Genomic DNA, 230,686 nt, shown 5'->3' with positions numbered 1-230,686 from the left:
TTCTAAGCCTGAGTTCGTTAACCCAGAAGACGTACCAGCTGACGTAGTAGAAAAAGAGAAAGCGGTTCAAGTTGAAATCGCAATGAACGAAGGCAAGCCTGCTGAAATCGCTGAGAAGATGGTTGTTGGCCGCATGAAGAAATTCACTGGCGAGATCTCTCTAACAGGTCAAGCTTTCATCATGGAACCTAAGAAAACTGTAGGTGAAATGCTGAAAGAAAAAGGCGCTTCAGTTTCTACATTCGTTCGCCTAGAAGTAGGTGAAGGTATCGAGAAGAAAGAAGAAATGAGCTTCGCTGAAGAAGTTGCTGCAGCTCAAAAAGGTTAATCCTTAGAGACTGTATAAAGATTAGACCGTAGCCTTGGCTGCGGTCTTTTTATGAGCAGTGAACGATTAGCCGTGATGAATAGCCATAACTGAATTTGTGTCTATTCATGACTGTTAATCAACAACTCTCTTTGGAAGGTAAACTCCATGACTACGAACCCTAAACCAGCGTATCAACGTATTCTATTAAAACTGAGTGGTGAAGCTCTTCAAGGTGAAGACGGTTTTGGTATTGATCCTGCGGTCCTTGATCGCATGGCACAAGAAGTTAAAGAACTGGTTGAACTGGGTGTTCAGGTTGGTGTAGTTATCGGTGGCGGTAACTTGTTCCGTGGTGCAGGCCTTGCTGAAGCTGGTATGAACCGCGTAGTTGGTGACCACATGGGTATGCTTGCTACAGTAATGAATGGCCTAGCGATGCGCGATGCTCTTCACCGTGCATACGTGAATGCGCGCGTTATGTCTGCCATTCCTCTAAAAGGCGTATGTGACGACTATAATTGGGCTGATGCGATCCGTGAGCTTCGCCAAGGCCGTGTTGTCATCTTCTCTGCTGGTACGGGTAACCCGTTCTTTACAACGGATTCTGCTGCTTGCCTACGTGGTATTGAAATCGAAGCGGATGTTGTACTAAAAGCGACGAAAGTTGATGGTGTATTTACTGCTGACCCTGTAGCAAACCCAGACGCAGAGCTGTATGATAAGCTATCTTACGCAGAAGTTCTGGATAAAGAGCTGAAAGTGATGGACTTGGCGGCGTTTACGTTAGCTCGTGACCACAAAATGCCAATCCGCGTATTTAACATGAACAAGCCAGGCGCACTACGTCGCGTGGTTATGGGCGAAGCAGAAGGCACGCTAATCAACGAATAAGCTTGTCCCAAGGTGCCACCCAAAGCGTTAGGGTGGCGTTTGCTTTGCTCAACCGTTTTAGGCTTTCTTCAGGAAAGATGACATTTTTAAGGTGAAACTGTGATTAACGAAATCAAAAAAGACGCGCAAGAGCGCATGGATAAAAGCGTTGAAGCGCTTAAGAACAACCTTTCTAAAATTCGTACAGGTCGTGCACACCCAAGCCTACTATCTGGTATTTCTGTAGAATACTACGGTGCAGCAACACCTCTAAACCAAGTAGCAAACGTTATTGCTGAAGATGCACGTACACTTGCAATCACGGTTTTCGATAAAGAGCTGACTCCGAAAGTAGAAAAAGCGATCATGACGTCTGATCTTGGTCTAAATCCTATGTCTGCTGGTACTATCATCCGTGTTCCACTTCCACCACTAACGGAAGAGCGTCGTAAAGACCTAGTTAAGATTGTTCGTGGTGAAGCTGAAGGTGGTCGTGTTGCTGTTCGTAACATCCGTCGTGACGCAAACAACGATCTAAAAGCGCTTCTAAAAGATAAAGAAATCTCTGAAGATGAAGATCGTAAAGCACAAGACGAAATTCAAAAACTAACTGACGTTGCAGTTAAGAAGATCGATGAAGTTCTTGCTGCAAAAGAAAAAGAGTTGATGGAAGTTTAATACTCCCACACACATCACTGTTGGAAAACGCTGTGCTCACAGCTCAGCGTTTTTTTATGTTAGTCTATCCAACTGATGGAACTCAATTAACTCCCTATGCAAAATTCTCAAGCCTTCTCTGATTCCCTTCCTAAGCATATTGCCATCATTATGGACGGTAATGGCCGTTGGGCTAAGTCCAAAGGAAAACCTCGCGTATTTGGTCACAAAAAAGGCGTTAATGCCGTTCGTAAGACCGTGGCTGCTGCTTCAAAGCTTGGCATTAAAGCCATGACGCTATTTGCTTTTAGTAGTGAAAACTGGCGTCGTCCGGAGGAAGAAGTGGGTCTTTTGATGGAACTGTTTATCACGGTCCTGTCTAGTGAAGTAAAAAAACTACACAAAAATAATTTACGGTTGCGCGTGATCGGTGATACCAGTCGATTTAGTGAGCGTCTACAAAAGAAGATTGTAGAAGCTGAAAATCTAACGGCAGGTAACACGGGGATGGTGATCAACATTGCAGCCAATTATGGCGGTAAGTGGGACATCACAGAAGCGGCCAAAACGTTAGCGTTAAAAGCACGTAACGGTGAGATTCGTGTAGAGGATATCAATGAGCAGCTAATCACTGAGCATTTGACCATGGCAGACTTACCTGAAGTGGATCTTTTGATTCGTACCAGTGGAGAGTGTCGCATCAGCAACTTTATGTTGTGGCAAATGGCTTATGCAGAAATGTACTTTACACCCGAGTATTGGCCGGAATTCGACGAAGACAGCTTAGTTGAAGCTGTAACTTGGTTTATCAATCGAGAACGTCGTTTTGGCTGTACAGGTGAACAAATAAAGGCATTGATGGCAGCTCAATAAGGACTAGTTAGTTTGAAACAGAGAATAATAACAGCACTAATTTTAGCTCCCCTGGTTATTTTAGGCATTTTTAAATTACCCCTAATGGGCTTTATTGCCGCTTTAACTGCAATTACCCTATTAGGTTTTTGGGAGTGGACTCAATTTACAGGAAGCAACTCTCGCTTTGCTGCCCTCGTTCCGGCAGTCATTGTTACCGGACTTAGTTTTCTATATATTTCGCCTGACGCACATAGCCTCAACCATTTAGCAACGCCTCATTATGTTGTGCTGGGCCTTGGTTTTGTTTGGTGGATTATTGCTAGCTTAATGGCGATTACTTATCCCAAAACGACGAAATCTTGGCAAAATAATTTTGTTTTACGCCATGTGTTTGGTTTTCTGACATTAATTCCATTCCTTTGGAGTGTAGTTATTCTTAGAGCTCATGACATTACGGTAGATCCATACCACGGAGCAAAGCTCGTGTTATACGTTTGTTTCTTGGTATGGGCTGCAGATAGCGGTGCTTACTTTGCAGGCAAAAGCTTAGGCAAACGCAAGATGGCGCCACATGTCAGTCCGAATAAAACCATTGAAGGGCTTATTGGCGGCATTATCACGGCATTGATCGTGGCGTGGGCATTTGCTGATTGGTTCGATATTCAGTTCACCAGTCCTGTACATATGGTGTTGATTACGTTGGTTACTGTTGTTATATCAGTGCTCGGCGATTTGGTGGAAAGTATGTTCAAGCGTGTCTCAGGCATTAAAGACAGCAGCAACATTATCCCAGGACATGGCGGTGTGCTCGATCGTATTGACAGCCTAACCGCAGCATTCCCAGTTTTTGCTCTTCTTTACTACGTATTCTAATTTATCAGGAGCGGCATTGTCGCTCCTGAGCTTTCTAACGGTCTTACAACATGCAAAAGTTAACGATTCTTGGTGCTACTGGATCCATTGGTGCAAGCACGCTTAAAGTGGTCGAACAAAACCCAGAGCTGTTTTCTGTCGTTGCCTTAGCGGCAAGCACCAACGTTGAAAAGATGATCGGGCTATGTCGTCAGTGGCAACCTAAATACGCGGTCATGGCGGACAAAGCCGCAGCGGTTCAACTCCAATCTGAGTTACATTTGGTTTCGCCAAACACCGAAGTATTAGGTGGTGTGGATGCTCTATGCCATATTGCTTCATTGGACGAAGTTGACAGTGTGATGGCTGCTATTGTCGGAGCGGCTGGTCTACTGCCTACCATGGCTGCTGTGAAAGCTGGTAAGCGAGTATTGTTGGCAAATAAAGAAGCACTGGTCATGTCAGGCCAGTTATTTATTGATGCCGTAGAAGAGTTTGGTGCGGAGCTACTTCCCGTCGATAGTGAACACAATGCTATTTTCCAGTGCTTACCACAGCAAGTACAAACCAATTTAGGTCGTTGTAATTTACAAGAACATGGCATTTCTCATATTTTGCTGACTGGTTCTGGTGGCCCTTTCCGTTACACTGACATCGCAGAACTGGAAAAGGTGACTCCTGAACAGGCGATCGCCCATCCAAACTGGTCGATGGGACCAAAGATTTCCGTTGACTCAGCCACGATGATGAACAAAGGCCTGGAGTATATCGAAGCTAAATGGTTGTTTAATGCGGCTCGCGAGCAGCTAAAGGTTATTATTCATCCGCAGTCTGTTATTCATTCAATGGTTCAATACCGCGATGGTTCGGTTTTGGCACAAATGGGTGAGCCGGATATGGCGACCCCTATTGCACTGACTATGTCATACCCATCAAGGGTTGAAGCTGGGGTTAAGCCACTAGACTTCACGCAAATTGGCGAATTGACGTTTTTGCAACCTGATTTTGCTCGTTACCCATGCTTAAAACTAGCAATTGACGCTTGTTATGAAGGTCAACATGCAACAACGGCACTGAATGCAGCGAATGAAGTCGCTGTTGATGCATTTTTAAATAACAGCCTAGGTTTTACGGATATCGCTCGCATCAATGAGTCTGTGTTGAATAAAATCAATGCAAGCTGCAAAGCTGAGAATGCGAATAGCTTGGAAAGCTTGTTAGAGCTAGATAGAATGGCACGAACTATTGCCCTAGAAACCATACGCGAGCGTATCTGATGACTGGTATATTGTGGAATCTCATTTCTTTTATCGTCGCACTAGGCATTCTTGTCGCAGTGCACGAGTTTGGGCACTTTTGGGTTGCTCGCCGTTGCGGCGTGAAAGTTGAAAAGTTTTCAATCGGTTTCGGCAAGTCTATCTGGAGTAAGGTAGGCAAAGACGGAACGGAGTACAGCATCTCAATGATCCCTCTCGGCGGCTATGTAAAAATGGTTGATAGCCGTGTTGATGAGGTGCCAGAACATGAGAAGCACTTAGCGTTTGATAAGAAGCCGCTATGGAAGCGAACCTCTATTGTTGCGGCAGGCCCTATCTTTAACTTCCTTTTCGCAATTTTCGCCTATTGGCTCGTATTTCTTATTGGTATCCCAGCAGTTAAGCCAGTAATTGGTGAAGTTACGCCCAATTCGATCGTCGCAGAAGCCGGAATTGAATCAGGAATGGAACTTAAATCGATATCTGGTATCAAAACTCCGGATTGGGAATCGGTAAATATGGGATTGATTTCTCATATTGGCGATGATTTGATGACAGTAACACTGACGTCAGCGAATGAAGTTGGTTCAGAAGTAACGAAAACGCTCGATCTGCGCGAATGGGAGTTCGACCCTGAAACTCAGTCTGCGATGCAGTCATTAGGTTTTGCGCCGTATACACCGGAGGTGTATCGCGTTATCGAACAGGTTTCGCAAGGTGGAGCGGCGGAAAAAGCAGGTGTGCTTCCAGGTGATGAGATTGTCGCTATTGGTGAACAACGCATCACGGAGTGGAAGCAAGTTGTTGAAGCGGTTCGCTCTAATCCTGATACACCGATTGAATTAACGGTATTGCGTCAGGGCTATGAGCAAACATTAACGCTGACGCCTGGTAGCCGTGAGCTAGCTAACAAAGAAGTCGTTGGTTTTGCAGGTATTGCACCTAAAGTCGCAGAATGGCCAGAAAGTTATCGCTTCGACCTTCAGTTTGGTGTATTGGAGTCAGTAGGTAAGGCGGTAGACAAAACCGGCCAAGTCATTGGCTTGACAATCAGCATGCTTAAGAAACTGATTGTTGGTGACGTTGGTCTGAATAATCTGAGTGGTCCAATATCAATAGCCAAAGGCGCAGGTGCGACGGCTGATTATGGCTTGGTCTACTTTTTAGGTTTTCTCGCTCTAATTAGTGTTAACCTAGGTATTATTAATCTCGTTCCTTTACCAATGTTGGATGGCGGTCATTTGTTGTTTTTTGCAATTGAAGCAGTCATTCGACGTCCCGTTCCTGAGAGAGTGCAGGAAATGGGTTTTAGAATTGGTGGTGCGATCATCTTCTCGCTCATGGCGTTAGCGCTATTTAATGATTTTACTCGTCTGTGATAGTTCAGAGACAAAAGCAGTAGCAAGGAATAATTAGAACAAGTATGGCGATTAAGCGAATTCTATTTGCAAGTTTACTGGCGACCAGTGTATCTGCAAATGGAGCAGAGAACTTCGTAGTTCAAGATATTGAAATCGATGGATTGCAGCGTGTAGCACTGGGTGCTGCGTTGTTGAAAATGCCTGTACGTGTCGGTGATACCATTGGCCAAGGCGATGTTGCAGAGATTATCCGTGCACTGTATGCATCTGGTAACTTTGAAGATGTGAAAGTGTTACGTGACGGCGGCGTTCTGATGGTTCAAGTCAAAGAACGTCCTACCATTGCCAGCATCTCATTTTCTGGTAACAAAGCAATCAAGGACGAGCAGCTACAAGAAAACCTGAACGCATCTGGCGTTCGTGAAGGCGAAGCGCTTGACCGCACCACGCTAAGCAACATTGAAAAAGGCTTAGAAGACTTTTACTACAGCGTAGGTAAATACAACGCCACAGTAAAAGCGGTGGTGACTCCACTGCCACGTAACCGTTCTGACCTAAAGTTTGTCTTTACTGAAGGCGTGTCGGCAAAAATTCAGCAAATCAATTTTATCGGCAATGAAGTTTTCAGCGATGAGGACCTTCTTTCTCGTTTTAACTTGAATGTTGATGTGCCGTGGTGGAATTTCCTGTCTGACGAAAAGTACCAAAAACAAGTGCTTGCAGGTGATATTGAAGCGCTCAAATCATTCTATCTGGACCGCGGTTACTTAAAATTTAACGTTGATTCGACACAAGTTGCAATCTCTCCTGACAAGAAAGGGGTATACATTACTCTTGGCTTAGAAGAGGGCGAGGTTTATACCGTCAAGGATGTAAAGTTCCGTGGTGATTTGATTGGTGAGGAAGCGACGTTCGAACGACTTGTACCATTTGAAGACAATGAGACGTACAACGGCTCGTTGGTCACTTCAATGGAAGAGGGTATTAAACGTGTGCTTGGTGAGTCCGGCTACGCTTATCCTCAAGTGAATACCATTCCTGAGTTTGACGACGAGAATCAAGAAGTTTCTTTGGTCGTTAACGTAGATCCGGGTAACCGAATTTATGTTCGTGACATTCGCTTCACGGGTAATAACTCAACCAAAGATGAAGTCCTTCGTCGTGAAATGCGTCAGATGGAAGGCAGTTGGTTAAACTCGAAATCGATTGAAACGGGTAAAACTCGTCTAAATCGTTTGGGCTACTTTGAAAATGTTGAAGTACAGACGGTTCGAGTTCCTGGTAGTGATGATCAAGTTGACCTAGTTTACTCTGTCAAAGAAGCAAACTCTGGTAGCGTTAACTTCGGTGTTGGCTACGGCACAGAATCGGGTGTGAGCTTCCAGGTTGGCCTGCAACAAGATAACTTCATTGGTAGTGGTAACCGTGTTGGTATCAACGCGATGATGAATGACTACCAGAAAAACATCAGTCTTGATTACCGTGATCCGTACTGGAACTTAGACGGTGTAAGCTTGGGTGGTAAGGTTTTCTATAACGAATTTGAAGCGAAAGAAGCCAATATCGTTGACTATACCAACGAAAGCTATGGCGCGAGCTTAACGTGGGGCTTCCCATTCGATGAGTTGAACCGTTTTGAATTCGGTGTCGGTTATACGCACAACAAGATCGGTAACTTATCGCCTTACTTGCAGGTAGAGCAGTTCTTACGAGCACAAGCAGACAACATTGATTCTAGTGGAGCGTTGAACACAAACGACTTCGACTTCAATATCTCTTGGACACGTAATAACTTAAACCGTGGCTATTTCCCAACAGCAGGTAACCATCAACGTGCATTCTATAAAATGACCGTACCTGGCTCTGACGTTCAATATTTCAAAATGCAGTACGATGTTCGTCAGTATGTGCCATTGACTAAAAAGCACGAGTTTACCCTCTTGTTCCGTGGCCGCTTAGGTTACGGTAATGGTTACGGTCAAACGGATGGTAACGATAACTTGTTCCCATTCTACGAAAACTACTACGCAGGTGGCTTTACATCGCTTCGTGGCTTTGGCTCAAACTCTGTTGGTCCTAAAGCGGTTTACCGTGATACATCTGGTTCAAACAATGGCGCAGATACAGCAACAGATGACTCTGTTGGTGGTAACGCCGTAGCGCTAGCAAGTGTTGAGTTGATTGTCCCAACACCATTTGCATCAGAAGAAGTACAAAACCAAATTCGTACCAGTATCTTCTTTGATATGGCAAGTGTTTGGGATACGGAGTTTGACTACCGCGATTCAGGTGCGGAATATGGTGACCGTTACTACTACGATTACTCAGATCCAACCAACTACCGCTCTTCTTACGGTGCGGCGTTGCAGTGGATGTCTCCAATGGGGCCACTAGTCTTCTCACTAGCGAAACCAATTAAGAAATTTGATGGCGATGATGAAGAGTTCTTCACATTCACTATCGGTAGAACTTTCTAAAGAGGAAAATATTTTGAATAAAATGATCAAAGCGGCTGGGATTGGCCTTCTTGTACTGAGCTCTTCAATGTTTGCAAATGCGGCAGAAGCTGCACAGAAAATTGCTTACGTAAATACAGCTCAAGTTTTCCAAGCTCTTCCTCAACGTGAAGTTGTACTACAAAAAATGCAGAAAGACTTCAAAAGCAAAGCTGATGAACTGAAGTCAATCCAAGCACAAGCTAAAACAAAGATCGAAAAGCTACAACGTGACGGTGAGCTTTTGGGTCAAGACGAAGTTGAAAAGCTACGTATCGATATCGCGAAGCTAGACAGCGAGTACAAAGTGAAAGCACAAGCACTTGAAAAAGCAAGTGCGCGTCGTGAAGCTGAAGAAAAAGCGAAGCTTTTCAAAACGATTCAAGATGCAGTTAAGAAAGTCGCAGACAAAAATGGTTACGATCTTGTGATTGATATCTCTGCTTTGCAGTACGGCAAGCCAGAATACAATATCTCTGAAGACGTAATTAAAGCTCTAAAATAAGAAGTTATGAAGACATTAACATTAGCCGAATTGGCGACAATTACCGGGGGTGAGCTGTTTGGTGACGAGTCTCTCGTTGTAAGCCGTGTTGCCCCAATGGATAAAGCACAAGAAGGTGATGTAACCTTCTTGTCTAACCCAAAATACGCAAAACACCTTTCTGAGTGCCAAGCTACCGTTGTTATGGTAAAGGCTGAGCATAAAGAGCAATGCGTTGGAAACGCGCTAGTGGTTTCGGACCCTTATGTCGCATTTGCTCGTGTGGTCCAAGCGATGGATACCACACCAAAACCGGCAGACGATATTGCACCAAGTGCAGTGATTGCCGCTGACGTTAAGATGGGTGAGAACGTTACAATCGGCGCTAACGCCGTGATTGAAACGGGCGTGGAACTCGGCGACAACGTAAGCGTTGGCGCTGGTTGTTTTATCGGTAAGAACGCCAAGCTAGGGAATAACACCAAGCTTTGGGCTAATGTCACTATCTATCATGAAGTGTCATTGGGTGATGACTGTCTTGTTCAATCGGGCACCGTAATTGGCTCTGATGGCTTCGGTTATGCGAATGACAAAGGCGAGTGGATTAAAATTCCTCAGCTTGGTTCAGTGCGTATCGGTAACCGCGTTGAGATTGGTGCTTGTACTACGATTGACCGCGGTGCACTCGAAGATACTATCATTGAAGACAATGTCATTCTGGATAACCAACTTCAAATCGCGCACAACGTGCAGATCGGATATGGTACCGTGATGCCTGGTGGTACTATTGTCGCGGGCAGTACAAAAATTGGTAAGTACTGCCAGATTGGCGGCGCGTCTGTTCTGAATGGCCATATCACTATCGCAGATGGTGTGGCGATTACAGGTATGGGCATGGTAATGCGCAGTATCGAAGAAAAAGGCCTTTACTCATCAGGTATTCCACTACAAACGAACAGAGAGTGGCGTAAAACTGCAACTCGAGTTCACCGTATTGATGAGATGAATAAGCGCCTGAAAGCGGTTGAAAAACAGCTGGAACAGAAAGAAGAAATTTAGAACAAGTTATCTTTCGCTCTGTATTTAACGTGAAAGCTAACAGGCTCTAGTTCCATATTCTGTACGAAGACTCGCGAAATGCGGGTCTTTTTCTTCTATAATGACGCGCTCTAAGTAGATTTAACTCCAAGATGGTGCGTATTTTGCTAGTATATTGCAAAGCGATTCGGCTTTACGACCTGTTGCCACGTTTGCCATCTTGGCGGCAAAAAATTGATATAGGAAGACGACTTTGACTACTGAAAAGAAAACGATGAACATCTCTGAAATTCAAGAGCTACTACCTCATCGCTACCCATTCTTATTGATCGACCGAGTGATAGACTTCCAAGAAGAGAAGTACCTTCACGCGATTAAAAACGTGTCGGTTAACGAACCTCAGTTCACAGGTCACTTTCCTCAACTACCAGTATTCCCAGGTGTTTTGATTTTAGAAGCAATGGCTCAGGCAACAGGCTTACTTGCATTTAAATCATTTGGTGCACCAACAGAAAATGAACTGTACTACTTTGCAAGCGTAGACGGCGCGAAATTCCGTAAACCAGTGGTTCCGGGCGACCAATTGGTTATTGAGGTAGAATTTCTGAAAGAACGTCGCGGCATTGCTGCATTTAGCGGTGTAGCAAAAGTTGACGGCGAAGTGGTATGTTCTGCAGAACTGAAGTGTGCTCGTCGAGAGTTTTAATATGATTCATGAAACCGCTAAAATCCACCCGGCAGCGGTGGTAGAAGAGGGCGCCAAAATTGGTGCTAACGTAACAGTAGGTCCTTTTACGTACATCACCTCTACGGTTGAAATTGGTGAAGGCACAGAAGTGATGTCTCACGTTGTGATCAAAGGTCACACGACTATTGGCAAAGATAACCGTATTTTCCCGCATGCTGTCATTGGCGAAGAAAACCAAGACAAAAAATACGGTGGTGAAGACACAACTGTGGTTATCGGTGATCGTAACGTCATTCGTGAAGCGGTCCAAGTTCACCGCGGCACAGTGCAGGACAAAGCAACCACGATCATTGGTGATGATAACTTATTGTGTGTGAATGCACACGTTGCGCATGATGTTGTTATTGGTAACCACACTCATATCGGTAATAACTCGATTCTTGGTGGGCACGTTACTGTTGATGATTATGCTGGTGTGATGGCACTGTCTGCGATTCACCCGTTTTGTACAGTGGGCGCTTACGCGTACATTGGCGGCTGCTCAGCAGTGGTGCAAGATGTCCCTGCTTACGTACTCGCGCAAGGCAACCACGCGACTCCTTTCGGCTTGAACCTTGTTGGCTTGAAGCGTAACGGCTTTGAGAAACCAGAGATTCGTGCGCTGCAAAAAGCGTATAAAGAAATCTATCGTTCAGGTAAGACGCTAGAAGAAGTGAAGCCTATTCTGGCTGAAATGGCTCAAGAGTGGCCGGCTGTGAAGCGTTTCTCAGATATTCTGGAAACGACGGAACGTGGCATTATTCGTTAATTGGCGAATGAAGCAATAAATAAAAAGATCGTGACCGAATTTGAGGTTACGATCTTTTTGTGTTTTATGGATAAGGCAAACCGTTATCCATAGCGCACAGGAAAAATAGCGAAGTAGATATGGAAAGACCATTACGTATTGGCATCATTGCCGGAGAATTGTCTGGCGATACGCTAGGTGAAGGCTTTATCAAAGCAGTAAAGCAGCAATATCCAGACGCAGAGTTCGTAGGCATTGGCGGTCCGAAAATGATAGCCCAAGGTTGCGAGTCTCTGTTTGATATGGAAGAGCTTGCGGTGATGGGGTTAGTCGAGGTTTTAGGCCGCTTACCGAGACTTCTTAAAGTGAAAGCTGAGCTCGTTCAGTATTTTACTCAGAATCCGCCTGATGTTTTCATCGGGATCGATGCTCCTGACTTCAACTTACGCCTAGAGCTTGACCTCAAGCAAGCGGGCATTAAAACCGTTCATTACGTGAGTCCGTCTGTTTGGGCTTGGCGTCAGAAGCGCATCTTTAAAATAGAAGCGGCAACGAACTTGGTGCTAGCATTTCTTCCGTTTGAGAAAGCGTTCTACGACAAATTTAATGTACCTTGCGAGTTCATTGGTCATACCTTGGCTGATTCCATCCCACTAGAATCAGAACAAGCGCCTGCACGTGAGTTGCTTGGTTTAGAACGAGATAAAAAGTGGCTTGCTGTCCTGCCAGGCAGTCGTGGTAGCGAGTTAAAAATGCTCTCTGAGCCATTTATTGAAACCTGCAAGTTACTCCATAAAAAATTTCCAGAACTGGGGTTTGTTGTCGCGCTTGTTAATCAAAAACGCCGTGAGCAGTTTGAACAAGCCTGGAAAGAACTCGCACCAGAGTTGGACTTCAAGTTAGTTGATGACACCGCACGTAACGTCATCACCGCATCCGATGCCGTGATGCTGGCCTCTGGTACCGTAGCGTTGGAGTGTATGCTTCTCAAGCGTCCAATGGTGGTGGGTTATCGTGTGAATGCATTTACCGCTTTCTTAGCTAAACGTCTATTGAAAACGAAGTATGTGTCATTGCCGAATATCTTGGCGGATGATGAGCTCGTCAAAGAATATCTACAAGATGAGTGCACACCAGACAATTTGTTTACTGAGGTTTCTCGCTTATTGGAAAGCGACAATAAACCGATGTTAGATAAGTTTACGGAAATGCATCATTGGATCCGTAAAGATGCGGATCAACAAGCCGCAAACGCGGTTCTAAAATTGATTGAGAAATAGAGATTTATCATGGCTGTTAAACCAAAAGCGACCAAAACCAAAGTTGAACTCCCTCCGTTTGAATATCCACAAGGTTATCAGTTTGTGGCCGGAGTCGACGAGGTAGGACGTGGCCCTTTGGTGGGAGACGTCGTCACCGCTGCGGTTATCCTTGATCCTAACAATCCTATTGAAGGTTTGAACGATTCGAAAAAATTGACCGAAAAGAAACGCATGGCGCTGCTTCCTGAAATTAAAGAAAAAGCATTGGCTTGGGCGGTCGGGCGCTGTTCTCCTGAAGAAATCGATCAACTGAATATTTTGCAGGCGACTATGGTTGCGATGCAGCGTGCAGTGGCGGGGTTAAAGGTTCAACCTGATTTGGTGTTGATTGATGGTAACCGTTGTCCAGAGCTGCCAATGGATGCTCAAGCTGTAGTAAAAGGCGATCTACGCGTTGCCGAAATCAGTGCGGCTTCCATTATTGCCAAAGTCGTGCGTGACCAAGAGATGGAAGAGTTGGATAAACTTCATCCACAATTTGGCTTCGCGAAGCACAAAGGTTATCCAACTAAAGAGCACTTTGAAGCGATTGAGCAATACGGAGTGATCAGTGAACACCGCAAGAGTTTCAAGCCAGTAAAAAAAGCGTTAGGCATAGAATAATCAAACGATCTAATTGGTGTTATAAACCTAACCTCTTTAGGTTAGAATCCCCAACAAAATAGAGTTACACGGTACCTGTTAATGTCAGATCCCAAATTCATCCACCTGCGTGTTCATAGTGACTTCTCGATGGTGGATGGCCTCAACAAAGTTCCGCCAATCGTAAAGAAAGTTGCTGAACTCGGTATGCCCGCAATGGCGTTGACCGACTTTACCAACCTATGTGGTTTGGTGAAGTTTTACGGTACGGCACATAGCAGTGGTGTTAAACCGATCATCGGTGCTGACTTTAAAATGCAGTCGGACGAGTTTGGTGAAGAGCTGACTCAAGTGACTTTGCTTGCGGCGGATAATGTGGGTTATAAGAACCTGACGTTATTGATATCAAAAGCGTACTTACGTGGACATGTTCAACACCACCCTGTGATTGATAAAGCCTGGTTGGCTGAAATGTCTGAAGGCCTGATTGTATTATCCGGCGGTAAAAGCGGGGAAATTGGTCGCGGCCTTTTGAAAGGCAACCGTCAAATAGTGCAAGGGTGTGTTGATTTTTATAAACAGCATTTTCCAGATCGCTTTTATCTTGAGTTACTTCGTACCGGTCGTCCAGATGAAGAAACTTATCTTCACTTTGCAGTTGAATTGGCAGAGCAGCAAGACTTGCCAGTAGTGGCGACCAATGAAGTTGTATTCCTGAGTCCAGACCTATTTGATGCTCATGAAATACGCGTAGCGATTCACGATGGTTACACATTAGAAGATCCGCGCAGGCCAAAAAACTACAGTCCGCAGCAATATCTTCGTACAGAAGAAGAAATGTGCGAGCTGTTTGCTGATATTCCTGAAGCGTTAGAAAACAGTGTCGAGATAGCGAAGCGTTGTAACGTGACTGTGCGCTTAGGGGAGTACTTCCTACCAGCCTTCCCAACCGAAGGGATGAAAGAGACTGAGTTCCTAGTCATGAAATCCCGAGAGGGGTTGGAAGAGCGGTTAGAGTTCCTATTTCCAGATGAGGAAGAGAGAAAACGTCGCCGCCCTGAATATGATGAACGTCTTCAGATAGAGCTAGATGTTATCAACCAAATGGGATTTCCTGGTTACTTCTTGATCGTAATGGAGTTCATCCAGTGGTCAAAAGATAATGGAATTCCTGTAGGTCCTGGACGTGGTTCCGGTGCCGGCTCTTTGGTGGCTTACGCATTAAAAATCACCGACCTGGATCCACTAGAATACGACTTGCTGTTCGAACGTTTCTTGAACCCAGAACGTGTTTCGATGCCCGATTTCGACGTCGATTTCTGTATGGATAAACGTGACCAGGTTATTGACCACGTTGCAGAAATGTACGGTCGCGACGCGGTGTCTCAGATCATCACGTTTGGTACCATGGCGGCAAAAGCGGTAATCCGTGACGTTGGCCGCGTATTGGGCCATCCATTTGGTTTTGTTGATCGTATTTCAAAGCTGATCCCGCCCGATCCAGGCATGACGCTAGATAAGGCGTTTAAAGCTGAACCTGCACTACCTGAATTGTATGAGGCCGACGAGGAAGTTAAAGAACTCATCGACATGTGTCATATTTTGGAAGGTTGTACGCGAAACGCCGGTAAACACGCTGGTGGCGTTGTAATTTCACCTACAACAATTACCGATTTTGCACCAATTTATGCAGATGCTGAAGGTCACTTTCCGGTTACTCAATTTGATAAAAACGATGTTGAGACCGCTGGCCTAGTTAAGTTTGACTTCTTGGGTTTACGTACCTTAACCATTATTGACTGGGCGTTAGGACTGATTAACCCACGTCTAGAGCGAGAAGGTAAAGAACCGGTTCAAATTGAATCCATACCGTTAGAAGACCCTGCCTCTTTCCGTTTGTTGCAAAACTCTGAAACGACAGCAGTATTCCAGCTTGAATCTCGGGGCATGAAAGAGCTGATCAAACGACTTCAGCCAGACTGTTTCGAAGACATTATCGCGTTGGTAGCACTCTTCCGTCCGGGTCCTTTGCAATCGGGCATGGTAGATAACTTTATCGACCGTAAACATGGCCGAGAGGCGATCTCTTATCCAGATGAAAAGTGGCAACACGAGTCGCTAAAAGAGACGCTTGATCCAACCTACGGCATCATCCTGTACCAAGAGCAGGTAATGCAGATTGCGCAGATCTTAGCAGGTTACACGCTAGGTGGTGCGGACATGCTCCGCCGTGCAATGGGTAAGAAAAAGCCAGAAGAGATGGCAAAACAACGTGCTATCTTTGAAGAAGGTGCGATAAAGAACGGTATCGATGGCGAGTTGGCGATGAAAATCTTCGACTTGGTAGAGAAGTTCGCTGGTTATGGTTTTAACAAATCGCACTCTGCTGCTTATGCATTGGTTTCTTATCAGACTCTTTGGCTGAAAACACATTATCCTGCCGAATTTATGGCTGCGGTAATGACAGCCGATATGGATAACACGGAAAAAGTCGTTGGCTTGGTCGATGAGTGTTTCCGTATGAAGCTCACCGTGCTGCCACCAGACATCAACTCTGGCCTATATCGCTTTAATGTTGATGAAAATGGCGCAATTGTTTACGGTATTGGTGCGATAAAAGGGGTAGGTGAAGGCCCTATCGATGCGATTCTTGAGGCGAGAAATAAAGGTGGTCACTTTAAAGACCTATTTGATTTCTGTGCTCGAGTTGATCTAAAACGCGTCAATAAACGAGTGATAGAGAAGCTGATCTACGCGGGCGCGTTAGATCGACTAGGTCCACACCGCGCGGCGATGATGGCATCACTCAATGATGCGGTAAAAGCGGCAAGTCAACATCACCAAGCCGAGGCGTTTGGTCAAACGGATATGTTTGGTGTGCTAACGGATGCGCCTGAAGAAGTAGAGCACAAGTATACGCAAGTTCCGCCTTGGCCAGAAAAAGTGTGGTTAGAGGGCGAGCGTGATACCCTAGGCCTATATTTGACAGGGCACCCAATTAACGCCTACGTAAAGGAACTAAACAAATACACCAGTTGTCGACTAAAAGACGCAACGCCTACGCGTCGCGACCAATCTGTCACGGTGGCTGGTTTGGTTATTGCCGCTCGTGTAATGACGACTAAGCGTGGTACACGAATTGGCATTATGACACTGGATGACCGAAGTGGTCGCATGGAAGTGATGTTGTTCTCAGATGCACTGGATCGATACGCTGAACTTCTCGAAAAAGACAGAATTTTGGTCGTTTCTGGACAGGTCAGCTTTGATGACTTCAACGGTGGCCTTAAAATGTCGGCGCGTGAAGTTATGGATCTCGGCAGTGCGCGCGAGAAATACGCTCGTGGTTTGTCGGTATCGATAGATGCAAATCAGATCAACGATCAGTTTTTTGAGCAGTTCAGCCGTATTTTAGAACCGCACAAAGCCGGAACCGTACCCGTCAATGTATACTACCAGCGTGCCGACGCCAGAGCGCGGTTAACATTGGGCACCGAGTGGCGAGTAACGCCAAGTGATACATTACTCGACGATTTAAAACAGTTACTTGGCAAAAGCCAGGTAGAACTCGAATTTAACTAAAAATTCAGCGCAATATGTTAGACGCTGAGTAAACAAGGATTCATAGATGAGCCTAAACTTTCTTGAATTTGAAAAGCCAATTGCAGAACTAGAAGCGAAAATTGAAGCACTACGTGATGTCTCTCGTCACGGTGGTGATTCTGCAATTGACCTGGATAAAGAAATCGAACAGCTTGAGAAGAAAAGCTTAGAGCTGAAGAAAAAAACCTTCAGCGACCTAGGCGCATGGGAAACAGCTCAACTGGCTCGTCACCCATTACGTCCTTACACACTGGATTACATCCAACACGCTTTTGAGGAATTTGATGAATTAGCGGGTGACCGCGCGTTTGCAGATGACAAAGCGATTGTGGGTGGCATGGCTCGCCTTGAAGGCCGTCCAGTGATGATCATCGGTCATCAAAAAGGTCGTGAAACCAAAGAGAAAGTGAAACGTAACTTTGGTATGCCAAAACCAGAAGGTTACCGTAAAGCGCTACGTTTGATGGAAATGGCTGAGCGTTTCAACATGCCGATCATCACATTTATCGATACGGCTGGAGCGTACCCAGGTGTGGGCGCAGAAGAGCGTGGTCAATCTGAAGCTATCGCGAAAAACCTAAAAGTGATGTCTGGTCTTAAAGTGCCAGTAATCTGTAACGTTGTTGGTGAAGGTGGTTCAGGCGGCGCACTAGCAATTGGTGTAGGCGACTACGTGAACATGCTTCAGTACTCTACATACTCAGTAATCTCTCCTGAAGGTTGTGCTTCAATCTTATGGCGTGATTCTGACAAAGCACCGCAAGCTGCAGAAGCGATGGGTCTAACTGCTCCTCGTCTTAAAGAGCTTGAACTGATCGACGAAATCATTGAAGAGCCACTAGGCGGCGCTCATCGCGATCATGTTCAAATGGCAGCGAATATGAAAGCAACACTACTTCGTCAGCTAGAAGATCTAGAACAATTGGATGAAGAGACGCTACGTGAACGTCGTTACCAGCGCCTAATGAGCTACGGTTACTGTTAATTTCGGTGATTGCTATTAAGCGTTAGCTGATATCTCAAGTGATAACAGTTAAAATAGAAAGGGTTGGATGAGAGTCCAGCCCTTTTTTGTACCTATCGGATCGCTTATGGAATCGCTTTACCCGCATTTTGCTCAAGTTCTCGGCCGCTACTATCAATCAGGCACTAAGGTTGTCTTGGCGTTTAGCGGAGGAGTGGATTCACGTCTTTTACTCGAATTACTCAGTCGCTATCAACAAGCGCATTCGATAGAGTGCCACGCCGTATATGTGCACCATGGTTTGAGCTCGAATGCCGATGATTGGGCCGATAAATGCTTACTTTGGGCAAAACAAGTGGGGATATCATGCTCGATTGAGCGAGTGAGCTTAGACATCAGCAATGGTGAAAGTATTGAACTTCTTGCTCGTGAAGCTCGCTATCAAGCCTTAACTAAGTACATTCAAGAAGGCGATATACTGTTGACCGGCCAACATGCTGATGATCAACTAGAGACTTTTCTCCTTGCTCTTAAGCGAGGCAGCGGGCCAAAAGGGTTATCTTCGATGGCGGAGAGTATGCCGTTCTCTGGCGGAACCCTAGTTCGACCATTGCTTACTATAAAGCGGAAGAGTATCGAAGACGCGGCTACTAAATTAGGCTTGGAGTGGGTGGAAGACGAAAGCAACCAAGATACTCGTTATGATCGTAACTTTCTTCGTCATTGTGTTATTCCTGAATTGTCTGGTCGCTGGCCGAGTATCCATCAAGCGGTTCAGCGCAGTGCAAGCTTATGTGCTCAACAAGAAGCGCTATTGGATGAACTATTGAGCGCGGTGTTTGAACACGCTTTACAAACGGATCTAAGTTTAAGTATTGAAGAACTGGCTAAGCACAGTGAATTAGCGCGTGCGCGCTTGATTCGTATGTGGCTGGCTAAGCTTAATACTAGTATGCCGACTCAGGTACAACTCAATCTTATCTGGAATGAAGTCGCATTAGCTCAGCAAGATGCCAACCCCAAACTACAACTTAAACAAGGTGAAGTGCGCCGTTTTCGAAATCGTCTCTATTGGGTAACGGAAATCGCTGACGTCACTGAGTGGCAAAGTACGATTCAAGTCGATACCGTTTTATCGCTTCCTGAGCGGCTAGGGGAGCTGACCTTAACGACGAGTTCTAGCAACGCAACGATTGCGCTTCCGAGTCAGCCAGAATTGCTTCGCGTGACCTTTAATCCGGAAGGCTTATCAGCGCATCCAACCACGCGTAATCACAGTCGAAAACTGAAGAAGTTGTTCCAAGAATACAATGTGCCAAGCTGGCTGCGTCGTCAAATTCCGATTTTGATGTATCAAGACCGAGTCGTTGCTGTGGCAGATCTGTTCGTTGATCAGGCGTTTAATGGTCAAGATTGTGAACTTATTTGGCGCAGGTAATGAAAATTCATGCCACAATGTCGATTATAAAATATAAAAATCCTTAAATAATAATTGATTAGGTGAAGCAATGAAGAAAACAATCATGGGCGCAATGGTGGCGCTGACCATGCTCAGTGGGCAGGCTCTAGCAGCGGGAGATGCCACAGCAGGTCAAGCAAAGGCAGGAGTATGCGCTGCGTGTCATGGCGCCGACGGCATTGCTGTCATTCCGGGTTACCCAAACCTGAAAGGGCAAAACGAGCAATACATTATCAGTTCAATTAAAGCCTATAAAAACAAAGAGCGAACAGGTGGTCTTGCTGCCGTTATGCAAGCTCAAGCTTCACTGTTGTCTGATGAAGATATCGCAAATCTAGCGGCTTACTACGCAAGTTTGAAGTAAACGCGAGTCTGAAAAAGCTTGGACGATTGGGCATTGAGCAGTCCTCACTGGGGTTTTATCAACTCACGATATTCGCTATGTTAATTTGCTCAATCTGGATTTTCGCTGGTGGATCAGAGACAAACATTGAATGTTGCGAAACGCTAAACGATAATAAGCGCAATCGATTGAAGCTTAAGGGATGAACATGAAAAAAATTGAAGCGATTATCAAGCCATTTAAATTGGATGATGTTCGAGAAGCGCTAGCTGAAGTTGGCATTACAGGGATGACCGTCTCTGAAGTGAAAGGCTTTGGTCGCCAAAAAGGTCACACCGAGCTTTACCGTGGTGCAGAGTACATGGTGGACTTTCTGCCTAAAGTGAAGCTCGAAATCGTTGTAACGGAAGATGTGGCTGATAAATGCGTAGAGACGATCATTGAAACCGCGCAAACTGGCAAAATTGGTGATGGTAAAATCTTTGTTACTGATGTTGAGCGTGTGGTTCGTATCCGTACTGGTGAAGAAGACGAAGACGCGATCTAAGGTTTCTTGTTACCTGTCTCGTATTTATTATGCTAAAAGGGAGCCAAGTGGCTCCTTTTTTTGTTTTTTTACTTTCAGTGAAATCAAATAACCCGAGGTTGGTTGTTCCAGTTTTAGGGTGCGTATATTCAGGTTTGTCGTATGTTTAAGCGTTTTTTTCTGGCGTTAGTTTTTCTTATTATGGCGGTATTGGTCGGCTTCCAGGTTATTTTCACCGTACCAGATCAGCCGCAAATCATTACTCAAACAGGTTCAGAGCTGACGCAGGATATTAGGTGTATCGAATTTAGCGGCTCAAAAGCTCTGGATCAGGGCGGTGAAATCAATGTACTTGTCTGGAACATCTACAAACAGAACCGGACTAATTGGCAAAGCGCACTCAATGAATTCTCTGCTGATAAGCAGCTGCTGTTATTGCAAGAAGCCAGCATGACACCATCTTTTAAGCAATGGTTGGTGGATGGCAACTGGGTCAGCAACCAAGTGAGTGCCTTTAAGGCGCTGGGCAGCGGTGCGGGTGTGATTAGTATCGCTCAAGGGCAACCAGAAAAAGCTTGTGCTTATACGTCTAAAGAGCCTTGGCTGCGTTTACCCAAGTCTGCACTATACAGCCAATATCAATTAAGCAATGGCGAGAGACTCGCTGTGGTGAATGTACATGCGATTAACTTCACGGTTGGCACGCAAGAGTATGTCTCTCAGTTAACGGCTCTTGAAATGCTTTTAAAGCATCATACAGGGCCGATCCTATTCGCTGGAGACTTCAATAGTTGGAGTGAATCTCGCGTTAATGCGATGCGACAGGCCTTAAAAGCCGCGGACTTGCAAGAAGTGGCGTTCTCGCCTGATCATCGAGTCCAATTTATAACGGGATTACCGCTGGATCATGTATTTTACCGAGGACTGACCCTCAAATACGCGAAAGCGCCGCAGAGCGACGCTTCCGATCATAACCCATTGTTACTGTCATTTACGTTAGATGACTAGCTTAGGTCACTACAATATAAAGCACCCAAATAACGTAGAAGAATACCCATGGCAGGCTTGCAATCACCAAGGCTTGGCCACGTTCAAACTCCGTCCACGTCAGTACAACGCCGTAGCCCAATACAATGTACCAAGGCAGCAGTAGTGGTAGTGAGCTGGCAAAATGCGACCACTCGCTGGTAAGCGGCAGTTTTAATAGACCATTGAGGCTGTTTAAATCTGCTGCGTAAGTCATCACTTTGCCATGCTTGAGTAACAGGCTCGCATAGCTTGCGATATCGCCCAATACTGCTGGGAATAAGATAGCACACGATGCGGCAAACCACTTCCAGTAACCATATTGTTGCTTGCTTGCCTTCGTTGCAAGAAAGAACCAAAGCGCAAGCAACAGTAAGGTGGCAAAGCGGTTGAATACATCATTGATGATCGCACTTGCCATTAGCGTGTTTGGCTCTAATAGCTCAATCTGCTTTGGGTCGATTTGTTGAAACTGCGCGGCTAGTTGGTCACTAAGCCACGTGAAATCGACATTCGAAAAGTAAGCGCCCCAGAATAAAAACGGACTAAGCATCAAGAAGATGAACGGTTGCCATCCCCATCCGCCGCGTTGGTAAAGTGCTAGAAAGCAAGATGTTGGAGAACGAAAAATGTCCAACAGCATCACAAGTGGGTTGCTTGATGGGTTCATACACTTACCTTCGTTACGTCAACGTACAACTTAAGTTTTTGACCTGGTTGTAAGTATTTTTTCTTGTGTAGCGAGTTCCATTTCACGATGTCGTTCGTTTTTACTTTGAACTTGCTTGCAATGCCGCTAATGGTGTCACCGGAGCGAACGTTGTAGAAAACGGTACGAATCACAGCACCTTTGTCTGAGTCCTTCCAAATCACGAGCTTTTGACCAACGCGCAATGGATCTTTAGGGCCCATGCCATTCCATTTTGCTAACGATTTATACGATACTTTATTTTCACGTGCGATTGACCACAAACTCTCTCCAGACTGAACGACATGAGTGAGCTTGAGTTGTCCACGAGCACGTGATTGAGTCTTGCTTAATCGATTTTGTGCCGTTAGTGCGTATTTCGCATCGTCTTTTGTTGACGTCGGAATCAGTAGGTATTGGCCAATACGAATATTGTTATTCGACAGGCCGTTTGCACGTCGAATCACTTTTGTGGTTGTGCCGTATTTATTAGCTAGCACACTTAAAGAGTCACCAGACTTCACCTTGTAGCGAGCGACCTTCATCCCTTTACCACGGTTTTTCTCCACCTTAGTGAGAAAAGTCTCTTTTTTCTCTACCGGAATCAGAAGTTGGTGCGGACCTTCAGGCGCAGTTGACCATTGGTTGTATGCAGGGTTGTAACTTTGTAACTCTTTCACACCAATGCCGGCATAATCTGCAGCAATGGCTAGATCAAGCTGTTCTTTCGGATCGACAAGCGTTAGAACAGGCTTGTTTGGAATCGCAGGAATATTAAGCCCGTACTTGTCTTGGTTTGCGATGACGTCAGCCAAGGCTAGCAGCTTAGGTACGTAACTGCTGGTCTCTTTTGGTAAGTCCAATGAGAAGAAATCGATAGGTTTACCGAGCTTTTTATTCTTACGAATTGCGCTAGAAACACGGCCACCACCACTGTTGTAAGCAGCAATTGCATGCTCCCAGCTACCATCAAAACGCTCGTTTAGTTGTACAAGGTAGTTCAGTGCGGCATCCGTTGCTGCTGCCACATCTCGGCGACCGTCATACCAGTAGTTTTGCTCTAGTCCCATCATCTTTCCGGTGCCAGGGACAAATTGCCACAATCCAGCTGCACTACCGTGTGAGTATGCAAAGGCATCGAATGAGCTTTCCACCACCGGAAGCAAAGCAAGCTCCATTGGAAGTCCACGCTCTTCGATACGTTTTGTGATCATGTATAGAAAAGGAGTCGCACGCTTAGACACCGTGTAAAGGTGATTCGGGTGCTTTAGATACCACGTACGGTAGTAGTCCACTTTCTTATGGTTTGGGATATCCATTTCAAGTTGCATGGCGATACGTTGCCATACATCTTCTTGTTCCTGAGGGGAAAGAACTTTAGGCGCGTCGTTAGCGGATTTTTTTGCTAAAGACGATGTGTTGCCCGGTTGAGCCTTCGCTGCATTTTGTTTTGCAGTCTGCTCAGATTTATTGGTTTCTGGTGTAGAAGACGTTGAGTCTGACTGAGTCAATTGACAGCCAGATAATAACAACGCCAACGCCCAGGTATACTTCAAACGCATGGATTCAGCCTATTTAGGGCCTTTTTATCTTCACCTGCCTGTCGCGCAACACAATGTGCGTGGCAGTCGCAAGATAATAGACATCTTTTAAACACTAACTAATTAATAGAGGCAAAGAGCTTCTAAATTATGCAATGGGGAGAAATTCAAATAGATTTATATCAACCCCAAACGTAAGAGAAGCGCCAGTGGCGCTTCTCGAAAAATCAGCCCCTGATAATACTGGGGTCTTGCAAACTTACAAGCAGAAAATGGTTAAAATTCGTTCTTCCACTCACGCAAAGCAGTAAAAACCGAGCATGGATCGCTATTTTTAATGCGACTAGCAACAGATTGAACCACGTCAGGGTTGGTGGTTCGCAAGAACGGATTAATCCACTTTTCTTTGCGTATTGTTGTTGGAAGTGTCGGAATGTTTAGGGCTCGCAGTCGGTTTACATCATCGCGATATTGACGTAGCTGCTCATTATCAGGCTCAACCGCTAAAGCAAACGCCACGTTACTCGCGGTGTATTCATGCGCGCAGAAGACTTGAGTTTCTTCTGGTAGAGACGTTAGCTTGTTTAGTGACTCAAACATTTGCTCTGGCGTACCCTCAAAAATACGACCGCAGCCTGCGGAAAACAACACGTCACCACAAAACAGTTTTCCGTCTCCAACGTAACCGATATGACCTAAGGTATGGCCTGGTAAACCTAGCACTAAAAAGATTTCGCCAAATAACTCCAGTTTGTCGCCTTCTTCCATGGGGGTGGTTAGGGTTGGAATTGGCTCAGATTTCGGGCCCACAACGGCGACTTCAGGAAAGGCACGCACTAAGTCTGGAACGCCACCAATGTGATCGTTGTGGTGGTGCGTAATTAAAATCGCTTCTAAAGTTAATTCGTTAGCCTGCAAGTATTCTAGCACTGGCTTCGCATCGCCCGGATCAACGACTGCGCAACGCTTATCGCTATTTTGTATCAGCCAGATGTAATTATCATTAAATGCGGGTATGCTTTTGATCTCTAACACGATTCGTTCTCCGTCACCCATTTTAGTCAGGTGGTTAATGAAACCAGCACTCAGCAACAAAACTATACCACACCCGTCGACTTGGTCAGCAATGAACAACGGTCCGTGGGTGCTTGAGTCAATCCAGACCCGACTTGATGAATGGTGTCCGAAACTCTTCGGTTACCATATGCTCAAACTGGGCGGGTTGAGCTGTGAGCTAACCAGCTGTAATTGTAACATTCAACACCAAGTCAACGTAGATATCCAGAACCCGTTGCATAATGTGATTGCAGATGGTTACGAATTGCCCTTTTTAGAAAAAAGCTTTGATGTTGTGATACTCGCTCATCAGCTCGACTATGCAAGCGATCCACACCGTTTGCTACGGGAAGTCGATAGAGTGATGATGGATGATGGTTATTTGATAATCACTGGATTTAACCCACTAAGTTTGACTGGATTAGCGAGTTTGCTTCCATGGCGTAAACATAATTTGCCTTGGAGTGGACGAATGTTTACGTCGAACCGCATCAACGACTGGTTAGGGTTACTTAATTATCAAGTGATTCATTGCGACCGTTACGCACTGTTTCCGATGAAGCGCTACCGCACGATGTGGACATGGTTGGAAAACAGTCTCGGTGATTGGGCGTCACCTGCAGGGAGTTTGTATTACATTGTGGCACGGAAACGAACATACCCTCTCAAGCCTATCAAACCGCATTGGCGTTTGAAGAAAAAGCTCACACCACTAGGGGTGATGAATCGAGAGGGTAACACTATGAGGAAAGAATCTCGTTAAGAGGGTTGGTAACCAGTATCTTCCTCGGTTGGGTTTTCTGCGGCGGTACGGGCTAGCTCATCACAAATTTCATTCTCACGATGACCAGCGTGGCCTTTTACCCAGTGCCATTCAACTTGATGGCGTGCAGTTTCTTTGTCTAGAGCTTGCCATAGATCGGCATTCTTCACGGATTTCTTATCCGCAGTTTTCCAACCACGCTTCTTCCAGTTATGGATCCACTGAGTAATACCTTGGCGCACATATTGGCTGTCAGTCGTTAAAGTGACTTTGCAAGGTTGTTTTAACGTCTGCAGCGCGACGACAGCCGCCAACATTTCCATGCGGTTGTTGGTGGTTAGCGTGTAGCCTTTGGAAAGCGTCTTTTCTACGTCTTTGTAACGCAATACAATGCCGTAACCACCTGGTCCTGGGTTACCTAAACAAGAACCGTCAGTGAAAATCTCAACGTGTTTGGTCATATTTTTTGGTACTATTAGCCGAAACATTTAATAAAGCATAGTCTGACATACATAACCTTATGAATACCAGCAGCAATTCTGAATATAACCGCATTGTCGTTCTCGATACCGAAACCACAGGTATGAACCGCGAGGGTGGTCCTCACTACATGGGACACCGCATTATTGAAATCGGTGCCGTGGAGATCATCAACCGTAAGCTGACTGGTCGTCACTTCCACGTTTATTTAAAACCCGATCGTGAAATCCAACCAGAAGCGGTTGAAGTTCACGGTATCACGGATGAATTCTTGGTTGATAAACCAGAATACGCGAGCGTGCACCAAGAGTTTCTTGAGTTTATTAAAGGTGCCGAACTTGTTGCCCATAACGCGCCCTTCGATACGGGCTTTATGGATTACGAGTTTGGCATGCTCGATCCTAACATCGGCAAAACGGACGACTACTGCAAGGTGACCGATACCCTTGCTATGGCGAAGAAAATCTTCCCTGGCAAGCGAAACAACCTTGATATCTTATGTGAACGCTACGGTATTGATAACTCGCACCGTACACTCCACGGAGCTTTGCTCGATGCGGAGATTCTAGCCGATGTTTACCTCTTTATGACGGGTGGTCAAACGAGTCTAGAGTTTAACGCGAATAAACAAGAGGGTGGGGTAGAAACCATTCGCCGTATTGAAGGAAGAAAAGCGCTAAAGGTTTTGCGCGCAAGTGCCGATGAACTAGAAGCTCACCAAAAAAGATTAGAGTTGGTGAACGACTGTATTTGGCATCAATAGGAGAAGCTATGCTGAGGGCTTTGTTGGTCGCGTTTTTAGCGATATGGAGTAGTCTCTCGAGTGCATCGAGTGAATCTGCTATGTCTTTGTTAGACAATCGCTTTCGAGTGGATCCAACCATCGAGCAGATCACTTTTTTAGTTTATCGTGAGCAAAGTTCTCAGCCAGTTGTTTTAGTCCGCCCTGACGGTAAAAAGTACTATGCCTGGGACGCCTACGACAATGTACGTTGGTACCAAGAAGCCTCACTCGATATTATCTCCGTTGACAACCCTATGCCAGGCCCATGGCAGGCTGTGGGGAAAGTCACTCCTAAAAATAACATCCGCTTAATTTCTCACTTAAAGCTCAGCACGGATGTGTTCCCAAACCGATTATATAATGGGGAAGCGCTTAAGTTTACAGCTCGCCTAACCTCCGACGACAAACCTCTTGTACTGCGCGACTTCCTTGACCGCGTGAATTTGCGCGTGACATTTACCAAGTTTGTCGAAAATGAAGATGAGTTGATCAAAGAAGCACGTCCAGTGCCGATGGTTGTGGGTGAGTTTGCTGATGATGGCCGCGGCTTGGATGAAAAAGCAGGGGATGGTGTGTTCACTGTCCAACTACCAATAGACGTTGAGCCCGGTAAGTACCGTGCGCGAATCACCTCTGGTAATGGCGTATTCTTACGAGCGCAAGAGCAAGTCATCTTGGTTTATCCGAACCCCATTTCTCGTACTTTTATTCAGGCGCGCAATCCTGACAAACCACACCAATTGGTGGTGAGTGGTGAGCAAGGTATGATCGCGCCAGGCTCAATCGCAGTCACGGTGGAACAAGATGCACCCGATGGCTTTGTTAGCTACAGCCAAGGCCAGGTTTCTAAAGATGGAATGAGAACCACGCTGAACCTCAATAACGACGCTGAGCTTGGTAAATACGCATGGCGCGGCGAGATCTTTGCCACTGATTTTGCGACGCAACGTCCACTGGTGTTTCCTATTCCAGAGCAAACTTTCAGTGTTGTTGATGACGTTGATCTAGAAGCCGCTCGAATTGCAAAAGAAGCTGAATTAGCCGAGCAGCGCCGTATTGAAATGGAAAAGCAAATTATCGCTGAGCGGGAGGCTGAGCGTAAGCGCAGCATGATTATTATCGCGGTGGGTAATGTGATAATGCTGCTGATTGTGATCATTGCATGGATAGTCTGGCGCAAAATTAAAGTGAAGCGCGATGCCATGCCAGAGATGCAGTTAGAAGTGCCAAAGAAATAGTAGTAACACATAAACCTAGAAACGGAGCCAATCGGCTCCGTTTTTTTTCAGTTTAAGTTTGAGACAGAATTTGATGTTTCTAATGATCATTAATCATTTTATTTTAAAGTAACACCATGATTTAACGTTGATTAATCATAATAAAGCTCGCATGATACTCTTTACGTTTCGACTTGATTTTAGTGCGTATCGACGGAGTGAGTTATGACAATTGGAGCGTTAGAACTAGAGCATTTACCACGACAAAAGGCCTTGGTTGAGTCTGCTTATGATGCCTTTTATTCTGAAAAAGACGTTGTTGCTGCGGTATTGCTTGGTTCATTGTCATCAGGAAAAGGTGACCGTATTTCGGACGCTGATGTTGTTGTCTTTACTCAAAACAACTTCCATAAAGCCTCAGAGCCTTGCTTTACCCACTTTGAAGCAAATAAAGACATTTTTTATCGTCTTGAGGGAGAGCACAACGAAAATGCGTGCTTCAAAAAATATATTTTTAATGACCTAACCAGTGCGGAGATTCATTGTTTAGATATCTGTGAGCCTTTCAAACTTTCTAAGCCATTTAAGGTTTTATTTGATAAAGCTGATGTGACTGCTGGCATGGTTACTGATGAACCTGCGCCAAAACATGAAGATTTCCCAGTTTATACCAGTGGTGATCAAGGCCTGATTTGGGAACTCTTTGATTGTATTAAGTGGTTGAGCAGAGATAACCATGATCTTGCAAAGTCCTACTTGAAAAAACTCTCTGAGAAACTCTAATTTGAGAGTTATCCCCGTTCCTCCCACTCAAGTTAGTTAGGCGGTTAGGTTATGAAATACAAAAAGCGTCAGAAGTACAAATACACTCTCCATTCTGAAGAAAAGATTGAGACTCACATTTCAGTGAGTAACGCGTATGACAGCCCTTTTCTTAGTTTATCCAAACAAGGCGTGTTAACGATTAAAAAGGGCTATGCATGGGATGGAGCGAGTGGGCCAGCGTTAGACACAAAAAACATTATGAAAGCTTCTTTAGTGCATGATGCTCTTTACCAACTCGGAGGGAAGAGGTGTTGCCACAAAGTGCTCGAAAGCATGCGGATATGTTGCTGAGAGAAACATGTTTAGAAAAAGGAATGTCTAGCTTCAGAGCGACTTATATCTATGGCGTCAGAGTTGTCGGTGGCTTCTTTTCCAGACCCGACACTTTGTGTGCTTAATGGGAACATCTTTCCAATTTTAACTGTTTATTCATACAGTTTGGTTATGTAAGCTCCAAGGTGATACAAAGGAGTCGTACATAATGACAATAATATATGAAGAGCACGTGCCAAGCCCGAAAGAATACTGTGATATGCGCGTCAAAGCCGGGCTATCACCCAAATCGTTGAAAGCTGCTGAAATTGGTCTACCCAATTCGTTATATGGTGTATCTGTTCGGGATGAGGGAAAGCTCATTGCAATGGGTCGGGTTGTTGGTGACGGGGCGTGTAACTTCGAAATTGTCGACGTTGCCGTTGATTCTGATTATCAAGGTAACGGTTTAGGTAGAAAAGTCATGGAATACATTGACGGTTATCTTTCTTCTGTTGCACTTGAAGGCTCTTACGTTTCTATGATTGCTGATGAACCGGTCTTTTACGAAAAGCTTGGTTATAGGCTGGTGGCTCCTAAAAGCCAAGGGATGACAAAAAAGTTTAAGCCGAAGGCGTAACACGTATTCAGCTGTGCAAATAAGCAATAGAAAACAGGAGTTTAATTTCCTGTTTTCTATATTAAACTTCTACTTAAGCCACTTCTGGAATTGGTTTGGGTGGCTGCTCTAAATCAGGCTCTTTTTGAACAGTAGGAATTTGTCCCTCACCCACAGCACTGATGTAACAGCCACTAAGTTTAATGGCAAGGTACATATCGGCTCGCAGTAAGATGCCTCCTTCACTGGTGCTGATACCAGTAAGCTCACACCATTGACGTAAGCGTCGTTTCCTTCCTGCGAGGATTAAGCGTACGCCTCTCTTTTTTAAAGTATTGTGAATATCTGACAGTGTTGCCATCACACTGAGATCTAAGTGAGTAAAGCTCGATACGGCGTCGATGACAACGCAACTTGCGTCTTTGTGATGTTCTACTTGCTCTAACACTCGGCGTTTAAAGTAAGGTGCGTTGAAGTAAGTCAGCGGCGAGTTAAAGCGGTAAATCACCATTCCAGGAATAGGCGAAGCTTTTCCTGAGTCGTCGATGGTCCGAATGGTGCCTTTTTCATCCAAGCCAAGTAGCTGATCACTCGGTCGCATGACAATACGTAAAAATTGAAATAGCCCTAGCAGTACCGCTAAAGTGATCCCTGGTATTACGCCTACGATCAAAACAGAAATAAAAGTGATGATTGCTAGATAGAACGCATCTTTGTCACGAGATTTTAATTTCCAAATGGCTTTGAGATCGAGCAGAGACAAGGATGCGATGATCAACACGACACCAAGTGATGCGATGGGAATAAACTGTAAAGGCTCATAAATAAATACTGCAATAATGGCAATGGTGATTGCGGCAACAATCGAAACTAATTGAGATTTACCGCCATTTGCATCATTTACCGCTGTGCGTGAGTCAGCTCCGCTTATCGCGAAACCTTGCGAAAACGCTGAGGCAATGTTGGCAAAGCCCAACGCCTGAAACTCTTTATTTGCATCAATATCATAACCGTTTTTAGCGGCGAAACTGCGCGCGGTGAGCATCATGCTAACAAAGCTGACAATCGCAAGGTTGAGCGCCGGGACCACTAGCTCACGAACTTCACCTAGCTCAAACTCCGGCGTTTGAAACTGAGGGAAACCACCTTGAGTGAGCCCAACCACGGATACGCCCATCTCTTGTAAATGGAAAAACCAAACTGACGCGGTAGTCACGAGTATCGCCAGCATGGCAGCAGGCCACGTTGGTCGGTAGCGTTTGGTGAGTAAATAAACGACAACCGTCACGATACTCAGAGTTACGGTAGGCCAATGAAGCTCGGTTAATCGTTGTGGAGCCTCCCATAAGCGTTCCAGCAAATAACGTTGTTCGTATTTCAAACCGACCACTTTGGCAAACTGACCAACGATAATTGTGAGAGCGACACCGTTGAGTAGACCCAAAAGAATCGGGCGAGAAAGGAAGTCTGCAAACACCCCTAACTTGAAACGACTGGCCAGTACACACCAAATACCAGTCATCGCTGTCATGGTCATGACTAACTGCCAATGTTTTGTAGGATCACCCGCGGCAAGCGGCGTAACAACGGCGGCAATCACTGCACAGGTTGCTGCATCAGGTCCGACAATGAGTTGTCGAGATGTGCCCATCATGGCGTATACCAACATTGGCAGTACACACGAGTACAGACCGACAATTGCAGATACACCGGTTAGCTGTGCATAAGCTATGGCAACTGGCAGGGCAACCGCGACAACAGAAAAGGCGGCTCTAAAGTCGTTAACAAACCATTCTTTTTGATAATGCTTAAGCTGAACAAGCCCAGGGAACCACTGTGCGAATAATATTTTAGCCAACGGATTTACCATATATGTGAGTGAGTTACTTAAAAGTATACACCGCTTGCTTGGAACGTCTGTGAGTTAGTTATCACTGGAAATCGGGGGGAAGGGTCGGAGTGCGTGGATTTTATTGCGCTTGCGCAGAGGTTCTTCGTGGTGTGAGGTGTTATGAACGCTATTCTGGTAGCAATAAAAAACGGGAGTTGTCACTCCCGTTGTATGGTTTCAGATTAGAGAGTTAAGCAACGCTATCCATCTGAGGGTATAGCGGCTTTGCGGCTAGCAATTCCGGCTCAAAGTCATCAACGTTGATTGTATCCAGACGATGCTGTTCCGCTTCTCTTAGTAGGTCGGCTTCTTCTTGCGTGATAAAGCCTTGCTCTAGCCCTTCCTGAGCAATCATATCCAAACGTAGGAATGGACGACGTTTGCCTTGCGCTTTACATACTTTGTCGAACACTGGCTCAGCTTGAAGAATGACTGACAGGGCAAGCTCAATCTTACCTGCTGCGTTGTGCTCGGTTGGTTCAAGGTACTGACCGCGACCAATGCGTGAGCGCGTTGCACTAGGCGTTTGTAGAATGCGCGCCACTTTGCTGTCTAGTTTATCGCTTGGCGCTTTGCGTACACGACCGAATGGCATGATTAACACGCGCAGTGCACGACCAATCACTTTGTTCGGGAAGTTTGCTAAGAATTCGTCTACCGCCACTTCCGCTTGTTTCAAACTGTCTTGTAGACCCCAGTGTACTAATGGTAAATCTTCGACTGGGCGGCCATCTTGCTCAAAACGTTTCAACGCCGCAGAGCTTAAATATAGCTGGCTTAGAATGTCACCAAGACGCGCTGATAGACGCTCTTTACGCTTCAAAGAGCCACCTAGCACTGCCATTGAGATATCCGATAGCAGAGCAAGGTTTGCACTGTAACGGTTCAATTGTTGGTAGTAACGCTTGGTTGCATCTTTGGTTGGTGATGAAGAACCTAAACCGTCGCTCAAACCAAACCAGATACTGCGTACGAGGTTACTCATGGTAAAGCTCACGTGACCCGCAAGCGCTTTATCGAACTTCTCAACTGCATCGCCAGCGTCAGAATATGCTGCGTTCATTTCTTCAAGAACGTAAGGGTGACAACGAATCGCACCTTGACCAAAGATGATCATTGAGCGTGTTAAAATGTTTGCACCCTCAACCGTTACCGCGATTGGCGCACCTTGGTAACCACGCGCTAGGAAGTTAGAAGGTCCCATACAGATACCTTTACCGCCTACGATGTCCATTGCGTCGATGATGCTTTGTTGTCCACGGTGCGTACAGTGGTACTTCACGATAGCTGAGATTACTGATGGCTTTTCACCTAAGTCGATACCTGCCACGGTTAAGTTGCTTGCTGCATCCATCACGTAAGCATTACCACCAAGACGTGCCAATGGCTCTTCTACGCCTTCCATGTGACCGATAGGTTGTTTGAACTGGCGACGAATGCGTGAGTAAGCGCCCGTTGCCATTGCCGCAGTTTTGATGCCACCTGTTGAGTTTGAAGGTAGCGTGATACCACGACCAACCGATAGACACTCAACCAGCATACGCCAACCTTGGCCCGCCATTTTTTCACCACCGATAATGAAATCGATAGGAACAAAGATGTCTTTACCGCGCGTTGGACCATTTTGGAATGGCACATTGAGCGGGAAGTGTCGGTTACCAATCTCAACACCTTTGACATCAGTTGGGATAAGCGCACAAGTGATGCCAAGATCTTCTTTGTCGCCTAGCAAACCTTCAGGATCGCGAAGTTTAAATGCTAAGCCTAGTACCGTTGCGACTGGCGCTAGAGTGATGTAGCGCTTGTTCCAAGTCAGGCGCATACCCAGTACTTCTTTTCCTTCCCATTCGCCTTTACAAACCACACCGTAATCTGGAATAGAGCCAGCGTCAGAGCCTGCTTCTGGACTCGTTAAGGCGAAACAAGGGATTTCCTTACCTTCAGCTAGGCGCGGTAAGTAATGATTTTTCTGATCTTCAGTACCGTAGTGTTGCAGTAGCTCACCAGGGCCCAAAGAGTTAGGAACACCAACGGTAGACGATAGAACGCCAGAAACACCCGTTAGTTTTTGTAGTACTAGTGATTGAGCGTATGCTGAGAACTCAAGACCACCGTACTTTTTCTTAATGATCATGGCGAAGAATTTGTGATCTTTCAGGTATTGCCATACTTCTGGCGGTAAGTCTGCGAGTTCGTGAGTCACTTGGAAATCGCTCACCATGGCACACACTTCATTCACTGGACCGTCTAAAAAGGCTTGTTCTTCTGCACTTAATTTAGGTGCTTGAATTGCGTGAAGCTTTTGCCACTCTGGTTTGCCTTTAAATAGCTCGGCTTCCCACCAGACGGTACCTGCGTCTAACGCTTCTTTTTCGGTTTGAGACATAGCTGGCAGCACTTTCTTGAAAAGCGTTAATGCTTTGCGGCTTATCAAAGACTGACGTACGCCAGGAACCGCGAATACAGCGGCAGCAAGAACGTAAATAGCCCAACCAGTAACGCCAACCGCGCCTATTACTGTGAGCGCTAACATAGCCGCTGTGAGTAAACTAATAGATTTCACGAGAGACATGCGGTGGTAGAGCGTAATGCCTAGCACGACCGTCATCGTGATGATTGAGAGCAAGATGTCCATATGTATTTTCCTTTTCAGACTTTATAAGTGTTGTACGTCTGTATGTTAGGTAAGAGGTCTAACCAGTTGGTTTAAGTGTAATCAAAATATTAAGGAAATGTAAAACATAAGATTGGATAAAAAGTGATCTAAGTAGAGTTAAAGTTCTAAAGTTGCGATTTGAGTGATGGTTTCATGAGCAAGTTGACAAGTTTATTACCATCACCAATCTAAATCTGTTGGTTCACTATCGACACTAATTCTCGTTTGTGGGTAAACTCAGAGTAATCAAACCCGAGTTCAGGTTTATGAAATGTCCGATACCAAATTGGTATCAGAACAATTTGCTCAGTGAATCTAGGACTGACTGAAGCCGAAATAATAAAGAGAACGTCTTATGTACCATGATCTGATTAGAAGTGAATTAAACGAAGCTGCTGAAGTGCTCAACAAATTTTTAAGCGATGACCATAACATTGCGCAAATCGAAGCAGCGGCGAAAATGATTGCTGACTCATTCAAGCAAGATGGTAAAGTACTGTCATGTGGTAACGGTGGTTCTCACTGTGATTCGATGCACTTTGCCGAAGAGTTAACAGGCCGTTACCGAGAAAACCGTCCTGGCTATGCTGGTATTGCTATTTCAGATCCAAGTCACCTTTCTTGCGTGAGTAATGACTTTGGTTATGACTTCGTGTTTTCCCGTTATGTAGAAGCCGTTGGTCGAAAAGGTGACGTACTGTTTGGTCTGTCGACTTCAGGTAACTCTGGTAACATCCTGAAAGCGATTGAAGCGGCGCAAGCGAAAGGCATGAAGACGATTGCGCTAACAGGCAAAGATGGCGGCAAAATGGCAGGGCTTGCCGATATTGAAATCCGCGTGCCACACTTTGGTTATGCGGACCGTATTCAAGAAATTCATATTAAGATTATTCATATCATCATTCAGTTGATTGAAAAAGAGATGGAATAGTCGTTTCACAGCCACCTTTTCGAGCTGTGTTGTTAGGGAGTTTTTTAAATCATGTGTGAATTGCTCGGTATGAGCGCTAATGTTCCGACGGATATTTGTTTCAGTTTTACCGGGCTCATGCAGCGTGGAGGTCGAACTGGCCCACACCGTGACGGATGGGGAATTACCTTCTACGAAGGGAAAGGTTTTCGAACTTTCAAAGATCCCAAGCCAAGTTGTGAGTCGCAAATTGCAGAGTTAGTGCAAAATTATCCCATCAAAAGTCGCGCTGTCGTTAGCCATATCCGACAGGCGAATCGTGGCGGCGTTAATTTAGAAAATACTCACCCTTTTACACGTGAGCTGTGGGGGAGGTATTGGACGTTTGCGCACAACGGTCAGCTCTCAGGCTATCAAGACTTACATACGGGTCGACACCGACCTGTCGGTGAGACAGATAGTGAACTGGCCTTTTGTTGGTTACTGAAGCAAATGGAAGATCGATATCCTGAGCCGCCAAAGGATATGGAATCGGTATTCTTATATGTTGCTAAATGTTGTGATGAGCTAAGAGAGAAGGGTGTATTTAACATGCTTCTGAGTGATGGTGAGTATGTAATGACGTATTGCACCAATCACTTGTATTGGATCACGAGACGCGCACCGTTTGGTAAAGCCGCTTTGCTTGATGAAGATGTGGAAATTAACTTCCAAGAAGAAACAACGCCACACGACATTGTGTCTGTGATCGCGACTCAACCTTTAACGGGCAATGAAGCTTGGCAGCGGATGAAGCCTGGCGAATACGGCTTGTTTCACCTAGGTGAACTTGTGAAAAACAATGCCTCTGAACTGGTGAATGTGCCGTTTGCAGCGGCGAAACCGGGCAATCAGGCGCCAACTGAGCCGTTAGAATAGCAGTTAATTCGGAACAACTCGTAAAGCTCGCTTAATCGCGAGCTTTATTTTTATACGTTTTTTAACCGAATGCGTATACTGGTGAACTCTCATACTTTCTAGGTTCCTAGTCTCGCTAAGGCTTGCCGGAAAGACGTAACTGATAGAAATTTCTCATAAAACACCACGTCATTCTGAACGGTGAGGAACGAACCAGATTCAGAATCTACTTTCCGAGTGTCGTGTTACTCAAGTGGTTATGGGATTTTTTAGAATGTTGGGTTTTAGGTTTCTAGTCTCACTGCGGCTTTCTTGAATCAAGTTTATATGTTTCAAAATAACAAAAGGCAGCTCTCAGGCTGCTCTTTTGTGTTTGGAGTTTGGTATTCAGGACTACTCATCGGAGGCGTAGCCGTGTGCGCCAAGCTCTGCGCCATCTAAATAGGCTTTACCATCCTTCATGATTAAGCGCTCATCTACTAACCACTTAGCCACCATAGGGTAGATTCGGTGTTCCTGAGCCTGAACACGCGCTGCAAGTACACTAGCATTATCGTCTTCGAACACCGGAACTTTTGCTTGCAGTATGACAGGGCCACCATCAAGCTCTTCCGTTACAAAGTGCACACTCGTACCATGTTCTTTGTCGCCAGCATCAGTTGCTCTCTGGTGTGTGTGTAGCCCAGGATATTTTGGTAGAAGAGAAGGGTGGATATTGATCATCTTACCCATGTAATGAGAAACAAACTCGCTGCTCAGAATACGCATGTAGCCCGCCAGAATAATCACGTCTGGTTGGTATTCATCGATTTGACTCATTAGCTCTGCATCAAAGCTTTCACGCGAGTCGAATGCTTTAGGGTCGATAAAGTGACCGTCTACATCAAAGTTTTTTGCACGTTCTAAACCAAAAGCATCGACTTTGTTAGAGAACACGGCTGCTACTCGTGCGTTTGGCATGCTGTCTTCGCAAGCTTCCAAGATAGCTTGCAGGTTACTTCCGTTACCCGAGATGAGGACCACAATGTTTTTTAGGGTATGGTTTTTCATGATGTCGAGAGTGCCTTGGTATTGTAGGTTGGAGTTATGTAGCTTCTAAACTACCTACTAATAGAATGGTTTTTATTGTTCTAGATAGCAAAATGAGGACCTAGTCATCTAGTGTCCTCATTCTTTTTATCTTGTGGGCTCGATTTGCAAATTATTGGATTTCAACTTGCTCTTCATTCGCGTCTGCTTGCGCGATTTGACCAATCACCCACGCGTTTTCACCTTCTTCTTGAAGAAGAGCAACCGCGGCTTCCGCTTGGTCTTTAGGTAGTGCAACGATTAGACCCACACCACAGTTGAACGTACGGTACATTTCGTGTGTGTCGACATTGCCTTTCTCTTGTAGCCACTTGAAGATCACTGGCCATTCCCAGCTGTTACCATCGATAACTGCTTTTGTGCCTTCAGGCAGCACACGTGGGATGTTTTCCCAGAAACCACCACCAGTGATATGAGAAATCGCATGGATGTCGTGTTTCTCAATCATCTTAAGTGCTGATTTGATGTAAATCTTAGTTGGTTCTAGTAGGTGCTCACCGATAGTGCGACCTGCTAGTTCTTCGTTCTTATCTGCACCAGATACTTCTAGTATTTTACGGATAAGGGAGTAACCGTTTGAGTGTGGGCCGCTTGAGCCAACAGCGATAAGTGCATCACCAGCAGCGACTTTCGTGCCGTCGATCACGTCTTCTTTTTCTACTACGCCAACACAGAAACCAGCTACATCGTAGTCTTCGCCTTCATACATGCCAGGCATCTCCGCAGTTTCGCCACCAATTAGGGCGCAACCTGCTTGAACACACCCTTCAGCGATACCTGAAACAACATCCGCTGCGGTATCAACGTCTAGTTTGCCTGTTGCGTAATAATCTAGGAAGAACAGTGGCTCTGCGCCTTGCACGATAAGATCATTTACACACATCGCAACAAGGTCGATGCCGATAGTGTCGTGCTTGTTCATATCCAGTGCTAGGCGAAGCTTAGTACCTACGCCATCAGTACCAGAAACCAGTACAGGTTGTTTGTATTTGGTTGGCAATTCGCATAGCGCGCCAAAACCACCGATACCACCCATAACTTCAGGGCGACGAGTACGTTTTACCGCACCCTTAATACGATCCACAAGCGCGTTGCCTGCATCAATATCTACACCAGCGTCTTTATAGCTAAGAGAAGAGTTGTTACCACTCACAGGGAAGTCCTCGGTATTAAGTTGGATATGAAAACGGCGCTATTCTAACAGTGCTTAAACACAGATAGCAAACGTTTGCTTCTGTTTTTTTCTTTAGTGATTTATCCTGATATCCCTGTAAAAATCATGTATAATCTGAAGGTTTGTTTAAATATTGCCAACTATAGCCGGAGATGGACATGAAAGTTGTTGAAGTAAAGCACCCTCTAGTAAAACATAAAATTGGTCTAATGAGAGAAGGTGACATCAGCACAAAACGTTTTCGTGAGTTAGCGACTGAGGTCGGTAGCCTACTTACTTACGAAGCAACGTCAGACTTTGAAACAGAAAAAGTGACCATTGATGGTTGGAACGGTCCGGTAGAAGTAGACCAAATTAAAGGTAAAAAAGTAACCGTAGTACCAATCCTACGTGCAGGTCTAGGCATGATGGACGGAGTTCTTGAGCACATGCCAAGCGCACGTATCAGTGTTGTTGGTATTTACCGTGATGAAGAAACACTTGAGCCAGTTCCTTACTTCAACAAGCTTGCTTCTAACATCGATGAGCGTATTGCGCTTGTTGTTGACCCAATGCTTGCAACGGGTGGTTCTATGATTGCTACGATTGATCTTCTAAAAGAGAAAGGTTGTAACCAAATCAAAGTGTTGGTACTTGTTGCTGCACCAGAAGGTATTGAAGCGCTAGAAAAAGCACACCCAGATGTGGAGCTATACACTGCGGCAATCGATGAGAAGCTAAATGACAAAGGCTACATCGTACCGGGTCTAGGTGATGCAGGTGATAAGATCTTCGGTACTAAGTAATTCTTTAATGTATTACTACGACTGAACAGAAAAAACAAAGGCTTGGTGAAAACCAAGCCTTTTTTATATCTATAATACGAGAAGAATAAAATGTGCCACTCAGTAAAGCAGCGCAGACGCACTATTTCGCGTTCTCTTCTTCCATTTGTGCGTTATCTACAACGTGGTTTTCACCTAAATCGTTTGGTAGCACAAGGTTAAGAATAATTGCCACGATACCGCATAGGCTCACACCTTGTAGGCTGAACTCGCCAATACCGAAAGCCATACCGCCAATACCAAATACAAGTGTTACGGCAACGATCACTAGGTTGCGAGACTTATGTAAATCAACGTTATTCTTGATCAGTGTGTTGAGGCCTACTGTGGCGATAGAGCCGAACAGCAGAATCATGATACCGCCCATGACAGGTACTGGAATCGTTTGAAGAACCGCGCCTAGCTTACCTACCAATGCAAGTACGATTGCAGTGATCGCAGCCCAAGTCATGATCACAGGGTTAAATGCTTTGGTTAGCATTACCGCTCCTGTAACTTCACTGTAAGTGGTGTTTGGTGGAGCACCCACCATCGAGGCTGCGATAGTTGCCACCCCGTCACCTGCGATTGTGCGATGAAGGCCAGGTTTTTTCAGGTAGTTTTTACCTGTAACGTTTGAGATAGCAAGCATGTCACCTACGTGCTCTACCGCAGGTGCGATAGCGACAGGAATCATGAACAAGATTGCGTTTATGTTGAACTCTGGCGCGGTGAAGTTTGGCATGGCTAGCCAAGCCGCTTGTGTTACAGGAGTGAAATCAACCACCCCGTAGAATAGAGAAACAGAGTAACCAGCAAGAATACCACCAACAATAGGAACGAGCTTCAAGAAGCCTTTTGCAAACACGCTTAGTACAATGGTTGTGAGCAGTGAGACCGCCGAGATGATGATCGCAGCATCACCATTAACAAGCTGTGCAGCACCATCACCGGTTTTACCTACCGCCATGTTCACTGCTGTTGGAGCAAGGCCAAGACCAATCACCATGATCACAGGGCCAACGACAACAGGCGGGAGAATTTTATGGATAAATCCAACACCACGCACTTTGATCATCGCCCCTAGAGCCACATAAACCAGGCCCGCTGCCATTAAGCCGCCCATCGTTGCGCCGATACCCCAAGTTTGGATACCGAACATAATAGGAGCAATAAACGCAAAAGAAGAGGCAAGGAAGATGGGAACAGAACGTTTAGTCATTAATTGGAAGAGGAGAGTACCGACACCGGCACCAAAGAGGGCGACATTTGGATCAAGGCCAGTTAGCAGCGGCACAAGCACCAAAGCACCAAAAGCGACAAAGAGCATTTGAGCGCCTTGTAACGCGTTTTTCATAATAATTCCCTATTTTCAAGATACGCAGACAAATCCGGCGAATACTATCATCCTGCAATCGTTTGCAACGTTGCATGGATCAAACTTTCGATTGAATCTTTCCCATAAATAGCGTTTTTGAGAGTTAGTTGCTTGCAAATTGTCCTCTTTTACGTGTCTTGCGTGAAGGTGAAAAATAGACAGCCTAACTTGTTGAGATAGCTTAATAAGCAATGAGTTTATTATAAAAAATAGCACTGAAGCGCTGGTTGAGGCCCGAGTTAACAAAGCTGGTCATAATACAGACAATTTACTCAGTACTTACCTTGCTCAAGATTTGATAGTTGCTTATTATTCGGGTTCTTGTTCAGAGGATTATAAAAACTATGCGCTATTTAGCTCTCTTACTGATAGGTTGGTTGTCCCTACCAGTATATGCATTAACTCAGGTGGATATCTATCGTGCCGAAGTGGTTATCGACAGTGAGCAGAACGACGGTGAGTCTCTGGCTCGTCAACAAGGTATGCAGGATGTGATTGTTCGAGCGACCGGTTCTCAATCCTCTTTAAGCAATCCAGTGATTAAAAAGGCACTTGGTTCAAGTGCGCGTTACATTTCCCAACTGAGCTATGGGCAGGTTGATGGAAAAGCGAGCTTAAAAATGTTGTTTAACAGCGACCAAATCAGCTCGCTTTTAACACAAGCACAATTGCCATCTTGGTCGCCAAATCGCGCCAATATTTTGGTTTGGATGGTGGAAGAGCAGAGCTACGATCGTAATATTGCTTGGGAGCATTCCGACTCTTCAAACGTTGTAGCACTTCGCAGTGCTGCGAAATCGAGAGGCTTGCCGATCACGATCCCGGTTGGTGATTTTGATGATGTAACTGGTGTTAATGTTTCTGATCTTTGGGGCGGCTTTATTGAGCCCATTGGCCAAGCCAGCCAGCGATACCCAGCGGATGCCGTTTTAGTTGTGCGCGCTCAGGGAGAACAAATTCGCTGGACGTTATACGATCAATCACCAATGAGAATTGTTGAAGCACAACGCTCTCCGCGTAACGGTTCCGCATCAGGCGCTAATGCCATTGCTGAGATGGTTGATGGCATCGCTGACTACTACGCGAGTAAGAGCGCAGTAGTAGTATCTGGAAAATCTTCAAAAGCGTTGGCGGTGAAAGTCCTTAATGTAACGTCTGCCACGGACTTCTTCCGTTTAGAGAATGCGTTAAAACAACTTAATTCGGTTGCGGGTACGGAAATTAAGCGTGTCCAAGGTGATGAGCTGACGCTCAACATCCATCTTTTGGCATCTCAACAAGCTTTTGAGAAAGAAGCTTCTTCTATTTCTCAATTAATGGTTTTTGAAGATCCTTTGGGTGAAGTTGATGCCCCAGCTTTAACTCAAGAAGCAGAGCCAATTGCTCCGATGAATGAAGCTAAAGATACAGCTATGGTAGAAAAAGTGCAGTCTGAAGTGCCTACGGATATCGCGGCGGAAGCAAAGGACGAAACGCAACCAACTCAGCCGATGATTGTGGAGCCTGTCCGAGAACAGTATGACTTGATCTACGAGTGGCGCTCGGCATCGTAATCGCATTGATAGCTTTCCAGGCGTGAAGCGCAAGGATCAAACACCAATGTGGTAAGCGTAAAAAAGAGTCGCAATAGCGACTCTTTTTGTTTTCTAAATTAGTATTCGAACCAATGATCAGTGATTGACTGCGATTGGCGTTATTTATTGAATTTCGCTTTTTCTTCTTTTTCTACTTGAGAGAGGCGTTTCAACTTAAGACCTAGCTCTTTGCCTCTCGCTCTAGCAAACAAAATATTGCCAGCGAAACCGAGTGAAGTCAGGAGCAACTCTACTGCCGCAAGCCAACGTTCTCCGCCATCCACATAAAGGATGGTCAGCGCATGCAAGAAATACAGCATAAGAACAAAGTTAGCCCAAGCATGAGTGTAAGGCTTGCCGGCCAAAATACCAGGCAACGGAAGTAATAGCGGAATACACCAAGCAATAGCAAGTGTTGTGCTGCTGAGGTGAGGGTGAGGGGACAACGCAAGCTGCCAAATAGCGACCCAGGCCAATAAGGCTAAGTTGCCAAATAAAGCCAGGTAACGATAAGTTTTAGCCTGTGTACCGAGTGGTGTTTGGTCTAAAGAGTCAGACATCGATTAACTATCCTTGATTTTACTAACAGACTTTTAGTTTTAACGCTGCAGTTGCCAGCCTTTTGCCTAATTGTTGTGCCAGACGAATCTCTTCACTGCTGAGGGTTGCCTCATGGCCTACACTGCTGGCGCCATACGGAGTGCCTCCGGACTGCGTAGTGTGTAGCTCTGGTTCGGCATAAGGAATGCCCAAAACCATCATCCCGTGATGCAATAAAGGGGTCATCATGCTTTGTAACGTTGTTTCTTGACCACCATGCATCGAAGAGGAAGAGGTAAAGACACAAGCTGGCTTATCGATTAAGTCACCACTGACCCATAAAGATGTAGTCTGATCCCAGAAGTGCTTTAAAGGCGCAGCCATGTTGCCAAACCAGACGGGACTGCCAAACGCTAGACCGTCGCACGTTTTCAGTTCCTCTAGAGTAACAATTGGATCAGAAGGGGAGTGTGAGTGAGGTGACAATTCTTCAACTGTACGCAAAATTGCTTGGCATTGAGGAGTCGATTCGACTCCTCTTGCTATCTGTCTTGCCAGTTGTTTTGTCGAGCCGTGACGGCTGAAATACAAAATAAGGATCTGGCAATCCATTTATAGAATATCCAACACTTGCTCTGGTGGTCGACCAATTTTCGCTTTGCCGTTGGCAACTACCACCGGACGCTCAAATAATTTTGGATTTTTCGCCATTGCTTCGAACAATTGCTCATCGCTAACAGAGTCTTCGCCTAGGCCAAGTTCTTTGTATTCGCTTTCTTTGGTGCGCATCATTTCACGTACAGATGAAAAGCCAAGTTGTGCGTACAGCGCTTTTAGCTCATCTACGTTAAGTGGTGTGTCTAGGTATTTGACGACTTCCGGTGTAACACCATTTTGCTCAAGCAGTTCAAGTGTTTGACGGCTCTTTGAGCAACGAGGGTTGTGATAAATCACGACTGACATGGTTTTCTCCATTTCGTTATTGTAATGCCATGAATCGATCTCTTTGGATCATGAGTTGGTCAATACGGGCATCGTATCGAGCTTGCTCTAAGCTGCCCAACTTGGCCATTTTACTTGCTTCACTATAATATTGAATCGCTTTATTCCAGTTTGCTCGCAACGCCAAAATTTCCGCTCGCGCAGCCAACTCTTCATCACTACGTCCTAGCGCGTGGTAGCTCTTCGATATTAGGTGCCAGCCATTTGTATCTTCAGGATAATCATGAGTGTATCTTTGAAGAACTCGCGTGGCTTGATCGTTTTTATTGTCCTCAAGTAGCGCATTGGCATAGTTAATGGTCAATACTTTATTTTGAGGGTTCCGAGATAACGCTTTACGGAGCATCTCGGTTGCTTTTTCTGGCTGCTTCTTCTCGATATATAAATCCGTCATAGCATCCAGGTAGAACGGGTTACTTGGGTCCTGCTCCAGCAACTTTTTCAAAATAGGTTCCGCTTGAGACAAGCGTTTGCTGTCTAAATGTATGAGTGCTCGCCCATAGTCAAAAGCAGGTGTGATGTCCGCAGAGGCTTTCTTTTGAGTTCGCTCAAACCAGCCTAAAGCAGCTTGTCCGTCAATGCCGGCGTACCGCGCAACAATGCGCGCACGCGCTAGGTGATAGTCTATTGAAGGCACAACTCGCATTGGTGGATAGGTCCTTGCTCGCGCACGGCTATCGGTAATTCGATCTTCAGGTAGTGGGTGAGTCAGTAGCATTGGCGGCGGTTTACTCGCATAACGATATTCATCTGCAAGACGGCCAAAAAAACGTGGCATTGCTTGAACATCAAAACCAGCTTTTGCCAGTGTTGAAATACCAAAGCGATCCGCTTCTTTTTCATTCGCGCGAGTGTAGTTGATTTGGCTTTGCATGTTACCTGCGGTTGCCGCCGTAATTGCAGCCATCCCCGCTTCTGGTGAGGCAATCGAAAGCAGTAATGCGCCAGCGAGTGCAGCTAATGTGGCCGGAGAGCGACGTGCTTGCTCTTCCATGCTGCGCGCAAGGTGGCGTTGTGTGACGTGCGCAATCTCGTGAGCAACAACAGAGGCTAACTCGCTTTCTGAACGTGCATGAAGAAACAACCCAGAGTGCAACGCTACGTAACCACCAAAAAACGCGAACGCGTTAATATTGCGGTCGCGAATCATAAAGAAGTGAAACGGCGTTTTTACATCGTTCGCATTGGCTACTAATCTGTGCCCGAGAGCGTCAATATACTCATTGATAACAGGATCATTAACGATAGGTTTACTGGCTCTGAGCATACGCATATAGGCGTCGCCGTAAATCAACTCTTGGTCTATTGAGAGCGTGCCACCAGCAGCCGTGCCAATGTCTGGCAAGTCAATGCTATTGGCATAAGTTGTCGGCGAACTGATTGCAGCTGCAAGACATAAGCAAACTAGCGAGCGAGTGCGTTTTAACATACGTTTAAAAGGTTCTCCAAAATACATAAGCATGTGGTTAGAGGCTGAGAACCTCTCAACAGCGCCACATGCGTTTTGGTTATCCGCGAGGATATAAGCTAGCAATAAGACCGGAAATAAATGAATTGGTTTCGTAAATTATTTTATATCCGAGTCATTTCAGCATGTGGTTAAATCATGTCAGAAGTGCTAGCACCAGCTCAAAAAGCCGTTACAATACAACCCTATCATAAGTGCAGAGCAATACAATGGAATCCATGTTACTTGATTTGCGTGAACAACGTTGCCCTATGGCACTGTTACTTGCAAAGCGTCACGCTGCTGAAGTCTTTCAAGGAGAAACGCAGCAGTATCATCAACTTGTTATTCAAGTGGTGGATAACAGCTCTAAACGAGACATTGTGAACTATCTCAGTGCCCAAGGGTACTTAGTGGATTGCCAATCTACATCAGAGCACTACACATTGACTGTATTCAATAAGGAATCCGCATAGATGTTTGAAATGGTTAGTCGTTGGTATAAACGACGTTTCTCAGACCCTCATGCAGTAAGTCTCGTCGCGATCTTGCTGTTTGGTTTTATCACCATTTACTTCTTTGGGCATTTGATTGCGCCATTGCTTGTCGCGATCGTTTTGGCTTATTTACTTGAATGGCCAGTCGTAAAAATGTGTCGCATGGGCGTGCCGCGCACTTTGTCGGTCATCATCGTGATCTTAATGTTCGTCGGATTGATGTTGATCGCTTTGTTTGGTTTGGTTCCGACGATTTGGACTCAGGTCGGTAATCTAATTAACGATATTCCAAACATGTACAACGGGTTACAAAAGTTTATTGTCACGCTACCAGAACGTCATCCTGAGTTAGCAAACTTAGAAATTGTAGAAACCGTGGTGACAAATGCCAAAAACCAAGCGTTGGGACTTGGTGAGAGTGTAGTAAAAGGTTCACTTGCTTCATTAGTTAGTATTGCGACGCTAGCGGTATACCTGATTTTAGTGCCACTACTTATCTTCTTCTTACTGAAAGACAAAGAAGAGATGCTAAGAATCGCGAGTGGTGTTTTGCCGAAAAACCGTAAATTGGCGAATAAAGTTTGGCATGAAATGAACGAGCAGATATCAAATTACATTCGCGGTAAAGTGTTAGAGATTTTAATCGTGGGTGGTGTGAGTTACGTGACTTTTGCCATTTTAGATCTTCGCTATTCGGCGCTGCTTGCCGTAGCTGTCGGTTTATCGGTGTTAATTCCTTATATCGGCGCGGCAGCTGTAACTGTGCCTGTCGCCATCGTTGGTCTGTTCCAATGGGGTCTTGCGCCTCCGTTTTATTGGTTGCTGCTTGCTTACGGTATTATCCAAGCGCTGGATGGTAATGTGTTGGTTCCTGTTCTGTTTTCCGAGGCGGTAAATCTACACCCCGTTGCCATCATTGTGGCAGTGTTAGTCTTCGGTGGCTTGTGGGGTTTTTGGGGCGTATTCTTCGCCATTCCGTTGGCGACACTAGTTAAAGCCGTATGGCATGCCTTACCAAGTACGGAAGAAAACGAACCAGTCGAACAAGAGTAGGCGTTACCAAAGTACAATGCTCAAAAGAAAGCCCAGCAGTTTGCTGGGCTTTTTGTTATTTGAGAACGGATCGCGCTTATGCGTTTTCGTTCAGGTAATTTAATACGACTTCGTGGTGATCTTTGGTTTTGAACTTGTTGAACACGTGTTCAATTACGCCTTCTTCATTGATCAGGAAGCTAATGCGGTGAAGACCATCGTATACTTTACCCATGAATTTCTTTTCGCCCCAAACGCCGAACTGGTCTGCAACGGCATGATCTTCATCAGAAAGCAGAGTGAAGTTTAAATCATCGCGCTCGATGAACTTGCCTAGGCGCTTTACAGGGTCGATGCTTACGCCGAGTACCACCACGTTATGTGCATCGAGTTCAGCTTTGATGTCACGAAGGCCTTTTGCTTGTGTAGTACAACCCGGCGTCATCGCCTTAGGGTAAAAGTAGAAAAGTACTTTCTTGCCTTTAAAGTCTTCAAGAGAAACGGTATTTCCGTCTTGGTCGAGCAAAGAGAAGGCTGGCGCTGGCGAGCCTGCTGTCAGCGTATTCATTTTGATTTCCTTTACTTTATAGTGTGTTTTTAATGAAATTCAGAGAACCTTGTACGTTGAGCGACTGACAAAGTTCATCGAAATCTTCTTGTAATTGCATTAAGTTACAATCCGCACTTACTGATGCGGTAATCGCAATGTGGAATTGGTCGGCATCAAGTTGAATTTTCGACTTACTGATAGTTTGGGCACTAAGAGAGTCCAAACCAATCTGTTGATCCGCGAAGAACTTAGTAAACTTTTCAGTCAGACCTGGGCGGTCTTCAGACTCAATAAACACTTCCATTGTGTAGCTGTTGTCGAGCAATTCGTGCGCCGACGTACGCTTCATAATCGTAATCAGGTCATGCTCTTGGCCAAGTAGGGGCAATTGCGTTTCTACTCGAGTCACACTGCTGGCGTTCCCAGTTAGGAGCATGATCAGCGTAAATTCACTTCCAAAGATAGCGATACGGCTATCGACTATGTTACAACCGGCTTGAGTAACGAGGTGTACGACTTGGTTACAAATGCCTGGACGGTCCGTTCCAACTGCTGTAAGTACCAGATGTTGCTTCATAAATGAACTTCTTGTCCTTTCTTCAATAGAGAGATGTTAGCACATATATTGCGGAGAAATATCGAGTCAGTTCTTTTTTAGTTTACAAAAAAGCAGGTTGGCTCTTGAGGTGAACGATTGGGGGCAAGCAGTAAACGAGGGAGTCGGGGGAATAAAACGTTTGCATGATGTGCTTGCGTATTGTTTGGTCTTTTTATTCACTCAGGTCTGACTTGGTGAGCGCAACCCAAGAGTATATTTTCCTGGCTTGTGCACTTCAGTATTTTCCAAATCACTGATAGATTCTAAAGTCACTCGAAAGCCCAACACGATTATCAATATTGCCGCTAATCAAACCAAATAGAGCAATTAAGTTGCTAGACCTCTAACAACTGATAATTATTCATTCATTTGTACTTTGTAAGCGAGTTTACGCTCTTGTGTTTTTCAATCGCATTACAGTACCATGCAGAAAGAGTTAAATGAGGGAGATAAACATGTTTTCAGGAAGTATCGTAGCGCTGATTACGCCATTCAAAGCAGATGGCGAAGTAGACTTTGACAGTCTGCAAAAGCTAGTAGAGTACCACGTTGAAGCGGGTACAGACGGTATTGTGGCAGTAGGCACAACAGGTGAGTCAGCGACACTGACCATTGAAGAGCATGTAAAGGTCGTTAATAAAACTGTTGAGTTTGCCGACGGTCGCATCCCTGTGATTGCTGGCACGGGTGCAAATGCAACCCACGAGGCAGTAACATTTAGCAAATTACTGGCTGATTCTGGTATTGCTGGCTTCCTGAGTGTGACACCGTATTACAACAAACCAACTCAAGAAGGTTTGTTCTTGCACTACAAGGCAATTGCTGAAGCGAGTGATGTGCCTCTAATTTTATACAACGTACCAGGCCGTACTGCTGTTGATATGCAGCCAGAAACAGTGGCACGCTTGTCAAAGCTTGATAATATCGTGGCTTTAAAAGATGCAACGGGCGATTTGGACCGAATTGCAATTCACCGTGAACTTTGTGGCGAAGATTTTATCTTACTAAGTGGCGATGATGCGACGGGTCTCGATTTTGTGAAACTTGGCGGCAATGGTGTTATCTCGGTAACGAACAATATTGCAGCTAAAGACATGGCAGACATGTTCCATTTGGCAAGTGAAGGTAAGTATGAAGAAGCAGAGGCGATTAACCAACGCTTGATGACTCTACACAAAAACCTTTTCATTGAAGCAAGCCCTATCCCTGTAAAATGGGCAGCGCAAAAGCTTGGTTTAATTGAAGAAGGTGGTTTGCGTCTTCCTTTAACCACACTTTCTGAAAAATCGCAGCCGATCGTTGAACAGGCGTTAACCGACGCCGGTATTTATTAAAATTGAGCTATTAAGATTGAGTTACTAGGATTGAAGTTCATACTGGGGGCCAAAGCGCCCTCGGTGTTTTAGGAGTATAGATGAAGCTTTCAAGCCAGTTAGTGTTAAGTTCATTAGCTGTATTCGTATTGACTGCCTGTTCAGGTGGTGCCAATCAACGTCGTCAAGCAAAAGATGACTTCGAGTATTTGAACTCCCCCAATTTGGGTGAGTGGAATGTCCCACAGGGTGCACAGCCTCAGTTTTACCCTAACTATGAGATCCCTCAGGGTAACTATGCTGGTGGTGTAGGTAAAAATGTCGACATTCGTCCACCTCAACAAGTCCTAGAGCTTATTCCTGGTGCACGTCTGGACCGCAGTAGTGATGGTGAAGTGACACTTTGGCTACTTCGTAAAGATGAACTAGACAAGGTTTGGCAAACGGTACAAAACATGGTCGCGGCCAACGAGATTCCAGTTGAAAGCCAAACAGATTCTCGCATCGAGACAGGTTGGGTGACGTGGGATTCGCCAGACGAAGAGCTGGAAATTGGTAGCCGATATGAGATCGTACGTGCTGAAGCAAATGGTCGACACGGCTTTAAAGTGAGTCTTATTGACTGGCGTGAAGGCAATCAAGTGAAAGAAGTAACGGCGACCAACCGTGAGCGCTACAATGTGTTCATGACGAACTTGGTAACCGCTCGCTACGATCAAGAAGTACGTGAAGAAGCACAACGTAAAGCGCAAGAGTTGGTTAAACAGATCCCAATTACAATGGGTAAAGACCGCAGCGGGCTTCCTGTGATTGTCGCGCGTGCGCAATACAACATGCTTTGGCAACGTCTGCCTAATATTCTACCTAAGATGGGCTTTAAGATTGAAGAGCGTAGCCAGTCTCAGGGCACAATCACTGCGAAATATGCGTCTCCGGATGATGAATTCTGGAACGATATCGGCGTTAAACCAGTGGAGTTAGATGCTGGTAAGTACACATTCTTACTTGGTGATTTAGGCAACCGTACATCTATCAATATTACGGATTCCTCTGGTAAGCCAGTAGAAGAAGAGTTTTTGAAATCACTAGCGCCTGTATTGGCTGCGACGGTGAAGCAGTAACCAAAGCGAACTTAACGCGAGACGTTTACACAATAATTGAAAAGGGACCTAGTGGTCCCTTTTTTGATGCTTATATTCGGCGTGTCGGGATAAAGTAGGTGTTTAACTAACGAGGCTCGTCTTTGTTGCTCTCCTCGTCAGCGGAGCGCTGTTTATCCAACGTGTTCAGCTTATCTAAATCGTTCTTACGGCTTTTATCCATCTGACCAAACTTCATTTTTGCGGTGTATTTGAGTGCGGCAATGTTACCAATGACCACGCTCAACACTACAATGATAATGACCCAAGGATTGGTGAGTATTTCTATCATAGAGCCTCCGGCGGCGTGATATTGTGAATAAATTTGGCAACGACGTTATCCAAATTATTCAGTATGACGTCAATCCCTGCAATGTTGTCGGTCTGATTTTGCTGAATCAGCTGGTTTCTGAGCACATCAGGCGTCAATTGCGCGAGGCACTGTTGCCCGACAGTGCGGTGGCTAATGTGCCAAGGCTCAATCGAAACGCCACCTAAATCTTGCTGATAAGGGAAGAAGAAGCCGAATCGACCAAGGTTGGCTTTTAACCATTGGTAGAACGCTTGCTGGTGGCCTTCAAGGTACTCCCAAGGTTCCAGCTTGAGTTTGGTGTCAGTAGGCAATAAATTGCGCGCATAGACATCAAAATCACAACCCCAATGATGACGACTTCCTCCAGGCAGTGCCGACCAGCGCAAAATGGCCATCAACTTCTCTTCGTCATTTAACTCTGCTTTGTTTAAAGGGCGGGAGTTGACGTCGAGAATTGGCAACTCACCAGAAAACTTCCCGTTCCAGATCGCTTTTTGGCGGTTGAAGTCACGAAAACCACTGGCGATTTCCATTTTAAAACCTGCTTCTGTTGCCGCTTCAATCATCTTTAGCAGATCGTCAGCTACTTCAGGGTGGAGTAGAAACGCTTTTTGACCCACTAAAGTGGATTGCAGATGAGAATCTGTGGTGCCGGTGAGTTGCTCTGGTGTCATGGTGTTCTCGCTGATTACTTCGCTAACAGGTGTTTCAACGTGTTCTCGTACATGTCAGTCAACTTTTCTAGATCGTCCACTTTCACGCATTCGTTCACTTTATGAATCGTAGCATTAACAGGGCCTAACTCTACGACTTGACCACCCATTCGAGCGATAAAGCGACCATCAGACGTACCGCCAGTTGTAAGTAGTGCTGGCTTCGTATCATTCACTTCGACAACAGCAGCAACAACTGCATCTAGCAGCGCGCCTGTATCGGTCAGGAATGGGTCGCCGTTGAATGTCCATTTTAGGTCGTAGTCCAGCTCATGCTTGTCTAGTGTTTCGGTAACACGCTGAACAATTGCGTCATTGTTAAGCTCAGTACTAAAACGTAGGTTGAACTGAACATGGAACTCGCCAGGAATGACGTTAGACGCACCAGTGCCAGCCGATACGTTCGGGATCTGGAAGCTGGTTGGTGGGAAATAATCATTTCCTTTGTCCCACTCGGTTGTTGCGAGTTCATGAATCGCGAGTAGAGACTCGTGCACAGGGTTATTGGCTAGGTGAGGATATGCCACGTGGCCTTGTGTTCCTTTTACCGTTAAATCGCCCGTGATAGAACCGCGACGTCCATTTTTCACCACATCGCCAACCACTTCGGTGCTGGATGGTTCACCGACGATACACATGTCGATATTTTCGCCACGTGCCATCAACGTTTCTACAACACGAACGGTACCATTGATAAATGGTCCTTCTTCATCCGACGTAATTAGAAAGCCGATTGAGCCTTTGTGGTCTGGGTTTTCAGCGATAAAGCGTTCAACTGCAACAACCATAGCGGCGAGTGATCCTTTCATGTCAGCTGCGCCGCGGCCATGCAAGTAATCATCAATGATAGTTGGTTCAAACGGATGTGTATCCCAGTGCTCCAGTTTGCCAGCAGGTACCACATCGGTGTGGCCAGCAAACGCAAATAGCGGCGCTTCTGAACCACGTCGAGCCCAGAAGTTCGTGGTGTCTTCAAATACCATCACTTCAATTTCAAACCCGAGTGCTTTTAAGCGCTCGATCATCAAATCCTGACAACCTGCGTCTTCCGGCGTTACGGACTGTCTACTGATCAGATCTTTAGCAAGTGCCAATACTGGACTGTCTGTCATCCTTGAGTATTCCTTTATTTAAGAGTTGAAAATGCTAGCGTATTGATCAGCTTTAAAACCGATATGAAGTTGATCATTCACTTTTAAAATTGGGCGTTTAATCATCGCAGGGTTTTCTACCAAAAGAGCGATCGCGTTTTCTTCGTTAAGTGTGTCTTTCTGCTCTTGCGCTAATTGGCGGTAGGTTGTGCCACGTTTGTTGAGCACCTGTTCCCAACCTAAAGCGCGACAAAATTCACTTACCATTTCTGCATCAATGCCTTGCTTGCGGTAGTCATGGAAGTCGTAAGTAATATCCTCAGCTTCTAACCATTTCTTGGCTTTTTTGATCGTATCGCAGTTGGGAATACCAAACATGGTAATCGACATAGTGTTTCCTTTTTCTTTGTTCTATTTTTCACTGGCGCGGTTAAGACGCACTTAAGTGATTTGGGCTGTTAAAGCATCCTATCAAGAAGCAATCAAACTGACAAAATGCGGTGGAAAATATTTTCAGATAGATTGAGATAGCTAATGTCACATAACTTATTTACGATGAATGCGCTATAAATCGAATAAAAATTCGTCTAAATCAAATGGAAAAGTCGAGTTATTGATCAAACGCAACACCTCGCTGAGCAAAAACGAAATAATGAATCAGCACAATTTTAGGAGGTGTCAATGGAATTGAGTCCTGTTTTTGCAAGGCGGCTATATTTGGCCTTGTTGGTGGAAAACCTAGAAAGGCCGAATGTGCCAAAGTTGATCGAAAAAACGGGGTGGCCTCGTCGTACAATTCAAGATGTACTCAAGGCGTTACCTGGGATCGGCATTGAACTCATATTCGTTCAAGATGGCCGACGTCATAATGACGGCTATTATCAACTTTCAGATTGGGGGCCTTTTGATAGCCAATGGGTTCTAGAGCGGGAGAGAGATATCGCTAGCAGTCTTGGATTTCGTGCATAAGCCAGCAATTGCTGGCTTTTTTCATATTCAGGCGTCATCCATTGCAGCGGTAAGCGGAGCCCAGCACGCTAAATGAGGTGATAAAATCTTGCGGGGAGACCATAAAAACGGTGTCCGCATCGATAGCCGCTGCATTGTTTTTTAAATCATTCATCGCGCCTTGCATCATCGCGTCATTAGTCATAAAAATGTAGTTATACCAATGACCCTCGCTTCCGGTGACTTCGCCTTTGTATTCGCATCGATCAGGGTTGAACTGAGCGTCAATGCGAATATGAACATCTTGGCTTTGAGCATGAGTAAGGTGAGAAGGCATCGTGCAACCAGAGAGAAGTACGACAAAAAGTCCAAGTAACAGGCGTCTCATCAGCTATTTCCCCAATACTATGTAAGCAGCAAAGCCAATCCAGCTCAGAGCGAGCAGTATCCAAGGCAGTTTGCTTGATGCATAGTTTGGCGCATCGTTGGTGATGTTGTCTTGTTCGATAGCTTCTTCATGCTGACGTTGCTTTTCACGTTGCTGTTTTTTCTTTGCTTTATCGGCTTGACGATTGCGCTCTTTTTGCTGCTTCTTATATTGAGCGATGCCTTTTTCGATACCTTGAGCGATCAGCTTGGTTTGCTCTTTGGTTTGCCCCGGTTTCTGTGTGGATTTGGCAATTCTCATCGCTTCGGCTTGAGTTTCTTGAGAAGGCGCTGGGGTAGCTGGAGTTCTTTTTTTCATGTTTCTCATCAACGTCATTGTAAATCTTTGTTTAGTTTACCTGTGTAAGATGATGAAATGAACTTTAGTTCTCATCTTTGCTGGCTTGCAACTCTGAAATGATAGGTTAAAGTGGCGTTTTATCACATTAAGAAGAAGATGTTGTGCGCTACTCGTTTGACCAATATGACGCCCATGGATTTTTAAAAGCGCCGATTATTTTATGGTTTGGATGGATGTTTCTTGTACGTTCATGGGTTGTGTTTGCGATGGCAGGCGTAAGTCGTGATAGTGGCAGTAAGCTACTCGCTATTGTTTATCCAGACTCAAGTACGCTGTATTTGGGTTTGGCTATGGGCATTCCAAGCCTGCTTCTCATGTGGTTGATGGGGCTCCGTCACCCCGATAGAGGATGGGTAAACAGAATTACTCGCTATGGTCGAGAGATCACTTTGATCTTGTGCGGTATCCAACTGGCTCAGACCATGTATCATGTGTATCTGGAACATGGTGTATTCAACTGGGCAAACGCCCTTACCATTACCTTGTTAGCTTGGTTTATGATCTATCTTCTAAATGGAAGATGGGTAAAAGACTGTTTTCATGTGCCACAATTGGAGCGCAATGAAGAGCAGCCTTCGAAGAATTAAAAACAATAACTTCCCACACCGGGGCAAAGTATAGAGGAAACCTCAATGTCACAAGCTCAAACGGCGATCGTGCCAGAAGCAGGGCCATTTGCACTGTACACTCAACTTAAAGTGAACCAAAACCGTGAAAACGTATTGGATAAGCTGAAAGCACTACCAAAGTTAGTGGAAGAGTTAAATATTACCCAGCCAGGCGCGGCGCTGACCCTTTCTATCGCATTCACAAAATCGTTTTGGCAACACCTCAATGTAGACGCGCCAGAAGAGCTTATTGATTTTACTCAACTTGGCGAAGGAGACATCGTAGCGCCTGCAACGGATGTTGATGTGCTGATTCACTGTCACTCTACTCGTCACGACTTGCACTTTTATGTTCTGCGTAAGTTTCTAGAAGAGACGGCACAAGATGTCACCATTGTGGACGAAACGTATGGGTACCGTTACCTTGATGCTCGTGATATGACAGACTTTATTGATGGGACAGAAAACCCGAAAGGGGAGGCTCGCGCTGATGTGGCTCTAGTAAAAGAGGGCCCATTTGCTGGAGGTAGTTATGTCATGGCTCAACGCTTTGAACATAACCTTGCCGCTTGGAATCGCTTGAATGTCAAAGCGCAAGAAAAAGTGATTGGTCGTACCAAACCAGACTCTATCGAGCTAGAAGACGTTCCTGCTGCATCACACGTTGGTCGCGTTGATATTAAAGAAGAAGGAAAAGGTCTCAAGATTGTTCGCCATAGCTTGCCATACGGGACGGTAACAGGGCCTCATGGCCTGCTGTTTATTTCTTACTGCAATACACTTCATAACATTAAAGTGATGCTAGAAAGTATGTACGGCGTGACAGATGGTAAAACAGACCAAATGCTTCGTTTCACAAAAGCGGTAACTGGTGCGTACTTCTTCGCGCCTTCACAAGAAATGCTAGCAGAGCTAGCCATCAAGTAAGTTCTCAGACTTTATTTCTTAAGCCCTCCAATTGGAGGGCTTTTATTTTCTTCTTTTCTATTCCACAGACTTTTTCAAAAAAGACTAAACCTTTCGATTATTTGGTCGATAAGTATCCAAAGCCTTAATTTATTTGGAATCTGTGTCTCTTGGCTATCACCGTTAATACCAATGTTGCAGCACTTGTCGCACAGCGTCATTTGACCAGTGCAACTGACATGCTGAACCAATCCATGGAGCGTTTGTCTTCAGGGAAGCGTATTAACAGCGCAAAGGATGACGCTGCGGGTCTGCAAATCTCCAACCGTCTGCAATCGCAAATGCGTGGTTTGGATGTCGCGGTACGTAACGCGAACGACGGCATTTCTATAATGCAAACCGCCGAAGGGGCGATGAATGAAGTGACTAACATCATGCAACGTATGCGTGATTTGTCGCTTCAATCTGCTAACGGTTCAAACAGCAAAGCGGAGCGCACTGCACTGCAAGAAGAAGTGACGGCACTTAACGATGAGCTAAACCGCATTGCCGAAACGACCTCCTTTGGTGGGCGTAAACTGCTCAATGGCAGCTTTGGTAAGTCGGCATTTCAAATCGGTGCCGCGTCAGGTGAAGCTGTGCAAGTTGAATTAAAGTCGATGCGCAGTGATGGCATTGATATGGGCGGCTTTAGTTACATTGCAAACGGACGTGCAAGCTCTGATTGGAAAGTAAAAGACGGTGCGAATGATCTTAGTATGTCATTTACGAATCGTTTTGGTGAGACGGAAACCATTCAAATTAATGCCAAAGCTGGCGATGATATCGAAGAGCTTGCGACTTATATCAATGGTCAAACTGACAAAGTCACGGCATCGGTGAATGAAGAAGGTCAGTTACAGCTATTTATGGCTGGAGAAGAAACTTCAGGCACTTTATCGTTTTCAGGTGACTTAGCGAGTGAACTGGGGTTACAGCTAAAAGGTTACGATGCGGTTGATAACATCGACATTACGTCTGTCGGTGGTGCGCAACAAGCCGTGGCCGTCCTAGATACTGCGATGAAGTACGTTGATAGCCATCGTGCGGAGTTAGGCGCGTATCAAAACCGCTTTAATCACGCGATCAATAATCTCGATAACATCCACGAAAACTTAGCCGCTTCCAACAGTCGTATCCAAGACACTGACTACGCGAAAGAAACCACGCAAATGGTGAAGCAGCAGATCTTGCAGCAGGTCAGTACTTCTATTCTTGCACAAGCAAAACAAGCGCCAAACCTAGCATTAACCTTACTTGGCTAATGATCGACCTCGCTCGAATTTAACGTAAAACCTGCCTGTATCGACAGCTCGAAAAGAAGCTTTAGCGAAAATTTGACGTTTTTTTGCTTTTTTATCTGCTTCATCACGATTCCTTCTCCAAATGAACTTTTTCCAAAAAAATCCAAAAAATTCCCTAAAGAAATCAGTTTGAGCGCCGTTAATAAAAGTAACTTTGAGAGAACTACTTGGTTTTCCGAGACGTCGGAAACCGCTATACCGGAAAATCAATTGGAGAAATCACCATGGCAGTGAATGTAAACACTAACGTATCAGCGATGACCGCTCAGCGTTACCTAAACAACGCAAACTCAGCTCAACAAACTTCTATGGAGCGTTTGTCTTCGGGGTTCAAAATCAACAGCGCAAAAGATGACGCTGCGGGTCTTCAAATTTCGAACCGTTTGAACGTACAAAGCCGTGGTTTGGATGTGGCGGTTCGCAACGCGAACGACGGTATCTCAATTGCACAAACCGCTGAAGGTGCAATGAACGAGACCACTAACATTCTTCAACGTATGCGTGACTTGTCTCTACAATCAGCAAACGGCTCAAACTCGAAATCAGAGCGTGTGGCGATTCAAGAAGAAGTGACCGCGCTAAACGACGAACTAAACCGTATCGCAGAAACCACTTCTTTCGGTGGTAACAAGCTACTAAACGGCACACACGGTGCGAAATCGTTCCAAATCGGTGCAGATAACGGTGAAGCAGTGATGCTTGAGCTAAAAGACATGCGTTCAGACAACAAAATGATGGGCGGTGTGAGCTACCAAGCTGAAAGTGGTAAAGGTAAAGACTGGAACGTTGCTGAAGGTAAGAACGACCTAAAAATCAACCTAACGGACAGCTACGGCCAAGAGCAAGAAATCAACATCAGCGCAAAAGCAGGTGACGATATCGAAGAGCTTGCGACTTACATTAACGGTCAAACTGACCTAGTGAAAGCCTCAGTAGACCAAGACGGTAAACTGCAAATCTTTGCTGGCAACAACAAAGTCGAAGGCGAAGTCGAGTTTTCAGGCGGCCTATCTGGCGAGCTAGGTTTGGGCGAAGGTAAAAAAGTAACGGTAGATACTATCGACGTAACCTCAGTTGGTGGCGCACAAGAATCTGTGGCTATCATCGATGCGGCACTGAAATACGTCGACAGCCACCGCGCAGAGCTGGGTGCATTCCAGAACCGTTTCAACCATGCAATCAGCAACTTGGACAACATCAACGAGAACGTGAACGCGTCGAAGAGCCGTATCAAAGATACTGACTTCGCGAAAGAAACGACTCAAATGACTAAGTCACAAATTCTATCGCAAGCGTCAAGCTCAATCCTTGCGCAAGCGAAACAAGCGCCAAACTCAGCGCTAAGTCTGCTAGGTTAATTTCAAACCTAAGACGAGAACCTCATTGGCTCGTGGTGAGAGATGAGCGAGTAAACCCAGCTTCGGCTGGGTTTTTTTCTGTCTTTTGGAGACTCAGAATTTCTGCGAATCACGACATTAGAGCTTCATCACATTTCAGTAAGCCAAAGAAAATAATCGCAAAAAATTGAAAATTTCTTCTAAAGGATATTCATCGGTCGCCGTTAAAGGGACTGAGAGAAATGAGATGTACCTAAGTGAGGTGAGAGACACGACGGTACATTCACTAAAGCCTTAAGGAGATCAATTATGGCGATTAACGTTAATACTAACGTTTCTGCGATGACTGCACAGCGTTACCTAAACCAGGCAGCTGACGGTCAACAAAAATCAATGGAGCGTTTGTCTTCGGGTTATAAAATCAATAGCGCGAAAGACGATGCTGCAGGTCTACAGATTTCAAACCGCTTGAATGCACAAAGCCGTGGCCTAGACATGGCGGTGAAAAACGCAAACGACGGTATTTCTATTGCACAGGTTGCTGAAGGTGCAATGAATGAATCTACCAACATCCTACAACGTATGCGTGACCTATCGCTTCAATCTGCGAACGGTTCTAACTCAAAAGCAGAACGTGTTGCGATCCAAGAAGAAGTAACAGCGCTAAATGACGAGCTAAACCGTATTGCTGAAACTACCTCTTTCGGTGGTAACAAGTTGCTGAACGGTACATACGGTACGCAATCTTTCCAAATCGGTGCAGACTCAGGTGAAGCAGTGATGCTTTCTATGGGTAGCTTGCGCTCAGACACTTCTGCAATGGGTGGCAAGAGCTACGCAGCAGAAGAGGGTAAAGATGCATCTTGGACTGTTGGTGAGAAAACTGAGTTCAAAATGAGCTACACCAACAAACAAGGTGAAGAGAAAGAGCTATCGATCAGCGCAAAACAAGGCGACGACATTGAGCAGCTAGCAACGTACATCAACGGTCAAAACGATGATGTAAAAGCGTCTGTTGGTGAAGATGGCAAGCTACAAGTATTTGCTTCTTCTCAAAAAGTTCAAGGTGATGTTGAGTTCTCTGGCAACCTAGCGGACGAGATCGGCTTTGGCGGCCCGAAAGACGTAACAGTGAAAGACATCGACGTAACAACAGTAGCAGGCTCTCAAGAAGCTGTGGCTGTTATCGACGGTGCCCTGAAGTCAGTAGACAGCCAACGTGCGTCACTTGGTGCTTTCCAAAACCGCTTCAACCACGCAATCAGCAACTTAGACAACATTAACGAGAACGTTAATGCGTCTAACAGCCGTATTAAAGATACTGATTACGCGAAAGAAACCACTGCGATGACTAAGTCGCAAATTCTTCAGCAAGCAAGTACTTCAATCCTGGCTCAAGCGAAGCAGTCTCCATCTGCAGCGCTAAGCTTGTTGGGCTAAGTGGTTGACCCAGCCTGAGGTAAATACCTTAGTGCTGGGGCACCAAAGCGATAGGTTCTATCGTTAGCCCATAAGGTGGAAGGGAGATTGTAATGGATATATCCTCCTACGCATCGAACATCCAGCCTTACGGCACGCCAAGTGGCACAAAGTTTGCAAATAAAAATGGCAATGATATAGGCACGTCTAGCCCAGCAAATTCAAATGGTGAGGTTTCGCCGCAAAAAGCGAAAGACACCGAATACGACTTCTCTGTTCAAGCTGCGATCGAGATGGCGGAAAGCCGTCAAGAGCTGAACAAAGAAGAACGTGAAAAATTGGTCGCGCAAATGAATGAGTTTGTGACGTCCATAAACAAAGGAGTCGCGTTTCGAGTGGATGAGGAATCCGGGAGAGATGTGGTGACGATTTACGAAGCCAAAACGGGCGACGTGATTCGTCAAATTCCTGATGAAGAGATGCTAGTGGTATTGCGTCGCCTAGCTGAGCACACAGCCAACAGCGGGTTGTTGACTGAAAAAGTGTAAGTCGTTTTTAGAGGTGATTTGATGAGTTTAGGCCCTTTGGGGATGTCTGGCGGCATGGATATCAATTCCATGGTCAGCAAAATTGTGGATGCCGAACGCGTACCAAAGCAGCAACGCATTGACAACGAGCGCACGACAATTAATGCCAGTATCAGTGCCTATGGGCGACTCAGAGAATCACTGGATACGATGAAAAATCTCATGGCGAACTTTCGTCAAGAGAAAGCGTTTGCCGTTCGTACTGTTGAAACGACAGACGACAATATCGTATCTGCTACTGCAACTACAGATGCTATCGCTGGCAAATATGCTATCGATGTGTTGCAGCTTGCCCAGAGCCACAAAGTCGCTTCTGACGTACTGCCAGAAGACGCAAAGTTTGGCCCTGGTAAGCTGCAGATTTCGCTTGGTGATGACACCTTCAACGTGAACGTTCGTTCGAGCTCCAAGCTCGCAGATGTCGTACGCGGCATCAACGGCTCAAAAGACAATCCCGGTGTTCGAGCATCTCTCATTAACGACGTTGAAGGACCACGCCTTATCCTTGCCTCAAATCTCTCTGGTAAGGATCATCAAATCAGAGTCAGTGTGGAGGCCGACAAAGGCAACCCTCTAAAGTATTTCGAATATCAAACACTTGAAGACCGTGTTAACGCGCTTGAAGAAGCTCGTTCAGCGGCGGAAGAAGTGTTAGGTCCTCTTCAATTCCCCGAGCAACCAGTAGAACTGGATGCAAACGGCAATCCTCTACCTCCAGAAGAGCAAAAAGCGGCAGAAAATGGACAAGATGATGGCTCCCAAGAGCCAATCTATGCTGCGGGTGCAGAAGCTGCTAAAGCTGGGCAGGAAGCGATTGATGAAGCCAACCGACGCGCGAGTTTGCGCCCTGAAGACCGAATTCCAGGGTGGACAGAAACTGCGTCAGGCACTTTGCTGGATTCTTATGAAGAACCAGAGCTTGAACTCGACGAGAAAGCAATAGAGAAGGCACCAGATGTACCGGGTTGGAGCAATGCGGCATCAGGCACATTAACCGACTCTTACGTTACGACGAAAGAGGCCAAGCAGCTTCTTGAGCAAGAAAAAGCTGAAATTGAGCAAAAAATTGCGAGTGAAAAACAAGCGCTAGACGCAAAAGTTGAACGTGGTGAATTGACCGAAGAGCAAGCGAAACAAATTCATCGCGCTAAGCTGGATCCTCAAGAGCGTGAACGTTTAGAAAAAATTGATGAAGCAGAAGCGAAAATCGCAAAAGCGCAATCTGCTTTTGAAGAATACCTTGGTATGACAGAGGTACAAGCAGGGCAAGATTCAGAAGTTCTGCTTGATGGAGTAGCAAAGCTTTCTAGTCACAACAATGTGATTGAAGATGCCATAGAAGGTGTTGATTTAACACTTAAAGGCAAATCAGAACCGAACAAGCCACCTGCTGAAATTGGCGTCGAATACGATCGTCAGAGTGTGCGTAACGACATCGAAAACTTTGTGGCTGCGTATAACTCGTTTTATCAAACGTCTCAAGCGTTGGCGAGTGTGGATCCGGTCACTGGTCAAAAAGGACCGTTGTCGGGTGACAGTACCGTACGCAGCGCAGACTCACGATTAAAATCGGTATTTTCCACTCAAATTGATAAAGCGCCTGAAAACCTAAAGTCATTAACTGAATTTGGCATTACTACCACGCGTCAAGGTACCTTAGAAATCAACTATGACATGTTGGATCGTCAGTTGAACAACAACTTCAACGAGCTAGAAAAGTTCTTCGGTGGCAACACAGGTTTTGCTAAACGAGTCGAAGACGCGATTCATGGTATTACAGGCATTACAGGCAGCATTCGTACTCGAGAAAAAAGTCTCACAGAACAAAATTATCGTTTGAGTGATGATCAAGCGGCATTAGATCGCCGCATGGAAAGCCTAGAAAAACGCACTCACGCGAAGTTTACCGCCATGCAAGATGCGACTGGCAAAATGCAAGGTCAGTTAGGTGCCTTAATGAGTGCGTTGGGTTAATAAATGCAAAAAGAACTCATAGATATTAGTGATATAGATCAACTAATTACGCAAGAATTGGAAAAAGTCGACTTTAGTACTGAAGAAATTCTTCGCTTGGTCGATATCAGGGAACGGTTATTGCAAAACCTGTTACCAATTATTCATCAAAATCCTTTGGTTAAGCAGGATGCAGAGTGGCAAGCGTTGCTTACTCGTACCAAAAGAATTGTCGAGCTGATGCAATCGGAAACGTCAAAGGTCGGAAAAGAACTTCATAAGTTTCGTTATGGCCAGCGCTCGCTTCAGCAGTACAAAAAATTTATTTAAAAGAGGATTACTATGCGCGGTTCTTTGCAAGCATACAAAAAGGTATCAGTCGACAGCCAGCTAAGCGCGGCTTCTCCGCACAAAGTCATTCAAATGCTTATGGCTGGTGCGATTGAGCGCCTTATTCAAGGTAAAGCGGCCATGCAAGCAGGCAACATTCCAGCAAAAGGTGAGCGTTTAGGTAAAGCGCTAGACATCATTATTGCGCTACGTAGCTGTCTATCGATGGATGACGGTGGTGATATTGCTTCAAACTTAGATTCACTCTATGAGTTTATGATCACGCAAATTTCAGCTGCTAACCATCAAAATGATCCTCAACTGATCGACGACGTTATCGACATTATCCGTGAGATCAAATCCGCTTGGGACCAAATCCCTACAGAGTTTCATAATCTTACAGCAGCTGAAGTCGGTATTTAATAACCAAAACAACGCGTTAAGATATTAGAGGAATATATTTGTCAATTGCGCAACGAGTTGTGTAGCAAAGTTTCTATCAAGCTCACACCTCTTTATTGCTTGGTTGCCTTATTTTTATATTCAAATAAAATAGAAGCCATTAGTAGCCCTAATGGCTTTTTTTGTTGCTGATTTTCCTATTTTGTCTATCGTAAATTGAGTGTGGTGGTTCTGCCTTCTTTTAGCACCCAATTGCGCAAATCAAGGTTTGGCCGCAACGCACCTAAAATAAAGGCAATCATTCTTACTTATGCAAGGTTTGGCAAAGCTGCTTGTAATTGATGATGACGCATCAAGTCGTTTAAATTTAAGCAATATATTGGAATTTGTTGGAGAAAATTGCGAAGCGGTCAGTTCTGATCAGCTCAGCGATGTTGATTGGTCTAGCGTATGGTCGTGCTGTATTGTTGGTAACATTCCAGCAGGTCAAGCGGCGAATACGGTTATCTCTCATTTAAACAGCGCCTACCACATCCCACTTTTAGTCATGGGCCGATTTCCGTTGCCCGTGGATGATCTTCCAAATTTTGTAGGTGAGCTAGAACTACCTCTTAATTACCCACAGCTTAGTGAGGCGTTACGCCACTGCAAAGATTTTCTGGGTCGAAAAGGGGTCAATGTCGTTGCCAGTGCACGAAAAAACACGCTTTTTCGCAGCTTAGTTGGTCAAAGCAGAGGTATTCAAGAAGTTCGTCACCTGATCGAGCAAGTCTCAGACACTGAGGCAAACGTGTTGATCTTGGGTGAATCTGGTACCGGTAAAGAAGTCGTTGCGCGTAACATTCACTATCATTCGTCGTACAGCAGTGGTGCCTTTGTGCCCATTAACTGTGGTGCCATTCCACCGGAGCTTCTAGAAAGTGAATTGTTTGGCCACGAAAAAGGCGCGTTTACTGGTGCGTTAACGGCACGTAAAGGTCGATTTGAGCTCGCAGACGGTGGCACGATCTTTCTTGATGAGATTGGCGATATGCCGATGTCGATGCAAGTGAAGCTACTTCGCGTATTACAAGAGCGCTGTTTCGAACGTGTGGGTGGCAATAGCACCATCAAGGTCAATGTTCGAGTTGTCGCGGCAACACACCGTAATCTAGAAAGTATGATTGAAGAAGGCACGTTCCGAGAAGACTTGTTCTATCGTTTGAACGTGTTTCCAATCGAGATGCCTGCGCTGAAAGAGCGCAAACAAGATATTCCATTGCTGCTGCAAGAGTTGATGACGCGTCTGGAAGCGGAGGGTGGCCAGCCTATCTGTTTTACCCCTCGTGCGATCAATTCACTGATGGAGCACAACTGGCCGGGTAACGTGCGTGAGTTAGCCAACCTTGTTGAGCGAATGATCATTCTGTACCCAAATAGCTTGGTCGATGTAAACCACTTACCAACCAAATATCGCTACAGTGATATCCCGGAGTTCCAACCAGAAAGTAATCCGTTTATTTCGGTTGAAGAACAAGAGCGTGATGTGTTCCAAGACATCTTCTCAGAAGACTTTAGCTTTGATGATCAAGACGATCTTGACCACAGCATGAACGCTCCGCAAGCGCTGCCGCCTGAAGGTGTAAATCTGAAAGAGCTGTTGGCTGATTTAGAGGTTAATATGATCAGCCAAGCGTTAGAAGCACAAGGTGGGGTCGTGGCACGAGCCGCTGATATGCTGGGTATGCGACGCACAACGTTGGTGGAAAAAATGCGTAAGTACAACTTACAACGCTAGGCAACGTTGAGATTTAAGACGATATCTAAATCATTTGGGCTATTTAGCATCGTTTTTCTGACACCAAAAACCGTTATCTGAGGGTGTCAACTTATTGTCGATGACTTAACGTCATGATAAATATACAAAATAGCTTGGTACGCTAATTGCTTACCAAGCTATTTTAGTTTTAGCGGCGATATTTCGACAGGCAGTAATGGATAACAACACCAACCAATCCCATTTAGATTCCGTAGAAAATCAGGTTGAGCGCTATAAGCAGGTGCTTGATGTGATGCCTGCCGGAGTGATTCTGCTCGACACGTTCGGCATAGTGCGTGAAGCAAACCCAGAGGCGCACCGAATTCTTGAGATTCCACTGGTTAATGAAAAATGGTTCAACATTATTCAGGCGGTGTTTGATCCTCGTGAGGATGATGGTCACGAAGTTTCCCTGCGGAATGGTCGTAAAGTTCGATTAGCCATTTCGGCTTCTACGACAGGTCAATTGATCCTGATTACCGATTTAACCGAAACTCGCTTACTTCAAGCTCGTGTGAGTGATTTACAACGCTTGTCGTCGTTAGGGCGTATGGTAGCGTCGCTTGCTCATCAAGTAAGAACGCCGCTATCGAGCGCCATGCTATATGCATCCAATTTGGGAGCGCCAAACCTTCCACCAGCGACAAGGGATCGCTTTCAAACCAAATTAATGGATCGACTGCACGATTTGGAAAAGCAGGTTAATGATATGCTGCTTTTTGCTAAAGGTGGTGATAATAAAGTCATTAAGCCATTTACGATTGCTCAGTTGGTGGCGGAATATCAGCCGATGGTCGAAACCGCGCTAAAAAATAACGGTATTGATTACTGCCTAGAAGTGGAAGAAGAACAAACTGAGTTGCTAGGCAATGCGAATGCGATTGCATCCGCGTTGAGCAACCTTGTCATGAATGCGATTCAGATGTCTGGTAAAGAGTCGCAAGTCGATATTTTTTTCCGCCCGGTAAATGGCGAGTTGCGCATTTCAGTGCAAGACAGCGGACCGGGTGTACCTGAAGAACTACAAGCCAAAATTATGGAGCCATTTTTTACCACGCGTTCTCAAGGAACCGGGTTAGGGCTGGCTGTTGTTCAAATGGTTTGCCGTGCCCATGACGGTCGATTGGAACTTATTTCAGAGCAGGGTGATGGAGCCTGCTTTACCATGTGCATTCCGCTAGAGCGAGTGCAACCAGAAGCGCAATAAGCAGCTTCTGGTAATAACAATTACTGGAGAATCAGAATGGCGCAAAGCAAAGTGCTGATCGTAGAAGACGATGAAGGTCTTCGTGAAGCCCTAGTGGATACTCTGGCTCTGGCAGGGTATGAGTGGTTAGAAGCTGACTGTGCGGAAGACGCACTACTAAAACTCAAATCGAATACTGTCGATATCGTCGTTTCTGACGTGCAAATGGCAGGTATGGGTGGGTTGGCTCTGCTCAAAAATATCAAGCAGAATTGGCCTAACTTACCAGTACTGTTAATGACGGCGTACGCCAACATTGAAGATGCCGTGTCGGCAATGAAAGACGGCGCGATTGACTACATGGCGAAACCATTTGCACCAGAAGTGTTGCTAAATATGGTCAGTCGATATGCACCGATCAAAAGCGATGACAATGGTGACGCGGTCGTGGCAGATGAAAAAAGTCTGCGTCTACTTGCTTTGGCCGATAAAGTGGCACGTACAGATGCGAATGTTATGGTGCTAGGTCCGAGTGGCTCAGGTAAAGAAGTGATGTCGCGTTATATTCACAACGCATCAAACCGTAAAGATGGTCCATTCGTTGCGATCAACTGTGCGGCGATTCCAGACAACATGCTTGAAGCGACACTATTTGGTTATGAGAAAGGCGCGTTCACTGGCGCTGTTCAAGCGTGTCCGGGTAAGTTTGAACAAGCGCAAGGCGGCACAATCTTGCTGGATGAAATCAGCGAAATGGACTTAAACCTGCAAGCGAAACTATTACGTGTTTTGCAAGAGCGTGAAGTTGAGCGCCTTGGCAGTCGTAAGAGTATCAAGCTGGATGTACGCGTGCTCGCGACCAGTAACCGTGATCTCAAGCAGTACGTCTCAGAAGGCAACTTCCGTGAAGATTTATACTACCGCCTGAATGTGTTCCCAATTGCGTGGCCAGCACTGAACGAACGCAAAGGCGATATTGCGCCACTTGCCAAGCATCTTGCTGAGCGTCATTGCAGCAAGATGGGGATGCCAGTGCCTCAATTTTCAGCCGTTGCGGTAGAAAAACTGCTGCAATACCCTTGGCCAGGTAACGTTCGTGAGCTGGATAACGTGGTGCAACGAGCTCTTATCTTAAGTGAGAATGGTGATATCGACGCAGAGCACATTTTGCTAGAAGGGGTGGATTGGCAAGATGCCAACAGCTTGCAGCATGTGGTGCAAAATGCAGAGATGGTGGTACCTAATGTTAAGCCAGTCGCTCAACCTGAGAGTGTGAACCGTCCGGTATCTGGCGGGGAGGGCTTGGGCAGCGAGCTGCGTGACCAAGAATACGCCATTATTTTGGAAACCTTGGTGGAGTGTAACGGCCGACGCAAAGAAATGGCGGAGAAACTGGGCATAAGCCCACGAACCTTGCGCTACAAACTTGCCAAAATGCGTGATGCTGGTATAGATATCCCAAATTAGCATGTGCAATCGCCATAAGATAAAAAGTGTAAGCAAACCGCTAACTAATGTCTTATGGCACGTTAATTGCTGTGTTAATAATCAGTTTTGTTAATAGTCAATCTTTTGGCTTAGAGGTGCTAATGAAAGTTGATGGTATTCAGGCAGAAATGCGCGCCATGATGGTAGAAGCAACCAATACTGCTCCTACTGCAAGTGGGGCGAAAGTTGGAGCAGATTTTAATGATCTCCTAACTAAAGCCATCAATAACGTGAACACACTTCAAAAAGCATCCGGTGATTTACAAACCCGTTTTGATCGTGGTGATGCCGATGTTTCCCTTTCTGACGTTATGATTGCTCGTAACAAGTCTAGTGTCGCTTTTGATGCGACGGTTCAAATTCGCAATAAACTCGTTGAGGCGTATAAAGACCTCATGAACATGCCAGTGTAATTTAGGTAATAAGTGTGGCAGACAAGTCTACAGATTTAACCGTCACTGAAGGCGGCTCAGATGGTGCACTGGTAGCAAGTTCCGACGTAGATGTGGAGAGTCAAAATCCAGATCTAGAGGAGCGCAGTGCGTCAAAATTTGATATGGCAGTGGGTGACCTTGATTTACTTCGTCAAGTTGTACTTGTGCTGTCAATCTCCATCTGTGTTGCATTGATCGTGATGCTGTTCTTTTGGGTCAAAGAGCCGGAGATGCGCCCGCTTGGAGCGTATGAGACCGAAGAGTTGATCCCCGTTTTGGATTATCTGGACCAGCAAAAAATCAATTACAAGCTTGATGGTAATACCATTTCTGTTGAATCGAGCGAATACAACTCGATCAAACTTGGCATGGTTCGCTCGGGCGTAAACCAAGCCACAGAGGCGGGCGATGATATTTTGCTGCAAGATATGGGCTTTGGCGTATCACAACGTTTAGAGCAAGAGCGCCTTAAACTCAGTCGAGAACGTCAGTTGGCTCAAGCGATTGAGGAAATGAAGCAAGTTCGTAAAGCGCGAGTCTTATTGGCGCTACCAAAGCACAGTGTTTTTGTGCGTCATAACCAAGAAGCATCAGCGTCCGTATTTTTGACACTGTCGACTGGTACGAACCTCAAACAGCAAGAAGTTGATTCTATTGTCGACATGGTGGCGAGTGCCGTTCCGGGAATGAAAACTTCCCGCATTACCGTCACAGATCAGCATGGTCGTTTGCTCAGTTCAGGCTCTCAAGACCCTGCTTCTGCTGCGCGACGCAAAGAGCAAGAATTAGAGCGTAGCCAGGAACAAGCGCTGCGTGAAAAAATTGATTCAGTGCTATTACCTATTTTAGGTTATGGCAACTACACGGCGCAGGTCGATATCCAAATGGATTTCAGCGCGGTTGAACAAACTCGCAAACGCTTTGATCCCAATACCCCTGCAACCCGCAGTGAGTACGCATTAGAAGATTACAATAACGGCAATATGGTAGCGGGTATTCCGGGGGCGTTAAGTAATCAGCCTCCAGCGGATGCCTCTATTCCGCAAGATGTGGCTCAGATGAAAGACGGTTCTGTCATGGGACAGGGTTCGGTGCGTAAAGAATCCACGCGTAACTTTGAGCTTGATACCACCATCAGCCATGAGCGTAAGCAGACGGGGACGGTTGCTCGTCAGACAGTTTCTGTTGCGATTAAGGACCGTCGTCAGGTCAACCCAGATACGGGAGAAGTGACCTATACCCCTATGTCCGAATCGGAAATTAATGCTATTCGCCAAGTCTTAATTGGTACGGTCGGTTTTGACCAAGGCCGTGGTGATTTGTTGAATGTACTGAGTGTGAAGTTTGCAGAGCCTGAGGCTGAACAGCTGGAAGAACCACCAATTTGGGAGCACCCTAACTTCAGTGACTGGGTTCGTTGGTTCGCAAGTGCATTGGTGATCATCGTTGTCGTATTGGTATTGGTTCGCCCAGCAATGAAGAAATTGCTTAACCCTACCAGTGATGACGAAGACGAAATGTACGGACCAGACGGCTTGCCGATTGGTGCGGATGGTGAAACTAGCCTGATTGGCAGCGACATTGAAAGCAGCGAACTGTTTGAGTTTGGCTCAAGTATTGATTTGCCAAACCTTCATAAAGATGAAGATGTATTGAAAGCGGTTCGCGCTCTGGTCGCGAATGAACCTGAACTGGCTGCTCAAGTAGTGAAAAACTGGATGAATGACAATGGCTAACGATATCGTACCTCAAGATGACAACGCCGCGGGAATGCCAGTTGAGCTGGATGTCTCAACCATTACTGGCGAAGAAAAAGCAGCAATTTTGCTACTGAGCCTCAATGAACAAGATGCCGCTGGCATTATTCGTCACCTAGAGCCAAAACAGGTCCAGCGTGTGGGTAGTGCGATGGCTAAGGCGAAAGATCTCAGCCAAGACAAGGTGTCAGCCGTTCACCGTGCGTTTTTGGAGGACATCCAGAAATACACCAACATCGGCATGGGCAGCGAAGACTTCATGCGTAATGCGCTGGTGGCAGCTCTTGGTGAAGACAAAGCCAACAACTTGGTTGACCAGATCCTGCTTGGTACGGGTTCAAAAGGCTTGGATTCGCTGAAATGGATGGACCCACGACAAGTGGCGAGCATCATTGTCAACGAACACCCGCAGATCCAAACCATCGTCTTGTCTTATTTAGAAGCAGACCAATCCGCGGAGATTTTGTCTCAGTTCCCTGAGCGCGTGCGTTTGGATCTGATGATGCGTATTGCCAACCTTGAAGAAGTTCAGCCATCGGCACTGGCAGAGCTGAACGAAATCATGGAGAAACAGTTCGCGGGTCAAGCTGGCGCTCAAGCCGCCAAGATTGGCGGCCTGAAAGCGGCAGCGGAGATCATGAACTATCTAGACAACAACGTCGAAGGTTTATTGATGGAACAGATTCGCGATCAAGACGAAGACATGGCGACGCAAATTCAAGACTTGATGTTTGTCTTCGAAAACTTAGTCGAAGTGGACGATCAAGGTATTCAGAAATTGCTGCGTGATGTACCACAAGACGTGTTGCAAAAAGCACTTAAAGGTGCCGACGATTCTCTGCGTGAGAAGGTATTTAAGAACATGTCGAAACGAGCGGCTGAGATGATGCGTGATGACATCGAAGCGATGCCGCCAGTTCGCGTGGCGGATGTCGAAGCGGCACAGAAAGAAATCCTAGCGATCGCTCGTCGCATGGCCGATGCAGGCGAACTCATGTTGTCTGGCGGTGCGGACGAATTCTTATAATCTCTATTGCTCCGCGATTATCCTATTGCGGAGCGCCCTCACTTCTTAATCGAATACATAATAGGTAACCCATGGCTGGCGAAAGAAAACGTGGATTTATCCGTCCTGATGAAGATGATTCGATGATCGAACCACAACGTTGGGGGTTGCCTGATTACGGCGAGCCCAAAGCCAAGCAAGCAAAACAAACCGCATTTAACTATGATCCTGGTTGGGTACCGAATCTTGAAGAACCAGAAGAAGAGCAAGCACTTGAGCTAACCGAAGAGCAGATAGAGCTGATCAAGCAAGGCGCTTATCAGGAAGGTTTGTATCAAGGTCAAGAAGCCGGCTTTAAGCAAGGTTACGACAAAGGCAAAGAAGAAGGCCTGCAAGCGGGCCATGCTGAAGGGCTGGAGCTTGGAAAAGCCGAAGGCGTGACCGCAGGTCAAGAATATATTCAGCAGCAAGTTGAAACCTTTATGAACTTAGCGAACCAGTTTGCTCAGCCGTTAGAGCTAATGAATGCTCAGGTTGAAAAGCAGCTGGTGGACATGGTGCTTTGTTTAGTTAAAGAAGTCGTGCATGTCGAAGTACAAACCAACCCTCAAATTATTTTAGACACGGTTAAGCAGTCGGTTGAAGCGCTGCCAATATCAGGTCACCCTATTACCTTGCACCTGAATACAGAAGACGTTGCGATTATTCGTTCAGCCTACGGCGAAGAAGACCTTGATTGCCGCAACTGGACGTTGGTTGCTGAGCCATCACTCAATCGAGGCGACGTCCAAATTGAAGCGGGTGAGTCAAGCATTAACTACCGTATGGAAGAGCGCGTCAAAAGCGTGTTGCACAGTTTTTGTGGTGCAAACCGTCATCAAGAGGGTGAATAATCCATGCAAGCATTGGCTGACCGTTTAAGAAACTACAAAGTTGAAGGCTTAACGACGCGCCCAGTTGCCTCTGGCAAACTGGTTCGAGTGGTTGGGTTAACGTTGGAAGCGACAGGCTGTCGCGCGCCAATTGGCAGTTTATGCTTAGTGGAAACCATGTCCGGTCAGATGGAAGCCGAGGTCGTCGGTTTTTCAGGTGATAACCTATTTTTGATGCCAAGCGAGCAAATTACGGGCATTTTGCCTGGCGCTAGAGTGACGCCATTAACCAGTGACGCTGGCTTGCCTGTTGGCATGGAGTTGCTTGGTCGAGTGATTGACGGGGTTGGTAATCCGCTTGATGGACTTGGCCCGTTGTATACCGATCATCGCGCCTCTTTTAATGCTGAGCCAATCAACCCGCTGGCTCGAAAGCCAATTTCAGAGCCACTTGATGTGGGCTTGAAAGCGATTAACGGATTATTGACGGTAGGTAAAGGTCAGCGTATCGGTCTGTTTGCCGGCTCTGGTGTGGGTAAATCGGTCACGCTTGGCATGATGACGCGAGGTACAACCGCACAAGTTGTTGTGGTTGGTCTGATAGGTGAGCGTGGACGCGAAGTTAAAGAGTTTATCGAAGAGATTTTAGGTGAGGATGGACGACGTCGCTCTGTTGTGGTGGCTGCGCCTGCCGATGCTTCACCATTGATGCGTTTGAAAGGCTGTCAAACCGCCTTAACCATTGCCGAGTACTTTCGCGATCAAGGTTTGGACGTTCTGTTATTGATGGATTCCTTGACGCGTTTTGCGCAAGCACAGCGTGAAATCGCCCTTTCTGTTGGTGAGCCGCCAGCGACAAAAGGCTATCCGCCATCTGTGTTCGCCAAGCTACCTGCTTTGGTTGAGCGTGCGGGTAACGGAAGCGCCGAACAAGGCTCAATTACGGCGTTCTTTACCGTGTTGACCGAGGGCGATGATTTACAAGACCCGATTGCGGATGCATCGCGGGCAATTCTTGATGGTCACATTGTGCTGTCCCGTGAAATGGCGGATGCAGGCCATTATCCTGCGATTGACGTCGAAAAGTCGGTTAGCCGTGTTATGCCGCAAATCACCACTGAAGAACATGTTCTGATGTCGAAAGCGGTACGTCAGGTCTTGTCGATTTGCCGCAAGAACCAAGATTTGGTCTCGATTGGGGCGTACAAGCCGGGCACCGATCCTGCTATCGATGGCGCGTTTACATTGAAGCCAAAGTTAGACGAATACTTACAGCAGAGCATGAAAGAATCGGTGCCATACGATATGTGCGTCAACATGCTTAGAAACATTTTAGGCGGGTGATAGCGCATGAACAATGCGATGGAGTTCCTACTTGAGCAGACTAAAGAGCGTGAAGATCAAGCCGTACTTGCGCTGAACAAAGCGCGCTCTGAACTTGAAGATTATTACCGTCAGGTTGAGCAAATCGAAAAGTATCGCCTTGATTATTGCCAACAGCTTATCGACCGTGGCCAGGTTGGCTTAACGGCAAGCGAATATGGGCATTTAAATCGCTTTCTCACTCAGCTAGACGAAACGTTATCTAAGCAGAAACAAGCAGAAAGTCATTTCAAAGAACAGGTAGAAAACTGTCAAGAGTACTGGTTAACAGTACGCAAAGAACGCAAATCCTATGAGTGGATGATCGAAAAGCGTGAGAAAGAGAAACAGCTTGCTGAAGCCAAACGGGAACAAAAGCAAATGGACGAGTTTTCAACGTTGCTTTACAGCCGTCGAGCGAAGCCTTTTTAATGTTTAAAAGTTGATGTTGCTTCCACTTATGACGCTCGTTTTGTCACTGCAGCAATGAGCTTGTTATTGGCGTAATTTTTGCAGATATCTTTGTAGATGATCACCCCAATAACCTAAATTTGCCACCGTGTGCAATTTAGCAGCGGCCTAGCGCTCGAAGCTGCTGATAATGAGAATTTCTATATGAATGTGAATTTGTCCAATGTTTCTGCGACGAGCAAGACGTCAGTGTCTGACTCTGCCGCACAAGCACCTACAGAAAACGCGGAGAACAAGGGATTTTTAGAAACCTTGACGGATGCGTTTTCAGGTTCACAAAAGTCAGAAAAAGTAGCAACGAAATCACTAAATGGTGAAGAACAAAACAGTGCCGAGATTAACAAGCTTTCGTCTGGCGAAGCTGATAGCCAAGAAGCGGTCACAGATGTGGCTCAAGCGAGCAGTAACGATACCGAAGAGTTGCTGGCGCAAGAAAGCCAAGACACTGCTATTCAAGAGCAAAGCCGCTCTGGCGACATGCTGACAGAGCATGCGAACACCATTCAAAGTGATGAAGCAAGCCTACTGGAAGCCAAACAAGGCGCGCACTCGCAAAATGATGCTGATGTCACTGAGAAAGTCGGTTCACTCTCGAACGCCCCTTCAGCTGCTAATGGCGCAAAAAGCGCGATGGGTGAAGGACAACAGCTGCTTGGTCGTATTGAACAAGCGAATCAAACCTTGAAAGCGAATAATGCATCCATCGATAGTGGCAAAGTTTTGCCTCAACGAGCGGGTTTAGAACACTCGTTCAACGGGCAAACAACAGACATTGATGAACTTGCTTTGAATGACATGCCATTAGCTCAATCGCTTGAACAAGTGCAGGCAATGGCTGGGCAAGGCTTAGAGCCAATTTTAGATAAGAATGGTCAACCTATAGATGTCGATAAGCTCTCGTCTGAGTTTGCTACTTGGCAAGGTATGGCTAAACAAGTCAGTCACCCAACCGAGAAGGGCATGGTCAGTGGTGACGTTGCCAATGAACTATCGCCACTGGAGGTGGGTTTGGATGGCTCTAAAATTGATGCGCTTCAGCGTGTTTCCTTGGATGAACTCGAACTCATAGATACCAAACTGGCGCAGGGAAAACCACTGACTCAGCAAGAAACAGAGATCATAGAAGGGTTGAAAAAAGGGACGGTCATTGCCGATATTCCTGAGCAAGATCTTGCCCAGTTTGTTGCGCTTCCTACTGACGTTAAACAGGTTCTCGCCGAGCAGCAAGTACAACATCATTTGGCTCGCCAGGCTACACCTATGGGGATGTCTCAGCAAGCCCTTAGTTTTGCGCCTCAATCAGCTCAGCCACAAGCTGTTCAGAGTACAGATAAAGTCGCATTATCTCCGATGCCAGATGCGTTGGCCGCCGCTCATTTGCCGACGGCGCTTCAAGGCGTAAAGGACGGAGAGGTTAACCAGAAAGTTGTGAATGCCGCATTGACTGCTGGTGCACTTAAAGCGACAGCGGATAAGCAAGATAAACCAGAACTTCAACATGGTTTAGCAGGGCAGCTTCAGGCGATGGCGGGTCAACAAGGAACAAACGTGCAGCAACAAGCGCGTATTGATGCTGCGCAGCAAGCTCAGCTTCCGTTGCAACTGACCAAAGAGTTGGCCAATGAGCAAGTGGCGGAAAAAGTGCAAATGATGATGTCGAAGAACCTAAAAAACCTCGATATTCGTCTTGATCCACCCGAATTAGGTCGTATGCAAATTCGTATGACGATGAACAACGATGTAGCTAATGTGCATTTTACGGTGAACAACCCGCAAGCGCGTGACATCATTGAACAGACGCTTCCTCGCTTGAGAGAGATGTTGGCGCAGCAGGGCATGCAATTGGCTGATTCTTCTGTTCAGCAACAAAACAGTGGGCAGCAGCAAGGTAGGTATACTGCTGAGCAACATGGTCAAAGCGCTCAAGGCAGCGGTTTTTCTGGACAACCAGAAGAGAGCTTTGATGCTGACGTCAATCTGGATTTGAATGTGGCTTCAAAGCGTGATGGAATTAGCTTTTACGCATAACAGGCCGTTTAAAGGCAATAATACAAGGTTACCAAACGACTTTCTCAAGCATCTCGGTAACCTAAAAGAATAATAAGAGACAACAATGGCAGAAGAACAGCTACAAGGGGCCGATGCGCCGAAAGGAAAAGGTAAGTTACTTATCATCATAATCGCTGTTGTGGTATTGCTACTTGGCGGTGGTGCAGCAGCATTCTTTCTCATGGGCTCTGATGAACCAGCTCAGGCTGAAGCGTCTCAACAGGTTCAAGCGAAGGCATCAGATGCCTCGCCCATTGCCTACGTGAATCTTCCTCAGGCATTTGTATTTAACGTTACTGGGGACCGTCGCGACAGACTGGTACAAATTAAAGCGCAGTTAATGGTTCGCGGCGCAGAGAATGAAGAGTTGGCGCGGTACCATTCGCCACTAATTGAGAGCTCTTTGTTATCAACGTTTGCTTCGGCGACGGTTGATCAGTTGCGTTCTCCAACGGGACGAGTGGAATTGCGCGATCGTGCTTCCGAAGATATCAAAGCAGCGCTAAACGCTGCGGTCGGTAAGCCAGTGATTGAAAAAGTACTGTTTACAGATTTTGTTATTCAATAGGTAAAACGTGACCGATCTATTAAGCCAAGACGAAATTGATGCGCTATTGCACGGGGTTGACGATGTTGATGACGTCGATGAACCGATAGAAAACGACAACGAAGGTGCCGTCAATTTTGATTTCTCGTCGCAAGACAGGATTGTACGTGGTCGAATGCCGACGCTCGAACTTATCAACGAGCGCTTTGCACGACACATGCGTATTAGTCTGTTTAATATGCTGCGTAAAACGGCAGAAGTGTCGATCAATGGCGTGCAGATGATGAAGTTTGGCGAATACCAAAACACATTGTACGTGCCAACCAGTTTGAACATGGTGCGTTTTCGTCCGTTAAAAGGTACAGCGTTGATCACCATGGAGGCTCGCTTAGTCTTTATTCTGGTAGAAAACTTCTTTGGTGGGGATGGTCGATTCCATGCCAAAATCGAAGGGCGCGAATTTACCCCAACGGAACGCCGCATCATTCAGCTGCTGCTGAAGATTGTATTTGAAGACTACAAAGAAGCGTGGTCGCCAGTGATGGGGGTGGAGTTCGAATATCTCGACTCTGAAGTAAACCCAAGTATGGCTAACATTGTCAGCCCGACAGAAGTGATTGTCGTGAGTTCATTCCATATAGAAGTTGACGGCGGTGGCGGCGATTTTCATGTCGTTATGCCTTACTCCATGGTTGAACCTATCCGTGAACTGTTGGATGCAGGTGTTCAGTCCGACAAGATGGAGACTGACGTCCGTTGGAGCTCAGCATTGCGTGAAGAGATTATGGATTGTCCGGTTAACTTCCGCGTTAACTTGCTTGAAAAAGACATCTCTTTGCGTGACCTCATGGAATTGCAACCGGGTGACATCATCCCGATTGAAATGCCAGAACATGCGACAATGTTTGTGGAAGACCTGCCGACCTATCGCGTAAAAATGGGCCGTTCGGAAGACAAATTAGCGGTGCAAATTTCTGAGGAAATTGAGCGCCCACATGTAGTCAAAACAGATTTAGCTTTCTTGGGCAAGGACATCATGTCTGAGCTTGAGAATGAAGACGATATAGACGATTAAGATACCTTATTGAACAGACATGCTTTGGCATTAAATAAGGCTTAACACAGGATAGAAAAATGGAACCAAGTGACGATCAAAAGCTAGCAGATGAATGGGCAGCCGCTCTTGGCGAAGACCCGTCTGCACCTTCTGTTGACGTAGATGAAGTATTGGCCGCGCCACTGGAAGAGCTAAAAGACACTTCAAGCCCAATTACCGAAGATGAGCGTCGTAAACTCGACACCATCATGGATATTCCGGTGACGATTTCGATGGAAGTCGGTCGTTCACAAATCAGCATTCGGAACTTATTGCAGTTGAACCAAGGTTCGGTTGTTGAGTTGGATCGTCTAGCGGGCGAGTCATTGGACGTATTAGTCAACGGTACACTGATTGCGCATGGCGAAGTCGTGGTCGTGAACGATAAGTTTGGTATCCGTTTGACGGATGTGATCAGCCAAACTGAACGAATTAAGAAGCTACGTTAAGATGAGCCGCTCAATCAAAACGCGATTGAAGCAAATCACTGGAGCACTGAGCTTAATGCTGAGTGCTCCTTATGCATTTGCTGCCGCACCAAATAATCTGGATCTTGCGACGACACTGGGCTCGCTTGTGCTTGTGATCGGCGTGATTCTTTTGTTGGCTTGGCTACTTAAACGTATGCAAGTGCCGGCGATGGGACAACAAAAAGGCTTGCGTATTGTGAGTCAGTTGCCAGTGGGCACCAAAGAAAGAATCGCCGTAGTTCAAGTGGGTGAAGAGCAGTTTTTGGTTGGAATTACCAGCCAATCAATCCAAACGTTAGCCAAGTTAGATAAGCCACTGAAAGAGGAAGAGTTGGCGACCAATGCTTTTGCGACTCAATTTAGCCAACTGATCAAAAAACATGACAAAGGGTAACCCGATTCGTTTGCTCCTGAGCACGTTGTTGCTTTTCGTCGGCGTGCTGTTTTCTTCATTTTCGTTTGCTGAGGCAGAGGAGTCTGCTCTGCCTGACAACTTGGCCGATGGAAGTAGCGTCACTGTTCAGGCGATGCAAAGTGATACTGGCGCCAGTCGTGCTATGTCCGTTTCTAGTGGTGGTGGCATCCCTGCGTTTACCATGACCACAAACCCAGATGGCAGTGAAGATTACTCGGTTACGCTACAAATCCTAGCGTTAATGACCATGCTTGGCTTCTTGCCTGCTATGGTGATTCTAATGACGTCGTTTACTCGAATTGTGGTGGTGATGTCGATATTGCGTCAGGCAATGGGTTTGCAACAAACGCCGTCTAATCAGGTCATCATTGGTATAGCGCTTTTTTTGACCTTTTTTGTTATGTCTCCTGTCCTGAACGAAATCAACGATAAAGCCGTTCAGCCTTATTTGAATGAGCAAGTCACTGCGAGAGAAGCGTTTGATGCTGCACAAGCACCAATGAAAGCATTTATGCTTAAACAGACCCGAATCAAAGATTTGGAGACGTTCGTAACCATGTCAGGAGAGCAAGTTGAGAACCCAGAAGATGTGTCGATGGCGGTGTTGATTCCGGCTTTCATCACCTCGGAGTTAAAAACTGCATTCCAAATTGGTTTTATGCTCTTCTTGCCGTTTTTGATTATTGACCTCGTGGTAGCGTCGGTACTGATGGCAATGGGTATGATGATGTTGTCACCAATGATTGTTTCGTTGCCGTTCAAGTTGATGCTGTTCGTATTGGTCGATGGTTGGAACTTGATACTTTCGACACTCGCGGGCAGTTTCGCCCTTTAGATAAGCGCAGATAGAGGATAAGACATGACACCAGAAATGTTTGTCGAGCTTTTCCGTGAAGCACTTTGGATGGTGCTTATCATGGTCTGCGCCATTATCATCCCAAGTTTGCTTATCGGCCTTATTGTTGCGATTTTCCAAGCTGCGACTTCCATCAACGAACAAACATTGAGCTTCTTGCCGCGTTTGATTGTCACGCTTTTGGCTCTAATGCTATTTGGTCACTGGATGACGCAAATGTTGATGGAATATTTCTATGGCTTGATTGAGCGCTTACCTCAGGTGCTTTATTAGAGGCGCCTATGGAATACCCCACTAGCGTTGTATTAGATTGGATCGCAAACTATTTCTGGCCCTACGTTCGTATCTCTTCCATGCTGATGGTGATGACGGTAACTGGGGCTCGATTTGTCTCACCACGAATCCGCCTTTACCTCGGGTTAGCCATCACTTTTGCCGTCATGCCGGCGATCCCTGCAGTGCCTCAAGACATTGAGTTGCTCTCGTTTCGGGGTTTTATGACCATTGCCGAGCAAATGATCATCGGTATTGCGATGGGTATGGTCACTCAATTTATGATTCAAACCTTTGTCTTGTTGGGACAAATATTGGGTATGCAATCAAGTTTGGGTTTCGCTTCTATGGTTGATCCCGCAAATGGTCAGAACACGCCATTGCTTGGTCAGTTATTCATGTTTTTGACGACAATGTTTTTCCTTGCCACCGATGGGCACTTGAAAATGCTGCAATTGGTGGTGTTCAGTTTCAAAACTTTGCCGATTGGCTCCGGCTCGCTCAACGCGGTTGATTTCCGTGAAATGGCAGGCTGGCTTGGTATTATGTTCCAAACGGCACTGAGTATGTCTCTATCTGGCATTATTGCACTACTTACCATTAACTTGTCGTTTGGTGTAATGACCCGTGCCGCACCACAGCTGAATATCTTCTCGCTTGGTTTTGCCTTTGCTTTGATGGTGGGCTTATTACTTTGTTGGTACATACTGGCTGGCCTTTATAGTCATTATGAAATGTTCTGGACAGTGGGTGAGGCGCAGATTTGTCGACTCATTCGCTTGGAGTGCTAAGAATTGGCAGAATCAGACGGTCAGGAACGCACCGAAGAAGCCACGCCCCGACGGTTACAACAAGCCAGAGAAAAGGGGCAGGTTGCTCGGTCTAAAGAACTTGCATCAGCATCTGTACTGATCGTTGGCGCCATTTCACTGATGTGGTTTGGCGAGGCGTTAGCACGTTCATTGTTTTCCATCATGAGCCGTTTATTTGATCTTCAACGAGAAGAGATTTTTGATACGGCAAAGCTATTTGACATTGCTTTAGGGGCGATGACCGATTTGTTGTTCCCTCTATTTTTGGTGCTAGCGACATTGTTTACTGCCGCCATGATTGGTGCTGCGGGTGTGGGAGGAATCAGTTTTTCTGCTCAAGCCGCTATGCCAAAGCTGTCGAAAATGAATCCGCTTAGCGGTTTAAAGCGGATGGTCGGAATGCAAAGCTGGGTAGAGTTGATCAAATCAATTCTTAAAGTGGTTTTGGTTACTGGTGTCGCGATCTATTTGATCCAAGCATCGCAGGCGGATCTGATTCAATTAAGTATGGATGTGTATCCGCAAAACATCTTCCATGCTTTAGATATTTTGCTGAACTTTATTTTGCTGATCAGTTGCTCGCTATTAATTGTGGTTGCCATCGATATTCCATTTCAAATCTGGCAGCACGCCGATCAGTTAAAAATGACCAAGCAAGAAGTCAAAGACGAATACAAAGAGACTGAGGGTAAGCCGGAAGTTAAAGGCCGTATTCGTATGTTGCAAAGGGAAGCGGCTCAACGTCGTATGATGGCAGACGTTCCTCAGGCTGATGTTATTGTTACCAACCCAGAGCACTTTTCGGTTGCGCTTCGTTATAAACAGAAGACAGACCGTGCGCCGGTAGTGATCGCTAAAGGCACCGATCACATGGCAATGAAGATTCGAGAAGTCGCCCGAGAGCATGACATCACAATTGTACCTGCTCCGCCACTTGCTCGTGCGCTGTACCATACTACCGAGCTTGAACAAGAGATCCCCGATGGATTATTTACTGCGGTGGCTCAGGTTTTGGCATTTGTATTCCAGTTGAAGCAATACCGAAAACGAGGTGGACAGCGCCCCAAAATTCAGGATTACGATTTGCCAATCCCGCCAGAACACCGGCACTAATACTAAAAGAAGCCTAATTCTAAAAAGGCTAATTTAATCAGATATTAAGCTCTACTTGAGTGTTTAGTCATTATTTTGGCGTTAATTATGGTACATAGCTTGCTTAAAACGCCTTAATTATCAACCATACCTAAACTTTTAGGCCAAAGCGGTCGCGTATTAATAGTAAGAGCTAACGTGACGCTTCAATCGATTGAGATCTCTCGTAGTATGAAGTTAAGCCTGCCATTTGCAGATAAATTGCCACGAATCCCTCAGCGTGAAATGCCAGCTATTGGCGCGCCGGTGATGGTTTTGGCCACCTTAGCGATGGTGGTGCTGCCTATTCCAGCCTTTTTGCTGGATATGTTCTTCACCTTTAACATCGCGTTGTCGATGGTGGTGTTGTTAGTGACCGTTTACACACGTCGTCCGTTGGACTTCGCCGCTTTTCCGACGGTACTGCTGATCGCGACCTTGTTGCGTTTGGCGCTGAACGTTGCCTCGACACGTGTCGTCTTACTGCATGGTCACGAAGGCGGCAACGCGGCAGGTAACGTAATTGAAGCGTTTGGTAATGTCGTTATTGGTGGTAACTACGCGGTCGGCTTAGTGGTTTTCCTTATCTTAATGATCATCAACTTTATGGTGGTGACCAAAGGTGCGGGTCGTATCTCTGAGGTAAGTGCTCGCTTCACCCTTGATGCGTTGCCAGGTAAGCAGATGGCGATTGATGCGGACTTAAATGCCGGATTGATAGACCAAGAACAAGCAAGAGTTCGTCGTTTTGAAGTGACAAAAGAAGCGGATTTCTACGGCTCGATGGATGGTGCCTCGAAGTTCGTAAAAGGTGACGCGATTGCCGGTATTTTGATTCTGTTTATCAACATCATCGGCGGTCTGTCGATCGGTATGGCGCAGTATGGATTGGGTTTCGGTGAGGCAATTGAAATCTATACTTTGCTGACGATTGGTGACGGCCTAGTTGCACAGATTCCATCGCTATTGCTGTCGATTGCAGCGGCGATGATGGTGACACGTCAAAACACTGATGAAGACATGGGTGAACAGCTGGTCTTCCAGATGTTCGACAACCCAAAAGCACTGATGATTACCGCAGCTATTCTCGGTGTGATGGGCATCGTACCGGGCATGCCACACTTTGCGTTTTTGAGTCTGGCGGTAGCGGCTGGCGCGGCGGCGTATTTCATCGATAAACGCCAAAAGCAGAAAGCGAAAGAACCGGCTTTACCAGCGAAAGCCGACGAAGGTACAGAGCCTTCATCACAACGCGAGCTTTCTTGGGACGACGTCCAGCCAGTCGATATTATTGGCCTAGAAGTGGGTTACCGCTTGATTCCGCTAGTGGACCGAGACCAAGGTGGAGAACTGTTAGAGCGCGTAAAAGGTGTGCGTAAAAAGCTATCGCAAGATTTTGGGTTTTTAATCCCTGCGGTTCACATACGTGACAACCTTGAACTGACGCCAAACAGCTATCGAATCACATTAATGGGGGTTGCGGTGGGCGAAGCTGAGATTCGTCCGGATCAAGAGCTAGCGATTAACCCAGGTCAGGTGTATGGCATGATTGATGGCGAGCCAACCATTGACCCTGCATTTGGACTGGAAGCTGTATGGATTCGCGAAGATCAGCGTGAGCATGCTCAGGCGTTAGGTTATACGGTTGTTGACTCATCGACAGTATTAGCGACGCACCTGAGCCAGTTATTGACTAATAACGCATCGCAGTTGATTGGTCATGAAGAAGTAGAGAATTTATTAGAAATGTTAGGACGCAGCGCGCCTAAGTTGGTTGAGAACTTTGTTCCTGACCAATTACCATTAGGTGTGGTGGTGAAAGTCCTACAAAACTTGTTAAACGAGGCCATCCCAATCCGCGATATTCGCACGATTGTTCAAACTTTGGCTGAGTACTCAAGTAAGAGTCAAGAAGCTGACATATTGACGGCAGCAGTTCGAATTAGTCTAAAACGTCTAATTGTTCAAGAAATCAATGGTATAGAGCCTGAGCTGCCAGTGATTACTTTGATACCTGAACTGGAACAAATATTGCATCAAACTATGCAAGCATCAGGAGGCGAATCCGCGGGGATTGAACCGGGGCTCGCTGAACGATTGCAGTCTTCACTAAGCCAAGCGACACAGGAACAAGAATTGAAAGGCGAACCTGCCGTTCTGCTTACTTCCGGTGTATTACGCTCGACGTTGGCGAAATTTGTGAAGAACACAATACCTAATCTCCGGGTACTGTCTTACCAAGAAATCCCGGATGAAAAACAGATCAGAATTGTGCAAGCCGTGGGTAACTGATCTCACGCATCATTAATGGATTCATAGTTTGAAAATAAAGCGATTTTTTGCCAAAGACATGAGAACGGCGCTGCTCCAAGTGAAAGAGGAGTTAGGCGCGGAAGCGGTGATCATGTCAAACAAGAAAGTGGCTGGTGGGGTGGCGATTGTTGCGGCGATAGATAGTGAATCTAACCCGTCTCAAGCAAGCGTAGCATCACAACAAAATCGCGGTGCTTCTCAATCGAATCGCTATAACGAACATCGTCAAATGTCATCGTCTTCTGCAGATCGTTATCAAGATCGTCATTTAGATGAAGATAAAATTAGCCTGAACAGTAATAACAGTAACAACGAAAAAACAGGCTCGATGACGCAGCGATTCGCTAACATGCTTAAGCAATATAGTGGTGGTGCAGCAGATGCTGACGATCATGTAGCGGAAAATGAAGATTCGCTCTCTGCTTTATTGCAACGCCAGAATAAGCATCGCGACGGCTACAACCAAGAAAAGCCAGCGCCATATCAACCAGATTCACCTTTGGCGAAGTTAATCGCACAAGATAATCGATTTGAGCGTCCAACGCCGAAGTTGGATCCGACACGCTATGATCGCCGCCGTCCAAGTGATGAGCGAGAAGAGTCTGCTGATGAGCTGGAGAGTATGCGCGAAGAGATGACGTCAATTCGTCGTCTTCTAGAGCATCAAGTCTCTGGCCTAATGTGGCAGGAAGTGGAACGTCGAGAGCCGCTCAGAGCAATGCTGATTAAGCGCTTAGAGCGTATGGGCGTTTCTCCGGAGTTAGCAGACCAAATGGCGTGCTATATCCCGGAAGATACAAAACCAGCGCGAGCGTGGAAAGCGTTGTTGTCGCTTGTGGCGGATCAAATCAATATTCCTAAACAGGACATTTTAAAACGTGGTGGTGTGGTTGCACTGTTAGGTCCGACGGGGGTGGGAAAAACAACCACCGTTGCGAAGCTCGCAGCACGTGCCGCCATGGAATACGGTGCCGATAATGTGGCCCTTGTGACAACAGATACATATCGCATAGGTGCACATGAGCAGCTCTCAATTTACGGAAGAATCATGGGTTGTCCCGTAAGAGTTGCTAAAGATTCTAACGAGTTAGCCGATGTTATATATCAGCTAAGAAACAGAAGACTGATTTTGGTCGATACGGCAGGGATGGGGCAACGAGATGTCAGGCTTTCTGAGCAGCTCGATACTCTAATGCAAGAGAGCGGAGAAGTGATTCACAGCTACCTTGTTTTGCCAGCTACCGCACAACGTCGCGTTCTACAAGAAACGCTGGATCACTTCCGACGCATACCACTTTCGGGTTGTATTATGACGAAGCTTGATGAGTCATTAAGTCTAGGCGAATTCATCAGTGTAGTGATTCAAAACGCAATGCCAGTGGCTTACATCGCTAATGGTCAGCGCGTGCCAGAAGACATTGTGATAGCGCAACCAAAATATATGCTTGCGAAAGCAAATGAACTGTTAGAGAAGTCGACAGAGAACGAACCTCACTTTTGGAACAGTGACAGTGAAGGACTCTAAGGCGGCGGACTACTATGACTGAGAATATGATACACGATCAAGCAAGCGGCCTCCGTCGCTTAACACAACCATCGTTGACCAAAGTGATTGCTGTTACTGGCGGCAAAGGTGGTGTGGGGAAATCAAACGTAACACTGGGTCTGGCGATTTGTATGGCTCGCCAAGGCAAGAAGGTGATGGTTCTCGACGCTGATTTAGGTCTGGCCAATGTGGACGTGATGCTCGGAATTCGTGCAAAACGTAATCTAGGACATGTCTTAGCGGGTGAATGTGAGCTAAAAGATGCGATTGTCGAAGGGCCTTATGGTATAAAGATAATCCCTGCAACTTCTGGCACACAGAGCATGACTGAGCTTTCTCACGCTCAACATGCTGGACTCATTCGAGCATTTGGTAGTCTTGAAGACGAAATGGACGTCCTGCTGATAGATACCGCCGCAGGCATTTCTGACATGGTAATCAGTTTTTCGCGAGCAGCTCAAGATGTCGTTGTGGTTGTGTGTGATGAACCAACTTCAATCACCGATGCATATGCGTTAATTAAGCTGTTAAGTAAAGAACACCAGGTCCAACGCTTTAAAGTTGTAGCAAATATGGTCAGAAGCTACCGTGAAGGGCGAGAATTGTTTGCAAAGTTGACGCTAGTCACAGAGCGATTCTTGAATGTCAGCCTTGAACTCGTAGCATGTATTCCATTAGATGATAAAGTACGACAGGCTGTAAAAAGACAAAAAATTGTCGTTGATGCGTTCCCTCGCTCACCTGCCGCTTTAGCTATTAGCTCACTAGCAAACAAAGCGTTAACGTGGCCACTACCGAAAACACCAAGTGGACACTTGGAATTTTTTGTGGAAAGGTTGCTAAATCGTACCGAATTCGCAGAGGACCCTTTTGGTGAATAAAGCGATAACCTATGACCAACATGGCAAGTTTAATAGCCAGCAAGCGTTTATAGAGCGCTACTCAGTGTTGGTTAAGCGCATTGCTCACCACCTATTAGGCCGTTTACCGCCGAGTGTTCAGGTAGAGGATTTAATTCAGGCCGGCATGATCGGTCTTATCGAAGCTCAGCAGAATTATGATGGTTCTAAAGGTGCGAGCTTTGAAACTTATGCAGGTATCCGTATTCGCGGTGCAATGTTAGATGACATGCGCAAAGGCGATTGGGTACCGCGTTCTGTTCATAAAAATAATCGAGAGATTAACCAAGCGATTGCGGAGCTGGAAGGCGAATTAAATCGAGATCCTACTGATTCTGAAGTAGCCAAGCATCTCGGTATGACACTGGATCAATATCATAGTGCTCTGACCGATATCAACTGCTCAAAATTAGTCGGTATTGAAGATTTAGGCGTTTCTGATGATGTGATTTCACCTGCAGATGAAACTGATGACAGTAACCCATTCAAAGGGGTTGCCGATGAATCATTTCGAAAAGCACTGGTTGAATCAATAAAACAGCTTCCAGAGCGTGAAGCTTTGGTACTTTCGCTTTATTATGATGAAGAACTCAATTTGAAAGAAATTGGCGATGTGTTAGGCGTAAGCGAATCTCGCGTAAGTCAAATACTGAGTCAAGCGATGCAACGTTTGCGCACCAAGCTCAGTGCGTGGACACAAAATGACTAAAAACACTGATTTTACGATTCAGTGGAGGCAATTTTGAATAAAAACATGAAGATCCTTATTGTTGATGATTTCTCAACAATGCGCCGTATTGTTAAAAACCTGCTTCGTGACTTGGGTTTCAATAACACTCAAGAAGCGGACGATGGTTTAACCGCATTACCAATGCTGAAAAAAGGTGACTTCGATTTTGTTGTAACTGACTGGAACATGCCAGGTATGCAAGGCATCGATTTGCTTAAACACATCCGCGCGGATGCAGAGCTTAAGCATTTGCCAGTTCTAATGATCACGGCTGAAGCGAAGCGTGAGCAGATCATTGAAGCTGCTCAAGCAGGCGTAAACGGCTACATTGTTAAGCCATTTACTGCTGCAACATTAAAAGAAAAATTAGATAAAATTTTCGAGCGTTTATAACTCTCTCTTTTTCTCTTTGTTATTCGAGTCATTCATACCAATTATTAAATACCTATTAAATGACTCGTTTAGCGTTTTTAAAGTGATAAGAAGAACTAAACGTAAAAGGGTCTATTCAGAATGATCTCACTAGAGCAGGCGAAGTCACTCGTTCAAATGCTAGAAAACGGGGAACAAGACCAAGCCAATATGCTTGTTGCCTCGATCTACGAAGGTGCCGAGAATCCAATGCTGCAAGAAATTGGAGCCTTAACTCGAGACCTTCACGAATCACTCAAGCAGTTCAGTCTCGATCAGCGCATGACCGAAATTGCGAAAGACGAAATCCCTAACGCAAGGGATCGTCTTAATTATGTGATCGAGAAGACAGAGCTAGCAGCCAACAAAACGATGGATGCAGTCGACTGCTGCCTTCCTATCGCTGACAACCTGAATGATTGCCTTCAGAAAGTTCGTCCTCAATGGAATGAACTCATGCACGGGCGCATCGAATTAAGCGAATTCAAAGCACTTTGCCACCGAATCGACGAGCTATTAGTTCAAGTCGAAGGTGACAGCACTGAGTTGCGTGGTCAATTGACCGAAATTCTCATGGCGCAAGACTTCCAAGACCTAACTGGCCAAATTATTCGCCGCGTAATTACGTTGGTAAATGAAGTAGAAGGCCGCTTAGTGGAAATCCTAACCGTATTCTCTGGAAATAAACCTGAAGAACACATTCAAGTTTTGTCAGAACCGGCAGATAAAAAGAATACACAAACAAGCGAAGCCGAAGGCCCGATTCTTCATCCAGAACTGAGAGAAGATGCGGTTTCATCGCAGGACGAAGTCGATGACTTGTTGTCCAGTCTTGGATTTTAAAGGTAACGTATGAGCTACGATTTAGACGAAGATATTCTTCAGGACTTTCTCATTGAGGCTGGGGAAATTCTCGAACTGCTTTCTGAGCAGTTGGTTGAATTGGAAAATAACCCAGAAGACAAAGACTTACTTAATGCAATTTTCCGCGGGTTTCACACCGTAAAAGGCGGTGCTGGCTTCCTGTCTTTGGCAGAGCTAGTCGATACTTGTCATGGTGCGGAGAACGTGTTCGACGTTTTACGAAACGGCCAACGCACGGTCACGCAAAACTTAATGGATACGATGCTAAAAGCGTTGGATACGGTCAATACCCAGTTCCAAGCCGTTCAAGATCGTGAACCATTGGAAGCAGCGGATCCTGCCCTTCTTGAAGAACTTCATCGTCTATGTAAACCTGAATCAGAAGATGAAGTCGCTGCAACCGTGGTTGAAGAGCCAGTGGTTACTCCTGAACCTGTCAGTCCTGAGCCTGTTATTGAAGAACCTGCCGCGCCAGCGTCAAGTGTCGGCTCTGTTGATGAAATTACCCAAGACGAATTCGAAAAGCTGCTGGATGAACTTCATGGTAAAGGCTCAGCTCCAGGCGCTTCAGAACCTGCGACACCAACAACGCCATCAGAGCCCCCTCAATCAAGTGCGCCATCAGTTGAAAGTGGCGATATCACTGACGATGAATTTGAACGTCTACTTGACGAACTTCACGGCGTCGGCAAAAGTCCATCAGCGGCAGAGGCTGCAGCATCTGCACCAGTAGAACCTCCTAAAGCGGCAGAACCAGCTGCGCCAGTTGCATCGTCAGCAAATCAAGATAGTGACTTAATGACGGACGAAGAGTTCGAAAAGTTACTCGATGAGCTACATGGTGCGGGCAAAGGTCCTACGCTAGAAGAACTGGATATGGCAACGAAGCCGGCATCAGCAAACGTAGAGGAAAGCCCTGCGAAACCTGAGCCTGCGGTTAAGCCAGCACCAGCACCAGCAGCGCCAACTCCGGCTCCAGCACCAAAACCAGAATCTAAACCTGTCGCGGTGAAAGAAGAGGCGAAAGCGCCAGCGGTTAAAAAGCCTCAGGCCGAGGCAACCGTTCGTGTCGATACCTCAACGCTTGATACCATCATGAACATGGTAGGTGAGCTTGTATTGGTCCGAAACCGTCTATTAAGCCTTGGTTTGAACAGCGACAATGAAGAAATGTCCAAAGCGGTCGCCAACCTTGATGTCGTAACGGCGGATCTGCAAGGCGCGGTAATGAAAACGCGTATGCAGCCAATCAAGAAAGTATTTGGCCGTTTCCCACGCGTTGTCCGTGACTTGGCGCGCAACCTAAATAAAGACATCGTGCTGGAAATGCGCGGTGAAGAAACCGATCTCGATAAAAACCTTGTAGAAGCATTGGCTGATCCATTGATTCACTTGGTTCGTAACTCGGTTGACCACGGTATTGAAATGCCAGACGACCGCGCGAAAGCAGGTAAATCACGCACAGGTAAAGTGATTTTGTCTGCATCGCAAGAAGGGGATCACATTGAGCTATCCATCGTAGATGATGGCGGCGGTATGGACCCGAACAAACTGCGTGGTATCGCGGTTAAGCGCGGCATGATGGACGAAGATGCGGCGGCCCGTTTAACAGACAAAGAGTGCTTCAACCTTATCTTTGCGCCAGGTTTCTCAAGTAAAGATAAAATTTCTGACATCTCTGGTCGTGGCGTTGGCATGGATGTGGTTAAGACGGCGATCAACACCTTAAATGGTTCAATCGATATCGATTCTGAGCTAGGTAAAGGCACTAAGATCACCATCAAAGTACCACTGACGCTTGCGATCCTACCAACACTGATGGTTGGTGTTGGCGGTCATCCGTTTGCACTGCCACTGGCATCTGTGAGCGAAATTTTCCACTTGGATCTGAGTCGCACAAACGTGGTAGATGGTCAGTTGACGATCATTGTGCGTGAAAAATCTATCCCGCTATTTTACTTACAGAACTGGTTAGCATCCAAATCACAAAACGTCGAAGAGCGTACTGGTCACGGTCATGTGGTTATTGTACAGATCGGTAACCAGCGCGTTGGTTTTGTTGTGGATACGCTTATTGGTCAAGAAGAAGTGGTTATTAAGCCACTCGATAATCTATTGCAAGGCACTCCGGGCATGGCTGGTGCAACAATCACTAGCGATGGCCATATTGCATTAATTCTAGATGTGCCTGATTTACTTAAGCGATATGCTGCGGCTTCACGCCTTTAAGCAAAGCTGACGTTATTAAAAGGAATAAGATGGCGATTAAAGTACTAGTCGTTGATGATTCGAGTTTTTTTCGACGTCGCGTGAGCGAAATCATCAACTCAGAATCGCGCCTAGAAGTGATTGACGTTGCGGTAAATGGCAGAGAGGCGGTTGAGAAAGCCAAATCTCTTAAACCGGACGTCATCACGATGGATATTGAAATGCCAGTGATGGATGGCATTACCGCTGTACGTGAAATCATGGCAGCGGCTCCAACGCCAATCCTAATGTTTTCGTCCCTGACTCATGACGGGGCGAAAGCCACGCTTGATGCGCTTGATGCGGGCGCATTGGATTTCTTACCGAAAAAGTTTGAAGACATCGCACGTAACCGCGAAGAAGCGGTGTCACTGCTTCAGCAACGAGTTATTCAGATTGCTTCGAAGCGCGCTTTTATGCGTCGACCAATCACTCGCGTTGCTGCGAGTACCAATGCGGCATCTCGTCCACTAGGTTCAAGAACGGCTTCGCCAGCGACTCCAGCTCCTGCTCGACCGGCTGCGGCAAAGTTCCGAGCCTCCGGTAAGAAGTATCAACTGACCGCAATTGGCACGTCGACTGGTGGTCCGGTTGCTTTGCAAAAAATTCTGACGCGTTTACCGATGAACTACCCGCATCCGATCGTATTGATCCAACATATGCCAGCAACCTTTACTGCTGCATTTGCCAGCCGTTTGAATACCTTGTGTAAGATTCAAGTGAAAGAAGCAGAAGACGGCGATGTCTTACAGCCTGGTGTGGCATACCTTGCTCCAGGTGGTAAGCAAATGATGGTGGATGGTCGAGCGGGGGCTGCTCGTCTTCGTATCATTGATGGCGGCGACCGCATGAACTACAAACCATGTGTGGATGTGACTTTTGGTTCTGCAGCCAAAGTATACGGTGACAAAGTACTCTCTTTAGTGCTGACTGGCATGGGTGCAGACGGTCGTGAAGGCGCTCGTATGTTGAAGTCTGCAGGCTCAACTATTTGGGCTCAAGATGAAGAAAGTTGTGTTGTTTATGGTATGCCCCAAGCTGTTGCTAAAGCAGGCATTTCTTCAGAAGATTTACCGCTTGACCGCATTGCAGAACGCATGTTGGTGGAAGTTGGCCTAGCGTAGGATTCATCATGATTGTTTGGAGTGTAGCTAACCAGAAAGGTGGCGTGGGTAAAACCACCTCAACAGTGACATTAGCGGGTTTGCTGAGTCAAAAAGGTCATCGCGTACTGATGGTCGATACTGACCCTCACGCATCACTGACTACCTATCTTGGTTATGATCCTGACGCAGTAACTTCGAGCCTATTTGATTTATTCCAGTTGAAGACATTCTCTCGTGAAACGGTGAGGCCGTTAATCCTAGAGACAAAACTGGAAGGGATGGATATCATTCCCGCGCATATGTCCCTTGCGACGCTTGATCGTGTCATGGGGAATCGCAGTGGGATGGGGCTGATCTTAAAACGAGCTCTACAAGCGGTCTCACAAGACTATGATTATGTGTTGATTGACTGTCCGCCAATTCTTGGTGTGATGATGGTCAACGCACTGGCCGCCAGTGACCGAATTTTGATTCCCGTTCAAACCGAGTTTTTGGCGATGAAAGGCTTGGAACGCATGATGCGCACGTTAACCATTATGCAAAAGTCTCGTCCGGGTGGTTTCAAAGTGACTATCGTTCCAACGATGTATGACAAGCGCACCAAAGCGTCTTTGCAGACATTGATGCAACTGAAGAAAGATTACCCAAATCAAGTATGGACCTCTGCGGTGCCGATTGATACCAAGTTCCGTGATGCTAGTTTAAAGCATTTGCCAGCATCGCATTTTGCATCTGGTAGTCGTGGTGTGTTTGCGTATAAACAGTTACTGATTTACCTGGAGAGGTTAGCGTTCGATGAGCAGTAACGACGTGCTTTCCAGTGAACAAGCGCTTGATGACTACTTTAATGCGCTATTGGGTGATGAGGCTGAAGCAACGACTCTTGAGGAAGAGCTTGACTTGCTGGCTCAAGAAATATCATCTGCAGAGCCAGAGCCAGAGCCAGAGCCAGAGCCAGAGCCAGAGCCAGAGCCAGAGCCAGAGCCAGAGCCAGAGCCAGAGCCAGAGCCAGAGCCAGAGCCAGAGCCAGAGCCAGAATTACAGTTTCAATACTCGGAGCCGGAAACTTACCAGTTTCAAGAAGCGTACCCGCCAGAATTGGAAGCCCCAAATCTGGAAGATGTGCAAAGGTTATTAAGTCAGCTTGAAGCAAGCAACCCTGTAGCCGAGTTAGATATTGATAGTATTCTTGAACAAAATACGATTGATATTGCAGCAGAAATAAAAGCGGCTGAGCCAGACGTACAAACCGTTAGTGAGGCGCCCGAGTTACAAACAGTTGAAGAGATACAAGACTGGGTGATTGATGCGCCAGTTTTTGAGGAAACTCAGCCAGAACTGGTTGAACCTCAATCGGTGATTGAGCATGATGTCAATATAGAATCGAACGTTGATACCGAGCTCGAGACACAAACAGGTTCCGAAATACCAACTGACTGGGAAAGCACGAAGCGAAGTGAAGATTTTCAAGTGCTTTACTTTGATGTGAATGATGTCACGTTTGCCGTACCGCTTGATGAGTTAGGTGGTATTCATCGCATCAGCGAGCTTAACCATTTGATAGGAAAGCCCGCCTGGTATTTGGGGCTACAAACAAATCGTGAGCAACAGTTTGATGTCGTCGATACCGCGAAATGGGTGATGGCAGATAAGCTTCGCGATGACAGTTACAAAGATAATTACCAATACGTTGTCATGCTTGGAGAGAGCATGTGGGGGCTGGCCAGTAACCAACTAATGGGGACGGAAACGCTCAATATCGACAAGGTTCGCTGGCGTGAACAGGCGGGTAAGCGCCCTTGGCTAGCGGGCATGGTAAAAGAAAAAATGTGCGCCTTAATTCATGTCCAGGCGCTCATTGACATGCTAAACGCCGGTTTAGATGTCAAATCACTGAATTAGATTTAAGTCGGGAACGACATTAACGAGGATTAACTATGTCTCAAGCTTTTGAAGTAGAAGTGAAGAAAGATGCATCGAATGACGAAGTTCTTCAGTGGGTGACGTTCCAGCTAGAAGAAGAAACGTACGGCATCAACGTAATGCAAGTTCGTGAAGTACTTCGTTATACTGAAATTGCACCCGTTCCAGGTGCGCCAGATTATGTTCTGGGTATCATCAACCTGCGTGGTAACGTGGTTACTGTTATCGACACGCGTTCGCGTTTCGGCCTGATGGAAGGCGAAGTTACAGATAATACTCGTATTATTGTGATCGAGTCAGAGCGTCAAGTGATTGGTATTTTGGTAGATAGTGTGGCAGAAGTGGTTTACCTACGTTCTTCTGAAATTGACACGACGCCTTCTGTTGGTACTGATGAAAGCGCGAAGTTCATCCAAGGTGTGAGCAACCGTGACGGCAAACTTCTTATCCTTGTGGATTTGAACAAGCTCCTAACGGATGACGAATGGGACGAGATGGCTCACCTATAATGGGCTGAATAATGATGGCTGAAGAGACTCTTTTATCTGTTCCATTCCTTGCGGGTGGCGTCGCTTTTATCGTGTTGGTGTTGGTTGTTTTGCAACTGCGCATTCGCTCGGGGTTGCAAAAGCAAGTAGACCAGCAACGAGCACAGTCTCGACATGTAGATAAAGAAGTACAAAAGTTGAGTAAGCAGTTACTCGAAGTGCGTTCGGTTGTCGTTGGTCTTGGACAAAAAGTAACGGAACAACAAGACATTATTCAGCACCTAAACGAGAGAATTCGTGAACTCGAGCACGCTGATACTGATGGTCGCTTGTACAGTCGAGCTTCTAAAATGGTACAGCTTGGTGCAGATATCAATGAGCTCATTGAAGAGTGTGAACTGCCAAAAGCTGAAGCGGAATTGATGCTTTCACTACAGAAAAAACTGGCGGGAAAAGAGAAAATTCCACCACTAAGCGGTCAGCCATCAGATGATGCAGAATACCCGACGCGTGGACGTCGTCGACGCTAAAGGTTTTAAAGCGATAAAAAGAGGCGATAAGCCTCTTTTTTTGTGTTCGGTTACTAATTATCTTTTTGCAATACAGCCCTAGGTTACCTTGAGCTCTCTTCATTCTTAGCACTCGCTCCCCAAGTTAAAATGAGAGCTTATAACTACTTATAGTTAATTTTATTAAAGTGTGACGATTAATTAACAAAAATACATGAACTTACATACATCCCAGCCCTCTTATCCTGTTTTGTCATAACTAAGCTGTGCTAATATAGCGCTTCGTTCATTTTTTAGTTGAAGCTCTATGTTAGAAGTATCTAACCTGACAGCGATCCGTGATGAGAGGGTCCTGTTTGAAAACCTGCAGTTTGAAATTAAGCCTGGTGAATTGGTCCAGATAGAAGGGCGCAATGGTACTGGCAAAACTACGTTACTACGTATTGTGACAGGTTTAGGTGATAGAGAAGAAGGCATCATTAAGTGGAAAGGAGAAGAGGTTGAAAAATCTCGTGATGTTTTCCATCAAGATCTGCTGTTCTTAGGGCATCAAACTGGAGTGAAACGAGAGCTTACCGCACTAGAAAACTTACGTTTTTACCAATCTATTCAAAATAACCGCTCTTCTGACGAAGAAATCTTCACTGCTTTAACTCAAGTTGGTTTAGCTGGTCGAGAAGATGTGCCTGTAGCACAGCTTTCCGCAGGTCAGCAACGACGAGTGGCACTAGCAAGGTTATGGCTCAGTAAGCAAATTTTATGGATTTTAGATGAACCGTTGACCGCCATAGATAAGCAAGGCGTCAAAGTGCTTGAATCTTTGTTCGCAAGTCACGCTGATAATGGCGGTATTGTCGTGTTGACTACGCATCAAGATATGTTTTCGGACAGCCCGAAACTTAGAAAAATAAAGTTGGGTGATTGATATGATTCCATCTATGACCACCATCATTCGCCGCGAGCTATTGATAGCATTTCGCCGTCAGGCAGACATTCTGAACCCGCTTTGGTTCTTTATTATTGTTATTACTCTGTTTCCTCTTAGTATCGGGCCTGAACCAAATTTGTTAGCACGTATTGCAGCGGGCATTGTTTGGGTTGCCGCATTGCTATCTGCCTTATTATCATTAGAGCGTCTATTTCGTGATGATTTTCAAGACGGTGCATTGGAACAAATGATGCTAATGCCGATTCCATTGCAACTTGTAGTGGTTTCAAAGGTCATAGCACATTGGTTGTTAACAGGGTTACCTCTGATCCTAATTAGCCCATTATTGGCGGTTTTACTTTCGCTCGATTTCAATACTTGGCTATCTGTTGTACTAACCTTGATGATCGGTACACCGACACTAAGTTTTATTGGAGCTATTGGTGTGGCTTTGACGGTTGGGTTGCAAAAGGGGGGCGTTCTTTTGAGTTTGCTTATTCTTCCGCTCTACATCCCAATTTTGATTTTCGCAACATCAGCAATTGATGCCGCCGCGCTTGGTATGGCGTATAACGGTCAACTAGCAATTTTAGGTGCGATGCTAATGGGAGCGATGACGTTAACGCCTTTTGCCATTAGTGCCGCATTGAGAGTTAGTGTTAACTAACTCAATAAAGTGCCAATGAAGCGGCGCTTGATCAAAGAATTATTATTAAAGCACTGCTACGGTCTCAGCCCTTTAGACAGTGTCCCTGAAGTAAGAGTGAGAACAAAACATGTGGAAATGGCTACATCCTTATGCCAAGCCAGAAACCGCTTACCGTTTGAGTGGTAAGTTTCTGCCTTGGTTTTCTGTATTGGCCCTCGTATGCTTATCGGTTGGTACGGTTTGGGGGCTTGCATTTGCGCCTTCAGATTACCAACAAGGTGACAGTTTCCGAATCATCTACATTCATGTCCCATCAGCTATTTGGTCTATGGGCGTTTATATGTCGATGGCGATTGCGGCATTTATTGGCTTAGTATGGCAAGTACGTCTATCTGATATGGCGGCACTTGCGATGGCGCCGATTGGTGCGGTATTTACCTTTATTGCTCTACTTACTGGTGCCGTTTGGGGTAAGCCAATGTGGGGCACTTGGTGGGTATGGGATGCGCGTCTTACTTCAGAGTTGATTCTTCTATTTCTCTATCTTGGTGTTATTGCGCTTTATCACGCGTTTGACGATCAGAAAACAGCCGCAAAAGCGGCGGGTATTTTAGCGATCGTAGGCGTCGTGAACCTACCTATCATTCACTTTTCCGTAGAATGGTGGAACACGCTTCACCAAGGCGCGACGATCACGAAATTTGAACAACCTTCTATTTCATCCGACATGCTTTGGCCGTTATTGCTAAACATCTTTGGCTTTGCGTTCTTCTTTGGTGCAGTGACGATGGTACGTTTTCGTAACGAAATCATCAGTAAAGAAAGTCACCGCCCTTGGGTGCGCAAACTCGCAACAGAACAAACTCAGTGAGGTAATTGATTATGCATTTTGAATCTCTGAGCGACTTTTTTGCCATGGGTGGCTACGCATCATACGTATGGAGTGCGTTTGGTATTACTTTCTTATCCATGCTGATTCTTCTGATCACTAGCCTTCGCCGCGGTGATGCATTATTGAAAGAAGTGAAAGCAAAAATTGACCGTCAAGCTCGTATCGACGCAGCGAAGAACATGGAGAACACCTTATGAACCCGAGACGTAAAAAGAGGCTAGGTATCGTACTAGCGATCTTTATCGGTATTAGTGCCACCATTGGTTTGATACTTTATGCGCTTAACCAAAATATGGACCTTTTCTACACTCCAACGGAATTGGTTAATGGTAAGCCAGATGGCACCAAGCCAGAAGTAGGCCAGCGTCTGCGTATTGGTGGTATGGTGGTTGTGGGCTCGGTTCGTCGAGATCCTAATTCTTTGAAAGTGAGTTTTGACCTGCACGATGTCGGTCCTAAAGTGACGATTACTTATGACGGTATTCTTCCTGACTTGTTCCGTGAAGGGCAGGGTATTGTGGCTCAAGGTGTACTGAAAGATGCCACGACAGTTGAGGCATTTGAGGTCCTAGCGAAGCACGATGAAGAATACATGCCACCAGAAATTGCAGAAGCGATGAAGAAAACGCATGAACCGCTTCAATACAGCACCGAACAGAAACAAGGAAGCGGCCAATGATTGCTGAAATCGGTCACTTTGCTCTCATTCTTTCGCTTGCAATGGCTGTGCTGCTGAGCGTATTGCCATTGTGGGGAGCATCGAATAATAACACCATGCTCATGAACACAGCGCGACCGCTATCTTGGTCTATGTTCCTGATGCTGTTGTTCTCTTTCGCCATTTTATGTTGGGGATTTTATACCAACGACTTCACGTTACAGTATGTAGCGAGCAACTCGAATAGTCAGCTTCCTTGGTACTACCGTTTAACCGCAGTATGGGGTGCACACGAAGGTTCACTGTTGCTATGGGTTTTAATCCAAGCTGCTTGGACTGTCGCTGTAGCGACATTCAGTCGTGGTATGCCGCAAGAGTCGGTTGCACGTGTACTTGCCGTAATGGGCATGATCTCAGTGGGTTTCCTACTGTTTATCATCTTAACGTCAAACCCATTCTTACGTACGTTGCCTTTCTTCCCGGTTGACGGACGTGATTTGAACCCTCTGCTTCAAGACCCTGGTTTGATTGTTCACCCGCCAATGCTTTACATGGGCTACGTTGGTTTCTCGGTTGCCTTCTCTTTTGCGATCGCATCCCTAATGACTGGACGCCTTGATACGGCTTGGGCCCGTTGGTCTCGTCCTTGGACAACCGCTGCATGGGTATTTTTAACACTCGGTATCGCACTAGGCTCTTGGTGGGCTTACTACGAACTTGGCTGGGGTGGCTGGTGGTTCTGGGACCCAGTAGAAAACGCATCATTCATGCCTTGGTTAGCGGGTACCGCATTAATGCACTCTCTTGCCGTGACAGAAAAACGCGGCACATTTAAAGCGTGGACGGTACTATTGGCAATCTCTGCATTTTCGTTGAGTTTGTTGGGCACATTCTTAGTCCGTTCCGGTATTTTAGTATCAGTGCACGCGTTCGCGTCTGACCCGTCACGCGGTATGTTTATTCTAGGCTTCCTCGTTTTCGTTATCGGCGGCTCTTTATTGCTGTTTGCTGTAAAAGGGGCAGCAGTACGTGTACGTGGTAACTTCGACTTAGTCTCTCGTGAAAACGCGCTCTTAGCCAACAACGTATTACTTATCGCAGCACTTGTTGTTGTGTTAGTGGGGACACTGTTGCCGCTCGTACACAAGCAGCTTGGTTTGGGGTCGGTTTCTATCGGTGCGCCATTCTTCGACATGCTGTTTGCTTGGTTGATGATGCCATTTGCTTTCCTACTTGGTATTGGTCCACTTATCCGTTGGAAGCGAGACAATTTATCTAAACTTGTGAAACCAATGCTCGTTTCAGGTGTGCTTGCTTTTGCTTTGGCCGCGGTATGCGTATACCTGTTTGCCGACTTCTTCTCAACTATGGCTTACATTGGCTGGGTAATGGCGATTTGGATTATTGCAATGCATGGCTTTGAACTATATGAGCGTGCAACGCACCGTCATAGCTTTAGTGAAGGCGTTCGCAAGCTGCAGCGTAGCCATTGGGCGATGATGTTGGGTCATGTTGGTCTGGCGGTATCTGTTATCGGTATTGCGATGGTACAGAACTACAGCATCGAGCGTGATGTACGTTTAGCACCTGGCGAACACTTCCAAATTCAAGGTTATGATTTCTACTTCTCAGGCCTGCGTGATAAAGATGGTCCAAACTACGATGGCTACATCGCGGATTTTGAGATCACACATGATGGCAAATACGTGAATACGCTTCACGCTGAGAAGCGCTTCTACCGTACGGCTAAGTCTATGATGACCGAAGCTGCCATTGACCGTGGAATTAGTCGTGACTTATACATTGCAATGGGTGAACGTTTAGACGACAACCGATCTTGGGCTGTTCGTATTTACTATAAACCGTTCGTTCGTTGGATTTGGGCTGGCTCTTTGATTATGGCGTTAGGCGGTGCACTAGCGATTTCAGATAAGCGTTATCGCTTCCGCAAATCTTCAAAGAAAAACGCGAAGTCAAAAGAGCAGGAGGCATAACATGAATAAGAAAATCTTATTTATTCCGCTCGTCGCTTTCATGATTTTGGCGGGCATTTTCGCAACCCAGTTAATGCGCAACCAAGAGGGCGATGATCCAACGAAATTGGAGTCGGTTTTGGTTGGTAAGCCAGTTCCTGAGTTTCACTTAGAAGACTTAGCTGAACCTGGAAAACAATACGACCAGTCAATTTTTAAAGGTGAGCCGTTGCTCTTGAACGTTTGGGCTACGTGGTGTCCAACGTGTTATGCAGAGCATAAATACCTAAACGAATTGGCGGGTAAGGGCGTTAAGATTATCGGTATGAATTACAAAGATGATCGTAACAAAGCGGTAGGTTGGTTGAATGATCTCGGCAACCCTTACTTAATTAGCCTATTTGATGGTAGCGGTATGCTTGGTCTTGACCTTGGCGTTTATGGTGCACCAGAAACATTCATTATTGATGCAAATGGTGTGATTCGCTATCGTCATGTGGGGGATGTTAACCCACGTAATTGGTCAGAAACACTGGAGCCGCTTTACAACAAATTGGTTGAGGAGGCGAAGCAATGAGAAAGCTGATCCTTGCAGTTTTTGCTGTCATGACATTATCTCTTGCTGCTCACGCCGCCATTGAGGTGTACGAGTTCGATAACTTGGAACAAGAACAGCAGTTCAAAGAGCTAAGCCATACGCTCCGTTGCCCTAAATGTCAGAACAACACGATCTCGGATTCTAACGCTGAACTTGCTCAAGACTTACGCCATAAGGTGTACGAAATGACCAAAGAAGGTAAGTCCAAAGATGAGATTGTTGATTACATGATCGCCCGATATGGTAACTTCGTGACTTACAACCCACCATTTACGGTTGCTACTGCGATCTTGTGGCTAGGGCCGCTCGCTGTGGTATTGGGTGGTTTTGGTTTGATTGTACTGCGTAGCCGTAAATCTAAAGTTAAGGCAAAAGCGAGCAGTGACGAGCAATGGGATGAGCAAAAAGAGGCTCGTTTAAAAGCATTGCTTGAAGAAGAAGAGAACAACGGAGATAAGAAGTAATGACACTATTTTGGATTTCCACCGTTGCTCTTACGCTTATTGCTTGTGCGCTGGTGGCTTTGCCGCTGCTTAAACAAAAAGCGAACAATGATGATGTGTTACGCGATGAGCTCAACAAGGCATTTTATAAAGACCGTTTATCTGAACTTGCAGAAGAAACCGACGAAGGGCTGGTTGAAAGCGAAGACGAACTGATTTCTGATCTAAAGCAGTCTCTCCTTGACGATATTCCGGGTGATAAAGCGCAAAAAGAAACCAAGGTTTCACCAATCGCGGTTTTAGTTCCATCGGTAATTCTGACGGTGGCGTTGAGCTATGGCTTGTATTACAAATTTGGCGCGTCAGACGATATTGTTCAATGGCAAGAAGTGTCTGCAAATCTACCTGAGTTATCGAAAAAGCTGATGTCGGCTTCTTCTGAGCCGTTGAGTGACGATGAAATGGCGGATTTGACCCTTGCCCTTCGAACTCGCTTACATTACCAGCCGGAAGACTCGACAGGTTGGTTATTGCTAGGTCGTATTGCGTTAGCAAATCGTGATGTCACGACTGCTATCGATGCGATGGAAAAGTCATATCGCCTAGAGCCCAAAGATCCTGATGTGATGTTGGGTTATGCACAAGCTCTGATGCTGTCTCAAGAGGAAATGGATCAAGCGACGGCTCGCTCATTACTCGGCAAGCTGATGCAGCAAGACTATGTCGATCTGCGTGTGTTTTCTTTGTTAGCGTTCGATGCGTTTGAGCGTCAAGACTTCCCGGCAGCGATCAAGTACTGGGGAATCATGCAGCAAATGATTGGTCCAGAAGATAGCCGCTACGAGATGTTGTCACGCAGTATTGAGAGCGCTCGTAAGCAAATGGGCGAAGCGGTTTCACCGGATAAGAGTGTCGCTGTGACAATTAATGTGGCACCAAATGCTCAGTTGAATCCAAACGCAGTTCTGATTGTGTCGGTACATCGTGCAGATGGCTCACCAATGCCTGTTGCTGCAGCTCGCTATCCGCTGGGTACTTTCCCTCGTACAGTCGTATTAGATGATGGTAATGCCATGATGCAAGGGCAAAAACTATCTTCACTCGACAAGTTAATCGTCCGTGTGCGTGTGGACTCTGACGGTAACGTAGCAACGCGTGATCAAGATTGGCACGGAGAAAGTGACGTCGTTGAATTTGGCGCACCAGTAGAAGTGACCATTGATCAGCAGTATTAATTGTTAACATCTGTCTCTGAAACATGACAACGAGGTAGAGTCAGTTGCCTTTAGTGGTATGACTCTAAACGATCGAGTAGAATACCGAAGGCCAGCGACTGCTGGCCTTTATTTATTCCCATATCTGAGTCATCTTTACTACGTATACTGCTCAACATACGTACAACTGTTCATTGGGTGACTTAGGTACATTAATAGTCGTTATGGAAAATAAAATGTATAACAAGGGTAAATCTACCTTCTTGTTACTGCTTGCAGTTGGACTGGTTGGCTGTTCAAGTGCGCCTGATGAAGCAGTAACGGGACAAGAAACAAATCAAACGACTTCTGATGTGTATGACCCGTTGGAAGGCTTTAACCGAACCATGTGGGAAATCAACTACGAATATTTAGATCCGTATTTGGTTCGTCCTGTATCACTTGCGTATGTGGAATACACGCCAGTTCCTATTCGTTCCGGTATCGCTAACTTCTTGTCGAACTTAGATGAGCCAGCCAGCATGGTTAATAACTTAGTCATGGGTAACGGCACGAAAGCCGTGGACCACTTTAACCGTTTTTGGATTAACTCGACGTTTGGTATTTTCGGTTTATTCGATATTGCAAGTGCCGCGGGTATTACGAAGTACGACGAGAAAGCGTTCAGTGATGCAGTAGGCCACTATGGTGTTGGAAATGGCCCTTACTTCATGATTCCAGGTTATGGCCCGTATACCTTACGTGAAGTGACAGATACCGTAGATAGTACGTATTTACCCCTCTCTTACCTCAACTTCTGGGCGAGTTTGGGTAAGTGGGCGTTTGAAGGCATGGAGAAGCGTGCTTTATTAGTACCGCAAGAAGCACAGTTAGACTCGTCGCCGGATCCATACATTCTTACTCGCGATGTTTATATTCAGCGTCAAAACTTTAAAGCAGAAGTTGAAACGGTGGAAGAAGTTAACATCGAAGAAGAAGAGTATTTAGACGAATACCTAGAAGACTTTTAAGCGCTGTTCTTTACAATATACAAATGAAAAAAGGCTTAGCTGATGCTAAGCCTTTTTTGTATTTTGCAGCTCGGTTAGAAGCGGTAGTTTGCTTGAACACCGATTAGCCAAACATTACCCGTAGTTTCGCCTACGAATTGGCCGCCGACTTGTTCTGCAGTGTCGTCTGACTTGTAACCACGAGACTCAACGATTGGTGCGTCTTTCGCAAAAATATAGGTGAAGCCAGCGTCTAGGCTGAAGTCTTTCGTCCAATCGTACGTTGCGCCAATACTTAGCCAAGTACGGTCAGTTTCTGGGATAGTGATCGTACGGTTTTTGTCGCTTACCGCTGAAGTATCGTACGCAATACCAGTACGTAGCGCTAGCTTAGGATCAAGCTGGTAAGTGGCACCAACAGCAAAGCGGTAGTTATCTTCCCAGTTTTCTACTTTAACCATATGCGTGCCAGCGGTATCTAGACGTGCTTCCAATTTCTCGAAAGAGCTCCAATCCGTCCAGTTAAAGCTTGCGTGTAACGCAAGTTGGTCTGTTACTTGGTGGAAGCTTGCCAACTCAGCCGTTGCAGGCAGGTTTAGGTACATGTAGCCGTTGTCACGTAGCTGTGGAAGCTCAGAAGTACCGAAGCCAAAACCTAGACCTTCAGCATGGCCTTCAAGCTTCAGTTCAACTTCAGATTTGTACGCGAAGCCGATACGGTTATTTTCATTGATCTGCCATGCAGTACCAACTTGCCAGCCCCAAGCGGTATCGTCACCTTCCATGTATTTTAGAGCGGTACCTTGAGGAACACTGATAGTATCGCCAGTGACAGGGTGCTGCCCTACAATGTTATTCTTAGGTGCTGCTGCGCCAAAGCTGCCTTCGCCGATGATGTAACGGATACCACCACCAACGCTGATTGATTCATTGACTTTGTAAGCTGCGTTTAAGTTCGCTTCCATTGTCGTTACGCTTGCTTCGTTACCGAAGTGTGATGCACCAAAGCCTTTACCTAAATCGGTTTCCATGCCGTAGTTGGTGCCAAATGCCAAACCAATCGCGAATTTCTCATTGTATTGGTGTGATAGGTAGAAGTTTGGAATGATTGCATCATGTGCGAAATCATCTGAAGATGCAGAAGAAGTACTACCGTGGAAGTTTACATCACCTTCAATATCAATATTTGGGTTCACATAGATTGCACCAACGGACACTTGAGTGCCTTCCAAATAAGTTAGCATTGCTGGGTTACGCCATTGTGCACTTGCGTTGTCAGCCATTGCTGCTTCACCAGCATATGCTCGACCTAGGCCTGTTGCAGAATATTCAGCAAGTTGGAAACCTGCTGCGTTAGCCATGCCCGTTGTGCCAAGTAGGCTTAATGCCACTGCTGTTGATAGAAGAGTCTTGTTGGTTTTCATTCGAATGTTCGCTGATTTGTTTATAACGTGGGACGAAAGTTTAAAGGTAGAGTTTTTACTTTAGAAATGAAAATCCAACATAAGTAGTCATTTGGAATATTATTCTTTCAAGTGTTGCTTGGGTGGTTTAATTGTCTGACTGTGAAAGGCTTGTAAATGGGATTCAGCGAACAGCTGTGCGTCCTAATTGTGAGATTTAGATACACGTGTTCACTCAAATTGAGTGGGCAATAAATCGCAGATATGAAAAAAGGCTGGAAATCCAGCCTTTTATATAAAGTATTTTTCTACTAACTAACAGCGAAGCGTTTAGAAGCTACGGCTGTATTGTAAGCCGAATAGAATTGCATCAGCGCGTGTTGTTGCTGACAAGCTCGAGATATTTTGAGGGCTTTGAGCGTCACCTGGGTTGTACATTGGGTTTGGTGTTGATTCATTTACCTCAACATCTTTACCCATTAGGTACGTAAAGCCAAAGTCGACATTTGATTTACTATCAATGTGATAAGTAAAGCCGGTAGAGAACCATTGGCGATCTGAGTCAGGAACGGAAACAGACGTTAAGTCAGCTTGAGCGCTCGTGTCGTACATGTAACCAGCACGAAGTGTCCAGTTATTACTTAGGTAATATGTACCACCAATCGAGTAGTGCCAACCATCTTGCCACTGGTACTGTTTATCGTACGATGAGCCAAGAGGAGAGCCTTTTAAGTTAGAGAATTCAATTTGATCGAAAGTTTCCCAGCCAATGTATTGGATGCTGTAGTGTACAGCAAACTTAGTGTCTTGGATTTTGTGGAAGCCAGAGAACTCGGCCATATCTGGTAAAGGTAGTGTGATTTTTTGACCTTTATCGTCTTTTGCTTCCATTTCTGGGCTATGGCGGTATGCAAGACCAAATCGATTGTTTTCATCTAGCTCGTACACAGTACCAACATTGAAACCTACAGCCCAACCATCAGCTTCGTCTACATCGACAAGTGTGCCTATTGCAGCATGTTCACGCTTCATTGTACCTTGGCCGTAGATTAAATCTAAACCAGCACCAAAGCTCCATTGTTCATTGAGACGGTAAGAACCTGCAAGGCCAAAGTTTACGCTCTTAACATCAGTTAAGCCGCCATATTCTTTTGCCGCAAAGCTATTGTCGAATTCTGTCTTAGTACCGAAATTAGAGTATGCGTTTACGCCCCATGCAAACTTGTCATTTACAGGAACGATTAGATGAATGTTCGGTGCAATAGAAGTATCGCCAGCGTCGTCATAGTTTGAGTCGACAGGCTTGAATAGTGTTGGTGCTACTTGGCACGTTGAACCACAATATTTCGCATCTTTCACTTCAATCATTGAAGTAATGCTTTCGAAACCTAGCGAAAGTTCCATTTTATCAAATAGAGCCATTGCTGCTGGGTTACGAGCCATTACCGCGGCGTTATCTGCGATTACTGCATCACCAGCAAATGCACGGCCGATGCCAGTTGCTGATTGAGCGTTGATTTGGAAACCCGCTGCCATCGATTGACCTGAGGCAAAAGCTACCGTTACTGCTAGGAGAGTCTTTTTAAACAGACGCGTGTTCTGAGTCATTTGTTTTTCCTTATTAGATTCGTCTCTTTGGACGATAAATTGAGCTTTTGCTCAGTGGCGCAGATAGTAGTATCAATAGTTGCTTGGACAAATCCGACCATTGGATAAAATTGAATAAAAATGAAAGAAATGATGTCTAAAAGACGGGAAATTGCACTTAAAGTGCATGAATTAGAGTTTAAGCTCTAAATGCAATAGTGGCGGTGAATGTTTTGTGGCCTATTTATACAAAAATGCCGCTAAATAAGATCATTTAGCGGCATTTAACTTTTCGAATGCTGGAAATCGTCGAAGTTATTACATCGGTTTAATCATTGATGCAAGAGTCGTAGCGATAGCATCAATATTTTCACCTTCTTCTCCGACTAAAATCAGGCTTGAACTCCCGACGGGCTGAACGATACCGGTCATGCCATCCTTATTAAAGTCGGTACTTTGTTCGCTAGAAATACCAGTAATAAATAACGTTACTTTACCTTTTGGACCTTGGAATACCATATGCACCGCATTGGATTCACCAAAACCGCAGTGGTTTAGGTAGTAAACGTGATATGGAAAGTTTTCACTAAACTGGTAATGAAATGGCGACATTTTCGCATTAATTTGCGAGCTCGGTACATCCTCATCAAGATGACGAACAAAAGGTTCTTCATGAATAACGTGTTTCATCGCGGTATCAGCTAAACTGGCTTGTGCTGGAGACACCAAAACATTTCCCCAGTTTACTTGACCAACTAATAATCCTGCGGTGAACGCAATAGAAGCGGCAAGTGCCATTGCTTTGCGCACAAAGTTTGGTCTGACGACCTTCTCTTCATCAAGTGCACTCGACGTCTGACTAAATAAAATCTTATCAGCGAGATCTTCAGGTACATCCACATTCATGGCTTGTTTAATTTTTACGTCGAGATCCAAAACGTCATCAACAAACTTATTGTTGGCGTCGCTACCAGCTAAAGCTTGCAGAATCTCTTCATCCTTTTGTTTTGGATCCGACAAAATACGACGACGAAATTCTAAATCATCCATTCTTTTGTCCTCTCTTAGTATCTTGAGAATCCAACATCTCTTTGAGTTGATTACGAGCGCGAAATAATCGAGTCATCACTGTATTTTTATTTAAATCAAGAATGTCGCCAATCTCTTCTCCGCTGAAACCACCGACAACTTGGAGAAATAAAGGCTCGCGGTATTCAACATCGAGTTTCATGATCTGCGCTTGCAGCCATTCTTGCTGATGATGTGGGTCATCGCTGACTTTAGCATCATTGCCGTAATCATCGATATCAACTAAATCAAATTGTTTACGTTCGAAGCGGCGCGCATTTTCTCGTCTCAATATGGTGATGAGCCAAGACTTGGCTGCTTTTTCATCCTGGAGACTATCGAGTGACTTCCAAGCTCTAAGACAGGTTTCCTGAACTAGATCTTCCGCTATCGCTTTATCTTTGCACAACCAGTATGCGTAGCGATATAAGTCACGATGGTACCCTCGGACGAGCGCTTCGTATTTTCTTTGCTTGTCCATATCAGAGTTGACCGGACTGTTGGAATTTTTCTTTCCAAACATTTTTAATATGGCCACAGGAGCCTCCATCCTCGCTCTGTGAGTTTCTTATTTGTTCTGAGCATGACTTTACTTTTCAATAGCCTCGCGGTTTCGGTTGAGCGTGTGTCGTAGATAACCTCTGACACAATAAGCTATGTGGTTACTTAAAAGTGTATACGCAAATGCCAAATATCATCGAACATGAATTGGTAAAGATTGTTAACAATATCATCATTAGTAATCAATGGTTTGGATAAGTTCATTCGATGGGACATAAAAAGAGACTGCTAGCGGTGAATTTTTGAATAGGTTTGCATCGCTGAGCCTTTTAGATGTGCTTAAAGCTCGTAAAATCACTATAAAATTGATCTATTTCAAAATATCAAGCAGTGAAGGGGTTATAGTACATCTTGTCATCTCGTTAGTCATTGCGACTAACATGTTGAGCAAGATGACACTTCCTTTTGAAGGCTGACTTTACTTTCTCCTAATCAGGAAACTGATTAATTTTCAATTGGCGTAAGTTAATTGTTTTATAGATATTCCGACCACACAGTTATGTGTGGTTTTTTTTTGCTTCGATTTTACCTTCCATATACCTCTTACCGTTTTAACTCTCTATAGTTAATCATTATTAATCGCATAAGAATCAAAGAAGTAGAGTAATTGATCTACTTGCTTCACGTTTATTTAAACGCACGTTTGATAAATTTAACAAATTCATTACAATGCATCAGGTCAGACCTCTTGTATTTAAGGAGAAACAATGGGCAAGCAGGAAGTAAAAACACGCAATGGTGAGCGTGTCGCTATTGTCGCGGGGCTTCGAACTCCCTTTGCTCGTCAAAGCACGGAATTTAGCCAAGTGCCAGCGGTCGATTTAGGGAAAATGGTAGTAAGCGAAATGCTTGCTCGAACAGATATTGATCCGAAGTTAATCGAACAAGTGGTATTTGGACAAGTAGTACAAATGCCTGAAGCGCCAAACATCGCACGAGAAATCGTGTTAGGCACCGGTATGAACATCCATACTGATGCTTACAGTGTGACTCGTGCGTGTGCAACGAGTTTTCAAGCGGCGGTCAATGTCGCAGAAAGCATCATGGCGGGAACCATCGATATCGGTATTGCTGGTGGTGCAGACTCTTCTTCCGTCCTGCCTATTGGCGTATCTAAGAAACTGGCCGCTAATCTGCTTGCTCTAAGTAAGACAAAAACAATGGGTCAGAAGCTTAGCATCCTCAAAAACTTGAGCTTTAAAGACCTTATGCCAGTGCCTCCTGCAGTAGCCGAGTACTCGACGGGCTTGTCGATGGGACAAACTGCGGAGCAAATGGCAAAGACGCATGGTATTTCTCGTGCAGAGCAGGATGCGCTAGCACATCGCTCTCATACGCTGGCTTCTCAAGCTTGGAAAGAAGGCAAGATCCAAGGTGAAGTGATGACGGCTTTTCCAGAACCATACAAAAAATGGATTTCGGAAGACAACAATGTCCGTCACGACTCAACCGTAGAAGGGTACGCGAAACTTCGACCTGCCTTTGATCGCCAGTATGGCAGTGTTACGGCAGCTAACAGTACGCCACTGACTGATGGTGGTGCGGCAGTGATGTTGATGCGCGAAGGTAAAGCGAAAGAGCTTGGCATGGAGATTCTTGGCTACATACGTGGTTACGCATTTTCAGCGATCGGTGTGGAAAAGGACATGCTGATGGGACCGACTTATGCCACAGCGAAAGTGCTAGAAAATACAGGCTTGGAGCTGTCTGATCTGACGTTGATCGACATGCACGAAGCGTTTGCTGCGCAAGCATTGGCGAATGTGAAGATGTTTGCTTCAGATAAGTTTGCTCAAGAAAATCTAGGTCGTTCGAAAGCGATCGGTGAAATCGACATGGATAAGTTTAACGTGCTTGGTGGCTCAATCGCTTATGGTCACCCATTCGCGGCGACAGGTGCACGAATGATGACGCAAACCCTACGTGAACTGAAATGCCGTGGTGGCGGTATTGCATTGAATACCGCATGTGCAGCTGGCGGTCTTGGTGCAGCAATGATTCTGGAGGTTGAGTAATGAGCGAGCAAAAAGCATTTAGTCTAAAAGTTGATGAGCAGAATATTGCTTGGTTAGCGATTGACGTACCTAATGAAAAAATGAATACGCTACAGGCGGCTTTTGCTGATGAAATGAAAGAAATCTTTGCTCAGCTAAAAGACGCCAGTGGCATCAAAGGGATGATCATTCATTCCCTAAAACCGGACAACTTTGTCGCGGGGGCCGATGTTCGCATGCTAGAAGCGTGCACGACCGCAAGTGAAGCAGAAGCATTAGCGAGGCAAGGTCAAGAGCTATTCCAGCAGCTATCGGACTTACCATATCCTGTGGTTGCCGCTATTCACGGTCCATGTTTGGGCGGTGGCTTAGAGCTTGCTCTTGCATGTGATTATCGTGTTTGTACGGATTCAGATAAAACGCGTTTAGGCCTGCCAGAAGTACAACTTGGTTTATTGCCAGGTTCTGGTGGTACTCAGCGTCTGCCACGTTTGATTGGCCTGTTACCGTCGTTGGACTTGATCCTGACGGGTAAACAGCTTCGCGCAAAGAAAGCTAAAAAGCTGGGTGTGGTTGACGCCAGTGTCCCTGACACCATTTTGCTCGACGTAGCCAAACAGCTTATCGACAAAGGTAAAAACAAGGGTACGAAAAAGCTATCGACGAAAGAAAAAGTGATGTCGGGTAGCGGGTTAGGGCGCAAGTTTGTGTTTGAACAGGCTGCGAAGAAAACCAATCAGAAAACCCGTGGTAACTATCCTGCAACGGTCGCGATTTTAGACGTTATTCAGCATGGTTTAGAGAAAGGTTTCGCCCAAGGACAAGAGCTTGAAGCGAAACGCTTCGGTGAGCTTGTGATGAGCTCTGAATCAAAAGCGCTCCGTTCTATCTTCTTTGCGACAACGGAAATGAAGAAAGAAAATGGTACGGATGCGAAACCCGCGCCAGTTCATAAAGTTGGCGTGCTTGGCGGTGGCTTGATGGGCGCAGGAATCAGCCATGTGTCTGTTGCAAAAGCGAAGGTGCCTGTCCGCATCAAAGACGTCAGCAACGATGGCGTTCTAAACGCACTCAACTATAACTACAAGTTATTCGAGAAACAGCGTAAACGTCGCATTCTATCAAAAGCCGATCTGCAAGCGAAAATGTTGCAACTGTCTGGCGGTGTCGACTTTACCAGCTTTAATCATATTGATGTCGTAATTGAAGCCGTTTTTGAAGACTTAGATCTTAAACAAAAAATGGTGGCGGATATTGAAGCGAATGCCAAGCCGGAAACCATCTTTGCGACCAATACTTCTTCGTTACCAATCCACAAAATTGCAGAAAAAGCGGAGCGTCCAGAAAACGTAGTGGGTTTGCATTACTTCAGCCCGGTAGAAAAAATGCCGTTGGTGGAAGTGATTCCGCATGAAACGACCTCAGATGAAACCATTTCAACAGTCGTTGCACTTGCTAAAAAGCAAGGTAAAACCCCGATCGTAGTGAAAGACAAAGCGGGCTTTTACGTGAACCGCATTCTTGCGCCATACATGAACGAAGCGGCGCATATTCTGCTGGCTAACGAACCGATCGAAAAGATTGATACGGCGTTGCTTGATTTTGGTTTCCCTGTCGGCCCGATTACCTTACTGGATGAAGTCGGTGTCGACATTGGCGCGAAGATCATGCCGATTCTAGTCAACGAGTTAGGTGAGCGATTCAAAGGCCCTGACGTGTTCGATATCTTATTGAATGACGGTCGCAAAGGACGTAAGAGCGGGAAAGGTTTCTACACTTACAAAGGTAAGAAGAAAGAAGTCGATAAATCTATCTACAAGCTGCTTAAGCTCGATCCTGAATCTAAGCTGAGCGATAACGATATTGCGTTGCGCTGTGTACTACCAATGCTGAATGAAGCGGTACGTTGTTTGGATGACGGCATCATTCGCTCGCCACGTGATGGTGATATTGGTGCAATATTTGGCATTGGTTTCCCTCCATTCTTGGGCGGTCCATTCCGTTATATGGATCAGTTTGGCATTAAAGAACTGGTTGAGAAAATGAATGAGTTTGCATCGAAGTATGGCGATCGTTACGCACCGTGTGATGGTTTGCTTACTCGAGCTGGAGAAGGAACCACATTCTATTAAACGTTGCTTCGATAAAGAAAAAGGCTTGCCAGTGGCAAGCCTTTTTCATAAATAAGAAATAGTTACTTCTTCTTGTCTTTCTTATCTTTATTGTGGCCTTTACCTGGGTTGTCGTCCCCGTGAACGCTGCTGTTGCCTTTGTTGTCTTTATCTTTCCACTGTTTTGAAGAGCAATCATCTGATTTGATAGAAACATTGTCTCCGCTTAGGCGGACACAGTCGTTACTTAGCTCAAAGCCATCACCTTTCACCGAGATTTCAGCGTGTGCAGATGCCAGTGGCAGTAAAATAGCCGCAAGTAGTAGTGCTTTTTTCATGATTACCTCATTAATTTATTTTTAGTGTGGTAATTAGAGCATAAGCCGCAATGGCGTAATTTCAATTTTCTGCCAATTATGGTGTCGATTCTATTTATGAGACCCACAACCTCATTGGTTTGTAGGTATATACTTACTAATCGATAATTTTATTACTGCGCAATTAGATCATCCTAAGCCGCAATCTTTTGGCCTAAGTTGGAACTCTTCAATCGATCCAATTTCTTGCCCTAAGTGGATGCGCGGAGCGTCCGAATGCGATTGCCCTTGAGAGTGCATGACCAATCGGTTTGCCGTGCGAGGTTTCAACTCATTAACGACAAAGCGAATCATGTCTGCTCGGGTCAATTTCTTCAGTTCAGCAAGTACCTTGTCACGTTGGTTAAACTCGGTGTCTTTGTTTCCTATTGCAACCCAAAGACGCTGAGCACGACCTCGCAGTGTGGTGTCCGGCGTCGCTATTTGATTCCATAAGCCGCGCTTACTGCTATGCCACTGGTAATCGTTCAGTTCTAACAGCACCATATAAAAGGCATTTAAGAACTCATCGATTGAGGTAACCAGCTCGGCAGGCGCTGCATTGGGTGATTGCACATAAAGCACAATACCCGGATGACGATTAAGTGGCATATTGCCAGTGCCCACCATGTAACCTAATTGCTGTTTTGTGCGGATCTCGTGGAAAAAAGTTGCCGACATGAGATGGTTCGCCAATGAGTATAGAGCAATGCTACGAGGCTCAATATCCTCACACTGGTGATAAATAACGACCGCCGAATCTTGCTGGTTACAATGTACTTCACGTTGAAAACTGCCGTTTTTTCCCAGCATGATGAGTGGGCGGAGCGCCTCTTCATAACGCTGCTCTTTTACTCTTAGGGCATCCTTTAAGGTTGTCGCCATGTCATGCGCTTGTTGACGCTGCCAATCTCCGTAAACAAACATTTCAACGTGCAGCTCTGCAAGAATTGATTCTACGAATACCGAGAGTTCATCGACTTCGATTTCTTCTAGCGCTTCGACTAAGGTTGCGAAAGGCGGGTTATTGGGTTGAAGTAGCCCTGTAAGTGCGTTAAACAGCTGCGAAATAGGACGATCTTGTGAAGCATTTCTCCAGTTACGTAACAGTTGCTGCTTGATGGTTTCAAAGCGTGCAGGGCTGAAATCTCGAGAAGCAAAACGGTGCAGGATCATTTCCAACAATTGAGGCAGTTTTTGGCTGAACCCTGAGAGGGTTAAGGTAACCCCGCCTTGGTGAGCATACATGTTGTAACCCATCCCTGCGATTTCCGCTTGATAGGTTTCTTTTGCTAGCGAATCGAGGAACATCTCGACACATAGGCGCGTTTTGACAATGTTCTTCGGTGATGCAACAGCATGAGAGCTGTCGATAGCGACATATACAACGCCTTTTGGCACGCGAAATTCATCGTCTTGTAAATGCCAAAGTCGGAAGCCTTCGAGATCTTCAATTAACTCTGGTAGTGAACCACCATTTTCGAACGGCATGGGATCGAGATCGTAGCAAATATAAGGGTTCTTTTCTGGTAAGACGAACTGCCAGCTTGGATCGATTTGTTGATAGAAGCGGCGTTGTTCATCACTAAAAGGCGTGACGGAATACGGAGTAAAGTACCATTCGGCAGTACGGTTGTATTCCAGTCCTTTTGCAATCAGGGTTACGCGGACATTATCGATGGTTAAGTATTGCAGCAACGAACGCTGCAGTTGTTCATCATAGCCCGCCATTTTGTAGTCGCCATAAATGGTATCGTCTGGCTGATAATGCTGCATATTGATAACAAGATGGCTAACCAAATCCATTGGTCGAGATGGTTCCTGGAAACGAAACGCCGACTCAAGCACCGCTTGTTTTTCGAGATAGCGCCATTCATCTAGGCCGTCTTGTTTGATCATCGAGAGGTATTGAAAAACCGCTTGGATGATGTCGTCAACGTGGTTGAGACCCTGTGGGGTGAGTGTGCAGCTAACCGTAAAATCTCGATAGTTGCTACCACTTGCGCCGCCTCCTGCAGAAAGTGAAGTAATCCAGCCTTCATTTTTTAGCTGGAGCATTAAGCTGCCTTCGCCTTCATAGCCGAGTAAATGCGCGAAGTAAGAGAGTGGTTTAACGCCGTAGTGCTTATCCATTCCCGGCATTGGAAAGGTGAGAATGAGTTTTCGAAATTCTTTGATTGGTTCAACTTGAACTAAAATCCCGGTACTTTCTTTGGTGCTAATGGGGACATCAATCGATTTTCCACGAAGGTGGTGGTTTGGGATATTGGCAAACATGGCTTCTACCCACGCTTGCTGTTCATCGAGCGACTGCGGCCCAAAGAGCGTCAACGTCATGAGATCGGCAGAGTATTGAGAGTGGTGAAACTCGACAATTTCGTCGCGGATGGATTTACCCTCTCGGTCACCTAATGTATCTAGGTTGCCGACTGAGAACTTAGAGAAAGGGTGCTCTGGATTGATGACTTCTTTATTGACTTGATACAGGCGGCGAGAATCGTCATTAAGTTTGAGTTTGTATTCGGAGTCGACAGCCTGGCGCTCTTTGTCTAAAGCTTCTTCGTTAAACAATGGCGCGGTAAAAAATTGGCTAAATCGATCTAAGGCATTTTCAAAGGCATTCGGAGTAACATCAAAAAAGAAACAAGTGTGCTCAGTACCCGTCCAAGCGTTATTTGTTCCTCCATGCTGGCTAATATAGCTTTGAAACTCGCCCACTTTAGGGTATTTTTCCGTACCCAAAAAAAGCATATGTTCTAAATAGTGTGCCAGACCTTGGCGATCGTTTGGGTCGTCGAAGTGTCCAACGTTCACTGCTAGAGCAGCTGCTGACTGTTGAGCTGTCTCGGAATGAATCAGCAGTACACGCAGATCATTGCTCAAGGTAATGTAGCGGTATTGATTTGAATCGTTAGGACTTAGATGCACGACGCGTCTCCAGATTTCGCATTACAGTAATTATGAACCCCTAGCTAGGGGGCGCAAAGTTTGCGTTTCGACAAATACTGCTTGCCGTATTTTTGTTATTCGTAGACTTCTGCACAGGCCCATCGCGTTTGCGTATGGGGAAGAACTGTTTGAATGAATGCTCTGAACTCATAGCACAGTTAAATACTGTGATGAACTGAGTACATTCTTTTTAATAGATTGTTAAGAAAGTCGCTATCTTTAGCAAGCGAATTGGTATAATGAACAGATAATTATATCAGTATTTTTGTTTCGTCATTATTAAAGTTAGCCCCGTCTATCTAATAAAGATAGCAGTCAACCTTTTGGTAGCGTTAGCTATCCCTAGGAAATAACATGAAAATATTCATCATGCGTCACGGCGAAGCCGAGCATTTTGCAGATTCAGACGCAGCACGACAATTGACCCCAAGAGGCAGAGTCGAATCAGAAGCGGTTGCGAGAGCCTGTAAAGAACAAGGTTTTGCGCAATTCGATAAAGTGTTGGTGAGTCCGTACATTAGAGCTCAACAAACTTGGCAAGAGATCAGCGAGTATTTTGCTGCAAAAAGCATCGAAACTTGTGAAGATATTACACCTTACGGTCAATCTGAGCATGTATTTGATTTTGCAAGTGCATTGATTGAAGTGGAAAAACTAGACTCGCTTCTGCTTGTCTCTCACTTGCCTTTGGTTGGCTATCTCACTTCAGAGTTTGTAAAAGACATGGCACCACCGATGTTTCCTACATCAGGTCTAGTGTGTATTGAATACGATCTACAAACGCAAAACGGTGAAGTACTGTGGCATATTACGCCATAAGCGTCGAAACCAAATAAGCATTTAAACATTAGATATAGAATGAAGAAAGGCAGGAAATTTCCTGCCTTTTTGTTTAACTGCTTCTACAGTGAGCTAGTTACTTTTCTGGAATCGAGAGCAAAACTAACAACGCACCATCGCCGCCAAACTCTAGAGGCGCTTGGTGGAATGCCATTACGTCTGGATGTTGAGCTAACCAAAGTGGCGCTTTCTGTTTCAGGATGTGTTTACCAATACCATGTTGCACACACGCACAGTGAATCTCGTTTTTGACGCAGTAGGCGATCATCGCACCAAGTTCGCGTTTAGCTTCTTGTTGTGTCATGCCGTGCATATCGAGGAATACGTCCGGTACATACACGCCGCGACGTAGACGTTTAACTTCATAAGTTGAGACGTCGTCACGTGCATAACGAGTTGGGCCTTCTTCATTTAAGAGAGGGACAAACTCGTCGGAGAAGTAAAACTCAGAATCACTCGCTTCACGGTTGGAGCGCTTGATTTCTTTTTGCTTAGTATTTTTTTTTGGTTGCTGGATTATGGTATCCTGTCGCAACTTTTTTACGCCCTGTACTGCTTCCTGAAACAAGGCGAAATCGTCATCGTGTTCGGTGTCTTTTTTGCTCATTAGGTAAACAATTTCATTAATAAACTTTTATTGGCAGTATTGTAGCGCTTTTCGGAGGCAATTTTGGATAAGATTTTTGTAGAAGAAGCGGTATCGGAGCTGCATACCCTTCAAGATATGATTCGTTGGACGGTAAGCCGCTTTAACGCAGCGAACCTGTTTTACGGTCATGGTACTGATAATGCGTGGGATGAAGCGGTTCAGCTTATCCTGCCAACCTTATACTTGCCGATTGATGTGCCTCCGCACGTATTAAACTCTCGCCTAACGACCAGCGAGCGTCTGCGTATTGTTGAGCGTGTAGTAAAACGCATCAACGAGCGTACGCCAACAGCATACCTAACCAACAAAGCGTGGTTCTGCGGTCTTGAATTCTTCGTTGACGAGCGCGTACTTGTGCCACGTTCTCCAATCGGTGAGTTGATTCAAGCAGAATTCCAACCTTGGTTGGTGGAAGAGCCAGCGCGCATCATGGACCTATGCACAGGCAGCGGCTGTATCGCAATTGCATGTGCACACGCATTCCCTGAAGCTGAAGTGGATGCGATTGATATCTCTACAGACGCTCTACAAGTCGCGGAGCAAAACGTACAAGATCACGGCATGGAGCAGCAAGTGTTCCCAATTCGCTCTGACTTGTTCCGCGACCTACCAAAAGAGAAGTACAACCTGATCGTGTCTAACCCACCATATGTGGATGAAGAAGACATGAACAGCTTGCCAGACGAGTTTACACACGAACCTGAGCTTGGTTTAGCAGCCGGTACGGATGGCCTAAAACTTGTGCGTCGTATTCTTGCAAATGCACCAGACTACCTAACAGATAACGGCATTCTTATCTGTGAAGTTGGCAACTCAATGATTCATATGATGGAACAGTATCCACAGATTCCGTTCACTTGGATTGAGTTTGAGAACGGCGGTCACGGCGTATTCATGCTAACGCGTGACCAGCTGGTTGAGTGTGCCGAAGAGTTCAAACTGTACAAAGACTAATAGGGTCTTGCACTAAACGTCAAAACACCGAGCTTTATGCTCGGTGTTTTTTTATGCATAACTCGCCGATATTAACTCTTTACATCAAAACGTAATAAAGCCACTATGAATCCACGAAGAATTGGAAAGCAGTTGCGCTCTGGTTTGAGAGGGCGTAGCGATAAAAACTTGAGGAAGTAATGGCAGGAAACAGTATCGGACAACATTTCCGAGTGACGACATTCGGGGAAAGTCACGGTATCGCACTGGGATGTATCGTAGACGGATGTCCTCCGGGGTTAGAAATTACAGAAGCAGATCTGCAAATCGATCTCGACCGCCGTCGTCCAGGCACATCACGTTACACCACACAACGTCGTGAACCGGATGAAGTTAAAATTCTTTCTGGTGTTTTTGAAGGCAAAACCACAGGCACATCGATCGGTTTGCTAATTGAAAACACCGATCAGCGCTCAAAAGATTACTCGGACATCAAAGATAAATTCCGTCCGGGTCATGCTGATTATACTTACCACCAAAAGTATGGCATCCGTGACTATCGAGGTGGCGGCCGTTCGTCTGCTCGTGAAACCGCAATGCGAGTGGCGGCGGGTGCAATCGCGAAGAAATACTTGAAAGATGAGTTTGGTGTTGAGATTCGCGCGTACTTGTCACAAATGGGTGATGTCTCTATCGACAAGGTAGATTGGAACGAAATCGAGAATAATGCATTCTTCTGCCCTGATGCTGATAAAGTAGAAGCGTTTGACCAACTTATCCGTGACCTGAAAAAAGAAGGCGACTCAATTGGCGCGAAAATTCAGGTTGTGGCAACTAACGTGCCTGTTGGTCTTGGTGAACCTGTATTTGACCGTCTGGATGCAGACATCGCGCACGCGCTAATGAGCATTAATGCGGTGAAAGGTGTTGAGATCGGTGATGGCTTTGATGTGGTAAACCAAAAAGGCAGTCAACATCGTGATACGCTTGCTCCTGAAGGTTTTGGCAGCAATCACGCGGGCGGTATTCTTGGCGGTATCTCAACTGGTCAAGACATTGTGGCTAACATTGCGCTTAAGCCAACATCAAGTATCACCGTTCCGGGTGAGACCATCACAAAAGAAGGTGAGCCAACTCAATTGATCACCAAAGGTCGTCATGATCCTTGTGTGGGTATTCGTGCCGTACCAATTGCTGAAGCGATGCTCGCGATTGTGGTGATGGATCATTTGCTGCGTCATCGTGGTCAGAACCATGGCGTAACAACTGAAACACCGAAGATTTAAGCTTAAAAATAAGCTTGATAGAGAGACAAAAGGCTGCACAATGAGCAGCCTTTTTTAATGTGTTTTCACTACGCGTTTAGATTTAAATTAATGGAGTGAGCCTTCCGTTTCCAAATTGAAAGAAGGAAGACGCCACTTAAAACGTACCGCGGCCATACGCAGCATATAACCGGTGATCAGCGTAATGATAGTGGCTGTTACATCGGGAACATTAAATTCTAATAGCGCTAAGTACATTCCTGATGCGATAAGAGCGACAGAAGCGTAAAGTTCTTCATGCAGTACCAACGGTGTTTGGCGACAGATTAAGTCGCGGAGTAGCCCACCGAATACACCCGTTACTAGCGCTGAAACCATACAGATCCCAGGGTGTAAGCCCATGCCCATCGCAATCTTAGTTCCGATGATGCTGAACACGATTAGACCTAATGCATCAAGGCGGATGAATAGACCTTTTAGCTTAATCACCCATTTCGCTAAGCCTGTGGTAAGTACACCCGCAACACACGTGATTGCTAGGAACTCTGGGTTTTTTACCCAACCAAGAGGGTAGTGTCCCAGTAAAATGTCACGTACGGTGCCACCACCAATGGCCGTTGCACTGGCCACCAACATAACACCAAACCAGTCCATTTTTCTTCTACCAGCGCTCAACGCACCTGTCATGGCTTCAGCCGTGATACCAATGATATACAACACACTTAGCAACATAGGGAGACACTCAACGTAAAAAGTCACTACGTTCTACGTGAATCATCGTAGGCGCAGCAACAACACTTACAAAAGGTTTTATTATTCTTAAAAAGTGATTAAAACCAGCAACATGCCTGTAATCAAACCGCTTAAAAAACAGCAGTTTGAGCAGCATCAAAATAAGGCGAGAGTGTAGTAGCAAATGAGTACGCTGACGAATGAGAAATTATATGGAGAAAGCGATGTTCAGATAAATTCAACTAATAACCAAAACTGTGGGAGCACCTTTACCTTATAGATAAAAACAGCGACAATACGCAGCGCATGTCAAACTGAAGTACAAACTCGACGATGACCCACGAATACCAAGACCTTATCACCATTTTCAATGACACCTTTTTAGACCAATTTAATACGAAATTGGAGTTAGGTGGTGATGAGCCTATTTATCTTCCTGCTGATGATGAGCATCCTCATCATCGGATTATTTTTGCTCGGGGTTTTTATGCCTCCGCATTACACGAAATCTCGCATTGGTGTGTGGCAGGGCCAGAGCGTCGTTTGCTGGAAGATTTTGGCTATTGGTATGAACCTGATGGGCGCACGGTAGAAGTTCAAGCGGAGTTTGAGAAAGTTGAAGTGCGTCCGCAAGCTTATGAATGGATTCTGGCACAAAGTGCTGGCTTCCCTTTTACGGTGAGTTGTGACAATCTACACGGCGATTTTGAACCAGATAGGCTCGGCTTTATGCAGAAAGTGCATAAAGAAGTGTTGGGTATTTTGGAAGCTGGCTTGCCTTTGCGAGTGAAAATGCTTTCGGATGCTCTGCGTGCGTTTTACCAAACCAAGCCGCTGGAAGCGTCAGACTTTTGCGTTAAATAACCTCAAATAACCTCAGAGATACACCATGATTATTGAATTTGAAGAAAAACTACTGGAACTGATTGATGCTCGAATTGAAACAGCATCTGACGATGAATTGTTTGCTGGTGGTTATCTACGTGGTCACATCTCTTTGTCTGCGGCATCTTGTGAAGAAGAAGGCATTAGCGATATTACTGAGCTGAAGTCACGCATTGAGAGCAGTTTGGAAGATGCTCGTACCGAGTTAAGCCCAGCTGATCGCGCGATCGTCAGTGACTTGTGGCAAGAACTGCAGGCTCAGGCTTAATCTCTGAACGTCGTTCTCCATTTATTAGTCCAAATCATTTACTACTTCGAAAAATTCGAACCTCTCCATAAAATTTTTGTGGTTGTAGCGAAACTGTTCAACTTTTATTCTGGTTAGCATAAAACGTGAACAAAGGATTACAACCATGAAAATTGTCGCATTTGGTGCTTCTACCAGCTCTACCTCAATCAACAAATTACTTGCTACATACGCAGCAAACCAAGTCGAAGACGCTCAAGTGAACGTTTTAGACTTAAACAATTATCAAGTACCGATGTTTAGCGAAGACAAAGAGAAAGAAATTGGTCAAGCTGAAGGTGCAGTCGCATTTTTACGTGATTTGGCTGAGGCTGACGCTATTGTTGTTTCCTTCGCAGAGCATAACGGTTCATACCCAGCAGCGTATAAAAACCTATTTGATTGGGCGACGCGCATTGAGCGCAACGTATTCCAAAACAAGCCAGTCGTTTACTTAGCAACTTCTCCTGGTCCGGGTGGCGCACAGAGCGTTCTTGCAGCGGCAACAGGTTCCGCGCAATTTTTCGGAGCAGATGTGAAAGCATCGCTATCTGTGCCGAGCTTCTACGAGAACTTTGACGTGGAGTCTGGTGAGGCGGTAAATCCGGAAGTGGCAGAACAAGTGAAACAGGCAATTGCACGGCTGAAGTAATTTCAACACGAGTGACTTAATGAGTTAGTGATTCCCGACACATATTTGCGTCGGGAATGTAAACGAGAGGATACTCTTACAGCTCAGTAATGGCTTTGCCTTTTCTTAGTTTACGAACCCACATTCGACTTGGATGAAGTTCGGTCAATACATCAACAGGTAATGGCAGCGGGTCCCCACAGATTTGCGAGGCCAACACTTCAGCTAACAATGGTGCAGAGCTCAGCCCACGAGATCCTAAACCTAAGAAGCAGAATAGGTTAGTGAACTGATGAACGGTTTCTACCTCTTCTGCTTTTTGATTTTGTAAGTTGGCGTATTGCGTTTTTATCGTCTCAAAGTCACCCACATTTCCGACAAATGGTAAGTGATCTCGGCTCACGCAGCGAATACCTTGGCGAGATCGATTGCCACTGATATCTACCTCTTTTGGCCATTCTTGGTTCGGTACGCACTTAACTAATTTTTCTGCGTTATCCTTCTGAGCGTTTTCATCAAATTCGTAGTCTAGGTGACAGCGATCGTAGCTTGCGCCTATGCACAGGTGCTGATTGTTTGGGTTAACAGGCGTCATGTAGCCGTCGTAACACAATACCGTTTTCAATTGACTCAGCGTTTCGGTTGCCGGAGCATGACTGACTTGCCCTTTCACCTGTCCCATCGGCAGGGAAGCGGTTTGGCTCAATGTTTGGAACTCATGGCCATTCGCAACCACAACGGTTGAGTGCTCAAATGTTTGACCATTGACCGTTAGTGTCCAAAGCTGATGGTCTTCATCCCAATTTAATGCTTCAACGTGATGTTCAAACTTCGTTGAGAGTAACGATGTCTGTTCTAATTGTTTGATTAACCCACGCGTTAGCTCGGCAGGGCACAACCACCCTCCCATTGGGTAGTGCACAGACGACATATCGATAGGTAATCCGATAGTATTCGCAGTTTCCTCGGCGGACAGTTTTTGAATCAGTTCAGAAGGAAAATTACCTGCAAGCATCTTTTCCAGCTTATCAGCAGATTTTTCATCCCACATTAGCTGAGTTACACCACACCAATCGTGATCGAATGTAACCGACTCCGCAGCTTGTTCAATAAATTGTCTTGCAAACAAAAATGCAGGCGCAAACACACGCGAAACACCAGTATGAGGACCGTTCAACAATGGATACACGGCCCCTTGACGATTACCCGACGCTCCCTCAGCTGGTTGAGTGTCTTTGCAGTAAAGCGTGACGTTTTGGCCACGACGAACCAACGTTTTCGCTAACGCCGCGCTGGCAATACCGCCTCCGATTATGGCAATCGAATCAAGATTGCTGGACGCCGTGCGATTGAACCACGGAAGATGGTTCGAGTGTTTTTCGCGTTGTTCCATCGAACCTGCGATCATTTCACGCTTGGTGCCAAAGCCTTTGACCTTTTTCATTGCAAAGCCTGCTTCGTTTAATCCTCGACGCACAAAGCCCGCTGCGGTAAAAGTGGCAACTGTACAGTCTTGCTTGGCTAACTTAGCCATGTTGTTGAACAGATTTTGGTTCCACATTTCTGGGTTTTTACTTGGCGCGAATCCATCTAAAAACCAAGCGTCAATCAAACCTTGTTCGTTGTATGGGACTTGCGGCATGCAGTCTTTGATGTCGCCAAACCAAAGGTCGAGTGTAATTGCGCCATCTTCAAGCACAATGCGGTGACACTCAGGTACGGCGGCAGGGTAGTGTTTTTGTAACTTTTCCGCGTACTCAGCTAGCTCAGGCCAAGCTTCATGCGCCTTCTTTAAATCCGCTTGGCTTAGCGGGTATTTTTCAAAGCTAATAAAATGCAGCTCTTTCAATGCTGCGTCTGGATGCTGACGACGAAACTCACTAAACCACTGGCATACTGCTAAGAAGTTTAATCCCGTGCCAAATCCTGTTTCACCAATGACAAAACGTCTTTGGTCAAATTCCTGCCATCTTTCTGGGAGATGATTTTGTTTTAAGAAAACGTAGCGTGTCTCTTCAAGACCGTTTACGTTAGAGAAGTAAACATCATCAAATTGGTCTGAAACCGGAGTACCAGCTTCGTTCCAACCAAGTTCTGCGTTTTTTATTGAAGTCATAATGGTGCAAATTTGTGATTTGGCGCGGTAAGAATGGTGCGATTGTACGAATTTATGGGAAAGCTGACCACTTTTGTTGACTATCTTAGTTATCATCTAGCGGATTTTTGAATTATAGGAATGTCATAATGAAACGAGTCGTAATCACCGGTATGGGTATTGTTTCAAGTATCGGTAACAACGTCGAAGAAGTTCTAGCGTCTCTTAAAGCGGGCAAATCTGGCATCACTGCATCTGAGCAGTTCAAAGAACACGGTCTTCGTTCGCAAGTATGGGGTGACCTAAAAATCAACCCGGCGGAACACATCGACCGTAAGCAGATGCGCTTTATGGGTGATGCGGCTGCTTATGCATACCTATCAATGGAGCAGGCAATCGCAGACGCTGGTCTTACAGAGGATCAGGTTTCAAACGATCGTACCGGTATCGTTGCGGGTTCTGGCGGTGCTTCTGCATACAACCAAACGGTAGCGACAGATACGATGCGCGCAAAAGGCGTAAAACGAGTTGGCCCTTACATGGTTCCTCGTACTATGTCTTCTACGGTTTCCGCTTGTCTTGCTACGCCATTTAAGATTCGTGGTGTGAACTACTCAATGAGCTCTGCATGTGCTACCTCTGCACACTGTATCGGTCACGCGATGGAGCTTATTCAACTTGGTAAACAAGACATTGTTTTTGCGGGTGGCGGTGAAGAGCTTGATTGGTCTCAAACCATGATGTTTGACGCCATGGGTGCGCTGTCAACGAAATACAACGACACTCCAGACAAAGCATCTCGTACGTATGATGCGGACCGTGATGGTTTCGTTATCTCTGGCGGTGGCGGCATGCTGGTTATCGAAGAACTTGAGCACGCTCTAGCACGTGGCGCGAAAATCTACGGTGAGATCGTAGGTTACGGTGCGACTTCAGATGGCTACGACATGGTAGCACCATCAGGAGAAGGCGCGATCCGTTGTATGAAGATGGCGATGCAAGACGTTGACGGTGTGGATTACATCAACACGCACGGCACGTCGACACCAGTTGGTGACGTGAAAGAGCTTGGTGCGATCCAACAATTGTTTGGTGAGAACAGCCCAGCAATCTCTGCAACAAAAGCAATGACTGGTCACGCACTAGGCGCCGCTGGTGTGCACGAAGCGATTTACTCAACACTTATGCTAGACAAAAACTTCATTGCTCCAAGCATCAATATTGAAAACTTGGACGAAGCAGCTCAAGGTCTGGACATCGTGACAGAAGCACGTGATGCAGAGTTAACAACCGTAATGTCAAACAGCTTTGGCTTTGGCGGCACAAACGCAACTTTGGTTATTAAAAAGTACCAAGGTTAACTGAATTTGTTGGCGCGCCACGTGAGTGAGTACAGCGTCAACAATCCAGTTTCCAGAGCTTGATCAGTCACACTGATCGAACAGACGCAGACTCTATCCCATGGAGAGCGGGATAGGATCCTTTTGTTCTGGAACTTTGCCCGGCTATTTAGCCGGGCTTTTTCTTTTCTCAATTTCTGCTTTTTACATTGCTTCCCGTTAAACGATTTCTTTGGAACTAATCTCCTTGAGGTTTATTAGGGTTATTTCTTGAGATTTTTCGGGAAAAGGGCACAATCGCTTTAGTTTCGCATCTTGCGAATAAACGAACTCATACAAATGGATGTTAAAACGCTGGCGCTATGAAAATTATTGTTGATGAAAATATGCCGTACGCTGAAGAGCTATTCAGCCAACTCGGTAACGTAATTCTAAAACCAGGTCGTACACTGACGGCTGATGATTTAGTGGATGTTGATGCCCTAATGATTCGCTCAGTCACCAAAGTGAATGCTGACCTGATCAGCAAAGCAAACAAGCTGAAGTTTGTTGGTACGGCAACAGCAGGTATGGATCATGTTGACCAAGCACTTTTAAAAGAGAAAGGCATTTTCTTCACTGCGGCGCCAGGGTGTAACAAAGTGGGGGTGGCGGAATACGCGTTCAGCGTGATGATGGTGCTCGCTCAGCAACAAGGCTTCTCGGTATTTGACAAGACGGTAGGTATTATTGGTGCAGGCCAAGTAGGGAGCTACCTAGAGAAATGTTTGAAAGGCATGGGGATTAAAGTTCTCATCAATGACCCATTCAAACAAGAGGCTGGTGATCCTCGTAGCTTTACTCCGTTGACAGAACTGATTGAAAGCTCAGACATCATTACACTACATACGCCAATCACCAAAGATGGCCTATATCCAACTCATCATTTAATTGATGAAACGGTTTTAAACTCGCTTCGTGGTGATCAGATTTTGATTAACGCCGCGCGAGGTCCAATCGTTGATAACGAGGCATTGAAGCAACGTCTTTTGAAAAACGACGGTTTTACCGCAGCGCTTGACGTATTTGAATTTGAACCAGAGGTTGATATGGAGCTTCTGCCTCTGCTAGCATTCGCAACCCCTCACGTTGCAGGCTACGGCTTGGAAGGGAAAGCTCGCGGTACGACGATGATTTTCAACAGCTACTGTGAGTTCTTAAATAACGAATTACGTGCGCATGCCAGCGATTTACTGCCAACCGCGCCTGTTCCTACTATGGTATTGGACAGAGCTTGGGATGAAGCAACACTGCATAACATCACGCAGTTAATCTATGATGTGCGTAGAGATGACGCTCTTTTCCGTCGTGAGATCAGTAAGCCAGGTGCTTTTGACCTGATGCGTAAAAACTACTGGGATCGCCGTGAATACAGCGCTGTCACGCTAGTGGGTAACAAAACATGTAACCTTGCTCCATTAGCAGAACTAGGTTTTCAGATTGAGGTAAGTCAATGAGCCAGCAATATAATGTTGCCATTTTAGGTGCGACCGGTGCGGTCGGTGAAACAATTTTAGAAGTGCTTCAAGAACGTAAATTCCCAGTGGGTGACATTCACTTATTGGCAAGTGAGCGTAGCGAAGGCAAGACTTATCGCTTTAATGGCAAAACGGTTCGTGTACAGAACGTTGAAGAGTTTGATTGGTCTCAAGCTCATATTGCGTTGTTCTCTGCTGGTGGTGAACTATCTGAAAAATGGGCCCCAATCGCGGCAGATGAAGGTGTTATCGTTATCGACAACACTTCACACTTCCGCTACGAGTACGACATTCCTCTTGTTGTGCCAGAAGTAAACCCAGAAGCGATTGCAGAGTTTCGTAACCGTAACATCATCGCGAACCCAAACTGTTCGACCATTCAAATGCTGGTGGCACTAAAACCAATTCACGATGCAGTGGGTATTGAGCGTATTAACGTATCTACATACCAATCCGTATCTGGTGCGGGTAAAGCGGGCATTGACGAACTAGCAGGTCAAACGGCTAAGCTTCTAAACGGTCTGCCTGCGGATAAGAAGCAATTCTCTCAACAGATTGCGTTTAACTGTATTCCGCAAATCGATCAGATGATGGAAAATGGCTACACCAAAGAAGAAATGAAAATGGTGTGGGAAACACAGAAGATCTTTAACGATCCATCAATCACAGTAAACCCAACGTGTGTGCGTGTGCCGGTATTCTATGGTCATGCTGAAGCGCTTCACATTGAGACTCGCTCTCCAATCGATGCACAAGAAGTCGTTAACTTGCTTGAGCAAACTGACGGTATCGAAGTCTTCCACGGTGATGACTTCCCGACACAAGTGCGTGATGCGGGTGGTAAAGATCATGTTATGGTTGGTCGTATCCGCAACGATATCAGCCACCACAGTGGTGTAAACTTGTGGGTTGTGGCGGATAACGTGCGTAAAGGCGCAGCAACTAACGCGGTACAAATCGCTGAAGTCCTGATCCGCGATTACTACTAAGTCACTTACTGTTCATTTCAAAGCCTCGCATTATGCGAGGCTTTTTTGTACGAACGGAACAAAATAGTGTGAGATTAGTACGAATATGGCGAGAGCCACACATTTTTTATTCTCAACGCTATAGTTTTGCATGTGATATCCGATATATTTAACCGATCACCATTTCAAATTGTATTTAGCACAAAACTGAGCCTTCTATGCGTCAAAATTATAAGCGTTTGTTAGCAGCCCTTGTGTTGATGAGCGCGACTCAGACATCATCAGTGGTTCAAGCCGAAGGAATTCGTCTTGTTGGACCATCTGGTGAAGTGCAATCATCTCCGAGCTATGCTGAAGATATTGAGCGAGCATTACCTGCTCCTCCTGCAAATACTCAGCCGTCACGTTTCTTTGGTCCGACTGGTGAAAATCAAACACTATGGTCGATCGCTTCAGAATTACGACCTTCACGCGGTGTTACCGTTCAACAAACGCTTCTTGCCATTTATCGAATTAACCCTCAAGCGTTTGAGAACCAAAACATTCATGAGTTGATCCCAGGGAGTCGACTACGAGTACCGTCTCTAGAGCAAGTGCAAAGCGCGACTACAGAGCAAGCTGTTGCGATTATGAAAGCGCACGAGGCTAAGTTAAAACAGCCGAAGCCGACAAATAGAGCCACGCCAGCGCAACGCGTCACCGAGCAACCAAAGCCACAAATAAAAGTAGAACCCAAGCCTGTTGCTCCTAAACCAGAAACCACTGTAGCTGCGGAACCAAAACCGGTTCAAAAAACAATACCAGTTATTCCTGCGCCACCTGTGAACACCTCTCCGCAGGGTGAAAAGCAGGTCAGTGCGTTAAAAGACAAACTTCAAGGCTCACAAAGTGAATTAGAGTCATTGGAAGAGAAGAACCATCGTCTTCGCTTAATGTTGTCAGAAGTGCAAAGCGAAGTTGAAACCTTGAAAAATGAACTGAATGACGAAGAACGCATTCGCTCGGAAGTCGAGAAACTGCTTGCTGAAGAGCGCCAACGCCTTGCCGAGCAACAACGCATGCAGCCAAGTACGGTTGACAAGATTTTGTCTAATGGTTGGCTTGTCGGCTTAGCGGCGCTTATTCCAGGTGCATTGCTGGCACTGTTGGTTGTGATGTTGCTTGGTCGCCGTTCTAAAAACAAAGAGGAAGAGCCTGCTGCGCAATCGCCTCAGGAAACCGATCCATTAGCTGCGCCAATTGGTTTAGCGGCGACGGACGAGCTGGATGAAGAACTCACACTTGATGATGAGTTGTTCGCAGATGAAGATATAAATACTCAGGCTACACAAGAAGAGAAGCCAGACTTAGAAGAAGACGTCTTTGCCAACCTTGACGATGAAGAACTTGATTTCAATCTAGAAGGGGACGATGACCCATTTGCGGGTATCGGTGATGACGGCGACCTGGATGTTGGTCTGGATGAGTTTGAGTCATCAAACAATGGTATCCAAGTTAACGGCGAAGAAAAAGCGCTTGGTTTAGAAGAGATGGAGCGAGCCTTAGATGAGGTTGCTCCAGAACTAGAAGTGCTCGATGACGATGAGGCTGGCTTCGATCTTTCAGATGATACGAACGAGAAAGCAGATTCGCTCTCAGATGACGCATTTGCGGAACTACTTGCAGCAGATGAGCCGTCAGAAGAGTTATCAAGTGACACTGTCGATCAGGATATGCTTGATGACTTGTTTGCGGAACTTGGCAATGACGACTTCGACCTAGATACCGATGAACCTGAACTAAAACAGCCCGTATCGGATGATGATTTCAGCGCAGGAGAGGCATCTGATGACGATATCGATAAGCTATTAGCTCAATACGAGCAGCCTGTTACTGAGTCGACAGAAGTTGAAGGTGACGCCAGCGAAGACGCCGTTCTAGATGAAAACAGTACGGACTTACTCGATGAACTGATCGATTTTGACGAAGATGAAACAGACGACGAGTTTGACCCACTGAATGAGCTAGAAGCACTCTCTGGTTTTGAAGGTGATGACTCGATTGAAGAGTTAGATGCAGATAGCACAGATTTACTGGATGAAATCATTGATGACGTCACACCAGAACTTGATGAAGAGACAGGAACTGAGACTGAGTTAGACCCGTTTGATGATCTGATTCGAGAGGACGAAAGCCCTGCACAGAATAAATCGCAAGAGGAAGAGTTACTCGCTTCACTTGGTTTTGGCGAACCAGACGGCGACGAAAAACCATCTTCAATAGCCGAGTCAGAGCCCGCTCATGAAGAGCCGGAAATTGAGTCTGGTTTGGACATCGACGCTTTATTAAGTGACAGTCAACCAGATCCGCAACAAACAGCGCCAGAGCAACCATTAACCGAGCCAGAAACTGCTTCAGAGCCATTTAGCAGCGATGAGTTTCTGGGTGATTTAGAGGACCTCTCACCAGAGAACGATCCTTTAATGAGCGAGCTAGACGACTTGTTTGAGTCAGACAGTGAAGAGCTTCAGCCTACAGAGCAAGAAAAAGCGGACTTTTCTGCTGAACTGGATGCACTATTTGATACTGAAGATGATTTAACGCAACAACAAGTTGAAGAGCCGCAAGCTGAGATAGAGGAATCTTCGCCACAACAAGAAGAGGATGCCAATTCTAAGTCAACGCAAGATGCATCAGTAGAGCCTGATGCTAAAGTGCCGCCTCAAGTTGATACAGAAGAAGACGCCCCAGCGTTCACTCCGACACCAAATACAGTAGAAAATGAATTTGGTGTTCCACAAGAAGAAGATTGGCTACTGGATGAGCCTGAACTAGAAAGTGACACTCAACCAGAACAAGAACAAAACTCGGGTAACAAAAGTGAGCCAGAAAGCTCAGAACTAGCATCAGAAACTGATTCGGCCACCAATGCAGAAGAAGAGTTCAATTTTGATGAACTCGAACTGCCAGAGTTTGGTGAAGAGGATGCATTGGCGTCCATGGCGGACGAATCTGCGTTAGATGAATCAGAGTCTATCGAGCCTGAGCGCTCTGAAGCTGAGTCGGCGACTGAAGCAGAAGAAGAGTTCGATTTTGATGAACTCGAACTGCCAGAGTTCAGCGAAGAGGACGCATTGGCGTCCATGGCAGGCGAACCTACGTTAGATGAACCAGAATCTATCGAGCCTGAGCGCTCTGAAGCTGAGTCGGCGACTGAAGCAGAAGAAGAGTTCGATTTCGATGAACTCGAACTGCCAGAGTTTAGTGAAGAGGATGCATTGGCGTCCATGGCAGGCGAACCTACGTTAGATGAACCAGAATCTATCGAGCCTGAGCGCTCTGAAGCTGAGTCGGTGACTGAAGCAGAAGAAGAGTTCGATTTCGACGAACTCGAACTGCCAGAGTTCAGCGAAGAGGACGCATTGGCGTCCATGGCAGGCGAACCTACGTTAGATGAACCAGAATCTATCGAGCCTGAGCGCTCTGAAGCTGAGTCGGCGACTGAAGCAGAAGAAGAGTTCGATTTCGATGAACTCGAACTGCCAGAATTCAGTGAAGAAGACGCCTTGGCATCTATGGAAGAAGAGCCAGAATTACCGAGCTCTGAGACTGCAGATATAGAACCAATCTCCGGTGAGGATGAAGAGCTAAGTTTTGACGACCAAGATCTTCCTGAGTTCAATGAGGAAGATGTTCTCGCATCAATGAATGAGAGTGCGCCAGAGACTCCTAATGTTGAAACTGAGACATCGAGACCAACTCTTCAAGCTGATAACGATCATGATGCTTTGTTTGAAGTCTTTGCGCAGCAAAACGGTTTTGATACTGAACCAGAAGTGCAGCCAACAGCGACAGAGGGTGAGCCGCTAAGTGACTTAGATGATGAATCTTCAATGGCTAACCTTCTTGCTGAAGACGCAAGTTCAGAGGTGTTTGAAGGTCAGTTAGACAGTGACACCATTGCAAGCGCAGGTATGGATTTTGAAACCATGCTTGATGTTGGAGATGATTGGGATGGCTTTAAACCAGCTGCCGATAGTGTAAGTTCTACGGAAGATGTGCCTGAGGACCAGCGTGATGTTTGGAATTCGAGTGACGCACTCAGTCAGCCAGAGATCGCGCAAGAAAACTGGGCAGAGCAAAGCGACTTGGATGACTTCGACCCAAAGAAAAATCAATTTATGACGATTGATGAATTGATGGCTCAAGTCGATAAAGAAGGTGGTGAGTTCGAAGAGGAAGATCTGAAGCTTGATGTCGGATTGAACGAGTTTCCAGATGTTATCGGTGAGATCGGCGATGTTGACGTAGATAGCAACGCTGAAGCTGCTGGAAAACTGGACCTTGCTAAAATCTATCTCGAGATGAACGATTCTCAAGGGGCGATAAAGCTACTAGAAGAGGCGATTGTTTACGGTGAAGATGATATTCGCCGCGAAGCAAAGAGCCTGATTGATGCCATTAATGGCCGATAAATCGAAAAGGGTAGCGTTGGCTACCCGTTTTGTGTCTCGCTAGTATGATGCTACCTCTACGTCATCCTTGTTGAAACTGGCAACTTGAGGTGACTTGAGTATATACTTCCCGCCCCATTTTAGAGTTCGAAGGTTAAGATGAGAATCGCATTAGGTATCGAGTACAACGGTACAAACTACTTTGGTTGGCAGCGCCAAAGAGAAGTGAAAAGTGTCCAAGAAGAGCTAGAGAAAGCATTGTCCGTTATTGCTAATCACCCAGTTGAAGTGCAGTGTGCTGGTCGGACAGACGCTGGCGTGCATGGCACAGGACAAGTTGTGCACTTTGATACCAACGTTACTCGAAAAATGGTAGCTTGGACCATGGGCGCAAACGCGAACATGCCGAGTGATATAGCGGTTCGTTGGGCTAAGGAAGTCCCAGATGATTTCCATGCACGATTCTCAGCGACAGCGCGCCGTTATCGTTACATTATTTTCAATCATGCTTTACGACCTGGCATCTTAAACTCTGGTGTGAGCCACTATCATGGTGAGCTCGACGAGAAAAAAATGCATGAGGCAGGGCAGTATCTGCTTGGTGAAAATGATTTTACGTCGTTTCGTGCGGCGCATTGTCAGTCTCGTAGCCCATTTCGAAACTTGATGCATCTGAACGTTACACGCCATGGGAACTATGTGGTTATTGATATTAAAGCCAATGCGTTCGTGCATCATATGGTTCGTAACATCACGGGTAGCTTGATAAAGGTTGGACGTGGTGAAGAGAGTCCTGAATGGATCAAATGGTTGCTAGAGGCTAAAGATCGCAAACTAGCGGGTGCGACAGCGAAAGCGGAAGGTCTGTACCTGGTAGATGTAGACTATCCAGAAGAATTTGGGTTACCTGAAGTGCCGATCGGTCCACTGTTTTTGCCAGATAATTTGAACTAATTTTACAAACTTATTTCAAAATATCGGTAGTGTTTACATTGAATGTGAGCGGAAAACATACGCTATTTATGATATCAAAAATAGGTACAACCAGTTTTTTATCTACAGTAGCTGCAAGATATGGTTTAATCCGTCGGTATTATGTCGAATTTATATCTTTCGCAATGAAGCGGAAGAGTTGAGAGAAAAGGTCTTCCATGAGTTGGCTTGAAAAGATTTTAGAGAAAAGCAACCTAGTAAGTTCACGCAAAGCTTCTATCCCAGAAGGTGTGTGGACTAAATGTACCTCTTGTGAACAGGTTTTATACCATGCTGAACTAGAGCGTAACCTAGAAGTTTGTCCAAAGTGTAACCATCACATGCGCATGAAAGCGCGTCGTCGTTTGGAAACGTTTTTAGATGAAGGCAATCGAGTTGAATTAGGTACCGAACTTGAGCCACAGGATAAACTGAAATTTAAAGATTCTAAGCGATACAAAGAGCGTATCTCTGCAGCACAAAAAAACAGCGGAGAGAAAGATGCGCTAGTTGTGATGCAAGGTGAACTGCTTGGTCTACCCCTTGTGGCGTGTGCGTTTGAATTCTCCTTTATGGGCGGTTCAATGGGTTCAGTTGTTGGTGCTCGCTTCGTTAAAGCGGTGGATGCAGCAATTGAAAACAACTGTGCACTTGTTTGTTTCTCAGCAAGTGGTGGCGCTCGTATGCAAGAGGCATTGATGTCTCTTATGCAAATGGCAAAAACCAGTGCTGCGCTTGAGCGTCTATCAGAAAAAGGTCTGCCGTTTATTTCGGTTCTAACTGACCCTACAATGGGTGGTGTATCAGCAAGTTTGGCTATGTTGGGTGATATCAACATCGGGGAACCTAAGGCGCTGATTGGCTTTGCTGGTCGTCGTGTTATCGAGCAAACAGTACGTGAAGATCTTCCTGAAGGTTTCCAGCGTAGTGAGTTCCTGCTTGATCACGGTGCGATTGATATGATCGTTGACCGTCGTGAAATGCGTCAGCGTGTGGGTGGTCTAATCGCTAAGATGACTAACCACAAGTCTCCTTTGGTGGTTTCGGTTAACGAATCTCCAAATGAAGAACCATATTCTGTACCAGAAGCGGACGAAAAAGGGTAAAGTATCAACTAACATAAAAACCAAAGAATTTAATGGTTAAAGTTAGATGACCCAAAACCCAATTCCTCAAGCCACATCTTCATTAGAGATGTGGCTTGATTATTTAGCAAATATTCATTCCTCAGCAATTGATCTAGGCTTAGACCGTGTCCAAGCGGTAGCAAACAAAGCCAATCTTACCAAACCAGCTCCAACCGTAATCACCGTTGCCGGAACCAATGGCAAAGGCTCAACGTGTGCGTTAATGGAAGCCATTTTACTCGATGCTGGCTATTCAGTCGGTGTTTACAGCTCTCCGCACCTGATTCGTTACAACGAGCGTGTACGCATTAATGGCGTCGACGTTGTAGATGCAAAGCACTGTGAAGCATTCGACTATGTAGAAAAGCAGCGTGGTGATATCAGCCTTAGCCTCTTTGAATTCGGTACGCTTGCTGCGCTACGTATTTTCCAAGCAGAGAAAGTCGACGTTGTGTTGCTTGAAGTAGGACTTGGCGGCCGTCTAGACGCCACCAACGTTGTTGACCATGATGTTTCTGTTATTACGAGCTTAGCGATCGATCATGTGGATTGGCTTGGTGATGACATCAATGTCATTGGTTTTGAAAAGGCAGGCATTTACCGTCCAGGGAAGCCAGCAATTTGTGGTCAACCAATGCCACCGGCGACCGTGGCAGCTCATGCTGACGATATTGGCTCTGAGTTCTTCCAAGTTGGTATTCAGTATGATTACCAACTAACTAATAATGGTTGGAAGTGGAGCAGTGGCGCATTTGCGTTAGAGGATTTACCTGTCCCATCGTTACCGCTACAAAACGCGGCAACAGCATTGATGGCGTTGGGAGCATCGGAATTGCAAATCACTGACATAAACATTGTCAATGGCTTGAATAATGCTCGCCTGGCAGGGCGTATGCAGATATTGCATCATGAGCCGGAGATAATCCTTGATGTCGCGCACAACCCGCACTCTGCTGAGTATTTGGTAGAGAAAGTGAAGCACCAATATTTGGGTAAGAATATCCATATTGTAGTCGCGATGCTGCATGACAAAGACATTAAAGCAACCATTGAAGCGCTAACTCCAATTGCAACACAATGGTATCCAGCGTCGCTAACCGGACCGAGAGCGGCGACTGCTGGAGAGTTGTGCCAATACTTACCCGATGGGCAAGTTCATTTTGAACACCCTGTTGACGCCTTTGAGAATGCAAGAAGCCACGCAAAGCAAGAAGACGTCATTCTGGTGGTTGGTTCATTCCATACTGTCGGAGAGGTATTGGAACATTGGCAATCAAAGAATAAATAAGCAAAGGTATTTTGATGGCAAGTAAATTCCAAAGTCGTTTAGTCGGCACCATCATTCTAGTCGCAGTCGGAGTGATTGTTCTTCCCGATGTGCTAGATGGTAAGAAACTGCACTACAAAGAAGAATTTGCCAGTATTCCTATCAAACCTGAACTTGATAGTGATGTGGAAAACTTCGAAATATTAGAGCCAGTGGAAGACGACATAGCGTTACCGGACTCTCCAGTTGAAGCGGTGGTGCAGGAGCAAGAGGGCGCCCAAGTGCCTGCTTCTGAGCCTGACCCAACGCCTACGCCTAAACCAGAGGTCATCAAACAGCCAGAGCAAGTTGAGGTGGCCACTCGTCCTGTGCAAGAAAAAAATCAATATGAAGATTCTGCTTGGATCATTCAGTTGATGGCGCTTAAGAATCACGAAAATGCGGTCGCGCTTGTCGCTGATTTGCAAAAGCGTGGCTATCAAGCTCATACAAAGAAAGAAAACGAGTTTACGAGAGTGATTGTTGGTCCTGATGTGTCAAAAAGTAAACTTGAACGACAAGTCAAGGAATTACAAAAAATTACAGGCTCAAAAGGTCAATTGCTTAAATTTAAGCCATTAAATCCATAAGAAAACGTTTGCGTCAGCATTTTTTCTGTTAAAATGCGCGCCAACTTAAGATGAAGAAAACATGAATTGGATAGATTTTATCATTTTAGGTGTGATCGGATTTTCAGCTCTGATCAGTTTAGTTCGCGGTTTTGCTAAAGAAGCTTTGTCTTTGGTGATTTGGTTTGGAGCGTTTTTTATCTCCAGCAACTACTACGCCAAATTGGCGGTGTACTTCACCAACATCGAAGATGACATGTTTCGTAACGGAGCGGCGATTGCGGCTTTATTTGTCGCGACCTTGGTAGTTGGTGCAGTGGTGAATTACGTCATTGGTCAACTGGTACAAAAAACAGGGCTATCGGGTACGGACCGAATTCTTGGGATTGTATTTGGTGGTCTACGCGGAGTCTTAATTGTTTCTGCGGTGCTGTTTTTTATGGATGCGTTTACTGCATTCCCAAGCTCGGATTGGTGGAAAGATTCACAGTTGATCCCTGAGTTCAGCCGTATCATCGCCCCATTCTTCGAGCATTTACAAGCAACATCAAGTTTTCTGTCTGGCACTATCTAGTAGTGCCAGCTACTGTCGCAAATCGAGGATTAGGACATGTGTGGTATTGTTGGAATCGTGGGCACAACGCCTGTAAACCAGTCTATTTATGACGCGTTAACGGTGTTACAGCATCGTGGCCAAGATGCCGCTGGTATTTGTACCATAGAAAGCAATCGTTTTCGTCTGCGCAAGGCGAACGGTTTAGTCAAGGATGTATTTGAAGCAAGACATATGCAGCGCCTGCAAGGCGAGGTCGGAATTGGTCATGTTCGTTACCCAACAGCAGGCAGCTCAAGCGCTTCAGAAGCTCAACCTTTCTACGTAAACTCTCCTTTCGGTATTACACTTGCCCACAATGGCAACTTGACCAACGCTAACGAAGTTCGTCAAAAGCTGTTTGAAAAAGATCGCCGTCATATCAATACCACTTCAGACTCCGAAGTATTGCTAAATGTACTGGCACACGAAATTGACTCAGTAAAAGGAAATGTCACGACAGAAGACGTATTCCGCGCAGTCACCAATGTGCATCGCACAATTCGTGGAGCTTACGCTGTGACTGCCATGATTATCGGTCATGGTATGATTGCGTTCCGTGACCCACACGGTATTCGCCCTCTATGTTTAGGTAAGCGTGAAGTTAATGGCAGAGCGGAGTACATGGTTGCGTCTGAATCGGTAGCATTGGATGCCGTCGGTTTTGATTTTGTTCGTGATGTTGCACCTGGTGAGGCGATCTACGCAACGTTTGACGGTGAACTGTACACGAAGCAGTGTGCAGACAATCCTAAGCTGAACCCTTGTATTTTCGAGTTCGTGTACTTTGCTCGTCCAGACTCGTTCATCGATAAAATTTCGGTATACAGTGCTCGCGTTGAAATGGGTAAAAAGCTAGGCGAACGTATTCGTGAAGACTACGCAAATCTTGATATTGATGTCGTTATTCCTATCCCTGAAACATCGTGCGACATCGCACTTCAAATCGCTCAAGCGATCGATATCCCTTACCGCCAAGGCTTCGTGAAAAACCGTTACGTGGGGCGTACGTTTATCATGCCTGGTCAGCAACAACGTAAGAAATCTGTACGTCGCAAGTTGAATGCAATTCGTTCGGAGTTCAAAGATAAGAATGTGTTGCTGGTGGATGACTCTATCGTTCGTGGTACTACGTCAGAACAAATCATCGAAATGGCACGTGATTCTGGTGCGAAGAAAGTGTACATGGTATCAGCAGCACCAGAAGTTCGATTCCCGAACGTGTACGGCATTGATATGCCAAGTGCTACCGAGCTTATTGCTCATGGCCGTGACAACGATACAATTTGTAAGCAGATTGGTGCTGATGCATTGATTTATCAACGTCTAGAAGACTTGGTTGAGGCAGTCGGTCTTGGAAACCAAGATATTACTCAGTTCGATACATCCGTGTTTAACGGCGAATACGTAACGGGTGATATTGACCAACAATACCTAGACTTCTTAGATGGTCTTCGTAACGATGATGCGAAAACACAACTTGAAATCCAACAGGATTTAGCAAACCTAGAGCTGCATAACGAAGGCGCATAATAGGCGTTTCCTTGAGGCGCAAAAAAAACCAGAGCTCCGGCTCTGGTTTTTTGTATTCGCTATCGAATTAGTGAATGTTGTAAGCGATCACAAAGTCGATAAAGAGACGAACTTTCTCTGGCAGGTGATCTTTGTGGTTGTAAAGCATATAAATGTCGCGCGGGTTTGCACTCCAATCTGGCAGTATGCGTACCAAATCGCCGCTTTCGATGTATTCTTTGATCATGACATCTGGCATTAGCGTGATGCCTAAACCTTCGGAACAAGCACTGCGTACTACATTTAGTGCATTCGCCTGAAAGCGACCACGATCAACGTTTACTACAGACTCGCCTTTGCTATTAATTAAGGTCCACTTGATAAGAGGGTAGCCTTTTAGCAATGAATGGTTAGAGAGCTCTTCTGCGTGGTTTGGTGCCGGATTCGAGGCAAGGTAGTCAGGACTTGCGACAAGAATATCCTTCACTTCGCCAATCTTGCGTGCGATCAGGCTAGAATCACGTTGGGGCCCCACTCGAAAAATGACATCCCATTCAGTAGGGTCAAGCTTGTCTGCATTATTTTCTGTCGTTAGTTCGATATTGATGTCCGGATACTGCTTCATAAAGCTGTTGAACATCGGCATCATCATGCGCTTAGTTAAGTTATAAGGCGCCGATATCTTAATCTTGCCTGATGCTCCTCGGCAGTCGTCAGTGATTTCCTCTGCTGCCGTGGTTAGCCTTTGTAGCAAAGGAGAGCACTCATGGTAAAAACGTTCCCCGGCTTCTGTAAGCGAGAGTTTGCGAGCGTGACGGTTCAACAGTCGAAGATTGACAGAGTCTTCTAGCGCTTGAATGCGTCGGGTGATGGTCGCAACCGGGATCATGGTTTTTCGCGAAGTTGCGGTGTAGCTCCCATTTTCGACAACCAGTCGAAACAGGTTTAAGTCATCTAATTTCATATTTCCAGACACATTAAATTACCGATTACGGCTAATTTATAATTAACTTTGTGATCAAAGCTTGCTTTAAGTCAACATGTTGCATCATTTGAACACAGCAACCCTGTTTGAGTAAATACTGTTATACCCCGTAATATTTGTATAAACGCCGTTTTCAAGCTACGTTTTATAACAAGGCGGAACGGCCTCAAGTCTTGCTGCGCAACGTTTCACCGGATGTAAACACAACAAAAATAATGACTTAATAATAAATCTGTTTTTTGACTTAGCTTTGTGAGGTGTAAAGGTATGTTTAAGACTCACAGTCAAACGGCAATGGTCTCGGCACAGGAAGTGGTTAATCAAAAACTAATTATGTTGGTAGATGATGATCCAATATTTCGTAAAGTAACCAATGCTTATTTAGAAAGTCAGGGTTTTAAAGTAGTAGAAGCTGAAAACGGCCTAGAGGCGCTTCAACAACTCAGGGAATGCCAACCCGATCTTATCTTGTGTGATTTATCGATGCCGGTATTAGATGGCATTGAATTCGTCGAAGAAGTCAGTCTTGAATATCCATACTTGCCGCTTATCGTGGTATCCGGCACGGATGAAATGTCCGATGTCGCGAAAGCGTTGCGATTTGGTATTAAAGATTTTCTTCCTAAACCGATAGGTAATTATGAGCACCTATCTCAGGCGATAGACAATACGCTCGAAGATACCGATAGCCATTTCTCAGAACAGCGAGACTTTTCAAGTCAGTGGTTCCGAGTCGATGACGGTGGCGAAATCCCAGATGAGCAAGAGCTTCACTGGCATCTAGAGTATTTGCAGCAGAACCCGAGTGCTGCAAGAGATTTACTGCATGCTCTATTGCCAGAGAAAGATGCTTCTCAAGGTGATTGGCGCTGCTCATACCGTTTATTGCAATCGACGGACGTTATGCCACTGGTGTTTGATTATCGTTGGTTAATGAACGGGCAATTTGCGTTCTATCTCGTTGACTCTGCTTCCCAGAGTAATGATGGTGTCGCGACGACATTGCTTGTTAGGGCTTTGTTTGACGATTACCTGCGTAATTTGAAGAGTTTCAGTGCTGATCTGAAGGATATGGTAGGGATCATTGAAAAAGGAATCGAGTGTTCAGAGTGCGCTGGTGCGGTTAATGCTGTATTTGGTGTCGCTGATCTGGCTTCGTCCTCCGTTTCTATCCTGCCTGCGGGTTTAGATAGTCATTGGTCTGACGGAAATACTAATCAACATATCGCGGCAGGTAACTGTTTAGGGGCAGGAAGTATGAAAAACTTCATAACCCGAGATTTACCGCTAGGTGTTGCTGGTCAGCTATCCATTGGTTGTTTAGGTTCTTCAAGTTTTAGCTTAAATATTGCCCGGAAATCACGACTGGTATAATTCTGACTTCATAACACAATAAGCAGCGTCTTGGCGCTGCTTATTGTCTTTTTAGAACCACAAAAAACAACAAATGCTCGAACAATAACCTTACTTTTTGCTGGTGTTTAGATTTGGCTGTTTAAGGTATAGTCAACGCCTAAAACAATAATGACCCATTTGTGCAACGATAATTTAACGCTGTGCCTTGGGAGAAGCAAAGTCAACTAGTGAGAAGATACATCATGGCAGACAAAGATTTTAAAGAGCCTTATAATATTTTTTACTTTTTAGGTTTCATTGCAGTACTTTTAATTCCAACACTACCTGCAACGCTAACCTGGCTTCGTGTAATGAATGGTTACGCAGGCTTTTAATCTAGCTATTTTGTACCGGAGTTCACCATTCGTATTAAGCGTTACTTTTTCAATACCGTTGGTGGACTCTGTATTGTGCTCGGCATTGCCGGCATAGCCCTTCCGCTTTTACCCACCACTCCTTTCATTCTACTTGCTAGTGCATGTTTTATGCGTGGTAGCCCCGCATTTCATCATTGGCTACATAACCACAAAACGTTTGGACCGATTCTCGATAATTGGCATAAGCACCGGGCTGTTACTTCAAAAGTAAAACAGCGTGGCGCCATTTTTATTGCACTTAGTTTCATGGTTTCAATCGTTGTTGTTCCCCTTGTTTGGGTGAAAATTGGTCTTTTAGTGATGCTAATCGTTTTACTCGGCTGGTTTATGCGTCTGCCTGTGATTGAGTTGGTTGCTGACAGAGAAGAAAATCACTAAGATTGTAGAGAATAGTGTGCCCGCTCTTCGAGTGGGCGTTTGTATTTTCAGCGCCTGTGACTCTTACGAAAATAAGCACATAGTGGTGAAAACCTATTGTTCGTTGCCCTCGTGATACTGCGATTAGAGAGGGCGATGAGCCAATCTAAGTAAATCGGTATTATGACTACAGAAACAATTTCACTGATCAAATCTAGCATCAAAAGCATCCAAGACTACCCAAAGCCAGGCATTCTATTTCGTGATGTGACGAGCCTTCTTGAAGACGCAAAAGCATACCAAGCGACGATCAACCTTCTTGTTGAACGTTACAAAGATATGGGCTTTACCAAGGTTGTGGGTACGGAAGCTCGTGGCTTTTTATTTGGTGCGCCTTTAGCGCTTGAGCTAGGTGTTGGTTTTGTACCAGTGCGTAAACCAGGCAAGCTACCACGTCCTACTGTTGCTCAATCTTATGAGCTTGAATACGGCGTTGATACACTAGAAATCCATACAGATGCCATCGTTGAAGGTGACAAAGTACTGGTTGTCGACGATTTATTGGCAACGGGCGGTACTATTGAAGCGACGACTAAGCTGATTCGCCAACTGGGTGGTGAAGTTGAGCACGCTGCGTTCGTTATCAACCTACCAGAAATCGGTGGCGATAAACGTTTAGAAGCACTAGGTCTAAACGTGTACAGCATTTGCGATTTTGAAGGACATTAATACATTCAATGAGTTATTTAGCTTTAGCGCGAAAATGGCGTCCTAATCAGTTTGACCAAGTTGTCGGACAAAAACATGTCCTGACGGCGTTGGAAAATGCACTGGCGCAAAACCGTTTACACCATGCTTATCTGTTCAGCGGGACTCGTGGTGTGGGTAAAACGAGTATCGGTAGGTTGTTTGCCAAAGGCTTGAACTGCGAAACCGGTATTACCGCGACACCTTGTGGTAAGTGCGATACTTGTCGTGAAATTGATGAAGGTCGCTTTGTCGATCTTCTTGAAATCGATGCGGCATCACGTACTAAAGTTGAAGACACTCGCGAACTGTTAGACAACGTTCAATACAAACCTGCTCGTGGACGTTTTAAAGTGTACCTCATCGATGAGGTACACATGCTATCGCGTCACTCTTTCAATGCGTTGTTGAAAACCCTGGAAGAGCCGCCAGAGTATGTGAAGTTCTTACTCGCGACAACCGATCCACAAAAGCTGCCTGTTACTATATTGTCGCGTTGTCTACAGTTCCATCTCAAACCGATCAGCGTTGATGATATTCATCAGCAACTTGACTACATTTTGGGTCAAGAGCAAGTATCGGCAGAACCAAAAGCACTGGGTATGATTTCACATGCTGCAGATGGCAGTATGCGTGATGCTCTCAGCTTGACCGATCAAGCAATTGCTTTAGGTAACGGTGCGGTGCAAACTGATATTGTCAGCCACATGTTGGGGACGATTGATACCGACCAAGCGATTCACTTACTGGAGTCAATCAGCAGCAAGCAACCTCAACAAGCCATGGATAAAATCCAGCAATTAGCAGCAAATGGTGTTGAGTGGGATGGTTTGTTGCAGCAAGTCGCAACACAGCTTCATCGAATTGCGATGTATCAAGCGCTGCCAGCGTCGCTAGACCGAGCGCAGCCAGATGCAGAAAAAATCGAGTTGTTGAGTAAAGCACTAAGTCCGCAAGACGTTCAGCTTTACTACCAAATTGCATTGAAAGGTCGTGAAGATTTGACTCTCTCGCCAAATGGGCGAGTCGGTCTGGAAATGATTGTGCTGCGTATGATGGCGTTCCGCCCATCAAATAACAGTGGGGCAAATATTGTTTCTAGTAACTGCGAACAAGCTTCAGCCCCAGTTCAAAGTGCCAGTCAACCAAAGACTGCACCAGCTCAGACAGTAGCTGCTCCTCGAACTCAGCAGCCGAGTCCAGCGCAAAGCACACCACAAGTAGCGCCTCAACCTTCATCCAATTCACAACCTGAGTATCACGCGAGTGGATATGAGACGGTTCCGCCACAGTATGATATGGCGCCGCCGATGAGCGAAAACCCAGCGCCGCAGCATGAAACGCCACCTCAACAAGTGCAAGAGAGCGTTTCAACACCGGCGCGCGGTGGTCTAAGCGGTTTACGTCACCAATTACGTTCTCAGCGTCAAGGCCTACAACAGAACACTCCTCAAAATGGTGGCTCAAAAAAGCCTAAAGCGGCATCTGCACAACCAGAATCGGTTATCGACCGAGTAGCGCAATTGCATGGCAATTCCGCGCAGGTGTCGCCAAACTCAGCTCCGAAGTCGACGGAGCCACAAGTTGAGGAAGCGTATCGCTGGCGTCCAAGCAAGCCTGTTGAGACAAAAGTGAATACAAAACTGACACCTACGCAGCTCAAGCAGGCACTTGAGCATGAGAAAACGCCTGAAATGGCACAAAAGCTCATCGATGAATCGTTAGAACATAATGAATGGGCGAAGCTAATCAGCTTAATGGAGATCCCTAAGCTGGTAGAGCAACTTGCGCTAAACTCTCATTATAGTAAGGAAGGAACAACCGTTTCGTTACTATTGAGAAGCAGCCAAGCTCATTTGAATACTGATAGAGCTCAAGCCGAATTGCTTAAAGCACTTAATACCGTGTTAGGAGAAGAGTGCCACATGAGCATCGAAATAGGGGAGAGTGGAGAAACACCACTTGAACTTAGAGATAGGCTCTATCAAGAGAAGTTACAGCAAGCTCTGAATAGTTTAGAAAACGATCCAAATGTTCAATTTATTGAACGTCGTTTTGCTGCAGAGCTTGATAAAGATAGTGTGCGCCCTATCTAATAATCGAATGGAATGGGGTTGAAAACCTAAGGTTATAACCCCATTAATTGATGCAACACCTCATTAAACCAGAGAGATAAACATGTTTGGTAAAGGCGGTATGGGCAACCTAATGAAGCAAGCCCAGCAAATGCAAGATCGCATGCAAAAGCTTCAAGAAGAAATCGCGAATATGGAAGTAACTGGCGAGTCTGGTGCTGGCCTAGTAAAAGTTACTATCACTGGTAGTCACAGCGTACGTCGTGTTGACATCGATGAAAGTTTGATGGAAGACGACAAAGAAATGCTTGAAGATTTGATCGCTGCGGCGTTCAACGATGCGGCCCGTCGTGTTGAAGAAACTCAAAAAGAGAAAATGGCTTCTGTAACTGGCGGTATGCAACTACCACCAGGTATGAAAATGCCATTCTAATCTGCTGATATTTAATTAAGCGGACTTTTAATGCGTACCAGTCATATGCTGGAGCAATTGATGGAGGCCTTACGTTGTCTACCTGGGGTTGGCCCCAAGTCGGCGCAGCGTATGGCCTTTCATTTGTTACAGCGCGATAGAAAAGGCGGTTTGCAACTTGCAGATGCGCTTAGCCAGGCAATGACAGAAATCGGTCATTGTACTGAGTGTCGAACCTTCACCGAAGAAGAAGTCTGTCATATTTGTACTAACCCAAAACGCCAAGAAAATGGTCAAATTTGTGTGGTAGAAAGCCCGGCAGACATTGCTGCAGTCGAAGCAACGGGCCAGTATTCTGGTCGATACTTTGTTCTTATGGGACATTTGTCACCACTAGACGGTATTGGTCCAAGTGATATTGGATTGGATGTGCTGGATTACCGCTTACGTCGCGGTGATATAGCCGAAGTGATTTTGGCAACAAACCCGACGGTTGAAGGCGAAGCCACTGCACATTACATCGCAGAGCTATGTAAAGAACACCAAGTTGATGCCAGCCGCATCGCGCATGGTGTGCCTGTCGGTGGAGAACTTGAGCTTGTCGATGGCACGACGTTGTCACACTCGCTGTTAGGTCGACACAGAATTTAATAAAAAGCCGCTGAATTCAGCGGCTTTTTTGATCTTGTGAGTTGGGAACGATTAATCGTTCGATTCTTTACCAAGAAGGTTGTTGTAGATAACTGCACCAAGTACACCACCCAAAATAGGCGCAATCCAGAACAGCCATAATTGAGAAACTGCCCAGTCACCCACATACATTGCGACTGCTGTACTACGAGCCGGGTTTACTGAGGTGTTTGTCACAGGAATGCTGATCAGATGAATAAGAGTCAGACACAAACCAATCGCTATAGGTGCAAAACCTTGAGGTGCACGTTTGTCTGTCGCCCCCATGATCACGATAAGGAACATCATCGTCATCACGACTTCAGAAACTAGCGCAGCAAGCATGGAGTACTGACCCGGCGAGTGTTCACCATAACCGTTGGCGGCAAAGCCAGAACCCACAACATCGAATCCAGCTTGTCCTGTCGCGATGACATAAAGAATGCCACCAGCGATAAGCCCACCGAGCACTTGTGCGATGATGTAAGGCGCAACGTCTTTTGTCTCAAAACGACCGCCAGCCCAAAGACCAACCGTCACTGCCGGGTTCAAGTGGCAACCTGAAATATGACCGATTGCAAATGCCATGGTTAAAACGGTTAAACCAAAGGCCAGAGCAACGCCTAGCAGACCAATACCCACGTCTGGGAAACCTGCAGCCAACACTGCGCTACCGCAGCCGCCTAATACTAGCCAGAACGTACCAAAAGCCTCTGCCAAATACTTGTTCATGTTATTTCCTAATTTCTACTTAAATGACCCGCTGAACATAGTCGAGAATTGTCAATAAAGTGTGAGGGAGATCGCGTAAAGACTGCAAATAGGACGGTATGTGGCAAGAGTTCTCAAGGATGAGAGAAAAGCAAGGAGAGGAGAGGTTGAATCTTAAGTTTGCCTTGGCCATCACTACCTGAGTAACAGCCAAGGCAAAGTAGGTTTTAGCTAAATGCGACGAAAGGTGATACGCACAACAAAATACCAGTCGCAATAATCAAGTAAAGCGACGCGCCTTTGTATTTGTGTAAAGAAGGCACTTGATAGACAAGGTAAGCTGGAATCAAACAGCCAATCAAACCAAAGATAGGGCTACATACTGATGTAAAGCTCAGGACTGGTAGATTCAATACAATTGCCCCCCACGCCATGAGAATCGCAAAGAGAATGATTCCTTTGGTGACCAAGTCTTTATTGATCTTCTCTTCAGGCATGACCTTTTTTAGAGCCAGCATCGCTAGACCTTGGCAAGAATCGCGGAAACCCAAGTACACACCAAAAAACGCAGTCATTACTGAGAAAATATTCAGCATCAAACTCATTAGTTTTAGTGTCGTGCCGTCCATACCTTGCGCAACCATCGCAAGAGCAGAGATGTTCTCTTCTGCTGCTTTAACCGCTTGTTCATGTGACATCGCAAGCGTAAAGGAAATCGCGTAGAAGAAGACCGTCACAAACAAGATACCGAAAGCAATTTTCATTGCGCGCATGGCTTTAAAGCGAGCTACCTCAATCGATTTTTCTTTTGATCGGTATGAGATCACCATTGGGCTCAAGCTTTGAATAAAGAGAATAGACGTTAGAGTAAACGGCAGTAGCTCAATTGCATCTTTCAAACCAGCGCCTGTTTCTGGAATCGCACCGACATTCGCTACATCCCATTTTTCGATCATCATGACGCCAAGTAATGCAACGGTACAAAGTTTAATCAGTACAAGACCAGTACTGACCTTAAACAAAATCTTTTCACCACGAGATGCAATAGCGACCAGCGCGCACACTAAAGCCAGACCATATAGCGGGTTTTCAGACAATAAACCTTCCGTGATGCCAAAACTATGTAGGAAAGATGCCGAGTCATTGTTGATAGCTGTTGAGTAAACAAAGACCCAAATCACCAACATGATGAAGTAGAGCACACCTAATAACGCCCCCCATTTGTTACCAAGGTAACCGGAAATGACGCCAGCGTAATCTTGGCACTTTGGTGAACTTGAGAGAGTGTTGATGAAAAGGCGTTGGAACAAGTACATCGCTGGGTAGCCGATCACGGCAGAGGCCAAGAATACCCAAAGGCCCAATACGCCTACTTTAACTGGTAAAAAGACAATACCGGCACCGATTGCCATGCCGATACTCATGATCACCCATCCCCAGTCTGTGCTATCAAACTTGGTCGCGGCTTTCCACTCGTCTAGGGCCATGCCTGCTTTTACGTGCGGTGGCTCTTTACCGATAGGTAAGGTTTGTGTAGGTGCTGTCACGCTCATTTTATTGTTTCTCTTGTTAGTATGAATTTTTCTCAAATTTAATTGAGAAAATGTATATCACCAATTTTTTTGTGGAAAATTCAGATAAATTTGAGATCTTGGCGAGGAAGTTCAAATAAATTGGAGTTTTTAACGAATTTTGTGATCTGATCTAGTTGTTTGATTCATATTTAATTGAAAAAATAACGCTAATACGGAAGTTAAATTAGAAACTTCTTAATAAAAAATAAAATTTATGTGAGGATTTAAAAATGAAAAAATTGATTTCATCTGAACACGCGCCTGCTGCTATCGGACCTTATTCACATGGCACTAGCTATGGCGATTTGATTTTTACTTCTGGCCAATTACCCGTTGATAAGGCAACAGGAAAAGTCGTTGAAGGTGGCATCAGTGCACAAAGTCATCAATCTCTTACTAACTTGAAGCACGTTTTAGAGGCTGGTGGTGGCAGTATCGATACTGTTTTAAAAACAACGTGTTACCTATCGAATATTAATGACTTTGCCGAGTTTAACAAGGTCTACGCAGAGTTTTTCCAACAAGATTGTCCGGCACGCAGTTGCTTCGCAGTGAAAGATTTACCTCTTGGCGTGTTAATTGAAGTCGAAGCGATTGCTCATAAAAAGTAATACGGAGAACAGAGCATGAACCAGCAATGGACACAATATATCCAAATCATTAAGCAAGTCGTGAAACCTGCATTAGGATGTACAGAACCTATTGCTGCTGCGTACGCGGCAGCAGTTGCTAGAAAAGAGTTGGGCGCATCCGATATTGATGCGATAGAGGTGCGTGTTTCAGACAACCTATTTAAAAACTCGATGGGTGTTTTCGTACCCGGAACGGGCAAGATAGGCCTCAAAATTGCCGCCTCAGTTGGTGCATTAGCCGGTGACCCAACAGCAGAACTGGAAGTGTTGGCTCGGATTAATGAGCAGGATGTCGCTGCTGCGCAACAATTGATAGATGAAGAGCGAGTAACCATAGCGCGTATGGATACGCAAGAATTCATTTATTGCAACGTAACGCTCACCTCTGGTGACGATGTTGTTTCGGTCACGATCAGTGGCGGTCACACCAACATTCTTCAGATCATGCGTAATGGCGACGTGATTTTTGATGCCCCATCACAGCAACGCGTTGCGACCGCTTCCGTTTGTGAAGGTGTGGATATTTCGATCAAACAAATCTATGAGTTTGCCACTCAAGCGCCTTTTGAAGAGATCAAGTTCATTCTCCAAGCTGCAGAGCTTAATACCTTGTTGGCTCAAGAGGGTATCGACCGAGGTTACGGCCTAGAAATTGGACGCACGCTAAAAGGCAACATCGAGCAAGGCTTATTGGGCAATGACTTAATGAGTCGCATACAGATGATGACATCCGCGGCGTCTGATGCTCGCATGGGAGGGGCGACGTTGCCAGCCATGAGCAATTTCGGCAGTGGTAACCAAGGTATCGCTGCCACAATGCCAGTTGTAGTTGCCGCAGAAGCATTTCAAAACGACGAAGAACAGCTGGCTCGCGCGTTGATCATGAGTCATTTAGGGGCTATTTACATCAAATCTTATTACCCACCGTTATCCGCATTTTGTGGCAACACTGTTACCAGTGCGGCGGCATCTATGGCGCTGGTGTATTTAGCTGGTGGTACATTCGAGCAATCATGCTACGCCATTCAAAACGTCATCAGCGACAGTTCAGGTATGGTGTGCGATGGTGCGAAGTCCTCTTGTGCGATGAAAGTGTGTACTTCATCGACAACGGCGGTGCGCTCATATTTGATGGCGATGGGTAACCACAGTGTTAAGAATCAAGGTATAGTAGGCGAAGAAGTTGAGCAAACGATAAGAAATGTTGGCTCAATGGTTCGTTTCGGTATGCCGTATACTGACAAATCTATTATCGATATTATGTCGGCCTAACCTCCAGTTTTTGCTAAGGGAAGCAACATTGCTACTAAAGAAACTCACCAAGAGTGATCTCGATATTTTGAACTCTATGAAAAACGTCGTGGATGGCATTGCACGTATGTATGGTGAACACACTGAAGTGGTTCTCCACAGCTTAGATGCCGAAGCGCCGGAAATCATCAAAATCGCAAATGGGCACGTGACGGAACGCAGTGAAGGTGCCCCAATTACCAACTTAGCGAGAATGAAGTTAAGAGAGGGCAAGGACGTTTCTGATTCGTACTTGACGAAAACGTCGAACGGAAAGACCTTGCACTCCATTACGACAATTGTCAGAAATCCAAAAAACAAACCGATTGGTTTGCTGTGTATCAACGTGGATATGGATGCACCGATGCAGGCATTTTTAAAGGCAATGCTGCCTCAGCAACACACCGAGTGTTGTTTTGGTGGCGCTCGATCACCAGAAACGTTTGCGCGTAATATCGATGAAACCATCATCAGTACGATAGAAACCGTGCAAACAGAAGTGTGGGAAAATGAAGCCATTGCGCCTTCTAAACGTAACCGTGAACTGGTGACGCGACTGCACGGCTTAGGCATTTTTAAATACAAAGATGCTGTTTTAATGGTTGCAAACCATCTTGGCATTTCGCGCGATACCATCTACTTGTACTTACGAGAGCTTGGTAACGACTAAACGGGGGCGCTGAATAGATTAAGTAAGTTGCTCTAGCTCAGTGATGTTGTCGAGCGCTTCTTGGTTGGTTTTACCACACACAACCGGACACGGTTTAAAATCGTGACAAACGTTAGGGCGCTCAGGCTTACCAAACAGCTTACACAAATTATCATCGTTGAGTTGTACGCAACGAACACCTGCTGGTTTGCCCTTGGGCATTCCAGGTATCGGTGAAGAGATACTTGGCGCAATACAGCAAGCTCCGCATCCTAGTCGACAATCCATAATGTAAACCTCTTAAAAATTGAGGGGCAATTATGGTCATTTTGACGTGGATTGGAAGAGTCGCCTAAGAAAAAATAAAAAGGAGCACTCAATAGAGTGCTCCTTTTGGCTTCTAAACCGTTGTGATCATCTCAAGAAGCGGTTGTAAACAAACAGCAGAATAAATGCGCCTAGCGTTGCGGTAATGATGCTGCCGATGTTTACGCCAGTTGCCCCGCCGAAACCCAGAATACCGCCAAGAAAGCCGCCGACAAATGCACCGGCAATACCGAGTAGCATTGTCGCAATCCAGCCACCCCCATCTTTTCCTGGCATGAGCCATTTTGCGAGTGCACCGGCGATTAAGCCCAAAATAATCCAAGAAATAATACCCATGAAAACTCCTTAATGCCTTCTTGATCAATTGAGTAATGGAAACTTGTTTAAGGATAGAACAGTAAAGCGAAAGTAGTTGAATATCTCTACTGTTATGTGTGAATGATTCGAGATCTTCTCAAAACTTGAACTTTTGCGTCGAGAGGGGTATAAATCGCCCCCTAAATTCCCTTGGTGAGACCTGAAGTATGAGCACTCCATTTTGGCAAAGTAAATCGTTAGAGCAGATGACAGAAGAAGAATGGGAATCTCTCTGTGATGGTTGTGGTAAATGTTGCCTGCATAAGCTAATGGACGAAGATACCGATGAAATCTATTACACCAATGTGGCCTGTAGCTGGCTAAATAGCAAAACGTGTTCTTGTAAGGATTACCCAAATCGTTTTACTTCGGGTGAAGAGTGCACCAAGCTGACGCGCGAAGACATCGACGATTTTACTTGGCTGCCGCATACGTGCGCTTACCGCCTGTTGGCTGAAAAGCAGCCTTTACCAGAATGGCATCCGTTGATTACGGGCTCGAAATCTGCGATGCACGCGGCGGGCGAAAGTGTCCGCAATAAAGTGGTATACGAGATTGATGTGGTGGATTGGGAAGACCACATTCTGAATCACCCCAATCGCCCGTAGTTAAATTTACACAAGCCTTTCATCTAATAATGAAAGGCTTGTTTGTTATTGGGTTTCTCAACTTTGACGCCCAACTAACGAAATGCTGCTCAGTTTATTATTTAGTGTTGTAAACTTAGGTATATAATTTCAAGGCTTTACACTTCTATTCTTGGTCGTTTTGATCAGAACTGTTCCCTAAGAGGTAAACATGACGTTTCATTTCCCCCAGAAAATACGCCTGACATCTTGGGTGGTATTATTCGCGCTCATCCTCGGTATGATGGCCCCGATGGTCATCAATGCGAAAGATATTCAGGATACGCCAGAGCCCTCTGCTGCCGAAACTTCTATTGATAACTTGAATCGAGAAATTGTGGATTTATCCCAAGGTCTCTCGCAAGCGAGTGGTGATGAGCGCGACGCGCTTCAACTGCAGCTGTTCCAAAAAAATGAAGAGTTAAGAAGTCAGTTAGCATCAGCGATTGAACGTGAAACTATCCCTCGCGACAAATTGATCTCCTTGGTTAAAAAGCAGGAAAAATACTCTGAGGACGCCACAAACTATCTGTCGGAAAAAATAAAGAAAGTCGTTGAAGATTTAAATAAAGCCAAGGATGAAGAGAAACTTGCTCTTGTTAATGATTACCGAGAGTTACAGCATTACCTCGATGTCAGCTTCGATTCAAGTTGGCAAAACCTTGCTTGGCTGAAAGAGTTAGGGGCTCAAAATGAGCGCGCAGAAGCGGAACTAAAGGATAAAGTTGATAAACGCATGCGTTTGCTGTCTGCCTCAATTGAGTACTTGAGTCAGCAAAGTGAGATCATCGGCTCTCAACTTTCGTCAAGCCCTGAATCGGAAAAAGCGTCACTGCAGCTAAGTCAGCTTATTACTAAGCAAAGACTGAATATTGCGACGGAAAGCCTACGCAATTTAATTTCGATTGGCGATAAAGTCGGTTTAGAAACGTCCGAATACAAACGCCAAATTTTCGAAGTGACAGGGAATATCACCCACGATTTACTGAATACCAAAGTAGTGTGGTCAATACTGAGCCATTGGTCCAACTCGGCACTAGACTGGTTTGCGGAAAATGCGCCACAGCACATTTTCCAGTTGTTTGTATTTGCGCTGATTTTATTGATCGCTCGTGGGCTCGCGAAGTTAACGCGTAAAGTGGTCAGCAAGGCGGTTTCATCGAAAAACTTAAAGCTCTCACACTTGATGCAGGATTTCTTTATCTCAATGTCCGGCAAGTTCGTGTGGGTGATTGGTATCATGGTGGGCCTATCTCAGCTTGGATTGAACCTAGCACCGATCCTAACCGGTTTTGGTATTGCTGGTGTGATTATCGGCTTCGCTTTGCAAGACACCTTGTCCAACTTCGCGGCGGGTATGATGTTGCTTATTTACCGCCCATTTGATGTTGGTGACTTTGTGTATGCTGGTGGCGTGGATGGTAAGGTAAGCCATATGAGTTTGGTGAACACCACAATCCGTACGTTTGATAACCAAATTATTATTGTACCTAACAGTAAAATTTGGGGAGATGTCATTAAGAACGTCACACACGAGCGCATTCGCCGTGTGGATATGGTGTTTGGCATTGGCTATGCGGATGACTTGCTGAAAGCCGAGTCAGTGCTGTCTGATATCATTACTTCTCACCCTGCAGTACTTCGTACACCAGAGCCGATGATCAAAGTGCATACGTTAAACACATCATCTGTAGACTTTATTGTTCGTCCTTGGGTAAAAACTGATGATTATTGGGACGTGTATTGGGATGTGACAAAAGAAGTGAAACTGCGCTTTGACCGAGAAGGCATTTCGATTCCTTTCCCACAACAAGATGTGCATTTGCACATGGTAGAGAAGCAAGACGCGTAATCACAGCCACAACAGTACGAAAAGGCACTCTAGTAAAGAGTGCCTTTTTATTTGCATTAAGCGGTGTTTTTACAGTTCGTTAAAGAACGCCAATTTCGGTTCGCATTCTAACAAGTTGTCGATTTGGCTAATCAAAAGAGAAAAGTGTTCTGTTTTACCATGAAGATCGAACGCTTGTTGGTCTTTAAATTGCTCTTGAAAAACGAAGTGGCACGCATTGTCTTTATCTTGGAATAACTGATAACGAACACAACCTTCCTCATTGCGAGTGGGTTCAAGTAATTGGGTGAGCACTGCTTTCAGTTCTTGTTCTTTTCCCGGTTGTGCGTGAAAGGTAGCAGTCAAGTGAATCATGATGTTTACTCTTTTTGTTATAGGTAACGCCCTTGGCGTTGTAAGAACTCAATTTTGTAACCATCAGGATCAGTCACAAAAAAGAACGTTGCCAAATGCTTTTGTTGGTGATCAAAAGCTTTGATGTCACCCGCTTCAATACCGAGAGATTTAATGCGTTTGTGAGTTTGTTCGATGTCCTCTACGCTGACAGCAAGGTGACCGTAGCCTGAGCCGTGAGTGTAAGGCTCAGTTTGATCGTGATTGTGTGTTAGCTCTAATTCAAAGCCAGTTTCTTCGTTGGCTAGATAGGTCAGAGAAAAACCATCAAAGATGTATTGGTCTTTGATTTCTAGCTCAAGTACGTCGCGGTAAAATTGTAGAGAACGGTCCAGATCGCAGACTCGGATCATGGTGTGAATCATTTTTGTCATGGGTACTCCTTGATAGTCCGCATAGGTTAGCGAGTTCAAAAGGAGTCTGGGTAGTACTCTAGTACGACAAATTAGAACATGCTCAATGGCTTACAACTCTGTTGCATAGCCTATGAGGGTTATTGGTAGGTTGGTCAGTGGTTGGTTGTTATTAAGTGTTTAGTTGTGTCAGTGCTTGACGAATCGTCTCTTTAGGCTGGCGAGCGTAAGTGAGACAGGCGCAGCGGAGTAGGGAGGCAAAGTTGTTTACTTCACCATTGTATTCGAGCGCTTCTTGATAGACCGTACTAATAAACTTAGGAACAGTCATGTTTTGAGCGTTAGCAATTTCCTCAAGAATCGACCAAAAGCTCGCTTCAAGTTTTACACTTGTTGCGTGACCATCAATACGGATAGAGCGGGTGATGAACTGATAGTTGTCTTGGGGCTGCTTAGCAAATATTTCGCACATTTTCTTCATTCATATAATCAAAGACCTATAATTATTGAGGTTTATTGTTTAAAACGTCAACTATTTTCATGTATAAAAAAACGCTCCCTTACGAGAGCGTTTGAACATCACGAGTCGTGAAGTAAGTGCAAGCCGATTATTTGATTTGTTGCTTTAAGTACTCACCTAACTGAGAGTGGTGCATGATTTTTGATACCGGAAGGATAGTTTCTGCAGGTCCCCAAGCAAATACGTTGACTGGGGTATGCGTATGAGTACCCGTTCCCCATACTGTGTTTTGCTTTGTTGCATGTTCACGCGCTAGCAAGTTGCCACGGTCGTTGTAAGGAAAGAACGCATCAAAGTCATTGATTGTAGGAACGTTCTCTTCGCTTAAGTATTTGTGTCCAGCGAGTCGGTATGGATTTGGTTTACTTGCTAATACGCGTTCTGCTTGCTCAGGCGTAATCGAAAAATCGCTATTTGCGTTCACGATTTCCGCAAACTTCTCTGGTGTTTGAGCTTTCTTATCAAGCGCTTGGAATTCGCTGATCATGCCGTAGTAACTTTTCTTTTGGTTGTATAAACCATCAAGGATCTCGAACTGACCAAAGTTGAAGTTTGGCGCGTAATCTTGATTTTTGAATGCTTCGCCGTCGCGTTTTTGCGGTTTAGGCAAGTTTGCTGATGAGTAACTAAAGCCGAAAGAACCGGTCTCGTGGTCAGCGGTAACAATGATCAGTGTGTCATCACGGCCTTTTGCCCACTCATAAACCGAGTCTACCGCTTCGTCGAATTTGATCATTTCATGCAGCATCGTACCCGCATCGTTACTGTGGCCAGCCCAGTCAATTTGACCGCCTTCAACCATTAAGAAAAAGCCGTCTTTGTCTTTTGAAAGGATGTCGATCGCTTTGGTGGTCATTTCTTTCAGTGATGGCTGCGTACGTTTTGGATCGTTTTTGCTTTGACTGTAGGCAATACCATCGTTCATGCCCGAGTAAGCAAAAAGTCCAAGTAATTTGTCACCTTTAGCTTGTGTGAGCATATCGCGGCTGAAAGCCAGGTTGTAACCTTGGTCTTGCGCCTCAGTAAGCAAGTTGCGCTCATCTTTACGTTTCGACTTTAGGTAGACATTACCTTCAGTGAGCTTTTCAAGTTGCTCGTATGTCTCTCCCTTGTCGTTTGTCGACTTTGGAATCCAATGACGAAGTCCGCCAGACATCATCACGTCAACGCCAGTTTCTAGCATGTCCGCCGCAATACTGTTTTCTAGAGAACGGTGTGGTTGATGAGCGGCAAATGCGGCTGGCGTTGCATGAGTCATACGTGTATCAGAGACGAGACCCGTAGCCTTACCTTTGCTTTTGGCTTTTTCCAAAATGGTTTCAACGTGGTTGCCTTGGCTATCAATGCCAATGACTTCAGAAGCGGTAGGTATTCCTGTTGCTAGCATCGTTGCGGAGCACGCAGAGTCGACGACAATCGCGTCTTCTGGATTAGTCAGTGATGATCCAATCACACCTTCTTGAGCGAGTTTATACAAAGCGGTAGTTTCGCCTTGGTAAATCGAGTTAGGTGCGTGTTTGGCGTAGGTCTCTAGTAGACCAACTTGTTGAGGCCCCATGCCATCGCCGATCATCAAAATAACGTTTTTGATTTCGGCCGAGAGTGCATTAAAAGAGAGGGTTGATGCTGCCACTGCGGTAACGATTGGAGATACTAAGCGCTTCATTATATTTTCCTTGTTTATTAAAAGCGCTGGCATTAAAACAATGATTTATGACGATTTTGTGTCGGTAATAAAAGTTTAACTAAATTGTCGTCTTTGCTTGGGCTTGTAGAAAAAGTGAATCAACCTCTAACGTTTGTGAATTTAGAAAGAAGAAAGCCCACAAACGTGGGCTTGGATTACGCTTAGGAGTTGAAAGCATGGACTAAAGTTATCCATTCAGCGCCTTCACAAGAAACCTAGTTTAGGGAGCAATAAACGAGTATGCGTTTTAAGGTCATAAGAGCGGTCGAATTGAGGAGTATATAACCTACGTTTACGACATATCGTTCTTTGACGTATCAAATTATGGGCTGCAGTTAGTGATTTATTCAAATAGGATTTATTGTCGTAACGATTATTAGACCAACGCTAATATGATGCCACCGACAGTGAGGGCCGCAGAAAGGTATTGACCCGCAGAGTATGAGCCGTCTTCTTCTTCCTCGATTTTGTCAGGGTGATCCATGCCAAGTGCGCCATGTGTAAAGGACTCCACTTTTTCACCAACAGATTTATCTTCTGCTTCTACTCTCTTACTGTCGTGTTCGATTTGCTGCAGAGCGGCGAGGAGCGCTTTGCCCTCCGTGGACAGTGTCACCTTATTGTGTTCGACTTTTAGCGGCGAAGCGTTGCCTTCCTCTTGTGCAATACTTGTTTGCTTAGAGGCGACAGATTGTTTGGCATAGCTATTAACAGAAGTGCTTCCTACTGGATTCATCGAATACTCCTTGGAACATCGACACTCGTTCACTGAGTGCGGGTAAAAAGCAGTTATATTACTATCGGCGGCAAATTCTATTTCTGAAGCTATTTGGATAAAAACAGGTCTGCTTTTGCCGCTTCTGGTTTCTATTCGTGATCATTAGCAAAAAATAGACCAGCAGGAAGCAGACCGTTGTCACTCTATGAACTCGGAGCACTGTGATGATGCAACGCAACGACAAGGTAGTAACTTAAATTGGAGACCAGCTACTTACATTGAAGGTCGCTATTGCGCTTAGTGAGGTGTTGATATGCCGCCATGCGGTGAGCATCTTGTACATACCGTACTGGTGGTGCAAGAACCTCTAACTGATAGTCAGTATTATCAGCAAGCACATTATCTGTTGGGCTAATTACAACCACTCTTAAGCTCGGGTTGCGGCTTAAGATGGATGCAGCTGTACCTAGTCCTTGCTCGGTATGAAACTTGCCTGCAACATGAACAACCTGGGCACCTGGTGTGGCGGTTAGGTAGTTAACGATAGACTCTGCCATGGTTTCATCCCAAGTTACTTGAGCTGCAAACTGTTTCTCGGTTTGTTCTGGCTTCCCATGATGCATGGATGCCATAAACTTCTCTTTGTATGGGCTACTGGCCGTGTTGATGGATTCTGCAATAAACGCTCGCTGCTCATCATCGAGCTTGTTAACGTAGTCTATCCCCTGACGACCAATACATCGGACAATGCCCTTTGGTGCATTCGCTGCAATCACCGGGAGATTTTTCTGCTTTGCAAACTCAACGAGAGGGCGATAGTCGCTCTCATAATTGGGCCAAGCATTGGCTTGTTTCATCAAGTACTGTTCACCGATTTCCCCACGCAGGTAAGCGTCAACAACAGGTTGTTTGTCGCGGGTAAATTGTTCCATTGATAACGCGAGTGGGCGGTCATAGGATGAAAGTTGTTTGAGCATATCGGTTTGAAAGCGATGAACGCCGGCATGTGTGTGCCATTCACCAATAAGAATGACATCTGCTTGTTGCAGCTCTTTTGGTAGTTCGCTTAGAGCGATGTGTTCGCCAGAAGGGGTGTAAAGTTGGTAGTCGTAAAAAGTAGTGACTTCCGCAGAGGTAGGGTGAGAGTTGGTTGATGGAAAAGAAGAACAACCAGTAAGTAAGCCAGCAAAGAGCAAGCTTAAAATAGAAAAGCGCATTGAAAAGCCTCCAAAAATGTCCGGATGATATTAATGGAGGCTGAACAATGAATCAATATAAATGATAACTATTTGCGTTTATTGTCTGCCACTATTATTACTGAGTGGACTTTTTGCGATATACGCGTAGCATAAAATCAGCCTCACATTGATAGAGTGTAGCGGACTTCAACTCTTCACGAAGTGCATCGGTTGCTTTCCATGCGAATGGCGTCATTTGCAATAAATCGAATGCGGCCCCGTCCTTCAAATTCATAACATAGTTAAGATGTTGTTGATGCTCTAATTCATATCCTTCAATGTGTTCTAGCTCTTCACTGTGAAGACGAACATCTTGATAAATGCGTTCACGTAGTTGGTATAAGTGACGGCTTGCAGGTGTCACCGTGATGACCACACCGTTCTCTTTTACAACGCGCTGAAGCTCTTCTGCCTTGCAAGGGGCATAAATGCGCAAAATAGCATCTAAGGATTCATTCGCGAAAGGAAGCCGATGGCTAGAAGCGACGCTAAAGTGACACTGTGTGTAGCGCTTCGCCGCATAACGAATCGCAACTTTTGAAATGTCCAGTCCATATATCGTCGCATCGTCCGTTTGCGTTTGTATCGTTTTCTGCACTTGATCCGTGTAGTAACCCTCGCCGCAACCAATATCTAATAATTGATGATCGGTTCCCTCTGTGTATTTCGCACACAGCTGCGCAACCTCTTGGCGCATTGGGTTGTAGTAATTCCCCTCAAGGAATCGACGACGAGCTTGCATCATCTCTTTATTGTCACCAGGATCTTTAGAACGTTTGTGGTGCGCTGGCATCAAGTTAACGTAGCCTTCTTTTGCTAAGTCAAACTGATGATTGTTTTCGCACTTAAACGTTTTTTCATTTAACGCTAGAGCTTGGTGGCATAAAGGGCATTGATAGTTCATGACGATCTCGAACAGAAAGTAGGGCGGCAAATTCTATCAAAAAGCGTGGTCTCAAGTGAAACAAAAAGAGCCGATGGAATCGGCTCTTATTAAGTATTAGTGGAAGAAGTCGACTTGCTCTTTCAAGTTCCGCGCTTGTTGTTGCAGTTCAATGGCACTTTGCGAGGTTTTCGCGCTGGTGTCGCGGCTTTCTCGGTTTAGCTCACTGATAGAATGGGCATTTGCAGCAATTTCTTGGGATACTTGCGCTTGCTCTTCTGAGGTCGCAGCAATGGCGTCGGCTTGAGATGCTATCGACTGGACTTGTACTGCGATGGCTTCTAATGCTGTACCCGCGTCTTGTGCTTTGTCTAAGACCTGATTGGCACTGCGTTGGCTGTCGGTCATCATATTAACTGCATTATGAGTAGAGCCTTTTAGCTTCTCAATAATTTCAACTACATCCTGAACTGAGCTTTGTGTACGGTGCGCAAGTGTACGCACTTCATCTGCTACAACTGCGAAGCCACGACCTTGCTCACCTGCTCGTGCGGCTTCAATGGCTGCATTCAACGCAAGTAGGTTGGTTTGCTCTGCAATCTCATCAATCATCTTCGTGACGGTTTGAATACTCTCACTATCGCGATTGACTTGCTCGATAGCCGCTGCTGATTGATCCAATTGATCGTTAAGTTGAGCAACATCGATACATACGCCTTCAACAATCGCGAGACCAGATTGACTATCGGTATTCGCTGAGCGTACGTTTTCCGCAATACTTTCGACTTGTTGGGCAACCGATTGAGCAGAAGAGGCCATCTCTTCGATTGCTGTTACCACTTGTTCTACTTCTTCTTGTTGGCGGTCAGCTTGGGTTAAATTGCTATGGGCATCATTGGCAACGCTGGTGGAGTTGCTCTCTACTAAGTCGCTTGTGGAACGGATCTTACCAACAAGTTCATTGAGTTGACTTGCCATACTGGCGACCCCCTTATTCAGGTTCGTAATTTCATTTTTTGATGCCTTACGAGACGATGGGACGTTCAAGCTGACCTCGCCGCCCGCCAAGCGAGTCATATAGGAGTTTAGAACGGTCAGAGGTTGTAAGCTGCGATTCAAGAAAAGTGTCAGTACAACAAAAGTAATGATTGCCGCTACCGAAGAAATGATGGCGATAAGTTTGAGTAGTGTATCACTGCCTTTGGTCACTTCTTTGATGAACGTACCACCCAGTAGTTTCCAGTTCCAGCCTGGTACTTCGGTAAACACTAAGTACTTTTCGCCGACTGTTGAGCCGAATTGGTAAGGGTAGAGAATTAATCCGCTCTTTTGTTCAAAAATTTTATGGAAAGGCTTATTACCCTCGTAGTCACGAACTTCTGTGATTGAAGGGTCGGTTGCACTTTTGGTCGGATGGAGTAGGTACTTACCAAGATTGTTGTCGTCGTTGTCGACAATGATGGTATAGCCAGTATCGCCCCATTTAATCTCTTCTAGCGCATCGAATAGCGTTTGTGTTGCTTGATCTACGGGTAAACCAATAAACGATAACCCTGCAACTTTTCCTGTTGCATCTTTAATTGGAGAGTAATAGGTAATGTAGCGTTCGCCGTACAACTTTATTTGAGCGTAATATGGCTGACCAGCTTTTAGTTGCTGATAACCTGGGTGGTCGAGACCTAGTGTGGTTCCCACTGCTCGTTGACCTTGAGGATCTTTTAGTGAGGTAGATACACGGATAAAGTCATCTCCCAAAGGCGCGAATAAAGTCGCGATAGCACCGGTATCACGTGTGAAGCTATCGACCAGCTTTGTGTCGTTAATTAAGCTTTCACTGTATTGAGTGATGTTTGGTATTTCATGACCCATGAAATCAACGGTATAGTTTTCGACATAAACACCGGCAAGGTAACCATTACGAAAAGTGGACTCGAGCACTTTAGCGGTATGCAGATAAGCATCGAATTGGCCAGCAATGGTTTTAGCCATCGACTCTACTTTAGATTGGTGCTCTTTAAGGGTGCTTTCCAATAGAACATCGGAAGCGTTACGGTAAACAAGCGCAGCAATACTGCTGAAAGCAATGAATAGACACAAAGTGATAACCAGCTTTAACTGGAATCCGACACTTTGATTTCGGTATCTCTCTAACATAGATTAGTTCCTGATATTTTTATTATTTATGAGTTTTGTATCGGCATGCTATCGGTTTATATGATCGAATTTTTTGATATTTATTAATGAAATAGTCAAAAGTGACTAATAACCAATAAGTTAGTTGAGAGAGGACCATCTAAGTGGGGCTTTGATTACAAAAAAGGCCGGGTATTCCCGACCTTTGAGCTGGTTACAACTACTGCACTGAAATTACAGTGACAAGTTCATGAGTCTCACCTGGCTGGAGCGTTTTACCTTGCTCGATACTTGGAGCGTGAACAGTAGATTCAACACACAGCATGGTTTGGTAACCATCGTCAGCCATATCAGCCATACCTTGTGCACCTTCTGCCCAAGGGTTCCAAAGTACCGCGGAGTTATGACCATGGTTTTCCACGCTTAATGTACGATTCAGTTCCGGATCTTTTACCAAAATTTTCGCTTCTGGTTGCGTGTAAACGCGATCAATGGTGTCTGAGAGTTGCAGAACATCACCACCTTGGCATACCGCATCAGCTTTCAAGCTATCAATGTACTCGGCACCCATGCCTGTCGTTTGTGCTTGCTTAATGTCTCCAACGTTTAGGTAAGTATGTAACGCGCCAGAGAAGGTCCAAGCTTCGTCATCGATGTTCATGACTTTGAGTGTCACTTTTAGCTCATCGCCAACTTCAACCACCAAACGAGCGTCAAACATATGTGGCCAAATATCGTGGATTTCTTCTGTCGGGAACAGAGCAAGTTCAACAATCACGCCGTTATCGTTCTCGCGATGTTCAACCAGCTCCCATTCAGCAGTACGTGCGAAACCATGAGCCGGTGCTGCAATACGGCCAAACCATGGCCAGCAAACGGGAATGCCGCCTCGTAAGGCTTTTTTCCCGTCGAAAATCGCCTTCTCGCTCATCCAAATCAAATCTTCATGACCAGCAGGAGTGAACGAAACAACGTGACCACCATGTAAGGAGATGCCTGCTGTCGCTTTCTCATGAATAACACGTACTACTTTGACCTGATCAATTTCAACGACAGTAACGTTATCAGATAACACGGTTAGAGCTGGGAGAGTTTTTAAATCCATGTGCTGTTTCCTATCATTGGGGAAAGTAGGGTTTCGACATCCGTCGCAAATACAATGCAACAGCGCCGAGGTATTCTCTCAAATTCCAGATACAAAAAAGGCGACTCTAGAGCCGCCTTTTCTTTAACGAAGTTATTCGCTAATTGCTAACTATCTAATTACTTAGAGATGTGAGCGATTAGGTCTAGAACTTTGTTTGAGTAACCGATTTCGTTGTCGTACCAAGATACAACTTTAACGAAGTTATCAGTTAGAGCGATACCAGCTTTAGCATCGAATACAGAAGTTTGAACTTCACCGATGAAGTCTTGAGATACTACTGCATCTTCAGTGTAACCTAGAACACCTTTTAGCTCGCCTTCAGAAGCTTCTTTCATTGCTGCACAGATAGCTTCGTAAGATGCGCCTTCTTTTAGGTTAACTGTTAGGTCAACTACAGAAACGTTAGCTGTTGGTACGCGGAAAGCCATACCAGTTAGTTTGCCGTTTAGTTCTGGAAGAACAACGCCTACAGCTTTAGCAGCACCAGTTGAAGATGGGATGATGTTTTGAGAAGCACCACGACCACCGCGCCAGTCTTTAGCAGAAGGACCGTCTACAGTTTTTTGAGTTGCTGTAGTAGCGTGAACTGTAGTCATAAGACCAGATTCGATACCGAACTTGTCGTTAAGAACTTTAGCGATAGGCGCTAGACAGTTAGTAGTACAAGAAGCGTTAGAAACGATGTCTTGACCAGCGTAAGTAGCGTGGTTAACGCCCATTACGAACATTGGAGTAGCGTCTTTTGAAGGACCAGTTAGAACAACTTTCTTCGCGCCAGCTTCGATGTGCTTACGTGCAGTCTCGTCAGTTAGGAAAAGACCAGTTGCTTCTGCAACAACGTCAACACCGATTTCGTTCCACTTAAGGTCCGCTGGGTTGCGCTCTGCAGTAACACGTACAGTTTTACCGTTAACGATTAGGTTACCGCCTTCAACTTCAACAGTACCGTTGAAACGGCCGTGAGTTGAGTCGTACTTAAGCATGTATGCCATGTAATCTACGTCGATAAGGTCGTTGATACCTACAACTTCGATGTCAGCACGCTCTTGCGCTGCACGGAATACGAAACGACCGATACGGCCAAAACCGTTAATACCTACTTTGATAGTCATTATAGTTGCTCCACAACTTAATTTCTGATTAAAGATAACTGGTAGTAAAATTACAGAATCCAGTAAACATCTGCAAGTGATAATCGGACTTAACTTGTTTAAAGTCAAAAAAAAGCGACGCTTTTTTTAACAATTCTTCGCAAATGTTCGTTTTTTAAACTTTTAACTGATTCTTCTGTAGTCCAGTTGGCGTAATATAACTGGTGAGATAAGTGCTCTTATCAAATTAATTACGCATGGTGTCCTGGTGAGAAAGTATGTGCTACAACTGTTAAGAGAAGCAAGTTTTTTGCTAAAAAAGTCAATACCAAAAACAGTAGAGAAGGAGCAGAAAGTCGTGGAACAAAACGGGAAAAAAGTGGCGAAGTCAGATGAGCAGTGGCGTGAGCAACTTTCTGAAGAAGAGTTTCGTGTCTGCCGAGAGCAAGGTACAGAACCGCCTTTCAGCGGTAAACTACTGCATAATAAAGAGACGGGTGTTTATGCTTGTACCTGTTGCAATGCCCCTCTCTTTGTCTCTGATAACAAGTATGACTCTGGCTGTGGTTGGCCAAGTTTTGATGCGCCCATCAATGATCAAGCGGTGCGCTATTTAGAAGATCTGAGTCACGGAATGGTACGTACAGAGATTCGTTGTGCCGCATGTGATAGCCATCTAGGGCACGTTTTTGAAGATGGCCCACAGACCACGGGTGAGCGTTTTTGTGTTAATTCAGTGTCGTTAATTTTCAACAAATCAGAACAATAACGACAAAATTGTGCTCGATAGTGTTTTATCCTTTCAATACGATTTGTTGCAAGTAGAAAACAGAGTGTAGTTTCACCCTAAGAAAAACTCCCGCCAATTGCGGGAGTTTTTTCGTTTATATCTCTTTGGGTATCATTGCTGGAGAGTAGTTCCCGCTCTCTATGGCTTTTGCCACCGATTCAGCTAATTCATCTAGCTGCTGATATTGCTCTGCATGACTAAAATTAAACATACGCTTGAGCTGCTTTTCATCAGCAAGCGGGACGTCGAATCTTTTTGCAACCATTGCCCACAGATACGCGCGCTCTTTTTCTCCAAGCCCTTGATGAATGCTTGCCATTGATTTGAGAATGATCGGATTAAGGTTGTCTTCATCCGATAAAGACAACGCTTTATTCAGCAGTATTAACGTTTTCTTGGCATCTCGATTAGTATAGAAAGTAGCTAATGCATATTGCATCTCAGCAGTATTTAACTTGGGTGAGCCTTCCATTTGTAAAAATGCGCGACGAGCTTGGACGTCACCCGTTTGAGACCACAAAAAATACAAAGTAGCGGGGTCTTCTGAGCCTTTTAACTCGTTTACGATGCGTTCTAGCTCATCAATACTGTGTACCAAAGCGTTAAAACGCTGTCTCTTGAGAGCACTTTGATCAATAGGTGTGATCTGAGAGGCGAGTTCTAAGCATTTCCTATATTCAGCGACCAGACCGTATTCGATAATTTGATTGGCTTCTGATGGATATTTCAGTTGCTCAAACCGATGCCATACTAAGTTTGTTCTGGGAACTCGACATTGCCCGTCATCCATATTGAGCTGTTCGCAGCGCAGCTCTGGTGTTTTTTGGCACAACTCTTCGGTTGTCACGTTACCTTCGAAACAGCCCGTTAGTGCGAGACTTGTGAGGCTGAGAAGTAACCAGTGTGTTCTTTTCATGGTTTTGCTTGTGATCCGTTACACCAATTCATTTTCGTATTCTTGACTCAGTTTCTTAACCCGTTATGTTCTGTAAATAGAATGTAATAAGAAGGTACATTATGGACGCAGAACAACTATTACAAGCGATGACTCCAGAAGTTTATGATCGCTTAGTCTATGCAGTAGAAACGGGAAGATGGCCTGAGGGTACAACACTTTCTAAAGAGCAGCGAGATTCGTGTATGCAAGCTGTGATGTTGTATCAATCAAAACATAATACTGATGCGCAGCACATGACGGTTGCAGCCGGCGGTGAAATCAGCTTTAAATCGAAGCAAGAACTTAAAAAACAATTTAGCGGAGAAGAGAGCGACATTGTTCGTGTCAATCCGAACATTGATTAAGCGAACCTTTGATTTTTACAGGGTGTCGTTTACCGCTACTACTTTGACTTTAAAAGAAAAAAGCCCAATCTCTATTGGGCTTTTTAGATCGTAGTAAGCTTGAATTTACAGGCTCATCTCACCACGCAGTACTTGCTGCATTCTCTCTTTCACTTCTTCGTAAGAAAGGTTTTGGCTTAGAAGGTAATGCAGTTTTGCTAGTGCCGCTTCTGGCGTCATGTCAAAGCCGCTGATAACTCCAGAGTCTGCCAGTGCACAACCCGTGGCGTAGCCGCCCATATTCACTTTGCCTGCCAAACATTGAGTTAGGTTCACGACAATAACGCCGCGCTCAGAGGCTTCTTTAAGGTGACCCAGTAGCTCAGGGTTTTGAGGCGCGTTGCCCACACCAAAAGTCAACAGAATCATCGCATTTACAGGCTGACGAAGCGTATTACGAATAACTTCATGTGATATACCAGGATACATAGTGATCACGCCGATTGGCTGCGGTGTAATGTTGTGAACCTTAAATTCACCTTCTGGTTGTGCACCAACGGTTACGCTGTTGCTTACTTGAATATTGATCCCAGCTTCCAGTAGTGGAGGAAGGTTTGGTGAAGTAAAGGCATTAAAACCGTCCGCATGAGATTTTGTGCTGCGGTTACCACGCATCAATTGATTATTGAAGAACAAAGTCACTTCGTTGATCGGGTAGTTTGCCGCAATATGTAGCGCGTTTAATAGGTTTGCTTGGCCGTCAGAACGCAGCTCTGCGAGAGGGATCTGTGAACCTGTAACAATCACTGGCTTGCCAAGGTTTTCAAGCATGAAAGACAATGCAGATGCTGTATATGCCATGGTGTCAGTACCATGTAGGATGACGAAACCATCGTATTTGTCATAGTTGTCACGAATATCATCCGCAATCTGCTGCCAGTCGGCAGGCGTCATATCTGATGAGTCAATCAGAGGATCGTATTCGTGGATAGTGTAATCCGGCATTTCAGGACGGTGAAACTCTGGCATGCTTGCTAGTTGCTTTTCCATAAAGCCAGCAACAGGCACATAGCCGTGATCCGATTTTTGCATTCCGATGGTGCCACCGGTGTAAGCGATGTAGATGTGTTTTCTAGTCATCGTTTTTTCTTTCATGTAGGGGAACAGAGGCGGGGATTATATACCTAAATAACCTTGAGATGCGAGGCTATGCGCACAGCATCAGAAAGTCATCTGAGGAGATGTTGAGCGTAATAAAAAGGGCACCTCAAGTAGAGGTACCCTTTGTAATATTAATGAAAAAGCTACTGCACTTGGCAGTTCAAACAAAATGCGTATTGACCTTTAGGATCGTTAAAGCTTTGTAGCAAGCTTGCGTCTTGTTCAAACTGTTGAGCTACGGGTTGAAGACTTTTTGGTAGCAAGCTGGTTGCATCAATACCTAGAGAGACTTTCACCTGTTTCATGAACTCTTGTAAAAATAGTTCAGTGGGAGAAAGCGGTTCTTCTACCCAGTAAATGCCGTAATCGGTCACATTCGCCAGTTTCGCCGCTAGTTCTACGGCATCATCAAAGTCACCCATTTGGTCAACAAGACCAAAGGATAGGGCGTCTTGTCCTGTCCAAACTCGACCTTGAGCGACGTTGTCGACTTCCTCTAGAGACATATCGCGATTCTCGCCAACCAAAGAAATAAAGCGCTTATAACCGTGCTCGATACCTAATTGGAATACTTGAGACGCGCCGTCAGAAAGGCCAGTGGTAATACCGTCACCAGAGAACGGCGATGTGCCAACGCCATCAGTATTAATGCCTAACTTGCTAAAGCCTTTTTCAAACGTGGTGATGACACTAAAAATACCAATGGAACCCGTCAGTGTTGTTGGCTGAGCAACGATCTTGTCTGCGCTCATTGAAATCCAATAACCACCAGAAGCGGCTAAACTCGACATGGATACAACAACTGGCTTGCCTGCTTGTTTCAGTGCTTCTACTTCGTTGCGAATCACTTCAGAGGCAAAGGCACTACCCCCAGGGCTATCTACTCGCAACACGACCGCTTTCACCTTTTCATCATTGCGTGCTTGACGCAACAAGCTTGCGACGGTGTCACCTCCGACAGTACCACGAGGTTGTTGACCATCCATAATCGCGCCACTGGCTAGAACAACGGCGATATCGTGCTGAGGTAGTGTGTAATCAGGGCGAATCGTTGCAAGGTAGTCGTAGTAACCAATCGCGTTGTAGCTGTCTTTGCCGTCACTACCAAACTGCTTTGCAAATAGAGTGCGAATGTCTTGGCGTGTCGCGAGTTCATCAACCAAGCCCAGTTTAACCGCGAGCTGAGCAAGATCACCGTCCACTGACTTCATTTCGTCAATCAGCTCATCCATGGTTGGGTTAAGCACTTTCGCATCAATATTTCGGTTTGTCGTTACGTCATCAACAAAAGCACTCCACAATTGAGTAACCCAGCGTGTTGCAGACTCTTTCGCCGCATCGGACATGTCATCACGAATAAACGGTTCGATAGCGGATTTATAAGTACCTACGCGAAAAACATGAGTAGAAACGTCAAGCTTTTCAAGTAACGTTTTGTAGTACATTGAATAGGCACTGTAACCTTTAATCAATACACCACCATCAGGTGCCAGGTAAACTTTATCAGCGTAACTTGCCAAGTAATATTGGCTTTGGTTGTAGAAATCACCTACGGCGTAAACGGGTTTACCTGACGCTTTAAATTCGTTCAACGCTTTCGCGATGTAACGTAATTTCGTGAGATTTGTTTCTGGCATGTCTCGCAGTGCTAGCACTAATCCAGACACTTTAGGATCGTCTTTCGCGTAGCGAATAGTATCAACGATATCGAAAAGAACGTTTTCTTTCGGTAACTCATTGCCCAAAAGGGAACCAGCAAAAGAGTCCATTGGATTTACATAGCGTCTTTGTTCGACAATCGGACCTGAAAGGTTCATCACCAATGCCGACTCTTTTTCGACGACGGGTTGACCGTCTCCGGTATAAGTAAAAGCAAAGTAGAAAACGGCAATCATCAGCAAGAAGATCAGGTTTGCCAGTGCGAGTCTGATAAAGGTGATGCTCTTCCATATCCCTTTAAATATCAAACCAATAAATTTGAAGAGTTTTTTCATCTTGTCTCCATAACGAGATAGTTACGCCGAGTCTAACAAAGTATGGGTTCTTATCTCTAAGATCTCAAAAGATAACATTTTTTTAGCTTATCACGACCACTCAACAATTGGCATATTTTCACGCGAGATTGATCGGTGTTACAAAAATGTAAACGCTTGTTTGATTTTTTGGTTGAGCGGGCTTAATCTGGTCAGACCATGATAATAACAATGGATGTTAAGTGATGTCTGCCATGTACCCAAACCTATTAAAGCCACTGGATCTCGGTTTTACACAATTACGAAACCGAGTCCTGATGGGATCAATGCACACGGGCTTAGAAGAGCACAAAGAAGGATTACAGAAGCTCGCCGCTTTCTATGAAGAACGCGTGAAAGGCGGTGTTGGACTGATTGTAACCGGAGGTTTTTCTCCGAACTTACGCGGTCGTTTGCACCCGTTGAGTGCTGAGTTCAGCAAACCAAAGCATGCTAAGGCCCACAAAGTTGTGACAGAAGCGGTGCACAAGCACGGTGGCAAAATTGCCCTACAAATTCTCCATGCTGGGCGTTATGCCATGCATCCATTCTCGCAAAGTGCGTCTGGCATTAAAGCGCCAATTGCAAAGTTTGCTCCGAGTGAAATGAGCGACCGCCAGATAAAGAAAACCATTGATGCCTTTGCGAACAGCGCTGAGTTAGCCCAGCTTGCTGGTTATGATGGCGTCGAGTTAATGGGCTCGGAAGGTTACCTGATAAACCAATTCTTATGTAAGCGCACGAACATGCGTTACGACGAATGGGGTGGCAGTTACAAAAAACGTATGCGTTTTCCGCTAGAAATTGTCAAAGCGGTTCGTAAGGCGGTGGGTGACAAGTTCATCATCATTTTCCGTCTCTCTATGCTGGATCTTGTCGAGCAGGGCAGCACATTTGAAGACGTTATCGAATTGGCGAAAGCACTTGAAGAGGCTGGCGTCACGATTATTAACACTGGCATTGGTTGGCACGAGGCTCGAATTCCGACCATTGCGACTCAAGTACCACGCGGTGCGTTTACGTGGGTTACGGAAAAAGTTAAACCTCACGTTTCGGTTCCTATCATCACTTGTAACCGAATAAATACGCCAGACGAAGCAGAACGTATTCTATCTTCTGGGCATGCCGATATGGTTTCGATGGCGCGCCCATTCTTGGCTGATCCTTACTTTGTTGCTAAAGCCGAACAGGAAAAAGCGCAGCTTATCAATACGTGTATTGGTTGTAATCAGGCGTGTCTAGATAACGTGTTTAAAGGTAAGCGCGCCAGTTGCTTAGTGAATCCACTTGCGTGCTATGAAACCGAAATTGTTGTTGAACCAGCCTTTAAGAAGAAAAACATTGCCGTTGTCGGAGCAGGTCCGGCGGGCTTGGCTTGTGCGACTACACTGGCTGAACGTGGCCATAAGGTTGATTTGTTCGAAAAGAACGACCGCATCGGCGGTCAGTTCCGTCTTGCTATGCAGATCCCTGGTAAGGAAGAGTTTCGAGAGACGATACGATATTTCGCTAATCGTATTGATGAAACAGGCGTGAATCTGCACTTATCGACGGAAGCGAACTATGACCTACTAACAGAATACGATGAGATCGTGATGGCGTCGGGTGTCGAGCCACGTAAAGTCAATATTGATGGAATTGAGAACCCAGAAAAAGTCGTCGACTATCAAACACTCATTCGAGACAAAACGCCAGTCGGTGAGAAAGTGGCTATCGTTGGTGCAGGTGGTATTGGCGTAGATGTCGCGACCATGCTCACAGAGCCAGTTGGACAAACGTTGGATGACTGGTTGCATGAATGGGGAATCGACAAAGAGATGTCTCAACCGGGTGGTTTATACCCTTACCCTGATGCGGTCAGCGATAAAGAAGTCTGGGTGCTTCAGCGTCGTAAAGGTCGCGTAGGTAAAGGTCCGGGTAAAACGACAGGTTGGATCCATAAACGTACCCTTGAAAAAAGGGGCGTACATTTAGTCGGTGGCGTGTCTTACGATAAAATTGATGATCAAGGTTTGCACATTCATGTAGATGGAAAAGAACAATTATTGAACGCGGACAAAGTCGTCATTTGTGCGGGGCAAGAGTCTGTTCGTCCATTTGAAGATAAATGGTCTGAACTCGGAGAGAAGATTCATATCATTGGCGGAGCTGACCATGCGGGTGAACTTGATGCTGTGCGTGCGATTCGTCAAGGTGTTAAATTGGCGGTAAAACTCTAGCTTTTTAATGTGTGTTTACCATGAAAGCTGCGCTTTGAGCGCAGCTTTTTTTGTATAGAACTAGTCACTGATATCTGGCAGTTGTTTGGCCATTACTACGCCAGCAAGAGTAATAAAAGAGAACACTAACACCACTGCTGAAAGGCTCAAAAAGTTCGACATAACACCAAGAGAACTCATTAGAAGCAGCATTATTCCAACCACCGTGTTACTCACGGCTACATAGCTTGTCCGCTTGTCACCTTCTGCGATATCAACTAAGTAGGTTTTTCGTCCGACTCGTATTCCGTCGTGGGCAATACACACACAAAAGTAGAGCAGAGGAATCACGAATAGGAAGCTTTGGCTAGCGGTGACCCACGTATCGTAAACAAATAAAACAACGCCAAGTAGCGCGCTCATCGTTGCGCCGATGACCATCACACTGCGGCTAGAGCGATCGGACATTCTTCCCCAGAAAGGACCTGACACAAAGGAGGCTAAGCCACTCGCAAACATAAAGAGAGCTAGCACCCAGAGCTGTCCACCGAGAGATTGCTGTGCCAGCACAACGTAGTACGGTGCACTCAGCGCAGAACATAAAAATAGTGTCCGCGTGATAACGAATCGACGAAAGGTCACGTCTGTTTTAAGTAACGCGAGTTGTTTAAATGCCTCAAGGACGCCATTTCGACCACCGTCTACCTCACCGGCATACTCATTAATTCGTGCATAAACTAATGCCGCAATAAGCCATATGGCGCCCGCTAACCCTAAACTCAGACTGTAAAAGCGCTCCGTCGGCTCTACGTCCCATAACCAGGCTAGTGCCAGAAGGCTAGCGAAAAGTAGTGTAACAAGGCCAGCAGCGCTTGAAGACCAGCCGTTGACTTGACCTCGTTGGTTTTTAGGGATGGTTTTGCCCAATACATCTTTTGATGCGACGGAATTTAAACCGCGTGAGAGGCTGAAGATCACAAGACATGCAATTACACCATAACCCGCAGCAGCTCCTGTCAGAGTTAATGCGACCACTCCGATTGCAAATATGGAAAGAGCCTGCAAGATGCTGCCAATTACCCAGACCCATTTTCTTACTGGGAGGCGACGAATATAGTGCGCAATACTAAGTTGTGGGATAAGGGAACCTGACTCACGAATAGGAACGAGCCAACCAATTAAGTAAACCGGTGCCCCGAGACTTTGTAGTATCCACGGCAACGTGACTTTGGGGTTGATTAACGCATCGCCGACTTTCGTTAAAAACTGAGCAAGAATGATTTTAAGAAAGTTGCCGGGAACTTGATGACAAGCTGATTCAGGAATCGCCTTACAGGCACGGGCATCTTCGTCATTAACGATCTTTTCGTAAATGCTGTTTTGTTTATCCTTGTTCATCAACCTGCCTATGTTCAACTTATTCATTTCGCGAATAAATTAACATTAAATCCAGTTTGATGTTAAGTGAAGCACGTTATCAAGCCCACAGAAAACCGGTTGTTATTCGTAGGAACAGATTGTGCTAAAGTGGCGTAAACAAAATAACAACGATATTCGATAAGGATTCTTTCATGGACGCTCTCGATCTTTTGCTCAATCGCCGATCTATCGCGAAGTTATCTGCGCCTGCACCAGAAGGTAAAGCGCTTGAGAACATCATTCGTGCAGGCCTTCGTGCGCCTGACCATGCGGGATTAACCCCTTGGCGTTTCGTTATCGCACAGGGCGATGGTTTGAAAAAACTGTCAGATATCTTGGTAAAAGCCGCAGAAGCTGAAAATAGTGATGAAGCGGTGGTCGAAAAGGTGAAAAATGCGCCATTTCGTGCGCCAATGGTGATCACGGTGATTGCTAAAGTAACGGAACATGACAAAGTGCCTGCACTAGAGCAACACTTATCTGCGGGATGTGCCGTACAATCCATGCAGATGGCAGCGGTAGCGCAAGGCTTTCAAGGATTTTGGCGCTCAGGTAAGTGGATGTTCCATCCAGAAGTTCATCAAGCGTTTGGTTTAGAAGGCGACGATGAGATTGTTGGTTTCTTGTACCTAGGTACGCCTGGTTGCACACCGATGAAAGTTCCTGAGCGTGACCTTTCTCAGTTTGTTGAGTTTCTATAACTGAGCATCTAGGTAAATTGACTGTTTATTTATACAGTTTTTCTTGATTTATTAGGGCTACATTCGTTAATGTGGCCCTAATTATATTTATTTCCAAAACGTTATGTCTCGTCTGTTTATTGCTGAAAAACCAAGCTTAGGCCGTGCGATTGCCGCTGCACTGCCAAACCCTCAAAAGAAAGATCAAGGATTTATCCGCTGTGGGAACGGGGATATCGTTACTTGGTGTATCGGCCATTTGCTCGAACAAGTCGAACCTGACGCTTACGATGAGCGTTATAAAAAGTGGAATATGGCAGATTTACCAATTGTTCCGCAGCAATGGCAGCTCAGACCGAGGAAAAGCGCAAGTAAGCAATTAACAGTGATTCGTAAATTGCTCAAAGAAGCTAACGAAGTCATTCATGCAGGAGACCCAGACCGAGAGGGTCAGCTGTTAGTTGATGAAGTTCTCGACTATTGCAAGTTATCTAAAACCAAGAAGGAATCCACACAGCGTTTGCTGATTTCCGACTTGAACTTACCTGCGGTTAAACGCGCACTCAGTTCTATGCGCAGTAATCGCGAGTTTATCCCACTTTCAGTTTCTGCATTGGCCCGCTCTCGGGCTGATTGGCTGTATGGTATGAACATGTCTCGTGCTTATACCTTACTTGGTCAAAAAGCAGGGTATCAAGGTGTTCTCTCGGTAGGGCGAGTGCAAACGCCAGTTCTTGGCTTAGTGGTGCGTCGTGATGAGGAAATCGAAAACTTTGTCCCGAAGGACTATTTTACCCTACATGCTCTGATTCCGTATCAAGATGCCAATGGTACTTTTGATATTCGTGCTCGTTGGAAGCCAAGTGAGGCATGCAAGCCTTGGCAGGATGAAGAAGGGCGAGTGTTAAACCGTAAGTTAGTGGAAAACGTTGCAAACCGCATTGCAAATCAACCCGCGAAAGTGACGGAGTCGGAACAGAAGCAAACCAAGCAATCCGCACCACTACCTTATTCATTATCTGCTTTACAGATCGATGCAGCAAAGCGCTATGGCATGAGTGCGCAACAAGTGCTAGATACTTGTCAGGCATTGTATGAAAAGCACAAGCTGATCACTTATCCACGTTCAGATTGTCGCTATTTACCGATGGAACACTACTCACAAGCAGGGACGGTGACAACAGCTATTGCGAATAACGCAAAAGAGCTGCAAGGTGCCGTTCAGGGAGCAGACTTAACATTAAAGTCCAAAGCTTGGAATGATAAAAAAGTGGATGCGCACCATGCGATTATCCCTACACCAAAACAAGCTAATGTGAATGCGCTTTCGGGCAATGAGATGAAAGTGTATCAATTGATTGCGCGCCAGTATCTGATGCAGTTTTATCCGGCGGCAGTTTACGCAGAAGCGAAATTGGTTTTCGATATCGCTGGTGGTACGTTTATCGCGAAAGGTCGTCAGTTAGTTGCGCCGGGTTGGAAAGCGCTAATGGGCAAAACTGACAAGGAAGATGATGGTATTGATGCCGTGCCACCGTTACCAGAAGGCACCGTGTTAACTTGTCGTGAAGGGGAAATAAAAGACCGAAAAACCGAGCCACCAAAGCACTTTACCGAAGCATCGCTGTTGCAAGCGATGACCGGGATCGCCCGTTACGTTGCGGATAAAGAACTGAAAAAAATCCTTCGTGATACTGATGGGCTAGGTACGGAAGCGACTCGCGCTGGTATTTTGGACACGCTGTTCAAACGCCAACTGCTCACGCGTCAAGGTAAATCAATTCTCAGCTCTCCTGCGGGAAGAGGTCTCATTCATGCCTTGCCACAGGATTCAACGTACCCAGATATGACGGCTCATTGGGAGCACCAGTTACAAGGTATGGCAGAGAGAAATCAGGCATATCAGCCGTTTATGCAAGCACTAGAGCAACGCATTGATGGCTTGATGGCACAAGTAAAAGCAGGGCCGATCCCTGATTCATTGCGTCATCTACCCAAGGTGGAACGTCCTGCGTTTAAACGTAAAAAGCGTAGTTATTCAAAGAGTGGTGGCGCAACTAAATCTGGTGCAGCCAAAGGTAAGCGGACCTAAGACAAGCGCGGCGTAATTAAGCCGCGCTTACTTGAAAATAGATTACTCGAACAGGTCGCCGTGGTTTTGGATCGCGCCTCTTACTTCACCTTGAGTTAACACGCGTTTGTCCAGTACCTCTTTCACCTGGTTGCCCAAGTCAACTAATGTATCTCGATTCGCTTGAGTTTGGCGTTTACCAGCACTTCTCAAGCAGTAATTTAGTTCGTGCTCTTCGCTAAAATTAACCAAATCCCTATCTGCTGCCATCGTGCTTTCTCCTTATTTGTTCTACTTTTTCCTAAGTCTGGATTGGATGTAGATAAATTCAAGTTAGATTGCGCGAATTATGCTGGTGGATCACTGATGAACATTATGTTTGCCAACCAAGTCACGATTATGAATCCTGGCTTTGATGGTATTTGGTTTAGTGATGGTTGTGTCTTAATGCTGCTACCAAGGTAACTCAGTACCATCGTAGTTAATAAATCGACCTGAAAGCTGCGGTGTGCTCAGTTCTATCACGTTCGCGAGGCCTTGCGCGGAGGTTTGCGTATCTATCAAAGCATTTGGCCCGCCCATCGCCGTTTTTACCCAACCAGGATGAAGCGCTAAAACGGTAAATCCTTCAGGTGTTAAATCATTACTCAAGCTTTTAACAACCGAGTTTAGCGCCGCTTTCGATGAACGATAAATATAACCGCCACCGGACGTATTTTCCGTCATGCTCCCCACTTTTGATGAGATACAAGCAATCTTTTTCATCTTGCCTTGTTGTAAACGTGGGTAACAGTGCTCAACCAGTTTTAACGGTGCAATGGTGTTCACTTCGAAGACTTTACGCCATTCTTCTACGTCAGTGTTTCCAAAACCATATCCCCTGGGGCCATAATATCCTGCATTGTTAATGAGTAAGTCGATGGCCGGGAGTTTATCGGCAAGCTTAGCGACTTGTTCGTAGTGAGTGACATCCAGTTCGTGCAAAACTAGATTGCTGTAATGTGAGGCTAGAGTTTGTAGTTCAGAACTGTTCTCTAAGGAACGGCTGGTAGCATGTACTTGGTGGCCTTGCTTCAGGTACAGCTCAGTTAAGCTAAGGCCAATGCCGCGATTTGCTCCGGTAATAAAGACGGTTTGACTCATACAAACACCTATATTTTTTTGATTTCAGTTGGAAGTCATTGTGTTAGCTAAGAGCAATAAAATCAACCAGCCACCACGTACCAACAACGAGAGATGAAAATAGGGACAGAGCACAAAGAGAGCCAAACAGTGCGCCGAGAATAGCAAAGAAAGTAGAATTCATATGTATATTAAATTTAATTGATATTGAAAATCATTATCAATTAAATTGCGTTTTATTCAACCCTTGAAGTTGATACTATTTCGTTACCATTGTTATTAAGAATTTCTCATGCTGCCATTTATCTACCACCCGGTTTATTCTCAACTTGAGTTGCCAGAGGGGCATCGTTACCCAATTATGAAATACCAGTACCTCTATGAATCGATATTGGTACATATGGAGAAAGATGACTGGAAAGAGCATGTGCAGTTTTTCCAGCCAGAAGCACTGACTGTTGAGGAAGTAAAACGTGTTCATGACCAGGAATATGTCGACTTGCTAGTGAATGGAAACATGCCAGCTGCGAAGATGCGCCGAATAGGTTTTCCTTGGAGTGAGTCTCTCATTACCAGAACGCTAACTTCAGCAGCGGGCACGGCTTTGACCGCAAATAAAGCACTTGAGTATGGTGTTGCCATTCATTTGAGTGGCGGGTATCACCACGCACACAAAGAGTTTGGCAGTGGTTTTTGTTTATTTAATGACTTAGTGATCGCGGCCAGGCAAGCGCTCGAAGTAGAGCATGTCGATAAAGTATTGATCATTGATAGTGATGTTCATCATGGGGATGGAACAGCAACTTTATGTGACGATGAGCCAGATATAATCACGCTTTCCTTCCACTGTGATAAAAATTTCCCAGCGAGGAAGCCTCAGTCTGATCTAGATGTGCCTTTGGTGCGAGGAACAGGTGATGAGGATTTTTTAATGGCGTTTAAGGAAGTGGTTGAAATGGCACTTAATCTTCATCGTCCTGATTTGGTTATCTACGATGCTGGTGTTGATATACATCAAGACGATGAGCTTGGATATTTTGATGTGTCGACGCAAGGGATTTTAGAGCGTGATAGATTTTTAATGCAAACAATGAAATCGCGAGGTATCCCTGTCGCAGCTGTCGTCGGAGGTGGATATCGAACGAATCATGCAGACCTTGTCCCAATTCATTTGCAGCTCATTAATGCCGCTAAAGAAGTCTTTGTTGGTAAGTAAATACAACTAGACGTAAGTATCAACCTGATTCAAAACGGGACACTGAAACGAAAAGGTCGTTAATTTCTAAGCGTACTCTTTCTGAATGTGGCGATTGCTGGGCTTGTATTCAAGGAGGGATTTGTACAAATCTTTTCAAATCTGGATATACGAAAAAGCCCGCTAATTTCTTAGCGGGCTTTTTCTAAATGTGGCGGAGAGATAGGGATTTGAACCCTAGATACGCTATTAACGTATGCCGGTTTTCAAGACCGGTGCTTTCAACCACTCAGCCATCTCTCCGTTGTTGAAGCGCATAATATAAGGCTTTGAAAATGTTGTAAACCCCTAGTTGAACTGATTGGATATTTACTGCGCAAATTTGTGGTTTGTGTTGTTTAAATAAACAAAAACTCCCCAAAAAGGGGAGTTTGAATAGTATATGGATTGCTAGGTATTAATCGTTTTTAGAATAAAAACGCTGTAACTCAGTTAAACCTTGCATCAAAACTGGCAACTTCGGTGCATCATCTCGAAGTCGTTTGTAATTTTTGTCATACAACTTGTAGTTGCCAAACTTATCGATCACTGTGGTTTGCGAGCTAGTAATTAAGGCAAGCTCACGAGTGTCACCCGCTAGGATCCAACGGCGACGACTTTCGTCAAATAGGTTACGACCACTACTGTAATCATATGGGTTGGAAGATACACCGAGCATATCCTGCAACAACGTGACCGAAAGGTCCAAGTGGCTTGTGCTGTGATTAAATTCACCAGCCAACATTCCTGGCCATTGGATTACCATAGGAACTTGTAACTGATAACGGCTGTAGTTGCTGTTTGCGCCCCAGCTGTTCGTGTTTGTTTCATTAAACTCACTACCGTGATTAGAAGTGATAATCACGATGGTGTTTGTCAATAGTCCATTTTTTTCAAGCTCACCAATAATGCTAGCGATGGTTTTATCCGCTGATTTTACCGCATATTCATAAGCTTTTTTGAAGCGATCACTTGCGGACATTTCTTCGTCATTATTGGAAGGGATCGATTCAAAATTATCAACGGTGGTGACTTCGATGTAACTAAACCATGGTTGACTCGCTTTCTCTGTTAACCATGTATTCCAGTTCGCGATAGATTGCTTATCGGTATGAGCTTGTGTGCCATCGAGGTCTTCCGCTAGTTTTAAGTCGCGGAAAATAATCTCTGAGTAGAGATCATCTTCAAACCCGCTGCCACTGAATAAGCCGAAGTTGTAACCCTGATCTTTCAGTACATCGAGTAACACCGGCGAAGCACCTTGCGCCTTGATGCTTGAGGCGTAACTGGTTGGTAAGCCGTAGAACAAACCGAAAGCCCCGTAAGTATCATTACTTGAACTGTAATGATTACGGAAGTTCTGATTGTTTTCGGCAAACTCATAGAGGTTAGGCATCTCTTCTGGATTCAGCGCGTCTGCACGCAGGTTATTTACGCTGATCATCAACACGTTGAGCTTATTGACTCGACGGTTAAACTCTAGCTTTTCTAGAGGGTAATTGACTAACTCTACGTTGCCTTCATTTTCCGCTAAGCGTTTTAGGTATTCCTCACGGTCAAGTAGACCATGTTTTTCCATAAAGCTCTTCGCCGTCATCGGATAAGACAATGGGAAGTTTGAACGCTGACTGGTAATTGGATTGTAGAAGTATGCATCTGCCCAAATATAAACCAAATGGCTGGTCATAAAGCTGAGGAAAAATACAGCTGCTAGAGGACGTCCTACGTGCTTATGAGATAGTTTGCGCTGTTTTCGCCATACCCATTCGGATAGAGCGAGCTGAATAAGGAAGATCAGCGGCATTACAACAAACAGATGTTGTAGATCAGTGCTGAGTGCACTTTTATCTTCGCTGAATAGTAACTCCCAAACGACAGGAGTTAAGTGCAAATTGATCGACTGATACGCTTGGGTATCAATCAATAATATGGTTTGCCCAACGGTCGCGAAAATCACTGCCACCAAACGGAACAATTTCCGCGATGGCAGGATAAACGTTAACGGGAATAGAACGAGCAAGTAAAGCGCGAAAACTAGAAAGCCAAAGTGACCAACCCAAGAAACCGCCAGATAAAACTGACCAAGTAACGTCTCGGGCCAAGGAGACTGAACAATGTAGCGTGTGCCTATCAACATCGATGCAACGATATTGAAGAATGCAAACCAGTGACCCCAACCAACCAGTCGAGATACACGTTCGCCGTATGAGTTTCCGCTGTCTACCATGTATGTGTTCTATTATCCGTTATTAGTGTGTTTTTGGTGTTTCTAAAGAAGACATCAGCGCCTGAGCAAATTTTTCAGCAATCGCTTTGCGTTGTGAAGCAGCAACACGTTGATTTAAGACATTGGTTGCGATATTTCCGGCAATCATTAGCGTCAACTCAGGAGAAGCAGCGTGTTTTTCAAGAACTGTTGCTACTTCAGCAAGAATTTTCTCTACTTGCTCGTCAGTATATTTAGATGTAATCGGCATAAAGACTCTAATAATGATAGTAAAAGCGGCTTATGATAACCTACAATGCCCATCAACTAAAACCTTGTAGCAAGATAAAATCACTATGAGCCTTCATCTTTCAAACGTTATTCTGCATCAACTGTGCAAAAACGATCAGGACGAGTTAGTTGTAAACTTTCGTCCAGCATCATTAGAGAACGATGCATCTACTGAAAACTTAGTCGCTGAGCTTCACCGAGTATTCCATTCTAAAGCTGGTAAAGGTTTTGGCTCTTTCCAGTCAGACAGCGAATTTCAATTTTGGCTTCAAGAAATGCGCAAAGGAGAGCGAGATTTTTACGACTTCTCACAAATTAGTGCAAATCGCTTGAAAGAGGAGTTGATTAAGTACCCATTTGCGGATGAAGGTATTTTGGTTTTCGCTGAGTATCAGAGTTTAGCAACGGACTACTTGTTCATCGGTATCTTACCAATGAACCAAAGTTTAAAAGTGACCGAAGGTTTGGACATCAGTGCGACGGATTACCTAGATATCACCAAAATGGATATTGCGGCACGCATTGACTTGTCGAGCTACGACACTGACAAGGAATCTAATCGTTACTTGCAATACATCAAGGGACGCGTCGGCCGTAAAGTGGCGGATTTCTTCCTAGATTTCCTGCAAGCGGACATCGGCTTAGATACTAAACAACAAAACTTAGTGTTGATGCAGGCAGTGGATGATTTTTGTGCTGACTCGAAGCTAGAAAAGCAAGAAGTGAACGAGTACAAGAAACAAGTTTACGATTACTGCAATGAGCAAATTAAATCCGGTGATGAGGTTCAAATCTCAGAGCTTTCTGGAGAGCTTCCTCCAAGCCAAGATGGCACAAGCTTTATGGATTTCACCAAAGAGCAAGGGTACGAACTTGAAGAGTCTTTCCCTGGTGACCGTGCGACGGTTCGCAAACTGACTAAATTTGTTGGCGCTGGTGGTGGCTTGAATATTAGCTTTGATAGCCTATTGCTTGGCGAGCGTATTTTTTATGACCCAGAGACGGATACCTTAACGATTAAAGGTACGCCACCAAATCTAAAAGATCAGTTGAGTCGCAACTAAAACCATATCGTCAAATTAAGAGAGCCAATGGCTCTCTTTTTTTATGTGAATAAGAAACATCCATAGTATATGCTTGTAATTAATGGAGATATGCGAGGGGCGAGTGTTGCTGAAGCTAAAAGAAGGAATGAGGCGGTTTGTTTGGTTCTGGTTCGTTTTATGGTGTGTTTTAGCGCTAGGGATTTGGTTGCAAGCCAAACAAACGATTCAAACCATTTCAACAGTGAATGAGCTAGGAAGCAAAGTCGAAGAAGTCAGACATTTTTTTAACTTCGATCTGCCTTATCGTGTTAAGCACGTCGACCAAGTTTCACTAAAACTTCAGTTAGCCTATGCAGTTCGCTTACAGCTTGAAAGTGAGTTTTCTGAAGGAAAAATCACACCAGATATTACTCAATTGCTTTATGCGACCGATCGATTTTTAGAAAGTGCTCGAGCCTTTGTAGGGAGTGACAGTGAGCTTGTATCATTGGCTGAACAGTTGCGAAGAAGCCGCTCCCGAGATGAAAACTCTGAGCAAATTCAATCAATGTACTATCGCTTAGGCGCACTTGTTTTGGAGTCTATTTTTAGTGACTCAGCAACGAATAGCGATACTTATCGTGATTTAGACCGACTCTTTATCGAGTCGGACACGCTTTCTCCTCAAGAGCGAAGTGCTTTTCAGCGTCAACTTGCCCAGACTTCAAGCGCGCTATCTGCCAAGGCGCAAGGCAGCTATCTAGTTAATCAACTGCTTAACCCTGATTTCCCGAACCAGTTGACTTCGATAAATGACCAGTTGGAACAAAAGTTGATGACCTTTGTTACTTGGTTGTCAGTAATCAGTGGTTTATTTCTTTCTCTTATTTCATGGGGGCTTTTCTCCCAAAGAACCGTTCAGCCGCTAACACCATCAAGAGCAGAAGATAAAGAGTCTGAGCAAGCTGGTGGGTCTTACGTTGTTTTTTCTGCTCAGTCCGAAATCTCTCAAAGCAGCCAAGTTAACGAACAGAGCCCTAATGAGCCGAACATATCGCAAGTGGAAGTCGTGGAACGTGAGCCGTATATAGATATCAATAAGATGCTGGACTCGCTATCGGGAGATGAAAGCGCGGTGCGAATGTTACTTGAAGTCTTTATTCAGGATCACTCTGGCGATGGTTCAAAAATGCATCGGCTATTAGAAGAGGATAAAGAGCAAGCGCAAAGAGCGGCTCATAGTCTTAAAGGGGTCTCGGGAAGTTTAGGGGCAATGCCATTGCACTGCATTTCGGGTGATATTGAACTGTTGATTAAACAAGGGCAAAAAGTGCCGGAAGAGAAACTGACACGTTTAGATGATGTCCTAAAGCAAACCATACTTTTCGCTAACCACGTTCTCAATAGTGAAAAGATACAAGAAGCGCTAACAGATTGATATTGCTCTGACTTACAATCATCAGAGTTGGGGTATTAAAGGCCCGAACTATATGACTTAGTTCGCTTTATTCCTGTTCCATACAATTTGTTAAAGGTACTTTCATGTCCGTTCGTCGATTGTCTTCAATGATGTTGATAGGGTTGGTTGTGATGCTTTCAGGGTGCTCCCTGTTAGAAGTGAAAATCGAGAGTCAAACCGTCCCTCTTACCAAACAAGAGCTTAATATGCGTCTCCTGACTCGTGAGTATGCGCAACAGTTTTTTGCTCAGGTAGAGCAAGCTGCTGATGCATTGCACGATCAATATGAGCCGCATGATAAAGTCTATCAATCTTATATTTTGCTTTGGAAGATAAATGCTGAAGAAGGTCTTCAAGCCGCAGCATACCAAGTCTCGCCAATGGCAGCACTGATTGATACTTGGACTTTTACGCTACAGATGGATCAATTCTTTACGACTGGCCCTGGTAATGAACTATTTGCGACAGATGAGGAAAAGTTAGTTTCTGCTCACTTAGCGAAAGAGGTGGATAAACTGGCTCAATCTCTGTTGAAACAAGAAGCGTACATCAAGACACAAGCGTTTGTTGCAGAGTTCGTTAAGCAACATCCATTCGCGGACTTAAGTATGATCAGGACGCCAGCTTACCGTGGGTGGTTAGATGCGAATCAAATTAGCGAGGAAGAGGCAGTGACTACGCTAGGTACAATGCCAGAAGCATTAGGGGATGTCTCGGATCGTCTAAGCCTTGTATCAGAACAGACCCCCAAAATTATGACTTGGAAGGCGCAGTTATTAGCATTAAATAGCTCTGCCAGCATCGAAAAAGTTAATGCTGCGCTAAATAGCCTACAAGTTACGGCTGATTCGATGAAGGACTTTATTGATAACAATCCAGAGTACATGCGCTATTTGGCAGAGCAAATGGCGGTGGAGTTACAACCTTTGGTTGACGATATTGACCAAAAAACGCAAGCGCGTTTATCTCAATTGGGTGAGGAGCGCCAAGCTTTAGAGTTGATGGTAGCCAGAGAGCGCCAAGAAATCGCGCAGATCATTACCCATGAGCGTGAGAAATTTGCTCAAGATATGGACCGAGTCTCGCAGGAAGTGGTCAGTTTAGCGATGACTAAGCTGATTGAGCTCGTTAAAAGTACCATTATCTACTTCATCTTGTTCATTGCCGTTATATTCTTTGCACCACTTGGCTTGGGCTATTGGTTTGGTAAGCGTGCAGCAGTGAAAACGCAAGTCAAACAAAGTTAACGTTTGGTTGAGATACAAAAAAGAGCGCTCATGCGCTCTTTTTCTTTGTCTCTCACTCGGAAGAGAGATTCTTCCTATCTATGCGAACTTAAGCGGTTTGCTGCTTCAGTTCGCCTTCTGCTTGTTCAACTGCTTCCGCCGTTGGCTCGCATTTATCAACAAACCAACCCATGTAGGAACTGATGATGGTCACAATGATACATACAAAACTTAGCCACATGAACGGTGCATAAGACAGTGTCGCAACACCCAGAATACTTGCCATGTAGATACCGTTGTCACTCCAAGGGACCATACCAGATGTTAATGTGCCGCCGAACTCTGCGTTACGAGACAAGTTCTTACGTTTGTAGCCTAGGCGATCGTAGTTCTTCGCACAGATTTTTGGTGTCAGGATAAGTGAAACGTACATCGCTGAACCAAATACGTTCCCCATAAAGGCTGTACCGATTGTACTTGTTGCCAGTGAACCTGCACTTTGAACGCGTTTTTCAAACAGCTTAGCGATAGTTTCTAACACACCCACTTTATCTAGTAGACCACCAAAACCAAGGCCGAATACGATAACTGCTACTGAGCCAAGCATTGAAGACATGCCGCCACGGTTAAGAATGGAGTCAATGAAATCTACGCCTGAAGAAATCGCAAACGGAGCCCAAGCGGTGTTGAACGCGGTTAGGAAGTCCACATCTTGAATCATTACTGCCCAAATAATACCGAGCAGAGAACCAAAACTGATCACTGGGAATGAAGGCATACGCATTGCTAGAAGTGACAATACGATGATCACAGGAACAAATGAGTAAGGGGTGATGTAGAATTGCTGCTCCATCGCTTTAATTACAGAGTCTACCTGGCTCATGTCAACTTGACCTGCGTAGTGGAAGCCAAATGCAGTAAACATAATGCCTGTAATAATATAGCTAATGAGTGCGATCGGCAGCATGCCTTTAATATGTTCCATCACTTCAACGTTAGACATCGATGAAGCAAGAATCACAGAATCTGATAGAGGCGACATTTTGTCACCAAAGTAACAACCTGAAAGCACCGCACCAGCTGTAATTGGTGCAGGAACGCCAAGGCCTTGGCCAATACCCATCATCGCAATACCAGCAGTACCAGCAGCGCCCCAAGAGGTGCCAGTCGCTAGCGCAGTCAATGAACAGATGATCATGGTTGCGAGCAAAAAGATAGAAGGGTGAATTGCTTTAAGTCCGTAGTAAATAATGGTTGGAACAATACCACCAGAGATCCACGTACCAACAAGCGCGCCAACGGCAAGAAGAATTAAGACGGCTCCAAGTCCATTGGAAATGCCATTTAGTGCAGCTTTTTCCAGATCTTTGTACTGATGACCAAGCTTAATGCCTAATATCATGATAATGAACCAACCGATGTACAGCGCTAGCTGGATCGGTAGGTCTAGCTTGGCAGTGAACGAAAATGCCAGCAGTAGAAATAAACCGAGCGAGATAAATACCTGTATCAAGCTTGGTAGGCGTGGTGTAACTTGCTTCATATGTGCCTCTGTCAATCTTGGAGCAATAGAGGAAGGCGCTCCTTGTTGTAATCGCGCATAACATACATTAACAAAAATTATATTTCGAATATTTGGTGTTTTATCTTGATGTTCGTCGGCAAAAACGTTTGCTTGTGAAATTAACTGTTAGTTTGTTTTAACTTTTTTGGTTTTAAATGTTGTGTAATGTGAAATTATTGTGCTTCATGTGTTATTTTATCACTGAGTGGTAAGACCAATTTGGAGTAACAGGGCTTTCCCTACTTGAAAAATGGCCGAAATCGCAAACCAAACACTAAAAAATCTCGTTTAACACGAATTTTCATAGGAAAAGGTTAAAAAATAGGCTTATTTACAAAATAAGGGTTGAGATTTTGATGCGAAAAATTAACTATGGGGTAGGTTTTTTAATACATGGAGAGTTAATACGATGAGAGTTGGTTTAGTTGGTTGGCGCGGTATGGTTGGTTCAGTCCTTATGCAGCGTATGGTTGAAGAGAAAGACTTCGACCTAATCGAACCAGTATTCTACAGTACTTCTCAAGTTGGTATTCCTGCTCCTAACTTAGGAAAAGACGCAGGCTTACTGCAAGACGCGTATGATATTGAAAGCTTAAAACAGCTTGATGCGGTAATTACATGTCAAGGTGGTAGCTACACAGAAAAAGTTTACTCAGCACTTCGACAAGCCGGTTGGAAAGGCTACTGGATTGACGCAGCATCTACGTTACGTATGGCGGAAGATTCCATCATCACGCTTGATCCTGTGAACTTAAAGCAAATCCAACAAGGCATCCACGGTGGCACGAACACATTTGTTGGTGGTAACTGTACGGTTAGTTTAATGCTAATGGGTCTAGGTGGCTTATTCGAAAAAGGCCTTGTTGAGTGGACAAGCGCAATGACATACCAAGCCGCTTCTGGTGCTGGCGCGCAAAACATGCGTGAACTGATCTCGCAAATGGGCGTTATCAATGACTCTGTAAGTTCCGAACTTGCAAACCCATCAAGCTCTATCCTAGATATTGATAAAAAAGTTGCAGACACAATGCGCAGCGGTTCTTTCCCTACCGATAAATTCGGTGTACCGCTAGCTGGCTCGCTTATTCCGTGGATCGATGTGAAACGTGATAACGGTCAGAGTAAAGAAGAGTGGAAAGCGGGCGCAGAGGCAAACAAAATTTTGGGCTCACAAAGCTCGCCTGTGCCAATCGATGGTACTTGCGTCCGTATTGGTGCGATGCGCTGTCACTCTCAAGCACTCACTATCAAGCTTAAGCAAAATGTCCCAATGGACGAAATCGAAGAAATCATCGCCACTCATAACGACTGGGTTAAAGTGATTCCTAATGATCGTGACATTACTGCGCAAGAACTTACACCTGCAAAAGTAACAGGCACTATGTCCGTACCAGTAGGTCGTCTACGTAAGATGGCAATGGGTGATGACTTCCTAAATGCTTTCACTGTTGGTGACCAACTACTATGGGGCGCAGCAGAGCCATTGCGTCGTACGTTACGCATTATTCTTTCTGAGAAAGCATAATCACATCAATCTTTGTTTGATGACAAAATAAAAGAGCTCCCTAGGGAGCTCTTTTTTATGCTTCGTCTTCTCCACGAACAACGCGTTTATCAGGATCGGCCAGTTCACTACCACAGTGTTTACAGTAAGTCGCATCAGAGTCGTGCCCGGCGTGAGAACAGTTAGGACACTTCACTAATACTTTGTGCGATTGCATTTCTTGGTGAAGCTCTGCTGTGAAAATACCAGTAGGGACCGCCAAAATTGAATAACCCAACAACATGGTGAGTGAGGCAAGTCCTTTTCCGAGATCTGTTTGAGGTACCAAGTCACCATATCCAACCGTTGTGATGGTCACAATAGCCCAATAAATACTTTTCGGAATGCTAGTAAATCCGTTTTCAGGCCCCTCAATGACAAAAATCAGTGACCCAAAGATCGTGACCATAATGGCGACAGAGCTAAAGAAGATAAAAATCTTTCTGCGCGCCATCAGTAGAGAGCGTAAGAGGATGTTGGACTCTTGAAGATATCGGACCAACTTGAGTATGCGGAATATTCGCATGACTCGTAGTGCTCTTATTACGCCCATAAAGGAGGCAGAAGGGAAAAACAGTGCTAAGTAAGTAGGTAAAATAGCGAGTAAATCAACGACGCCATAAAAGCTCTTCGCATAGGCCGCTGGTTTTGGAGAGCAATAAAGTCGGAGAAAATACTCAATAGTGAATAAACCGGTAAAAGTGTACTCCAAGTATTTCAGCTCTTTTGCCCACTCGGCGCGTACGGATGGTATTGAGTCTAATACCAGTACGATTAGAGAACTGATAATTGCGATAATGAGTGCAATATCGAAGGTTCGACCAGCTTTGGTATGAGTACCAAAAATGGTGACATAAAGAGTATGTTTGAGAGAGTCAGTCGTCATGACAAAGCGATCCATTGTTGAATCGCTCTATCATACAATTTTATAGAAACTCAGGCTAATCCTGGAAATAAGTTGCGTAAACCATTGGCGATAAACTCAATACCCAATGCGCCTAATATCAAACCCATGATACGGGTAATGACGTTGATACCAGTTTGGCCCAAAAATCGCACGATCAGTGGGGCAGAGCGGAACAACAGCCACGAGCATAGACAGAACAAGCCAATTGTAATGCTGATGCCTACAGTATCAAACATGCTTGGGTAGCGTGCACCGTAAACAATAGTCGAACTGATTGCGCCTGGTCCTGCCATTAGCGGCATCGCAAGAGGAACAACACCGATCTGCTCGCGACTCACGTATTCTGATTTTTCCTGTTTGTTTTGTTTATCTTCCCCCAGTTTACCGCTCATCATTGAGAACGCGATGCTAAGCAGCAGTAGCCCACCTGCAACACGAAACGAATCCAGAGAAATGCTGAACATATCTAATAGTAACTGGCCAGCAAAGAGCGAAATGATCAGAATGATAGCAACAGCCACGTTCGCTGTGGTTGCCGTATTGCGCTTTTCGTCTGGTGTCATATGTCCGGTTAGTGACACAAACACAGGCATGATACCAACAGGGTTTACTGCGGCGACCAAACCAAGAAAAAACTGCAAGAAGATAGCAAGTTCAAAAGTTTGCATGTTGCGTACTCATTAAAGTTCACATTAGTGAAAAGGCGAAGGGGTAATTTGGGCGTAATGTAAGGCAAAAGTTGGGTTGGAAGAAATGAAAAAAACTAACGCATTTCCTACTGTTTTAGTGAGAAAAACTAATTCTTTAATAAACTGTATCTAATCTGGAAAAGAATTGTTGCGTATAAAGTTGCTGTCAAAGCGTGCTGTTTTACATAAACGTTAACATTCGCACACTTTTGATAAAAACTAAGGTGGTTTGTAGAGAGATGTATTCGGTTCGATATACTCTCAGTAGCACAAGGAATTGGGCCTACATGTAATTTTGTTGGCTAAAAATGAAACTTTTTTACAGGTTGTTGTAGTTTCTTTTATTTATTTGTCTATTTGCTTCTTTTTTGTTCAATAAAAAGTGAAGATTAATTTATTTGTTTATCAGTGAGTTATGTCGTTTTAGTGTGATGGGGCACCACTTTGGTGGTATTTAGGTCGTTAGAACTGATCCAAGTCAATTTTTTTCACACTCTGAAATATTATACTCAGTCCTGAAAGCAATTTACTAAGACGTTTGTTTTCTAAGTGACTGATAAACAGTAAAAACGATAAGTAATAGCCTTAGTAAAAAGTTTTTAATATTTGTTAATTTTAGGAGATTCCCTATGCCTGTAACTAATATGGCTGAACTAGATGCAATGATTGCTCGCGTTAAGAAAGCGCAAGAAGAGTTCGCTACTTACTCTCAAGAGCAAGTAGACAAAATCTTCCGTGCAGCATCGCTTGCAGCTAACCAAGCCCGTATCCCGCTAGCTCAACAAGCGGTTGAAGAATCTGGTATGGGTATTGTTGAAGATAAAGTAATCAAGAACCACTTCGCTTCTGAGTTTATCTACAACAAATACAAAGACGAACAAACGTGTGGCATCCTAGAAGAGGATGACAACCTAGGTACTATGACTATCGCTGAACCTGTAGGTATCATCTGCGGTATCGTACCAACGACTAACCCTACATCTACAGCGATCTTCAAATCTCTAATCTCTCTGAAGACTCGTAACGGTATCATCTTCTCACCACACCCACGTGCGAAAAACTCGACTAACGACGCAGCGAAACTGGTTCTAGACGCAGCAGTAGCAGCGGGTGCACCAAAAGACATCATCGGTTGGATCGACCAACCTTCTGTTGAGCTTTCTAACGCTCTTATGAAACACGATGACATTGCTCTTATCCTTGCAACTGGTGGCCCAGGCATGGTTAAAGCAGCTTACTCTTCTGGTAAACCAGCAATCGGTGTAGGTGCAGGTAACGTTCCTGTTGTTATCGACGAAACTGCTGACATCAAACGTGCAGTGGCTTCTATCCTGATGTCTAAGACTTTCGACAACGGCGTAGTATGTGCTTCTGAGCAGGCTGCAATCGTCGTTGACGAAGTGTACGACGAAGTAAAAGAGCGTTTTGCTTCTCACAAAGCTTACGTACTAAGCAAAGCAGAAGCAGAAAAAGTTCGTAAAGTTCTTCTTATCGATGGCGCGCTAAACGCGAAAATCGTAGGTCAGCCAGCAGCGGCAATCGCTGAAATGGCAGGCGTTAAAGTTCCAGCAGACACGAAAGTCCTTGTTGGTGAAGGTCTAGGTAAAGTGTCTCACGATGACGCATTCGCTCACGAGAAACTATCTCCAACTCTAGGTCTATTCCGTGCTGACAACTTCGAAGACGCGGTTGCTCAAGCGGTAACTATGGTTGAGATTGGTGGTATCGGCCACACATCTGGTCTTTACACTAACCAAGATACTAACGCTGACCGTATCCGTTACTTCGGTGACAAGATGAAGACAGCTCGTATCCTAATCAACATCCCGACTACTCACGGTGGTATCGGTGACTTGTACAACTTCAACGTTGCGCCTTCTCTAACTCTAGGTTGTGGTTCATGGGGTGGTAACTCTATCTCTGAGAACGTAGGTCCTAAACACCTAATCAACAAGAAAACTGTAGCGAAGCGAGCTGAAAACATGTTGTGGCATAAACTACCTAAGTCAATCTACTTCCGTCGTGGTAGCCTTCCAATTGCTCTAGGCGACCTAGAAGGTAAGAAACGCGCATTCTTAGTAACTGACCGTTTCCTATTCAACAACGGTTACGCAGATGACGTAGTAAGCCTACTGAAAGCTCAAGGCATGGAAGTTCAAACATTCTTCGATGTTGAAGCTGACCCAACGCTTTCTGTAGTAGAGAAAGGTGCGGCTCAAATGGCTAGCTACCAACCAGACGTTATCCTAGCGCTAGGTGGTGGTTCACCAATGGATGCTGCGAAGATCATGTGGGTAATGTATGAGCACCCAGAAACTCACTTCGAAGAACTAGCAATGCGCTTTATGGACATCCGTAAACGTATTTACAAGTTCCCTAAAATGGGTCAAAAAGCTGAGCTTGTATGTATCACTACAACTTCAGGTACTGGTTCAGAAGTTACACCATTTGCGGTTGTTACTGACGACAAGACTGGCGCTAAATACCCACTAGCTGACTACGAAATCACGCCAAACATGGCTATCGTTGATGCTAACCTAGTGATGAACATGCCTAAGTCTCTAACAGCATTTGGTGGTTACGATGCAGTAACTCACGCTCTAGAAGCTTACGTATCTGTTCTTGCGAACGAATACTCAGATGGTCAGGCCCTACAAGCACTTAAGATGCTAAAAGAATACCTACCTTCAAGCTACGCGAACGGCGCTAACGACCCAATCGCTCGTGAGAAAGTACACAACGCAGCAACTATCGCTGGTGTGGCATTTGCTAACGCATTCCTAGGTGTTTGTCACTCAATGGCGCACAAACTAGGTGCTGAGTTCCACATTCCACATGGCCTAGCAAACGCATTACTTATCTCTAACGTTGTACGTTACAACGCGAACGATAACCCAACTAAACAAACTGCGTTCTCTCAATACGACCGCCCACAAGCACGTCGTCGTTACGCTGAAGTTGCTGACCACTTAGGTCTAAGCCAAGCTGGTGACCGTACTGCTCAGAAAATTGAACGTCTACTAGCATGGTTGGATGAGCTAAAAGTGAACCTAGACATCCCAATGTCTATCCAAGCGGCTGGCGTAGCTGAAGCAGACTTTATCGCGAAACTTGATGAGCTAGCAGTTGAAGCGTTCGATGACCAATGTACTGGTGCGAACCCTCGCTACCCACTAATTAGCGAACTTAAAGATGTGTTAATGGCTTCTTACTACGGTAAAGCATTCGTTGAAGGTGAAACTTTCGAAGGTACAACAGTTATCAAGAAGAAAGCAGACCAAGAAGCAGCGAAAGCGGCGCCTAAAGCAAAGAAAGAAAAAGCTGACGCGTAATTAAGAGTCGTGTGAGTAAGGTTTTCGCTAGCACGAAACCTTAACCGGGAAAAAGTAAAGCCCCAGTCATTTGACTGGGGCTTTTTTTGTTGAAAGAGTTGAGTAATAGCGATCCCTTGACGCAACAAACACGTTGTCCATTCATACTTCTGTAGCAACCACTCTGCCACTAAAATACTCATTTGATACGATATATGCGGTATTGCGAACCAATTCATCTTGGATCTCGGCCCAGTGTCTTTCGTTAAGTTCTTCTCTTGTATGGTTTACCGAAGGAATGACGCCACCCACCCGAATATTAAATGGAGTGAGCTCTTTTGCCCAGCTGTGAGTAAAACCTGACACCAAAGCAGCCATGCTTTCGACTCCCGTTAAATCTTCATGGCTGTCATGGGAAATGACGTTAACAATTACCCCTTTCTTATTTCTAGCGCGAAATCGTTCGGCTCCCACTTGGCCATAGGTGTAGAGGAAACGCGCTGCAGAAGACAAGTGATCAATGTAAGTACTCATAGGTTCGGGAGCCATCAAGCCTGGCATGGGAGAGCTCGTCCAGCAATTGACTATCACGTCTGGTGTCGCACGCAGCTGCGATTCTATTTGATCAAACAGTAAGTTAATGGACGTTGTGTTATCACTGCACACATTCATCGCATAGACTTTATCTGTGAAGGCACTAATCTGCTCATAGCTCGCTTTTAGAGCGCTAGAGTTTTGGTCACAAAGAATCAACGTCGCTCCAAGGTGAGCAAAGTGACTAGCACAAGTCCTTCCTATAACAGAACCTGCAGACGTGACGAGAATAATTGATTCTTTAATATCCATAACACCTTCACTGTATCCCTGTGTGAAAAAAATACACCAGTGGTTTGTGCTATTAGCATGGTTGAAATTAGAAAGGCTCAGTGTGAAAGACTTCAAACTAACGCTTTTGGATGAGGACTATTGTGCGGTAATTTGTAAGGCGTCACATTTCTGACTGTGGATACTGCAAGCTGTTGGTTGAACAATGATCTCTATACTTGCAGTTGAATTTGATACTGACGTTGAGCCGTCACTAGTTGATTGTATAGCCCTGCATCTGGGATGAGGTTTTTGTTGCGCTCGCCCAATTTGCGTCGCTCATGACCGGATAGGTTGTGATAAACGTCTTCAGGAAGGTTAAACGTATCTTCCGGCAAGTAGGTCAGGGCGCCTGGTTTCAAGTAGTGACTCAGTTTCGCTGAGGGTAGACCTGCACCGTGGAATTGTTTTGCTTGTTGTGCTGCTAGCTCATAGCTGCTGCTATCAGAACGAAGAGCTTGAGGCGTTGACAATTCAAGTTGTTGGCGGAGTATATCATCGCTAGTGGCTACTTCTTTGATTTCCTCTACAGGTACAACGTCGCGTACATCGTTAGAAAACATCGACAAAATCAGTGCAAAATCGGCACGACGTCCTTCGTGGACTGCATGGTTGATACCATTGCCGAACTGAAGTTCGTTAATAATTGCCGCTTTGTCTAAAGTATGAATTTGCATGATGTTCCTCGCTCGATGCCATTTTAACGGCGTGTCTGAGAAGAACTTTAGGAAAAAGAAGAGATTAAATTGGAGTTTTAAGCGAAAAATAAAAAGCTCGCTGGTTCAGCGAGCTTTTAAAATAAGACTAAATTGAACTTAGGGGGGAAGTAAAATTACTTCGCTAGGTTCTCAGCTACGAAGTCCCAGTTTACAAGTGCCCAGAAGCCGTTCATGTAGTCAGGACGTACGTTGCGGTAATCAATGTAGTATGCGTGTTCCCATAGGTCAACAGTTAGAAGTGGTGTTGTGCCTTCTTCTGTTAGAGGAGTAGCTGCGTTAGAAGTGTTAACGATCTCTAGAGAGCCGTCAGCTTTCTTAACAAGCCAAGTCCATGAAGAACCGAAGTTGTTGATTGCTGAATCAGTAAACTTCGCTTTGAATTCTTCGAAAGAACCGAATGCTGCGTTGATTGCGTCAGCAACTGCGCCAGTTGGTTCGCCGCCCGCGTTTGGAGCAAGACAGTGCCAGTAGAACGTGTGGTTCCAGATTTGCGCTGCGTTGTTGAATACGCCACCAGTAGAAGTCTTGATGATCTCTTCTAGAGTTTTGCCTTCGAACTCAGTGCCAGGGATAAGACCATTTAGCTTAACAACGTATGTGTTGTGGTGCTTACCGTGGTGGTAGTCTAGAGTCTCTGCTGAGATGTGTGGTTCTAGTGCGTCTTTCGCGTAAGGAAGAGCTGGTAGTTCAAATGCCATTACTCGATTCTCCATTGATTTGAAAGGATGACCTTTCGATTGCTTCCAGTGTTTTTTTATAGCTATGTAGCCTTTAAGGCTGACTTGCTAAGTATTTTAGCAAGTTTTTACTTTATTAAAACCCCGATATGAAAATATTTTAAGGGGTTAGCGGCTGTGAAGTGCTGAATTGCTCGCCATCAAGCAACCTGAATTTAAGCCTTATTAATTATATGGTTTTTATTCTGTCGTTATTGAGTAGAATGTGGCAAATAAACAAAGTTCAAACCCATGAATGAGGAAGCGATGGAAACTATCGACAAAATCAAACAGCAGATCTCTGAAAACTCAATCCTGCTGTACATGAAAGGATCACCGAAACTGCCAAGCTGTGGTTTCTCTTCTCAAGCGTCACAGGCTCTAATGGCATGTGGTGAGAAGTTCGCTTACGTAGACATTCTGCAAAACCCAGATATCCGTGCTGAGCTACCAAAGTACGCACAATGGCCAACATTCCCTCAACTATGGGTTGAAGGTGAGCTTATCGGCGGTTGCGACATCATTCTAGAAATGTTCCAAAAAGGTGAACTTCAGCCTCTAATCAAAGAAGCTGCAGCGCGCGCTGAAGATCAAGCTGAGTAATTCGTAAATACTCACATTTAGCGATAGAATACGAAGGAGCCGTACTGGCTCCTTTTTCTTTTTAGGTTAGTGGAATGAACATAAAGCTTTACTACGTGCATGACCCAATGTGCAGTTGGTGTTGGGGTTACAAACCGACGCTTGATAAATTGAAACAGCAACTGCCAGGCGTTATTCAGTTTGAGTATGTGGTGGGTGGTCTTGCGCCAGATACTAGTTTGCCGATGCCACCAGAGATGCAACAAAAACTCGAAGGTATTTGGAAGCAGATTGAGCGTCAGTTGGGCACCAAGTTTAACTACGATTTCTGGAAGCTTTGTACGCCAGTAAGAAGCACTTACCAATCTTGTCGCGCAGTTATCGCAGCGGGCTTTCAAGATTCTTATGAGCAGATGCTAGAAGCGATTCAACATGCGTATTACTTACGTGCGATGCCTCCCCATGAAGAAGCAACTCACTTGCAGCTAGCTAAAGAAATTGGTTTGAATGTTCAGCAGTTCAAGAACGATATGGACGGCTCTTTCTTAGAAGGTGTGTTCCAAGATCAACTGAGTCTTGCAAAGAGCCTAGGCGTGGATTCTTACCCTAGCTTGGTTCTTCAAATTAACGACGCTTATTTCCCGATTGCCGTGGATTATCTGTCAACAGAGCCTACCTTGAAACTGATACGTGAGCGTATTATTGACAATATGCCAGCGCAATAATCGCGATTTCAAATAACAAAAAGCCGCTCAATGAGCGGCTTTTTCGTAACTAAGTATATCCATCAAACAACGGTACTAAAGCACCATTGCAGCAATCCAACCAAAGATGATCAGTGGAATGTTGTAGTGGATAAAGGTTGGAACAACCGTTTCCCAAATGTGCTCATGCTGACCGTCGGCATTTAGACCAGATGTAGGGCCTAATGTCGAGTCGGACGCTGGAGAACCAGCATCACCCAAAGCGGCAGCAGTACCAACTAGCGCGATTGTTGCCATTGGCGAAAAACCAAATGCCAACGCGAGTGGAACGTAGATTGTCGCCAAGATTGGAATGGTTGAAAACGATGAACCAATGCCCATTGTTACTAGCAGGCCAACGATCAGCATCAGTAGTGCTGCAAGCGGCTTATTATCACCAATGCTGGTAGAGAGAGACTGTACTAATGTCTCAACGCCACCTGTTTGCTTCATTACCGCAGCAAAACCTGCGGCAGCGATCATGATGAAACCAATCATAGCCATCATATGCACGCCTTTTGTGAAGACATCGTGCGTTTCTTTCCAGGCAATCACACCGCCAAAAGTAAACACCATAAAGCCAGCTAGAGCACCAATAATCATTGAGCCAGTGTAAAGCTGAACACCCAATGCGGCGACAATACCAAGAGCGGCCACCAAGATGTGCTTTTTATTGATAGCATGATCTGTCTCGTGAACGACAGTCAACTCCGTTTCTTCGTAGATGCGCGGTTTACGGTAGCTAACAAAGATCGCCAGCAATAGACCAAACAACATACCAGCACCTGGCAGTAACATTGCCGTTGGAACTTGGCTTGCAACCACGTTTTCCAAACCGTTGTCATGTAGGTTCTTTAATAGAATGTTGTTTAAGAAAATACCGCCGAAACCAACAGGTAAGATCATGTAAGGTGTGATTAAACCAAAAGTAAGAACACACGCGACCAAACGTCGATCGAGCTTAAGTTTCGCGAATACGCCCAAAAGAGGTGGAATCAAAATTGGAATAAAGGCGATATGGACCGGAATTACGTTCTGAGATGACATAGTGACAAGAACGAGCGCGACTAACACCGCGTACTTTAACCCGGTAGTTGACGCCGAGTTTTCTTTACCATTTAAGCGCTTGATAACACTTTTTGCCAGTAGGTCCGTGATGCCAGATTTAGAGATAGCAACGGCGAAAGTACCTAACATTGCGTAGCTTAGAGCGATAGTCGCACCGCCACCTAAACCACTTTCGAACGCGGCAACTGTGTCTCCAAGGCTCATGCCTGCGACAAGGCCACCAACGATGGCACTAAACGTGAGGGCAACCACCACGTTTACGCGCATCAATGCTAACACGAGCATGACGCACACTGATATAACGACAGGATTCATACTTTTCCTAATATGTTGTGTTTACTTATTATTCTTCGTCAACAAGCGGCCAACCGCCGAGGGCCTTCCATTTGTTGACAATGCCGCAGAATAATTCTGCTGTTTTTTGTGTATCGTAAAGCGCTGAGTGTGCTTCACGATTATCGAATTCCATCCCGGCCGTTTTGCATGCTTTCGCGAGAACCGTTTGACCATAAGCAAGGCCACTCAATGTTGCCGTGTCAAAAGTAGCAAAGGGATGAAAAGGGACTCTTTTTAGTTTACAGCGCTCATTGGCTGCATTTACAAAACCTAAGTCGAATGCTGCGTTATGGGCAACCATAATTGCGCGCGAGCAATCTGCGGCTTTTTGTTCTTTGCGAATAAGTTTATAAATCTCTTTTAACGCTTCTTGCTCAGAAACTGCACCACGAAGAGGGCTATATGGGTCACGAATACCATTGAATTCTAGCGCTTCTTTTTCTAAGTTAGCGCCCTCAAATGGCTCAACATGAAAATGAATGGTGGAGGCCGGATGCAACACGCCATCTTCGTCCATTTTTAACGTAACGGCGCAAATTTCTAAAAGTGCATCAGTTTGAGCATTGAAACCAGCGGTCTCAACGTCTACTACCACAGGGAAATAACCACGAAAGCGTTTTTTCAAGGTCAGAGCTTCATTTTCTATTGTCATGTCGGCTTATTTTTGTGTGACGAAGGCTGCATTATTGCAGATTATACCGACGAGAAAAACCGCAATTTAGGAGAAAAACGGAATTCTATTTTGCATCTCATCAATACGCTCGATCGCATTTCGGGTGATTGAGTTACCATGATTAACGTTAATCGTAATATCACGACATTTCGCACGTTGGCGAGGTTTTTGCATGCCAGGTGAAGTGGTTCTATTGATTCAAATTGACGGCAACAGACTGCCGTTTAAGAGACAGTACTTAGATGAAGAAATGGCTGATTACTAGTGGCGTTGTATTTTCGTTGTTTAGCACAAGCAGTTTTGCTGTGATGGGCAAACGTTATGTTGCCACTCCACAGCAATCTCAATGGGAAATGGTGGTCAACACACCGTTAGAATGCCAACTTGTTCACCCTATTCCAAGTTTTGGAGATGCGGTATTTTCATCTCGTGCGAATAAAAAAATCAATTTAGACTTTGAGTTAAAAATGCGTCGTCCGATGGGAGAAACACGTAACGTCAGTCTCATCTCTATGCCGCCACCTTGGCGACCAGGTGAACACGCCGATCGAATTACAAACCTAAAGTTTTTTAAACAGTTTGATGGTTATGTCGGAGGGCAAACAGCATGGGGCATTTTGTCTGAGCTGGAAAAAGGGCGTTATCCGACCTTTAGTTATCAGGATTGGCAGAGCCGAGATCAGAGAATTGAAGTCGCATTGTCATCCGTGCTGTTTCAAAATAAGTACAACGCGTTTAGCGACTGTATTTCCAATTTATTGAAATACAGTTTTGAAGACATTGCCTTTACGATTTTGCACTACGAAAGACAAGGCGATCAGTTAACCAAGGCTTCCAAAAAGCGTTTATCACAAATTGCAGATTATATCCGACATAATCAAGATATCGATCTCGTGCTGGTGGCGACGTACACCGATTCAACCGATGGCAAAAGTGCGAGTCAAAGTTTATCTGAGCGACGTGCAGAGTCACTTCGTGATTATTTTCAGTCTCTAGGGCTACCGGAAGATCGAATTCAAGTGCAAGGGTACGGCAAGCGTCGTCCTATTGCTGATAACGGTTCGCCAATAGGAAAAGACAAAAACCGCCGAGTCGTAATATCACTCGGGCGAACCCAAGTCTAATGCATATAAAAACGCCGAAGCTCAAAGCTTCGGCGTTTTTGATTTACTGACGTTGTTAATAATATTTTAATGGGATTTTGCCAAGTACCTTTCGGTGATTCCGGCTGTATAATTTGGATGTTAGTTTAATCGGAATTTGGCAATGACTTCGCAATTGGTTGCGGTATCTATTTTTTCAACCTGTTTGGCAATAGCCGGATTAGGATGACGTTTCATGAAGTCTATTAATGCTTTAGTGCAACATCCTATTGAGTCGATAAAGCTTGCACATTCTTTATTTGGGCATTGTGGGATGAGTGTTAAGACTTTCTCTGAAGCCAGCTGAAGGTATTTGAGTTCATAGTCAGTGTCTCCGGCCCAACGCCAGAACTGAGCTAAGTTATGACAAGAAATCACAGAAATTAATAATCGCTCGTCTGCTTCAATTTCCACACATTCGCTAATATCTTCACTCAGGCTTAGGGCTTGCTGGTAATGAAGAATGCTGCGAACAGGGTCATCTAGTTGAAGTGCCGTATCGGCTAGAAGTGTGTGTTTTTCCCATTCACTGATCATTATCGTAATCCCGCATCTCGAAGTTGCGAACAAATCTAAACGATAATTATTATCAAGTAAAGTGTTTTGTTTATAAAAGGACAGGCAGATCGCAGACCTGCCTGTAATCGATGTTCAACTTGCAGTACAAGTGATTATTAGTAGTGCCGCTTAGCCTTCAAGACCAGCTGAAGCTTGCTTGTTTTGGATAAGCTCAATCATATAACCATCTGGGTCTTTTACGAATGCAATGTGCGTGCTTCCGCCTTTTACTGGACCTGGTTCACGCGTCACATTACCGCCCGCCGCTTTGATAGCGTCGCAAGTTGTGTAGATATCATCAACACCAATGGCGATATGACCAAAAGCAGTACCTAGGTCATATTCAGTTTTACCCCAGTTGTAAGTTAGCTCGATCACAGCACCTTGGGATTCGTCACCGTAGCCAAGAAACGCCAGTGTGTATTCGTACTCTTTATTCTCGTTCGTACGAAGCAACTGCATGCCCATAACTTCAGTGTAAAACTTGATGGATTTGTCTAGATCACCTACGCGAAGCATAGTGTGGAGAATTCGACCATTTGACATTTTTTGCTCCTAGCTTTGATTTTCAAATAGCGTTAGCTATCTGGATATACTTTCTCTTTATATTCGCACAAATCTTCAATAATGCAGCTACCGCAGCGAGGCTTTCTCGCCAAGCACGTGTAGCGGCCATGAAGAATGAGCCAGTGGTGCACATCGAGTTTGAACTCTTTTGGCACAACTTTTAATAGCTTTTGCTCGACATCATCAACCGTTTTGCCCATTGCAAACTTAGTACGATTCGACACGCGATAAATGTGCGTATCGACGGCAATGGTTGGCCAACCAAAAGCGGTGTTGAGCACGACGTTTGCGGTCTTGCGACCTACGCCTGGTAGCGCTTCTAACGCTGCACGATCTTCAGGAACTTCACCATTGTGTTTTTCCAACAAGATCTTACAAGTCTTGATAGTGTTTTCTGCTTTTGAGTTAAATAAACCGATGGTCTTTATGTATTCTTTTAAGCCATCAACTCCCAAATCGAGAATACTTTTCGGTGTATTAGCGACAGGGAAAAGCTTGTCGGTGGCTTTATTGACACTTACATCGGTTGCTTGCGCTGATAGTAATACCGCGATTAGCAGTTCAAAAGGGGAGCTCCAGTTAAGCTCAGTTTGAGGATTCGGATTGTTTTCTCGTAATCGCTCAAGAATTTCGATTCTTTTTATTTTGTTCATTGCTGACTTCCAATACCGTCTCTGCGGTTTATGAAAAAGGCTCCTATGACAGAGCCTTATTTTGTTATGCGTTGGTGACGCGAGCACGTTCTATGGTTGGTTTTTCTTCTTTTGGTTGACGTGCCTGGACTGAATTATCGATGACATTTTTAAGCGCTATCAACAGACCAACACCGATAAATGCACCGGGTGGAAGAAGCGCTAGCAGAAAGCTGTTGTCAAATTGGAAAACTTGAATGCGGAGAGCGGATGCCCAGTCTCCTAATAGCAGGTCTGCCCCGTCGAATAGTGTGCCATTACCAATTAACTCACGCATGGCACCTAGCACGACCAAAACGCTTGTCATACCAAGACCCATCCATAAACCGTCTAATGCTGCAGGCGCAACATCATTTTTTGAAGCGTATGCTTCAGCTCGACCAATAATGATGCAGTTCGTTACAATCAGAGGAATAAAGATACCAAGAGACAGGTATAAACCATACGCATAGGCATTCATCAATAACTGAACGCAGGTAACAAGTGAGGCAATAATCATCACGAATACAGGAATGCGGATCTCTTTTGGTACGTAATTACGAATAAGAGAAACCGTGACGTTGGAGCCGACCAGCACTAATAAGGTTGCAATACCAAGACCTAAGGCATTGGTTATTGTGGAAGAAACCGCTAGTAGTGGACACAGACCCAGCAGCTGTACGAGAACAGGGTTATTACTCCACATACCGTTTTTCATCAGCAATTTATTCTCATTCATTACTGCTCTCCTTCACAGCCCAAAGGCTGGCTAAGAATGTCTTCACGAGATTGGTTTACGTAGTTAACGGTATTTCGCACCACTTTTACGACGGCTCTAGGTGTGATCGTTGCACCAGTAAATTGATCGAAATCACCACCATCTTTACGAACTTTCCATGAGTTCCAGTTACTTTCCGTGACTTGTTTGCCCGTAAAGCTCAGGATCCAGTCGGTGACACGAAGATCAATTTTATCGCCCAGGCCAGGGGTTTCTTGATGGCTTAAGACGCGTGTCCCCAAAATATTGCCCTGATTGTCAATCCCAGTAATAACTTTTATCTCACCATTGTAGCCATCTGGCGCGATGGATTCTATTGCGATTGCTGTCGGTTCATCATTCTTCGTGGCGAGGTAGGCTGGCATCGCACGTAATGTCCCCAGTTCTGGTGACGTGACCATAGTGCAGGCTTGCGTGAGTGCGTTGTCATGCATGTTTTCTGGAATGACTTGATTCAAAACAGAAAGCAATTGTTGTTGTTCTTGTATCTTGATTTGGTCTTTTGTTAGGTACTGAGTAAAGGCGACTAATCCGGTTGTTGCACAGGCAAAGATCGCAAGTGTCAGACCATTTTTTCTAATAGCGGTTAACATGTTTACCTCAGTGACCGTAAGTTCTAGGTTTGGTGTAGTAATCGATCAGTGGCACACACATATTTGCAAGTAACACTGCGAATGCAACACCATCAGGGAAGCCGCCCCAACTGCGAATGATAAAGACCAAAGCACCAATAAGCGCGCCAAAGATCAAACGTCCTTTAACGGTTGTCGACGCCGACACGGGATCGGTTGCAATAAAGAATGCGCCAAGCATGGTTGCACCTGATAGCAAGTGGAAGATTGGCGACGCAGTTTCCCCTGGGGTGAGTAAGCTGAACACGAGGCTAAATAGCGTCAGGCTCACTAGGAAACCTGCTGGGATATACCACTGGATGATGCGTTTTTTGATCATCACTAAACCACCAAGTAAGTAGGCAAGATTTACCCATTGCCAACCAATGCCAGCTAAGCCATCGAATATTGGCTGCGACAGTACTTCGCTTGGGGTTGCACCTGTATGAATACCAGTTTTAAATGCATCAAGTGGTGTCGCCATTGTCACGCCGTCAACCCCCGTTCGAACTTGCTGAAGCGATAAGCCGTCGTAATCATAGCCCGTAAAAATTAAAGAGAGTGTATCTGCAAAATTTACGTGATCAGGTATGAGTGACGTCGGGGCACTCCAACTCGTCATTTGCACTGGGAATGAGATCAACAAGATCACATAAGCGACCATGGCAGGATTGAATAAGTTTTGACCAAGGCCACCATATAGGTGTTTAGCGATTACGATCGCGAAAATAAGTCCGATCACCATAATCCACCACGGAGACCATGGTGGGATAGCCACGGCTAATAACCAAGCGGTAACGATCGCACTGTTATCACGTAGTGCTCGCATCGGCGAACGTTTACGGAAGACCATAACTAAGGCTTCAAGTGATACAGCGACTGCGATGGCAAAAATCAGCTGAATAAGCGTTCCCCACCCAAAGAAGTAGGTCTGAGCCGCTAAACCTGGGAGAGCACAAAGTGCCACCCATTTCATTAAGTCAGGTGTACTACGACGGCTGTGGGTATGCGGTGAACTGGCAATAAAAAACGACACTACTCGTTCTCCTCAGTATTATTTTTATTAGCTTCTTGCTGCGCTTTGCGAGCCTTCGCGCGCGCAATAGCAGCAGCGACAGCCGCTTTTTTCGGATCTTCAGTTTGTTCAGCAGGCGTTTCAGCTTCTACCGTTTCGGCTGGTTCTTCTTGCTTAGCTTTACGCGCTTTGGCACGCGCAATAGCCGCAGCGACAGCCGCTTTTTTCGGATCTTCAGCTTGTTCAGCAGGCGTTTCAGCTTCTACCGTTTCGGCTGGTTCTTCTTGCTTAGCTTTACGCGCTTTGGCACGCGCAATGGCAGCAGCAACCGCGGCTTTCTTCGGATCTTCAGTTTGTTCATCAGGCGTTTCAGCTTCTACCGTTTCGGCTGGTTCTTCTTGCTTAGCTTTACGCGCTTTGGCTCGCGCAATTGCAGCAGCAACCGCGGCTTTTTTCGGATCTTCAGCTTGCTCAGCAGGCGCTTCAGCTTCTACCGTTTCAGCTGAGTCTGCTTGTTTCGCTTTACGAGCCTTAGCGCGTGCAATGGCAGCAGCAACGGCTGCCTTCTTCGGATCGTCGGTTGGCTCAGTAGACGTTTCAGCTTCTTCAGTTTCAGTTGAGTCTGCTTGTTTCGCTTTACGCGCTTTGGCACGCGCAATGGCAGCAGCAACCGCGGCTTTCTTCGGATCGTCGGTTGGCTCAGTAGGCGCTTCTGCTTCTACCGTTTCAGCTGAGTCTGCTTGTTTCGCTTTACGAGCCTTAGCGCGAGCAATAGCAGCAACCGCGGCTTTCTTCGGCTCTTCAGCTTGCTCAGCAGACGCTTGAGCTTCTAACGTTTCGGTTGGTTCTTCTTGTTGAGCTTTTTTCGCTTTAGCTCGGGCGATGGCTGCTGCAACTGCCGATTTCTTATCATCAGCGTTGTTGTCTGGTGTTTCGCCTTGCTCTTTTTGTGCTTTACGTTCGCGGGCTAGACGTTTGCGTTCTTCGCGCAGTTTTGCCATTTCTGAGTTATCAGGTTCACTAGAGCCTGCTTTAGCGGCTGCGGCCTGTTTTGCCTTCGCTTTGGCAATGGCTGCAGCGACGGCAGGTTTCACGGCTGGCTCTGCTTTTTCTGTTGTTTCTGTCTTCTGAGCTTTCACTCGTGCGATCGCTGCTGCAATCGCATCATCACCACCAGAAGATTTCATGTCTTTACGGCGCTGATCGGCTGCTTTCTTAAAGCGATTTTCACGTTCTGCTTTTTCGCGTTCCATACGCGCTTTCTTCTCTTCAAAACGCAGCTTCGCTCGCTCCGCAGCTTCCGCTTCTTGTGCTCTGGTGCGAATTTCCGCTTTTGCTTGGCGGTAATACTGTACGAGAGGAATTTCACTTGGACACACAAACGCACAAGCACCGCACTCGATACAATCCTTTAAGTTGAGTTCTTCGAGTTTGTCATACTCTTCAGCTTTCGCATGCCATTGCAGTTGTTGAGGCAGCAGCGAAGCAGGGCAAGCTTCAGCACATTGGCTACAGCGAATGCATTCCATCTCATGTTGGTGTGGAGAGATCTCACGACGAGTCGGGGCAAGGATACAGTTTGCTGTCTTGGTAATCGGCACTTGAGAGTGGGGAAGGGTGAAGCCCATCATTGGTCCACCCATGATTAAACGTTGTAACTTCTTATCGGCTTTATAGCCAAACTCATCCAATAACGCCTGTACTGGTGTACCTAATAATGCCCAAACATTGCGTGGTTGTTTGAATGTTTTACCGGTGAGAGTCACCACGCGTTTTATCATCGGTTCACCATCGATGATTGCGCGTTTGATTGAGTAAAGAGAGCCGACATTTTGAACCAAAATACCAATATCGGCTGGAATTGCGCCGCTTGGTACTTCTTTATTGGTCAAAATTTTGATCAGCTGTTTTTCGCCACCAGAAGGGTATTTAGTCGGGATAACGCGAATAACGATATCTTTGTTTAGAGCCGCAGCTTCTAACGCTTTGATTGCCTCTGGTTTGTTGTCTTCAATGCCAATAATCGTGAGCTTTGGTGTCAGGATATGTTCGACAATTTCGATACCTTGAATAAGCTCTTCGGCATGTTCTTGCATGAGCTTGTCATCAGACGTGATGTATGGCTCGCACTCTGCTGCATTAACGATAAGAATCTCGGTACGAGCAAAGCCAGATTGGATTTTTTTTGCGGTAGGGAAACCTGCGCCACCCATACCAGAAATGCCTGCGAGACGAATAATATCGATCAGTGCGTCAGGTGTTTCTTGTTTGTAATCCACGACGGGTTTTCTGTCACACCATGTATCGTTACCATCAGGTGTAATGACCGCACAGAGTTCACTCAGACCTGAAGGGTGAGCAACGGTTCTAGGCTCAATTACGGTGATCGTACCCGATGTAGGAGCATGCACTGGAACGGTAAAACCAGTTTCGGATTGCGTTAATGGCTGACCTTTTAATACGTGGTCACCTTCGGCAACCAATAAGTTACCAGCCTTACCAATGTGCTGTTTTAGCGGTAATACAATTTCTGATGGGATAGCCGCGTGAACGAGCTCAGTTTTGTTGGACTGCTTTTTGTTTTCTGCCGGATGCACACCACCAGGGAAATCCCAAAGCGAGCCTGTACGAATTTGTTCAATCAAAGACAACATGCGAAACCTTACTTAATTGAATCTTTCACGTTCGCTGCATCGTCGGCAGCATCCGTAATGTTGAGTACTGGAATGGAGTTAAGTTGCCACTTCCAGCTTTCCGTGGTGGTTGCCACAGGAATCATTTCAATACAATCAGTTGGACATGGTGCAACACATAAGTCACACCCCGTACATTCGTCTTTAATTACGGTATGGACCGCTTTTGTACCGCCTACAATTGCATCCACTGGACACGCTTGAATACACTTAGTACAGCCAATGCACATATCTTCATGGATAAACGCAACGGTTGGAATTTTGCTGTCGAGATCGTGCGCAGATTCTTCTGGCTCAACACCCATTAAGTCGGCGAGCTTTTCGATTGTTGCCTGACCGCCAGGTGGACATTTGTTGATGTGGTCGCCATTTGCAATCGCTTCAGCATAAGGGCGGCAACCAGGATAGCCACATTGACCGCATTGAGTTTGAGGTAAGATTGCGTCGATTTGATCCACAATTGGGTCTGCCTCGACTTTGAAGCGAATAGAAGCAAAACCAAGTATCGCGCCGAAAATCGCAGCAAGAACCGCTAACGCGATGATCGCAATTAAAATCGTACTCATTGTTTACTTCACCAAACCTGTAAAGCCCATAAAGGCTAGTGACATTAAACCCGCTGTAATCATTGCAATCGATGCACCTTTAAAAGGCACTGGTACGTCGGCGGCAGCTATGCGCTCACGCATGGATGCAAAAAGTATCAACACCAATGAGAAACCAACAGCGGCGCCGAAGCCGTAGATAATCGATTCGATAAAGTTATGGTTCTCATTAATATTAAGAAGCGCGACGCCTAATACCGCGCAGTTTGTAGTGATCAGCGGTAAGAAAATACCAAGCAAGCGATAAAGTGTTGGACTTGTTTTGTGCACAACCATTTCGGTGAACTGCACCACAACGGCTATCACCAAAATAAAACTCATGGTTCGAAGGTACTCAATACCCAGTGGACGAAGAATGTAGCTTTCCACTAAATACGCACACACTGACGCGAGCGTTAGCACAAAAGTTGTCGCTAAGCCCATACCTATTGCTGTTTCCAGTTTTTTGGACACACCCATGAAAGGACATAGGCCCAAAAACTTCACCAGTACAAAGTTGTTCACCAGCACAGTGCCGACCAACAACAAAACATATTCGGTCATAGTTATTACGTTCTTAAAATCCGATCTTGATATTATCGTGTTTTGTGACACCAATAACAACCAGTGAACGATGTGGTTTTACATACACGATGGAAAAATAGTCGTCTATGTGAGGTATTTTGATGAATCAATAAGAAATTGAACAGCTTGCTGAATGGATTTTACAAAGAGTCTTTCCTCAAAGAATCTTTTGCTCAGAAGGTGGGAATTACATTTAGCGAGTAATTTTAAGTCGTCACTTGAGATATTGGTGGTGAAAGAAGTTTTTGATTTCAAAACGAAAAAAGCCGTGTCTTGCGACACGACTTTTCTGGAATTTGGCTCCTCCTGCTGGGCTCGAACCAGCGACCTGCGGATTAACAGTCCGTCGCTCTACCAACTGAGCTAAGGAGGAATTGCTTTGCTTGAAAGCGGAACGAATCTTACCGAGCAGCCAAACTACTGTCAACAGTAAAAAAATACATTTTTAGCAAAAAATATTGGGGGAAGGGCTTTACTTTTCTGTACTGCTTGTCAGTAAAGGGGTGAGGTTACTTATCCACTAATTTTGTGGATAACTATGTTGATGAGATCTGAGTAAAGATCTTTTATATGCAACCTGGTTTTTATTTAGTGAATTTTTAATCAGAGTTATACAGAGAATATGCAATTAAAACATGGATTTATTGATGTTAAGCAAAATGTATTCAAGGTGGATAAAAATCTAGCTTTTGGGGATAAAGAGTGTTTAGGCCAATTTTTGGGGAAAAGTTGTGGAAATTGCAATGTGAAGAATGGGTGTGGCTCTTCAGCTAGGGCGAAGTACTATATCAGAGTCGGTTTTGTATGGCTACAGCATTCTAGACAAACAAGAAAATTTATTAACAATGGTGGGTAAATTTTCGATAGACGTAGATTTCATTGGCTAAGGTGTATATATATACAGCCAAAGCGCAGTAAAGTTGAGGAAGGGTATGAGTAAAGTCTATGAATTGGTCTCCGATTATCAGCCATCGGGTGACCAGCCGGGAGCGATCAAGCAGCTGCTTGAGGGGCTCGATGCTGGACTGGCACATCAAACACTATTGGGGGTAACGGGATCGGGTAAAACGTTCACACTAGCGAATGTTATCGCTCAAGCCCAGCGACCTGCAATATTACTTGCTCCAAACAAAACGCTCGCAGCGCAATTATATGGCGAGATGAAATCATTCTTTCCCAATAATGCGGTGGAGTACTTTGTTTCCTACTACGATTACTACCAGCCTGAAGCTTATGTCCCGACGACGGATACTTTCATTGAAAAAGATGCATCGGTTAACGCTCACATAGAGCAAATGCGCCTTTCCGCAACGAAAGCACTATTGGAACGTAAAGACGCGATTATCGTTGCGTCTGTTTCTGCTATCTATGGTTTGGGTGACCCAGAATCTTACTTGCAAATGATGTTGCATTTACGTCGTGGTGACGTGATTGATCAACGGGACATGCTACGACGTTTGGCAGAGCTACAATATTCGAGAAATGACGTGGCATTTGAGCGAGGACAGTTTCGGGTTCGTGGCGAAGTGATTGATATCTTTCCAGCGGAATCTGACCAAGACGCCGTTCGTGTCGAAATGTTTGATGATGAAATTGACTGCATCAGTGTTTTTGATCCATTGACTGGTGTGGTGAAACAGCGAGATTTACCACGCTACACTATTTATCCTAAGACGCACTACGTGACACCAAGAGATCGTATTCTTGAAGCGATTGAAAATATTAAGGTTGAATTAGAAGTACGCAAAAAACAGCTTCTAGATAACAACAAGCTACTGGAAGAACAGCGTATTAGCCAGCGGACTCAATTCGATATCGAGATGATGAATGAGTTAGGTTTTTGCTCAGGTATCGAAAACTATTCTCGTTATCTCAGCGGACGATCGGAAGGCGAGCCGCCACCGACATTGTTTGATTACTTGCCTCATGACGGTTTGTTGATCATCGATGAATCTCACGTGACGGTGCCGCAGATTGGTGCCATGTATAAAGGTGACCGCTCTCGTAAAGAAACGCTGGTAGAGTTTGGTTTTCGCTTACCTTCTGCGTTAGATAATCGTCCCCTCAAGTTTGAAGAGTTTGAAGCGTTAGCACCGCAGACGATTTTTGTCTCTGCGACGCCAGGAAATTATGAACTAGAAAAATCGGCTGGTGATGTAGCGGATCAAGTTGTTCGTCCAACAGGCTTGCTTGACCCAGAATTGGAAGTTCGCCCAGTGGCGACCCAAGTGGACGACTTGTTGTCTGAAATTCGCCTCCGTTCTGCTAAAGATGAGCGAGTTCTAGTGACAACATTGACCAAGCGAATGGCCGAAGATCTCACCGAGTACTTGCACGAACATGATGTTAGGGTACGTTACTTACACTCAGATATTGATACCGTAGAACGTGTGGAGATCATCCGTGATCTTCGTCTTGGCGAGTTTGACGTGCTGGTGGGAATTAACTTGCTACGGGAAGGCTTGGACATGCCTGAAGTTTCGCTGGTTGCAATATTGGATGCAGATAAAGAGGGCTTCTTGCGCTCCGAGCGTTCACTGATTCAGACCATTGGTCGTGCTGCGCGAAATCTTGAAGGTAAGGCGATCTTGTATGCTGACCGAATCACCAACTCCATGAAAAAGGCGATGGATGAAACCAACCGCCGCCGCGAGAAGCAGAAAGCGTACAACGAAGAAATGGGTATTTCGCCGCAAGCGCTCAAACGAAATATCAAAGATATTATGGAATTGGGCGATATTACCAAGTCTAAACGTCAGCGTAATACTAAACAGGTACCATTGTCGAAAGTGGCGGAGCCTTCGCAAACATACGAGGTCATGTCTCCTCAGCAGTTGGAAAAAGAAATCAGTCGACTTGAGGCGGCAATGTATCAGCACGCGCAAGATTTAGAGTTTGAATTGGCGGCGCAAAAGCGTGACGAGATTGAAAAACTAAGAGCGCAGTTCATCGCAAATAGTTAAAAATAAGCTTAATGATCTAGCTTAGCCAAGTGTTTTAGATTGCTTGCAGAAAAAAAGAAGCCAATAGGCAGTCGGGTCTATTGGCTTGTTTTGTGAACATCTCGTTCACTAACAACGTCAGTTGGCTAGGTGACCCGAGGGGTCACTAAACTATCAGCATGGTTTATGCCATTATTTTAAATAATTGATATTATTTTTGAATCCTTTCTCTTACCCATAATTTAGCTAATGTTATTTGCAAAATGCAAAGCGTAATGCGATTATTGTTTAAAACACAACAAAATATTAGCTAGGTTATGCAACAAAAATCTGAAGGTCCTAAATCTCGTTACCTTTTAATGGTTGAGGATACCGCATCTGTTGCGGCACTGTACCGCTCATACCTGACACCGCTTGGTATAGATATCAATATTGTCGGTACAGGTAGGGATGCCATTGAAAGTCTCAACCATAGAATTCCAGATCTTATTCTGCTTGATCTTCGTCTGCCAGATATGACGGGGATGGACGTTTTACACGCTGTAAAAAAGAGTCATCCAGACGTACCTATTATTTTTATGACCGCTCACGGTTCTATCGATACCGCGGTAGAAGCAATGCGTCATGGCTCTCAAGACTTTTTGATCAAACCGTGTGAAGCAGACCGTTTACGTGTCACGGTTAACAATGCGATTCGTAAAGCGACTAAGTTAAAAAACGAGGCTGATAACCCGGGCAATCAAAGTTATCAAGGCTTTATTGGCAGCAGCCAAACTATGCAACAGGTTTACCGCACGATTGATTCAGCAGCGAGCAGTAAAGCGAGTATCTTCATCACTGGTGAAAGTGGTACGGGTAAAGAGGTATGTGCCGAGGCAATCCATGCGGCAAGCAAGCGTGGTGACAAGCCTTTTATTGCGATTAACTGTGCTGCAATTCCAAAAGATTTGATTGAGAGTGAACTGTTTGGTCACGTGAAAGGTGCTTTTACCGGTGCAGCAAATGATCGTCAGGGTGCAGCGGAATTAGCGGATGGTGGCACACTTTTCCTTGATGAATTGTGTGAGATGGATTTAGATTTGCAAACCAAATTGCTACGATTTATTCAAACCGGCACGTTCCAAAAAGTGGGCTCATCAAAAATGAAGAGCGTGGATGTTCGCTTTGTTTGTGCAACTAACCGTGACCCATGGAAAGAGGTACAAGAAGGTCGATTCCGTGAAGATTTGTACTATCGTTTGTATGTCATTCCTTTGCATTTGCCACCTTTACGTGAACGAGGTGAAGATGTCATTGAAATTGCATACTCACTGTTAGGCTATATGTCGCACGAAGAAGGAAAAAGCTTCGTGCGTTTTGCGCCTGATGTAATCGACCGATTTAATAGCTATGAGTGGCCAGGCAACGTTCGTCAGTTACAAAACGTGCTGCGCAATATCGTTGTTCTAAACAACGGTAAAGAAATCACGTTGGATATGTTACCGCCACCGCTGAATCAACCGCTTGACCGTCCGTCTTCTGTGGCGAAATTCATTGAGCCGAAAGTGATGACTGCGTCTGAGATTATGCCGTTGTGGATGACAGAAAAAATGGCGATAGAGCAAGCGATTGAAGCGTGTGATGGCAATATCCCCCGAGCGGCGGGATACCTTGATGTCAGTCCGTCGACGATTTACCGCAAGCTACAGGCTTGGAATGGCAAGGAAGAGCGGCAAAAAGTATGAGTGTGAATGTATTAAATCAGCAAAAAATCGATGAACTGTCGATGGAGATTGGCAGTGATAATGTTCCTGTTTTACTCGATATTTTCTTAGGGGAGATGGATACCTACATCGAGAATTTATCTCAGTTTCAAGGGACAGAGCGATTGCGTTACCTAAAAGAAATCAGTCACGCGTTGAAAAGCAGTGCAGCGAGCTTTGGAGCAGACCGTCTTTGTCAATTGGCGATGTCGATAGATAAAAAAGCCAAAGCAGGTGAGTTAGCTGAAGAGTCAGGCGAGTTAAAAACGATGTTCGATCTTTTGCACGAAACACGTGACGCTTATCGTGATTGGCAGCAGTAATGCGTTGTTCTGATGAGGCTCTTACACAAAACCCTTCACGTAAGTGAAGGGTTTTTTCATTGCTGACAGCGAGTAAACTTGAAGCCATCCCCTAGCTTTAGAGGGCGTTTTTTTAAATTGAAAGCCTTAGCTGGCTTTCAATAGCGAGCTTGAGTTTATCTCGGTCGTGACGCCAATCTCGGTTCGACGAAGCTAACGATTCCGTCACTACATTCCACTGGCTCAAGACTTCTTGCTCGGTTTCCTCTGCTAGAACCACGTCTATCTTCCTACCTTGGCAGGCACGCTCACACCATTCTAATTTTTGTGCCATGGTCATTCGTCCGGCTGGGCCGTACTCCGGGCTCAAGTTGGCAACGAAAATGACTTTTGCTTTCTCATTGGCGGCAATGGCTTTGCCGAGCTCAGGCAACAGCAAAGGAGGCATGATGCTGGTTAAAAAGCTGCCAGGACCAAGAATAATAGCGTCTGCTTCTGCCAGTGCAGTCACTGCTTCTTTAGTTGCAGGAACTTCTGGAGATAGATCGAGACGGCGTAAATCGGTGTCCATCTCGTCTACATTCGTTTCTCCCGTGACCCACTTTCCATCCACGGATAACGCGGAAAGATCGGAAGGGTGTTCAGACATAGGAAGAATGTTAACGTCGACTTTTAACATGTTTCGAATCAGATTGATGGCATCTAACGGTCTGACCGATAAGTTATCGAGCGCCGTAAGCATCAAGTTACCGAGGTTATGACCATCAAGCTCGCCAGTACCTTTGAAGCGATATTCAAACATCATTGAACTGATCGACGGTTCAGTGATCAGCTGATTAATGCAGTTCCGTGTGTCGCCCCAGGCGATTCCACCTTGGCAGTGACGAATTCTTCCTGTTGAGCCACCATTGTCTGTTGTGGCGACAATGCCAGTTGCATTGCCGCCAAAATCCCGTAGTGCGGCCAACATTCGACCTAAGCCATGACCACCGCCAACAGCGACCACTTTTTTATCCGTGTAGATATTCATTACGTTCTTCTAATAATCTTGTAAAAAACGGCTACAATTTATCTTAAGGAGTGCTTGAAAGGTACTCACTTAGCGGTAAATTGTGTCTCTAGAGAGTTTTTTATCACTCAAGTCTGGATTCCAGTACAAATATTAAGTATTTTACACCGCAAAGCTATCAGAGGTTTCATATCTCTGGTTGCCATAACTCCGAGCTCACTATTGCTAAGTCCGAGGATAAGCGTTTTGAGCCAGTGGCGTACTGTCACAAGGGCATGATTGGAAATGGCCATGCCTCCCGTGTTTGGAAAGGTGTTCCGTGGCGCAACAATTCGAAGACAAATTTCATCGTAAGTTCTATTACTTGCGTCTGTCTGTGACCGACGTATGTAATTTCAAATGTACCTATTGCCTTCCTGATGGCTATAAGCCTTCGGGCAATAAAAACTCGTCTTTTTTATCTCTTCCTGAAATCAAACGGGTCGTAAAAGCGTTTGCTGATTGTGGCACGTCAAAAGTGCGCATTACTGGCGGTGAACCAAGTTTACGCAAAGATTTTACCGACATTATCCACTCAGTGGCGACGACACCTGGTATCCAAAAAGTTGCAACTACGACCAATGGTTACCGCATGGCAAAGCAAGTAGCAGACTGGCGTGAAGCGGGCTTAACTCACATCAACGTCAGCGTGGACAGCCTTGATCCGCGCATGTTCCATCAAATCACAGGTGAAAATAAGTTCACTGAGGTGATGAATGGTATCGAGCGTGCGTTTGAAGTTGGTTATGAGCAAGTCAAAGTTAATGTGGTGTTGATGAAAGATCTGAACCATCACGAGCTGCCAGCGTTTCTTAACTGGATAAAAGATCGTCCAATTCAACTGCGCTTCATCGAATTGATGCAAACGGGTGAGATGGATGATTTATTCAATAAGCATCATGTGTCCGGCGTAGCAATTCGTAATCAGTTGATTGCAAACGGTTGGCTGCTTAAAGTGCGCTCTCATAATGACGGCCCCGCGCAAGTGTTTGTTCATCCAGATTACAAGGGTGAAATTGGCCTGATCATGCCTTATGAAAAAGACTTTTGTGAGAGCTGCAACCGACTACGCGTCTCTGCGATGGGTAAGCTGCATCTGTGTTTGTTTGGAGACCACGGTGTAGAACTGCGTGATCTATTGGAACGTGATGAGCAAGAAAGCGAGCTTATTGAACGCATCCAAGCGCAGTTACAAACTAAGTCGGTGAGCCACTTCTTGCACGATGGTAATACGGGTATGACGCCACATCTGGCGTCTATCGGCGGCTAAATCAACTCAAATTTTGTAGGGAAAGCTTATTTACAGGCTAGCTTTCCCTCGCTTTTCTAGAATCGATACCAAACGTATCAAAGTTAAAAGAGAATAGGTGAACACATGGGTCACGCTGAAAGCAAATTTCAACCTGCAAATATTGCCGTTCTAACGGTATCTGACACTCGTACCGAAGAAAACGATACCTCTGGTCGCTACCTTGTTGAACACGCTCAAGAAGCGGGTCACAATGTTGTCGATAAGCAAATTGTTATTGATGATATGTACAAAATTCGCGCAATTGTTTCTCAGTGGATTGCGGACGACAATGTTCAAGCGATCATGATTACTGGTGGTACAGGGTTCACGTCACGTGACAGCACGCCAGAAGCGCTGAAGCCTCTGTTTGATAAAGAAGTAGAAGGTTTTGGTGAGTTATTCCGCATGGTGTCTTACGAAGAAATTGGTACGTCAACGATCCAATCGCGTGCAATTGCAGGTTTTGCTAACCATACAGTTATCTTCGCAATGCCTGGTTCAACAGGTGCGTGCCGCACTGGCTGGACGAAGATCATCAAGCAGCAGTTAGATGCAAGCCATCGCCCTTGTAACTTCATGCCGCACCTATCTGTATAACCTTTCCTAAAAGCGAAGGAAAAACAATGACTCAATTTACCCATATCAACGCGTCTGGCGAAGCTAACATGGTCGACGTGTCTGCAAAAGCTGAAACGGTTCGTGAAGCACGTGCAGAAGCATTTGTTCACATGGCCCCAGAAACCTTGCAACTGATTGTTTCCGGTCAGCATCATAAAGGTGATGTGTTCGCGACGGCTCGAATTGCTGGTATCCAAGCTGCAAAGAAAACGTGGGATTTGATTCCACTTTGTCATCCTTTGTTGCTTTCTAAAGTCGAAGTTCAGTTGGAGGCTATTGAGTCAGAAAACAAAGTTCGTATTGAATCTGTTTGTAAGCTTGCAGGTAAAACGGGCGTAGAAATGGAAGCGCTCACGGCGGCTTCTGTTGCTGCACTGACGATTTACGATATGTGTAAAGCGGTGCAAAAAGACATGGTTATCGGTCAAGTTCGTCTCCTAGAAAAGACGGGTGGAAAATCTGGACACTTCAAGGCGGAATCATGATTAAAGTACTTTTTTTTGCTCAGACTCGTGAGCTGATTGGTATCGACAGTGTCGAATTAGATGATCAATTTGAAACGGTTGAAGCGATTCGCGCACATCTCGTGGAAGAGGGCGCTGATAAAAATGGTAAGTGGGATTTGGCTTTAGAGCCAGGAAAGCTACTTGCTGCTGTTAATCAATCTATTGTCCCACTTGATACCGAAGTAAAATCGGGGGATGAAGTTGCATTTTTCCCACCGGTAACCGGAGGTTAAGATGGACCCACGCGTCTCTGTACAAGTTGAAGACTTTTCCGTTGATCACGAATATCAACGTTTATCCGAAGGTACGGCAGCTGGTGCTGTAGTAACATTCATTGGTAAAGTTCGAGATATGAACCTTGGCGATAATGTTGTTGGTTTGCACTTGGAACACTACCCGGGCATGACTGAGAAGAGCTTGAGCGACATTTGCGATCAAGCTGAATCACGTTGGCCATTATTGGGCGTACGCGTGATTCATCGCGTTGGTGACATGGATAGCGGTGATCAAATCGTCTTTGTTGGTGTTTCAAGTGCACACCGTGGAGCAGCATTTGATGCTTGCGAGTTCATTATGGACTACTTGAAAACCAAAGCACCATTTTGGAAGAAAGAACGCACGACGAGTGAAGATCGTTGGATTGAGTCGCGCGATACTGATCACCAAGCTGCGCAGCGTTGGGAAAAATAGAACCCACTCCTCATTCTAGTGAAAAAAGCTAAGTGTCAATGGCACTTAGCTTTTTTTGTACTTATCTTCATAATTCTGCTCATTTGACTTCAACACAACCCGTGCTCGCTCTGGTGATATTCTTCACAATAAAAGTTTTTAGCCCAATATATAAACAATTATTTGTTAGACTTCATTTGTCATAAATGTTAAATAATATGTAAATATCTAGCATAAGATGCTATCAAATGGTTTAAATGTAGATTAATCGAAAGTTTTGTCTGTGGAATGTCGCTTCTGGTCTCCATTTGGCTGGTGAATACTTTTTGATTAGAGTTTACTGCTAGATATGTGTGGTTTAGTCAGGATTATTGGTTTTTTTGCTACATTTTTATGGCAAATTACTTCAATGATTGCTAATGTGTGCCGCAGTCTTTGTAAGGTTTTAGGCTTTTGTGCTCAGAAAATGCACTAAAAAAATCTAAAACTCTGACCGTTCCAGGCCCTTACAAAGAAGTCATGGATGCTAACGAAAAAATTTGGAGTTTTACGCATGTATAAGAATAAAATCACGCGCGCTTTATTTATTGGTGCTGGTCTTTCTCTCGCTTTAGCTGGTTGTGGCGAAAAGCCTGCAGAGAAACAAGCTGCTGAGCCTGCTCCGGCTCCAGCCCCTGAAGCTAAATCTGATTCTAAAGAGCCAAAACTTGCTGCTGTTCAAGAATTGGTGCGTGGTAACGGTACAGAAGTTGCGACAATAGACCCTCATAAATCTCAAGGTGTTCCAGAATCCCACGTGATTCGCGATCTTCTTGAAGGCCTAGTAAACCAAGATGCGGACGGTAACACTATCCCTGGTGTTGCAGAATCTTGGGAAACTGAAGACAACAAAACATACACTTTCCACCTACGTGAAGACGCAAAATGGTCTAACGGTGATCCTGTTACTGCAGGTGATTTTGTATACAGCTTCCAACGCGCAGTCGACCCAGCAACCGCTTCTCCATACGCTTGGTACATGGAATACACCAAGATGAAGAACGCAAAAGACATTGTTGCGGGTAAAAAAGACAAGAGTGAGTTGGGTGTTAAAGCAGTTGACGACCACACTTTGGTGGTTGAGCTAGACACTGCTGTACCATACTTTGTGATGATGATGGGCCACACAACAGTGAAGCCTGTTCACCAAGCAACCGTTGAAAAGTTCGGCGATCAATGGACGAAGCCTGAGAACTTTGTAGGTAACGGTGCTTATGTTGTTGACAACTGGGTTGTAAACGAGCGTTTAGTTCTAAAACGTAACGAACAATACTGGGACAACGAAAACACGACGCTTGATCAAGTTACTTTCCTACCAATCGAAAACCAAGTAGCGGAAATGAACCGCTTCCTAGCAGGTGAAATTGACTTCACGAATGAACTGCCTACAGAGCACTTCAAGCGTTTGAAGCAAGAGCATCCAGAAGACGTGTCTGTGTCGGGTAACTTGTGTACTTACTACTACATCTTCAACACGAAGAAAAAGCCGTTTGATGATGTTCGCGTACGTAAAGCGATTTCTTATGCGATTGACCGTAATATCGTGACTGATGCGATCCTAGCACAAGGTCAAAAGCCAGCTTATTTCCTAACGCCTGAAATCACGGCGGGTTTCAACCCAGAAATTCCTGCATACGGCAAAATGACGCAAGAAGAGCGTAACGCTGAAGCGGCGCGTCTATTGGAAGAAGCGGGTTACGGCGCAGACAACCCTCTTGAATTTAACCTTCTATACAACACGTCAGAGAACCACAAGAAACTTGCGGTTGCACTGGGTTCAATGTGGAAGAAGACGCTTGGTCTAGACGTTACGCTAGAAAACCAAGAGTGGAAAACTTACCTATCTACCAAAGATTCTGGCAACTTTGAGGTTGCTCGTGCAGGTTGGTGTGGAGACTACAACGAAGCTTCATCTTTCCTAACGCTGATGATGAGTAATAACACTACTGGTGGTATTCACTACGACAGCAAAGAGTACGATGCAATCATGAACAAAGCATTTGCTTCAACTTCTGACGAAGAGCGTCAAGCGCTTTACCTAGAAGCAGAGAAGTTGATGGCAAAAGATATGCCAATCGCACCTATCTACCAGTACGTGAAATCACGTCTACTATCACCGAAAGTTGGTGGCTTCCCAGTCAATAACGCGGAAGACAAGATTTACTCTAAAGATCTCTACATCACAGAGTAATTCGTAACTCGATAGAACTATAAAAATGAGGCTCTACATGTGAGAAATTGCATGTAGCGCCTATCTTTAGTCCAAAAGAATTGGACGACTTCTTTAATTTAACTGTCACAGACTGAAAGAGTGAGTTTATGCTTAAATTCATCGCAAAAAGGATATTTGAGGCGATCCCAACAATGTTGGTTTTGATCACCGTATCTTTCTTTCTTATGCGCTTTGCACCGGGAAACCCTTTCTCGACAGAGCGTCCATTGCCACCCGAAGTAATGGCAAATATCGAAGCTAAATATGGCTTGGATAAACCTGTATTTGAACAATACACCACGTATTTGACCAATGTTATCCAAGGGGATTTCGGGCCGTCATTTAAATACCTTGATTACTCGGTTAACGAGCTGATCGCGGTTGCCTTACCGGTTTCGGCTAAAGTGGGCTTCATCGCCTTTATCTTTACCCTGATTATGGGGGTTACCGTCGGTACCATTGCTGCGCTCAAGCAGAATACTTGGATTGATTACACCATCATGTCGACAGCGATGCTCGGCGTGGTAATGCCTTCTTTTGTATTGGCACCTGCGCTTATCTATCTATTCTCGCTTCACTGGAATATCTTCCCTGCGGGCGGTTGGCAAGATGGTAGCTGGCAGTATTTAGTGCTTCCTGTCATTGGTATGTCACTACTGTATGTTGCAACCTTCGCTCGTATTACGCGTGGCTCGATGATCGAGACACTGAACAGTAACTTTATTCGTACGGCTCGTGCTAAAGGTCTAAGCTACCGTTACATCATCATCAAGCACGCTCTTAAGCCGGCACTTCTCCCTGTTGTTTCTTACATGGGTCCTGCTTTCGTAGGTATCATCACTGGTTCTGTTGTTATCGAAACCATTTTTGGTCTACCAGGTATTGGTAAGCTATTCGTTAACGCTGCGTTTAACCGTGACTACTCGCTAGTAATGGGTGTAACCATCCTGATTGGTTTCCTATTCATTTTATTCAACGCGATTGTAGATATTCTACTTGCAATGATTGACCCGAAAATTCGCTACTAACAGGGACGTTTGGTTATGTTAACGAAAAAAGAAAACCTAGAAGCGATTGAGAAGTTCTCCGAAAACTTGGAGATTGAAGGTCGCAGTCTTTGGCAAGATGCTCGTATCCGTTTTATGCGCAACAAAGCGGCAATGGTGAGCTTATTCCTTCTTGTTCTAATGACGTTGGCGGTGATTATTCTGCCAATGATCGCACCGCACACCTTTGATGATACTGACTGGTACGCGATGCACGTTGCACCGAATGCTGACCATTGGTTTGGTACCGACAGCTTAGGTCGTGACTTATACGTACGCACGCTAATCGGCGGTCGTATTTCGTTGATGGTGGGTGTTATGGGCGCATTTGTAGCGGTACTGATTGGTACGCTCTACGGCGCAGCATCTGGTTTTATCGGCGGTAAAGTTGACCGCGTAATGATGCGTATTCTAGAAATTTTATACGCGGTACCGTTTATGTTCCTGGTAATCGTACTGGTAACATTCTTCGGTCGTAACATCATGCTGATCTTCGTTGCGATTGGTGCTATCGCATGGCTAGATATGGCGCGTATCGTACGTGGTCAGACACTCAGCTTACGTAGCAAAGAGTTCATCGAAGCTGCACATGTGTGTGGTGTTAGCAACTGGAAAATTATCACTCGTCATATCGTGCCGAATGTACTGGGTATCGTAGCGGTTTACTCTACGCTACTTATCCCGAGCATGATCCTGACGGAGTCATTCCTATCATTCCTTGGTCTTGGTGTTCAGGAACCAATGACAAGTTGGGGCGCTCTTCTACAAGAAGGTGCACAGACAATGGAAGTAGCAATCTGGCAGCTGGCATTCCCAGCCGTGTTCATGGTTGTGACGCTATTCTGCTTCAACTACGTTGGTGACGGCCTGCGCGATGCGCTGGATCCAAAAGACAGATAATTAAAAGATAAGATTAAGGAAGCAATGATGAGCTTATTAGATGTCAAAGATCTGCGCGTCGAATTCACCACGCAAGATGGTATCGTAACCGCAGTAAACGATTTGAACTTCTCTCTCAACCAAGGCGAAACCTTAGGCATCGTTGGAGAGTCGGGATCAGGTAAATCTCAAACCGTATTCGCAATCATGGGCCTTTTGGCTAAAAACGGTATTATCTCTGGTAGCGCAAAGTTTGAAGGCAAAGAAATCCTAAACTTACCAGAAAAAGAACTGAACAAAGTGCGTGCGGAACAGATCGCAATGATCTTCCAAGACCCAATGACATCACTGAACCCTTACATGAAAGTAAGTGATCAGTTGATGGAAGTGCTTATGCTGCACAAAGGCATGGGCAAAGCGGAAGCATTTGAAGAATCAGTACGCATGCTGGAAGCGGTGAAAATCCCTGAAGCGCGTAAGCGTATCACGATGTACCCGCATGAGTTTTCAGGCGGTATGCGTCAGCGTGTAATGATCGCGATGGCGTTGTTATGTCGTCCTAAACTGCTTATTGCCGATGAGCCAACAACAGCACTTGATGTGACGGTTCAAGCACAGATCATGGACCTGCTTAATGAGCTTAAAGATGAGTTCAACACGGCGATCATCATGATCACGCACGACCTTGGTGTTGTTGCAGGTTCGTGTGATAAGGTGCTGGTGATGTATGCAGGTCGTACGATGGAGTACGGCAACGTAAACGAAATCTTCTATAATCCAAGCCACCCTTATGCAGAGGGTCTGTTGAAAGCGATCCCTCGCCTTGATACGGAAGGTGAAATTCTGCCAACCATTCCTGGTAATCCACCAAACTTGCTTCGTCTACCACCGGGCTGCCCTTATCAAGAGCGTTGTCACCGAGTGATGGATCGTTGTAAGCGTGAAGCGCCAATTCTGACTCCATTTGGTGATGGCCGTCAGCGCGCATGTTTTTCTGAATGGGAGGCTTGGAACAAATGAACGCAGTAGATAAAAAGCTAATTCTGGACATTTCAGAGCTGAAAGTTCACTTCAGCATTGCGTCAAAATCGGCATGGCCGTGGTCAAAGCCTTCAAGCCTAAAAGCGGTTGATGGGGTGAACGTTCGACTATACGAAGGGGAAACACTTGGTGTAGTAGGCGAGTCAGGTTGTGGTAAATCGACGTTTGCGCGCGCCATCATCGGTCTTGTTGAAGCGACGGATGGCGAAGTAGTTTGGTTGGGTCAAGATCTAACTAAGATGAAAGACGTCCAACGTCGTGAAACGCGTAAAGAAATCCAAATGATTTTCCAAGATCCTTTGGCTTCTCTTAACCCACGTATGACGGTTGGCGACATTATTGCTGAGCCTCTTGAAACGTTCTACCCAGAACTGTCTAAGCAGGAAGTGAAAGACCGCGTTAAAGAGATGATGGCGAAAGTGGGTCTACTACCAAATGTGATCAACCGTTATCCGCACGAGTTCTCGGGTGGTCAGTGCCAGCGTATCGGTATTGCGCGTGCGCTTATCCTTAAGCCTAAGATGATCATCTGTGATGAACCCGTATCGGCGCTTGATGTATCTATTCAAGCTCAGGTTGTTAACCTGCTTAAAGAGATTCAAAAAGAACTAGGCCTTTCTCTGGTATTCATTGCGCATGACTTGTCAGTGGTTAAACATATCTCAGATCGTGTTTTGGTCATGTACTTGGGTAATGCTGTCGAGCTCGGTGAGGCGGAGGCGCTGTTTGCTGATCCTAAGCACCCATATACACGCGCATTGATGTCAGCGGTTCCGATTCCGGACCCGAACATTGAACGCAGTAAGAAAATCCAAATGCTGGAAGGCGACCTTCCTTCGCCGATCAGCCCACCATCGGGTTGTGTGTTCCGCACTCGTTGCCCACAAGCAACCGAAGAGTGTGCGAAGACGAAGCCAACGATTCAAGGTAACGACGTTCACGCGGTATCTTGTTTGCACGTTAGTGTATAAATTCAGCCTGTGACGGGCTTAAGCGCGACACCTTCATCGGGTCGCGCTTTTTTTATGCATCTGATTTATACATTCGAATTTCTTGAACATGATGTCCTAAGTTCAGTGATTTTCTGTTTGATAGGAAACGCTAATATAGACATAAACAGAATGAGAGGAGCGCAATCATGGGTAAGTTGGTCGAAGGTGTTTGGCATGACGTCTGGTATGACACAAAATCAAATGGTGGCAAATTTGTGCGTGAAGATGCAGGATTCCGTAACTGGGTTAAAAACGAACCTGATGCGGAGTTTAAACCAGAGTCTGGTCGATACCATTTGTATGTCTCTCTTGCTTGTCCTTGGGCACACCGAACGCTCATCTTCCGCAAGCTGAAAGGCTTAGAACCCCATATTGATGTCACGGTTGTTTGCCCTGATATGTTAAGCCAAGGCTGGCAAATGGGGCTTCCTGAGCCACTATTTGGTCACACTCGTATGCACCAAATCTACACGCAGGCCAAACCAGATTACACAGGCCGTGTAACTGTGCCTGTGCTTTGGGATAAAAAGACCAATACGATCGTGTCGAATGAGTCGTCAGAAATTATTCGTATGTTTAACTCGGAGTTCAATGAGTTAACAGGAAACCACGATGACTATTATCCAGAACAGCTAAAGCATGTTATTGACGAGTGGAACGATTTTGTTTATCCAAACGTCAACAATGGAGTGTATCGCTGTGGTTTTGCGACCACGCAAGAGGCATATGAAGAAGCATTCGATTCTTTATTTTCTGCGCTAGATAAAATCGATTCGCACCTAGCGACGCATCGTTATTTAGCGGGGAATACTATTACTGAGGCTGATTGGCGTTTGTTTACGACTCTGATCCGTTTCGATGTCGTGTATGTGGGTCACTTCAAATGTAACAAGCAGCGCATCGCAGACTACGAAAATATTCAAGGATACTTAAAAGAGTTGTATCAAGTCGAAGGCGTCGAAGAAACCACGGATTTCTACCATATTAAACGTCACTACTATTTCAGCCACACTGGTATTAACCCGACGCAAGTCGTACCCAAAGGGCCTGATTTAGACTTAACCTCTCCTCATGGAAGAGAAATAATTAGCTAGTTTGCTGCCTCTATCAGAAATGAAAAAGTACTTAACGGTTAGTAATGTCGTTAAGTACTTTTATGCCAACTAAATACTAGGAGTAGGAGAGTGACTTTTAAGTGTGCGTACGTCTTACTTAGCGCGCACGACGTCCATCACTAGTTTTCCGTCGACTTTTACAGGGCCATCTTCTTTGGCTCCTAGTGTATATTCAAATACGCCAGTCTTCATTCCCCCTTTTTCTCCGTGGACCATTAGCATCAGCATGTCGCCAGACTCAACCGGTTCCATCAAAATTGCATTCACGTTCTCATTCTGTCCCATCTTTAGTGGGGCATAGCCGATAACAGGGCCAGGCTTCATTGATTCGTCTGTTCGGTGGACGACCATCCATCCGTTGTCGTCAGCATGAGCCATTTTTGCGGTTACCGTTCCTCCGGACATATCTTGATCAACGCCTTTAATGCTTGGGGCTGAAAAGCTGAATGAAGAAAAACTGAACAGAATTGCAGCTAAACCAAGCTTTAGCAGTGAGTTGTTGATGGAGTTGTTCATATGTATTCCTTACTTATGTGTGAGTTTGCTTAATAGCAGTCCATCTTCGTTACGTAGTTCGAGTAAGAAAGTTCAGTTGAAATGTAAATCATGCTGATAAATTGAACAGGGAGGGCCGCTTCGTTCTATTACGTTTTGGTGGTAGATAAAAGAATAATGAAATTATAAGACGCAATGGTAAGCAGGGAACCGGGGCCATTTTCTGATTATCCTCTCATCGTCACAGCTTCTTACCCATATTCAAATAAACTAATGATATAACAACCGCTTTTTGACGGAGTGATGCATGGATATCAATGAGTTTGTCAGTGGCGAGCATCTAATTTGGAATCTGCTTATTGCTCTATTACTGGGGGCAATTGTTGGCACCCAACGTGGCTGGGTGATGCGCAATAGCGTAGAAGGCAGTCGTGTCGCGGGCATTCGTACTTTTTCTTTAGTCGGTTTACTCGGTGGTTTAGTTGGCATTCTCGCCAACATTTATACACCTTTACTCATTGGTTTTGCGCTTATCGCTTTAGTCATCCTCACTTGCATCGCTTTTGTTATACAGCAGAAAAAGAGCGGAGATGTGAGCATCACTGGCGTGGTTAGTATCATGGTGGTGTTTGTTCTGGGTAACCTTGCCGTGTCGGGTGAGGCTGTTTTGGCAGCAGCAGCGGCCGTCATAACCGCGGTAGTGCTCGATAACAAAAGAGAGCTACATCAAGCGCTACAAAAACTGCAAGAGTATGAGTTAGACGCAGCACTGCGTTTATTACTTATCTCGATAGTCATGTTACCCCTGTTACCAAATCAATCTTACGGCCCTTGGAATGCACTTAACCCGTATGAGATTTGGTGGATGGTTGTGCTGATCGCTAGTATCTCTTTTGTCGGTTATTTTGCGATAAAGATCGGCGGGGCGAAGCGAGGTATTTTGTTTACGTCTGTATTTGCGGGGCTTAGCTCTTCGACAGCATTAACGTTGCAGTTTTCCCATCTTTCTCGTGAGCAAGCGAGCATCAGCCCGTTACTCGCTAGTGGTATTCTTTTGAGCTGCGGAACCATGTTCCCTCGTTTACTTATCGTACTGTCTGTTATCAATCCACAATTAGTGAAACTGCTTTGGCCAATTGTGATGGCGATGATGGTTGCGCTGTACATCCCAGCATGGTGGATTTGGCGCAGAAGTGAAGTTGAGCAGATTGAGCAATCAAATAAGCAAACGAACCCTCTAGCTTTGCAGTCGGCACTGTTCTTTGGCCTCGTGTTGGCGGTGATTATGCTGCTTGCTCACGCTTTGTCTGACTGGTTCGGCAATGCGGGGGTGTTGATCCTTTCTGCTTTATCAGGGATTACTGACGTTGATGCGATCTCGTTAACCCTCGGACGTCAAAGTACGCAAACATTGAGCGTGACCACTGCTGCGTTAGGCATTTTGATTGCCGCTTCGGTTAATACCATTGTGAAAATGGGGATGGTCATCGCGATAGGGGATAAGAAGCTTTGGCGCCGAATCGCACCAGTGATGACAGGTTGTGTTGTGGTTGGGGCAGGGGTATTTATGGCGCTGTATTCGTAAGAGCGTATTAGTGCTATTGCTCATAGCCTCTTTGCTGTGTGCTCAACAATAGAAAAAGCCCTCGACGAATTGAGGGCTTTGGATAGTTGTCCAACTAGATGTCAGAAGCGATTATTTAGCTTCTTGGTCTGCTTGGATTGCTGTTAGAGCGATTGTGTACACGATATCGTCTACTAGCGCGCCACGAGACAAGTCGTTTACAGGCTTGCGCATACCTTGCAGCATTGGACCGATAGAAACTAGGTCAGCTGAACGTTGTACTGCTTTGTAAGTCGTGTTACCCGTGTTTAGGTCTGGGAATACGAATACTGTCGCTTTACCTGCTACTGGAGAGTTAGGCGCTTTAGACGCTGCCACGTTTTCCATGATAGCTGCGTCGTACTGTAGAGGACCGTCGATCACTAGATCAGGACGCTTCTCTTTCGCGATGCGAGTTGCCTCACGTACTTTATCAACGTCTGCACCCTTACCAGATTCACCAGTAGAGTAAGAGATCATAGCAACGCGAGGGTCGATACCGAATGCTGCTGCAGAGTCAGCAGATTGGATAGCGATTTCAGCAAGCTGTTCAGCGGTTGGATCTGGGTTGATCGCACAGTCACCGTAAACCAGTACTTGATCAGGCAGAAGCATGAAGAATACTGAAGATACGATAGACGCATTTGGTGCAGTCTTGATGATTTGGAACGGAGGAACGATAGTGTTCGCCGTAGTATGAACAGCACCAGAAACTAGGCCGTCAACTTCGTCGTTCTCAAGCATCATTGTGCCTAGGAATACTGAATCTTGTAGCTTCTCACGAGCCACAACTTCAGTCATGCCTTTCGCACCGCGCAGCTCAACTAGACGAGCAACGTAGTTTTCACGAACAGCATCGGCATCAATGATGGTTACGCCAGTACCTAGCTCAACGCCTTGTTGAGCTGCTACGCGACGGATTTCATCTGGGTTACCTAGAAGCACACAGTCTGCAATACCGCGTTCAGCACAGATTGCTGCAGCTTTAACAGTACGTGGTTCGTCACCTTCTGGAAGAACGATACGCTTGCCTGCTTTACGAGCAAGTTCAGTTAGCTGGTAACGGAACGCTGGTGGGCTTAGACGACGAGACTTCTGGGTACCTTCAGTCATTGACTCGATCCAGTTACCGTCGATGTGACCAGCAACGTGCTCGTTGATGAACTCGATACGCTCTTTATCGTCTGCAGGTACTTCGATGCTGAAGCTCTGTAGGTTTAGAGATGTCTGCCAAGTGTTACCTTGTGCTTTGAAGATAGGTAGACCAGTGTCGAACGCTGGCTTACATAGACCTTCGATTTCGCGAGGGATGTCGTAACCGCCAGTTAGCAGTACAGCACCAATATCCACACCGTTCATTGCAGCAAGAGAAGCAGCAACGATAACATCAGGACGGTCTGCAGACGTAACAAGTAGAGAGCCAGGTTTGAAATGCTCAATCATGTTTGGCAGAGAACGTGCACAGAAAGTGATGCTCTTGATGCGACGAGTGTTGATGTCACCTTCGTTGATGATATCTGCTTTCAGGTGCTTAGCCATGTCGATTGCACGAGTCGCAATCAGATCAATGCTCCATGGTACACAACCTAGTACACGAATTGGAGAAGTGTTGAAGATTTCCATCACTTTCAATTCGTTTTGTTTCGCGCTATCTGCATCGTCAAAGATTTCAGATAGGTCAGGGCGAGTACGGCCAGCTTCGTCAACAGGAGCGTTTAGCTTGTTGATGATAACGCCAGAGATGTTTTTGTTCTTAGTGCCGCCGAAGTTAGAACATGCTACTTCGATACGCTCTTTCAGTTGCGCTGGGTTATCAGTACCTGGAGTCGCAACTAGCACGATTTCTGCACCAAGTGTTGCCGCGATTTCCGCGTTTACTTGGTTTGCAAATGGGTGCTTACGAGTAGGTACAAGACCTTCGATTAGCGTAACGTCTGCGTCTTTGTTGATTTGGTTGTAACGTTCAACAACGGTTTCTAGCAGCTCGTCCATGTTGTCGTTACCGATTAGGCTTTCAGCAACAGACATCGCCATTGGTTCACCGATCTTCATATCGCTGTTGTGGCCAACGATAGTTGAAGTCAGATCTGGCTGATCACCACCTGAACGTGGCTGACAGATTGGCTTGTAGAAAGAAACTTTAACGCCTTTACGCTCCATAGCGCGAAGAACACCCATGCTAACGCTTGTTAGGCCAACGCCTGCGCTAGTAGGGATAAGCATAATAGTACGAGACATTCGTAGAGTACCTTTAGCTATTTGGGGGATAAAAGCTCAACTCTTATTCCATGAAGCTCGAAGAATAGGAGTTGAGCCCCTAAGAAATTCGTTTGAATGAAAATCTGGCTAGCCGAGTGGCTAGCCAGTAATTCAATTAAAGACCTGTCAGGCGTGCAGTGTCTTCAGCGATGACTAGCTCTTCGTTAGTAGAGATAACCATTGCAGGGATACGGCTGTTTTCAGTCGTGATAACGCCTTCGCCGCCGAAGCGAGCTTTAAGGTTAGCTTCGCTATCTACTTCGATACCGAAGATGCCAAGACGGTTTAGAACCATTTCACGGATAGGGCCAGAGTTCTCGCCGATACCGCCAGTGAAAGTGATTGCGTCTAGACGACCGTCCATTGAAGCAGTGTAGCCAGCTACGTACTTAGCTAGACGGTGGCAGAACACGTCCATTGCGCGTGTTGCTTCTTCTTTCTCACCGTAGTTGTCTTCAACGAAACGACAGTCAGAAGTCACTTCAGTTAGACCTTGAAGACCAGACTCTTTAGTTAGCATCGTGTTGATTTGATCAACAGAGTAACCTAGAGCGTCGTGTAGGTGGAAGATGATCGCAGGGTCGATGTCGCCACAGCGAGTACCCATTACTAGACCTTCAAGTGGAGTAAGACCCATAGAAGTGTCTACAGATTGACCGTTCTTGATTGCACATACAGACGCGCCGTTACCTAGGTGACAGTTGATGATGTTTACTTCTTCAACTGGTTTGTTTAGTAGGCCAGCAACTTCACGAGTGATGAACAAGTGAGAAGTACCGTGCATGCCGTAACGACGGATACCGTGTTCTTTGTATAGGTTGTATGGAAGAGCGTATAGGTAAGACTCTTCAGGCATAGTTTGGTGGAACGCAGTGTCAAATACAGCAACGTTTTTCAGCTCTGGGAAGTTTTTCTTAGCCGCTTCGATACCGATGATGTGAGCAGGGTTATGAAGAGGTGCAAATGTTGCAGCGTCTTGAATACCTTTTAGAACTTCATCAGTGATTAGTGCAGATTGAGTGAACTGCTCGCCGCCGTGAACGATACGGTGACCGATTGCGCCTAGGTTAGCTTTAAGCTCTGGCTTAGAAGCAAGAATAGTTTCTACCATAAACGCTAGTGCTTCTTCGTGAGCTGCACCATTGCCTAGTTGAGCTTCGTGCTTGCCATCAAGTTTCCACTTGATGCGAGCTTCAGGAAGGTGAAGACACTCAGCAAGACCTGATAAGTGCTCGTCGCCGTTCTCGGCATCAACAACGGCAAATTTAAGAGAAGAACTACCGCAGTTTAAAACTAAAACTAGCTTAGACATGTATGACTACCTGTTATTCGTCTGATAAAAAATCAGTTAAAGAATGAAAAATTAATCACAAGAATAGCCGATACCCAGAAGGCTGCGTACTAATCCTGGTCAAAAATTGTTCTAATTCCATATAAAGAAATAGTGATGAACCCATCCATCACTATGATGCGATCCGTGCAGATAGATATCTCGGAGTTGCTTAAATTGTAAATAACAGCAACAATGAGATTGAGGGTCTGCAAAGGATAGCGATAATAAGCAATGATAACAAAAAAAATTTGAAAGAATATTAACTTTCATCAATTTTTTGTACCTTCAGTTGAAATGTTCAACTATTTTTTAGTGAGAGAGCGGTATGAGTAATAAAGTCGGATTGATCCATAGCCTGAAAGATGGCCAGAATTACATGGAGATCTGGCCGGTTCGTAAAGAGCTAAGCGCCATATTTCCGGAACAGCGTATCATTAAGGCGACTCGCTTTGGCATTAAAGTCATGCCAGCCGTCGCTGCGATCAGCGTACTCACTCAAATGGCATTCAACAATTACCACGCGTTACCTCAGTCTATTGTTGTCGCCTTGTTTGCGATTAGCTTGCCACTCCAAGGGATTTGGTGGCTTGGTGCTCGATCCAACACGAAACTGCCGCCTTCTCTGGCATCTTGGTATCGGGAGCTGCATCAAAAAATTGTGGAAACAGGTTTTGCACTAGAGCCTGTTAAAGCTCGCCCTCGTTATAAAGAGCTTGCGATAATACTGAACCGAGCGTTTCGCCAGCTCGATAAATCGTCACTAGAGCGTTGGTTCTAATTTAAATTGTTTGAAATGGAGTGTGCACTAGCCGCTCCATTTTTGATCCTGCCTCTATTACCTACTTTGACGGTCGTTGATGAAGCGAGCGAAGCTTTGTTTACCAAAGATTCTTTCCGGATGAAGAAGTCCCCCGATCACAAATGTTGCTTTAGTGTTAAATCTTTCTTTTCTTTACTAAGACTTAGTAGTAATAATAAAAACAAGATGCGCAAGAAGTGCACAGTTATACGAACACAACATTACCCCCTTCAAACATTTGAATTCACGAGTCGATATTCATGTTGAATGCTCGCGAAACAAGGACGAAGTCACATCAAGGAGTTATGATGAAAACGAAACGTTTATTAGCCACTGCCGTTCTATCTGCTACTGCTATTTTCTCTTCTGCCAATGTACTGGCCGCCACTGCAACCGTTGCAGTTTCACAAATTGTCGAACACCCCGCGTTAGACGCGACGCGTCAAGGATTGCTTGATGGTTTAAAAGCGAAAGGCTACGAAGAAGGCAAAAATCTAGAATTTGATTATAAGACCGCACAGGGTAACCCTGCGATTGCAGTGCAAATTGCCCGTCAGTATGTCGGCGAAAATCCTGATGTGTTAGTGGGTATCGCGACGCCTTCGGCACAAGCCTTGGTGTCGGCAACGCGCTCTATTCCTGTTGTCTTTACTGCGGTAACAGATCCGGTCGGTGCGAAATTGGTTAAGTCGATGGAACAACCAGGCAAAAACGTAACTGGCCTGTCTGATCTTTCACCCGTTGCTCAGCATGTCGACCTCATCCAAGAAATTCTCCCTCAGGTGAAAAGCATCGGGGTTGTATTTAATCCCGGTGAAGCTAATGCCGTGACTTTGGTTGAACTGCTAAAAGAAAGCGCAGAAGCAAAAGGCATACAAGTGGTTGAAGCTACCGCACTAAAAAGTGCTGATGTTCAGTCTGCGACTCAAGCGATTGCAGCGAAATCAGACATTCTTTACGCCCCAACAGACAATACAGTTGCAAGCGCGATTGAAGGGATGATTGTGGCAGCGAATCAAGCGAAAAAACCTGTATTTGGTGGTGCGACGTCATATGTCGAAAAAGGAGCAATTGCAGGCTTAGGTTTTGACTACTACCAGGTTGGTGTGCAAACCGCTGATTACGTGGCGGCGATTCTTGATGGTCAAGAACCAGGCAAGCTGGATGTAAAAGTCGCGACGGGCTCTGACCTCGTAATTAATGAAAGCGCGGCATCTAAGCTCGGTATCAAGCTGCCAAGTTCTGTGGTTGAACGTGCGACAAGCATGCAATAAGTAACGCTCTTTTTTGGGGTTAGGGCCTTCACGTCTGTTGATAGAGACTTGCCCCAAAGTTGATACTCGCCGGATTTCTCGTGCAGAGCACTCTGCTAAAGAAGAAGGGAGTATACGTTAGAAGTCTTAAGTTCAGGTTGGTATTAGCCAGCCTGAACATGCAGAAAGGAGCAGTTATGTCTGCATTTGCTTTTTTTGGCGCACTCGAAATTGGCTTAATTTATGGCCTGGTTGCCTTGGGTGTGTATCTTACGTTTCGTGTTCTCGATTTCCCCGATTTGAGTGTGGATGGCAGCTTTCCAATGGGCGCGGCGGTGGCTGCAACGGCGATTGTCGCAGGTATTAATCCTTGGCTTGCGACAATAATGGCGATGATAGCCGGTAGTATGACGGGTTGGGTAACCGCTTTTCTGGCTGTTCGATGTGGTATTTTGCACCTGTTAGCTTCCATTCTTACCATGATCGCGGCATTTTCAATCAATATTCGTATTATGGGCAAACCTAATATGGCGTTGCTTGGAGAGGATACTATTCTCACGCCGTTTGAAGCCTTGGGCGATCCGATGTTCATTCGCCCTCTGGTTGTTGGGGTCTTAGTTCTTTTGTCCGCTTTCTTTGTCATTCGCCTGCTGAACAGCGACTTTGGTCTTGGTTTACGGGCCACGGGCGTTAATGCGCGTATGGTTTCTGCGCAAGGGGCGAGCACTGGTTTTTATACCTACTTTGGGTTGGCTTTATCCAACGGTTTTGTCGGATTCGCAGGCGCGTTGTTTGCACAAACGAACAGCTTTGCAGATGTGACCTCTGGCGTGGGCACCATTGTGGTTGGTTTGGCTGCTGTGATTTTGGGCCAGACCCTTATTCCCGGGCGAAAAATTTGGGTTGCGGTATTTGCTGTCATCATCGGTTCGGTACTTTATCGTCTTGCAGTGGCTTTCGCTTTGAGCTCTGGCATGTTTGGTTTACAAGCTTCAGACCTCAACCTTGTTACCGCAGTATTGGTGGCTGTGGCGCTTATTGCTCCAAAGCTAAAACAGAGCATGAGAGCGAAACAACGCGTTACTGATGCTAAACAAGCGGCATCAAAAAATGGTTCTGGGGAGGCGTTATGATCGAACTTAATAATATTCAGGTCACGTTCAACCTAGGGACGATTTTAGAAAATCGTGCATTGA

At 45.3% G+C, this 230,686-nt stretch carries 220 protein-coding genes, 2 tRNA genes and 1 riboswitch (2 of these 223 only partly in view); of the genes, 146 read left to right on the top strand and 76 right to left on the bottom strand.

The window, feature by feature from the left end:
* The 20 genes from tsf to F7Y48_RS06680 all read left to right on the top strand — a co-directional run.
* Positions 1-328, top strand: partial view of a translation elongation factor Ts gene (gene tsf / locus F7Y48_RS06775; RefSeq protein WP_012841502.1) — the end only. The gene continues 518 nt to the left of window position 1, outside the view; the window shows 328 of its 846 coding nt (coding positions 519-846); the start codon falls outside the window, past its left edge; the stop codon is at positions 326-328.
* A gap of 147 nt (positions 329-475) precedes the next feature.
* The gene (gene pyrH / locus F7Y48_RS06770) at positions 476-1,201 is read left to right on the top strand and encodes a UMP kinase (protein ID WP_005380329.1); all 726 of its coding nucleotides are present in this window, start codon (positions 476-478) and stop codon (positions 1,199-1,201) included.
* A 99-nt stretch (positions 1,202-1,300) separates the two neighbouring features.
* Entirely contained in the window at positions 1,301-1,858 is a 558-nt protein-coding gene (gene frr, locus F7Y48_RS06765) for a ribosome recycling factor (protein WP_005380330.1), read from the top strand.
* A gap of 96 nt (positions 1,859-1,954) precedes the next feature.
* On the top strand, positions 1,955-2,710 hold the full coding sequence (locus F7Y48_RS06760) for an isoprenyl transferase (RefSeq protein ID WP_006741661.1): 756 nt from the start codon (positions 1,955-1,957) through the stop codon (positions 2,708-2,710).
* A gap of 12 nt (positions 2,711-2,722) precedes the next feature.
* Positions 2,723-3,565 carry a phosphatidate cytidylyltransferase gene (locus tag F7Y48_RS06755; RefSeq protein WP_046875500.1) on the top strand — a complete coding sequence of 281 codons (843 nt, stop codon included), beginning with the start codon at positions 2,723-2,725 and terminating at the stop codon, positions 3,563-3,565.
* Between the two features lie 50 nt (positions 3,566-3,615).
* Positions 3,616-4,821: a 1-deoxy-D-xylulose-5-phosphate reductoisomerase gene (gene ispC, locus F7Y48_RS06750; RefSeq protein ID WP_257887681.1), complete on the top strand. Its 1,206-nt coding sequence runs from the start codon at positions 3,616-3,618 to the stop codon at positions 4,819-4,821.
* Positions 4,821-6,179, top strand: coding sequence for a sigma E protease regulator RseP (gene rseP, locus F7Y48_RS06745; protein WP_257887682.1), 1,359 nt, complete (start codon positions 4,821-4,823; stop codon positions 6,177-6,179). The genes ispC and rseP overlap by 1 nt, the downstream gene beginning before the upstream one ends.
* A 44-nt stretch (positions 6,180-6,223) precedes the next feature.
* Positions 6,224-8,638: an outer membrane protein assembly factor BamA gene (bamA, locus tag F7Y48_RS06740; protein WP_006741664.1), complete on the top strand. Its 2,415-nt coding sequence runs from the start codon at positions 6,224-6,226 to the stop codon at positions 8,636-8,638.
* A 13-nt stretch (positions 8,639-8,651) separates the two neighbouring features.
* The gene (locus tag F7Y48_RS06735; RefSeq protein WP_005391804.1) at positions 8,652-9,161 is read left to right on the top strand and encodes an OmpH family outer membrane protein; all 510 of its coding nucleotides are present in this window, start codon (positions 8,652-8,654) and stop codon (positions 9,159-9,161) included.
* Between the two features lie 6 nt (positions 9,162-9,167).
* Positions 9,168-10,199, top strand: coding sequence for a UDP-3-O-(3-hydroxymyristoyl)glucosamine N-acyltransferase (gene lpxD, locus F7Y48_RS06730; protein ID WP_065645509.1), 1,032 nt, complete (start codon positions 9,168-9,170; stop codon positions 10,197-10,199).
* A 232-nt stretch (positions 10,200-10,431) separates the two neighbouring features.
* Positions 10,432-10,884: a 3-hydroxyacyl-ACP dehydratase FabZ gene (gene fabZ / locus F7Y48_RS06725; RefSeq protein ID WP_005380349.1), complete on the top strand. Its 453-nt coding sequence runs from the start codon at positions 10,432-10,434 to the stop codon at positions 10,882-10,884.
* A gap of 1 nt (position 10,885) precedes the next feature.
* A complete protein-coding gene (lpxA, locus tag F7Y48_RS06720; protein ID WP_005380357.1) occupies positions 10,886-11,674 on the top strand; it encodes an acyl-ACP--UDP-N-acetylglucosamine O-acyltransferase in 789 nt (262 codons plus the stop codon).
* Between the two features lie 119 nt (positions 11,675-11,793).
* Positions 11,794-12,933 carry a lipid-A-disaccharide synthase gene (lpxB, locus tag F7Y48_RS06715; protein WP_316682901.1) on the top strand — a complete coding sequence of 380 codons (1,140 nt, stop codon included), beginning with the start codon at positions 11,794-11,796 and terminating at the stop codon, positions 12,931-12,933.
* A gap of 9 nt (positions 12,934-12,942) precedes the next feature.
* Complete coding sequence (gene rnhB, locus F7Y48_RS06710; protein WP_316682899.1) at positions 12,943-13,578, top strand: ribonuclease HII; 636 nt, start codon at positions 12,943-12,945, stop codon at positions 13,576-13,578.
* An 81-nt stretch (positions 13,579-13,659) separates the two neighbouring features.
* A complete protein-coding gene (dnaE, locus tag F7Y48_RS06705) occupies positions 13,660-17,139 on the top strand; it encodes a DNA polymerase III subunit alpha (RefSeq protein WP_170891089.1) in 3,480 nt (1,159 codons plus the stop codon).
* A gap of 46 nt (positions 17,140-17,185) precedes the next feature.
* The gene (gene accA / locus F7Y48_RS06700) at positions 17,186-18,145 is read left to right on the top strand and encodes an acetyl-CoA carboxylase carboxyl transferase subunit alpha (RefSeq protein ID WP_005380365.1); all 960 of its coding nucleotides are present in this window, start codon (positions 17,186-17,188) and stop codon (positions 18,143-18,145) included.
* A gap of 106 nt (positions 18,146-18,251) precedes the next feature.
* On the top strand, positions 18,252-19,562 hold the full coding sequence (gene tilS, locus F7Y48_RS06695) for a tRNA lysidine(34) synthetase TilS (RefSeq protein WP_164666268.1): 1,311 nt from the start codon (positions 18,252-18,254) through the stop codon (positions 19,560-19,562).
* Positions 19,563-19,632: 70 nt separating this feature from the next.
* Positions 19,633-19,947 (top strand): c-type cytochrome, encoded by a 315-nt coding sequence (locus F7Y48_RS06690; protein ID WP_012841507.1) that lies wholly within the window; start codon positions 19,633-19,635, stop codon positions 19,945-19,947.
* 187 nt (positions 19,948-20,134) lie between these two features.
* Positions 20,135-20,473 (top strand): nitrogen regulatory protein P-II, encoded by a 339-nt coding sequence (gene glnB / locus F7Y48_RS06685; protein WP_005436810.1) that lies wholly within the window; start codon positions 20,135-20,137, stop codon positions 20,471-20,473.
* Positions 20,474-20,614: 141 nt separating this feature from the next.
* Entirely contained in the window at positions 20,615-21,460 is an 846-nt protein-coding gene (locus F7Y48_RS06680) for an endonuclease/exonuclease/phosphatase family protein (protein ID WP_316682651.1), read from the top strand.
* 1 nt (position 21,461) lies between these two features.
* Here F7Y48_RS06680 and F7Y48_RS06675 read toward each other — a convergent pair whose 3' ends face one another.
* The 3 genes from F7Y48_RS06675 to gloB all read right to left on the bottom strand — a co-directional run bounded on the left by F7Y48_RS06675 (position 21,462) and on the right by gloB (position 24,742).
* Positions 21,462-22,148 (bottom strand): YIP1 family protein, encoded by a 687-nt coding sequence (locus F7Y48_RS06675; RefSeq protein ID WP_316682649.1) that lies wholly within the window; start codon positions 22,146-22,148, stop codon positions 21,462-21,464.
* Positions 22,145-23,728 (bottom strand): LysM peptidoglycan-binding domain-containing protein, encoded by a 1,584-nt coding sequence (locus F7Y48_RS06670; protein ID WP_316682646.1) that lies wholly within the window; start codon positions 23,726-23,728, stop codon positions 22,145-22,147. The genes F7Y48_RS06675 and F7Y48_RS06670 overlap by 4 nt, the downstream gene beginning before the upstream one ends.
* A 255-nt stretch (positions 23,729-23,983) precedes the next feature.
* The gene (gloB, locus tag F7Y48_RS06665) at positions 23,984-24,742 is read right to left on the bottom strand and encodes a hydroxyacylglutathione hydrolase (protein ID WP_006741673.1); all 759 of its coding nucleotides are present in this window, start codon (positions 24,740-24,742) and stop codon (positions 23,984-23,986) included.
* Between the two features lie 37 nt (positions 24,743-24,779).
* Here gloB and F7Y48_RS06660 point away from each other — a divergent pair, with 37 nt between their 5' ends.
* Positions 24,780-25,526: a class I SAM-dependent methyltransferase gene (locus tag F7Y48_RS06660; protein WP_012841508.1), complete on the top strand. Its 747-nt coding sequence runs from the start codon at positions 24,780-24,782 to the stop codon at positions 25,524-25,526.
* Here F7Y48_RS06660 and rnhA read toward each other — a convergent pair.
* Positions 25,523-25,987, bottom strand: a complete 465-nt coding sequence (gene rnhA, locus F7Y48_RS06655) for a ribonuclease HI (RefSeq protein WP_258506801.1) — start codon at positions 25,985-25,987, stop codon at positions 25,523-25,525. The genes F7Y48_RS06660 and rnhA overlap by 4 nt on opposite strands.
* Positions 25,988-26,046: 59 nt before the next feature.
* On the opposite strand from rnhA, the gene dnaQ reads away from it, so the two are divergent.
* The 4 genes from dnaQ to F7Y48_RS06635 all read left to right on the top strand — a co-directional run bounded on the left by dnaQ (position 26,047) and on the right by F7Y48_RS06635 (position 29,724).
* Entirely contained in the window at positions 26,047-26,769 is a 723-nt protein-coding gene (dnaQ, locus tag F7Y48_RS06650; protein ID WP_005380385.1) for a DNA polymerase III subunit epsilon, read from the top strand.
* Positions 26,770-26,777: 8 nt separating this feature from the next.
* Entirely contained in the window at positions 26,778-28,028 is a 1,251-nt protein-coding gene (locus F7Y48_RS06645) for a TIGR03503 family protein (RefSeq protein ID WP_258506800.1), read from the top strand.
* A 204-nt stretch (positions 28,029-28,232) separates the two neighbouring features.
* Positions 28,233-28,790, top strand: coding sequence for a hypothetical protein (locus tag F7Y48_RS06640; RefSeq protein ID WP_203347016.1), 558 nt, complete (start codon positions 28,233-28,235; stop codon positions 28,788-28,790).
* A 523-nt stretch (positions 28,791-29,313) separates the two neighbouring features.
* On the top strand, positions 29,314-29,724 hold the full coding sequence (locus tag F7Y48_RS06635; RefSeq protein WP_316682639.1) for a GNAT family N-acetyltransferase: 411 nt from the start codon (positions 29,314-29,316) through the stop codon (positions 29,722-29,724).
* A gap of 73 nt (positions 29,725-29,797) precedes the next feature.
* On the opposite strand, the gene F7Y48_RS06630 is transcribed toward F7Y48_RS06635, so the two are convergent.
* Both F7Y48_RS06630 and fadE read right to left on the bottom strand, forming a co-directional pair.
* Positions 29,798-31,573 (bottom strand): SulP family inorganic anion transporter, encoded by a 1,776-nt coding sequence (locus F7Y48_RS06630; protein ID WP_006741676.1) that lies wholly within the window; start codon positions 31,571-31,573, stop codon positions 29,798-29,800.
* A 211-nt stretch (positions 31,574-31,784) separates the two neighbouring features.
* A complete protein-coding gene (fadE, locus tag F7Y48_RS06625; protein WP_316682637.1) occupies positions 31,785-34,229 on the bottom strand; it encodes an acyl-CoA dehydrogenase FadE in 2,445 nt (814 codons plus the stop codon).
* Positions 34,230-34,605: 376 nt separating this feature from the next.
* Between fadE and lpcA the strand changes: the two genes are divergently transcribed.
* Together lpcA and F7Y48_RS06615 are read left to right on the top strand one after the other, a co-directional pair.
* Complete coding sequence (gene lpcA / locus F7Y48_RS06620) at positions 34,606-35,181, top strand: D-sedoheptulose 7-phosphate isomerase (protein ID WP_005380392.1); 576 nt, start codon at positions 34,606-34,608, stop codon at positions 35,179-35,181.
* Positions 35,182-35,232: 51 nt separating this feature from the next.
* Positions 35,233-36,078 carry a class II glutamine amidotransferase gene (locus tag F7Y48_RS06615; RefSeq protein WP_006741678.1) on the top strand — a complete coding sequence of 282 codons (846 nt, stop codon included), beginning with the start codon at positions 35,233-35,235 and terminating at the stop codon, positions 36,076-36,078.
* A gap of 372 nt (positions 36,079-36,450) precedes the next feature.
* On the opposite strand, the gene purN is transcribed toward F7Y48_RS06615, so the two are convergent.
* Positions 36,451-37,107 (bottom strand): phosphoribosylglycinamide formyltransferase, encoded by a 657-nt coding sequence (gene purN / locus F7Y48_RS06610; protein WP_316682633.1) that lies wholly within the window; start codon positions 37,105-37,107, stop codon positions 36,451-36,453.
* 151 nt (positions 37,108-37,258) lie between these two features.
* Positions 37,259-38,299, bottom strand: a complete 1,041-nt coding sequence (gene purM, locus F7Y48_RS06605; protein WP_167426324.1) for a phosphoribosylformylglycinamidine cyclo-ligase — start codon at positions 38,297-38,299, stop codon at positions 37,259-37,261.
* Between the two features lie 179 nt (positions 38,300-38,478).
* Here purM and upp point away from each other — a divergent pair, with 179 nt between their 5' ends.
* Complete coding sequence (upp, locus tag F7Y48_RS06600; RefSeq protein WP_041852906.1) at positions 38,479-39,105, top strand: uracil phosphoribosyltransferase; 627 nt, start codon at positions 38,479-38,481, stop codon at positions 39,103-39,105.
* 121 nt (positions 39,106-39,226) lie between these two features.
* On the opposite strand, the gene F7Y48_RS06595 is transcribed toward upp, so the two are convergent.
* A complete protein-coding gene (locus F7Y48_RS06595; RefSeq protein WP_047008859.1) occupies positions 39,227-40,480 on the bottom strand; it encodes a uracil-xanthine permease family protein in 1,254 nt (417 codons plus the stop codon).
* A gap of 365 nt (positions 40,481-40,845) precedes the next feature.
* On the opposite strand from F7Y48_RS06595, the gene F7Y48_RS06590 reads away from it, so the two are divergent.
* On the top strand, positions 40,846-42,054 hold the full coding sequence (locus F7Y48_RS06590; RefSeq protein WP_316682630.1) for a DUF2066 domain-containing protein: 1,209 nt from the start codon (positions 40,846-40,848) through the stop codon (positions 42,052-42,054).
* Between the two features lie 140 nt (positions 42,055-42,194).
* Here the strand turns inward: F7Y48_RS06590 and F7Y48_RS06585 are convergent, their stop codons facing one another.
* From F7Y48_RS06585 to F7Y48_RS06570, 4 genes are read right to left on the bottom strand one after another with little or no spacing between them, the layout of a single operon-like run.
* Complete coding sequence (locus tag F7Y48_RS06585; protein ID WP_012841511.1) at positions 42,195-42,635, bottom strand: DUF2069 domain-containing protein; 441 nt, start codon at positions 42,633-42,635, stop codon at positions 42,195-42,197.
* Positions 42,636-42,657: 22 nt separating this feature from the next.
* Positions 42,658-43,227 carry an NAD(P)H:quinone oxidoreductase gene (gene wrbA / locus F7Y48_RS06580; RefSeq protein WP_012841512.1) on the bottom strand — a complete coding sequence of 190 codons (570 nt, stop codon included), beginning with the start codon at positions 43,225-43,227 and terminating at the stop codon, positions 42,658-42,660.
* Positions 43,228-43,578, bottom strand: a complete 351-nt coding sequence (arsC, locus tag F7Y48_RS06575; RefSeq protein ID WP_005380410.1) for an arsenate reductase (glutaredoxin) — start codon at positions 43,576-43,578, stop codon at positions 43,228-43,230.
* A 16-nt stretch (positions 43,579-43,594) separates the two neighbouring features.
* A complete protein-coding gene (locus F7Y48_RS06570; protein WP_258506787.1) occupies positions 43,595-45,046 on the bottom strand; it encodes a tetratricopeptide repeat protein in 1,452 nt (483 codons plus the stop codon).
* Positions 45,047-45,303: 257 nt separating this feature from the next.
* Here F7Y48_RS06570 and F7Y48_RS06565 point away from each other — a divergent pair, with 257 nt between their 5' ends.
* Both F7Y48_RS06565 and F7Y48_RS06560 read left to right on the top strand, forming a co-directional pair.
* Positions 45,304-45,540: a sulfurtransferase TusA family protein gene (locus F7Y48_RS06565; RefSeq protein WP_085342900.1), complete on the top strand. Its 237-nt coding sequence runs from the start codon at positions 45,304-45,306 to the stop codon at positions 45,538-45,540.
* On the top strand, positions 45,541-46,614 hold the full coding sequence (locus F7Y48_RS06560; RefSeq protein ID WP_006741685.1) for an AI-2E family transporter: 1,074 nt from the start codon (positions 45,541-45,543) through the stop codon (positions 46,612-46,614). It abuts the gene before it with no gap.
* Positions 46,615-46,690: 76 nt separating this feature from the next.
* Here the strand turns inward: F7Y48_RS06560 and bcp are convergent, their stop codons facing one another.
* Positions 46,691-47,161, bottom strand: a complete 471-nt coding sequence (bcp, locus tag F7Y48_RS06555; RefSeq protein ID WP_005380418.1) for a thioredoxin-dependent thiol peroxidase — start codon at positions 47,159-47,161, stop codon at positions 46,691-46,693.
* 16 nt (positions 47,162-47,177) lie between these two features.
* Positions 47,178-47,720: a glycine cleavage system protein R gene (locus F7Y48_RS06550; RefSeq protein WP_012841515.1), complete on the bottom strand. Its 543-nt coding sequence runs from the start codon at positions 47,718-47,720 to the stop codon at positions 47,178-47,180.
* Between the two features lie 476 nt (positions 47,721-48,196).
* On the opposite strand from F7Y48_RS06550, the gene dapA reads away from it, so the two are divergent.
* Together dapA and bamC are read left to right on the top strand one after the other, a co-directional pair.
* Positions 48,197-49,075 carry a 4-hydroxy-tetrahydrodipicolinate synthase gene (gene dapA, locus F7Y48_RS06545; RefSeq protein WP_012841516.1) on the top strand — a complete coding sequence of 293 codons (879 nt, stop codon included), beginning with the start codon at positions 48,197-48,199 and terminating at the stop codon, positions 49,073-49,075.
* An 80-nt stretch (positions 49,076-49,155) separates the two neighbouring features.
* A complete protein-coding gene (gene bamC, locus F7Y48_RS06540) occupies positions 49,156-50,175 on the top strand; it encodes an outer membrane protein assembly factor BamC (protein WP_253643897.1) in 1,020 nt (339 codons plus the stop codon).
* A 106-nt stretch (positions 50,176-50,281) separates the two neighbouring features.
* Here the strand turns inward: bamC and F7Y48_RS06535 are convergent, their stop codons facing one another.
* The 4 genes from F7Y48_RS06535 to F7Y48_RS06520 are packed head-to-tail and all read right to left on the bottom strand — an operon-like array spanning position 50,282 to position 52,700.
* A complete protein-coding gene (locus tag F7Y48_RS06535) occupies positions 50,282-50,485 on the bottom strand; it encodes a DUF2897 family protein (RefSeq protein WP_012841517.1) in 204 nt (67 codons plus the stop codon).
* A complete protein-coding gene (locus F7Y48_RS06530) occupies positions 50,482-51,180 on the bottom strand; it encodes a M15 family metallopeptidase (RefSeq protein ID WP_182034642.1) in 699 nt (232 codons plus the stop codon). Before F7Y48_RS06530 ends, F7Y48_RS06535 begins: the two co-directional genes overlap by 4 nt.
* A gap of 14 nt (positions 51,181-51,194) precedes the next feature.
* Positions 51,195-52,331, bottom strand: a complete 1,137-nt coding sequence (dapE, locus tag F7Y48_RS06525) for a succinyl-diaminopimelate desuccinylase (RefSeq protein WP_316682617.1) — start codon at positions 52,329-52,331, stop codon at positions 51,195-51,197.
* An 18-nt stretch (positions 52,332-52,349) separates the two neighbouring features.
* Positions 52,350-52,700 carry an ArsC family reductase gene (locus F7Y48_RS06520; RefSeq protein WP_316682615.1) on the bottom strand — a complete coding sequence of 117 codons (351 nt, stop codon included), beginning with the start codon at positions 52,698-52,700 and terminating at the stop codon, positions 52,350-52,352.
* Between the two features lie 291 nt (positions 52,701-52,991).
* On the opposite strand from F7Y48_RS06520, the gene F7Y48_RS06515 reads away from it, so the two are divergent.
* Positions 52,992-53,279, top strand: coding sequence for a helix-turn-helix domain-containing protein (locus F7Y48_RS06515; protein ID WP_005380433.1), 288 nt, complete (start codon positions 52,992-52,994; stop codon positions 53,277-53,279).
* 34 nt (positions 53,280-53,313) lie between these two features.
* Here the strand turns inward: F7Y48_RS06515 and F7Y48_RS06510 are convergent, their stop codons facing one another.
* Positions 53,314-53,646 (bottom strand): DUF4156 domain-containing protein, encoded by a 333-nt coding sequence (locus F7Y48_RS06510; protein ID WP_081441201.1) that lies wholly within the window; start codon positions 53,644-53,646, stop codon positions 53,314-53,316.
* Positions 53,647-53,649: 3 nt separating this feature from the next.
* Complete coding sequence (locus tag F7Y48_RS06505; protein WP_139060392.1) at positions 53,650-54,003, bottom strand: DUF2956 domain-containing protein; 354 nt, start codon at positions 54,001-54,003, stop codon at positions 53,650-53,652.
* A 143-nt stretch (positions 54,004-54,146) separates the two neighbouring features.
* On the opposite strand from F7Y48_RS06505, the gene F7Y48_RS06500 reads away from it, so the two are divergent.
* The 49 genes from F7Y48_RS06500 to F7Y48_RS06260 all read left to right on the top strand — a co-directional run bounded on the left by F7Y48_RS06500 (position 54,147) and on the right by F7Y48_RS06260 (position 102,354).
* Positions 54,147-54,632, top strand: a complete 486-nt coding sequence (locus tag F7Y48_RS06500) for a DUF2919 domain-containing protein (protein WP_012841521.1) — start codon at positions 54,147-54,149, stop codon at positions 54,630-54,632.
* 45 nt (positions 54,633-54,677) lie between these two features.
* The gene (locus tag F7Y48_RS06495) at positions 54,678-55,580 is read left to right on the top strand and encodes a Dyp-type peroxidase (RefSeq protein WP_139060391.1); all 903 of its coding nucleotides are present in this window, start codon (positions 54,678-54,680) and stop codon (positions 55,578-55,580) included.
* A 149-nt stretch (positions 55,581-55,729) separates the two neighbouring features.
* Entirely contained in the window at positions 55,730-56,863 is a 1,134-nt protein-coding gene (locus F7Y48_RS06490; protein ID WP_046875529.1) for a flagellin, read from the top strand.
* Positions 56,864-57,126: 263 nt separating this feature from the next.
* Complete coding sequence (locus F7Y48_RS06485) at positions 57,127-58,260, top strand: flagellin (protein ID WP_005393103.1); 1,134 nt, start codon at positions 57,127-57,129, stop codon at positions 58,258-58,260.
* A gap of 288 nt (positions 58,261-58,548) precedes the next feature.
* Positions 58,549-59,679: a flagellin gene (locus F7Y48_RS06480; protein ID WP_006741693.1), complete on the top strand. Its 1,131-nt coding sequence runs from the start codon at positions 58,549-58,551 to the stop codon at positions 59,677-59,679.
* 92 nt (positions 59,680-59,771) lie between these two features.
* On the top strand, positions 59,772-60,206 hold the full coding sequence (gene flaG, locus F7Y48_RS06475; protein ID WP_047008849.1) for a flagellar protein FlaG: 435 nt from the start codon (positions 59,772-59,774) through the stop codon (positions 60,204-60,206).
* Positions 60,207-60,227: 21 nt separating this feature from the next.
* Complete coding sequence (gene fliD / locus F7Y48_RS06470) at positions 60,228-62,219, top strand: flagellar filament capping protein FliD (protein ID WP_134647223.1); 1,992 nt, start codon at positions 60,228-60,230, stop codon at positions 62,217-62,219.
* 3 nt (positions 62,220-62,222) lie between these two features.
* Positions 62,223-62,528, top strand: coding sequence for a flagellar protein FliT (locus F7Y48_RS06465; RefSeq protein WP_012841523.1), 306 nt, complete (start codon positions 62,223-62,225; stop codon positions 62,526-62,528).
* A 12-nt stretch (positions 62,529-62,540) separates the two neighbouring features.
* Positions 62,541-62,951 carry a flagellar export chaperone FliS gene (gene fliS / locus F7Y48_RS06460; RefSeq protein WP_012841524.1) on the top strand — a complete coding sequence of 137 codons (411 nt, stop codon included), beginning with the start codon at positions 62,541-62,543 and terminating at the stop codon, positions 62,949-62,951.
* A 289-nt stretch (positions 62,952-63,240) separates the two neighbouring features.
* The gene (locus F7Y48_RS06455; RefSeq protein ID WP_006741695.1) at positions 63,241-64,707 is read left to right on the top strand and encodes a sigma-54 dependent transcriptional regulator; all 1,467 of its coding nucleotides are present in this window, start codon (positions 63,241-63,243) and stop codon (positions 64,705-64,707) included.
* Positions 64,708-64,903: 196 nt separating this feature from the next.
* Entirely contained in the window at positions 64,904-65,935 is a 1,032-nt protein-coding gene (locus F7Y48_RS06450) for a sensor histidine kinase (protein WP_006741696.1), read from the top strand.
* 36 nt (positions 65,936-65,971) lie between these two features.
* A complete protein-coding gene (locus F7Y48_RS06445) occupies positions 65,972-67,381 on the top strand; it encodes a sigma-54-dependent transcriptional regulator (protein ID WP_046875536.1) in 1,410 nt (469 codons plus the stop codon).
* Positions 67,382-67,503: 122 nt separating this feature from the next.
* Entirely contained in the window at positions 67,504-67,815 is a 312-nt protein-coding gene (gene fliE / locus F7Y48_RS06440; RefSeq protein ID WP_012841525.1) for a flagellar hook-basal body complex protein FliE, read from the top strand.
* Between the two features lie 14 nt (positions 67,816-67,829).
* A complete protein-coding gene (fliF, locus tag F7Y48_RS06435; protein WP_006741698.1) occupies positions 67,830-69,572 on the top strand; it encodes a flagellar basal-body MS-ring/collar protein FliF in 1,743 nt (580 codons plus the stop codon).
* Positions 69,565-70,620, top strand: a complete 1,056-nt coding sequence (gene fliG / locus F7Y48_RS06430; RefSeq protein WP_012841526.1) for a flagellar motor switch protein FliG — start codon at positions 69,565-69,567, stop codon at positions 70,618-70,620. The genes fliF and fliG overlap by 8 nt, the downstream gene beginning before the upstream one ends.
* Before the next feature lie 71 nt (positions 70,621-70,691).
* A complete protein-coding gene (gene fliH / locus F7Y48_RS06425) occupies positions 70,692-71,492 on the top strand; it encodes a flagellar assembly protein FliH (RefSeq protein WP_145532739.1) in 801 nt (266 codons plus the stop codon).
* A 3-nt stretch (positions 71,493-71,495) separates the two neighbouring features.
* Positions 71,496-72,815, top strand: coding sequence for a flagellar protein export ATPase FliI (fliI, locus tag F7Y48_RS06420; RefSeq protein WP_006741701.1), 1,320 nt, complete (start codon positions 71,496-71,498; stop codon positions 72,813-72,815).
* Positions 72,816-72,821: 6 nt separating this feature from the next.
* On the top strand, positions 72,822-73,265 hold the full coding sequence (fliJ, locus tag F7Y48_RS06415; protein ID WP_182034840.1) for a flagellar export protein FliJ: 444 nt from the start codon (positions 72,822-72,824) through the stop codon (positions 73,263-73,265).
* 183 nt (positions 73,266-73,448) lie between these two features.
* Positions 73,449-75,332, top strand: a complete 1,884-nt coding sequence (locus tag F7Y48_RS06410) for a flagellar hook-length control protein FliK (RefSeq protein WP_193446999.1) — start codon at positions 73,449-73,451, stop codon at positions 75,330-75,332.
* A gap of 85 nt (positions 75,333-75,417) precedes the next feature.
* Positions 75,418-75,921, top strand: coding sequence for a flagellar basal body-associated protein FliL (gene fliL / locus F7Y48_RS06405; RefSeq protein WP_012841529.1), 504 nt, complete (start codon positions 75,418-75,420; stop codon positions 75,919-75,921).
* A gap of 7 nt (positions 75,922-75,928) precedes the next feature.
* Entirely contained in the window at positions 75,929-76,975 is a 1,047-nt protein-coding gene (gene fliM / locus F7Y48_RS06400) for a flagellar motor switch protein FliM (protein ID WP_006741703.1), read from the top strand.
* A 59-nt stretch (positions 76,976-77,034) separates the two neighbouring features.
* Entirely contained in the window at positions 77,035-77,445 is a 411-nt protein-coding gene (gene fliN / locus F7Y48_RS06395) for a flagellar motor switch protein FliN (protein WP_012841530.1), read from the top strand.
* A gap of 1 nt (position 77,446) precedes the next feature.
* Entirely contained in the window at positions 77,447-77,860 is a 414-nt protein-coding gene (gene fliO, locus F7Y48_RS06390) for a flagellar biosynthetic protein FliO (RefSeq protein ID WP_012841531.1), read from the top strand.
* Positions 77,847-78,716: a flagellar type III secretion system pore protein FliP gene (gene fliP, locus F7Y48_RS06385; RefSeq protein WP_006741704.1), complete on the top strand. Its 870-nt coding sequence runs from the start codon at positions 77,847-77,849 to the stop codon at positions 78,714-78,716. The genes fliO and fliP overlap by 14 nt, the downstream gene beginning before the upstream one ends.
* Positions 78,717-78,740: 24 nt before the next feature.
* Positions 78,741-79,010: a flagellar biosynthesis protein FliQ gene (gene fliQ / locus F7Y48_RS06380; RefSeq protein WP_012841532.1), complete on the top strand. Its 270-nt coding sequence runs from the start codon at positions 78,741-78,743 to the stop codon at positions 79,008-79,010.
* A gap of 8 nt (positions 79,011-79,018) precedes the next feature.
* Complete coding sequence (fliR, locus tag F7Y48_RS06375; RefSeq protein ID WP_005384463.1) at positions 79,019-79,801, top strand: flagellar biosynthetic protein FliR; 783 nt, start codon at positions 79,019-79,021, stop codon at positions 79,799-79,801.
* 3 nt (positions 79,802-79,804) lie between these two features.
* A complete protein-coding gene (gene flhB / locus F7Y48_RS06370; protein ID WP_006741705.1) occupies positions 79,805-80,935 on the top strand; it encodes a flagellar biosynthesis protein FlhB in 1,131 nt (376 codons plus the stop codon).
* A gap of 210 nt (positions 80,936-81,145) precedes the next feature.
* A complete protein-coding gene (flhA, locus tag F7Y48_RS06365; RefSeq protein ID WP_046875562.1) occupies positions 81,146-83,245 on the top strand; it encodes a flagellar biosynthesis protein FlhA in 2,100 nt (699 codons plus the stop codon).
* A gap of 28 nt (positions 83,246-83,273) precedes the next feature.
* Positions 83,274-84,791 (top strand): flagellar biosynthesis protein FlhF, encoded by a 1,518-nt coding sequence (flhF, locus tag F7Y48_RS06360; RefSeq protein ID WP_258506778.1) that lies wholly within the window; start codon positions 83,274-83,276, stop codon positions 84,789-84,791.
* 14 nt (positions 84,792-84,805) lie between these two features.
* Positions 84,806-85,693, top strand: coding sequence for a MinD/ParA family protein (locus F7Y48_RS06355; RefSeq protein ID WP_005380498.1), 888 nt, complete (start codon positions 84,806-84,808; stop codon positions 85,691-85,693).
* Positions 85,686-86,420, top strand: coding sequence for an RNA polymerase sigma factor FliA (locus F7Y48_RS06350; protein WP_258506776.1), 735 nt, complete (start codon positions 85,686-85,688; stop codon positions 86,418-86,420). The genes F7Y48_RS06355 and F7Y48_RS06350 overlap by 8 nt, the downstream gene beginning before the upstream one ends.
* A gap of 45 nt (positions 86,421-86,465) precedes the next feature.
* Positions 86,466-86,834, top strand: coding sequence for a chemotaxis response regulator CheY (gene cheY / locus F7Y48_RS06345; RefSeq protein ID WP_017635949.1), 369 nt, complete (start codon positions 86,466-86,468; stop codon positions 86,832-86,834).
* 120 nt (positions 86,835-86,954) lie between these two features.
* Positions 86,955-87,695 carry a protein phosphatase CheZ gene (locus tag F7Y48_RS06340; RefSeq protein ID WP_258506775.1) on the top strand — a complete coding sequence of 247 codons (741 nt, stop codon included), beginning with the start codon at positions 86,955-86,957 and terminating at the stop codon, positions 87,693-87,695.
* A 9-nt stretch (positions 87,696-87,704) separates the two neighbouring features.
* Positions 87,705-89,945, top strand: coding sequence for a chemotaxis protein CheA (locus tag F7Y48_RS06335; protein WP_258506773.1), 2,241 nt, complete (start codon positions 87,705-87,707; stop codon positions 89,943-89,945).
* A 29-nt stretch (positions 89,946-89,974) separates the two neighbouring features.
* On the top strand, positions 89,975-91,087 hold the full coding sequence (locus tag F7Y48_RS06330) for a chemotaxis response regulator protein-glutamate methylesterase (protein WP_316682587.1): 1,113 nt from the start codon (positions 89,975-89,977) through the stop codon (positions 91,085-91,087).
* 8 nt (positions 91,088-91,095) lie between these two features.
* A complete protein-coding gene (locus F7Y48_RS06325; protein ID WP_006741712.1) occupies positions 91,096-91,875 on the top strand; it encodes a ParA family protein in 780 nt (259 codons plus the stop codon).
* On the top strand, positions 91,865-92,971 hold the full coding sequence (locus F7Y48_RS06320; RefSeq protein WP_257896871.1) for a chemotaxis protein CheW: 1,107 nt from the start codon (positions 91,865-91,867) through the stop codon (positions 92,969-92,971). Before F7Y48_RS06325 ends, F7Y48_RS06320 begins: the two co-directional genes overlap by 11 nt.
* 35 nt (positions 92,972-93,006) lie before the next feature.
* Positions 93,007-93,501 (top strand): chemotaxis protein CheW, encoded by a 495-nt coding sequence (locus F7Y48_RS06315; protein ID WP_005380507.1) that lies wholly within the window; start codon positions 93,007-93,009, stop codon positions 93,499-93,501.
* 14 nt (positions 93,502-93,515) lie between these two features.
* Positions 93,516-94,010: a DUF2802 domain-containing protein gene (locus tag F7Y48_RS06310; RefSeq protein ID WP_046875563.1), complete on the top strand. Its 495-nt coding sequence runs from the start codon at positions 93,516-93,518 to the stop codon at positions 94,008-94,010.
* Between the two features lie 286 nt (positions 94,011-94,296).
* Positions 94,297-94,914 carry a cytochrome c biogenesis heme-transporting ATPase CcmA gene (gene ccmA, locus F7Y48_RS06305; protein WP_012841536.1) on the top strand — a complete coding sequence of 206 codons (618 nt, stop codon included), beginning with the start codon at positions 94,297-94,299 and terminating at the stop codon, positions 94,912-94,914.
* 1 nt (position 94,915) lies between these two features.
* Positions 94,916-95,584 (top strand): heme exporter protein CcmB, encoded by a 669-nt coding sequence (ccmB, locus tag F7Y48_RS06300; RefSeq protein WP_006741714.1) that lies wholly within the window; start codon positions 94,916-94,918, stop codon positions 95,582-95,584.
* Between the two features lie 109 nt (positions 95,585-95,693).
* Complete coding sequence (locus F7Y48_RS06295; protein ID WP_005394301.1) at positions 95,694-96,437, top strand: heme ABC transporter permease; 744 nt, start codon at positions 95,694-95,696, stop codon at positions 96,435-96,437.
* Between the two features lie 11 nt (positions 96,438-96,448).
* Positions 96,449-96,655, top strand: coding sequence for a heme exporter protein CcmD (ccmD, locus tag F7Y48_RS06290; RefSeq protein ID WP_005380515.1), 207 nt, complete (start codon positions 96,449-96,451; stop codon positions 96,653-96,655).
* Complete coding sequence (ccmE, locus tag F7Y48_RS06285; protein WP_005380516.1) at positions 96,652-97,137, top strand: cytochrome c maturation protein CcmE; 486 nt, start codon at positions 96,652-96,654, stop codon at positions 97,135-97,137. The genes ccmD and ccmE overlap by 4 nt, the downstream gene beginning before the upstream one ends.
* Entirely contained in the window at positions 97,134-99,110 is a 1,977-nt protein-coding gene (locus F7Y48_RS06280; protein WP_005394299.1) for a heme lyase CcmF/NrfE family subunit, read from the top strand. The genes ccmE and F7Y48_RS06280 overlap by 4 nt, the downstream gene beginning before the upstream one ends.
* Before the next feature lies 1 nt (position 99,111).
* Complete coding sequence (locus tag F7Y48_RS06275; RefSeq protein WP_012841537.1) at positions 99,112-99,666, top strand: DsbE family thiol:disulfide interchange protein; 555 nt, start codon at positions 99,112-99,114, stop codon at positions 99,664-99,666.
* Positions 99,663-100,151 carry a cytochrome c-type biogenesis protein gene (locus F7Y48_RS06270; RefSeq protein ID WP_258506758.1) on the top strand — a complete coding sequence of 163 codons (489 nt, stop codon included), beginning with the start codon at positions 99,663-99,665 and terminating at the stop codon, positions 100,149-100,151. Before F7Y48_RS06275 ends, F7Y48_RS06270 begins: the two co-directional genes overlap by 4 nt.
* Complete coding sequence (ccmI, locus tag F7Y48_RS06265; RefSeq protein ID WP_085342878.1) at positions 100,151-101,365, top strand: c-type cytochrome biogenesis protein CcmI; 1,215 nt, start codon at positions 100,151-100,153, stop codon at positions 101,363-101,365. Before F7Y48_RS06270 ends, ccmI begins: the two co-directional genes overlap by 1 nt.
* A gap of 215 nt (positions 101,366-101,580) precedes the next feature.
* Positions 101,581-102,354, top strand: a complete 774-nt coding sequence (locus tag F7Y48_RS06260; protein ID WP_005394290.1) for a VacJ family lipoprotein — start codon at positions 101,581-101,583, stop codon at positions 102,352-102,354.
* Between the two features lie 74 nt (positions 102,355-102,428).
* Here F7Y48_RS06260 and F7Y48_RS06255 read toward each other — a convergent pair whose 3' ends face one another.
* The 4 genes from F7Y48_RS06255 to F7Y48_RS06240 all read right to left on the bottom strand — a co-directional run bounded on the left by F7Y48_RS06255 (position 102,429) and on the right by F7Y48_RS06240 (position 106,941).
* Positions 102,429-103,757, bottom strand: a complete 1,329-nt coding sequence (locus F7Y48_RS06255; RefSeq protein WP_258506754.1) for an outer membrane protein transport protein — start codon at positions 103,755-103,757, stop codon at positions 102,429-102,431.
* Positions 103,758-104,066: 309 nt separating this feature from the next.
* Positions 104,067-105,344: an outer membrane protein transport protein gene (locus F7Y48_RS06250; RefSeq protein ID WP_085342876.1), complete on the bottom strand. Its 1,278-nt coding sequence runs from the start codon at positions 105,342-105,344 to the stop codon at positions 104,067-104,069.
* Positions 105,345-105,641: 297 nt separating this feature from the next.
* Positions 105,642-106,373, bottom strand: coding sequence for a DUF3379 domain-containing protein (locus F7Y48_RS06245; RefSeq protein WP_258670268.1), 732 nt, complete (start codon positions 106,371-106,373; stop codon positions 105,642-105,644).
* Positions 106,366-106,941: a sigma-70 family RNA polymerase sigma factor gene (locus F7Y48_RS06240; protein WP_029836529.1), complete on the bottom strand. Its 576-nt coding sequence runs from the start codon at positions 106,939-106,941 to the stop codon at positions 106,366-106,368. The genes F7Y48_RS06245 and F7Y48_RS06240 overlap by 8 nt, the downstream gene beginning before the upstream one ends.
* Positions 106,942-107,659: 718 nt before the next feature.
* On the opposite strand from F7Y48_RS06240, the gene fadI reads away from it, so the two are divergent.
* Positions 107,660-108,967, top strand: a complete 1,308-nt coding sequence (fadI, locus tag F7Y48_RS06235) for an acetyl-CoA C-acyltransferase FadI (RefSeq protein WP_316682560.1) — start codon at positions 107,660-107,662, stop codon at positions 108,965-108,967.
* The gene (fadJ, locus tag F7Y48_RS06230) at positions 108,967-111,078 is read left to right on the top strand and encodes a fatty acid oxidation complex subunit alpha FadJ (protein ID WP_316682558.1); all 2,112 of its coding nucleotides are present in this window, start codon (positions 108,967-108,969) and stop codon (positions 111,076-111,078) included. Before fadI ends, fadJ begins: the two co-directional genes overlap by 1 nt.
* Before the next feature lie 62 nt (positions 111,079-111,140).
* On the opposite strand, the gene F7Y48_RS06225 is transcribed toward fadJ, so the two are convergent.
* Positions 111,141-111,395, bottom strand: coding sequence for a hypothetical protein (locus tag F7Y48_RS06225; protein ID WP_005397900.1), 255 nt, complete (start codon positions 111,393-111,395; stop codon positions 111,141-111,143).
* A gap of 168 nt (positions 111,396-111,563) precedes the next feature.
* A complete protein-coding gene (locus F7Y48_RS06220) occupies positions 111,564-114,341 on the bottom strand; it encodes an insulinase family protein (RefSeq protein WP_053808776.1) in 2,778 nt (925 codons plus the stop codon).
* A gap of 375 nt (positions 114,342-114,716) precedes the next feature.
* Between F7Y48_RS06220 and sixA the strand changes: the two genes are divergently transcribed.
* Positions 114,717-115,181, top strand: a complete 465-nt coding sequence (gene sixA / locus F7Y48_RS06215) for a phosphohistidine phosphatase SixA (protein ID WP_005397904.1) — start codon at positions 114,717-114,719, stop codon at positions 115,179-115,181.
* A 97-nt stretch (positions 115,182-115,278) separates the two neighbouring features.
* Here the strand turns inward: sixA and smrB are convergent, their stop codons facing one another.
* On the bottom strand, positions 115,279-115,809 hold the full coding sequence (gene smrB / locus F7Y48_RS06210) for an endonuclease SmrB (RefSeq protein ID WP_012841540.1): 531 nt from the start codon (positions 115,807-115,809) through the stop codon (positions 115,279-115,281).
* 63 nt (positions 115,810-115,872) lie between these two features.
* Here smrB and prmB point away from each other — a divergent pair, with 63 nt between their 5' ends.
* Together prmB and aroC are read left to right on the top strand one after the other, a co-directional pair.
* Entirely contained in the window at positions 115,873-116,805 is a 933-nt protein-coding gene (gene prmB / locus F7Y48_RS06205) for a 50S ribosomal protein L3 N(5)-glutamine methyltransferase (RefSeq protein ID WP_005397909.1), read from the top strand.
* A gap of 179 nt (positions 116,806-116,984) precedes the next feature.
* Positions 116,985-118,070: a chorismate synthase gene (gene aroC / locus F7Y48_RS06200; RefSeq protein WP_017820803.1), complete on the top strand. Its 1,086-nt coding sequence runs from the start codon at positions 116,985-116,987 to the stop codon at positions 118,068-118,070.
* An 87-nt stretch (positions 118,071-118,157) separates the two neighbouring features.
* Here aroC and F7Y48_RS06195 read toward each other — a convergent pair whose 3' ends face one another.
* A complete protein-coding gene (locus tag F7Y48_RS06195; RefSeq protein ID WP_074191661.1) occupies positions 118,158-118,781 on the bottom strand; it encodes a trimeric intracellular cation channel family protein in 624 nt (207 codons plus the stop codon).
* Positions 118,782-119,114: 333 nt separating this feature from the next.
* Here F7Y48_RS06195 and F7Y48_RS06190 point away from each other — a divergent pair, with 333 nt between their 5' ends.
* From F7Y48_RS06190 to F7Y48_RS06180, 3 genes are all read left to right on the top strand, one after another.
* On the top strand, positions 119,115-119,645 hold the full coding sequence (locus tag F7Y48_RS06190) for an elongation factor P hydroxylase (RefSeq protein WP_316682544.1): 531 nt from the start codon (positions 119,115-119,117) through the stop codon (positions 119,643-119,645).
* Positions 119,646-119,670: 25 nt separating this feature from the next.
* Positions 119,671-119,934, top strand: coding sequence for a YfcL family protein (locus F7Y48_RS06185; protein WP_005397926.1), 264 nt, complete (start codon positions 119,671-119,673; stop codon positions 119,932-119,934).
* 145 nt (positions 119,935-120,079) lie between these two features.
* Complete coding sequence (locus tag F7Y48_RS06180; RefSeq protein WP_046875554.1) at positions 120,080-120,604, top strand: NADPH-dependent FMN reductase; 525 nt, start codon at positions 120,080-120,082, stop codon at positions 120,602-120,604.
* 76 nt (positions 120,605-120,680) lie between these two features.
* On the opposite strand, the gene mnmC is transcribed toward F7Y48_RS06180, so the two are convergent.
* Entirely contained in the window at positions 120,681-122,699 is a 2,019-nt protein-coding gene (mnmC, locus tag F7Y48_RS06175; protein ID WP_316682542.1) for a bifunctional tRNA (5-methylaminomethyl-2-thiouridine)(34)-methyltransferase MnmD/FAD-dependent 5-carboxymethylaminomethyl-2-thiouridine(34) oxidoreductase MnmC, read from the bottom strand.
* A 128-nt stretch (positions 122,700-122,827) separates the two neighbouring features.
* Between mnmC and fabB the strand changes: the two genes are divergently transcribed.
* The 10 genes from fabB (at position 122,828) to purF (ending at position 137,035) form a co-directional block, all read left to right on the top strand.
* Entirely contained in the window at positions 122,828-124,039 is a 1,212-nt protein-coding gene (gene fabB / locus F7Y48_RS06170) for a beta-ketoacyl-ACP synthase I (protein WP_006741726.1), read from the top strand.
* Between the two features lie 341 nt (positions 124,040-124,380).
* Complete coding sequence (locus F7Y48_RS06165; protein WP_074191659.1) at positions 124,381-125,514, top strand: 4-phosphoerythronate dehydrogenase; 1,134 nt, start codon at positions 124,381-124,383, stop codon at positions 125,512-125,514.
* Entirely contained in the window at positions 125,511-126,524 is a 1,014-nt protein-coding gene (locus F7Y48_RS06160; RefSeq protein ID WP_005397941.1) for an aspartate-semialdehyde dehydrogenase, read from the top strand. Before F7Y48_RS06165 ends, F7Y48_RS06160 begins: the two co-directional genes overlap by 4 nt.
* A 197-nt stretch (positions 126,525-126,721) precedes the next feature.
* Positions 126,722-130,957: a FimV/HubP family polar landmark protein gene (locus F7Y48_RS06155; protein WP_316682536.1), complete on the top strand. Its 4,236-nt coding sequence runs from the start codon at positions 126,722-126,724 to the stop codon at positions 130,955-130,957.
* A gap of 138 nt (positions 130,958-131,095) precedes the next feature.
* Positions 131,096-131,890 (top strand): tRNA pseudouridine(38-40) synthase TruA, encoded by a 795-nt coding sequence (gene truA / locus F7Y48_RS06150; protein WP_005397196.1) that lies wholly within the window; start codon positions 131,096-131,098, stop codon positions 131,888-131,890.
* A 197-nt stretch (positions 131,891-132,087) separates the two neighbouring features.
* The gene (gene accD, locus F7Y48_RS06145; RefSeq protein WP_005397203.1) at positions 132,088-133,014 is read left to right on the top strand and encodes an acetyl-CoA carboxylase, carboxyltransferase subunit beta; all 927 of its coding nucleotides are present in this window, start codon (positions 132,088-132,090) and stop codon (positions 133,012-133,014) included.
* Positions 133,015-133,060: 46 nt separating this feature from the next.
* The gene (folC, locus tag F7Y48_RS06140) at positions 133,061-134,323 is read left to right on the top strand and encodes a bifunctional tetrahydrofolate synthase/dihydrofolate synthase (protein ID WP_316682532.1); all 1,263 of its coding nucleotides are present in this window, start codon (positions 133,061-133,063) and stop codon (positions 134,321-134,323) included.
* A gap of 14 nt (positions 134,324-134,337) precedes the next feature.
* Positions 134,338-134,931 carry an SPOR domain-containing protein gene (locus F7Y48_RS06135; protein WP_316682530.1) on the top strand — a complete coding sequence of 198 codons (594 nt, stop codon included), beginning with the start codon at positions 134,338-134,340 and terminating at the stop codon, positions 134,929-134,931.
* Positions 134,932-134,992: 61 nt separating this feature from the next.
* A complete protein-coding gene (locus tag F7Y48_RS06130; protein ID WP_005380590.1) occupies positions 134,993-135,484 on the top strand; it encodes a CvpA family protein in 492 nt (163 codons plus the stop codon).
* A gap of 36 nt (positions 135,485-135,520) precedes the next feature.
* Positions 135,521-137,035 (top strand): amidophosphoribosyltransferase, encoded by a 1,515-nt coding sequence (purF, locus tag F7Y48_RS06125; protein ID WP_005397209.1) that lies wholly within the window; start codon positions 135,521-135,523, stop codon positions 137,033-137,035.
* A 67-nt stretch (positions 137,036-137,102) separates the two neighbouring features.
* On the opposite strand, the gene F7Y48_RS06120 is transcribed toward purF, so the two are convergent.
* Positions 137,103-137,978, bottom strand: a complete 876-nt coding sequence (locus F7Y48_RS06120; RefSeq protein ID WP_005397211.1) for a LysR family transcriptional regulator — start codon at positions 137,976-137,978, stop codon at positions 137,103-137,105.
* Positions 137,979-138,266: 288 nt separating this feature from the next.
* On the opposite strand from F7Y48_RS06120, the gene F7Y48_RS06115 reads away from it, so the two are divergent.
* The 7 genes from F7Y48_RS06115 (at position 138,267) to recR (ending at position 144,013) form a co-directional block, all read left to right on the top strand.
* Positions 138,267-139,373: a response regulator gene (locus tag F7Y48_RS06115; RefSeq protein WP_005397213.1), complete on the top strand. Its 1,107-nt coding sequence runs from the start codon at positions 138,267-138,269 to the stop codon at positions 139,371-139,373.
* A gap of 224 nt (positions 139,374-139,597) precedes the next feature.
* Complete coding sequence (locus tag F7Y48_RS06110; RefSeq protein WP_005380608.1) at positions 139,598-139,729, top strand: hypothetical protein; 132 nt, start codon at positions 139,598-139,600, stop codon at positions 139,727-139,729.
* Between the two features lie 33 nt (positions 139,730-139,762).
* On the top strand, positions 139,763-140,149 hold the full coding sequence (locus tag F7Y48_RS06105) for a YbaN family protein (RefSeq protein WP_371131105.1): 387 nt from the start codon (positions 139,763-139,765) through the stop codon (positions 140,147-140,149).
* A 162-nt stretch (positions 140,150-140,311) separates the two neighbouring features.
* A complete protein-coding gene (gene apt, locus F7Y48_RS06100) occupies positions 140,312-140,857 on the top strand; it encodes an adenine phosphoribosyltransferase (RefSeq protein WP_005380615.1) in 546 nt (181 codons plus the stop codon).
* An 8-nt stretch (positions 140,858-140,865) separates the two neighbouring features.
* Entirely contained in the window at positions 140,866-142,971 is a 2,106-nt protein-coding gene (gene dnaX / locus F7Y48_RS06095) for a DNA polymerase III subunit gamma/tau (RefSeq protein WP_316682503.1), read from the top strand.
* 82 nt (positions 142,972-143,053) lie between these two features.
* Positions 143,054-143,383, top strand: a complete 330-nt coding sequence (locus tag F7Y48_RS06090) for a YbaB/EbfC family nucleoid-associated protein (protein ID WP_005380618.1) — start codon at positions 143,054-143,056, stop codon at positions 143,381-143,383.
* A gap of 30 nt (positions 143,384-143,413) precedes the next feature.
* Positions 143,414-144,013, top strand: coding sequence for a recombination mediator RecR (gene recR, locus F7Y48_RS06085; protein ID WP_031780610.1), 600 nt, complete (start codon positions 143,414-143,416; stop codon positions 144,011-144,013).
* Between the two features lie 51 nt (positions 144,014-144,064).
* Here the strand turns inward: recR and aqpZ are convergent, their stop codons facing one another.
* Positions 144,065-144,763 carry an aquaporin Z gene (aqpZ, locus tag F7Y48_RS06080; RefSeq protein WP_316682482.1) on the bottom strand — a complete coding sequence of 233 codons (699 nt, stop codon included), beginning with the start codon at positions 144,761-144,763 and terminating at the stop codon, positions 144,065-144,067.
* 206 nt (positions 144,764-144,969) lie between these two features.
* A complete protein-coding gene (locus tag F7Y48_RS06075; RefSeq protein ID WP_005494432.1) occupies positions 144,970-146,229 on the bottom strand; it encodes an amino acid permease in 1,260 nt (419 codons plus the stop codon).
* Between the two features lie 317 nt (positions 146,230-146,546).
* Between F7Y48_RS06075 and F7Y48_RS06070 the strand changes: the two genes are divergently transcribed.
* The 3 genes from F7Y48_RS06070 to F7Y48_RS06060 are packed head-to-tail and all read left to right on the top strand — an operon-like array spanning position 146,547 to position 148,908.
* Positions 146,547-146,927 carry a RidA family protein gene (locus F7Y48_RS06070; RefSeq protein ID WP_005397224.1) on the top strand — a complete coding sequence of 127 codons (381 nt, stop codon included), beginning with the start codon at positions 146,547-146,549 and terminating at the stop codon, positions 146,925-146,927.
* A 15-nt stretch (positions 146,928-146,942) separates the two neighbouring features.
* Positions 146,943-148,220, top strand: coding sequence for a serine dehydratase subunit alpha family protein (locus tag F7Y48_RS06065; RefSeq protein WP_256935650.1), 1,278 nt, complete (start codon positions 146,943-146,945; stop codon positions 148,218-148,220).
* A 28-nt stretch (positions 148,221-148,248) separates the two neighbouring features.
* Positions 148,249-148,908: a transcriptional regulator gene (locus tag F7Y48_RS06060; RefSeq protein WP_069512093.1), complete on the top strand. Its 660-nt coding sequence runs from the start codon at positions 148,249-148,251 to the stop codon at positions 148,906-148,908.
* Between the two features lie 18 nt (positions 148,909-148,926).
* Here F7Y48_RS06060 and F7Y48_RS06055 read toward each other — a convergent pair whose 3' ends face one another.
* Together F7Y48_RS06055 and F7Y48_RS06050 are read right to left on the bottom strand one after the other, a co-directional pair.
* Positions 148,927-149,175 carry a YkgJ family cysteine cluster protein gene (locus F7Y48_RS06055; RefSeq protein ID WP_025574470.1) on the bottom strand — a complete coding sequence of 83 codons (249 nt, stop codon included), beginning with the start codon at positions 149,173-149,175 and terminating at the stop codon, positions 148,927-148,929.
* A 126-nt stretch (positions 149,176-149,301) separates the two neighbouring features.
* Positions 149,302-149,550 carry a GlsB/YeaQ/YmgE family stress response membrane protein gene (locus F7Y48_RS06050; RefSeq protein ID WP_005397239.1) on the bottom strand — a complete coding sequence of 83 codons (249 nt, stop codon included), beginning with the start codon at positions 149,548-149,550 and terminating at the stop codon, positions 149,302-149,304.
* A 188-nt stretch (positions 149,551-149,738) separates the two neighbouring features.
* Here F7Y48_RS06050 and F7Y48_RS06045 point away from each other — a divergent pair, with 188 nt between their 5' ends.
* Together F7Y48_RS06045 and F7Y48_RS06040 are read left to right on the top strand one after the other, a co-directional pair.
* Positions 149,739-150,179 (top strand): YcgN family cysteine cluster protein, encoded by a 441-nt coding sequence (locus F7Y48_RS06045; RefSeq protein WP_005384948.1) that lies wholly within the window; start codon positions 149,739-149,741, stop codon positions 150,177-150,179.
* Between the two features lie 271 nt (positions 150,180-150,450).
* The gene (locus tag F7Y48_RS06040) at positions 150,451-152,049 is read left to right on the top strand and encodes a mechanosensitive ion channel family protein (RefSeq protein ID WP_005397241.1); all 1,599 of its coding nucleotides are present in this window, start codon (positions 150,451-150,453) and stop codon (positions 152,047-152,049) included.
* 69 nt (positions 152,050-152,118) lie between these two features.
* Here the strand turns inward: F7Y48_RS06040 and F7Y48_RS06035 are convergent, their stop codons facing one another.
* The 10 genes from F7Y48_RS06035 to gap form a co-directional block, all read right to left on the bottom strand.
* On the bottom strand, positions 152,119-152,403 hold the full coding sequence (locus F7Y48_RS06035) for a putative quinol monooxygenase (protein WP_316682348.1): 285 nt from the start codon (positions 152,401-152,403) through the stop codon (positions 152,119-152,121).
* 17 nt (positions 152,404-152,420) lie between these two features.
* Positions 152,421-152,816 carry a VOC family protein gene (locus F7Y48_RS06030; RefSeq protein ID WP_054868006.1) on the bottom strand — a complete coding sequence of 132 codons (396 nt, stop codon included), beginning with the start codon at positions 152,814-152,816 and terminating at the stop codon, positions 152,421-152,423.
* Positions 152,817-152,967: 151 nt separating this feature from the next.
* Positions 152,968-153,267 carry a ribbon-helix-helix domain-containing protein gene (locus F7Y48_RS06025; protein ID WP_053808795.1) on the bottom strand — a complete coding sequence of 100 codons (300 nt, stop codon included), beginning with the start codon at positions 153,265-153,267 and terminating at the stop codon, positions 152,968-152,970.
* Between the two features lie 136 nt (positions 153,268-153,403).
* Positions 153,404-154,981: an alkaline phosphatase gene (locus F7Y48_RS06020; RefSeq protein WP_053808796.1), complete on the bottom strand. Its 1,578-nt coding sequence runs from the start codon at positions 154,979-154,981 to the stop codon at positions 153,404-153,406.
* A gap of 397 nt (positions 154,982-155,378) precedes the next feature.
* Positions 155,379-155,738, bottom strand: a complete 360-nt coding sequence (locus F7Y48_RS06015; RefSeq protein WP_047010122.1) for a hypothetical protein — start codon at positions 155,736-155,738, stop codon at positions 155,379-155,381.
* Positions 155,739-155,989: 251 nt separating this feature from the next.
* A complete protein-coding gene (locus F7Y48_RS06010; RefSeq protein ID WP_316682345.1) occupies positions 155,990-156,937 on the bottom strand; it encodes a ChaN family lipoprotein in 948 nt (315 codons plus the stop codon).
* Positions 156,938-157,034: 97 nt separating this feature from the next.
* Entirely contained in the window at positions 157,035-157,862 is an 828-nt protein-coding gene (rlmA, locus tag F7Y48_RS06005) for a 23S rRNA (guanine(745)-N(1))-methyltransferase (RefSeq protein ID WP_104969664.1), read from the bottom strand.
* A gap of 96 nt (positions 157,863-157,958) precedes the next feature.
* A complete protein-coding gene (locus tag F7Y48_RS06000; RefSeq protein WP_258586126.1) occupies positions 157,959-159,995 on the bottom strand; it encodes a methyl-accepting chemotaxis protein in 2,037 nt (678 codons plus the stop codon).
* Between the two features lie 199 nt (positions 159,996-160,194).
* Positions 160,195-161,079: a D-hexose-6-phosphate mutarotase gene (locus tag F7Y48_RS05995; protein WP_316682339.1), complete on the bottom strand. Its 885-nt coding sequence runs from the start codon at positions 161,077-161,079 to the stop codon at positions 160,195-160,197.
* Between the two features lie 158 nt (positions 161,080-161,237).
* Positions 161,238-162,233: a type I glyceraldehyde-3-phosphate dehydrogenase gene (gene gap, locus F7Y48_RS05990; RefSeq protein WP_316682337.1), complete on the bottom strand. Its 996-nt coding sequence runs from the start codon at positions 162,231-162,233 to the stop codon at positions 161,238-161,240.
* A gap of 337 nt (positions 162,234-162,570) precedes the next feature.
* On the opposite strand from gap, the gene msrB reads away from it, so the two are divergent.
* On the top strand, positions 162,571-162,981 hold the full coding sequence (msrB, locus tag F7Y48_RS05985; protein WP_047010128.1) for a peptide-methionine (R)-S-oxide reductase MsrB: 411 nt from the start codon (positions 162,571-162,573) through the stop codon (positions 162,979-162,981).
* Between the two features lie 115 nt (positions 162,982-163,096).
* On the opposite strand, the gene F7Y48_RS05980 is transcribed toward msrB, so the two are convergent.
* Positions 163,097-163,918 (bottom strand): DUF2989 domain-containing protein, encoded by an 822-nt coding sequence (locus tag F7Y48_RS05980; RefSeq protein ID WP_316682335.1) that lies wholly within the window; start codon positions 163,916-163,918, stop codon positions 163,097-163,099.
* A gap of 101 nt (positions 163,919-164,019) precedes the next feature.
* On the opposite strand from F7Y48_RS05980, the gene F7Y48_RS05975 reads away from it, so the two are divergent.
* Positions 164,020-164,304 carry a YeaC family protein gene (locus F7Y48_RS05975; protein ID WP_005380700.1) on the top strand — a complete coding sequence of 95 codons (285 nt, stop codon included), beginning with the start codon at positions 164,020-164,022 and terminating at the stop codon, positions 164,302-164,304.
* A 105-nt stretch (positions 164,305-164,409) separates the two neighbouring features.
* Here the strand turns inward: F7Y48_RS05975 and ansA are convergent, their stop codons facing one another.
* Together ansA and sppA are read right to left on the bottom strand one after the other, a co-directional pair.
* Positions 164,410-165,423 carry an asparaginase gene (gene ansA, locus F7Y48_RS05970; RefSeq protein ID WP_046874512.1) on the bottom strand — a complete coding sequence of 338 codons (1,014 nt, stop codon included), beginning with the start codon at positions 165,421-165,423 and terminating at the stop codon, positions 164,410-164,412.
* A gap of 164 nt (positions 165,424-165,587) precedes the next feature.
* Entirely contained in the window at positions 165,588-167,438 is a 1,851-nt protein-coding gene (sppA, locus tag F7Y48_RS05965) for a signal peptide peptidase SppA (RefSeq protein ID WP_012841560.1), read from the bottom strand.
* Between the two features lie 224 nt (positions 167,439-167,662).
* Between sppA and F7Y48_RS05960 the strand changes: the two genes are divergently transcribed.
* Positions 167,663-169,675 carry an NADPH-dependent 2,4-dienoyl-CoA reductase gene (locus F7Y48_RS05960; protein ID WP_168187874.1) on the top strand — a complete coding sequence of 671 codons (2,013 nt, stop codon included), beginning with the start codon at positions 167,663-167,665 and terminating at the stop codon, positions 169,673-169,675.
* Between the two features lie 60 nt (positions 169,676-169,735).
* Here F7Y48_RS05960 and F7Y48_RS05955 read toward each other — a convergent pair whose 3' ends face one another.
* The gene (locus F7Y48_RS05955; RefSeq protein WP_316682327.1) at positions 169,736-171,052 is read right to left on the bottom strand and encodes an MFS transporter; all 1,317 of its coding nucleotides are present in this window, start codon (positions 171,050-171,052) and stop codon (positions 169,736-169,738) included.
* Positions 171,053-171,225: 173 nt separating this feature from the next.
* On the opposite strand from F7Y48_RS05955, the gene F7Y48_RS05950 reads away from it, so the two are divergent.
* Positions 171,226-171,774 (top strand): NAD(P)H nitroreductase, encoded by a 549-nt coding sequence (locus F7Y48_RS05950; protein ID WP_316682325.1) that lies wholly within the window; start codon positions 171,226-171,228, stop codon positions 171,772-171,774.
* 103 nt (positions 171,775-171,877) lie between these two features.
* Complete coding sequence (locus F7Y48_RS05945; protein ID WP_316682323.1) at positions 171,878-173,845, top strand: DNA topoisomerase III; 1,968 nt, start codon at positions 171,878-171,880, stop codon at positions 173,843-173,845.
* A 42-nt stretch (positions 173,846-173,887) separates the two neighbouring features.
* Here F7Y48_RS05945 and F7Y48_RS05940 read toward each other — a convergent pair whose 3' ends face one another.
* Both F7Y48_RS05940 and F7Y48_RS05935 read right to left on the bottom strand, forming a co-directional pair.
* The gene (locus F7Y48_RS05940) at positions 173,888-174,094 is read right to left on the bottom strand and encodes a hypothetical protein (protein ID WP_005380717.1); all 207 of its coding nucleotides are present in this window, start codon (positions 174,092-174,094) and stop codon (positions 173,888-173,890) included.
* A gap of 183 nt (positions 174,095-174,277) precedes the next feature.
* Positions 174,278-174,967, bottom strand: a complete 690-nt coding sequence (locus tag F7Y48_RS05935) for an SDR family oxidoreductase (RefSeq protein ID WP_145532801.1) — start codon at positions 174,965-174,967, stop codon at positions 174,278-174,280.
* Between the two features lie 271 nt (positions 174,968-175,238).
* Here F7Y48_RS05935 and F7Y48_RS05930 point away from each other — a divergent pair, with 271 nt between their 5' ends.
* On the top strand, positions 175,239-176,162 hold the full coding sequence (locus F7Y48_RS05930; protein WP_258506730.1) for a histone deacetylase: 924 nt from the start codon (positions 175,239-175,241) through the stop codon (positions 176,160-176,162).
* Between the two features lie 191 nt (positions 176,163-176,353).
* Here F7Y48_RS05930 and F7Y48_RS05925 read toward each other — a convergent pair.
* From F7Y48_RS05925 to F7Y48_RS05915, 3 genes are all read right to left on the bottom strand, one after another.
* A tRNA-Ser gene (locus F7Y48_RS05925) sits at positions 176,354-176,444 on the bottom strand.
* Between the two features lie 154 nt (positions 176,445-176,598).
* Positions 176,599-178,407 carry a DUF3413 domain-containing protein gene (locus F7Y48_RS05920; protein ID WP_124008368.1) on the bottom strand — a complete coding sequence of 603 codons (1,809 nt, stop codon included), beginning with the start codon at positions 178,405-178,407 and terminating at the stop codon, positions 176,599-176,601.
* A gap of 22 nt (positions 178,408-178,429) precedes the next feature.
* Positions 178,430-178,657: a YejL family protein gene (locus F7Y48_RS05915; RefSeq protein WP_005380722.1), complete on the bottom strand. Its 228-nt coding sequence runs from the start codon at positions 178,655-178,657 to the stop codon at positions 178,430-178,432.
* 85 nt (positions 178,658-178,742) lie between these two features.
* On the opposite strand from F7Y48_RS05915, the gene yejK reads away from it, so the two are divergent.
* The 3 genes from yejK to F7Y48_RS05900 all read left to right on the top strand — a co-directional run bounded on the left by yejK (position 178,743) and on the right by F7Y48_RS05900 (position 182,408).
* Positions 178,743-179,741 (top strand): nucleoid-associated protein YejK, encoded by a 999-nt coding sequence (gene yejK / locus F7Y48_RS05910; protein ID WP_005396521.1) that lies wholly within the window; start codon positions 178,743-178,745, stop codon positions 179,739-179,741.
* Between the two features lie 82 nt (positions 179,742-179,823).
* On the top strand, positions 179,824-181,140 hold the full coding sequence (locus F7Y48_RS05905; protein WP_316682309.1) for an Hpt domain-containing protein: 1,317 nt from the start codon (positions 179,824-179,826) through the stop codon (positions 181,138-181,140).
* 104 nt (positions 181,141-181,244) lie between these two features.
* Positions 181,245-182,408 carry a chemotaxis protein gene (locus tag F7Y48_RS05900; RefSeq protein WP_316682307.1) on the top strand — a complete coding sequence of 388 codons (1,164 nt, stop codon included), beginning with the start codon at positions 181,245-181,247 and terminating at the stop codon, positions 182,406-182,408.
* Positions 182,409-182,496: 88 nt separating this feature from the next.
* Here the strand turns inward: F7Y48_RS05900 and nhaC are convergent, their stop codons facing one another.
* The gene (gene nhaC, locus F7Y48_RS05895; RefSeq protein ID WP_005396525.1) at positions 182,497-183,930 is read right to left on the bottom strand and encodes a Na+/H+ antiporter NhaC; all 1,434 of its coding nucleotides are present in this window, start codon (positions 183,928-183,930) and stop codon (positions 182,497-182,499) included.
* Between the two features lie 430 nt (positions 183,931-184,360).
* Between nhaC and asd the strand changes: the two genes are divergently transcribed.
* Positions 184,361-185,476, top strand: coding sequence for an aspartate-semialdehyde dehydrogenase (gene asd / locus F7Y48_RS05890; protein ID WP_170891177.1), 1,116 nt, complete (start codon positions 184,361-184,363; stop codon positions 185,474-185,476).
* 55 nt (positions 185,477-185,531) lie between these two features.
* Here asd and F7Y48_RS05885 read toward each other — a convergent pair whose 3' ends face one another.
* A complete protein-coding gene (locus F7Y48_RS05885; protein WP_005396527.1) occupies positions 185,532-186,395 on the bottom strand; it encodes an ion transporter in 864 nt (287 codons plus the stop codon).
* Between the two features lie 35 nt (positions 186,396-186,430).
* The gene (locus F7Y48_RS05880) at positions 186,431-187,069 is read right to left on the bottom strand and encodes a YchE family NAAT transporter (RefSeq protein WP_005396528.1); all 639 of its coding nucleotides are present in this window, start codon (positions 187,067-187,069) and stop codon (positions 186,431-186,433) included.
* A gap of 650 nt (positions 187,070-187,719) precedes the next feature.
* On the opposite strand from F7Y48_RS05880, the gene adhE reads away from it, so the two are divergent.
* On the top strand, positions 187,720-190,422 hold the full coding sequence (gene adhE, locus F7Y48_RS05875) for a bifunctional acetaldehyde-CoA/alcohol dehydrogenase (RefSeq protein ID WP_012841564.1): 2,703 nt from the start codon (positions 187,720-187,722) through the stop codon (positions 190,420-190,422).
* Positions 190,423-190,563: 141 nt separating this feature from the next.
* On the opposite strand, the gene F7Y48_RS05870 is transcribed toward adhE, so the two are convergent.
* The 3 genes from F7Y48_RS05870 to sodB form a co-directional block, all read right to left on the bottom strand.
* On the bottom strand, positions 190,564-191,247 hold the full coding sequence (locus F7Y48_RS05870) for an SDR family oxidoreductase (RefSeq protein ID WP_046874522.1): 684 nt from the start codon (positions 191,245-191,247) through the stop codon (positions 190,564-190,566).
* A 191-nt stretch (positions 191,248-191,438) separates the two neighbouring features.
* Positions 191,439-191,942, bottom strand: a complete 504-nt coding sequence (locus tag F7Y48_RS05865; protein ID WP_316682302.1) for a VC2046/SO_2500 family protein — start codon at positions 191,940-191,942, stop codon at positions 191,439-191,441.
* Positions 191,943-192,097: 155 nt separating this feature from the next.
* Complete coding sequence (gene sodB / locus F7Y48_RS05860; RefSeq protein WP_005396533.1) at positions 192,098-192,682, bottom strand: superoxide dismutase [Fe]; 585 nt, start codon at positions 192,680-192,682, stop codon at positions 192,098-192,100.
* Between the two features lie 285 nt (positions 192,683-192,967).
* On the opposite strand from sodB, the gene F7Y48_RS05855 reads away from it, so the two are divergent.
* Both F7Y48_RS05855 and F7Y48_RS05850 read left to right on the top strand, forming a co-directional pair.
* Entirely contained in the window at positions 192,968-193,303 is a 336-nt protein-coding gene (locus F7Y48_RS05855) for a Grx4 family monothiol glutaredoxin (protein ID WP_017635833.1), read from the top strand.
* A 74-nt stretch (positions 193,304-193,377) separates the two neighbouring features.
* Complete coding sequence (locus F7Y48_RS05850) at positions 193,378-194,007, top strand: DsbA family protein (RefSeq protein WP_005396534.1); 630 nt, start codon at positions 193,378-193,380, stop codon at positions 194,005-194,007.
* Positions 194,008-194,082: 75 nt separating this feature from the next.
* On the opposite strand, the gene F7Y48_RS05845 is transcribed toward F7Y48_RS05850, so the two are convergent.
* On the bottom strand, positions 194,083-195,408 hold the full coding sequence (locus F7Y48_RS05845; protein ID WP_005396535.1) for a Na+/H+ antiporter family protein: 1,326 nt from the start codon (positions 195,406-195,408) through the stop codon (positions 194,083-194,085).
* Between the two features lie 28 nt (positions 195,409-195,436).
* Complete coding sequence (gene rnt / locus F7Y48_RS05840; protein ID WP_012841569.1) at positions 195,437-196,081, bottom strand: ribonuclease T; 645 nt, start codon at positions 196,079-196,081, stop codon at positions 195,437-195,439.
* A gap of 263 nt (positions 196,082-196,344) precedes the next feature.
* Between rnt and motY the strand changes: the two genes are divergently transcribed.
* Complete coding sequence (gene motY / locus F7Y48_RS05835) at positions 196,345-197,226, top strand: flagellar protein MotY (RefSeq protein ID WP_012841571.1); 882 nt, start codon at positions 196,345-196,347, stop codon at positions 197,224-197,226.
* A gap of 120 nt (positions 197,227-197,346) precedes the next feature.
* On the opposite strand, the gene F7Y48_RS05830 is transcribed toward motY, so the two are convergent.
* From F7Y48_RS05830 to F7Y48_RS05785, 10 genes are all read right to left on the bottom strand, one after another.
* A complete protein-coding gene (locus F7Y48_RS05830; protein ID WP_005384886.1) occupies positions 197,347-197,781 on the bottom strand; it encodes a DUF2753 domain-containing protein in 435 nt (144 codons plus the stop codon).
* A gap of 150 nt (positions 197,782-197,931) precedes the next feature.
* Positions 197,932-198,348: a lactoylglutathione lyase gene (gloA, locus tag F7Y48_RS05825; protein WP_005380739.1), complete on the bottom strand. Its 417-nt coding sequence runs from the start codon at positions 198,346-198,348 to the stop codon at positions 197,932-197,934.
* Between the two features lie 32 nt (positions 198,349-198,380).
* Positions 198,381-199,022 carry an endonuclease III gene (nth, locus tag F7Y48_RS05820; RefSeq protein ID WP_005396542.1) on the bottom strand — a complete coding sequence of 214 codons (642 nt, stop codon included), beginning with the start codon at positions 199,020-199,022 and terminating at the stop codon, positions 198,381-198,383.
* A 64-nt stretch (positions 199,023-199,086) separates the two neighbouring features.
* Positions 199,087-199,779: an electron transport complex subunit E gene (locus F7Y48_RS05815; RefSeq protein WP_316682291.1), complete on the bottom strand. Its 693-nt coding sequence runs from the start codon at positions 199,777-199,779 to the stop codon at positions 199,087-199,089.
* Positions 199,779-200,411, bottom strand: coding sequence for an electron transport complex subunit RsxG (gene rsxG / locus F7Y48_RS05810; RefSeq protein WP_182036419.1), 633 nt, complete (start codon positions 200,409-200,411; stop codon positions 199,779-199,781). Before rsxG ends, F7Y48_RS05815 begins: the two co-directional genes overlap by 1 nt.
* A 7-nt stretch (positions 200,412-200,418) precedes the next feature.
* The gene (gene rsxD, locus F7Y48_RS05805) at positions 200,419-201,465 is read right to left on the bottom strand and encodes an electron transport complex subunit RsxD (protein ID WP_182036420.1); all 1,047 of its coding nucleotides are present in this window, start codon (positions 201,463-201,465) and stop codon (positions 200,419-200,421) included.
* Entirely contained in the window at positions 201,465-204,098 is a 2,634-nt protein-coding gene (rsxC, locus tag F7Y48_RS05800) for an electron transport complex subunit RsxC (protein ID WP_316682288.1), read from the bottom strand. Before rsxC ends, rsxD begins: the two co-directional genes overlap by 1 nt.
* A gap of 8 nt (positions 204,099-204,106) precedes the next feature.
* Positions 204,107-204,703 carry an electron transport complex subunit RsxB gene (gene rsxB / locus F7Y48_RS05795; RefSeq protein WP_005396655.1) on the bottom strand — a complete coding sequence of 199 codons (597 nt, stop codon included), beginning with the start codon at positions 204,701-204,703 and terminating at the stop codon, positions 204,107-204,109.
* Between the two features lie 3 nt (positions 204,704-204,706).
* Entirely contained in the window at positions 204,707-205,285 is a 579-nt protein-coding gene (gene rsxA, locus F7Y48_RS05790) for an electron transport complex subunit RsxA (RefSeq protein ID WP_005380762.1), read from the bottom strand.
* 318 nt (positions 205,286-205,603) lie between these two features.
* A tRNA-Asn gene (locus F7Y48_RS05785) sits at positions 205,604-205,679 on the bottom strand.
* A 559-nt stretch (positions 205,680-206,238) separates the two neighbouring features.
* On the opposite strand from F7Y48_RS05785, the gene uvrB reads away from it, so the two are divergent.
* The 3 genes from uvrB (at position 206,239) to luxU (ending at position 210,313) form a co-directional block, all read left to right on the top strand.
* Positions 206,239-208,269 (top strand): excinuclease ABC subunit UvrB, encoded by a 2,031-nt coding sequence (gene uvrB / locus F7Y48_RS05780; protein WP_047010067.1) that lies wholly within the window; start codon positions 206,239-206,241, stop codon positions 208,267-208,269.
* A gap of 296 nt (positions 208,270-208,565) precedes the next feature.
* Positions 208,566-209,972 carry a quorum-sensing sigma-54 dependent transcriptional regulator LuxO gene (gene luxO, locus F7Y48_RS05775; RefSeq protein WP_005396653.1) on the top strand — a complete coding sequence of 469 codons (1,407 nt, stop codon included), beginning with the start codon at positions 208,566-208,568 and terminating at the stop codon, positions 209,970-209,972.
* Positions 209,969-210,313 (top strand): quorum-sensing phosphorelay protein LuxU, encoded by a 345-nt coding sequence (gene luxU / locus F7Y48_RS05770; protein ID WP_182036421.1) that lies wholly within the window; start codon positions 209,969-209,971, stop codon positions 210,311-210,313. Before luxO ends, luxU begins: the two co-directional genes overlap by 4 nt.
* A gap of 112 nt (positions 210,314-210,425) precedes the next feature.
* On the opposite strand, the gene F7Y48_RS05765 is transcribed toward luxU, so the two are convergent.
* On the bottom strand, positions 210,426-211,322 hold the full coding sequence (locus F7Y48_RS05765) for a YvcK family protein (RefSeq protein ID WP_006742807.1): 897 nt from the start codon (positions 211,320-211,322) through the stop codon (positions 210,426-210,428).
* 175 nt (positions 211,323-211,497) lie between these two features.
* Positions 211,498-211,632, top strand: a riboswitch (molybdenum cofactor riboswitch).
* On the opposite strand from F7Y48_RS05765, the gene moaA reads away from it, so the two are divergent.
* From moaA to F7Y48_RS05710, 11 genes are all read left to right on the top strand, one after another.
* Positions 211,621-212,610: a GTP 3',8-cyclase MoaA gene (moaA, locus tag F7Y48_RS05760; protein WP_006742808.1), complete on the top strand. Its 990-nt coding sequence runs from the start codon at positions 211,621-211,623 to the stop codon at positions 212,608-212,610. It overlaps the preceding riboswitch by 12 nt.
* A gap of 105 nt (positions 212,611-212,715) precedes the next feature.
* Positions 212,716-213,228: a molybdenum cofactor biosynthesis protein B gene (moaB, locus tag F7Y48_RS05755; protein WP_005396648.1), complete on the top strand. Its 513-nt coding sequence runs from the start codon at positions 212,716-212,718 to the stop codon at positions 213,226-213,228.
* Positions 213,229-213,254: 26 nt separating this feature from the next.
* Positions 213,255-213,734 (top strand): cyclic pyranopterin monophosphate synthase MoaC, encoded by a 480-nt coding sequence (moaC, locus tag F7Y48_RS05750; protein ID WP_005396647.1) that lies wholly within the window; start codon positions 213,255-213,257, stop codon positions 213,732-213,734.
* On the top strand, positions 213,731-213,988 hold the full coding sequence (gene moaD, locus F7Y48_RS05745; protein WP_053808842.1) for a molybdopterin synthase sulfur carrier subunit: 258 nt from the start codon (positions 213,731-213,733) through the stop codon (positions 213,986-213,988). Before moaC ends, moaD begins: the two co-directional genes overlap by 4 nt.
* A 1-nt stretch (position 213,989) precedes the next feature.
* Positions 213,990-214,445 carry a molybdopterin synthase catalytic subunit MoaE gene (gene moaE / locus F7Y48_RS05740; protein WP_048625774.1) on the top strand — a complete coding sequence of 152 codons (456 nt, stop codon included), beginning with the start codon at positions 213,990-213,992 and terminating at the stop codon, positions 214,443-214,445.
* A 532-nt stretch (positions 214,446-214,977) separates the two neighbouring features.
* Complete coding sequence (locus tag F7Y48_RS05735; protein ID WP_005396644.1) at positions 214,978-216,654, top strand: ABC transporter substrate-binding protein; 1,677 nt, start codon at positions 214,978-214,980, stop codon at positions 216,652-216,654.
* Positions 216,655-216,782: 128 nt separating this feature from the next.
* Entirely contained in the window at positions 216,783-217,703 is a 921-nt protein-coding gene (gene oppB, locus F7Y48_RS05730; RefSeq protein ID WP_006742810.1) for an oligopeptide ABC transporter permease OppB, read from the top strand.
* A gap of 15 nt (positions 217,704-217,718) precedes the next feature.
* The gene (oppC, locus tag F7Y48_RS05725) at positions 217,719-218,621 is read left to right on the top strand and encodes an oligopeptide ABC transporter permease OppC (RefSeq protein ID WP_005396642.1); all 903 of its coding nucleotides are present in this window, start codon (positions 217,719-217,721) and stop codon (positions 218,619-218,621) included.
* Positions 218,622-218,648: 27 nt separating this feature from the next.
* On the top strand, positions 218,649-219,620 hold the full coding sequence (locus F7Y48_RS05720; protein WP_005396641.1) for an ABC transporter ATP-binding protein: 972 nt from the start codon (positions 218,649-218,651) through the stop codon (positions 219,618-219,620).
* Entirely contained in the window at positions 219,599-220,612 is a 1,014-nt protein-coding gene (gene oppF / locus F7Y48_RS05715; RefSeq protein ID WP_006742812.1) for a murein tripeptide/oligopeptide ABC transporter ATP binding protein OppF, read from the top strand. The genes F7Y48_RS05720 and oppF overlap by 22 nt, the downstream gene beginning before the upstream one ends.
* A gap of 167 nt (positions 220,613-220,779) precedes the next feature.
* Positions 220,780-221,727 carry a glutathione S-transferase family protein gene (locus tag F7Y48_RS05710; RefSeq protein ID WP_046874405.1) on the top strand — a complete coding sequence of 316 codons (948 nt, stop codon included), beginning with the start codon at positions 220,780-220,782 and terminating at the stop codon, positions 221,725-221,727.
* A 114-nt stretch (positions 221,728-221,841) separates the two neighbouring features.
* On the opposite strand, the gene F7Y48_RS05705 is transcribed toward F7Y48_RS05710, so the two are convergent.
* Positions 221,842-222,264 carry a hypothetical protein gene (locus F7Y48_RS05705; protein WP_012841581.1) on the bottom strand — a complete coding sequence of 141 codons (423 nt, stop codon included), beginning with the start codon at positions 222,262-222,264 and terminating at the stop codon, positions 221,842-221,844.
* A gap of 286 nt (positions 222,265-222,550) precedes the next feature.
* Here F7Y48_RS05705 and F7Y48_RS05700 point away from each other — a divergent pair, with 286 nt between their 5' ends.
* Positions 222,551-223,828: an MgtC/SapB family protein gene (locus tag F7Y48_RS05700; protein WP_046874406.1), complete on the top strand. Its 1,278-nt coding sequence runs from the start codon at positions 222,551-222,553 to the stop codon at positions 223,826-223,828.
* Between the two features lie 111 nt (positions 223,829-223,939).
* Here F7Y48_RS05700 and pta read toward each other — a convergent pair whose 3' ends face one another.
* Positions 223,940-226,084, bottom strand: a complete 2,145-nt coding sequence (gene pta, locus F7Y48_RS05695; RefSeq protein WP_005396636.1) for a phosphate acetyltransferase — start codon at positions 226,082-226,084, stop codon at positions 223,940-223,942.
* 136 nt (positions 226,085-226,220) lie between these two features.
* Entirely contained in the window at positions 226,221-227,417 is a 1,197-nt protein-coding gene (locus F7Y48_RS05690) for an acetate kinase (protein WP_005396635.1), read from the bottom strand.
* 346 nt (positions 227,418-227,763) lie between these two features.
* Here F7Y48_RS05690 and yfbV point away from each other — a divergent pair, with 346 nt between their 5' ends.
* The 4 genes from yfbV to F7Y48_RS05670 all read left to right on the top strand — a co-directional run.
* On the top strand, positions 227,764-228,216 hold the full coding sequence (gene yfbV / locus F7Y48_RS05685; protein WP_005380809.1) for a terminus macrodomain insulation protein YfbV: 453 nt from the start codon (positions 227,764-227,766) through the stop codon (positions 228,214-228,216).
* A gap of 329 nt (positions 228,217-228,545) precedes the next feature.
* Positions 228,546-229,511 (top strand): ABC transporter substrate-binding protein, encoded by a 966-nt coding sequence (locus tag F7Y48_RS05680; RefSeq protein ID WP_047010059.1) that lies wholly within the window; start codon positions 228,546-228,548, stop codon positions 229,509-229,511.
* Between the two features lie 176 nt (positions 229,512-229,687).
* Complete coding sequence (locus tag F7Y48_RS05675; protein WP_054574798.1) at positions 229,688-230,623, top strand: ABC transporter permease; 936 nt, start codon at positions 229,688-229,690, stop codon at positions 230,621-230,623.
* Positions 230,620-230,686, top strand: the start of a protein-coding gene (locus F7Y48_RS05670) for an ABC transporter ATP-binding protein (protein WP_182036422.1). 728 nt of this gene lie beyond the right edge of the window; the window shows 67 of its 795 coding nt (coding positions 1-67); its start codon is at positions 230,620-230,622; its stop codon lies off the right edge, out of view. The genes F7Y48_RS05675 and F7Y48_RS05670 overlap by 4 nt, the downstream gene beginning before the upstream one ends.

Origin of the sequence: Vibrio sp. 2-1-2a (assembly GCF_032648565.1) — a bacterium.
GTDB lineage: Bacteria > Pseudomonadota > Gammaproteobacteria > Enterobacterales > Vibrionaceae > Vibrio > Vibrio diabolicus.
This window is presented reverse-complemented; position numbering and strand designations above follow the sequence as displayed.

Bases quoted from the DNA above. Each gene is read 5' to 3' on its own strand.
- ccmE (WP_005380516.1), top strand. From the start codon at position 96,652: ATGAACCCGAGACGTAAAAAGAGGCTAGGTATCGTACTAGCGATCTTT.
- ccmA (WP_012841536.1), top strand. From the start codon at position 94,297: ATGTTAGAAGTATCTAACCTGACAGCGATCCGTGATGAGAGGGTCCTG.
- wrbA (WP_012841512.1), bottom strand. From the start codon at position 43,227: ATGGATTGCCAGATCCTTATTTTGTATTTCAGCCGTCACGGCTCGACA.
- F7Y48_RS06280 (WP_005394299.1), top strand. From the start codon at position 97,134: ATGATTGCTGAAATCGGTCACTTTGCTCTCATTCTTTCGCTTGCAATG.
- ccmD (WP_005380515.1), top strand. From the start codon at position 96,449: ATGCATTTTGAATCTCTGAGCGACTTTTTTGCCATGGGTGGCTACGCA.
- gap (WP_316682337.1), bottom strand. From the start codon at position 162,233: ATGACTATCAAAGTAGGTATTAACGGTTTTGGCCGTATCGGTCGTTTC.
- yejK (WP_005396521.1), top strand. From the start codon at position 178,743: ATGAGCCTTCATCTTTCAAACGTTATTCTGCATCAACTGTGCAAAAAC.
- F7Y48_RS05905 (WP_316682309.1), top strand. From the start codon at position 179,824: ATGGAGATATGCGAGGGGCGAGTGTTGCTGAAGCTAAAAGAAGGAATG.
- F7Y48_RS06550 (WP_012841515.1), bottom strand. From the start codon at position 47,720: ATGAAGCAACATCTGGTACTTACAGCAGTTGGAACGGACCGTCCAGGC.
- adhE (WP_012841564.1), top strand. From the start codon at position 187,720: ATGCCTGTAACTAATATGGCTGAACTAGATGCAATGATTGCTCGCGTT.
- F7Y48_RS06455 (WP_006741695.1), top strand. From the start codon at position 63,241: ATGCAAGGTTTGGCAAAGCTGCTTGTAATTGATGATGACGCATCAAGT.
- F7Y48_RS05720 (WP_005396641.1), top strand. From the start codon at position 218,649: ATGAGCTTATTAGATGTCAAAGATCTGCGCGTCGAATTCACCACGCAA.
- F7Y48_RS06130 (WP_005380590.1), top strand. From the start codon at position 134,993: ATGAATTGGATAGATTTTATCATTTTAGGTGTGATCGGATTTTCAGCT.
- dnaX (WP_316682503.1), top strand. From the start codon at position 140,866: ATGAGTTATTTAGCTTTAGCGCGAAAATGGCGTCCTAATCAGTTTGAC.
- fliO (WP_012841531.1), top strand. From the start codon at position 77,447: ATGAGCCGCTCAATCAAAACGCGATTGAAGCAAATCACTGGAGCACTG.
- F7Y48_RS06595 (WP_047008859.1), bottom strand. From the start codon at position 40,480: ATGAAAAACGCGTTACAAGGCGCTCAAATGCTCTTTGTCGCTTTTGGT.
- fliQ (WP_012841532.1), top strand. From the start codon at position 78,741: ATGACACCAGAAATGTTTGTCGAGCTTTTCCGTGAAGCACTTTGGATG.
- F7Y48_RS06335 (WP_258506773.1), top strand. From the start codon at position 87,705: ATGAGCTACGATTTAGACGAAGATATTCTTCAGGACTTTCTCATTGAG.
- F7Y48_RS06035 (WP_316682348.1), bottom strand. From the start codon at position 152,403: ATGATTCACTTGACTGCTACCTTTCACGCACAACCGGGAAAAGAACAA.
- F7Y48_RS06240 (WP_029836529.1), bottom strand. From the start codon at position 106,941: ATGGAGGCTCCTGTGGCCATATTAAAAATGTTTGGAAAGAAAAATTCC.
- F7Y48_RS05855 (WP_017635833.1), top strand. From the start codon at position 192,968: ATGGAAACTATCGACAAAATCAAACAGCAGATCTCTGAAAACTCAATC.
- moaC (WP_005396647.1), top strand. From the start codon at position 213,255: ATGACTCAATTTACCCATATCAACGCGTCTGGCGAAGCTAACATGGTC.
- F7Y48_RS05960 (WP_168187874.1), top strand. From the start codon at position 167,663: ATGTCTGCCATGTACCCAAACCTATTAAAGCCACTGGATCTCGGTTTT.
- F7Y48_RS06530 (WP_182034642.1), bottom strand. From the start codon at position 51,180: ATGACACCAGAGCAACTCACCGGCACCACAGATTCTCATCTGCAATCC.
- cheY (WP_017635949.1), top strand. From the start codon at position 86,466: ATGAAGATCCTTATTGTTGATGATTTCTCAACAATGCGCCGTATTGTT.
- F7Y48_RS06630 (WP_006741676.1), bottom strand. From the start codon at position 31,573: ATGGTAAATCCGTTGGCTAAAATATTATTCGCACAGTGGTTCCCTGGG.
- F7Y48_RS06590 (WP_316682630.1), top strand. From the start codon at position 40,846: ATGCGCTATTTAGCTCTCTTACTGATAGGTTGGTTGTCCCTACCAGTA.
- ccmB (WP_006741714.1), top strand. From the start codon at position 94,916: ATGATTCCATCTATGACCACCATCATTCGCCGCGAGCTATTGATAGCA.
- bcp (WP_005380418.1), bottom strand. From the start codon at position 47,161: ATGAATACGCTGACAGCAGGCTCGCCAGCGCCAGCCTTCTCTTTGCTC.
- F7Y48_RS06505 (WP_139060392.1), bottom strand. From the start codon at position 54,003: ATGAAAAAAAGAACTCCAGCTACCCCAGCGCCTTCTCAAGAAACTCAA.
- F7Y48_RS06315 (WP_005380507.1), top strand. From the start codon at position 93,007: ATGTCTCAAGCTTTTGAAGTAGAAGTGAAGAAAGATGCATCGAATGAC.
- F7Y48_RS06510 (WP_081441201.1), bottom strand. From the start codon at position 53,646: ATGAGACGCCTGTTACTTGGACTTTTTGTCGTACTTCTCTCTGGTTGC.
- F7Y48_RS05680 (WP_047010059.1), top strand. From the start codon at position 228,546: ATGAAAACGAAACGTTTATTAGCCACTGCCGTTCTATCTGCTACTGCT.
- rsxG (WP_182036419.1), bottom strand. From the start codon at position 200,411: ATGTTAACCGCTATTAGAAAAAATGGTCTGACACTTGCGATCTTTGCC.
- F7Y48_RS05850 (WP_005396534.1), top strand. From the start codon at position 193,378: ATGAACATAAAGCTTTACTACGTGCATGACCCAATGTGCAGTTGGTGT.
- ccmI (WP_085342878.1), top strand. From the start codon at position 100,151: ATGACACTATTTTGGATTTCCACCGTTGCTCTTACGCTTATTGCTTGT.
- pta (WP_005396636.1), bottom strand. From the start codon at position 226,084: ATGTCTCGTACTATTATGCTTATCCCTACTAGCGCAGGCGTTGGCCTA.
- F7Y48_RS06465 (WP_012841523.1), top strand. From the start codon at position 62,223: ATGCAAAAAGAACTCATAGATATTAGTGATATAGATCAACTAATTACG.
- F7Y48_RS06255 (WP_258506754.1), bottom strand. From the start codon at position 103,757: ATGAAAACCAACAAGACTCTTCTATCAACAGCAGTGGCATTAAGCCTA.
- F7Y48_RS06055 (WP_025574470.1), bottom strand. From the start codon at position 149,175: ATGGATTGTCGACTAGGATGCGGAGCTTGCTGTATTGCGCCAAGTATC.
- F7Y48_RS06615 (WP_006741678.1), top strand. From the start codon at position 35,233: ATGTGTGAATTGCTCGGTATGAGCGCTAATGTTCCGACGGATATTTGT.
- F7Y48_RS05675 (WP_054574798.1), top strand. From the start codon at position 229,688: ATGTCTGCATTTGCTTTTTTTGGCGCACTCGAAATTGGCTTAATTTAT.
- fliN (WP_012841530.1), top strand. From the start codon at position 77,035: ATGGAACCAAGTGACGATCAAAAGCTAGCAGATGAATGGGCAGCCGCT.
- accD (WP_005397203.1), top strand. From the start codon at position 132,088: ATGAGTTGGCTTGAAAAGATTTTAGAGAAAAGCAACCTAGTAAGTTCA.
- F7Y48_RS06030 (WP_054868006.1), bottom strand. From the start codon at position 152,816: ATGACAAAAATGATTCACACCATGATCCGAGTCTGCGATCTGGACCGT.
- rnhB (WP_316682899.1), top strand. From the start codon at position 12,943: ATGGCTGTTAAACCAAAAGCGACCAAAACCAAAGTTGAACTCCCTCCG.
- arsC (WP_005380410.1), bottom strand. From the start codon at position 43,578: ATGTCAGTCGTGATTTATCACAACCCTCGTTGCTCAAAGAGCCGTCAA.
- rsxC (WP_316682288.1), bottom strand. From the start codon at position 204,098: ATGTTGTCTTTGATTGAACAAATTCGTACAGGCTCGCTTTGGGATTTC.
- F7Y48_RS06250 (WP_085342876.1), bottom strand. From the start codon at position 105,344: ATGACTCAGAACACGCGTCTGTTTAAAAAGACTCTCCTAGCAGTAACG.
- F7Y48_RS05980 (WP_316682335.1), bottom strand. From the start codon at position 163,918: ATGAAAAGAACACACTGGTTACTTCTCAGCCTCACAAGTCTCGCACTA.
- lpcA (WP_005380392.1), top strand. From the start codon at position 34,606: ATGTACCATGATCTGATTAGAAGTGAATTAAACGAAGCTGCTGAAGTG.
- fliP (WP_006741704.1), top strand. From the start codon at position 77,847: ATGACAAAGGGTAACCCGATTCGTTTGCTCCTGAGCACGTTGTTGCTT.
- fliI (WP_006741701.1), top strand. From the start codon at position 71,496: ATGCAAGCATTGGCTGACCGTTTAAGAAACTACAAAGTTGAAGGCTTA.
- folC (WP_316682532.1), top strand. From the start codon at position 133,061: ATGACCCAAAACCCAATTCCTCAAGCCACATCTTCATTAGAGATGTGG.
- sodB (WP_005396533.1), bottom strand. From the start codon at position 192,682: ATGGCATTTGAACTACCAGCTCTTCCTTACGCGAAAGACGCACTAGAA.
- F7Y48_RS06165 (WP_074191659.1), top strand. From the start codon at position 124,381: ATGAAAATTATTGTTGATGAAAATATGCCGTACGCTGAAGAGCTATTC.
- F7Y48_RS06560 (WP_006741685.1), top strand. From the start codon at position 45,541: ATGTTTGAAATGGTTAGTCGTTGGTATAAACGACGTTTCTCAGACCCT.
- F7Y48_RS06320 (WP_257896871.1), top strand. From the start codon at position 91,865: ATGAGCAGTAACGACGTGCTTTCCAGTGAACAAGCGCTTGATGACTAC.
- lpxD (WP_065645509.1), top strand. From the start codon at position 9,168: ATGAAGACATTAACATTAGCCGAATTGGCGACAATTACCGGGGGTGAG.
- F7Y48_RS06445 (WP_046875536.1), top strand. From the start codon at position 65,972: ATGGCGCAAAGCAAAGTGCTGATCGTAGAAGACGATGAAGGTCTTCGT.
- fadE (WP_316682637.1), bottom strand. From the start codon at position 34,229: ATGGACATCTTGCTCTCAATCATCACGATGACGGTCGTGCTAGGCATT.
- F7Y48_RS05950 (WP_316682325.1), top strand. From the start codon at position 171,226: ATGGACGCTCTCGATCTTTTGCTCAATCGCCGATCTATCGCGAAGTTA.
- F7Y48_RS05900 (WP_316682307.1), top strand. From the start codon at position 181,245: ATGTCCGTTCGTCGATTGTCTTCAATGATGTTGATAGGGTTGGTTGTG.
- F7Y48_RS06025 (WP_053808795.1), bottom strand. From the start codon at position 153,267: ATGTGCGAAATATTTGCTAAGCAGCCCCAAGACAACTATCAGTTCATC.
- F7Y48_RS06065 (WP_256935650.1), top strand. From the start codon at position 146,943: ATGAACCAGCAATGGACACAATATATCCAAATCATTAAGCAAGTCGTG.
- ansA (WP_046874512.1), bottom strand. From the start codon at position 165,423: ATGACTAGAAAACACATCTACATCGCTTACACCGGTGGCACCATCGGA.
- rseP (WP_257887682.1), top strand. From the start codon at position 4,821: ATGACTGGTATATTGTGGAATCTCATTTCTTTTATCGTCGCACTAGGC.
- fadI (WP_316682560.1), top strand. From the start codon at position 107,660: ATGGGCAAGCAGGAAGTAAAAACACGCAATGGTGAGCGTGTCGCTATT.
- ispC (WP_257887681.1), top strand. From the start codon at position 3,616: ATGCAAAAGTTAACGATTCTTGGTGCTACTGGATCCATTGGTGCAAGC.
- F7Y48_RS06260 (WP_005394290.1), top strand. From the start codon at position 101,581: ATGTATAACAAGGGTAAATCTACCTTCTTGTTACTGCTTGCAGTTGGA.
- F7Y48_RS06135 (WP_316682530.1), top strand. From the start codon at position 134,338: ATGGCAAGTAAATTCCAAAGTCGTTTAGTCGGCACCATCATTCTAGTC.
- F7Y48_RS06535 (WP_012841517.1), bottom strand. From the start codon at position 50,485: ATGATAGAAATACTCACCAATCCTTGGGTCATTATCATTGTAGTGTTG.
- F7Y48_RS05765 (WP_006742807.1), bottom strand. From the start codon at position 211,322: ATGAATATCTACACGGATAAAAAAGTGGTCGCTGTTGGCGGTGGTCAT.
- aqpZ (WP_316682482.1), bottom strand. From the start codon at position 144,763: ATGAACAAGTATTTGGCAGAGGCTTTTGGTACGTTCTGGCTAGTATTA.
- F7Y48_RS05870 (WP_046874522.1), bottom strand. From the start codon at position 191,247: ATGGATATTAAAGAATCAATTATTCTCGTCACGTCTGCAGGTTCTGTT.
- yfbV (WP_005380809.1), top strand. From the start codon at position 227,764: ATGAGTAATAAAGTCGGATTGATCCATAGCCTGAAAGATGGCCAGAAT.
- F7Y48_RS06660 (WP_012841508.1), top strand. From the start codon at position 24,780: ATGAAACCAGCACTCAGCAACAAAACTATACCACACCCGTCGACTTGG.
- mnmC (WP_316682542.1), bottom strand. From the start codon at position 122,699: ATGACTTCAATAAAAAACGCAGAACTTGGTTGGAACGAAGCTGGTACT.
- asd (WP_170891177.1), top strand. From the start codon at position 184,361: ATGAGAGTTGGTTTAGTTGGTTGGCGCGGTATGGTTGGTTCAGTCCTT.
- F7Y48_RS06680 (WP_316682651.1), top strand. From the start codon at position 20,615: ATGTTTAAGCGTTTTTTTCTGGCGTTAGTTTTTCTTATTATGGCGGTA.
- smrB (WP_012841540.1), bottom strand. From the start codon at position 115,809: ATGAGCAAAAAAGACACCGAACACGATGACGATTTCGCCTTGTTTCAG.
- F7Y48_RS06045 (WP_005384948.1), top strand. From the start codon at position 149,739: ATGAGCACTCCATTTTGGCAAAGTAAATCGTTAGAGCAGATGACAGAA.
- nhaC (WP_005396525.1), bottom strand. From the start codon at position 183,930: ATGAAGCAAGTTACACCACGCCTACCAAGCTTGATACAGGTATTTATC.
- upp (WP_041852906.1), top strand. From the start codon at position 38,479: ATGAAAGTTGTTGAAGTAAAGCACCCTCTAGTAAAACATAAAATTGGT.
- uvrB (WP_047010067.1), top strand. From the start codon at position 206,239: ATGAGTAAAGTCTATGAATTGGTCTCCGATTATCAGCCATCGGGTGAC.
- F7Y48_RS06515 (WP_005380433.1), top strand. From the start codon at position 52,992: ATGGAATTGAGTCCTGTTTTTGCAAGGCGGCTATATTTGGCCTTGTTG.
- F7Y48_RS05935 (WP_145532801.1), bottom strand. From the start codon at position 174,967: ATGAGTCAAACCGTCTTTATTACCGGAGCAAATCGCGGCATTGGCCTT.
- purF (WP_005397209.1), top strand. From the start codon at position 135,521: ATGTGTGGTATTGTTGGAATCGTGGGCACAACGCCTGTAAACCAGTCT.
- oppB (WP_006742810.1), top strand. From the start codon at position 216,783: ATGCTTAAATTCATCGCAAAAAGGATATTTGAGGCGATCCCAACAATG.
- tilS (WP_164666268.1), top strand. From the start codon at position 18,252: ATGGAATCGCTTTACCCGCATTTTGCTCAAGTTCTCGGCCGCTACTAT.
- F7Y48_RS05815 (WP_316682291.1), bottom strand. From the start codon at position 199,779: ATGAATGAGAATAAATTGCTGATGAAAAACGGTATGTGGAGTAATAAC.
- fadJ (WP_316682558.1), top strand. From the start codon at position 108,967: ATGAGCGAGCAAAAAGCATTTAGTCTAAAAGTTGATGAGCAGAATATT.
- rlmA (WP_104969664.1), bottom strand. From the start codon at position 157,862: ATGAACTATCAATGCCCTTTATGCCACCAAGCTCTAGCGTTAAATGAA.
- F7Y48_RS06325 (WP_006741712.1), top strand. From the start codon at position 91,096: ATGATTGTTTGGAGTGTAGCTAACCAGAAAGGTGGCGTGGGTAAAACC.
- pyrH (WP_005380329.1), top strand. From the start codon at position 476: ATGACTACGAACCCTAAACCAGCGTATCAACGTATTCTATTAAAACTG.
- fliS (WP_012841524.1), top strand. From the start codon at position 62,541: ATGCGCGGTTCTTTGCAAGCATACAAAAAGGTATCAGTCGACAGCCAG.
- fliH (WP_145532739.1), top strand. From the start codon at position 70,692: ATGGCTGGCGAAAGAAAACGTGGATTTATCCGTCCTGATGAAGATGAT.
- motY (WP_012841571.1), top strand. From the start codon at position 196,345: ATGAAGAAATGGCTGATTACTAGTGGCGTTGTATTTTCGTTGTTTAGC.
- F7Y48_RS06020 (WP_053808796.1), bottom strand. From the start codon at position 154,981: ATGAAGCGCTTAGTATCTCCAATCGTTACCGCAGTGGCAGCATCAACC.
- fliR (WP_005384463.1), top strand. From the start codon at position 79,019: ATGGAATACCCCACTAGCGTTGTATTAGATTGGATCGCAAACTATTTC.
- F7Y48_RS06275 (WP_012841537.1), top strand. From the start codon at position 99,112: ATGAATAAGAAAATCTTATTTATTCCGCTCGTCGCTTTCATGATTTTG.
- F7Y48_RS06110 (WP_005380608.1), top strand. From the start codon at position 139,598: ATGGCAGACAAAGATTTTAAAGAGCCTTATAATATTTTTTACTTTTTA.
- F7Y48_RS06520 (WP_316682615.1), bottom strand. From the start codon at position 52,700: ATGTCGATTACCATGTTTGGTATTCCCAACTGCGATACGATCAAAAAA.
- F7Y48_RS06090 (WP_005380618.1), top strand. From the start codon at position 143,054: ATGTTTGGTAAAGGCGGTATGGGCAACCTAATGAAGCAAGCCCAGCAA.
- F7Y48_RS06245 (WP_258670268.1), bottom strand. From the start codon at position 106,373: ATGGATGATTTAGAATTTCGTCGTCGTATTTTGTCGGATCCAAAACAA.
- F7Y48_RS06225 (WP_005397900.1), bottom strand. From the start codon at position 111,395: ATGAAAAAAGCACTACTACTTGCGGCTATTTTACTGCCACTGGCATCT.
- F7Y48_RS05710 (WP_046874405.1), top strand. From the start codon at position 220,780: ATGGGTAAGTTGGTCGAAGGTGTTTGGCATGACGTCTGGTATGACACA.
- F7Y48_RS05880 (WP_005396528.1), bottom strand. From the start codon at position 187,069: ATGCAAACTTTTGAACTTGCTATCTTCTTGCAGTTTTTTCTTGGTTTG.
- fabB (WP_006741726.1), top strand. From the start codon at position 122,828: ATGAAACGAGTCGTAATCACCGGTATGGGTATTGTTTCAAGTATCGGT.
- F7Y48_RS06015 (WP_047010122.1), bottom strand. From the start codon at position 155,738: ATGAATCCAGTAGGAAGCACTTCTGTTAATAGCTATGCCAAACAATCT.
- F7Y48_RS05690 (WP_005396635.1), bottom strand. From the start codon at position 227,417: ATGTCTAAGCTAGTTTTAGTTTTAAACTGCGGTAGTTCTTCTCTTAAA.
- F7Y48_RS05845 (WP_005396535.1), bottom strand. From the start codon at position 195,408: ATGAATCCTGTCGTTATATCAGTGTGCGTCATGCTCGTGTTAGCATTG.
- luxO (WP_005396653.1), top strand. From the start codon at position 208,566: ATGCAACAAAAATCTGAAGGTCCTAAATCTCGTTACCTTTTAATGGTT.
- F7Y48_RS05865 (WP_316682302.1), bottom strand. From the start codon at position 191,942: ATGCAAATTCATACTTTAGACAAAGCGGCAATTATTAACGAACTTCAG.
- dnaE (WP_170891089.1), top strand. From the start codon at position 13,660: ATGTCAGATCCCAAATTCATCCACCTGCGTGTTCATAGTGACTTCTCG.
- F7Y48_RS06180 (WP_046875554.1), top strand. From the start codon at position 120,080: ATGAAAATTGTCGCATTTGGTGCTTCTACCAGCTCTACCTCAATCAAC.
- F7Y48_RS06195 (WP_074191661.1), bottom strand. From the start codon at position 118,781: ATGTTGCTAAGTGTGTTGTATATCATTGGTATCACGGCTGAAGCCATG.
- fliG (WP_012841526.1), top strand. From the start codon at position 69,565: ATGGCTAACGATATCGTACCTCAAGATGACAACGCCGCGGGAATGCCA.
- glnB (WP_005436810.1), top strand. From the start codon at position 20,135: ATGAAAAAAATTGAAGCGATTATCAAGCCATTTAAATTGGATGATGTT.
- F7Y48_RS06120 (WP_005397211.1), bottom strand. From the start codon at position 137,978: ATGAAATTAGATGACTTAAACCTGTTTCGACTGGTTGTCGAAAATGGG.
- aroC (WP_017820803.1), top strand. From the start codon at position 116,985: ATGGCAGGAAACAGTATCGGACAACATTTCCGAGTGACGACATTCGGG.
- sppA (WP_012841560.1), bottom strand. From the start codon at position 167,438: ATGAAAAAACTCTTCAAATTTATTGGTTTGATATTTAAAGGGATATGG.
- F7Y48_RS06410 (WP_193446999.1), top strand. From the start codon at position 73,449: ATGAATGTGAATTTGTCCAATGTTTCTGCGACGAGCAAGACGTCAGTG.
- F7Y48_RS05915 (WP_005380722.1), bottom strand. From the start codon at position 178,657: ATGCCGATTACATCTAAATATACTGACGAGCAAGTAGAGAAAATTCTT.
- F7Y48_RS05975 (WP_005380700.1), top strand. From the start codon at position 164,020: ATGGACGCAGAACAACTATTACAAGCGATGACTCCAGAAGTTTATGAT.
- F7Y48_RS06010 (WP_316682345.1), bottom strand. From the start codon at position 156,937: ATGCGCTTTTCTATTTTAAGCTTGCTCTTTGCTGGCTTACTTACTGGT.
- F7Y48_RS06585 (WP_012841511.1), bottom strand. From the start codon at position 42,635: ATGTCTGACTCTTTAGACCAAACACCACTCGGTACACAGGCTAAAACT.
- F7Y48_RS06270 (WP_258506758.1), top strand. From the start codon at position 99,663: ATGAGAAAGCTGATCCTTGCAGTTTTTGCTGTCATGACATTATCTCTT.
- F7Y48_RS06495 (WP_139060391.1), top strand. From the start codon at position 54,678: ATGTCACAAGCTCAAACGGCGATCGTGCCAGAAGCAGGGCCATTTGCA.
- F7Y48_RS05940 (WP_005380717.1), bottom strand. From the start codon at position 174,094: ATGGCAGCAGATAGGGATTTGGTTAATTTTAGCGAAGAGCACGAACTA.
- sixA (WP_005397904.1), top strand. From the start codon at position 114,717: ATGAAAATATTCATCATGCGTCACGGCGAAGCCGAGCATTTTGCAGAT.
- fliE (WP_012841525.1), top strand. From the start codon at position 67,504: ATGAAAGTTGATGGTATTCAGGCAGAAATGCGCGCCATGATGGTAGAA.
- F7Y48_RS06115 (WP_005397213.1), top strand. From the start codon at position 138,267: ATGTTTAAGACTCACAGTCAAACGGCAATGGTCTCGGCACAGGAAGTG.
- F7Y48_RS06155 (WP_316682536.1), top strand. From the start codon at position 126,722: ATGCGTCAAAATTATAAGCGTTTGTTAGCAGCCCTTGTGTTGATGAGC.
- F7Y48_RS05700 (WP_046874406.1), top strand. From the start codon at position 222,551: ATGGATATCAATGAGTTTGTCAGTGGCGAGCATCTAATTTGGAATCTG.
- recR (WP_031780610.1), top strand. From the start codon at position 143,414: ATGCGTACCAGTCATATGCTGGAGCAATTGATGGAGGCCTTACGTTGT.
- F7Y48_RS05735 (WP_005396644.1), top strand. From the start codon at position 214,978: ATGTATAAGAATAAAATCACGCGCGCTTTATTTATTGGTGCTGGTCTT.
- F7Y48_RS05955 (WP_316682327.1), bottom strand. From the start codon at position 171,052: ATGAACAAGGATAAACAAAACAGCATTTACGAAAAGATCGTTAATGAC.
- flaG (WP_047008849.1), top strand. From the start codon at position 59,772: ATGGATATATCCTCCTACGCATCGAACATCCAGCCTTACGGCACGCCA.
- F7Y48_RS06190 (WP_316682544.1), top strand. From the start codon at position 119,115: ATGACCCACGAATACCAAGACCTTATCACCATTTTCAATGACACCTTT.
- F7Y48_RS06485 (WP_005393103.1), top strand. From the start codon at position 57,127: ATGGCAGTGAATGTAAACACTAACGTATCAGCGATGACCGCTCAGCGT.
- oppF (WP_006742812.1), top strand. From the start codon at position 219,599: ATGGGAGGCTTGGAACAAATGAACGCAGTAGATAAAAAGCTAATTCTG.
- moaD (WP_053808842.1), top strand. From the start codon at position 213,731: ATGATTAAAGTACTTTTTTTTGCTCAGACTCGTGAGCTGATTGGTATC.
- nth (WP_005396542.1), bottom strand. From the start codon at position 199,022: ATGAACAAAATAAAAAGAATCGAAATTCTTGAGCGATTACGAGAAAAC.
- F7Y48_RS06295 (WP_005394301.1), top strand. From the start codon at position 95,694: ATGTGGAAATGGCTACATCCTTATGCCAAGCCAGAAACCGCTTACCGT.
- F7Y48_RS06640 (WP_203347016.1), top strand. From the start codon at position 28,233: ATGACAATTGGAGCGTTAGAACTAGAGCATTTACCACGACAAAAGGCC.
- F7Y48_RS06340 (WP_258506775.1), top strand. From the start codon at position 86,955: ATGATCTCACTAGAGCAGGCGAAGTCACTCGTTCAAATGCTAGAAAAC.
- F7Y48_RS06675 (WP_316682649.1), bottom strand. From the start codon at position 22,148: ATGAACCCATCAAGCAACCCACTTGTGATGCTGTTGGACATTTTTCGT.
- F7Y48_RS06050 (WP_005397239.1), bottom strand. From the start codon at position 149,550: ATGGGTATTATTTCTTGGATTATTTTGGGCTTAATCGCCGGTGCACTC.
- fliL (WP_012841529.1), top strand. From the start codon at position 75,418: ATGGCAGAAGAACAGCTACAAGGGGCCGATGCGCCGAAAGGAAAAGGT.
- F7Y48_RS06760 (WP_006741661.1), top strand. From the start codon at position 1,955: ATGCAAAATTCTCAAGCCTTCTCTGATTCCCTTCCTAAGCATATTGCC.
- F7Y48_RS06330 (WP_316682587.1), top strand. From the start codon at position 89,975: ATGGCGATTAAAGTACTAGTCGTTGATGATTCGAGTTTTTTTCGACGT.
- lpxB (WP_316682901.1), top strand. From the start codon at position 11,794: ATGGAAAGACCATTACGTATTGGCATCATTGCCGGAGAATTGTCTGGC.
- F7Y48_RS06670 (WP_316682646.1), bottom strand. From the start codon at position 23,728: ATGCGTTTGAAGTATACCTGGGCGTTGGCGTTGTTATTATCTGGCTGT.
- F7Y48_RS06040 (WP_005397241.1), top strand. From the start codon at position 150,451: ATGGTCATCAATGCGAAAGATATTCAGGATACGCCAGAGCCCTCTGCT.
- F7Y48_RS06310 (WP_046875563.1), top strand. From the start codon at position 93,516: ATGGCTGAAGAGACTCTTTTATCTGTTCCATTCCTTGCGGGTGGCGTC.
- dapE (WP_316682617.1), bottom strand. From the start codon at position 52,331: ATGACAGACAGTCCAGTATTGGCACTTGCTAAAGATCTGATCAGTAGA.
- F7Y48_RS05995 (WP_316682339.1), bottom strand. From the start codon at position 161,079: ATGGATTTAAAAACTCTCCCAGCTCTAACCGTGTTATCTGATAACGTT.
- F7Y48_RS06070 (WP_005397224.1), top strand. From the start codon at position 146,547: ATGAAAAAATTGATTTCATCTGAACACGCGCCTGCTGCTATCGGACCT.
- F7Y48_RS05705 (WP_012841581.1), bottom strand. From the start codon at position 222,264: ATGAACAACTCCATCAACAACTCACTGCTAAAGCTTGGTTTAGCTGCA.
- rnhA (WP_258506801.1), bottom strand. From the start codon at position 25,987: ATGACCAAACACGTTGAGATTTTCACTGACGGTTCTTGTTTAGGTAAC.
- F7Y48_RS06075 (WP_005494432.1), bottom strand. From the start codon at position 146,229: ATGGCCCTAGACGAGTGGAAAGCCGCGACCAAGTTTGATAGCACAGAC.
- dnaQ (WP_005380385.1), top strand. From the start codon at position 26,047: ATGAATACCAGCAGCAATTCTGAATATAACCGCATTGTCGTTCTCGAT.
- F7Y48_RS06160 (WP_005397941.1), top strand. From the start codon at position 125,511: ATGAGCCAGCAATATAATGTTGCCATTTTAGGTGCGACCGGTGCGGTC.
- F7Y48_RS05885 (WP_005396527.1), bottom strand. From the start codon at position 186,395: ATGGATCGCTTTGTCATGACGACTGACTCTCTCAAACATACTCTTTAT.
- oppC (WP_005396642.1), top strand. From the start codon at position 217,719: ATGTTAACGAAAAAAGAAAACCTAGAAGCGATTGAGAAGTTCTCCGAA.
- rsxA (WP_005380762.1), bottom strand. From the start codon at position 205,285: ATGACCGAATATGTTTTGTTGTTGGTCGGCACTGTGCTGGTGAACAAC.
- F7Y48_RS05830 (WP_005384886.1), bottom strand. From the start codon at position 197,781: ATGATCAGTGAATGGGAAAAACACACACTTCTAGCCGATACGGCACTT.
- moaB (WP_005396648.1), top strand. From the start codon at position 212,716: ATGGGTCACGCTGAAAGCAAATTTCAACCTGCAAATATTGCCGTTCTA.
- F7Y48_RS06570 (WP_258506787.1), bottom strand. From the start codon at position 45,046: ATGTTAAAACGCACTCGCTCGCTAGTTTGCTTATGTCTTGCAGCTGCA.
- F7Y48_RS06355 (WP_005380498.1), top strand. From the start codon at position 84,806: ATGACTGAGAATATGATACACGATCAAGCAAGCGGCCTCCGTCGCTTA.
- F7Y48_RS06645 (WP_258506800.1), top strand. From the start codon at position 26,778: ATGCTGAGGGCTTTGTTGGTCGCGTTTTTAGCGATATGGAGTAGTCTC.
- rnt (WP_012841569.1), bottom strand. From the start codon at position 196,081: ATGACAATAGAAAATGAAGCTCTGACCTTGAAAAAACGCTTTCGTGGT.
- dapA (WP_012841516.1), top strand. From the start codon at position 48,197: ATGTTTTCAGGAAGTATCGTAGCGCTGATTACGCCATTCAAAGCAGAT.
- F7Y48_RS06480 (WP_006741693.1), top strand. From the start codon at position 58,549: ATGGCGATTAACGTTAATACTAACGTTTCTGCGATGACTGCACAGCGT.
- F7Y48_RS05945 (WP_316682323.1), top strand. From the start codon at position 171,878: ATGTCTCGTCTGTTTATTGCTGAAAAACCAAGCTTAGGCCGTGCGATT.
- F7Y48_RS05930 (WP_258506730.1), top strand. From the start codon at position 175,239: ATGCTGCCATTTATCTACCACCCGGTTTATTCTCAACTTGAGTTGCCA.
- bamA (WP_006741664.1), top strand. From the start codon at position 6,224: ATGGCGATTAAGCGAATTCTATTTGCAAGTTTACTGGCGACCAGTGTA.
- fliD (WP_134647223.1), top strand. From the start codon at position 60,228: ATGAGTTTAGGCCCTTTGGGGATGTCTGGCGGCATGGATATCAATTCC.
- lpxA (WP_005380357.1), top strand. From the start codon at position 10,886: ATGATTCATGAAACCGCTAAAATCCACCCGGCAGCGGTGGTAGAAGAG.
- F7Y48_RS06185 (WP_005397926.1), top strand. From the start codon at position 119,671: ATGATTATTGAATTTGAAGAAAAACTACTGGAACTGATTGATGCTCGA.
- moaE (WP_048625774.1), top strand. From the start codon at position 213,990: ATGGACCCACGCGTCTCTGTACAAGTTGAAGACTTTTCCGTTGATCAC.
- luxU (WP_182036421.1), top strand. From the start codon at position 209,969: ATGAGTGTGAATGTATTAAATCAGCAAAAAATCGATGAACTGTCGATG.
- rsxB (WP_005396655.1), bottom strand. From the start codon at position 204,703: ATGAGTACGATTTTAATTGCGATCATCGCGTTAGCGGTTCTTGCTGCG.
- gloA (WP_005380739.1), bottom strand. From the start codon at position 198,348: ATGTCAAATGGTCGAATTCTCCACACTATGCTTCGCGTAGGTGATCTA.
- F7Y48_RS05920 (WP_124008368.1), bottom strand. From the start codon at position 178,407: ATGGTAGACAGCGGAAACTCATACGGCGAACGTGTATCTCGACTGGTT.
- apt (WP_005380615.1), top strand. From the start codon at position 140,312: ATGACTACAGAAACAATTTCACTGATCAAATCTAGCATCAAAAGCATC.
- fliJ (WP_182034840.1), top strand. From the start codon at position 72,822: ATGAACAATGCGATGGAGTTCCTACTTGAGCAGACTAAAGAGCGTGAA.
- F7Y48_RS06000 (WP_258586126.1), bottom strand. From the start codon at position 159,995: ATGTTAGAGAGATACCGAAATCAAAGTGTCGGATTCCAGTTAAAGCTG.
- truA (WP_005397196.1), top strand. From the start codon at position 131,096: ATGAGAATCGCATTAGGTATCGAGTACAACGGTACAAACTACTTTGGT.
- F7Y48_RS06635 (WP_316682639.1), top strand. From the start codon at position 29,314: ATGACAATAATATATGAAGAGCACGTGCCAAGCCCGAAAGAATACTGT.
- F7Y48_RS06565 (WP_085342900.1), top strand. From the start codon at position 45,304: ATGTTACTTGATTTGCGTGAACAACGTTGCCCTATGGCACTGTTACTT.
- flhA (WP_046875562.1), top strand. From the start codon at position 81,146: ATGAAGTTAAGCCTGCCATTTGCAGATAAATTGCCACGAATCCCTCAG.
- F7Y48_RS06450 (WP_006741696.1), top strand. From the start codon at position 64,904: ATGGATAACAACACCAACCAATCCCATTTAGATTCCGTAGAAAATCAG.
- bamC (WP_253643897.1), top strand. From the start codon at position 49,156: ATGAAGCTTTCAAGCCAGTTAGTGTTAAGTTCATTAGCTGTATTCGTA.
- F7Y48_RS06690 (WP_012841507.1), top strand. From the start codon at position 19,633: ATGAAGAAAACAATCATGGGCGCAATGGTGGCGCTGACCATGCTCAGT.
- accA (WP_005380365.1), top strand. From the start codon at position 17,186: ATGAGCCTAAACTTTCTTGAATTTGAAAAGCCAATTGCAGAACTAGAA.
- purN (WP_316682633.1), bottom strand. From the start codon at position 37,107: ATGAAAAACCATACCCTAAAAAACATTGTGGTCCTCATCTCGGGTAAC.